Raw genomic sequence first — 223,386 nt, forward strand, 5'->3', positions numbered from 1 at the left:
GCGCCAAATCCAGCGTAAAGGGCTTATCCACCACCACGTGCTTGCCCGCTTCCAACGCGGCCAGCGCCAGCGGCGCATGGGTATCGTTCGGCGAAGCAATCACCACCAAATCCACCTCCGGCCGGTGGATAGCCTCCAGCGGGTCGGCGATCACCTGCGCGTGGGGCAGATCGGCATGCACCTTGGCGGCATCGCGCGAAGCCACCACGCTCAGTTCCAGCCCCGGCACCGCGTTAATCAGCGGCGCGTGAAACGCCTTGCCGACAAAGCCGTAGCCAATCAGGGCCACCTGCAACGGTCGTGCGGTATCGTTCATCAGTGTTCTCCTCTAGCGGTCGTCGGCGACGACACAAAGTTCAATCAGTGATTGTTCGTCCAGGTTGTCCCACGGGCGATCGGTAAACAGCCGTTGGATCTGCGCCAGATCCGCAACGTGATGCGGTTCGCAGCGATCCAGCTTCATATGGTCGGCCACCAGCCAGCGCTCGCCGCTGTTGGCCAGCATGGCACGTTTGACTTCGGCATCGGCCTCCTCGCCGGCGCTCAGCCCCAGCTGCGCATGTACCGCGCAGGCGCCCAGCAAGGCGATGTCCGCGCGGTAACGCGCCAGCAACGCCAGGGTGGCGCCGCCGGCGAACAGCCGCTGGCGCGCATCCCATTGGCCGCCAAGCAGAATCAGGTTGATCTCCGGCCTGTCGCTCAGGCACTGTGCGATATCCAGTGAAGCGGTGATCACCGTGGCCGGCCCACGCAGCGCCTGCGCCACCGCCAGCAGCGTACTGCCCGCATCCAGCATCAGGGTGCTGCCGGGTGGGATCTGCGCGGCCACCGCGCGACCGAGCCGCTGCTTGACCTGCGGCAACAGCGCCGCACGCGCCTGGCGCGGCATGTCGGACGGTTCGAGCGCGATCGCCCCGCCGTGATGTTTCTGCGCCAACCCTTGCCGCTCGAGATCGGCCAGATCGCGGCGCACGGTATCGACCGAAACGCCGATGGCGCCGGCCAATTCCGCCACCGCCGCCTGCCCGCGTTCGCTGAGCAAATCCAATAAATGGCGCTGTCGTGCCGCTTTGTGCATGGGTTTGTTCCGCAATAAAAGCATAAAACAGCAATATACAGCAGAAAACAGCATCAGAGAAGCCGCAATGATGCGCACCGGAGATCAAACATCTTTTCGCCTGCGGGACGATGATGAAGGCATAACGCATAACAATCCGGAGAAGTGATGAGCATCGATCTGACGTTTGAAGACCTGAGCGCGCGCGCCGTGCAATACAACGCCCGCGCTTCGGTGGAAGATTTTGACGCCTGCATGGCGGAATACGCCGCGCTGGCCCAGCGCGCCAGGGCGCAGACACCCGGTATTTACGACCTGCGCTACGGCATGAGCGCCGCAGAGCGCCTCGATCTGTTCCCGGCCTGCACGCAGCCCGCCCCGCTGCTGATCTTTATTCATGGCGGCTACTGGCATTCGCAGCGCAAAGAGGAAGCCTGTTCGATGGCCGCCACGTTTGCCCGCCGCGGCGTGGCGGTCGCCACGCTGGAATACACGCTGGCGCCGGAAGCGACGCTGGCGGAGATCGTGCACGAGGTGCGCAGCGCCGTCGCCTGGCTTTATCATCACGGGGCGCCTTTCGGCATCGATCCGGCACGCATTTTCGTCAGCGGCAGTTCGGCCGGCGGCCACCTGTGCGGCATGCTGATCGCCGACGGCTGGCAACCACGCTATCGCCTGCCGCCCAACGCGATCAAAGGCGCGTTGGCGCTGAGTGGCCTCTACGATCTGCGCCCGCTGTGCGATATCTATATCAACGACTGGCTGCACCTGACGCCCGAGCAGGCGCAAACCCTTAGCCCGCTGTTTTTACTGCCGGCGAAGGAACATGCGCCGCAGATATTGCTCGACGTCGGCCAGCGGGAAACCCAAGGGTTTAAAAACCAGACGCAGGCCTATTATGACGCCTGCCTGGCGCGCGGCCTCGACGTCCAGCTGCTGGCCGATCGCCACTGCAACCACTTTACACTGGTCAACGAACTGGCCGATGCGGAAAGCGCGATGTTTCGGCAGGTGATGGCGATGATTGACGCAACGCAAGCGTAGCCTGCCGTTGCAGCCACAGCCTGGCGGCGATCGCGATCGCCGCCAGTGCGGCAAACATGGCCCCACACAGCAGGCTGCCCTGTAGCCCCCAGGCAGCGATAAACCAACCGCCCACCAGCGACCCCACCGCCACGCCCAGGTTGATAAAGGCGATATACAGCCCGGTGGCGAACGCCGGCGCTTGCGGCGCTTCGGAGGTCAGCCAGACCTGCGTCACGATCAAACCGCTGGTGTGCGCCGCCCCCCAATACAGACAAAGTGCCGTCATCGCGCCAATATTCGAGCTGCCGTAGCGATACAACAGCGCATAAGCCGAAATCAAGGCTATCGGATGCAGCAGCACCGTCACTGCGCGGTGGCGGCTCAACCCCTTGCCGGCCAACAGGTTGCCCGCGACGCCGCCCACACCGAACGCCACCAGAAGCCAGCCGATGGCGGCGTCGCCAATACCAGCTTCACGGCTGAGGTACTCGGCTGCGTAAGCGTAGACGGCAAACATGGCGGCAAAGATCAGCACGCAGGTAGTGATATTCAACCACAGCGTGCCGCTGCGCAGGATTGCCAACTGCTTGCCGTAGCTGAGACGCTGCACGGCCACATCAGGCAAGCGCCACAGCAATCCCAGCGCCGCCAGCAGGTTGACCAGCGCGCAAAATCGGAACGATGCCTCATAGCTGAACTGCCCGGCGATCCATTGCGTCAGCGGTATGCCCAATACCATCCCCATGCTGGTGCCGATAAACGCATAAGCGGTTGCTTTGGTGGCCAGATGCGGCGGATAAAGCGCCGCGGCCGCCACCATGGCCAGTGAAAAGTAGATCGGATGAAACAACGCCGGCAAAATACGCAGCAGCATCAGCATGGCAAAGCTGTCCGCCTGAGCGGCTAGCGCGCTGGCTGCCGCAAACACGGCCAACGCGATCAACAACATGCGTTTGCGATTGAACCGCGACGCCAGCAGCACCAACAGCGGCCCGAACAGCGCAATGGTCAGGGCGAAGACCCCGACCAGCCAGCCGGCCTGCGCCGTGGAGATGCCATAGCGCGCGATGATCTGCGGTAAAATACCCACCACGCCGAACTCGATGCAGTAAACACCGAACAGCCCCAGCGCGATGAAGAAAATCGGTGGCATCAGACCCATGACGGCACTCCCGTGGCGGCATAAACCGCCTGACAAATCTCGCCGACAAAGGTGCCGGACATTCCTTCCAGCGCCGTGTTGGTAAATGCCACCACGCTGAGCTGCCGTGCAGGATCGACGAACCACGAGTGGCCATAGGTGCCGCCCATCCGCCAGCTGCCCACAGACTCCGGCGTTTGCGCAGCGACGGGATCTTTCAGCACGGTGATGCCCAGGCCGAAGCCGCGCCCTGGCCAAAACGGCATCGGCAGATCGCCGATTTGGTTGGTAGTCAGCGCCGTCACCCAATCAGCCGGCAGCACCTGCCCGCCCCCCTGACGCAACGTTTCCAGCAGGCGCAGGAAATCCGCCGCCGAACCGACCATGCCGGCACCGCCGGAGGCGTACGCCTGCGGATCCAGCGCACGCGCCGGCGACAGATGAAAACCGGCGCTGCCGTCGATGAACGGTAAACGATCCGGCTGGCGCAGGCGGCGTGGCTCACCGGGATGGTCAGCGTAAGCGGCCGCCAGGCGCGCGGCGTCCACCGCCAGGAAATCGGTATCCGTCATCGCCAGCGGCCCGGTCACCCATTTTTTGACCGCCTGCGCCAGCGGCAAGCCGCTCGCCCGTTCAATAACCGCGCCCAACACATCGGTGGCGATGGAATAACGCCACTCCGCGCCGGGCGGTGCCAGCAACGGCGCGGAGGCAATGCGCCGCACATTTTCCGGCAGGCTGAGCGCCGCCTCATCCATCCCGTCGGAGACGCCCAATCGGGCGTAGCATCCGCCTTCCGGCTGAAAAAAACGGTAGCTTAACCCGGCGGTGTGGGTCATCAAATGGCGCAGCGTCAACAACGGGACGGTGCCGTCCGCCAGCCGCGGACGAAAATCCGGCAGCCAGCGGGTAACGGGATCGTCCAACCGCATGTCTCCTCGCGCCATCAGCGCCAGCGCCGCCGTGGACACGATCGGTTTGGACACCGAAGCTAACCTGAACAGCGTATTGCACGCCATCGGTTTGCCCGCTTCGCGATCTGCCATGCCCGCCGCACGTCGATAAACGATCTCACCGCCCTGCGCCACCAAAACGACCGCGCCAACCAATCGTTTTTCGCGCAAGGCTTTCTCTATCGCGCCGTCGATCGCGTTGGCGGAGGATCCGTATTCACTCATCTTTATTGCTCCAGGTAGTCAGCCCATGCTGTCGCCACCGAGCATAGAGCGTGGCGATTAACGGAAAAACAGGCTAGATTTCCTTTCATAGCGGACAATTTCGTCCGCAATGAGGCAAGCAATGGATAATCTGTCTGGGGTGAGCGTCTTTGTGCAGGCCGCGGAGACGCTGAGTTTCGTTGAGGCCGGCCGCGTGCTCGGCATTTCTGCCTCCGCGGTGGGGAAAAGCATCGCCCGCCTGGAAAATCGGCTGGGTGCACGCCTGTTCCACCGCAGCACGCGCAGCATGACGTTGACCGCCGAAGGCCGGCTGTTTCTGCTCCGCTGCCAGCGTATTCTCGGGGAATTAGCGGCGGCGGAACGGGAAATCAGCGATACGCACAGCGCGCCGCGCGGCAAGCTGCGCGTCAGTTTGCCGTTAGTGGGCGGCCTGTTGAATCCGGTGCTGGCGGAGTTCGTCCGGCGTTACCCGGAGATTGAGCTGGAAACCGATTTTTCCGACCGCCGGGTCGATGTCATCGAAGAAGGCTTTGATGCCGTGGTTCGCGTCGGCGAGACCGAGGACTCACGGCTGATGAGCCGCCAGCTGGGCACGTTTCATCTGCAGCTGGTGGCCTCGCCGGATTATTTGCGCCAGATGGGAATCCCGCATCAACCGGCGGAACTGCAAGGCCATGCCTGCCTGTTGTACAAATTTCCCTCGACCGGCAAAGTGGAACCCTGGCCGATCGCCGGATGGGAAAAGCTGCTCGCCGAGGGGATCAACACCCGGCTGGTCTGCAACACCGTCGATACCCTGATTTACCTGGCGGAAAGCGGCCAGGGCATCGCCTGTTTGCCGGATTTTGCCGTGAAGCGCGCACGGGAACAGGGGCGATTACAGCAGATATTGCGCGAGCATAGTCACCACAGCGGCAGCTTTAAAGTCCTGTGGCCTTCCAGCAAGCACCTGACGCCGAAACTCAGGGTGTTTATCGATACGCTGAGCGCCCAGCTTTTTCGGGAATAGAGGGGTATTTACGCTATGACGCAGGGAGGGTGCAGGATAATTCGGGGGGAGCCGGAGGACGAGAACCGCCCCCTGGCGTGCCATCAGCCGTTTTTGCGGCCGATAGCGGAAAAGACGTTGAACACTTCACCCAGGCCGTAAATCGCGCCGAGCAAGACGGCCACCATTACCGGCACCAGGACCACCACGGTGGCCAAGCTTTCAATCATTTCTAACATCGTTCTCTCCTGGTTTATAAGCACAGCGAATCTGCGCCGGAAGAAAAGGTTTCCGGCCAATCGGTTGAGTATCGTGGGGAGGCAGTCTAAAACGTGAGCTACATCACACTTGATGCGAGCTAATGTAACTTACACAATTACATTAAAGCAATGCAAAAAATGCTCTGCGCGTAGCGGGAATTGGCGTGGGTTTTTATTGCGTATCCGCTTGATATTGCGGTGAACAAGGGACAAAAGGATAGCCTGCGCGCCGCTCGACCTGCCCGGCCATTTCGGCGATGCTGGTTTGCGCCAGGCTGGCTTCCAGCGCGTGACCGACGCGCGCGAACTCTTGCTCCAGCACCGGGGTAATCGCGTGGCCGATATAGCACGCATCGTTAGGCCGGGTACGGTGTAGCATGAAATACGGTTGATCCTCTACCGCGCGATACACGTCCAGCAGCGAGATCGCTTCCGCCGGCCGCGCCAGCAGCGCCCCGCCGCCTTGCCCCATCTGTGAATAGGTCAGCCCGGCCTCCGCCAGCGCGCCGAGGATGCGCCGCACCACCGTCGGGTTGGTGTTGACGCTGCGCGCGATATCTTCGGAACGCACCGTCTGGCCGCGACACAGCGTGATATTGGTCAGAATATGGATGGCAACGGCAAATCGCGTAGAGGTAGACACCTTGGCACCTGCTCAGAGTTTCGTTTATGTCGGATTAAAACATAAGGAAAGCGTATCAATTTCCGGTAATACACATAATGAGTAGGGACAATGAGAATGTCAACCTGCCCCCGCCCGATGGCGGCGGCGGCTCATGCTTCGGTGCGGATCTCCGTCACTTTATCGGGATAAAATGCCAGATGATCCTTGATTGCCACCACGGCGTTGTAGGGCATTTCATAACTCCAGGCCACATTGGCCTCCTGCTCGCCGTTAAGCACAAGGGAGAAATAACTGCAGTCGCCCTTATAAGGGCAGTAGCTGACGTGCTCGTTTTTCTGCAACAGCGCCCGATTCACATCCTCACGCGGAAAGTAAAACACCGGCGGATAGGTGGCTTCCTGCAGGATGAGCACGTTGCGGCTGTCGGCCAGGGTCTGACCGGCTGCACGCACGACAACCCGCGCCGGATAGCGGGTCAAGGTGATTGGGTGGTCCGGGCCGGGGATTTTCACCGGTTTGCCGGATGCGGAAACGAGATCGGACATGGCGGCCTCCAGAGTGTGCGCCCCGCCCCCCGCGAGGCGTCTTTCCAGTATAGACCCACGATTTTACCGGCGGCCGCACATTCGGCGAGCAATCGCTTTTCACCGCCGCAAAATTAAGAATTTTTACCTGTTCGATTTTCTTACGGAGGAATACATTCATCCCAACTTCTACCGGCAGGTTAATCGGATTATTTTTAATCCATTAATCAGTCAATTTACCAGGAACTCATTATGAATATTAAACGTGCCGCAGGTGTGTTGGTGGTGGTGATGGCAACGCTTTCCGTTACCGCATGTGGGCATATGTCCAATCGCGATCGCAACACGGCGATCGGCGCGGGCGTGGGCGCCGTCGGCGGCGCGGTGCTGACCGACGGCAGCACGCTGGGCACCCTTGGCGGCGCAGCGCTCGGCGGCATTATCGGCCACCAGACCAGCCGTTAATCATCCCGTCAAAAATAATCTCTGCAGGCCGATGTTTTTTTAATCCATAAGCGTCGGCCTGCGCTTTTATTTAACCGCTGAACTTTCTCAGGGCACGAAAATAATAAATAACGTTAAGCGCAGCTTTATTATTCATTAACCTGCATCGGAAGTATTTATTGCGCCGGTAGCCTGAAACGCGCCATCGCTTTTTCCAACCGTTCCGACTCGCCCTGCAACAGCTGCGAGGCCTCGGTCACCGCGTTCACCACCGTGCCGGTTTGGCGCGCCACCTGATTCAGCGCCGAGATGCGCGCCGTCACGTCCTGAATGCTCTCCCCCTGATTGAGCGATGCCAGGGAAATGTCCCCCATCAGCGCACTGCATTTGTTCACCAGATCGATAATCTGGCGCAGGTTGCCCGTCAGTAGATCCACCGCCTGCGAACCTTGATCGATTTGCTGCAACGAACGGTTGATCAACTGCTGAATATCGCGCGTCGAATGGCTGCTTTTTTGCGCCAGTAGCCCCACCTCTTTGGCCACGATGGCAAAGCCGCGGCCATGAACGCCGGCGTGCGCCGCCTCGATTGCCGCATTCAGCGCCAGAATATTGGTCTGGAACGCCACGCTGTCGATCAGCGCGACGATGCCGCGCATTTCGGCCGATTGGTTGACGATCCCTTGCATCGAAACATTGACGGTTTCCATCATCTGCTCACCGGCGCCGGCGCACTGCCGGGCCTGTTCGGTTCGTTGGCTGGCCTGCTGCGCGTATTGGCCGTTTTCCTCCACCCGCGCCGCCAGCTGCTGCACGTGCTCGGTCGCCAACTGCAATTCACCGTTCTGCTTCGCCGACTGCGCCGTCAACTGTCGATTGCCGTCCGCCAGCCGCCCGACGCCGTTCAGGATCCCGCTCGCCGCATCGCGCACCTCGCTGACCAGGCGCTGCAGGCCGCCCTGCATGTGGCCAATGCTGGTCTGCAGCTGTTGCATCTCGCGGTTGAATGCCCGCTCAGGCGGCAGCGGCCGCGAAAGATCGCCGGCGGCCAGCACGTTGAGGTGCGCGATTGCCCGCCGCAGCGGTGCGATCACCCAGCGAGAGACGCCGACCCATACCCCCACGGCGATCAGCGCCAGCGCGGCCAGCGCGCCGAGCGCAAAGGTCCTGGCCTGTTCCAGCGCCGCCAATTGCCGCACGTTGACATCATCGCCACGCCGTTCGTTCAGCGCCTGATAAGCGAGGTACTTCTCGTTGAAATCCGCCTGAAACGCCTGGATCGGCACGGCGAAAAACGCATCGATGCTGCTGCCCTGCAACCCTTGCGCCTGCTCTTTCAGGCTGTCATAGAACAGACGGTAGCTGTCTTTCAGGGCGCCCGCCGCCTCGGGCGCCTCCGCGCTCAGGCGCTCGAACTGGGCGAAGGCCTGCTCTGAGGCCTGCAGCGCCGCCAACGACTCATCCAGCAGGCTGTGCCAACTGCCGTCGGAGCCGGTGGCTTTGTCCTGCAGGTAGTAAATGCCCGCAAGGTTCAGACTGTCGCTGGCCGTCAGCAGCGACAGTCTGGCGCGATCCATCGTCGCCTGCTGGCGATGCAAGCCATCGCCCGCCACCAGGTTAGCCTTGGCGTCGCGCAGAATATTAGAAATAAATACGGTGGAAAACAGTTGCAGCAGAGAAAATAGCGCGATAACGCAAATTACGCCGCTTAATAAGCCCATGCTCTTGCCGAAGCCAAACGCGCGCGGCAGCGCCGCCGCAGATTTTACCCTGCGGCCCAGTGTCAGTTTTATGTTCATGATTTTTAGTCAGTAATACCAGGATGCCGCGAGTCTAACGGGCATTGATGACACTAATATTTCAGCCTGCTGTGTGCCGCCGCCGCCGACCAAAACAACCCAATAATCGGTATTGCCCGTCAACTCTCATTTTTATTTCTTGACTTGTTTAATACCGGATTTATAGTTTCCCATTAAAAAAGAAACAAAGCTTCATATATTAACCGGCGCTAAATTTAATATATGAAACGCTCGATAAAATCGTCTCAAATATAAAACCGATGAGCGAAAGCACCCTGTTCACAGGTGAAACTCGCTCGCCTTAATAAACAGTCTACTTTCTTCAGGGGCCTGGCATGCGCAAAATTTCGCTTTGTTTTTTCCTTGTTTCACCAGTGAGTTATGCAACCGTCGCCGCAATACCCAACGACGTTGCCGTCACCGCGGCACCGGTAAAAAAAAGCCGCCCGGCATTTCCGCATATTCATTGGCAAAGCGAGGATAATAAAAAGAATATTGATATCGGTGGCGCACTGCGCGCCAATTATCGCTATGAAGACTGGCACAGCAGCAATTATCGGAATCCTCCGCATTTACGCTTTGACGCCTTTCGCATCGATGCCGCCGGCCAGGTAAACGACGCGTTTTTCGATAGCGGATTCTGGTTTCAGGATCGGCGCAAATACGCCATCGACCGCGCCTATTTCGGCTACCACCTGTCTGAGCATTCCGCCGTGCAGCTCGGCGCGCCGTTCAAACCGTTCGGCCTGATGCCCTACCCGCAGTTCGGCTGGTCGTACGGCATTCCGTTTTACCTCGGCTTTGGCGTCAACACCGGGCTGGGCGCCAAATACCAATACCAGCATGACGATTGGGCCTTCGACGCCGCCTACTACCCGCGCATGATGCCGACCGGCGTGCGTTACGCCCCCGACGTCGCCAGTTACGACGATCTGAAAAACACCAACTACGCGTCACAGCACCTGCAGCGCAACGAAAAACGCGATCAGGTAAATCTGCGGCTGACGCGCACTTTCCATCAGGGCGGCTGGAACAATGAGCTCGGCGGTTCGCTGGCGGCCTCGCGGCTCTACAACCAGGCGACCGGCGATAACGGCAGCTTCTGGGCGGCAGGCTTACATACGCTGGTGAATTACGATCCCTGGCATCTGTCCGGCCAGGTGATCCGCTACGGTTACGACGCCAAAGGCCCGGCCGGGGCCAACAATTCGGTGATCCTGATGGGGGGCAACGGCCTGACGCCGGCCTATCTGATCCCGTCGCAGGCCACCACCGCCGCCATTAACCTGGCGCGCGACGTCGACGTGCCCTGGGGGCCGGTGAAAAAGCTGCGGTTCTACAACGATTACAGCGTGCTCTGGAAGGACAGGCACGGCGGCTCCGACTCTAAAATGAACACGCTGGGGGTACAAGTGTTCGCCATGCCGGTGATGCTGTGGGTGGATCTGACCTGGGCGCAGAACGCCAACCCGTGGGGCGGCGTGGAAAATGCCACCGGCTGGACCGGCACCCAGTCCCCCGGCAGCAATAAATGGTATTTTCGCACCAACGTGAACATCGGTTACTACTTCTAAGCGCGGCGGGATCTACACTGAAGTATCGCCGCCAACCGGAGAAATCACGATGCTGAGCGCACAAACGCTGCATATTACCATCAACCGCCCTTGTGACGAGGTGTATGCCTTTCTCAGCCAGCCGGAAAACTTCCCCTTGTGGGCCAAAGGGTTAACCAACAGCTTGCGGCGAGAAGATGAAGACTGGGTGGCGGACACCCCACAGGGGCGGATCCGCATTCGCTTCAGCGCGCCAAATGCCTTCGGCGTGCTGGATCATTGGGTGACGCTGCCGGACGGCGGCGTGGTCTACGTGCCGCTGCGCGCGCTCGCCAACCGGCGCGGCACCGAGGTGATCTTCACCCTGTTCCGCCAGCCGGACATGGACGATGCGCTGTTCGCCCGCGACGCCGGGCTGGTGAACGCCGATCTGCAGGCGCTGAAGCATTACCTTGAGCCCAGCTAACCGCTTGTTGGAACATTTATTTCAATGAAAGACAGCAATGCGTTCGGGAAAATAAATGTTGTTTTTAGATGTTGATATAAATATTCAATATAAATATTAATCAATGAATCAGGGCGCATCCATAATGAAATCTGCCGTAGACGTTATACCAACAAATTAATACTCTCATTAGCGCTCGTCGTGTAACGGCAAGCATGTAACTCTATTTTCATTAATTAAGGAAGAATGATGAAGTTATCAAATCTGATGCTGCTCACAGCGATTTTAGCCACCACCGTTAGCCTCCCTCTCACCGTTAATGCTACCGAACGCCCGGCAGGCTACTGCTCAAGAATCTACTCACCGGTACCTTATATCACCAAAGAAGGTAAAACTATTCAGGCACCCAATGCTTGCGTAGCGAAATGGTGGGCAACCCAAGGGAAATAACGCGTAAGTCAGACTCGTTGCATTAAATATTGGGTCAGAGATTCTCTGGCCCAATATTTCCCGCTTAAATCATTACCCCTTGACCGACGACACCACGTTAAGCGGCTGGGCATCCGGCAGAATATTCATGTGCTCCAGCACCTGGGCCATGATCTTGCCGAACACCGGCCCGGCCACCGAACCGCCGAAGTGCTTGCCGGCTTTCGGGTTGTTGACCATCACCACCAGCGCCACCTGCGGATCGCTGGCCGGCGCCACGCCGGCGGTGTAGTTGATGTAGCCGCCGTCGTATTTGCCGCTCGGGCCCATTTTCTCGGCGGTACCGGTTTTGATCGCCAGCCGGTAACCCGGCACCGCGGCGCTCACCCCGCTGCCGCCCGGCAAGGCGTCGCTCTCCATCATATGCACCACGGATCGTACCGTATCCGCCGGCAGAATACGTTGCCCCATCACCGGCGGCGTCACCTTGGTGATCGACAGCGGCCGATAAATGCCGAAGGAACCGATAGCGGCGTACTCGCGCGCCATCTGCAGCGGCGTCACGCGCAGCCCATAGCCGAAGGAGAAGGTAGCGCGTTCGATATCGGCCCAGCGTTCACGATGCTGCGGCAGATAGCCGCTGCTCTCGTTGCCGATGCCAAGCTCGGTCGGCCGCCCCAGGCCAAAGCTGCGATAGACCGCAGGCAGCACCGTGGCCGGCAGCGCCAGCGCAATGTGCGATACCGCGATGTCGCTCGATTTTTGCAGCACGCCGGTGATGGTCAACTTCGACCAGTGGCCGACGTCTTTGATCAGGTGACCGTTCACCCGATACGGCGTGGTGTCCAGCACCGTATCCGGCCGGATCAGCTTATGCTCCAGCCCCACCATCACCACCACCGGTTTCACCGTCGAGCCCGGTTCGAAGCTGTCGCTGCTGCACACGTTGCGAATGTCTTTCGCCGGGGTGCTGCCATAGTTGTTCGGGTTGAACGACGGGTAGCTGGCCATGCCGAGGATTTCGCCGGTGTCGATCTTGACCAGCACCGCACAGCCGGAGTCGGCCTGGTTGGCCACCACGCCGTCGCGGATCTGCGCATAGAGCACATACTGGATAAATTTGTCGATGCTGAGCGTCACGTTCGGCGGCGGCACCGGATCCACGCTTTTTAGCACGCCGATCACCGCGCCGCTGCCGTCCTTCTGATAGACCCGCAGGCCGTTTTTGCCCTGCAACAGCGGGTTGAAGCCCAGCTCGATGCCCTCCAGCCCCTGATTGTCCTGGCCGACGATGCCGATCAGCCCGGCGGCGTCCTGACCCATCGGATAAAAGCGGCTGAAATCCTGCTCGGTGCTGACGCCGGTCAGATGCAGTTTGCTGATGTAGGCGGCGTTGTCGTCCTCCACCTTGCGCGCCAGATAGACGAAACGCTTGTGCGCGTTGCTCTGGATCAGATGCTGCACGTCCGCCAGCGGGATCTTCAGCACGTTGGCCATGCTCTGCCAGCGCTCGTTGCCGGTGTCGGTCTGGGTATCGAGAATGTGTTTCGGATCCAGCACGATGTCTTTGGACGATACGCTGACCGCCAGCGCCTCATCGTTGCGATCGGTGATCATGGCGCGGTTGGTCGGCACCACCTGGGTGCGGATAGAGCGCTGGTCAGCTTGATCCGCCAACTGCTGGTGCTCCAGCAGCTGCAGATAGCCGACCCTGAACGCCAACAGAAAAAAACAGACCAGCATGCCGGCGCAAATCCAGCCGAAACGAACTGTGGAATAGGTTTTACCGCTTTTTTTGGTCGATGGCGCCACTGTTGTGTTAACCCTGCGTTTTTATTCGGTTTATGGTGTTATTTCAGTCTACCTTGCCGGAAATGGTCAGGAGATTGCAGTTTGTAAGAAAGTAAAAACAAACCGCATCACCGCTGCACATCCGCACTGTCGTTTAACTGCGGTTTACTTTGCGCCGGATCGCCGGGCTGCGGCGCGTTGGTCGGGTCAAAAATATGGTCGAGGATCGCGCGGGCGGTCGGCCCCGCCACCACGCCGTCGCCGCCGCCGTTTTCCAGGATCAGCGCCATCGCCACCCGGGGGTTTTTGTAAGGCGCGAACAGCGTATAGAAGATGTGATCGCGCAGCCGCACCGGGATCATTTTGGCGTTGTAAGTCTGGTTTTGCTTCAGGCTGAACACCTGCGAGGTGCCGGATTTGGCGGCGATCTGGTATGGCGCGGTGTGGAACAGCTTGTAACCGGTGCCATTCGGCAAGTTGGCCATGCCGTACATGCCGTTACGCACGATGCCCCAGTAAGGCGAGTGGGGATCGCCGATCTGCGCCGCTTGCGCCGGCGGCTGGTAGCGCGTCACCCGGTTGCCCTGCTGCAACGAATACAGCAGGTGCGGCGTTTTCACCTGGCCGTTGTTGATCAGCGTGGTCAGCGCTTTTACCATCTGGATCGGCGTCGCCACCCAATACCCCTGGCCGATGCCCACCGAAACCGTATCCCCCTGATACCAGCCCTTTTTGTGCACCTTCAGCTTCCAGTCGCGGCTCGGCAGCACGCCGCGGTACTCTTCGTTCAGATCGATGCCGGTGGACTGGCCGTAGCCGAACTGGCTCAGCCAATGGTGGATACGATCGATGCCCATCTCATACGCCACCTGATAAAAGAAGGTGTCGGCGGACTCCTCGATCGCTTTGGTGACATTGAGCATGCCGTGGCCGGTTTTCAGCCAGTCGCGGTAGCGGCGTTCGGTGCCGGGCAGCGTCCAGGTCGGCGCGCCGAAAAAGGTGGTGGTGGGCGTGATCACCCCGGCGAACAGCGCCGAAACGGCCATGTAGGGCTTCACCGTCGACGCCGGCGGGTACAAGCCCTGAGTGACGCGGTTGATCAGCGGCAAATCCGGGTTGGTCAGCAAGGTCTTATAGGCCTGATAGCCGATGCCTTTGACGAAAGGATTGGGATCGTAACTGGGGCTGGAGACCATCGCCAGGATGCCGCCGTCGCGCGGATCTTCCACCACCACCGCGGCGCGCTGTCCCTTCAGCACCGATTCGATGTACTGCTGCAGCGGTAAATCCAGCGTCAGGTAGATGTTCTTGCCGGCCTTCGGCGGCTGCTCCTTCAGCAGGCGGATCACCCGCCCGTGGTTATCCACCTCCACCTCCTGATAGCCGGTGGTGCCGTGCAGTTCGGACTCGTAATAGGCCTCGATGCCCTGTTTGCCAATGTTGCGGTCGGCGGCATAGTTCTCGCTCAGCCCGGCCTTGTCCAGGCGTTTGAGATCGTTGTCGTTGATCTTCGACACATAGCCCAGCACGTGCGCCAGCTGGGCGCCGTAAGGATATTCACGCTGTTGATAGGTATCGATCGTCACCCCGTCGAAACGGTATTGATTGACGGCAAAGCGCGCCACCTCGGTGTCGCTCAGCCCGGCTTTGAGCGTCACCGGTTTGTAGCGGCTGTTGTGGTGCATGTCGTCGCGAAACGCGCTGATGTCCTCCGGCGTCAAGTCGACGATCGGCGTCAGCGCCTGCAGCAGCGCCGCCATGTCGCTGATTTTGCTGGGCGTGACCTCGATACGATACAGTGTCACGTTTCGCACCAGCGGAATGCCGTTGCGATCGAAGATCAGCCCGCGGCTAGGGGCGATCGGCAGCATCTTGATGTCGTTCTGGTTGGAACGCGTCTGGTAAAAGCCGTGCTGGCGGATTTGCAGCCGGTAGAGATTGACGATCAGCACGCCGAAACAGACCACCACCAGTGCCAGCGCTACGCCGGCCCGGCGGATAAACAGCCTCTCTTCCGCAGAGTGGTCGCGAATTTTTTCTTTTAACAGGGCCATGCGGTGCCGATACCTTTTGCGTCACATTCCCCCGCAAAATCAGGGAACTGAAAAGCCGGCAAGCATAGCGTTATCGGGCGCACCGCCCCATGAAAAGGTTGCTAATGAAATGGCATAACTGTTTCAGCATATTGGAATGTTACCGTCGGCGTTTTTTTCACCGCGCTTCCCATTGAGCCGCCGTTCGCCCCAATGCTACAATGTGATCTTAATCACACTATTCCCGATATTCCCCCGCATTTCCCTGTCGGCGCCCTGCCGGATGCGGCTTTTTGTTACATAGGATCGAGTTCGATGAGTACCATTGCCACCGGTTTAGTCATGATGCGCTGGGAGTTGCTGAGCGCCGTGATGATGTTCTTCGCCAGCCAGTTAAACGTCGTTTGCCGTAAGACCAGCCGTAACGGCATGGCGTTCATGTTCAGCAGTCTGGGCCTGTTTACCGCCTGCTGGTTCGTGATGGGCCTGATGGGCATCCACCTTACCCTGGAAGCCTTCACCCAATTCTGGTCTTCGGCCTGGGATCGCTACGTGGACGTGGTCAGCACCATGCCGGTCGATTGGCCGATGCCGTAATCTCGCCGCAGGGGCGGCGCACCGGCCGCCCCGCCGATTATTCCGTTTCCGTTGACGGCGCCGCCGCCAGCCGCGCCATCAAGGCCCCCGCCTCAATCAACAGCGCCTGCTCCCGCTCCGTTAAACAGCTCTCCATCGCCGCCAGCAGCCACGCCTCGCGTCGGCTGCGGCTTTGCTGCAGCAGGCCCAGCCCGGCGGGCGTCAGGCGCACCCGCACCCGGCGTTTGTCTTCGGCGTCCGGCGTGCGCACCAGCAAGCCATCGGCCTCCAGCTCACGCAACGCGGCCGCCAGGTTAGAGGAACGCATGCGCTCCGATTCCGCCAGCAGCGACGGCGTGGCCTCGCCGCCGTGGCGATCGATAGCCCCCAACAGCATCAGTTGGGCCCAGGATTTTTCGTCGCTGCGCGATTCGCGCCGTAAACGGCGCACCAGCGACATTAACTGCGTGCGCAGCAGCGTCACGTCTTCAGGATGATCTTTCTTCATTGGCATCAATCTAGCGTTCAGTTTATCCCTGCTTTCACACCGCCGGATCGCGCGGTGCCCTTCCTGGCTACCGCGCCGCTCTGGCTTAACCTAGTTACCTATGATAATATAGCTATTAATATATAGCAAAAAAGACACTGCATCGGCAGGGTTACGTTTGCTCACGCATTTGCCCCTCGCCGATTAGTTTGCAGTGTTATTATTATTTTGCTTAATAAATCCCTCCTTATTCAACGTGGTACGGTAAGCCGATGGAAGCGTGGAAAGTCAATCTGATCTCGGTCTGGCTCGGGTGTTTCTTCACCGGGCTGGCGATGAGCCAAATCCTCCCTTTTCTGCCGCTGTACGTCGAACAGCTCGGCGTCAGCGATCACCAATCCCTCAGCCTGTGGTCCGGGCTGGTGTTCAGCGGCACCTTTTTGGTCTCGGCGGTAGTCTCACCGCTGTGGGGCAGCCTGGCCGACCGCAAAGGCCGCAAGCTGATGCTGCTGCGCGCCTCGCTGGGCATGGCGATCGTCATCGCGCTGCAGGGGCTGGCCACCAACGTCTGGCAGCTGTTCGCGCTGCGCGCCCTGATGGGGCTGACGTCCGGCTATATTCCCAACGCCATGGCGCTGGTCGCCTCGCAGGCGCCGCGCGATAAAAGCGGCTGGGCGCTGGGCACGCTCTCTACCGGGCAGATCTCCGGCGTGATCGCCGGGCCGCTCTTGGGCGGGCTGATGGCCGATCATCTGGGGCTGCGGGTGGTGTTTTTCGTCACCGCCGGGCTGATGTTCGTCAGCTTCCTGGTGACGCTGTTCCTGATTAAAGAGCGGCGCATCACGGTGAAAAAAGCGGATCAGCTGAGCGGCAAGGCGGTATTCCGTTCGCTGCCCTATCCGACGCTGATCGTCACCCTGTTCATTTGTACCCTGATGATCCAGCTGGCCAACTCGTCCATCAGCCCGATCCTGACGCTGTTCATCCGCGAGCTGTCCGGCGACGTCAGCAATATTGCCTTTGTCAGCGGCATGATCGCCGCCGTGCCCGGCATTGCGGCGCTGATCTCGGCGCCGCGCCTCGGGCGCCTCGGCGATCGCATCGGCACCGCGCGCATCCTGATCGCCGCGCTGCTGTTCACCACCGGGCTGTTCGCCGTGATGGCCTGGGTCAATACGCCGCTGCAGCTGGGCATTCTGCGCTTCCTGCTCGGCTTCGCCGACGGCGCGCTGATGCCGGCGGTGCAGGCGCTGCTGCTGAGGTATTCCTCCGATCAGGTGACCGGGCGCATCTTCGGCTATAACCAATCCTTTATGTACCTGGGCAACGTGGTTGGCCCGCTGCTGGGTTCGGGCATTTCGGCGATGATGGGGTTCCGCTGGGTGTTCGCGGTGACGGCGGTGTTGGTGCTTTGCAATGCGCTGCAGCTGCGCCATCAGTTCAAAAAAGTGGAGAGTCAACGCGCGGGATAACGGGAAATGCGGGGAAACGCCTCAAGCAGTGGTGGGACAATGACGCCCATCAACCGTGCCACCACTGCCAAAGGCGGCCGTAGCCTACTCGACGCGGCGGTCATTTAATATTTATGTAAGTAAATAAAGTGTTGCGGGCGTGTTGAGGGCCGCCGCAGCGGCCCTTGCGGATCAGAACATGGTATTGTCGTTGGCCGATTTTTCCGGCACATCCTGATTGACGTCCCAATGCTCGGTGATTTTCCCCTGATCGTTCACCCGATAAATATCCACGCTGGCGGTGCCGCGATCCTGCGGGTTATTTTGGTATTTGACGTGAACATAGACCAGATCGCCGTTGACCGCACTGCGGTATATTTTGGCGCTGTACTGCGGATTGTCCTTAAAGGTCTGGCTGAAAAAATCCAGGAACGGCTTGATGCCGTCGCCGACGAACGGGTTATGCTGCTTGTAGTTTTCCACAATCAGCCTCTGCGCCACGGCGATGTCGTGGCGGTTGAAGAAGCCCGCGTACAGATCTTCCACCACCTTCAGCTTCTGCTGGGCATGATGATAACCGCCTTTGCCGGCCGATTTGTAAGACGCCGCCTGATCCGTTGACAGCGCCGGGTAACTCGCCAGCAAGCCGCCGACGATCGCACAGGTGATCAATGCCTTTTTCATAACTGCTCCTTATTTTCCTGAGTGACCTACGATTTTCAGCTGCCCTTTCAGATGGGTGAAGCTGCCGTCCTTGGCGGCGATGTTGGTGTACACCTCGCCGCGCTCAAAGTCCTCGATATGCGTCACGTTGTCGCCGGACTGCGGTTCGTGCCAATAAACCATGTAAACCTTCGGCCGAATCTCCACTGCGGTGTACTGCACCGTATCGGTGATGCCCTGCGACGCCTCGCCGATGCCGGTGAAGGTCATGGTCTTGTCATCGGTAAAATCCAGCTTGAAGGCGAAATCGCCGAAGGTCACCTGCACCACTTTACCGACCGCAATGAACTGCCCGTGTTTTTCCGTCATCGTTGCCGCCTTACTGTTAGTCAGGGAGGGTTGCGCCGCCGTAGCGGCGGGCAATGCCAGGGGGAAAGTCAGGGCTATCGCCAGCGCGATGCCCGTTCGCTTCACTGTTTTCATCGTTCCTTCTCCTTTCCGTGGTTGAAAACGAGAATCATTATTATTTCTTAAGGGTTGGCGGAAATATAAGAATAATCTCTATTCCCATCAGGCACCTGGCGGCAAAAAAAGACGGGGGAAAATCGCCGTAAAATGGCATGGCAATAGCGCGTTCTGGCCATTGGTTTTTACGCAATGAACGGAATTTCTGCTTACAGGAAGGGAAACCACTCGGGGATTTGATGGGTCTATAGCGCAGACCGCTTTAAGCTAATGCGTATTTGTTCTTAAGCCGCTCACCGCCGGCAGGCGGCGGCGAACGGCGTGGCGTTTACCGCAGCCAGGGCGTATAGGTGACGCCGACCAGCAACCCTTCCGGGCTGAGCAAACGGGTAACGCTCTGCCCCCACGGCTCTTCGCGGTTGGCGACCAACAGCCGATAACCGCGATCGACCAGCCCCTGGGTGGCGGCCGCCATGTCGGCCACGTCGAACTCGATCCACGCCTGCGGCACCGCGAGATCCGCCGGCCAGCGATCGCCGCCAAAACAGGACTGCGCCGCCTGCGCCAGCGGCCACAGGGCGAAATGCTTCACCCCGTCCAGCGCGCCTTGCTCCGACAGCAGATAGGTTTCGTTGCCCGGCATCGGCTTGAGCGGCAGCCCCAGCGCCTCGACATAAAACGCCTTGCTCTCGTCGTTCTCACGCGTGATGGGCCCGAATCCGGCGACAAACAACACGCCCAGCCCGGCAAACTGTTGATCCATGCTGCACTCCCTTTCGGTTAGCGCCCCAGCCGCACCTGCAGCGGAGCAAATCCATAGGCCGTCTTGAAGCGGTTGCTGAAATGGCTGGCGGAACTGAAGCCGCACGCCAGCGCGATCTCGGTGATCGGCTGTTGGCTATGCCGCAACAGCTGTTCCGCCCGCTGCAGCCGGGCGCGCATCACGAACTGGTGCGGCGCCAGGCCGGTGGCGTGCTTGAACATGCGGGCGAAATGGTATTCGCTCAACCCGGCCTGCGCCGCCAGATCCGCCAACAGCAAAGGCCGATCGAGGTGGTTTTCGATATATTCCCGCACCCGCCTGGCTACCGCAGGCGCCAGGCCGCCGCGCACCGGCGGCAGCTTCCACTGCAGCTGGCTGTAACGTTGGATCAGGTGTGACATCAGCAGGTTCGACGCGCTGCTGAGCGCCAGCAGATTGGCGCTGTCCCGCCAGTCGCAGTTGAGCAAAAACTGGCGGTACAGCAGCGTGATCTGCGGATCTTCGCCGAAGCTGCGCGGCTCTACGTTGATCGCCGCCGGGCTGCGATCCCAGGTCTGCTCCGCCAGCTGCCGCAGATGCCCGTCGGTGCAATACAGGTGCACGAACGACAGATCGCTGCGCACATCCCAGGTGGAGGCGTATTGACGCGGCATGATGCAGAACCGATCCGGCCCGCCGCCGTTGCGCCAGCCGCCCGGCACCTGCTGGTAGCACTCATAGCCGTCGGCGACGTACAGGCTCAGGGTATGGTGGTCTGCGCTTTCCTGCGTGACGCGATCGTTGCAGTTGGACCAGGCGGCCAGCTCCACGCCGGTGCCCAGCAGCACGCTGCCGTGCAGCCGCGCCTTGTGCTCACGCAGTGTTTCAAACGCCTGATAGTTGGACATCGCCGGCCCCGTTGTTCGACATGCCGACAGTGTAAAGAGTGGCGCCGCCGCATACCAGCCGCCGCCCCGCGCTTTTGGCAAAAAAAGCGCAAGAATATGCAACTGAGCGCAAAGCGCTGCAAGCGCCGCCGCGCGCCAAAGCGGATACTGCGCCATCGGTTTTTTCGGAGTAACAAATAGAATGAATGCGCTGTTGTACCTCGCCGTGGTGCTGATTTGGGGCACCACCTGGATTGCGATCACCCTGCAACAGGAAGGGCCGGTGGCCATTCCCGTCTCGATCGCTTACCGCTTCGCCATTTCCGCCGCGGTGATGTTCGCCGTGCTGCTGCTAACGCGCCGCCTGCGCCGCCTCGCTCCGCGCGATCATCTGTTCTGCGTGCTGCAGGGTTGCTGCGTATTCGGCTTCAACTTCTTCTGCTTCTACCACGCGGCGGCCTACATCAGCAGCGGGCTGGAATCGGTGATCTTCTCGATGGCGGTACTGTTCAACGCCCTCAACAGCCTGCTGTTTTTCCGCCAGCGCCCCAGCCCCAACCTGCTGCCGGCGGCGCTGCTGGGGTTAACCGGCATCGTGGCGCTGTTTTGGCAAGATCTGGCCGCCACCCGCATGGCGCCGGAGCTGCTCAAAGGCATCGGCCTGAGCGCGCTCGGCACCTACGGCTTCTCGCTGGGCAACATGATCAGCACGCGCCATCAGCGCCGCGGGCTGGATATCTTTTCCACCAACACCTACGCCATGACCTACGGCGCGCTGTTGATGGCGCTGATCGCCTTGGCGCAGGGCGCCTCGTTCCAGATGGAACACAGCAGCCGCTATATCGGCTCCCTGCTGTACCTGGCGATTTTCGGATCGGTGATCGCCTTCGCCGCTTACTTCAGCCTGCTCGGCCGCATCGGCGCCGGCGCGGCGGCCTACAGCACCCTGCTGTTCCCGCTGGTGGCGCTGACCATCTCAACGATCTACGAAGGCTATCAGTGGCACTTCAACGCCGTGCTGGGCCTGTGCCTGATCCTGCTGGGCAACCTGGTGATGTTCGCCAAGCCGGGGCTGAAATGGCGACGGGCGGGTATCTCAAAACAAAACTCAACCCTTTGAAGCCATTGGCGAATATCGTTATCATCAGGTTTTGTTGATAACGGATGATGGCAAATGCTCAGAAGTGATGATGTGACACCCCGCGCCTACAAACAGGTGGACGTGTTTACCCGTACGCCGCTGCAGGGCAACCCCGTGGCGGTGGTACTGGAGGCCGAGGGGCTGAGCAGCGCGCAGATGCTGGCATTGGCCCGTTGGACCAACCTTTCGGAAACCACCTTTGTGCTTAAACCGACGCACCCGGTGGCGGATTATAAGGTGCGCATTTTCACCACCGAAAAAGAGCTGCCCTTCGCCGGCCACCCAACGCTGGGCACCGCCCACGCCCTGCTGGAAGCCGGATTGACGCCCAAACGGCCTGGAACGGTGATGCAGGAATGCGGCGTCGGCCTGGTGGCGGTCAATATCCTGCCGGAAGGCACATTGGCGTTCGCCGCACCCGAAGTTGAGTTTCGCCCAATGGCGGCTGAGGAAACAGAACGGCTGATGGCCGCTTTACGGCCCGCGGTGATTGAAGGAGGCCCCCTGCCGGTGATTGCCGAGATGGGCATTCGCTGGCTGATGGTGCGCCTGCCGGACGCACAATCCTGCCTGGCGGTGACGCCGGATCAGGCCACGATTAAACGGTTGCAAACGGCTTGCGATGTGGATGGCGTGGTGATCTATGGCGCCTGCACCACGGCCGAACCGGCCGATTACGAAATACGCGCGTTTATGGTGGAATGCGGTGCCTTGATTGAAGATCCGGTGACCGGCAGCGCCAACGCCTGCCTGGCGCGCTTATTGAAGGCCAACCGCTTTCCCGACGGCGGCCAGACCGCACAGGGCTACCTGGTGCGCCAGGGCACCCAACTGAATCGAGATGGCCGCGTGAGCGTGCGTTTTATTGACGGCGAACCCTGGATCGGCGGGCACTGCCGCACCCTGATTGATGGCACATTGGGTATTTAGTTTTGGGGGTAAGAAGATAGTGAGCATCTTTTGGGAACGTCAATTAGCAACGCTCAAAGCCTATGTTTAGCTGTTCTTCATTACATAGGTCAACAAACTGCTGAGAGACAATTATTCTTTCACAATAGATGCTATCCCTAGCAATAAAGAACTCCCTGTCACACTTGTAAGCAGGCACATCAATGAGCTTGCTTCCATCCTCAAGTTCTCTGAACGTCGAGGCTTCCTCATCAATAATTGAAAAATAATTATTCACTTTACACAGAAACATCGTTTCAGTTACGTTTTCTACCGCGCACTCATAGAATGACATTTCAGAAGAAACCTTACGTTCAAATACAGCCTTAGCTCTTTTTGAAAAAATTTGAATTCCGAGACTGGCAGGAAAATAGTCATGCAAATTAAAAATATCGCTACTCAAAACGCTTGGCATTTTCCCTTTTGGCAGTGAGTAGGATAGGAAATTACCATCACCTTCATTCCAAATAAAAAAGCTGGACAATCTTGATTTCGGATCGGGAAAACAAATCAAGTTATCGCCAAATGTAAAGCTACTGAAAGTATAGAAGTTCATGTCACTCTCATTCAACCTAATTTAACGATGTTGCATTTTATTTTCTTTCTTGCTAAGCGCTCTTTGATTAGGGAAAAAATAGCATCCCAATCACCACCTCCCAATCCTGCACCAATCATAGGCAATTGTATACTAAGCCTTTCTTTTAATGCATAATCAGAAACCAGACTTAGACATTCTTTAAGTGCTTCATATGAAACATACTGAGCATTATCATCTTTACTTTTCTTTAGTCCATCCTGAGCCAACACATTTGCAATATATACCCGCTCATTTTCGTTCACACAGATGAACTGTACATTCCCAAGAAAAAAATCCTTTTTTTCAGAGAACCACTTTAAATATTCTTCCTTTACTGCTGGATAGCGTTTTGATAGAGGAACAACAAAGCCTTTTCCCCACTTACCCTTGTTATTCATAATATGAATGATCATTTTAGATTTTGACAAAGGAATAGATGCATCACCATAGCTAAAACTGACATAATCATTCAAAACATCAGAGGTGATTGTCTTATTCCATTCACTTTCAAATTCAAGACTAGTTATCAACTTTGACTCAGAAAGGTCAAGCTCACTTTTCTTACCATCATAAAGTAAAAAACCTATATCTTCGTGCCAATCTTCCAAAGATGAGGATGAATAATACAAATCATTTATTATAGTTATTTGTCTTGTTGCAACATCGCCATTAAACTCGGTATAGATCCTCCCTTCGCCAGAAATGAGTTCACATGTACCTTTATAATAATTCTTATCGGACTCCACAGTTCTTTCCTCCTCCTACGACAGATGGAATAAGTTATTTATAACAGTCAATCACCATGTTACTTACAATAACCCTCTAATTTTCAATGCCACTATCAAAAAACTCAAAGCTTCAATTAACTACTAGCATTCAATAATCTCGAAATCCTTTTAACTATGAAATAAGAAAACCGAAAAAATTATTTGATTCTAAAGACAATAGCCGCTCATCGTCACCTGCCTTATATTTTAAGAAAACCCCTGAGAACGGATCGTCACTATAATTTACTCCAACTATGCTAACCTCCTGCTCAGTTTTAAATGACTGGGAATAAATTGACATCATGGAAAACTTATCATCCTCATCCACCTCAAACCATGGAACGATGTTTTCAACTAAACGTGAATTAACAATCCCATCATTACCGATGTAAACCTCAAAAATAGCCTCACCTGATATAAAGTAAATCCTGTCATACATCGGGTGAAAAACCGGCGGCGTATCCGAAGCTATGTAGCCAGTGACAACTGTATCACTCACCCCAAATTTAATTACATGCCCACTAAACTTACTCATATACTCCATAAGCTAACGCCAGAATGAAAAATCAGATATGAAAATTTCGTTTATTATCACCCCAGCAGGAATATAGTTTATCGCATCGGCGATCTCATCATATGGAGGTGGGAGGATAAACGAAACACCAAAGTCATCATTAATAATGATTGAACCATTGTATATTTTCTGTGATTTCGCCAGCTTGATTATATCTATTATTTTCATTCCTGGGAATATGATTCCATTGTAGCCCCCTTGATAATGAGCATTACATCCAAGTGACAAAATGACACCATCTTTATCAGTTACGACGGTCAAGGTATTGTCGACTGTATATGACTTTCGCTCACTCCCGTCAGGTAGGAAGTAGTTTTTAATCTTAACGCTAAATCTGGAGTGCATTTCATTAATATATAATGAAATATTTTCATTTATAACGACATTCCCTATAGAAACACCAGACACAATCCTAGCGTTAAAATCAATCATGTTAGATACCGTAATATTAAATGATTTATCAATGTGTACGGATGGATATTTCAAAACTATCAAACCTGCTCGTTTCGATACTTTTAATTCTAGATATTCAGAACCGACTGAGAATTGTCGGCTCTAACAACATCACTTGTTTTAATCATTAAAAACTAGAGTGTTTCTCTCAAGATTGTGATCTTTTATATAGCTATTCTCCCATTCAAAATAATCATCCGGTGCTGTACGAGGAAAACCCTTCTCAAAATATCTATCACCATGTGACATTACCATACCCCAATAATATTCATCCTCATGGCCTAACATACAGGCCTCCATAAAACTCTTGGGTAGTGTTGTAAACATAGGTGTATTGTTAATTATGTAACTTGCTTCCTCTTCACTTTTTCTTCCATAAAAAACAATCACTCCATAAATAATATGGACCCAAGAATAAAAATTCATAATGACACTTTCATTTTTATTAGATTCATTCAAAAATACCAGCTTATCAATTAATCTATTATTTTCAAACATATTAATCATTACCCACCTAGATTATACACCGTGTCACTTACTTCCAATAACGCACTAATCCGATCAATGTAACACCAGAAAATATCCGCCGAACAGTCGCCGTTGTCACATCACTCCTGCGACAACCGACGGTGCTGCCACAGGAGGCTTATAAACTCTTCGAACTATGTGGTTAGTAAGAGAGAGTATTACCCTCCTATTAAGACACTTATCTTGGTTTAAATGGATGAAGACATTGTTTAAAGACTTCCCTCATAGTCTCGTCACTCATTTTACTTAAAGAATCATGTTGATATTTATTAATTTTTTTCATTACTGCAATCTCATTATCCGGGTTTTGTATGTCATAAAACTTTCGCTCAAACTCTCCAAGATAATCAATATCAATCAACTTATCAAAGAAACTATTGATTGCATAACTGCCAGCATACTCTAATGACTCAACATCATCACAAGAAAACTTAACATACATTATAAGTTTCTTCAGTGCACTAATTTCAGCCTGAGTAATAATCATTTTCTTTTTATTTTCATCCACCACAACTCCCCCTTGCCTTAATCTGATTAAAGGTTAATTTACTTCTCGTTTCATAATTCATTTTAGATACTATGGAATAAGGATTTCCCCCAGAGTAAAGGACGTCTTTTAATTTCAGCCTTCCATTATGAATGTATTCAAGGGCGGATGACTGTTTTATGTTACTCATTTGCACAGGATCTGCTTTAAAGATAATGGCATAATCACCTCTTCCTACATGCTTAGGATCATTAATAAGAATGTCCCGCATGACATCGTTAGGTGACATAAGTATATCTGTTATATAAACCTTCCCCTTGGCGTTAGCCTCGAGAACTCCTGTTTTCATTATACTCTCAAAACCGCTTTTATCCGTATAATGTATAAAGACACTATCACCACTCAACCCCAGCGGATCCACCCATATCAGCGGGTTCGGCGCATACTGATACAGGTTCAACCCGCCGCGCAACCCTATCGGATCCTGCGTGGTGAAACGCCCCACCTCGGGTTCGTAGTAGCGGAACAGGTTGTAGTGCAGGCCGCTTTCGTCGTCCTGATATTGCCCGGCGTAGCGCAGCGGCTGCTGATATTGCGCGCCCTGCAGCTTGCCGAAGGTGTCGTATTGCCCGGACCAGCACAGGTTGCCCGCCGCGTCGGTCACTTCCAGCGGCGCGCTGTTCAGATCGGTGTGATACCAGTAAATATCTGCCGAGCGGCTGTCGCCCGCCTGCTCCAGCGCCGCCAGCGGGCTCCATGGGTCGTTATTTAAAAGCCATCATTGCATAAAGACGAGCATTTAAAATTAGTAAATCAAACTCAGATCAATAATCTTTATAACTAAGTTCTAAGCAACGATACAAACTCTTTAAATGCTTCTATTACAGTTTCCTCGCCTGATAATTCTCTTCGTTCATTAATTATATAGTTCCCGGTTTCAACATCAATGATCTCCAACATACAAGATGCATCATCCCACACAGTAAAACGCGCAATCTTAGTATCATCATCTATATCAACAACCAGACTATCTGTAAAATCATTAGCATTGTACTTAACTTCATAATGGCTATTAGATAAGATCCAATCACTTATTTTTTTGAGCATGTTGAAATTCCTGATTCTGTTTTATGAGCCTTAACCTCAATGTTTTTCACAGTCGGCATTTCTGGTACTGGTAGCCCCTTACGTTTGGCTAATCTCCCCTCCAACGAGTCAGGACCAACTATTTTTGCCCAACCTTCATTGGTCTTGATTAAAGATCGTTCAGGCACTTCGAATTCAACGTACATAGTACCCGGTTTAGCTTGTTTTCCAAACGCATCAATATTTGCAGGTGATGCTACATGGGTTGTTCCCGTTGTGCTTTGCACAACCTTACCTGTGGAAACCATTTTTTCGTATTCTGCCGGTCCCATCCAGCGACCAACAGTAACCTCACTCAACCCCAGCGGATCCACCCACATCAGCGGGTTCGGCGCATACTGATAAAGGTTTAACCCACCGCGTAACCCTATCGGATCCTGCGTGGTGAAACGCCCCACCTCGGGTTCGTAGTAGCGGAACAGGTTGTAGTGCAGGCCGCTTTCGTCGTCCTGATATTGCCCGGCGTAGCGCAGCGGCTGCTGGTATTGCGCGCCCTGCCGCTTCGCCGCGCCGGCCACCGTCTGGCCCTGCAGCTTGCCGAAGGTGTCGTATTGCCCGGACCAGCACAGGTTGCCCGCCGCGTCGGTCACTTCCAGCGGCGCGCTGTTCAGATCGGTGTGATACCAGTAAATATCTGCCGAGCGGCTGTCGCCCGCCTGCTCCAGCGCCGCCAGTGGGCTCCACGGGCTGGCCGGATCGTAGCTCCAGCTGCGGCGGCTGCCGTCGTCGCGCTGCTCCTGCAGCAACCGGTAGCCCTGCCACAGGAAACGGGTCGTCTGTTCGGTTTTGCCCTTGTAGCGCACCGCCTTGCGGCTGCGGCGGCCCAGCGCATCGTAATGGTACTGCGCCTCGAATTCGCCCTGCGGGCCGCGGCCATGCGCCTGCACCAGCCGCTTGTCGGCGTCGTAGCGGTAGTGCTGTTCATACAGGCCGTTACGCCGGCTGATCAGGTTGCCCCAGGCGTCGTAACGGTAAAACAGTTTTTGCCAGTGCGTCAGCCGGTTATCGGCGATCGGCGCCAGCGGCAGGTGCGCGTCGATGTCGCTCTGCGGGCTGCGCTCGCCCAGCAGGTTATCCGCCAGACGTACACCAGCCGCGCGCCCGGTTTGCCCTGATTGGGCTCGCGGTGTTACAGCAGACTGTCTGCTCTACAATAAATGATTGGAATATTTAATTTCATATATTTTTTAAAGAGCAGGGCATTATTTTTTCACGACTTAATTAATCAAAGAAAGGATTCCTATGAACGTCCTGGCTTCATCACCCCTATGAAATCTACTTTATCTAGATATATCTAGCGTTTAATCGCCAAGTAATAGTCGAGAAGCCGTGAAGCCTTTTCGACTATATCAAGCTACCTCAACAATAAAACAATCGAAGGCTCCTGGCCTTTTTCTTTGCATTTTAAGCTTACATTTTCAATAGTGAATATTAATGTTTCCTTTATTTCCTCCGATGCTAAAGAGAAATGATGAAGCTCCATTAATAAATACTCAGAAGCTGCTACATGAATCTTCGTCATTTCATCTTGCGGATAGCGCAAACTGAAAAAACAATCAATTAATGCATTGATATTCCTACCAAAAAAATCAGGAAACCCAAATAAACCAGACAACTCAGTATAAAAATCATCCAGCGTTTTTATCTTGGAAAAATCTATTTTGACTTTCCGCCCTATTTCCATTATTTCCACCCTCCAAGATCGATCTCTATAAACGAATCATAATGATCATGAGTATAATAAGCTTTGCCTGTCTTCGTATCAACTACCACACGCCTCGCTCCATTCCCACCTACATCTGGTGTCTTAACAGTCCATTCTTTATATGGTCCACTACCAGTGTTAAGACGCTGGCTATTAGAGTTGCCAATAGAGTGCGTATTGCTAAATGTTGTTCCATCATTTGAATAATGAGGTTTGTTTAATTTAATTCTATCAACTGTGTTTTGTAGCTCACGCATATCTCTTTTAGACATTGCGTGCCCCCATTTATCTTTAATGACCGCATGTGCCTGCTTAGGATTTTTAGCAGAATGGCTACATGTCAACCCAAACGGATCCACCCACATCAGCGGGTTCGGCGCATACTGATACAGGTTCAACCCGCCGCGTAACCCTATCGGATCCTGCGTGGTGAAACGCCCCACCTCAGGTTCGTAGTAGCGGAACAGGTTGTAGTGCAGGCCGCTTTCGTCGTCCTGATATTGCCCGGCGTAGCGCAGCGGCTGCTGATATTGCGCGCCCTGCCGCTTCGCCGCGCCGGCCACCGTCTGGCCCTGCAGCTTGCCGAAGGTGTCGTATTGCCCGGACCAGCACAGGTTGCCCGCCGCGTCGGTCACCTCCAGCGGCGCGCTGTTCAGATCGGTGTGATACCAGTAAATATCTGCCGAGCGGCTGTCGCCCGCCTGCTCCAGCGCCGCCAGTGGGCTCCACGGGCTGGCCGGATCGTAGCTCCAGCTGCGGCGGCTGCCGTCGTCGCGCTGCTCCTGCAGCAGCCGGTAGCCCTGCCACAGGAAACGGCTCGTCTGTTCGGTTTTGCCCTTGTAGCGCACCGCCTTGCGGCTGCGGCGGCCCAGCGCGTCGTAATGGTACTGCGCCTCGAACTCGCCCTGCGGGCCGCGGCCGTGCGCCTGCACCAGCCGATTGTCGGCGTCGTAGCGGTAGTGCTGTTCGTAAAGGCCGTTGCGCCGGCTGATCAGGTTGCCCCAGGCGTCGTAACGATAAAACAGTTTTTGCCAGTGCGTCAGCCGGTTATCGGCGATCGGCGCCAGCGGCAGATGCGCGTCGATGTCGCTCTGCGGGCTGCGCTCGCCCAGCAGGTTATCCGCCAGATCGTACACCAGCCGCGCGCCCGGTTTGCCCTGATTAGGTTCGCGGTGTTGCAGCAGGCGGCCTTCGGCGTCGTAACCGTAGTGCACTTCGCCGCGCAGCGCGTCGCTCACCCCGGCCAGCTCGCCGCGGCCGGTGTAGCGATAAGCGCGCCACAGCACGCCGTCTTCCGGCCGGGTCAGTTTGTCGTGGCCAAAGGCGCTGCTCTGCCAGCTGCGGCGGCCCATGGCGTCGTAACGCCGCTGCTGCTGCAGCGCGCCCTGGCTGCGGCCGGTTTCCCGGTGCAGGCGATCGCGGGTGAACTCGCTCACCACCTGCTGGTTGAATTTAATGGCGCTGGCGTGGCCGGAGCCGTAATACAGCCACTGCAGGCGATCGCCCTGCGGCAGCGTCAGCGCCTGCAGATTAGCCAGTGCATCCCACTGGTATTGCAGCTCGCCGTTCACGCCCTGCTCGCCGAGCAGCCGCCCGGCGGCGTCATAGCGCATCTGCACGCTGTCCGGCTCGATGCCCAGCGCCGCGCCGCTCGCCGTCGGCAGGCGGTTCAGCTCGCGCAGCCGCCCCATGGCGTCGAAGCGGTAATGCCATTCCGCGCTGGCGTTGCCGCGCCAGACCAGCTGCCCGGCCTCGTCGAAGCGGAAGCGCTGTTCGCGCTGCGTCAGCTCGCCCGTGCTGCCCGGCAGGCCAACCTCGCGGTGTTCCTCCAGCAGCCCGGCCGCGCCGTAGCGATAATAGTGGCGGGTGTCGTCCGGGCGCTCTTCGGCCAGCACGCGGCCCACCGCATCGTAGCTGAAGCGGTAGTCGCCGCCGTTGCCGTTCTCCAGCCGCGTCAGCCAGCCCTGCGGGCTGTAGTGATAGCGCCGGGTGCGGTTGATGCGGTCGGTGATGCTGACCGGCAGCCCCAGGGCGTTGTACTGCCAGCGGGTCAGGCTGCCCAGCGCGTCCTGATGTTCGGCCAGCTGGCCGTGCGCATTCCAGTTAAAGCGCTCTTCGCCGCCGTCCGGGTGGATCAGGGTGTGCAGGCGCCCGCCGTTATCCCATAGGTAGCGCGTCTGGTGGCCTTCGGCATCGGTCTGCGCCGTCAGTTGCCCCAGCGCATCGTAGGTATAAGCCGTGACGCTGCCGGAACAGTCGGTGTAGCGCGTCAGCTGGCCGCGGGCGTCCCACTCCAGCTTCACTTCCCCGCCCAGCGCGTCGATCACACTAGCGGGCAGGCTCTCTTCGTCATCCGGATAGCGGTACAGCGTGGCATTGCCCAGGGCATCGACATAGCGCGTCGGGCGCCCCAGCGTGTCCCAATGCTGCGCCTCGCTGCTGCCGTCCGAGTACGCGACGGCGAACAGCCGGCCGCTGTTGCGCGAATATTGATAGCGCGTCACGCGGCCGAGCGGATCGGTCTCCGACAGCAGGCGGCCGTAAGGGTCCCATTCGCTCTGGCGCTGCGCGCCGCCGGGCAGCAGCACGCTGCACAGCTCGCCGCGTTGGTAGATAAAACCGTAGCGGCGCTGGTCGAAATCGGTGTACTGCGCGACGTTGTCGTCGTCATCCAGCCGCCACTCCGCCCGCTTGCCGTCGCCGCGCACCGCGCTGCGGCGCCCGCCGGCGAAGTCATAGCCGAACTCAAGGGATTCCCCGGCGCTGTTGCGGTAGGCCGTCACGCGCGGCACGCCGTCGATCTCTTGCCATTGGTATTCGTTCAGCAGCCCGGCGGCGTCCTGGTGGCTGATCATCAGGCCGTCGCGCCAGCCGAAGCGGCGCGTTACCTCACCGGCGCGGTTGCTCACCGTCGTCAGTTGGCCCTGCTCATCGTAGCCGTAGCGCGCCAGCGTCCGTTCGCCTTCGGCGGTTTGCAGCGCCACTTCGCGCAGGCGGCCCTGCGCATAGCGGCACATCAGGCGCTGCCCGGCGCTGTCCACCAGTTCGCTCAGCAGCCCCTCGTCGTCGTAAAACAGCGAGGTGGCGTTGCCGATGGCGTCGGTGATCATGCTGAGCCGGCTCGGCTGGTCGCCCGCCAGCGGCGGGTAGTGGAAAATCTGTTCGCCGACGTCAAACAGCTGCCAACTGCCGTCGTCGTTGTGCATCAGCCAGCATTTTTCGGCTTCGCAGTAGGTTTTGTGGCCGCGCGGCACCATAGGGAAAGCGACGAAGTCGCCGGAAGGGGCGCGCCACACCAGGCCGTCCTGATACGGCTGCAGGCTGCTCTCCCAGAACAGGTTCCAGCCGCGGCCCAGTACGCTGTCGCCGGGGTTGCCGCTGCGCCAATAGCGCTGCCAGGCGACCGGCAGGCGCGATGGCAGCACGAAATCGAGATCGTCTTCGCCGTCGAGGAATTTCTGGCCGCTGACGATATCCACCGGCCGGGCGATAATGCCGACGGCGGCGGTGGCGGTCATCAGGGTGCCGGCGCGGCAGGCGATGCGCGCCAGTTTGTTGATGCCGGGCAGCTTGCCCAGCAGTTTGCCGAGCGCCCCCAGCTTGCCGGCGGCGCCGCCCACGCCACCCACCAGGCCGGCGAACAGCAGCGTCAGATCAGAGACCTTGTACAGCCAATCCGGCACTTCGGGCTTGATCGGCAAAGTGGTGACGGTACCGCCGCCGATAAACACGTTGGGCGAGCCTTCCATCACCTGCGCGTCGCAGTTGGTTTTGTCCCCCACGCGCGAGGCGGGCTGGCCGTTGATGCTGACCTTGTCGGAACCCTGCGCCATCTGCATGCTCGGGCCGTCGTCGCTGCAGGCCACCTGGCTGTTGGTGGCGAGCGCGGCGGGTTTGCCGTTGATGAAGACGTTGGGGGAGCCGGTGACGATATTGCCTTTGGGGGTCAGGCTACCGGCACCGGCGTCGGCAATGCCGTCGCGCGCCGCGGTGGCCGCCTCCCCGGTGAGATACCCCACCGCCAGGCTGGCGCCGATGAGCAACACGCCAACGCCAATACAGGAAGCCGCCAGGCCGGCGACGAACAGCGCACCCGCCGCCACCGCGCCTGCGGCGGCGATCAGGCCGCCGACAAGGGTGCCGGCAATCATGCCGGCCAGGGCATGGGAATGCCCGATGGTATCGCCGACGCGGGCCGCTTCGGTCATCGTAAGGTCCTTTTACGTGAAGGGTTCATCGTTATGCCGCCCGGTAGCTGCTCAGCACCTGCAACAGCAGCGCGTCGTCTTGCGGCATCAGCTTGCGCGCCATCGCCAGGGTGAACACCAGCACCCGGCCCTCCGCCAGCGCGAACACCGCCTGGTTTTGCCAGATGCGCTTGCCGTCGCGCAGGTAGCTGGCGCGCACCCATTCACCGGCGGTTAATCCATCGCCCAGCGTCGCCGGCTCGCGGCTTTTAAACGCCCAGCCTTTCAGCCCCTGCGCCAGCGCATCGAGCTGGCGGGTGACGTAGCCTTCCAGGTTTTCCGCCGGCTGCAGCGCATCGCGGGAAATATTGATTGAGGGGGAAACATCATCGCCGGCCAACAGCACGTTGACGGTGCGATCGGCATAGCCTTCCGGCAAAGCGACGCTGCCTTCGCTGAAAGCGCAGCGGGATAAAGCGGACATGCGAGGATCCTTTTGCATAAATAATGCTTAAGCATCGCATAACTTAGCCTTGAAATAAAACCATCAGGCACCGCCAATGTTGCGCGGCGTGACCGCGTTCACTGTGTGCAAGGCCGTGGCCGGAACCTTGCCCGGGATCGGGCCGTAACATTACAGAATTATCTGAAACCATCGGCGCGCCGACGCCCTGATTATGGCTATACTCGGCTATCGTCCGTTTTTCAGGAGATCAGGATGCTGAGATTCACCCGTAGCGCGCTGCTGTGCGCCACGCTGGCCGCGTTCCCCGCCGCCGCCGAAACGCCGAAGTTCGGCCCGGAGCTGCAGGGTTTTCACTACCCTTATCCGTTGCAGCAGTTCAGTTTCACCTCGCAGGGGCAGGCGTTAAAAATGGGCTATATGGACGTGCCGCCGGAAGGCGCCGCCAACGGCCGCACCGCGCTGTTGCTGCACGGTAAAAACTTCTGCGCCGCCACCTGGCAGGACACCATCAAGGCGCTGAGCAAGGCCGGCTACCGCGTGATCGCGCCGGATCAAATCGGCTTTTGCTCCTCCACAAAACCGGCGCATTACCAGTACAGCTTCCAGCAGCTGGCGCAAAACACCCACGGCCTGCTGCAGAACCTGAAAATCAGCCGGGCCATCGTCATCGGCCACTCCACCGGCGGCATGCTGGCCACGCGCTACAGCCTGATGTATCCGCAGGCAGTGGAGCAATTGGTCATGGTCAACCCGATCGGCCTCGAGGACTGGAAGGCCAAAGGCGTGCCGTGGCGCAGCGTCGATCAATGGTTCGAGCGCGAGCTGAACACCACCGCCGAGGGCATCCGCAACTATGAGCAGCGCACCTACTACGGCGGCAACTGGAAGCCGGAGTACGATCGCTGGGTGGATATGCTGGCCGGGCTGAACAACGGGCCGGGCCATCGCCTGGTGGCGTGGAACTCGGCGCTGATCTACGACATGATCTTCACCCAGCCGGTGTATTACGAGTTCAAGGATCTGCAAACCCCCACTACGCTGATGATCGGCACCGCCGACACCACCGCCATCGGCAGCGATATTGCCCCGCCGGCGGTCAAGGCCAGGATCGGCCACTACGCGGAGCTGGGCAAACAGGCGGCGAAGCTGATCCCGCACGCCACGCTGATCGAGTTCGCCGGGCTGGGCCATGCGCCGCAAATGGAAGAACCGGAGCGTTTCCATCAGGCACTGCTCAAGGCGCTGCAGCCCTGAGCGGCCGGTTGGCGTAGCCGCCGCGCGGCGGCTAAACTTTCAGCTGGCACTCAACGGCAGGAGACAGCCATGCGACAGATTATTGCCAGCGCCTTCGTCAGCCTCGACGGCGTGATGCAGGCGCCGGGCGGGCAGGACGAAGATCGCAGCGGCGGCTTTCAATTCGGCGGCTGGACAGCCCCCTACTGGGATGACGCCATTGCGGAAACGATGGGCGATCTTTTCTCCGCGCCGTTCGATCTGCTGCTGGGGCGGCGCACCTACGACATTTTCGCCGGCTACTGGCCGCAGATCACCGACGAGGCCGATCCGTTTTCCGCCGATATCGCCCGCGTGTTCAATCAGGCCACCAAGTACGTCGCCACCCACCACGGCGAGACGCTGGCGTGGCAGAACAGCCAGTGGCTGGGGCGGGACATCATCGCCCGGCTGCGCGAGCTGAAGCGCACCCAGGGGCCGGTGCTGCTGGTGCAGGGCAGCAGCACGCTGATGCAGCAGCTGCTGGCCAACGATCTGGTGGACGAACTGCGCCTGCTCACCTACCCGGTGCTGCTCGGCGGCGGCAAGCGGCTGTTCGATGACAACGCGGCGCCGGCGGCCTTTACGCTGGCCCAATCGGTGGTCTCGCCCGGCGGCGTGATCGTGGCCCACTACCGCCGCGCCGGCGCGGTGGCGACCGGCTCCTTCGTGGCGGAAAGCGCGGCGGCGGCCCAGCCGTAAAAAAAGGGCCGTTCGGCCCTTTTCTCTTTCCCCTTCATCGCCCTCAGGCAAACAGAATATCGCTCTGCTCCACCTGCCCGACCACATGGATCTTGAAATCGGCGGCGTAGCTGTTGCTGTGGGTGTTCATCAGCAGATCGGTGGTGCCGTTGAAGGCGTCGAAGTTGAGCTGGATCTCGCCTTTCTGGCCGCTGAAGGCGCTGCCGCTGTCGATAAAGCGCAGCTCGCTCAGGCTGTTGTTGAAGCGCAGGCCGGAGAGATCGATCTTGTCGATGCCGTGCTCGAAGTCTTCAATCACGTCGAACGCCGCCACCGTGGACTCTTTGGCATTGAGATAGACGAAATAGTCGGTGAAGTTGTTGGCGTCTTTGCCGCCCCACAGATGATCCGCCCCCAGGCCGCCGTACAGGATGTCCGAACCGGCGTTGCCCGCCAGCAGGTTGTCCTGATCGTTGCCGATGATCACATCGCGCCCGCTGCCGCCGATGGCGTTCTCGATGATCGCCCCGCGCGCGATGGCGACGTTCTGCGTGCCGCCGCCGACGCTGGAGAACGCGCCGTCGTTCAGGTTGATCATCTGCTGCTGGCTGTAGCCGAAGAAGTCCAGCGTGTCGTTGCCGCCGGCGTCCCACACCGCGAAGTTGACCGGTTTGCCGTTGTCCGCCGTGGCGGTCAGGAAATCGCGCCCGGTGTTGGAGTTGAAGCCGTACACCGTATCGCCGGTGCGGGTGCTCATGTTGGCGCCGTACAATTTTTGGATCGCGGCGATGTCATCCACCATCGGGCCATAGCCATACACCCCTTTGGTGTCGGCGCCGGTGTAACCGGCGTTGAAATAGCTCATGATCGAGTATTGCAACGAATCCTGGTAATAAGCCGCGTCGTTCTGGTAGCTCGGGTTGCCCAACGAGGCGTCATAAGATCCCGGGTGCGCCAGCCCCAGGGCATGCCCCAGCTCGTGGGTGAAGGTCTGGCTGCTGAAGTCGCCGCTAACCGGCGCCTGATGGGTGGCGAAGTTTTTGTTGAACCACACCGTGCCGGCAAAGGCGTTATCGCTGCCCGGCTTGGAGCTCGGCGGGTAATAGGCGTACGCGTTGATGGCATTCGGGCCGCTGCCGGCGGCGGTGCTGCCGTCGGCGCGCTGGGTGAAGTACGCGAAGGTGATGTCCGCGCGGTGGTTGATATCGGTGGACGCCGCCTCGGTAAAGGTCACATTCGCCACGTCGGCCCAGGCCTGCATCGATTTCAGCGCCTGTGTCTGCGCCGCCTGAGTCAGCGGTTGCAGCCCCTTGTCACCGTCACCGGTCTGGCCGATGCGGTTCAGCGCGCTCTGCGTCAGGAAGGAATAGGTCAGCGCCACCGGCTGGTGATAGACCTGATCGCCGTTGTGCGTCAGGCCCGACCGCGTCAGCTGATCGGCGGCGCGATCGAAGCTGAAGTTATCGCGGATTTTACCCAGGTTGTTGATGGCGGCTCCGCCGCGCTGGTTGCTGTACAGGTTGGCGTTGTCCAGCGTTAACAGCGCGCCGTAGCCTAACCCATCATAGAGGCTGCCGGGCTGGTGATAGTAAAATTGATAGTTATGATCGTTGGGGGATGTGGCGGACAGGCTGGTGAACTCATCGTCATCTTGCAAAATATCGTTGTGGCGACTGCTCATTGCATTCTCCTTTTACACAGTAGGAATCCACTCGCTTTGTAAGACTATTCATCAGTCGTTCTAATCTAAGCCAAGGCTTAGGATTGACCAGTATAGTAATTAACCCCGACGGCGCGACCCGACGCCGCCGTGCATCATCGCGCCGGGCGTTAAGACGGAAATAATCATAACGATTTGTATTAGCGCAGTATTAATGAGAAAGATAAGCGTATCGGCGGGCTAATGACTCGTCTTTATGGGCATGTTATCGCCGGTTAGATCAGAATTATCGAGGATTAAAAAAGCTAATCCTTGCCTCATCATCCCGCTGGGAACGTGCTAAGGTGTGAACGGACAGCCGAAAGGAGTGACCCGATGCCAACCCATTTCCTTATGCGCGCCTTGCGCCGCGCCAGCCTGACAGGAGTCGTTATGAGCGTATTGTGCAGCAGTGCCCTGGCCAGTTCACTGCCGTTGCTGGAACCCGCCGCGCTGAAGGGCGATTGGCAGCTCGCCGCCATCGGAGACGGTAAAACCGTCTGCGAGGTGCAGCTGAGCGACGAGGTGGTGGCCAACACCAACGCCTTCCGCTTCAGCGCCTCCGCCCAGTGCCTGCAACCGCTGGCGCTGCAAACGTTGCCGGTCGCCTGGCGGCCGACGCCGGACGGCATGACGCTGACCGACGCCGAAGGCAGCATGGTGGCGTTTCTGGCCCTGACCGCGCCAAAGCGCTATGAGCTGATCGATCGCGGCGGCCCTTCGCGCTTTGTGCTGATCCCGCGCTAATCCCTCAGGCGAACAGCAACCCGAGCAGCGCGCCGCCCGCCAGCACCCACAGCGGATGGAGGCGCTTGCTCATGCTCAGCCCCGTCGCCAGCGCCACGATCGCCGCCAGCCGCCAGCTGGGTGCGGAAGCCTCGGCGATCAAGATACCGCTGGCCGCCACCAACCCCACGGTCAGCGGCACCAGCCCGGCCTGCACGATGCGGCGCCACGGGCGATCCTTAAAGCGCCGCCAGGCGCCCATCACCAGCAGCGTGACGATGGAAGACGGCCCGAACTTGGCGACCGAAGAAACCAGCAGCCCCGCCCAGCCGGCGACGTGCCAACCGACCAACGGCACGATCATCATGTTCGGCCCCGGCGCGGCCTGCGCCATGGCGAACAGCGCGCTGAACTCCTGGGCGCTCATCCATTGATGCACCTCCACCACCTGCCGCTGCATCTCCGGCAGAATGGTCATACCGCCGCCAAACGCCAGCAGAGAGAGCTCGGTGAAGATCAGCGCCAACGCAATCAGAACCCCGCTCATGACGGCCGCCGCCACATCAGCAGAATGCTCAGCGGCGCCAGCACCAGCATGGTCGGCAGCAGCGGCAGGCGCAGCCAGGCGATGGCGATCAAGGCCAGCGCGACGATCGCCAGCGCCGGCCATTTACCGCGCAGCGGCAGCAGCATCTTGATCCCGGTCGAGAGCAGCAGCCCGGCCGCGGCGGCGGCCAGCCCGGCGAACACATGCTGCACATGCGGATCGTTTTGGAAGCGGGCGTAGACCACGCCCAACCCCACCACGATCGCCGTCGGCGCGCTGATGAGGCCCAGCAAGGCGCACAGCGCGCCGCGCAGCCCGCGAAACTCCATGCCCACCGCCACCGACAGGTTGATCACGTTGCCGCCGGGCAGAAACTGGCACAGCCCGAGCAGCTCGGTAAACTGTTCGCCGCTCAGCCAGCGCCGGCGCTCCACCAGCATGCTGCGCGCCAGCGGCAGCACGCCGCCGAAGCCGATCAGCCCCAGCCACAGAAAGCCCACAAACAGCTCCGCGTTGCCCGGCGCTGCCGCCGGGTGCGGTTTTAACGTATTGATATCTGACATGACATTGCCATTCCACATCGCTTGTTTTGATGTCTGGTATCATGCGCGCCGCCGTGTCATGATGTCTAATGCATTCCAGAACAACCAAAGATACCTTTGAGGTATGGCAATGATCGAACTGCGTCGCCTGCGGGCGTTCGTCACCGTGGTGGAAGAAGGCAACATCACCCGCGCCGCCGAGCGGCTGTTTATCCAGCAGCCGCCGCTGACCCGCCTGCTACAGGGGCTGGAAGATGAACTGGGCGTCACCTTGTTGCAGCGCCTGCCGCGCGGCGTGCGCGTCACCGAAGCCGGCGGCGTGCTGTTCGAAGAGGCCCGCGCCCTGCTGGCGCGCGCCGAACGCCTGCGCGAAGCGGTGCAGCGCGCCGCTCGCGGCGAGCAGGGGCACATCGCCATCGGCTTCACCAGTTCCGCCGCGCTGCACCCGTTCGTGCCCAACCTGCTGCGCCGCTACCGCGACATCCTGCCGGGCATCACCACCCAGTTGGAAGAAGCCGGCAGCGGCGAACTGATGGAGGCGTTGCTGGAACAGCGCCTCGACGCCGCCTTCGTGCGCTCACCGGCCAGCGGCATTCCCGGCCTGAGCGTGGAGCCGGTGCTCAGCGAACCGATGATCGTCGCCCTGCCGCTGGGCCACCGGCTGGCGCAAGAAACGCAGCAGCCGCTGCCGCTGGCCGAACTGGCCCACGAGGCGTTTATTCTCTATCGCCGCCCGGCCGGCCAGGGGCTGTACGACGCCATCCTGGCCGCCTGCCACCGCGCCGGCTTCAGCCCGCGCATCGTGCAGGAAGCGCCGCGCCTGCCGGCCACCCTCAGCCTGGTCGGCGCCGGGCTGGGGCTGTCAGTGGTGCCCGGCTCAATGCGGCGGCTGGGCGGCGACGGCATCGTCTACCGCACCCTCGCCGAAGAAGCGCAGCTCAGCGCCCCGCTTTACCTGGCACTGCGCCATAGCCCGGCCTCACCGATCGTCGAGCGCTTTCGCCAGCTGGTGCTGGATACCGTGGGGGCGCCGGACGCTGACGTCACAAAAACAGCCCGAACGGCCAATAAAAAATGACGTTCGTTTATTATTTATTTAAACCGGCCAGCGACTAAAATTAATTCCAATTAATGACTATTCAACTTCCTGATAATTAATTAAACCTGCACTCACTTAGTAACAAACACAAACAAATAAGCGCCTACGCAATACATTCCAGCCGCTAGGATTTAAGGGTCACAGCCTGTTCCCGCCGATGACAAAAAATCATTTCAATGGCGCTCGCGCCTTCCCTGTTGCCTGCCTCTGCAGGCGCACGGTTTTATATTGGAGAAAATGCTATGCTATCGCGTCGTGATATATTGAAAGTGTCCGCCGTCAGCGCGGCCGCCGCCGGCATGATCGGCGGCATCGCTAAAAATGCCGCTGCCGACGACCACCGCAATATCGTGCCCCCCAGCAGCTATCAGCCGCCTGCTAATGCGCAGCATCTCTATAAGTACAAATTCACCGACAGCAAGAAACGCAGCCTGCCCAGCGGCTGGGCGCGCGAGGCCACCGTCGAGCAATTCCCGATCTCCGAAGGCGTGGCGGGCGTAGACATGACGCTGGAGCCGGGCGGCGTGCGCGAACTGCACTGGCACGCCATCGCCGCCGAATGGGCATTTATGCTGGAAGGCCATGCGCGCATCACCATTCTCGATCCCGAGGGCAAATGCGAAGTGGCGGATTTCGGGCCCGGCGACGTGTGGTATTTCCCAAAAGGCTACGGCCATTCCATTCAGGCGCTGGCGGACGGCGCACATTTTATTCTGGCGTTCGATAACGGCCATTTCTCCGAATTCGGCACCTTCAGCATCACCGATTGGGTGGCGCATATGCCGAAAGAGGTATTGGAAAAAAGCGTCGACATGCCGGCGGCGGTATTTTCCAAGGCCAAACAGGGTGAGGCCTATATTGTTGGCGGCGCCGTTCCACCCGCCCTGCCATTGCCTAAAAACGACGGCGGATTAAATAACGCCCCGCTGACCCACCGCTATGAATTAATGAAGCAAAAACCGTTCTTTGAAAATGACGCCGGCAGCGTGCATTTGGTGTCATCGAAAGAATTTCCCATTTCCACCACCATGACCGGCATCATCGAGATCGTGAAACCCGGCGCGATCCGGGAATTGCACTGGCACCCCAATGCCAACGAATGGCAATACTATATTGCCGGTAAGGGCCGCATGACGGTGTTCAGCTCGCACGGCCACGCGCAGACGGAAGAGTACGCCCCTTCAGACGTCGGCTACGTGCCGCAGGGCTTCGGCCATTACATCGAGAACATCGGCGATGAGGATTTGAAGGTGCTGATCGTGATGGACAACGGTATTTATCAGGATATTTCGTTGTCCGACTGGCTGGCGAAAACCCCGGCCTACCTGCTGGCGGATAACTTCAACAATCAGGCTGAGGACTGGCAGGATCGGCCGAAAGACAAACGGGTCATGTCGCGGCGCAGCCGCTGACGCCACGGCGAGGGAGAGTCTCCCTCGCGCTCCGTCACATCGGCCAAAGCGTCATATTTCATATTAAGAACAACACATTGATCTCAGTGAGTTAACCGAATTCCTTTTATAAAAAACAGATATTACAGTTGTTTGTTCAGATAGGAGCGTGTTATTTCATTGCCACAATCCAACTCGCCAATCATTTGAAAACCCTGTTTCAGGTAGAAATTGGGCGCCTGAAAGCTAAACGTGTCCACGGAGACGCTGGCGCATCCCAACTGTCTGGCATGAGCCTCTGCAGCTTCCAGCAGACGGTGGCCTAAACGCCGGCCGCGCTGCGCTTCATCAATCCAAAGATAATGGATGTAAAAAACGGCCCCGTAAGACTCTGCATAAAGTCCCGCGATTATTTTCTCATCGCCGTCTTTATAATAAACACCATACTCGTGAGCATTTAATCCCATGAACTTTGAATTAAATCTATCGAGCTGGCCCTCCAGAAAGGAGCGTGCATCATTGTCATGATGCAACGTTAAATTTTCATTTTCCACAACATGTTCCGCATATATAAAATAAAAAAGGAAGATTGGTTAATACTTTATGGCCCGGCTTAATTCGGCAAAACGCATCAATAATCAGACTGTACAGGGGAAACACTGTACTCAACATGCGCTAAACAAATACCAAACGCATCCATCGATTTGGATTCGCACTCCTGCGGATCGATAAATCCAGCCCGATCTCTTTCCCCCTTCTTCAGTGCTCATTCAGAGGCCTCCGGAAAGGCCTCTTATACACTCAGACGTTGTCGATAGAGACGAATTACGCCAGCGACAACAGCTTCGCGAGCAGCAACTCCGACATATTAAGCTCGGTGCTTAATACCACATGGCAGTTGGCATCGGGCTGCGGCGGATAGTTCATATATCGTCCCCGCATATCGCACAGGGTTTGCCCGCGGCCTGGCCCGTCGGAATCATCGATCGTCACCTTCACGTTAGGCGCAAGGCAGGCGCCGATGCCCTGCACCGCCAACACCGCAGCCACCGGATCGTGCAGCGCGCAGGCTTTGCGGCCGTAGGTATTGATATAAAACTGGATATACCGCTCCAGCATTTGCCCTATCGCCTGCGCAAACCGGCTCTCGGCCGACAGCAGTTTGAGCCGATCCGCCTCTTCAAAGGTATGCGACATGGTGACATCAAGCGGCACCATCACGATATTCTTCATCGCTTTAAATACCATGGCCGCCGCCTCCGGATCGCAGGCAATATTCGCCTCCGCAACGGGCGTTCGGTTGCCGGGCGCCAGAGCCGCACCGCCCATGATCGTCAGCGTGCCGATAAGCTCTCCTAGCGCGGGCTCAAGCTGCAAGGCTTTGGCGATGTTGGTCAGCGGGCCGGTCGCCAAGATGTCCAGCTCCCCCGGGTGCGCTCTGGCCAGCTTAACCAACAGGTCGGGGGCCGGCAGCGGCGCCAGCTTGGCGTGTGAGGCTTCCAGCGCGATGTCGCCGATGCCGTTGTCACCGTGTATATGCTGCACATCGCAAAGATACGCCTGGCGCAGGTAATCCCGTTCCCCCACGGCGACGGGGATCGCGGGAAAACCGGCCAGGCGGGCAAGCTCCAGCGTATTTCTGGCTCCGGCATCGGCGGCGACGTTGCCGCAAACCGTGCCGATCGCCAGAATATCCACCTTGTCGCTTTCTGCGAGCAAATAGCCCAGCGCCATCGCATCATCGATGCCGGTATCGCAGTCAAAATATAATTTTATTCTCTTCTCGCTCACCGCTTGTCTCCATTTTCTGTATTAAGAGAGGCAACCCAAAGATCCATTTTCTTCCGATACTCCGTTTTTGCCTCGTCGCCGGCGAAACTGGCGGCAAAAGCATTCAGGGCCACATCGACGATATCCTGGGTGGAAAATGCAAATTCGCTCTGACAGATCAGATATTCATCCACCAACGTGGTATGCAATAAGACCGGGTCGTCGGTATTGATGGTCGCGATGACCCCGGCATCCCGCAGCCGGCGCAGCGGATGTTCCGCGTAGCCGGGATAGACGCCCAGTTTGATGTTCGAGGTCAGGCATACGCCGATGGGGATACGTCGTTCAGCCAACAGCGCCACTACGGCCGGGTCGTCTATCGCCCGAACGCCGTGATCGATGCGGTCGGCCCCCAGCAGCAAGATGGCGTCGCGCACGCCCTCTGCACCGCTGGACTCCCCGGCATGCACGGTTCGCTTCAACCCGGCCTTGCCCGCCTGGGCGAAAGCCTGCGCAAAACGCGCACCGCTGCCTTTGGTGACGGCCTCATTGCCATCGACGGACAGCGCGACCACTCTGGGGTGCCGCAGCGCGGTTAAAAAATCCACCAGCTCACTCGCCTCGGCGGCGGTTTGCCGGCGGAGCAAACTGACGCACAGCCCAACGGACGCCAATCCATCTTCTTCGGCCGCGCGCAAACCGGCGTCAATCGCGTCGATCATGTCACCAAGCCTGCCGCGCCACGCTTTCCAATGGGTCGGGTTGAAAATCAGATCGGCGTACAGCCCGCCATCCCGCGACAGCCGTTGTGCATAGGAGTAGCTTAACTGCGCCAGGCGTTCGCGGCTGCTCACCAGGCTGCAGGACCAATCGAGGAAATCGAGAAAGTCGGCAAGCCCGTTAAAATTCAGCAGCTCGGCCTGCTTTCTGGGCATCGGTATCCCCGAGGATAACGCCCAGGCCGAGAGCTGTTCCGGCTCAAAGCAGCCCTCCAGATGCACGTGCACTTCCGCCTTCGGCAGGGAAACCATCTGCGCTCGAGAGAGCGTGGTTTGGTTTACATTCCATTCCATAAAATGGCTCCCAAGGGTTATTTATGCAGGCCAACGAGCACTTTTTCGCGCACCGTGAGTGACGGCATGGGTGCGAAGGCCTCGCTGAAGGGGGAGTGAATGCGGTAAAAAACGCCGTGAGACGAGGAATGATCTAGGGTAAGCATCGCAATCTGTTAATCCTGTAATGAGTTAGATGGCAGGCCATCCAAAAATTCATCAACAGGTCAGTAACCTATGCGTGCGGCAACCGGTGACACCTCTCATCACCGAAGCCGGCACGGCATCACCCCATCCTCACTGCAACGCCCGACTTCTATGGGCGCCGGCAATCATCGATGGGGCCGTTCTCTTACCTGAACCTATGTAAAACATGGCGTGTTAAAGCAGAGTGTTCGCCGGCAGCCGCTGTTATGCGCGGCCATCGCCAACCATCAGCGCCAAAACACGCCGCCAAGCTTATGAAAGCCAGGGGGTCTTGTAAAGCCCTTCCCCAACGCCGGAAACGTCAGGCCTTTCTCAGCAACAGCGCCCACAGCGCCAGCACGGCAAAGGCGATGTATATCGCCATAAAAAGGACAATGGCGGCGAACAAGGCGCCCACTACCCCTATTTTATCCGCCAGCCAACCTGCGGCCGGCGGCATGATATTGAACAAATAGACGATAAAGTAAAACTTCGACACCGCGTTCCACCCTGGCGCCGCTAGCGAGAGCTTATTGACCAGGATGGCACCGCCCACAAAAACCGCGCCGTACGAGAAGCCGGACAGCGCCAGACTCACCGCCGCGCTGGCCACAGAACCGCTTTCGAGCGCCATGGTCATCATCACCATAGAGAAAACCTGCGCAATCAGCCCTAGCACCAAAGAAAACTCAGGCTTCAGAAAACGCGGAATCGTGAACTGCACCACGCCGGCCACCAGTAAATAACCGGTGGCGATATAGCCAAAGCCCGCGGGTGACTGGAGCCCGAAGACCTGGATCGCGGCCGTCGGCCCCAACGACAGGATCAGCGCGGCGTATGACCAGGAGATAAACACGCACAGCGCAAGCAGATAGAACAGCGGTTGGCTAAAACCGGCGCCCTTTTCTGCCGTTTTCGTGTCCGCAACGCCGAGGGTAGGCAATCCTTTCTTCGGCCAAAGCAGGACGATGGCGATCGCGGAGAGGAAAACCAACGCGGCGATGGTCACCGCCGGCGAAGTGAGCGGGTAAAACGCCAGCTGGGCGTAAATACTGCTGATCACCGGGCCCAGCGCCAGGCCGGTCACCAAAGCCAGGCTGCCCAGCAGCGCGGCGCGTTTGGCGCTGTCACCGCGGCTGACGTTGATCAACAAGATGTTGATGATGGCCGTGGCCGTACCGGCCCCTAACCCGGAAATAAACCTGAACAGGCACAGCGCCTGCAAAGAACGAGCAAAGGAAAAGCACAGCGTTGGCACCACCACCACCATCAGCGACACCACCACCAGCAGCCGGGCATTTTTATCGGTGATGGTGAGCCTGCGTGATAAAAACAAGGCCAGCAATACGCCAAACCCATAGGAAGAGAAAATGAAGGTCAGGTCGATATTACTCAGGCCAAGGGTTTCTTGATAGAGGGGATATAACGGCGTAGGAGAGCCGCTGTTCAACAAGATAAAAAATAAAGCGATCGTCAACGCCGCCAATAGGCTCACCTGGCTGCGGTTTGTCTGGTCAGAAGTCATTATGCCACCATCATGGAAAATACCGATCGTAGCACCCGACCGGATCGCGAACTTTCGCGTTCGCACTTTTTTTCTTATCGTTCGGACAGGACGGCGGGATAGCCTGTACACCGGCTGGCGCCTCACCCATAATGCGTTCACCTCGCCGCACTGCCGGGATCATGCATAACCCTGGCGCAATAGCGACTATGCTCAACAGTAAACGCATCAGACAAGCAGGTAATAATGGATCCGCTATCCGATATTGTTTCCAGGCTAAAAATCAGCAGCCAGAAAATTGTGACGTTTGACATGAGCGCTAATACCAAAGCGCTGTTTCCCGACTATTCCGGGATGAAAATTTATATCGCCAAGCGCGGATCCTTTTTCATTAAACTGGCGGGCGACGCCAACAGTTACCCGATTGAACAAGGCGATGTGCTGATCTTATCCAGCGGGCGCGAATTCAGCATTTTTGATCACCCTAACGCGCCGGCCATCGATATAACAAAAATTCACGTGATGAAAGACCGCTCATCCTGCTTCAGCAACGGCGGGTGCGATTTCTCCTTTGTGGGTTGCCGCTTCGTATTTCAGATCAACGATACCTTCCGCTTTATCACCAGCCTGCCCGAACCCATCGTGATCAAAACGCAGCGGGAGGAGAACGCCGGCATCAAGGATTTCCTGAGCCGCCTCTCGTCGGAGATAGAGAATCCCGGCCCGGGCAGTGAACTCATCACCGAGCATCTGCTGCAGATCATTTTGACGCAGGCGCTGCGCATGCTGCTCTCTTCCGGCGCGCTCGGCCGCGGCGAGGGCTGGTTTTACGCGATGGCGGACAAACATATTGGCCTCGCGCTGACCCGCATACACGACCAGCCGGGCAGAAAATGGCGCCTGGACGAGCTCGCCGGCGTGGCCGGCATGTCGCGCACCGCCTTCACCACCCGCTTCAGAAAGCTGGCCGGCTACAGCGTCAACGAATACATTCGCATCTGGCGTTTTAGCCTGGCCATCGAGCGAATGGTCGCCAATAAAGAAAAAATATCCCAGATCGCCTTTGACCTGGGATATGAATCGGAAAGCGCCTTCAGTACCGCGTTCAAGAAAAGCATGGGCGCGTCGCCAAGGAGTTATATCGGCAGCCATATTTCCTGAAGCAGCCAACGGCGGCACGTCCCTGTGCCGGTCTTATCCTTATTCTGCAAACCAGGCCGCGGGCAGATCCGTCTGCAGCGTGATGGTTTTTATTTGCGTGTAGGCATTGAGCGTTTCTTTGCAGAACTCGCGGCCGATCCCGCTGTTCTTGTAACCGCCGAACGCGGTGCCATCGGTAATGTTCGAGTAGCGGTTGATCCATACGGACCCGGCTTCCAGCCGGTCTGCGGTCGCCAGGGCGTTTTTCAGGCTGCGGGTGTAGATCCCCGACGCCAGCCCATATTCGCTGTCGTTAGCCTGGGCGATCATCTCGTCGTAGTCTGACCATTTGATCAGCGTCAGCACCGGCCCGAAAATTTCTTCCTGGCAAATGCGCATGCCATTTTCCGCAGCAAAGATCGTCGGCTCAATGAAGTAGCCATGCTCGCAGCCGGCGACGGCGCGGCGTTTGCCGCCGGTCAGCAGGGTGGCGCCCTCCTCGAGGCCGGTCCGAATATAAGCCAGCACCCGCTCGCCCTGCTTTTCAGAAACCAGGCAGCTGACCCGGGATTGCTCGGCCAGCGGTGAACCGACGCGCGCCCGTTCGAAAGCCGTCACCAGTTTGGCGCTGAAACGGTCGTAAATGTCCGCGTGAACGAACAGCCGGGTGCCCGCCAGGCAGGACTGGCCGTTATTGTGGATGGCGGCAAAGGTCACGTTGTCCACCACCGCGTCCAGGTCTTCGATGTCCGGGAACACAATATTGGGGCTCTTCCCGCCCAGCTCCAGCGCGACGGGCACCAGCCGCTCCGCGGCGGCCTTGGCCACCCGCTTGCCCACCTCCGTGCTGCCGGTGAACGAAAGCTTGCGCACCTTGCGGTTGCCGGTCAGCGCCGCCCCCGCCACGCTCCCGAGCCCGGTAATGATGTTGACGACGCCGGCAGGGAAAATGTTGGCGATCATCTTGCCCAGCTCCAGCGTGGAGAGCGAGGCGTTTTCATCGGCCTTCAGCACCACCGTGTTGCCGGTCACCAGCGCCGGTGCCAGCTTGAACGCCGCCATGATCGCCGGCGCATTCCAGGGGATAATCTGCCCGCAGACGCCGAGCGGCTCGCGTTTCGCCAGGCTGTAGCCGTCCGCGATGCTTCTGCCGCTGTCTTCGTGCCCCATGACAACTGCGGCGAAATAGCGATAGTGTCTGACCGCCGTTTGATAATCGCGGCGCACTTCGCTGATACAGCGGCCCACATCCCGCGCGTCGATTTGCGCCATTCTTTCCAGATCGCTTTCCAGCACATCCGCCAGCTGCGCCACCAGGCGAGCGCGGGCCTGCTGCCCTAATGCCTTCCAGGCGGGGAAAGCCGCTTCCGCCGCCAACACGGCGCGCTCGACGTCCCGTTCGTTGCAGTAGTGCAAATCCGCCAGACGCTCCCCGCTCGAGGGGGAAATCACGGGATGAATGTCCGTGCCATCCAGCTCGAATACGCCGTTAATCAGTGGCCCGTAGGCTTTATCTAATGTCATTTCTGTTCCATTCTTCGCTAAATTAATGCAAACCGCCGCCGACGATCAGGCTCTCGCCGGTCACCCAACCCGCCTCGTCCGAGGCGAGATAGGCCACGGCCGGGGCGATATCCTCCGGTGTGCCGATGCGCCCCAGCGGGGTGATGGATTCAATGTGCGTTTTGAAATCGGTATCGAAAAAGCCGCTGTCATGCACGCCTTCCGTGATGACCAAGCCAGGATTGACCGCATTGACCCGGATTTTGCGCCCGCCAAGCTCGTTGGCCAGCGTCTTGGTGATCGAATCGACCGCGGCTTTGGAAGCGGTATAAACCAGCGAATTGGCCGGCGTAAACGAGGTCACGCTGGAGCTGATATTGACGATGCTGCCGCCCGATTCAGGCATGGCGGCGACCGCCGCCTTGCAGCAATAAATCAGCCCTTTGACATTTAAATTGAAGTGCCTTTCATATTCCGCGTCGCTGAAGGCTTCCAGGCTATTGGTGGCATAAACCCCGGCGTTATTGACCAGCACGTCCAGGCGACCATACTGCTCGACAATGTTTTGCATCAGGTCGTTGACTTCGGCCTCAATGCCGACATTGGCCTGCAGCGGAAAAGCGACGCCGCCCTGCTCATTGATCTCTTTAACCAACCGGTTGGCATCTTCACGCCCGCGGGAATAGTTAATGAAAACCACGGCGCCTTCCGCCGCCAGGCGTTTAGCAATAGCGGCGCCAATGCCCTTTGAACTGCCCGTCACCAGGGCAACTTTATTTTCAAAGCGTTTCATTCGTCATTCTCCTCAGTGTCTGTGAAACTCGGGAGAAGATTACGGTAAATGCTCGCCGTGCAGCATAGCGGGGCGAACATAAAACCTTATCGAACGAACAACTTTGCCTAAAAGAGAAGTGGCATTTTTAGAGTAAACGCGCGGCCAAAATGGTGCAGGCTAATAACAGAATGACGCCACCGAAGCATTTATTGATATAAATCCCGATGACCGGACGCCGTTTTATCCTCAGCGCGATCTTTCCCGCCAGAAATACCAGGGGAACTTCAATCAGAAACATGATGACGATGAGTTCAATGCCTAATATCAGCATCTGCATTCCCGGCCTGCCCGCCTCCACCCGAATAAACTGCGGAATAAACGCCAGCATGAAAATAATGGCCTTGGGGTTAAGCAGGTTGGTCAGCAATCCTTGCGAATAGAGCCTTTTGCGGCTTTTGCGCTCGCCGTGGTTTTCCAGGCCAATCGCATTTGCCTGGGTAAAAATGCCCAACCCGACCCACATGATGTACAGCGCGCCGCCGATGACGAAAAGCTGATACAGCAGCGGCGAAGAGGCGATCAGCGCCGTGACGCCGGCAATCGCAAAACAGACGTGGCATATCACCCCGGTGACCGCCCCCAATACGGTAATCAGCCCCGCTTTCGTTCCCTGGCTGACGGCATTGGACAGTGCGCAAAGCATATCGGCGCCGGGAATAAGCGTTAAGACGGCGGCCGAAAGGGCAAATAAACCCAGCGTGGATAATTCGATGACCATGATTTTCTCGCGTCGTAAATAGGCGCATTGTCGGCCCCCGTAAGTCGGCGAGATAGAACGATATTGCTCACAGGCAGCGATCGCGATAGCCGCGCGGCGTCACGCCGTAACTCGACTTGAACGCCCTGCCCAGGTGCGACTGATCGGCGAACCCGCAGGCGACGGCGATTTCCGCGATGTCGCCGCCCCGGGATAGCAAAACCTTCGCCTGCTGCAGCCTAAGCTGCCGCTGATAGCGGCTCGGCGACAAGCCGAATGTTGCCGAGAACTGGCGGCAAAGGTGAAACCTGGACAGACCGGCGGCCTGCGCCAGCCTCTCCAGACGCACTTCCCGCGCCGGGTTATCGTGCAGATACTCTTTCGCCCTGCGCAAGCCCGGTGCGATGCCGGCGTCTGCCAATGGCGCGCGCCGCGGGGAACACACCGCCAGCAGATCCGCCACACAGTGGCTCCAGGCCACCTCCCGGTCGAAACGGCTGGATTGCGCCGCGGTCAATACCGTCGCGGCCTCACACAGCCGGTTGGCGAAAGGCGCATGGTCGATATGCTTCCCCTTCACTGCCGCTGGCAGAGGCATCTCCATGTTTTCCGCCGCGTCCAGCAGCATCTCGTGGCTGGGGTAAAACATGAAATAATGGCATCCCTCTTCTCCCAGCACCGTCCCGGCATGCATCTGCCCCGGCGCGATGAGGCTGACTTGCCCACGGCTGACGATACCGTCGGCATCGCCTTTGGCGCTGTTGTTATTGGCGCCGCGCAGGACAACGCCAATCGACCAGGTATCATGCCAATGCACGTCAAACCGATGGTCTGAAAAGTCCGCGACGAGCAGTTCAAGCCCGCCCAATGCGTCAAAACGATGCATAAATGCCGAATTGCCCATCCTCTTTTACCCGATTGCCGGTTATCCACAGCGGCCAAAATAACACACAACGTACGGCGTGAAAGCCCTGCGCTCTGCGCGGAAGCGGCTTTCTGAACGTCGGAAAAAAGGGGCCGCCTGGCCCCTTCACATTGTTCGTCTGCCTTCTTGCCTTGCTCTCATGCCGATTAATGTGGATTCATCGCGCCATAGTTCAACGGCTGCCAGTCGTAACCTTTCCCCTGTTTATTGATGTAACCAAGACCCGGGAAAGACAAATGCGCCCCTGCGACCAGCGCCCTTTGCTGCGCGAGGTCATCGAACAGCCGCTTGCGCTGCGCAACCGCGGCGGGGACGTCGATGTCATAGGCGATGGCGACATTCGGATCGGGAAACTGCACCGAGCCGACGTGGATCATATCCCCCAGAATCACCATCTTTTGCCCTTTGCTTTCGACGGCGAACACGCTGTGCCCTGGCGTGTGCCCACGCGTGTCGATAGCCGAAATGCCCGGGGTGAGCGCCTGATTGCCTTCAAACGTTTTGAGTTTCCCCGCCGTGACGTAAGGCTGCAATGAGGCGATGGCGGCATCGAAGAAACGTTTATCTTTCTCTTCCGCCTGCCGTTTTTTCTCTTCGCTCAGCCAAAAAGCGACTTCGTCTTTTTCCACCCAGACGGTGGCGTTCGGGAAGGCGAGACGCTTGTCCGCCATCAACCCGCCCACATGGTCGGGATGCAGGTGCGTTAAATAAATCTCATCCACCTGCTCCGCCTGATAGCCGGAAGCGTTCAGGTTTTTCATCATTTTGCCCAGCGCTTCGCCATGCAGCGCGCCGGTGCCTGCATCGACCAGAACCAGCTTGCTTCCGGTATTGATCAGGTAGGCGTTCACCGAGGTCGGTAACGGCAGCGACAGGTTGTTGGCCGCCATCGCCTTTTCAAGCTGCTGCGGCCGGGTGTTGATCAAGATTTTATCGGCGGGCATCGGGCTGATGCCGTCAGACAGGGCCGTCACTTCCACATCGCCCAGCATGATCCGGTAAAACCCGGGATTGTCTATTGTAGAAAAAGGCGCCGCGGCCATTGCAGCGGCAGAAAAAGCGGCGAAAAAGGCGCCAATAAGCAGATTGCGACGCATAGAAAACCTCATAACGATAAGAAAATACGGCTAAAAGCCCTGGGAATGCCCCCTGGCGATTTAAAACTCCTGCACGGTCGGCCTGATGACAATCTCACTCACATCCACGTCCGAAGGCTGCTCGATCGCATAGGCGATGGCGCGCGCGATGGCATCGGCGGAAATTGCCTGGCTCTGGTAGAGTTCGCCGACGGCCTGCAAACTTTCCGCATGCGAACTGCCCTGTTTCAGTTCGGTGTCGATCAGGCCGGGGGCGATCGTCGTGGTTCTGATCTTTCCGCCAACTTCGTGACGCAAACCTTCGGCGATCGCGCTGACCGCGAATTTAGTGCCGCTATAGACCGTGCCGCCGGGGCTGAACACCTTCTTGCCGGCAATGGAGGAAATGGTGATGTAATGACCGAATTGCTGCTTTTCGAACAGCGGCAAGGTTGCCGCGATGCCGTACAGCACGCCTTTCACATTGATATCGATCATCCGTTCCCATTCATCGACCTTCACGGCACTCAGCGGTGCGATCGCCATCAGCCCCGCGTTGTTGACCAGGACATCAATCTTGCCAAACTGCCTGACGGTCTGGGCGATCATCGCTTCGACCTCCTGACGCTTCGTCACATCCACCTGCAGCGCCAACGCGGTGCCGCCGTCGCCAACGATTTGCCGAACCAGCGCATCAAGACGATCTTTCCTGCGCGCCACCACCACCACCGTCGCCCCTTGCGCGGCCAGATGTAATGCGGTCGCCTCGCCCAGCCCGCTGCTGGCGCCGGTAATCACCACCACTTTGCCTGAAATACGGTTCATCTCTCGTTCCTCTTGTTAGGGTCAGTGCGAATACTTTATCCGCCGTTTCCGCCCGGTAAATGGAAGTGTTATGCTTTGAGAATTCCATTTTTTGGAACAAAGAGGTCAACGTGCAAAACAGACAAGAAGCCTTGCGCATTTTCTGCGCCGCCGCCGAGGAGATGAACTTTAAACACACGGCGACCAGGCTCGGCATTTCCCCGCAAAAAGTCACCCGAGCCATCAAAGAGCTCGAGTCGGTGCTCGGTGAGCAGCTGTTCCACCGCAATACCCGCAGCGTGAGAATCACGGATTTCGGCCTCGGCTTTCTTGAGCAGGCCAAAACGGCGATGGATCAGTTGAACAGGCTGTTTCAGCCGCAGGGGAAAGCGGCGGAAGATCTCGGCGGCGTGGTGCGCCTTACGGCGCCGCATACCTATGGCAGCGAGGTCGTCATGCCGATACTGGCGGAATTCGCGCGCCAGTATCCTGCGATTACGATCGAGTTCCACCTGTCGAATATCCACAGCGATCTGGTCGAAGAAAGAATTGATATCGGCATTCGCATCGGCTTTCTGTACGACCAAACCTGTATCGTTCGCCAGCCCAGAACCATGCCTTTCCATCTGGTTGCCTCGCCGACGCTGCTCGATCGCCTGCCGCCGCCGGAGCAGGTAGACCAACTCGCCCATCTGCCGATTGTCGCGCTGGTGAACCGCAAGACCGGGCGCTACTGGCCCTGGGAATTTAGCCAAAAACGTTATCTCTACCCGAAGTCCGCCGCCTTCGTCACCGACACGCCCGATATAGAGCGTAAAGCGGTGCTCGCCGGTTTAGGCTTTGGCCAACTGGCCGGGTATTTAGTTGAAAAACACCTCGCTGCGGGTGAGCTGGTAGCCGTTCTGCCGGGCGACGCCCCGCCGCCCTGGCCGGTCAACCTCTATCATACGCATCAGCACGCCTGCCCGGCGCGCGTGCGCGTGGTCTTTGACTATCTTTTCAATCAATTAAGCCAGGGCTAACCCCGCCTTGCCCACCCAATATTGCGCACTGCCGCCGGTGGTCATCTGCTCAGCTTTAGCGACACGTGGCAGAGTGCCAAGAGTTAAGCCTGTAGAACCAGCCTGGCGCTCGAGTTTTGATAAGCTGGCCTCTGCCTTTCCTGACTGTTTTTCCATATCCTCAAGAACAACAGATACCCTACGGCTCCCGGTGATCATTTTTGCAGTGTCGATATCGACCTGATAGACGAGGCTGCCGCCGTCTTGTTCTGACATTTAGTGTTCTCCGGGCATAAAAAAACCCCGCCGAAGCGAGGTTATAAATAATTTTTTCGAGAGAGATTATTTCTCTAGGTGGTCAGCTAAGCCATTCTTGATATTTTTCAAGATGTCTAACTTTTCGTTTTCTCTTTTTTCCAAAAACTCAGCAATCACCCCAGTCATAGCAACTAAGGTGCCGATAATAGCCGTTGCACTACCTGCAATTGTGTAAATCTCTCGGTTTGCCATCAGCCCACTGTTGTAAACCTTATCAACGTAGCCAACAGTAACTTCCATGCCGATAGCGTAACCAACAGTAATTGCACCAACTAAAATCAGCAGCCCACCAATCAACTTAAGCATTTCGTCCTTTTCCCATAGACAAGTAACAAGTCGTTACATGGTAACAGAGAGCATGAAGTAGGCAACGAAAAGCGGTTTTCGCCCGCGATTTGTCGGGCTTTTCCCTGGAATCAAGTGTGGTCAGCGTGACAACATGGCTTCTGACTAAATAGCTATGAGGTCACTATGCAAAAGAAAATGTTGATACTGGCTCTGGCGGCAGTCGTGCTCGCGATAGCTTTTAACCCTGAGTTCATAGCGAATTTTGGGAGTGATATACCATTAAAAAAACACTAATGCCAGAAAGCAAAAATCCCACTCAAATGGGCTTTTCTCTGTTAGTAATTTCTCTCAGCACGCTTCATCAGTCTGTCTTGTGGTGATTGCGTTTTGGTAGACAGAGGAGCAACAAACTCCTTCCACTCTTTGCTGTCTTTCTGAGCAGACGATTGTTTGCTATTCAATTGATAATCATCGTTCTGGCCTGCACATCCTGATAGAACTATCACACCCAGGGCAACCAATAGTGACTTTTGCATCTCTACATCCTTATAGTAACAATCAACCAGGCAAATGATAACGAATCTCACTTGCTGGGTAAAGCACCCCCTAGAAAGCAAAAAAACCACCTCATCGGTGGGTTTGTTTACTATTATCCTTCAGCATCAAAGACGGCCTGCAGCCCATAGTTAATGCTATCACGCAGATGGTTGGTATCGGCCGTAACGATGAAGAGTAATGCTGCTACAAGACAGGCCAGGTAGTTTTGATTGGTTAACAACGTTACGATTTTTATCACGGTCCCCCCTCTGATTTTTGATTGAGCGTCACACTGCCGCCGGCATGCCGGCAATAAAAAAAGCGGCAATATCCGCGATATCGCCGCCTTTAATCTGCACGCCGCCGTGGCGGCCGCGATGCGCTACTGCTTGCGCTGCTCCGCCACCTGTTTGGCGGTGACGTTGCCCTGCTTATCGCCGAAGTGGCCGACCACGAAGTTGGCGACCGCCGCCACTTCCTCGTCGGAATAGGCGCTGCCGAACGCCGGCATCATTTCATGCCGATCGCCGATGCTGATGCTCGTCCCCTTCAGGATGGCCTGCACCACGCTGCGCCCCTGCGGATCGTTCACCGCCGTGCTGCCTACCAGCGACGCGTACTCGCTCTGGCGGCCCGGCCCGTTCCACTGGTGGCAGCCGCTGCAGTCGTTGGCGAACACCCGCCGGCCGAGCGAACTGTCTTGCCCGCCCGGCAGGATCGGTGTGGAAGCCCCCGCGCCCTTCGGCTGCAGGTTCACCGCCGCTGCGCCGTCGCCGGCGATCGGTTCGATATCGCGCAGGTATTTCACCAGCGCCAGATTGTCTTCCGGCGTCAGGAACTGCAGGCTGTTTTCCACCGCTTCCGCCATCGGGCCGGCGGCGCTGCTGCGCCCCGGGGCATGGCCGGTGGCCAGATATTGCGACAGCTGCTGGTCGCTCCAGCCGCCGATGCCGGTCTGCTTATCCGGCGTGATGTTGGCGGCGAACCAGCCCTGCACCACTTCACCGCTCAGGTGCTTGCTCTGGTTGAGGCCGAACCCCAGATTGCGCGGCGTATGGCACTCGCCGCAGTGGCCGAGCGCCGTCGCCAGATAGGCGCCGCGGTTCCACTGCTCGTCCTTGTTGAGATCCGGCGCAAAGCGCTGCTCATGGAAGAACGCCAGGTTCCAGAATTTCATGCCCCAACGCTGGTTGAACGGGAACGACAAATCGTTTTGCGGGTTGGCCTGCTTCACCGGCGGCAGGCTGAACAGATAATCCTTGATCGCCAGCACGTCGTCGCGGCTCAGTTCGGTGTACGAGGTGTACGGCATCGCCGGATACAGGTTGCCCTGCGGGCCGATGCCCTCACGCACCGCACGCACGAACTGATCGTCGCTCCAGTTGCCGATGCCGGTCTCCTTGTCGGCGGTGATGTTGGTGCCGTAAATGGTGCCGAACGGCAGTTTGAAGGCGAAGCCGCCCGCATACGGCGTGCCGCCCGGCGCGGTGTGGCACGCCACGCAGTCGGCGGCGCGCGCCAGGTACTCGCCGCGCGCCAGTTTATCGGTGATGCCGGCCGGCGCCCCGGCGATCGGCGCCGCAGGCTCCGCGCCGGTGGGCCGCAGCAGCGTGTACAGCGCGTATCCTCCCGCCAACACCACCACGGCGATAATCAGCCATAACAGCCCTTTCAAGGCATTGCTCATCGCATCTCTCCCTAACCCAACGCCTTGGCGGCCTGGTGGATGGCGGCGCGAATGCGCACATAGGTGGCGCAGCGGCAGACGTTGCCGCCCATCGCCGCGTCGATGTCCGCATCGCTCGGATCCTTGCTTTGCGCCAGCAGCGCACTGGCGCTCATAATCTGGCCGGACTGGCAGTAGCCGCACTGCACCACATCCAGATCAAGCCAGGCTTCCTGCACCGCCTTGCCTTCCGGCGTGGCGCCCACGGCTTCGATGGTGGTGATTTTTTTGCCGACGGCGGCGGAGACCGGCGTCATGCACGATCGTACCGGCACACCGTCCAGATGCACGGTACAGGCGCCGCACATGGCGATGCCGCAGCCGAACTTGGTGCCGGTCAGGCCGGCTTCGTCACGCAAAAACCACAACAGCGGCATGTGCGGATCGCCCTCGAAGGTCAGCGGCTGCTCGTTTACGGTTAATTGAATCATCAGGTTCTCTCCTTGTCAGACGCCGGGTTCGCGGTAGGATTATGCAGCGGCAGGCTCAGCGAGGTGCGCGGCCGCCCGAGCAGCGCCAGCGCGTTGCCGACCGCCGGGGCGATGGTCGGCACCCCCAACTCGCCCACGCCGGTCGGTTTCTCGCTCGAGGGCACGATGATCACCTCGATCTCCGGCATCTCATCGATGCGCAGCGGGCGGAAGTTATTGAAATTGGACTGTTCGACCACGCCATCTTTCAGCGTGATATTGCCGTACAGCGCCATGCTCAGGCCGTAGCCGATGCCGCCCTCGATCTGCGCGCGGATCACGTCGGGGTTCACCGCCACGCCGCAGTCCACCGCGCACCACACCTTGTGCACTTTCGGGATGCCGCCTTCGCCGATCGAGACCTCGGCCACCTGCGCCACATAGGTATCGAACGCCTTGGCGACGCCCACGCCGCGCGCGCGTCCGTCCACCACTTTCGCGCCCTGCCAGTCAGCGGCTTTCGCTACCGCGCGCAGCACGCCCGCCGCACGCGGCGCATCGCCCATCAGCGCCAGCCGCCCTTCGACCGGATCCTGCCCGGTTTCCTGCAACAGCTGATCGATAAAGCTCTCCACCGCGTGGCCGGTGTGGGTGCTGGCCACCGACCGCAGCGAGGTGGTCGGCACCTTGCCCGGCACGATGTGCGCATCGCAGCGGAAGGCTTCGAAGGTGTATGACACCTCACTGGCGCCCTCGACCATCATCTGATCGAGGCCGTTGACCACCAGCGCATCCATCGCGCTGTGGCGCGTCCAGGAATGGCCGACCACGGTATCGGTCCAGCCCACCACCTTGCCGCCGCGGATGGCCCCGCGCAGGCGGTGCAGGATCATCGGGCGATACCAGCCGTTGCGAATGTCGTCCTCGCGCGTCCATACCACCTTCACGCCGTGGCCGGGGCCGATGCCCTTGGCCGCCGCCGCCATGTCGGCCGCCAGATCCGGCCCCAGCGTCGGGTTGCCTAAATCGATGCGCCGGCCGAAGCTGCCGCCCGCCAGAATGGTTTCAATCTGCACCTTGTCCGGCGGCAACTCGAACAGATCGCACAGCTGCTTGTGATCGAGCGTTTGGATTTGGCAGCCGTAGCGCGCCTTGACGCTCTCGCCGTCCCAGAACAGATAGCCGTCCAGCGGCTCCATCGGCGCGTGCGCGACGTACGGGAAGGTGTATTCGGCCTCGATCACCTTGTCGGCCTTGTCGAACACCTCGTCCGGCTTACCGAGACTCTTCGCCACCACGCCGGTTTTCTGCGCCACCTGGCGGAATTCGGCGTAGATCTCCTCGGTGTTGCGCCGTTCGGCCTGCGCGTCGTCCCACGTCACCTTCAGCCGCTCCCGCCCCTGGATCGCCGCCCAGGTGTTTTTGGCGTAAACCGCCACGCCGGTAGCGATTTGCTTCACCGCCACCACCCCCGGCACCGCCAGCGCTCGTTCGGCATCGAAGGTCGCCACCTTGCCGCCGAAGCGCGGCGGCTTCTTGATGGTGACGGTCAACATGTCCGGCTCATGGATATCCTGCGAGAACTGCGCGCTGCCGTTGGTTTTCGCCAGCGAATCGACGCGGTGCAGGCCGCGCGTTTTGCCGATCAGGGTGAAATTGGCCGGATCCTTCAGCGTCAGGCTGGCGGGATCGGGCGGCGGCAGCGTGGCGGCCAGCGCGGCGAATTCGCCGAAGCCCGCCTCGCGCCCGCTGGCGGCATGGCGGATCTTGCCCGCCTGCACGGTAATTTCCTGCGCCGAGGTTTTCCAACTCTGTGCGGCGGCCTGCACCAGCAGCGCACGCGCCATGGCGCCCATGCGCCGCATCTGCTCATAGGCATTGGCCACCGAGCTGGAACCGCCGGTGCCCTGGAATCCGAAGGTCAGGTTTTTGTAGATATTGGTGTCCACCGGCGCGGCGACGACCCGTACCTGCGCCCAATCGGCATCGAGCTCTTCGGCGACCAGCGTCGCCATGCCGGTATAGACCCCCTGGCCCACTTCGGTGTGTTTACTGATCACGGTGACGACGCCGTCGGCGCCGATCTGAACGAAGGCGTTGGCGTCAAACGCCGCCGCGCCGGAGGCGGCCGGGGCAGCCGAACGCGCCAGTGCGCCGGTGGACGGCAGATAGGCGCCGATCACCAACGCCCCGGCGCCGACGATAAACCGCCGCCGCGAAAGCGGAACTTGGGATATGCTCATTGCTCATGACTCCAAAAAAGCCGAAGGCGTCACTGCCTTCGGCGAAACAAATCTTGTTATGGAATGGCTTGTCGCACCCGTCAGGTGATATAGCGCAACAGAGCAATAATTAGCGTAGCCTATTATCCAGCAGGCCTAATCTTGATAAGGGATTTTTCGTTGAGAAATCGTGCGGTGCGGGCCATCGGCGCCAGGCGGCCGCTGGGCGCGTCTTTAAATGCATTTGTGCTATAAATGAAACACTTCCAATCTCTATGAGCCTTACCGCTATGTCGGAACACAAGAAATTTCGTCTGTATCGGCCGCTGCAAGGGTTAAGCCATACCTTTGGCGATCAATGGTTTGCCCTGAAAGCCGAAGCGTTCGCCCGCTTCTTCGGCACGCCGACTTTTTTGGTGGGACAAACGGTGGTGGTCGGCGTGTGGATCTATCTCAACCTCGCCGGCTTCACCAAATTTGACCCTTACCCCTTCATTCTGCTGAATCTGGCGTTCAGTCTGCAGGCCGCCTACGCCGCGCCATTGATCCTGCTGGCGCAAACCCGCCAGGCCGAGCGCGACCAGGCGCATGCCTTGGCCGATGCCCGGCACCGGGAAGATCTGGATGAGGCGATGGCACAGCGGCAAACCCTGGCCGAACGGCAGTCCGAACAGCTGCTCGAGCTGCTGAAGCAAAATACGGAATTAACCGCCCTGACGAAGCAGATGGCCGAGCGCATTGAAAACCTCACCCTTCAGCTCGCCAACCGCGAGCGCCTGTAACGGCGTTATCCCTCAGTTCTGCGTCGTCGCCAGATAGGAGAAGACGCTGAGCAGGTTGATTTGCGCCGCCATGTTGTCGCTGTCGAAGGCCACGGTCAGCGCGTCCTGGCGCTGCACGCCGGGCACCAGGCTGAACAGATCCGCCAGCACCGGTTTGGCCGCCATCAACGTCAGCCGATAAGGCGGCATGAAGCGGCGTTCCACCGGCAGCTTCCCGCCCTGGCGCACCTGTTGCATCGCCCGTTCACGGATCTCGGCGCGCGCCCGCTGCGGGCTGAGCGATTCGGCGGCGGTTTGCGAGATGGCGCGCTTCACGCACACATAGCCGGACTGAGGATAACGTTCAGCAATCCAGCGTTGCAGCTCGTCGTCACCGCTCACCAGCCACAGCGGCACGTTCAATTCGGCCGCCGCCGCTGCATACAGATCGCTTTCGCCCACCGCTTCGCCGTTCAGGCTGACGCGGTAAAAGGCCCGGCCGTTGATGGTGTGCGCCAGCACGCCATGTTCACCGGCAGCGCTGTGGTAGCCGATAAACATCAGGCCGTCGTAGCGTTGGTGTTGCAGCCCTTCCACCATCGACAGCCCGCGCGGTTTGCCCTGCACCAGCCGCGCGCGCCCATCGATGCGATCGGCGCGCAGGTTCTGCATCATGGCGTGGCTGTCGGCCACCGTCACCTCGGTGGCCCCGCCGGCGAAAGCGCCGTCGATGGCGGCGTTGACCTCCTGCTCCATCAGTTCACGCGCCGCCGCATAGTCGGCGTGGGCCGGGTTGCACTGCTCCGGCCGCATCACGCCGGCAATACCTTCGATATCCGCAGAGATAAAGACCTTCACATCACACTCCCGTTATTTAATTTGCCGCCGCCAGCCGGTCGAGCAGCGGGCCCAGCGCTGCGCGCGCATGCTGCTGGAAGCCGCTGACGCCTTCGGCGCTCAGCAACGCATCCAGCACCGCGTATTCGGTGGCGTCCGCCGCCGCCGCAAACAGCGGCTCCAGCCTTTCGTCCGGCAGCGTGGCCCCCAGCAACCGGGTGGAAAACGCCAGCGCGATATCGCCGGAGCCGTGTCCCCAATGGCTGCCCACCCGCCCCAGGCCCGCGCCCGCTCTGCGGGCGATGCGGTTCAGCTGGCGACTGTCCAGCGCGCGATCGCAGGCGATGATGATAATGACCGAGCCGGCGTCCACCTGCGGCGGCGGATCCGCCAACAGCTTGCCCAGCGCCGGGCCAACGCGCACGCCGCTCAGCGTCAGCGAGTCGAGGGTGCCGAAGTTGGCCAGCACCAGCACGCCGAGCATGGTGCCTAACCCCGGGCAATAGCGCGAGGCCGTGCCGATGCCGCCCTTCAGGCCGAAGCTGCTCATGCCGCGCCCGGCGCCGACGCTGCCGCGCGCAAAGCGGGTGGAATGGTTATCCAGCGCGCTGAAGACGTGCTCCTCACGCACCGCCATCGCCTGAATATCGTTGAGGTAGCCGTCGTTGCACTCCAGTACCAGCGGGTTGATGGTGGCGCTGCCGCGGCCGATCTGTGGGTAGCGCAGGCAGCTGCGCCGCACCATGGCGTTGAACAGCGTGCCGACGGCGAAGGTGTTGCTCAGCAGAATAGGCGTCTGCAACTCCCCCAGCTCATTCAATTGCACCAATCCCAGCGGCTTGGCGAAGCCGTTGAGCACCGCGCTGCCGCACGGCAGCGGCTGGTTGAACAGATCGCCCGGCGGCACGATGGCGGTGACGCCGGTCTGGCATTCGCCGTCGGTCAGGGTGTGATGCCCAACGCTGACGCCCGGCACGTCGCACAGGCTGTCGGTCGGCCCGGCCGGATAGCGCGCGCCCGGCAGGCGGCGATGGCGCCGCCAATAGCTCAGCAGATTGTCGAGGCTTTGTTGTTCAAACACCTGGCTGTCTGTCATGGTTCCCTCATCTGCCGTTAGCCCATCAGAAAACCAGAATATCGCGCAATGCGCCGCGCCGTAAATTGAAAACCGGAGCGGGCAGAAAAAATAGCCTGGCCCCATCACCGTTCATTGCCTGCACCACTTTTTTGCCGCCTCTACGGCCAGGGCGACGCCGCTATCGAGTGAAACAACGGGTGTTGAAAGCGTGCAAGCGCTGCGACCTCACGCACGGCAAAGGCAGGGTCATCGCCCACGGCGGGTATGAAGAACGGGAGAGCAAAATCGGCGAAGGCCTCCTCTCCGGCATACAGGAGACCATTTGAGGTGGGCCGCAGGCCTGAGCCTTATTGGGGTTTTAGCGGGCAATCGTAACCGAAACGGTGTAAGCGGCCAGTGCCGCTGGTGATATCACGTCCCCTCATTGGGTTATCATATTATAACCTGGTGAGAGAGCTGATTATCACCACTCATCATGTGCCTTATTTTTAACCAAAATAAATTACCCGATCTGCCGACGCAATGGTCGTTTCACGGTGGGCAATGATCACCTTCGTGATATTGAGTCTCTTGATGGCCTGATTCACCACAGCTTCGCTCTCCTTATCCAGCGCGCTGGTGGCCTCATCCAGGAACAAAATCGCCGGCTTCTTGTAAATCGCCCGGGCAATGAACAGGCGTTGCTTCTGCCCGCCGGACAATCCTTCCCCCAGTTCGCCGATCGGGGTTTCATACCCCATCGGCATACGCATAAGCACATCGTGCAGATAGCTGGCACGGGCACAGGCCTCCATCCAGGCGTCGTCCACCTCGTCCGCGAACCCGCAGATATTTTCCCGGATCGAGCCGGAGAAGAGCTTGTCGTCCTGCATCACGCAGGCGATCATCTTGTGGTAGTTGTTGACGCCAAGCTGCCGGATATCGACGCCGTTCACCTCAACCCGCCCTGAGTCCGGGGGAAACAGCCCGCACAATACTTTCATCAACGTGGTCTTGCCAGCGCCGGATGGGCCTACGATGGCCACGCTCTCGCCCGGCGCCACAGTGATGTCCAGGCCATCAAAGATGGCCGGTGACTGGCTGTCGTAACGATAACTCAGGGCATGGGTCGTCAACCCAACGGGTTGCAGGCCCGCCGTATAAGGATGGTCGGGTTTACGCGCCTCCCTCGGATGCAGGGCGATATCGGCAATGCGCTCGTTATGCAGGTTCATCATGCGCAGCTGCAGCAAAAACTCTGTCAGCGACCCGATGCGGTCGGAAAACTGCCCGCGAAAGGCGCCGAACGCCACGAACATGCCGAGGGTCATCTGGTTATCGATCACCAGACTGGCTCCCAGCCAAAGAATAACGACCTGATCGCAGGTGGCAATGAAGGTGTTGATCCCGCCAAACAGCATGTCCATGCGGGTGACCCGGATACCGGTATTGATGGTGTCGATTTCAAGGTTGAGCCAGTGGGCAATGCGACGTTCCGCCATGCCCTGCATTTTGACGGTGGCGATACCATACAGCGTCTCCATAAAATACGAGCTGGCCCGAGCCTCTCTGACCAGCGCTTCTTCGGACAGTTGGCGATAATAGCCGTAGGTCAGCAGCCGCATCAGCACGTAGAGCGCGGTGAACGCAATCACCACCCAGGTCAACCAACCGCCATACAGCACCATCACCACCAGCACGCCGATCACCATGATGCCGTCCATGATGGCGCCGATAATACTGGTGGTAAAGGTGCTGCGCAGCGTATCCAGCGAGCGGAAGCGTGACTGAATGTCACCCAATTTGCGTCGTTCAAAGTAGCCCAGCGGCAGGCGCAACAAGTGGGTAAACAACCCGGACTGCCACTGTACGTTGATGAGCGTCGACATGACCAGTCCGGACCATGCCCGCACCATACCAATGGTGGCCCGTAACAGGATGAACATCATCAGTCCGGCACAGATGAGCGTCAGCAATCCACGATCCCCGGCGGGAATAGCGTGGTCCATCACTAATTGTGTGCCGATCGGCATCACCAGGTTGATGGTTTCGAACACCAGAGACAGGCAAAATATTTTGCCGAGCGCCCCCTTAAGACCGTGTACGCTGCCAATCAGCGTGCGCAGGTGAATGCGATGGCGGACGCTGTCGGCGGTGAAGGCGCTGCCGGGCCAGGCCTCAAGCGCCACGCCGGTGAAACTGTGCGACAGTTCCGTCAGGCTGACGACCCGGCGCCCCCGCGCCGGATCATGCAGCACCGCGCGGTGACCTTTGATACTGACCAACACCACGAAATGGTTGAACTCCCAGTGCAAAATACAGGGGAGTTTCAGCGCGCTGAGCTCGCCAATATCAAGTGATAGAGGGCGAGTGGCCAGTCCCAGCTGTTCGGCTATACCGGTTAACCCGGTCAGCGTGGCGCCGCGGGTTGACAGGTTGAATTGCCGACGCAGCGCGATAAGGTCAATGTTTTTGCCGTAGTGGCCACAAATCATCGCCAGGCAGGCCAGCCCGCACTCCGATGACTCGGCCTGGTGCACCATCGGGACCCGATGGCGCAGCCGAAAATCCAGCTGTCTAACCTGCTGTTTGAACGTGGGCTTACTCATCGACCGGCCCCGTCGCGCTGTGCTTCATGTCGTAGAACGGTGACAGCATCCACTGATAAATCGTCCTTTTTTCCAGAAACAAAGTACTTTGCGCTGTCATGCCGTTTTCCAGGCTCAGACGTTTACCGTCGTAGGCAATGGCCTGTTTCTCCGGCATAACAATCACCTTGTAGTACGGTACGGCGGCGGTCAGTACCGCTTTAGGAGCCCCTTGGTAGGTCAGCATTTCCTGAGGCGAAGCCGGGACTTTGGAGATAACAGACACGGTGCCGGCGAACTGGCCAAATTTTTCCGCCGGAAAGGCGTCATAGCGCACATTGACCTTATCTCCGGCGGTAATGTAAGGGATGGCGTCGTTGGGCACCCAAAGCACCAGAGCATAGTGTTCGATATCTTGAGGGAGTAGCTGCAGCAGGCTGTCGCCTATGTTGACCATCTGACCGACCGTGACGCTCAGAGAGTCGACTCGACCGTCGGCCAGTGCGCGGATGACGATGGCCCCGCCGGCATCAATGTTCAGTAGTTCTTTTTGCAACTCGTAGCGCTGCAACTCCATCTGGTAAATTTGGTTGTCGAATTCGGCGGCCTGGGTTTGAATCCGGCTTTCCAGCGCGGTGATCTGCAGCGCATTCTGTTCATTCTGGCCAGACAGACTCAGCAGATTGTTGTGTTGTTGGTAATACAATGCCACCTGGTTGGTGAGCTGATCCTTGTTGATCAGCCCCTTGGTCTGATAGTGCCGGTAGTTCTCCATGTTTTCCTTTGCGATACGTATCCCTTCCTGGGCGCGTTCGAGGATAACGGTGGAGCGGGAGAACGCGGCGGTATATTGCGCCTTTTGTTTTTCCAGCATGGTGAGCGTGGCCTGCTTGCTGCTTTCCAGTCGGCTGATAATTTGTGCAATGCGCGCCTGTTGGCTATTGATGTCCCGACGTTGGTTGTCGCTGACCACACCGCTATGGGTACTCTTGCTGACGTCGATCTGGTAAATGGGCGCGCCGGCGGTGATCACCTGCCCTTCGGTGACAAACTGTTTGACCACCACCCCCTGGACGGCGGAATAGACGTTAGCGGCGCGCGGATAGGTGCTGATCTCTCCGGTCACGTTGACCCGTCGGGTATAGGTGCCGGCGATCGCGAAAGTGAGAAAGGCAATGAAAAAAAACAGGCAGAGCCCTGCTGTGAGCCAAAAGGGAATGCCGGGCAACAGCAATGCCCGCCCACGCCATTTCATTTTCTGACTATCGATCGCTTCCTGGCGAAACATGCTCAGCGTCCCTTAGTGAAGCATCATGAAAAAATTCACACGCTAGTAGATTGACAATAACCCAGCGAAACTTAAATCACCTTGCATCCAAAGCTATTTTTTATTTTCGCCATGTGGAATAGGCGCCATCAGGTGTATCTATGTTGTGTTGGAATAGTGCAATGCCAAAATCAGAATTTTGCATGCACTCTGCTATAACATGTGGTTCAACTGAATATTCAATATTGAATAATTTATAAGCCAATCCCAATAAAACCTCGACAATTAATCCCGGACCGGTTAAGACCGGAGTCACACAATAGCTCCTTGTTATTAACTCGGTCCGCCATGTTAAAATTCTGGTCAGGTAACACGTGGTCTTATCATCAACGTAACAATCAAATATGCAATTATTTTTTTCCAAAAAGCGATACCTTTTCTTCATGGCCCTAAGGATAATCCTTATCGCTTTTGATTTTTGATGAGAAGATATGAAATTATTAAAATAAACACCTTTAAATCTTCTGACCGATCCTAGCGCCAACAAATTTTTATAAACGTATGTTTCCCCCAATGGCAATATCATATCCATAGAAAAATCAGATAGATCCTGTTCGATAAGCCGTTTTATTTTTTCAAACCCAACAACATTTACTCCTGGCTCATTCTCATCACAGCCAATCACTACTTCAGACCGTAGCTCTTCTGAATTTATCTTTTTTAAAAAACAGATGATCTTAAATAAGAGAAGCGAGTCACTCTCGATAATGCCCTCCTCTTCTATATGCTTATTTAACCCATGATATATGTTATCAGTGTATGGGAGTGTGTCAACATCGACATAAGTTCCACCATATTGGTAGATAATTAAAAGCCTGATGATGTCGCTTGCACTGGCAAGATTACACCTTAATATAATCTCATAATAATAATACTTAATGAAATCGTCAGAACCGTTGCAAAAAAGTTCCGTTATACTCTTTTTTATAAAGCCCCTGCAATCAAACCATGCGCCTTCTATAGCCATTGGCTGTCTTTGATAAGGGATCTCATTCTTTATCAAAAAATCAATAACTAGCTCATCAAAAGAAAAGCCCTTCTTTATTTTGGGGTATATATAATTAAAAGCTGAGTTTTTTATTTTTAACTCAACACTTGCTTTATTTTTAATTTTTTTTGCGTTGACTAAATCTTGTATGGCATTGTTTAGTAAATGACACAGTGAAGAGTCTTTGTCATACCAAAAGAATATCTGCTTATCTTTATTCGTTTTTTTCCATATGTCGATATAATGCGTATTTACTTCATTTAAGTCACCGATCCATACAAAATGCAGGATGTTTGGAACTGATAACCTTTCTATCTTTGGCAAATCAACACCCAATACGCCATGGTCCATTTAAATCACCACGCAAAATATAGTATAAATAACTTTAATGATTCAATACTGATTATGGCTCAGCTAAATAAATAAACCATGACCATAACAATGACGCAAATAGAACAGAGCAATAAATCACCAGAAAAATTTTTCAGTGAATCTAAATAGTCATTGCTGTTCTTATTTAGTTTGTTAATGGCATCGTTCTCGTTCTCAGCGTCTACTTCAACATGATGTTTTCTGAACCCCTTCTGCTTCATATCTTTAATTATTGCTCGTGTCACCACTTCCTTTCTCAGCACCCTTGATTCATCGCTCTTTATAAAAACAACATATTTATTCATCATATACCCCATAAAAGCACAGAATTTTACTTCTGTGCTGGGATTGCAACTGTTAATTAACGTTTGGTTCCGGATTCTCTGGTCTCTCTCGGTCCAGTGCCATTGCCGCCATACCCATTTCCTGTAGAACTGCCATTCCCCCAGAAACCACTGGCGCCGGAACCGCTGCCATAAGGGCTGTTTTTTGACAAGAATGACTGAAGCCCGCGGTCACCGCCGTTATTTCCACCACGATCTGAAGAACCAGAGCCTCCGTTATCAGACGATCTTTTTCCACTCCCATCGCGATCCTGCCATCCCCCCGACACCGCATCGAATTGGCTACTTAAAATTTCCTTCATAAATATTCTCCTATGGGTTTACTGGTTTTACAGTCATTAAAAATAGCTGTAGTAGCAAAAGTAAAACACACTAATAACAATCCATAACCATCCTGTATTTCAGTATTAAAAACAATAAGCTAAGTGTGTTCTAAATATTGCAACCCATCATATGGGAATAAAATACAGAATAATATACCTGACCTAATTACACATAAGTGCTATCGATTTAATTAATTGAACGCCAAACAATCTCAATTCCCAAGATTAATAACCCGATAAAGAAAAGGCGGCGAAAAATCAGCGGGCTGCTGTGACGACGCACGATCCCGCCCAGCCACATGCCGCCCAGCGCCGGCAGCAGCGCCAGCAGCGAACCGCCGAGCAGCGCGCCGGGCAGCGCCTGATGCCAGGCTAATCCGGCGGCCAGCGCCAGCGTCGAGACGGTGAACGACAGCCCCAGCGCCTGCACCAGATCGTCACGCGCCAGGCCCAAGGCGTTCAGATAGGGCACCGCCGGTATGACGAATACGCCGGTGGCGCCGGTCAGCGCACCGGTCACCAGGCCGCACAGCGGCCCCAGCCAAGGCTCCGCCGTGGCGGAAACGCGCCAGTCGAAACGGGTGAATCCCAACAGCGCATAGCCGATCAGGCAAACGCCCAGCGCCACCGGCGCCAGGCGGCCGTTGGTGGCGGTGAGCGCGCCAGCGCTCAGCAACGTGCCCAGCGTGACGCACAGCATCATCGGCCAGAGCCGGCGGCACAGCGCTCCCAGCCGCGGCCCGCACAGCAACTGCCACAGATTGGTGACCAGTGAAGGTAACAGCAGCAGCGCGGCGGCCTGCCCCGGCGGCATCATCAGGCTGAGCAGCCCCATCGACACCGTCGGCAAGCCCAGGCCGATCGCTCCCTTGACCGTGCCGGCCAGCGTAAAAATGCCCGTCAGGGCGATAATCTCGAGTAACGTCAGCGACATGCGTCTATCCTTATGGCAATCAACGGCCCGATTGTGGCCGGCGGCGCGGCGCGGCACAATGCGGCAATGGCAGAGCCTGCCTGCGGCAAAGACAGAGGAAGAACGCATGCATTTTGACTTTATCGATCTGCGACTGTTGGCGGCGGTGCTTGAGACCGGCAGCATCACCGCCGGCGCCGAGCGCGTCGGGCTGTCGCTGGCCGCCGCCAGCGCACGCATGCGCGGGCTGGAGCAACAGGCCGGCGTGGCGTTGCTGACGCGCAATCCGCGCGGCGTCCAGGCGACGCCCGCCGGTGAACGCCTGTTGCAACACGCGCGCGTGCTGCTGCAACAGCGCGACCGGCTGCGGGGCGACATGGCCGAGTTCGCGCCGGGCCAGCGCAGCCAGCTGCGCATCGTCGCCAATACCGTCGCCGCCGACGCTTTTCTGCCGGAGCTGCTGGCGGATTTTCTGGTGCTGCACCCGCACACCGACATCGCGCTGGAGGAGCTGCCCAGCCCGGTCATCGCGCAGGCGATCGCCGAACAGGCGGCGGATATCGGCATCGTGGCGGATCACGCCGATCTGCGCGGGCTGGCAAGCTATCCCTTCCGGCAGGATCGTCTGGTGCTGGCGCTGCCGCCGGAGCATGCGCTCAGCGGCCGCCGCACGGTCAGCTTCGCGGACACCCTGTCTTTTGAGTTTATCGGCCTGCCGGAAGAGAGTGCGCTGCAACAGCATTTGGAACGGCTGGCGATACGCAGCGGCGGCCCGATGCGGCTACGGGCGCGCGCCGCTAATTTCGACGCCATCTGCCGCATGGTGTGGCGCGGCGCCGGGCTGGCGGTGGTGCCGGAAGAGAGTGCCCAACGCCATCCGCAGATCCGACACGGCGCCCTGCCGCTGACGGACGATTGGGCGACCCGGCGCCTGTCACTGGTGGTGCGCGAATGGGCGCTGCTGCCGCTGCCGGCGCAGCGGCTGGTGGCGTTCCTGCGCCAGGGGGAAGGCGGTATTACAGGTGATCGTTGAACCAGGCGATCTGACGGCCGATAATGCCGGCGAAATGCGGGCCGGCGTACATGTCATAGTGCTTCGCATTCTGCTCGACATGCAGCGCCTTCTTCGCGCTGCCTACCGCCTCATACAGCGCGATGCCCTGCTCCGGCGGATTCACGGTATCGCCGCCCGCCACCACCACCAGTACCGGGCATGTGACTCGCGCCGCATTGTCACGCGGCTGATAGCGCAGCGTTTCGCGCACGGTCAGGAACGGGATCTTGATGTCCATCGCCGGGTAACGCGCCTTGTTCTCCTCGAAGAACGCCTTCGACTCGTCATCGCTCAACACCCGGGTGACGGCGACAAACATCTCTTTGCCAGTGGCCTGCTTCTTCTCCGCCATTTTGTCCAGCGTGGCGATGAACGCCTGTTTTTCGTCGGCGGCCATTTTCCCCGTCACGATGGTTTCCCCGTCGGCGAAGGCCAGCTGGCTAACGACGCACTTGATGGCCGGCTCGGCCGCGGCAGCGCCGAACACGTGGCAGCCGCCAAACGACGTGCCCCACAGGCCGATGCGCTCGCTGTCGATCTGCGGCTGCGTTTGCACCCACCGGCTCACCGCCAGGATATCCTCAATCTGCAGCGCCGGTACCAGCCGCCCGCGTTCGCCCTCGCTGGCGCCGAAGCCGCGATAGTCAAACGTCACCGCCGCAAAACCGGCGTTGACGAAGGCTTCGGCAAAGGCCGGCAGCAACAGCTCCTGAATGCCGCAGAAGCCGTGGCACAGAATAATCGCCGGAACCTTGGCCGGGTTATCAGGTAAACGAACTGTTACGGCCAGGCCGCTTTCCATTTTATGCGTGGTTAATGTCATGTTAACTTCCTGTTTTTTATAGGTAAGGTAAAAATCAGGCTAACATTAATCCCCGAATGAGCGCCGCCAGTCAATAACCCAATGTAACAATTTACAATGTTAATGATTCCCCGGCTCCGCGCGCAGCCGCGCCACCTGCGCCTCCACGTCGCGCCAGGCCGGTTTGTCGCCGGCATAGCGTTGGCGCAGATAATTCACCAACGCCGTCACCTGCCGATCGGAAAAGCTGTCCTTAAAGCCCGGCATAAAGCCCAATTCGGCGGTGGCCGGTTTGGGGATCCCTTGCAGGATCACTTTGATCAGGTTATCAGGGCGATCGCTGAAGATATTGGTGTTATTGGCCAGATCCGGGCTAACGCCGAACAGCTGCGGCCCACCGGCAGCGGCGCTGTGGCAGGCCTGGCAAGCGCCTTGGAACAACCGCTCGCCGGCCAACTGCCCCGCCACCGGCAAGGCGCGGGCCGCCAACTGCGCCTGCGGCTCCACATTCAGCGTCGCCTTGGTGCTCAGCGACATCACATAGTTGGCCATCGCCCGCAGATCGCTCTGCGGCAACGTCGCCAGTTCGCTGACCACCGGCCCCATAGGCCCGGCCGCCACGCCGTGCTCGGCAGAATGCCCGCTGCGGAAGTACTGAAACAGCTGCTCCTCGGTCCAGGGCTTGTCCGCATTGGCCAATTGATTCAGCGCCGGCGCTTCCCACCCGTCCACCATCCCCCCCGCCAGGAAAGCCGCGCCGCCCTTTTCTGCCCCCAGCAGATTGCGCGGCGAATGGCAGGCGGCGCAGTGGCCGAGCCCGTTGACCAAATAGGCGCCGCGATTCCACTGCGCGCTTTGTTGCGGATCGGGTTGAAATTCCCCCTGGCGCAGGAACAGCGCGTTCCAACCCGCCATCAGCGGCCGCAGGTTAAACGGGAAGCGCATCTGATTGGCCGGATTGCTCTGGCGCACCGCCGGTTGCGACATCAGATAAGCGTACAGCGCCTGCATGTCGCCGTCGGTCATTTTACTGAATGCGGTGTAGGGAAATGCCGGATACAGATGGCGGCCGTCGCGGGCGATGCCCTGGCGCATCGCCCGATCGAACGCGGTAAATGACCAGTTGCCTATGCCGGTTGCCACGTCCGGGGTAATGTTGGTGCTGTAGAGCGTGCCGAACGGCGTCGCCATCGCCAGCCCGCCGGCGTTGGTCGCTCCTTCCGACGCGGTATGGCAAACCGCGCAGTCTCCGGCGGCGGCCAACTGGCGGCCGCGCTCCAGCGTGGCGGCCGACCAGGTGCCGGCGCCGGGCGTCGCCACCGGTGCGATCTCCGCCCGCCATGGCAGGGCGCTGCCCGCGATGCCCAGCACCGCGCCGAACAGCCCCGCCGCACCGCCGAACCACCATTTGCCGCGCTTCTTTTTCTTGGGCGGGGCGGCCTGCCGCTCGGCGTCCGGCCCGTTCAACGCCTCTCGCAGCTTATCCGAGGTGATCGGCAGCTCGCGAAAACGAATGCCGGTGGCGTCGAACACCGCGTTGGCGATGGCCGCCGCGCTGGGCACCGACGCCGACTCCCCGGCGCCCAGCGGCGGATCGTAAGGGCGCGGCATCATCACCACGTCCACCTCCGGCACCTCCGGGAAGGTCAGGATCGGGTAAGCCCCCCATTCTTTGGCGGAGACCGTCGATTCCTCAAAGGTCACGCGCTCTTTCAACACCCGGCTGGTCGATTGCAACACGTTGCCGTGAATTTGGTGACGCACGCCGTCCGGGTTGACCATCATGCCCGCGTCGTGGCTGACCACGATGCGCGTCACCGCCACTTCGCCGCTGGCTTTGTCGATCGCCACGTCGGCCACCCAGGCGGCCCAGGCCGCGCCAAAGCCGGGAAACTTGCTGTGGATGTAACGGGCGTAGGCAAAGCCGCGCCCGCGCAGCACGCCGTCTTCCGCCGGGGTCTGCATCGGTTCGGTATGCGGCGTCCAGCCGGCGCGCTCTGCGGTGCTGCGCATCAGCTCACTGGCGCGTTCGTCATGGATATAGCGCAGCCGGTATTCCAGCGGATCGACGCCGGCGGCGTGGGCCAGCTCATCGATATAAGATTCGTGGGCGAAGGTGTTCGGCAAGGCGGAAACGCCACGCATCCAGGAGGCGCGCACGATCGGCGCCATGTCTTCGATGCTGACACGCAGCGCCGGATACTCATAAGGCGGCACCGAGGTGCGGTCGCCCATTTCATAGGCCACCGGCAGCGGCTCGACCCGACCGGTCAGCAGTAGCGCCAGCGTCGGCGCGCCGTTGGAAGGATAATAGGTGCGAAAGTCGTAGGCGACCGGGTGCCCGGCGGCGTCCAGCCCGCCGTCCACCTCCATCAGCTGCGCCGTGCCCTTCGGTTCCCACACATGTTCTTGTTCGCGGGTCAGCTGCACCCGCACCGGCCTGCCCACCGCGCGCGACAGCAGCGCCGCGTCGGCGCAGACGTCATCGGCGCAATTGCGGCCATAGCAACCGGCCGCCTCCATGCGAACAATCTCGATCTGCGCTTCCGGGTATTCCAGCAGCCAGGCCAGATCGGCGCGCAGCAGGTGCGGGTTCTGGCTGCCTGACCAGACCTGCAGGCGCTCCGGCCGGTAGTCCGCCAGCGCGCAGGAAGGGCCAATCGAGGCATGCAGCTGATACGGCCACAGGTAGCTGCGGGTGAAACGCCTGTCGGCCGTCGCCAGCGCCGCGTCCACATCGCCGGTATCGTGCACCACCCGGGTCGAGTGCGGGTTGTCGCGCAGCGCCTGCGCCACGTCGGTCATCTGCGGCAAATTGCGCCGCCAGTCTTTCCAGCTGACCTGCAGCGCCTGCGCTGCCTTGATCGCCTGTTCTTCGCGCTCGGCGACAATGCCGATGAAATCGCCGATCACCACCAGTTTGACGATGCCGGGAATATGCGCGATCGAGGTTTCGTCCACCGCCAGCAGGCTGGTGCCGACAAATTCGCCGCTGTCGTAACCGGCATAGGGCGGCCGCACCACCCGGCCGTGCAGCATGTTTGGCAGGCGCATATCGTGTACGTAGGTGGTTTCGCCGGTCGCCTTGGCCGGAATATCGACGCGCGCGGCGCTGGTGCCCACCAGGCGATACTCCGTCTGAGGTTTCAGCGGCGCGTCGCCGGAAATCGACAGCTCGACATGACCGCCGGCCACCAGCTCGGCGTAGCTGAGCGCCTGCCCCTGCGGGCTGCGGATCACGCCCTCCTCCAGCGTCAGCTGTTCCACCGGCGCATCGAAGCGCTGCGCCGCCTGGCGCAACAGCCAACGGCGCGCTTCGGCGGCGGCGTTGCGCAGCGGCACGGCGGAGATCTGCAGCGTGGCGCTGGCGATGGTGGCGCCCTGATTCGGCGCGCGCTCGGTATCGCCCAGCACCATTCGCACCTGATCCATGCGCAGGTACAGCTCTTCGGCGACGATCTGGCCGAGCGCGGTGCGCACGCCGGTGCCGAGATCGACATGGCCGTTAAAGGCATAGATTTCGCCGCTGCCGCACAGGGCGATAAACAGCCCTTGCTCCCTGGGCTTCAGCACCGGCGTTTGCCCTTTGGGCACCGGCCCCGAAGGCGGTTGCACGATGTCGACGATCAGCAGCACGCCGTCGCGCTGCAGCAATTCGGTCTGGCTCGGCGATGAGGGACGGGAATCAGTCATGAGCGTGGGCGTCCTCATCGCGGCAGAGAATGATGGCGCGCTGAACCGCACGCAGGATTTCGAGATGGGTGCCGCAGCGGCACAGGTTGCCGGACAGCGCCTGACGGATCTCCGCCTCGCTCGGGGCGGGATTGCGATCCAACAGGGCTTTGGTGGTCATGATCATGCCGTTGAGGCAGTAGCCGCATTGCGCCGCCTGCTCTTCGATAAAGGCACGCTGCACCGGGTGCAGGCGCTGGCGATCGCCAAGGCCTTCCAGGGTCACGATCGCCCGGCCGGACACGCCGAGCGCCGGGATCACGCAGAAGCGCGCCGCCACGCCGTCGATCAACACGGTACAGGCGCCGCATTCGCCCAGGCCGCAGCCGTATTTCGGGCCGTTGAGCGCCAGATCGTTGCGCAGTACCAGCAAGAGCGGCGTATCCGCCATCACCTGCGCATGAAGCTGTTCGCCGTTCACCGACAGCATCAGCGGATGCTCCGTCAGCGTGGTGTTCGCGCCTTCCCTGGGCGACTGCACTTCAGATATCGCCATTGTTCGCGTCTCCGCCTGCACTTGATGGTCTTATGGGCTGGCCTCTCGCCACCGACCACCAGGCAACCGACGTTGCGCGGGCGAATCAGCCGGTGGGCGGATCTTCCAGCATTTTATTCAGCAGGAATATCAGCGCTATCCGTTCGGCCGGGTTGAGCGTTCCGAACGTCAGCTCTGTAATTTTCGCCGCCTGCGGCACCGTTTCCGTCAGCAGCACGGCGCCGGCGTCGGTCAGGCCGACCACCACCTTGCGCCGATCCACCGGATCGGGCGTCACAGTGATCAGATCGCGCGCCTTCAGCCGCTCGACGATGCCGCGTATGGTGGCCTGATCCACCGCCGTCACCTGCACCAGCTCGGTCAGCGAGCTCGGCCCCATATCGCGCACCGCGCACAGGGTGATGAACTGCACCGCCGTCAGCTGCGAATCGCCGACGTTTTGCTGGAAAATCGCCAGGTGGCGCTGATAAACCTTGCGCAGCAGGTGCCCAACTTGCTCGGTAAAATGATAATTTTCGGGTTGGCCGCTCACGGCTGACGGGTATTCGGGGGGCGTCATTGCGTTACTCTCACCATCTATGGAATCCACGAGAATAGTACAAACCCCCGCCGTTGGCAGCAACGATTAAGCCCGGCGCACGCGCGAGGCCTCCGGCGCCACCACTTCCCCGTCCGCCACCACCGTTTGCCCGTCGAGGCGGATGTCGCAGCGGCGCAGCGCGATATCCATATGGCAAGGCGTTTTGCGCGTGCCGCCCACTTCGGTATTCGGCCCGGTGGAGAACAGGAAGTTGCCGTAAAACGCGCGCGCGTCCATGCACATGCCGTCGTTCTTGTCGTGCAGGCCCATCGCCGTCCACTGGGCGCGCGGCTGCAGGCCCCAGCCGATGTGCGAGATGCCGTACACCTCCGGAGCGTCAAAGTATTTCATGTATTCGCGCAGGTATTCCGCCTCGAAACCGCCGTGAATGCGGGTAACGAACCCTTGTTCGATCTCCAGCGTGATGCGTTCGCGCGCGTAGCTTTTAAACGGCAGCAAGATATCGCCGACCTCCAGCACCAGCACCCCTTCCGCCTGTTCCTCATTCGGCCAGGTGAACAGGAAGCCGCTCGGCCAGTGATCCCAGCGCCCCGGTTCATCGGCATAGCCGTACTCGGTCACCGTCGGGTATTGCCCGAGCGGCGCGCGGAAATCGCTGCCGGCGGCGGAGGTCACCTGCATCAGCTTCGCCTGCTCCAGTACGGCGGCGGCGGCCAGCACCCGCGCCTTGTCCTCGGCGTTGGGCAACATACGCGCCAGCACCTCCGGCGGCTCCACCGCCAGCAGGATGCGGGTGCCGGTTTTCAGGATCTGCTCCTGCTCCGGCGAATGCAGCAGCATCATGGTATCGACGATCAGGTCGGCGGCCTCCAGCGCACGCTGCGCCGCCAGGTTGCCGGTCAGCGCGGTATCGCCGCAATAGGCGGTCATGTCGTTGCCCATCGCCCGCGGATGGTTGAACGCCGGCAGCTCGACGGCATACACCCTGGCGCCCAGCCGCAGCGCCGCGTCGGTCGCGGCGCGCACCGTGCGCGCATCAGAATAATGGCTTTTCAAAATCGCCACGCTCTGCGAAGCATCGACCTTCGACAACGTAAGCACCTGCTCGAACAGCTGTACCAACTGGGTTTCATTGACCGCCATGGCCTGTCTCCTGTCTCGTCAAGGGTGACCGACGCCCGCAAGGCGGCGGTGATTTTTCAAACAATTTAAAGTGAACACGCTCGTTTTTATCTAAGTCAAAAAAGCAAAGGAAAGCAAGCTGCGAATACCCACCATAAGAAAGTCCTATTTCATCCCGCATCAATCCTGTGATTAACATGAGTTTAACAGTAATACGCCGTCAATTAGCGTGAGCAAGATCTGATTTAACACTTTTGCAACTTTGCGTTATCTAGTGCATACACTATAAATCAATCGTCCAGCCACGCGTTGGGCCTACGCTGAAAAAAGCCAACAGACAGGGGAAACATGATGAGCAAACAACCACGCATCGCCGTCGTCGGCGCCGGGCTGGGGGGCGCCGCCGCCGCCGGGCTGCTGCAAAAAGCCGGCTTTACCGTCGATCTGTATGAACAGAGCCCGGCGTTCTCACGCCTCGGCGCCGGCATTCACATGGGGCCGAACGTACTGAAGATTTTCCGCCGGCTAGGTATTGAGCAGCGGTTGGAGCAGATGGCGTCTCACCCCGATTTCTGGTTCAGCCGCGATGCCGAAAGCGGCGACTACCTGTCGCGCATCGAACTGGGCACCTTCGCCCGCCGGGAGTACGGCGCCGCCTATGTGACGGTGCACCGCGGCGATTTGCAGGCGTTGCAGCTCTCCGCGCTGCAGCCCGGCACCCTGCACTTCGGCAAATGCCTGAGCAAGATTGAAGATCGCGGTGACGAGGTGGTGCTGAACTTCGTCGACGGCACCTCGGCCCACGCCGACATCGTGATCGGCGCCGACGGCATCAATTCACGCATCCGCGAGCACCTGCTGGGGGCGGAAGCGCCGACCTACAGCGGCTGGGTGGCCCACCGCGCGCTGATCCGCGGCGAGAAGCTGGCGAAATACAACCTGACGTTCGAAGACTGCGTGAAGTGGTGGTCGGCGGATCGCCATCTGATGGTCTACTACACCACCCAACGGCGCGACGAGTATTACTACGTCAGCGGCGTGCCGCACCCGGCCTGGGATTTCCAGGGCAGCTTCATCGACAGCAGCCGCGAAGAAATGTTCGAGACCTTCGCCGGCTACCATCCGATCGTGCAGGCGCTGATCGAATCCAGCGAGCAGGTCACCAAATGGCCATTACTGAACCGCAAACCGCTGCCGCTGTGGAGCGAAGGCCGTCTGGTGCTGCTCGGCGATGCCTGCCATCCGATGAAACCACACATGGCGCAGGGCGCGGCGATGGCGATCGAAGACGCCGCCATGCTGACCCGCTGCCTGCAGGAAACCGGCCTCGGCGACTACCGCACCGCCTTCCAGCTGTATGAAGCCAACCGCAAGGAGCGCGCATCCAGGGTGCAGGCGGTGTCCAACGCCAATACCTTCCTGCGCACTCAGGAAAATCCGGCCTGGGTCTACGGCTATGACCTGTACACGCAAGCGCTGAAATCGGAGAACGCCGCATGAGCACCTTCCTCTACGGCGCCCACGTTCACGCCAACGGCATTCGCCAACATTACCTGCGCTACGGCGGCCACGGCCCGGCGCTGATCCTGATCCCCGGTATCACCAGCCCGGCGATCACCTGGGGCTTCGTCGCCGAGCGGCTGGGAGAAAAATACGACGTCTACGTACTCGACGTACGCGGCCGCGGTCTGTCGTCCAGCGGCCCGGAACTGGCTTATGACGCAGAGACCTGCGCGCAGGACGTCAATGCCTTCGCCGCCGCGCTGAACCTGGCCAGTTACGCCCTGCTCGGCCATTCGATGGGCGCCCGCTTCGCCCTGCGCGCCGCCGTTTTGCAGCCCGCCGGCGTGCGGCGACTGGTGCTGGTCGACCCGCCGGTTTCCGGCCCCGGCCGCCGCGCCTATCCCGGCCAATGGCCTTGGTACGCCGACTCTATCCGGCAGTCGCTGCCGGGCATGAGCGCCGAGCAGATGCGCGCCTTCTGCCCGACCTGGAGCGAGGAGCAACGCCGGCTGCGCGCCGAGTGGCTGCATACCTGCTACGAGCCGGCGATCCAACGCGCCTACGACGATTTTCATCAGGTGGACAGCCACCGTGACTACCCGCTGCTGGCCATGCCGACGCTGCTGATGGTCGCGGGCAAAGGCGGCGTCATTCAGCCCGAAGACCGGGCGGAGATCCGCGCGCTGCAGCCGGAGATCGCCATCGTCGAGGTCGAGAACGCCGGACACATGATCCCGTGGGACAATTTCGACGGCTTCTTCCGCGCCCTGGGCAATTTTCTGGATTAACTGAGGAACACCGACATGAGCAACCACTACCGCATCGGACAGATCGTGCCCAGCTCCAACACCACGATGGAAACCGAGATCCCGGCGATGCTGGGCGCGCGCCAGCTGATACGCCCGGAGCGTTTCACCTTTCACTCCAGCCGCATGCGCATGAAACACGTCAATAAAGAAGAGCTGGCGGCGATGGACGCCGAGTCCGATCGCTGCGCGCTGGAACTCTCCGACGCGCGGGTCGACGTGCTCGGCTACGCCTGCCTGGTGGCCATCATGGCAATGGGGCTGGGCTACCACCGCGAATCGCAGGCCCGGCTGGCGCAGGTGACGAAAGACAATCAGGCCGCCGCGCCGGTTATCAGCAGCGCCGGCGCGCTGGTCAACGGCCTGAAGGTGATCGGCGCCAAACGCATCGCGCTGGTGGCGCCCTATATGAAACCGCTGACCCAGCTGGTGGTGGACTACATCCAGCACGAAGGCATTGAGGTCAAGGTATGGCGCGCGCTGGAGATCCCGGACAACCTCGACGTCGGCCGGCACGATCCGGCCAGGCTGCCGGGGATCGTCGCCGAGATGGATTTACGCGAGGTCGATGCTATCGTGCTGTCCGCCTGCGTGCAGATGCCTTCGCTGCCGGCCGTTCCGACGGTGGAGGCCCAAACCGGCAAACCGGTGATCACCGCCGCCATCGCCACCACTTACGCGATGCTGACCGCGCTGGAGCTGGAGCCGATCGTCCCCGGCGCCGGCGCCCTGCTGTCCGGCGCCTATTGAGGAGGCATGATGAACGACACCCTCAGCGACAATTATCGCGGCGTCTGGGGCCAGCGCCTCGGATTCGGCCGGCGCCCGGCGCTGCTGGCGATCGACTTTATGCAGGCCTACACCACCGAAGGCGCGCCGCTGTTCGCGCCGGGCGTGGTGAGCGCGGTCGAGGAAAGCCGCGAGCTGCTGGCCTGTGCGCGCCGCACGGGAATTCCTGTGATCCACACCCATATCCGCTATCATGCAGGCCATTTTGCCGATGGCGGCCTGTGGGTCAAAAAAGCGCCGGTGATGAAGGACATGGTGGCGGGCAACCCGCTGGCGGCGTTCTGCCCGCCGGTGGCGCCGCTGGCCGATGAGGTGGTGCTGAGCAAGCAATACGCCAGCGCCTTCTTCGGCACCGCGCTGGCGCCGCTGCTGGTGGCGCAAGGGATCGACACGCTGCTGATGATCGGCTGCTCCACCAGCGGCTGCATCCGCGCCAGCGCGGTGGACGCGGTGCAGCACGGCTTTCGCGCCATGGTGGTGCGCGAGTGCGTCGGCGATCGTCACCCCGGCCCGCACGAAGCCAACCTGTTCGACATCGACAGCAAATACGGCGACGTGGTGCACAAACGGGAGGCGCTCGACTACCTGAACCGGTTATGAATCAACGACTCACCTGCAACGACAATAACGAAGGCGCAGACAGCGCCTCACGCGACCGCCCGAAACAGGGCGGCGCCCCTGCAACGCAAACACAACAGGCGCCTCCTGCGGAGGCCAACACGCACCACCTGGAGACAACATCATGGCCATTGTCGACACCCCGCTGGCGGGGAAAGCGGACGCAGAATCGCTGCTGCTGTACCGCAAAATCACCTGGAAACTGATCCCGTTTCTTTGCCTGTGTTACCTGGCGGCCTACCTCGATCGCATCAACGTCGGGCTGGCCAAGCTGCAGATGGCCGATGCGCTGCAGCTGAGCGAAGCGGCCTTCGGCCTGGGCGCCGGGCTGTTCTTCGTCGGCTATATTCTGTTCGAGGTGCCGAGCAACCTGATCCTGCAGCGCGTCGGCGCCAAGATGTGGATCGCCCGCATCATGATCACCTGGGGGCTGCTGTCCACCGCCACCATGTTCGTCACCACGCCCACCCAGTTCTACGTCATCCGCTTTCTGCTCGGCGTGGCGGAGGCCGGTTTTCTGCCCGGCGTGCTCTTTTACCTGACGCTATGGTTCCCGACCTATCGCCGCGGCCGCATCATCGCGCTGTTCATGATCGGCCTGCCGCTGTCCAGCGTGATCGGCGGGCCGCTCTCTGGCTGGATCATGGGCCATTTCGACATGCGCCACGGGCTGCACGGCTGGCAGTGGCTGTTTTTGCTGGAGGGCATTCCCAGCGTGCTGTTGGGGGTGCTGACCTTCTGGCTGTTGCCTAACACTTATCAGCAGGCCAAGTGGCTGACGCCCGAGGAAAAACAGCGCATCGCCGACGATTTGGCGCGTGACGACGCCGAGGCCGATCACGGCAAGCACAGCTTCCGCGACGGCTTCTTCAACCTGAAAGTGTGGATGCTCGGCGGCATCGACTTCGCCATTCTGCTCAGCGCCTACGCCATGGGCTTTTGGATGCCGACCTTCATCAAAACCGCCGGCGTCACCGACATCACCACCATCGGCTACCTGACGGCGATCCCCAGCGTCGCCGCCCTGCTCGGCATGCTGCTGATCGGCAGCAGTTCCGACCGGCTGCGCGAACGGCGCTGGCATATCATCGTGCCATTTATCGTCGGCGCGCTGGCAATGGCCGGCAGCACCTTCTTCACCCACAATGCGCTGGCCACGGTGCTGCTGTTCTCCATCGCCCAGGCGGCGATCATCGGCGCGGTGCCGGTATTCTTCAGCCTGCCGGCCACCTTCCTGCGCGGCACGGCGGCGGCGACCGGCTTCGCACTGGCCTGTTCGCTGGCCAACATCGCCGGGCTGGTGAGCAATTCGCTGATGGGGCTGGCACTGGATCTGACCGGCAAGAGCGGCGGCGCGCTCTGGGCCTTCGCCGGCTGCCTGCTGCTCAGCTCGCTGCTGGTGGTGGCCCTGCCGGCCAAGGTGGTAAACCGCTGAATGTCGGCCAAGCCGAAAAAGACGAAGGGCGCATAACGCGCCCTTTTGTTTACTTACCGGAAATGGCCGAACTTACTCGTCCTTCAGCCCGCGGTTGATCAGCATCGGTTCGATGCTCGGCTCTTTGCCGCGCCAGTCGATGTACAGCTTCTCCAGATCCTGGCTGTTGCCGCGCGACAGGATCATGTCGCGGAAGCGCTGGCCGTTTTCGGCGGTCAGGCCACCGTGTTCGGTGAACCACTGGAAGGCGTCGTCCGCCAGCATTTCCGTCCACAGATAGGCGTAGTAGCCCGCGGCGTAGCCGTTACCCCAGATGTGCTGGAAATAGCTGGAACGGTAGCGCGGCGGCACGTAGCTGAGATCGACCTTGTCTTTTTGCAGCGACTCGGCCTCGAACTTGTCCACGTCCTGCTGCGGCTGGTCGGCAGCCAGCATGTGCCAGTGCATGTCCAGCAGCGCGGCGGACAGCAGCTCGGTCATGCTGTAGCCCTTGTTGAACTTGTCGGCCTTCTTGATCTTGTCGACCAGTTCCTGCGGCATCGCCTCGCCGGTCTGGTAATGCTTGGCGAAGTGGCTGAACACTTTCGGATCGCTGACCCAGTGCTCGTTGAACTGCGACGGGAACTCGACGAAGTCGCGCGCGGTGTTGGTGCCCGACAGGCTCGGGTATTCCTGATCGGCGAACATGCCGTGCAGCGCGTGGCCGAACTCGTGGAACATGGTGATTACGTCGTCATACGACAGCAGCGCCGGCTGGCCCGGCGCCGGTTTGGTGAAGTTGGCGACGTTGTAGATCACCGGCTTGGTGCCGTTAAGCTTCGACTGATCGACGAAGTTGCTCATCCAGGCGCCGCCGCCCTTGTTGTCGCGCTTGAAGTAGTCGGTGTAGAACAGCGCCAGCGATTTGCCGTCCTTGTCGAACACTTCATACACCTTGACGTCCGGCTGGTAGACCGGGATGTCCTTGCGCTCTTTGAAGCTGATGCCGTACAGCAGGTTGGCGGCGTAGAACACGCCGTTGTTCAGCACGTTGTTCAGCTCGAAGTAAGGCTTGATCTGCGACTCGTCCAGATCGTACTTGGCCTTGCGCACCTGTTCGGCGTAGAACTGCCAGTCCCAGGCCTGCACCTTGAAATCGCCTTTCTGCTGGTCGATCACCGCCTGAATGTCTTTGGCCTCACGCTCGGCGCGCGCGGTAGCCGCCGGTACGATGTTGTGCATAAAGCTCAGCGCGGCATCCGGCGTCTTGGCCATCTGGTTTTGCAGTTTCCAGGCGGCGTAGTTCGGGTAGCCCAGCAGCTTGGCCTGCTCGGCGCGCACCTTGGCCAGACGGGAGATGGTCTGGCGGGTATCGTTGCCGTCGCCCTTCTCCGCACGCGTCCAGGAGGCGTCGAACAGCGCTTGGCGGGTATCGCGATCTTTCAGGCTCTGCAGCAGCGGCTGTTGCGTGGTGTTTTGCAGCACCAGCAGCCACTGTTTCTCCAGCTTGCGTTCGGCGGCCGCCTGCGCCGCCGCAGCCAGCTCGCCTTCCGACAGGCCGTCCAGCTTCGCCGGGTCGGTTATCGCCAGCGCGCCGTTCTTGCTCGCCGCCAGCAGTTTGTTGGTGAACTGGGTGCTCAGCGTCGCCGCTTCCTGGTTCAGCGCCTTCAGCTTGGCCTTGTCGGCGTCCGACAGGTTGGCGCCCGCCAGCTCGAAGTTCTTGTAGGTCACTTCCACCAGCCGGCGCGATTCCGGATCCAGCTTCAGCGCATCGCGATCCTGATAGATGGCCTTGATGCGAGCGAACAGCTTGCCGTTGAGCATGATGTCGTCGTTCAATGCCGCCAGCTTCGGCGAGGTTTCTTCATCCAGTTTCTGCAGCGCGTCGCTGGTGTTGGCCGAAGTCATGGCGCCGAACACGTTCATCACCCGCGTCAGCAGCGAACCGGCCTGCTCCAGCGCCACGAAGGTATTCTTGAAATTAGGCTTGGCCGGGTTGTTGGCGATCTTCTCCACCTCTTCCCGCTTTTGCTTGATGCCCGCCTCGATCGCCGGCGCGTAGTCGCTCTCCTTGATCAGGTTGAACGGCGGCGCCTGGAACGGCAGACGGCTTTGATAGAAGAACGGATTCTGAGTCTTTTGCTTGTCGTGCTGATTGGCTTCACCGGTCACGGTAGCCTCCTTCGCCTGGCCGCTGGGCAGCGCGCTATGGTCGGCGTGAGGTTGGGTTTCTGCTGCCTGTGCCTGCGCGCCCAGCGCCATGCCGATCGCCAGCACCAATGTGGATAAACGCATCAAATCGAAACTCCTCCATGTTCACGGAATAAGGTCTCGGGGAATCGCTCCCTCTGAGTCACCTCCTAGCTTAGGTGCAGTTGGCAGTTTGAGCAAAAACAAGTGATTAGAAGTTGGCCGCCTCGCCAACCTGCTGTATCAGGAACGTCAGCAACGCGCGCGTTTTGGCCGGCAGATAGCGGCGACCGGGGTAAACGGCATACAGCTGCAACGGCGCCGGCGGCAGTGCCAGCGGCACCTCAACCAAACGGCCGTCGGCCAGAAACGGCCGGCAGCCGAGTTCGGAAAGCATGGCGAACCCCACGCCGGCCAAGGCCGCCTTTAGCGCCATCTCCCCGCTGTTGACGCGATAGCGCGTATTGACCGGGACGGTAACGAAGGTTCCGTCCGGGCGGACGAACTGCCACGGCATCCCCTTCAGCGCATCCACCGTGCTGATGCAGGGCAATTGCGTGAATTGTTCAATCGCCGACGACGGCGGCCACTGCGCCAGCAACGCCGGAGCGGCCACCACGATGCAGGGGAAAGACGCCAGCGGCTGCGCGACATAGTCGCTGTCGTCCAGCATGCCCCGGCTGATCATCACCGCCAGATCGACATCATCGAGCAGTGACGCCATGCCCGCCAGGTTGGTCACGCAGCTGATTTCGATCTGCGGATGCTGCACGGCGAACGCCGCCAGCGGCTCGCCCAACAGGTATGGCCCCACTTCATTGGGCACGCACAGGCGCAGCGGCCCGCGCAGCTGTTGCTGCCGCTCGCTGAGGGTTTGCGCGGTGTGTTCCAGCGACGCCAGCAGCGGCTGGGTGCGTTCATGCAATAGCTGGCCGTTCGGCGTCAGCCGCATCGAACGGGTGCTGCGTTCGAGCAATCGCTGCTCGAGCTGGCGCTCCAGCTGAGAGATATAGCGGCTGACGTTGGAGGTCGGCATCGCCAGCGCCCGCGCCGCCCCGACGAAGCTGCCTTGCTCCACCACCGTCACGAAAATGCGTAGCAGGTTTAAATCCAATTTGGCGCGCATAATTATCCCTAATTTGATAACAAACCATGCCATTTCTACCATCTAATCCCGACCAACGCCAAACGCTACACTGCCGGCCTGATTCTGCAACCCATGGATGCTTATGACACCCGCGAGAAAGCTGACGGCGATAACGCTGGTCATCGCCTTTATTCAGTTCACCAATGCCCTGGAATACATGGTATTCAACCCGATATTCCTCTACATGGCCGCCGATTTTTCCGTGCCCGTCAGCTTCGCCGGCTATGTCAGCGCGGCCTATACGCTGGCCGCGGTGATTTCCGGCATCGGCGCATTTTTCTGGATCGGCGGCGTTGAGAAGCGGCGCTTTCTGCTGCTCAATGTCACGCTGCTGGGCGTGACCACCTTATTGATCGCCACAACCCAGCAGTTTTACTGGCTGCTGGCACTGCGGCTGTTGGCCGGGCTGTTGGGCGGCACCACGATGGGCGTTGGGATCGGCCTGCTGCTCAACGCCGCACCGGCCGCACTGCACGGCAGAATGTTGGCGACGGTGATCGCGTCCTTTTCGTTGGTGAGCATTGTCGGCATGCCGGGCATGCTGTACCTGTGCGAAGTGGCGAGCTGGCGCGCCGCGCTGGTGACTATCGGCGGGCTGTGTCTGCTGGCGGCCGTCTTGGTCGCGCTGTTCGTTCCCAGGGATGCGCCGCAGCCACGGGCTACCGCGCCCGTCGCGCTCGATCGCCGATTGCTGCTGTTCGCCGCCGCCGCCGGCCTGACGCAGTTCAGCCCGATGCTGCTGATCCCGGTGCTGGCGCCGCTGCTCACCCAGCGGCTACAGGTGGCAGACGCGCATTTGCCCTGGCTGTTTCTCATCGGCGGCGTGGCCGGCTATCTGGCGACCGTACTGGCGGGCCGCTGGCTGCAACGCTTTGGCACCGTGACGCTGACGGTGGGCGCCACGCTGTTGCTGCTGGGCAGCCTGTGGCTGGCGGCGCGCGGTGGCGATCGCGGCGAGCTGTTCATGGTCGCGTTTCTCGCGGCGGCCTATGCGCGGCTGGTGGCGATCTCTTCCCTGAGCATGCGCTGGCCGGACGCTCGGCAGCGCGCCGCCTTTGGCGTACTGCAAACCGCCCTGATACACCTGAGCGCCACGGCGGCCTTCTTGCTCTCCTCCGCGTTGCTGAGCAGCGGCCTCACCCCGCTTAGCCTGCAACGCCTGTTATGGCTGTGCGCGCTGAGCGCGGTCGCCGTCGCGCCGCTCAGCGTTTGGCTGCAGGCGCGGCTGCGTCAGCGCGGCGCCTGATAAACCACCTTGCCGTCCACATAGGTGCGATAAATATTGCGATCGTCCCCCAGGGTCATCAGCACGAACCCTTGTTCCGCCGACGTGGCGCTGTTGGCGTAGCGCAACTGCTGCAGCGGCGTGACCGCCGGATCGAGCACCACAAAATCCGCCTCTTTGCCGACGTTGAAGTTGCCGATTTTGTCGTCCAGCGCCAGCGCGCGGGCGCCGCCCAGGGTGGCGTGATAGAACGCTTCTACGGCAGAGAGCCGGTAATGCTGCAGCTGGCCGACTTTGTACGCCTCGCCCAACGTGCGCAGCATATTGAAGGTGGTGCCGGCCCCCACGTCAGTGCCGATGCCGAGCTTCACTCGCTTACGCCAGGCCTGCTGCAGGTCGAACAGCCCGCTGCCGAGGAACAGGTTGGAGGTGGGGCAAAACGCGATCGCCGAGCGGGTCTCGCACAGGCAGTCCCACTCCTGCTCCTCCAGGTGCAGGCAGTGGGCGAACACGCTTTTGCCGCCGGTCATGCCGTAGCGATGGTAAACGTCCAGATAGCTTTGGCTCTGCGGGAACAGCGATTTTACCCAGGCCACTTCCTGCGGATTCTCGCTCAGGTGCGTCTGCAGCCAAACGTCGGGGAATTCTTCGCGCAGCCGCTGCACCTGCGCCAACAGCGCCGGGGTACTGGTGGGCGCAAAGCGCGGCGTAATGGCGTAGCCGAGGCGGCCTTTGCCGTGCCAGCGTTCGATCAACTCACGCGTCTGGCGATAACTTTGCTCCGGCGTTTCCAGCAGCGCCTCCGGCGCATGGCGATCCATCATCACCTTACCGGCGATCAGGCGCATATTCAGCGCTTGCGCCTGGGTGAACAGCGCATCGACCGACTGCGGGTGCACGCTGCCGAACACCAGCGCGGTGGTGGTGCCGTTGCTCAGCAACTCCCGCAGAAAGAAGGCCGACATCTCGTCGGCGTGCTGTTCGCAGCCGTAACGGCTTTCGGTCGGGAAGGTGTAATTGTTTAACCACCCCAGCAACTGGTCGCCATAGGCGCCGATCATTTCGGTTTGTGGGTAGTGGATATGGGTGTCGATAAAGCCCGGCACGATCGGTTTATCGCGATACTCCGTGACCGCGAAACCCGGCGGCAACAGCGCCTCACCCTGCTGCCAGCTGCCGAACCAGACGATGGTGCCCTCGTTGAGCAGCAACAAACCGTCGGGAATGTGCCGCAGGCGTTCGTCGAGCTGTTGCGGTTCCTCCACGCAGGCGGTGATATCAAAAAAATTGCCACGAATAGCCGTGGTGAATTGCAGTGCCATTATTTTCTTCCTTGTGACGACCGGCCAAGCTCACCCGCGTAATAATCTTCGCTGATGAAACAATGCCTTTTATTACCCAAACTCAAAGACCGGATTAAGCATAGCAAGCCGTGTGCCAATAGGCGGACATAAAATACATTTACATTTAAAAACAGAGACATATTAATTTAATCAAAGAAAACCAACCGATGAAAAAGAATAAAACGCGCGGCGATCTTCAACGGTAGACCAATAGCAACCGTTTGCTTGCCGGAATAACGCCGCGCCGCTGCACCTTTACCGGGCAAGCGGATAATTTCGCGGCCGCTGCGGTTATTTTAACGCGATGCAAAGCGGTCTGCCCCATTCCGCAGGCCACCCGACAAACTTGAAACGATAACCATTCTCAATTATCATCCGCGCATCTTTTTGACCAGCAATGCGAAAACCATGTCCGCCACCGCTTCTGCCCCGCACGCCGCGCTGTCGCGCCTTTACGCCACCCACCATGCCTGGTTGCAGGGATGGCTGCGCAGGCGGCTGGGCTGCGCTTTCGACGCGGACGATGTGGCGCAGGACACCTTCATGCGCCTGCTGAAAAGCGACGCCGCGGCGACCCTGCGCGAGCCGAAAGATTTTCTGGTCACTGTCGCCAAGCGGGTGATGGTCGATCTGTTTCGCCGCAGAACGCTGGAGCGCGCCTATCTGGAGATACTGGCGCTGATCCCGGACGGCTATGCCCCGTCGCCGGAGCAGCGCCAGAGCCTGCTGGAAAGCCTGCAGCAGATCGACGCCATGCTCGACGGCCTGGGGCCGAAGGTGAAACAGGCCTTCCTGCTGTCGCAGCTCGAAGGCCTGGGCTATGCGGACATCGCCGTGCGCCTCGGCGTGTCGGTCAGCTCGGTTAAAAAATACATGGCCAAGGCCACCGAGCATTGCCTGCTGTTCAGCCTGGAAAACGACGTTTTCTCATGAGCAACGCCATCACCCCCGAGCAGCGCCAGGCGCTGAAGATGGCCGCACACTGGTATGCCCTGCTGTGCGATGAACACGTCACCGACCGCCAGCGCCAACAGTGGCAAGCCTGGCATCAGCAGCATGACGATCACCGCTGGGCCTGGCAGCGCGTCGAAGCGTTGCAGAGCCAGCTGCAGGGCGTACCGGGCAAGTTCAGCTACCGTGCGCTCGATCGCGCCGGCCGCCAATCGGCGATCGATCGCCGCACCCTGCTGAAGAGCCTGCTGCTGTTGCTCGGCGTGGGCGGCGGCGGCTTCCTTTACCAGTCGCCGCTCGGCCGGGAGCTGCGCGCCGACTACCGCACCGCCACCGGCGAGATCAAACCCATAGTGTTAAGCGACGGTACCCAGCTGGTGCTGAACACCGCCAGCGCGGTGGACGTGCATTACGACGATCGCCAACGGCTGATCCGCTTGCACGCCGGGGAAATCAGCCTGGTGACCGGACGCGACCCCCGGCCGCTGTGGGTGCAAAGCCCGCAGGGAGCGATGCGCGCGCTCGGCACCCGCTTTTTGGTGCGTGAGAACGGCGGCGAGACGCGCCTGACGGTGCTGGAGCATGCGGTCGAAGCGCAGCTGGCGCAGGACGCGCGGCAAACTCGCCGGGTGGAAGCCGGAGAACAGATAAGCTTCAGCGCCGCGGCCTTCAGCGACAAACAACCGGCTGCGGCGGAGGACGGCTGGCTGCGCGGCGTGCTGAGCGTCAGCCAGTGGCGGCTGGACCGGGTGATCGCCGAACTGGCGCGCTACCGGCGCGGCCATCTGAGCTGCGATCCGGCCGTCGCCGGCCTGCGCGTCAGCGGCAGTTTCCCGCTCAACGATACCGATCGCGCCCTTGCCCTGCTCAGCCAGACCCTGCCGGTGCGCCTGCAGAGCTTTACCCGCTATTGGCTGAAAATCGTCCCCGCCTGAATCTTTTTAAATGAAAATGATAAAAAATCGCATTCTTGATTGTCCCTTTTGCTTTGCTCATCCGACTCCCAGGAAAACACTGCAGCAATAAATAAAAAATGATTTAGGAGAAGGTATGAACAACGCTTGGGGAAAGGGAGCGCCGGCTTCGCTTTGGGGAAAACGGGCCACGCCGCTGGCCGTGGCCATTGGCCTGGCCTTCGCCGCACCGCTGACGGCGAGCGCCGCCAGCGCCGCTGCAACCTATCACATTCCGGCCGGTGAGCTGGACGGCGCGCTGAACGCGTTCGCCGCGCGCGCCGGCATCGCGCTCTCGGTGGACGGCACGCTGACCGCCGGTAAGCGTTCGCCGGGCCTGAGCGGCAGCTACGGCGTCGATGACGGCCTGAACGCCCTGCTGGCCGGCAGCGGCCTGCAGGCTAAAGCGCTCGGCAACCACGGTTACACGCTGGCCAAACTGCCGCAGCCGCAGAAGGAAGAAGACATCACCGTGGTCGGTGACTGGCTGGCGGAAGGCCGTCAGGTAGACGTGTTCGAACATCCCGGCGCGCGCGACGTGGTGCGCCGCGAAGAATTCGCCAAAACCGGCACCACCACCGTGCGCGAAGCGTTGAACCGCGTGCCGGGCGTGGTGGCACCTGAGAACAACGGCACCGGCAGCCATGACATGGCGCTGAACTTCGGCATTCGCGGCCTCAACCCGCGCCTCGCCAGCCGCTCCACCGTGTTGATGGACGGCATCCCGGTGCCCTTCGCCCCTTACGGCCAGCCGCAGCTGTCGCTGGCGCCGGTCTCGCTCGGCAATATGGATGCGATTGACGTGGTGCGCGGCGGCGGCGCGGTGCGTTACGGGCCACAGAGCGTCGGCGGCGTCGTCAACTTCGTCACCCGTGCCATCCCGAAAACCTTCGGCATGGAGGCCGGCATGCAGGGGCAGCTCAGCCCAACCTCGCGCCAGGATCACCCGAAAGGCACCGGTAACCTGATGATCGGCGGCACCGCCGACAACGGCCTCGGCGCGGCGCTGCTCTACTCCGGCACCCGCGGCAGCGACTGGCGCGAACACAGCGCGACCAAAATTGACGATGTGATGCTGAAAAGCCGTTACGCCCCGAACGAAGTGCACACCTTCAACAGCCTGCTGCAATACTACGAAGGCGAAGCGGACATGCCGGGCGGCCTGAGCCGGGCGGACTACAACGCCAACCCGTTCCAGTCGACGCGCCCGTACGACAAGTTCTGGGGCCGGCGCCAGCTGGCGAACTTCGGCTACCAGTATCAGCCGGATCAGCAGCACAAGTTCGACGTGCAGAGCTTCTACACCTACACCCTGCGCAGCGGCTATCTCGATCAGGGCAAAAACCTGACGCTGTCGCCGCGCGAATACTGGGTGCGCGGCGTGGAACCGCGCTACAGCCAGAGCTTCCGCTGGGGCGATTCGGCCCATGAAGTGGGCGTCGGCTACCGCTACGTCAGCGAATCCACCCACGAGCTGCGCTACACCAGCAAGGCCAGCACCGGCCGGCTGCCGTCCACCGCCAGCCCGTACGATCGCGACACCCAGTCCGGCACCGAGGCGCACGCCTTCTATATCGACGATCGCATCGATATCGGCGACTGGACCATTACGCCGGGCATGCGCTACGAGTACATCAAGTCGTATCAGAACAACTACATCAAGAACAACCGCCTCGACGTTAGCTATAACGCGCCGCTGCCGGCGTTGAACGTGATGTATCACCTGAACGAATACTGGAACCTGTACGCCAACACCGAAGGCTCCTTCGGCACCGTACAGTACAGCCAGATGGGCAAAGCGGTCGACAGCGGCAAGATTGAACCCGAGAAGGCGCGCACCTGGGAGCTGGGCACCCGCTACGCCGGCGATGCGCTGACCGGTGAGATCGGGCTGTTCCTGATCAACTTCAACAACCAGTACGACTCCAACCAGGTGACCGACAGCGTGACCGCGCGCGGCAAAACCCGCCACGCCGGGCTGGAAGGCAGCCTGCGTTACGATCTGTCGCAGCTGACGCCGAAACTGGACGACCTGACCGCCTACGCCAGCTACGCCTACGTCAACGCCACCATCCGTGAAGACGGCGGCTACAAGGGCAATCAGGTGCCGTTCTCGCCGAAGCATAAAGGCACGCTGGGGCTGGACTACACGCCGGGCAACTGGGCGTTTAACCTTAACGGCGAGTTCCAATCCAGCCAGTTCGCCGACAACGCCAACACCGTGGCGGAAAGCGCCGACGGCAGCACCGGCCGCATTCCCGGCTATATGCTGTGGGGCGTGCGCGCCGCCTATGATTTCGGCCCGGAAATGGCCGGTCTGAATCTGGGCGTCGGCGTGAAAAACCTGTTCAACCACGAGTATTTCACCCGCGCCTATGACGACAATAACAAAGGTCTGTACGTCGGCCAGCCGCGCACGATCTATCTGCAAGGCTCGGTGAAGTTCTGACCCCCGGCGGCGGGCGCACCTATCGCGCTCGCCGCCTCACTTATAGCGTGACATTGTCACCAAACCCGTTCTTTCCATCTTGCCCAAGCGACGAAAAATAAGTCGCTTCTGCCGCCAATGCGCGTAATATCGACGATCCGCCCTAATTTATAGGCGCGGATTTTTTGCCGTTCTGGCCTGAAAAGCGAGGGAAAATAAGATGAATCATAATGACCTTTCTCAGTGCCGCGTGGACACCGACCGTTTGTTGATTGCCCCCTTTACCGCAGCAGACGCCGACGATGTTTACCAGGCGATCACCCCCACTCTGACACGCTTTATGGCCTTTGAGCCGGAGGCGTCGCCGGAAGATTTCGCCAACGTCTGGCAAGGCTGGCTGCCGCTGATGCGCGAAGGCGAAGAAGTGATCTTCGTCGCCCGCCGGCGCGAAGACCGACAGTTCGTCGGCGTCGGCGGCGCGCACAACCTGCGCAGCCACACCCCGGAGCTGGGCATCTGGGTGAAAGAGGGCCTGCACGGCCAGGGCTACGGCCGCGAAATCGTGCAAGGTATCGCGCGTTGGGCCAGCGAACGCTTCCAGCCGCCGCACTTTCTCTACCCGGTGGCCGAACAGAATACCGCCAGCCGCCGCCTCGTCGAGTCGCTGGGCGGCGTGCTGGCCGGCCGCTGCGAACGCGTCAAGTACGACGCCGTGGTATACCACCTGCCGCCTCAGCGCTAATCAGCATCGGGCCGCCGGCCCGGTGTGACCTTTTTTGCTTTCCGCCGTGATAACCGCTGCCACTGCCTGCAGGTTTGTGCTAATGATAGAGACATGTAGGGTAAAAACAGTTGAGGAACAGCAACATGATTATTTTTGTTACCGGCGCCACCTCCGGTTTCGGCGAGGCCATTGCGCGCCGTTTTATCCGTGAAGGCCACCAGGTGATCGCCGCCGGGCGCCGCCTTGAGCGTCTCGAAGAGCTGCAGGAAGAACTCGGCCAAGCCCTGCACATCGTGCGGCTCGACGTGCGCAACCGCGCCGCCATTCAGCAGGCGATCGAAGCACTGCCGGCCGAGCTGCGCCAGATCGACGTGCTGGTGAACAACGCCGGGCTGGCGCTGGGGCTGGAGCCGGCGCACAAAGCCAACGCCGATGACTGGGAAACCATGATCGACACCAACGCCAAAGGGCTGGTGAACATGACGCGTGCGCTGCTGCCGGCCATGGTCGAGCGCAACGTCGGCCATGTGATCAACATCGGCTCCACCGCCGCCAACTGGCCTTACGCCGGCGGCAACGTGTACGGCGCCACCAAGGCGTTCGTCAAACAGTTCAGCCTGGGCCTGCGCGCCGATCTGCACGGCACGCGCATCCGCGTGACCGATATCGAGCCGGGCCTGGTGGGCGGCACCGAATTCTCCAACGTGCGCTTCAAGGGCGATGACGGCAAGGTCAACAAAACCTACGAAGGCGCCGATGCGCTGACGCCGGAAGACATCGCCGAGTCGGTGTTCTGGGTCGCAACGCTGCCGGCGCGCGTCAACATCAACACGCTGGAAATGATGCCGGTCAGCCAGTCCTTCGCCGGGTTAAACATCCACCGCGGCGCCTGATCTCCAACGGCGGGAGGCGACTCCCGCCCTGTTTCCTCAGGCCGCGCGCCAGCCGGAAACGATGATCAGCATGCCCACCAGCGCCACCCCGGCGCCCACCCAGTCCAGCGCGGACAGCTTCACCCCGTCCACCACCCGCAGCCACAGCAGCGCCGTCGCTACATACACGCCGCCGTAGGCCGCGTAGACCCGCCCGCTGGCCGCCGGATGCAGCGTCAACAGCCAGACAAACAGCATCAGGCTCAATGCCGCCGGCAGCAATAGCCAGGCGCTGCCCTGCTTCTTGAGCCAGAGATAAGGCAGGAAACAGCCGATAATTTCGGCGAGCGCAGTGGCGAAAAACAACAGCGTGGTTTTTAACATCGGTCGCAGTTTTCTCTCGGTAAATTAAACGAATCGGCGCTTGGCTGGTGAATTCCAGGAACGCAGTGGTATATTTGTCACCACGCCTGCGGGCGAGGTAACGCCAGTGTCGCCATCATCAGGCGCACTCACTCATAAGGATGAAACGATGAAAACATTTTCGACCCAACGACTGCTACGCGGGATGCTGCCGGTCGCCATGCTGGCCGTCATGGGCGCCTGGCAGGCGCCGGCGCTGGCCGCCACCTGCACTCAGGGCAGCACCTGCGTCACCGTCGATGGCAAAGGCAGCGGCGCGATGAGCACCGAAGAAGCGCGCCAGAGCAAAGAGCAGTGGAATGATACCAAAACCCTGCGCCACAAGGTTAACACTCGCGTCGAGAAAGAGTTCGACAAGGCCGATCGCGCGGCGGATGACGAAGACCGCTGCAACGACAGCAACAACGTCAACGCGTACTGGGAGCCGGACACCCGTAAATGCCTGGATCGCCAGACCGGGCGTCGGATTATTCCTTAATCCGCCTGCGGCGGGCGGGCAAGCGTGAAACCCGGCCGCCGTTACTGCTATCCTGTTACAGGAAGTCCATTGTCTAAAAGGATGACGTGATGAAAAAAACGCTGATATTAACCGCTGTATTGCTGGCCGGCGCGCCGTTGGCGGCCCTGGCCTCCTGCGAAAGCGTGAAAGCGGACATTTCGCAAAAAATCATCAATAACGGCGTTCCGGAGTCCGGCTTCAAACTGGAGATCGTGCCTAACGATCAGGCCGATCAAGCCGGCGGCCAAGTGGTCGGCCACTGCGAAAACGACACCCAGAAGATCGTCTATACCCGCCTGAACAACGGCGACGATCGCGGTGACGCGGCGCAGACCGGCACCAGCCAGGACACCTCCAACACGCAGTAAGCCGCTTCGGCTACCCAGGGCGCGCAACAGCCGCGCCCTTTCCTTTTCCCTTAAGCCTGCTCCGCCTCTTCCTCTTCGCCCTGCGGTCGACAACGCGCCGGGATCAGCATCGCCGCCGCCAGCGCCAGCAACGACACCAGCGCCGACACCAGGAACACCCAATGCAGCGAAGCCGCCACCTGCTGGATAAGCTGCGCCAGCGCTTCGCTCCCCATGCTCTGCCGCACCGCCGGCTCCATCAGCCGCTGCACCGGATCGTCGATTTCCGGCAAGCGCCACTGCAGGTTGAGGTTCAGCGTGGCGCCCAGAATGGCGGTGCCGATGGCCGACCCCACCATGCGGGTAAATACCGTACAGGCGGTGGCGATGCCGCGAATGCTGTAATGCGCCGCGTTCTGCACCGACACTAAAAACGTGGTGTTGCACAGCCCCATGCCGGCGCCGACCATAAACGCCGCCACCCGGCCCCACAGCAGGCCGCCGTTCGGCTGCAGCATCAGCAGGATCAGGCCGCCCGCCACCAACAGCAGCGCCCCCAGCAGCGCCGTCGCGCGATACGAGGTCATCAGCATCAAACGGCCGCTCAGCGTGCTGGCCAGCGGCCAACCGATCGACATCAGCGCCAGCGTGGTGCCCGCCTCCAGCGGCGAGCCGCCCATTACGCCCTGAATGAAAGTAGGCAGGAAGGCGCTGATGCCCATCATCGCCGCGCCGATCACCAGCCCGCCGATGTTACCGGCAACGATCACCCGGCTTTGCCACAGCGCCAGTGGGAACAGCGGTTCGACCGCGCGCCGCTCCTGGCGGACAAGCAAAGCCAGCGAAGCCGCCGCCAGCGCGAGCAACGGCGCCACCCACCATCCCAGGCTTTCCATCTGCAACAGCGCCAGCAGCAGCGCCGAAACGAACAGCGTCAGCCAGGCGGTGCCCGCCAGATCCAGCGCGTGCCGCCGCAGCTGCTGATGCGCCGGCAGATAGCGCCAGAGGAAGAACATCGCCAGCAGGCCGATCGGCAGATTGACCCAGAACACCAGCGCCCACGGCAGATGCTGGACGATAAACGCGCCCAGCAACGGGCCGATGATCGCCGACACGCCCCACACGCTCGACAGGTAGCCCATCACCTTCGGCCGCTCGGTAGCGCTGTAAATATCGCCGATGATGGTGGAGGCGATCGGCATGATGGCACCGGCGCCCAACCCTTGCAGCAGACGGAAGCCGATCAGCCAATACATGTCGGGGGCGAAGCCGCACAGCACCGATCCCAGCAGGAACAGCGTAGCGCCGAAGAAGAACACCCGCTTGCGGCCGTAGAGATCCGCCAAGCGGCCGTAGATGGGAATGGTGATCGCCTGCGCCAGCAAATAGACCGCGAACACCCACCCCAGCAGCGAGAAGCCGCCGAGATCGCCGATGATGGTCGGCATGGCAGTGGCGACGATGGTGGCTTCGATCGCCGACATGAACATCGCCAGCATGCAGGCGATCAGAATCAATGGGCGGTGGGCGATGGGTGCGGGTGAAACGTTATTTGTCATGGCGTTATGCAGGTTTCCTGGCGTTTTTATTTTCCCTGAGTATATCAGCAAGCGCCTGCGCCAAGTCTATCCGCCCTCACATCCTGTCTTTGCCGGCGGCGAATCGCACCATTTGGACTGATTGTTACGGCGTAACGTTTTGCTGCGGATTTTTTTCACTTTCCGCGCATCCCAGCGCTGACGCGGGCTGAGGCGCCGATCCGCGTAATCTCAATCAACTGATTTTGTTCATAAAACTTGGCATGGCCAACGACAGGGTGCTATACCTTCCCTAGCCGGGGTCATTGGGCTTCGTGCTTTCTCTAGTTTAAATATCAGTATCTTATACTGATTAACTCACGTATTGAGCCACCGTTCAGCACGCTATGCCGAACACACCCTTCGCTCAATGTCGCTAACCTCATGCGAAACGCCCGTTTTGTACCGCCACGCCCGCCGGGCAGTGGGTAACAATCAGAGCGGAATGCGCCGTCTCGTCGGCCGCTCCGCGCAACGGAGGACGCAACATCATGCACAAGTCAGCGCCATACCGGCGCCTGCTCCTCGGGAGCCTGCTGTTTATCGCCGTCATCGCGCTGCTGGTTTACGGCATCGGTTGGGAAACCCTTAAGTCGCGCCGGGAAGATTTGATTTACCTCGGCCAGCAGCACATGTTCCTGGTGGTGTGTTCCATGCTGCTGTCGCTGCTGGTCGGCATTCCCAGCGGCATCCTGCTGAGCCGCCCCTTCGCCCGCCGCTGGGCGGAGCACGTGATGCAGATCTTTAACGTCGGCAACACCCTGCCGCCGCTGGCGGTGCTGGCGCTGGCGATGGTGATTATCGGCATCGGCGACCGGCCGGCGGTGGTGGCGCTGTTCCTCGCCTCGCTGCTGCCCATCGTGCGCAATACCTATGCCGGCCTGCGTTCGGTGCCGCCGGCGCTGGTCGAGGCCGCCAACGGTATTGGCATGACCGCCGGGCAGCGGCTGCGCCAGGTCGAACTGCCCAACGCGCTGCCGGTGATCTTCGCCGGGGTGCGCATCGCGATGGCGATCAACGTCGGCACCGCGCCGCTGGCGTTTTTGATCGGCGCCAGCAGCTACGGCGAGCTGATCTTCCCCGGCATCTACCTGAACGACTTCCCGACGCTGATCCTCGGCGCCGCCGCCACCGCGCTGATCGCCCTGCTGCTGGATCTGGCGCTGGCCGGTCTCGGCCGCCGGCTCAGCCCGCACACCGCATCCTGATGGGAGAAACGCGATGACTCGATGGTTACAACGCCTCCGCCACGCGCTGCTGTTCTCTTTGCTGATGACCGGCGCGGCCGCCTGGGCCGCCCCGCTCACGCTGGCGAGCAAGAACTTTACCGAACAGCGCATTCTGTCGGCGATCACCGTGCAATACCTGCGGGCCAAAGGTTTTCAGGTCGAACCCAAGACCAATCTGGCCACGGTGATCACCCGCAACGCCATGATCAACAAACAGATCGACATGACCTGGGAATACACCGGCACCTCGCTAATCATCTTTAACCACATCAATAAGCGCATGACGCCGCAGGAAACTTACGACACGGTGAAAAAGCTCGACGCCAAACTCGACCTGGTGTGGCTGCAGCCGGCGGACATGAACAACACCTACGCCTTCGCCATGCAGCGCCAGCGCGCGGAAAAAGAGCAGATTCGCACCATGTCGCAGCTGGTGGCCAAAGTGGAACAGGTGCGTAAAACCGACCCAAAACACAACTGGCTACTGGGGCTGGATCTGGAGTTTGCCGGCCGCTCGGACGGCCTGAAGCCGATGCAGGCGCTGTACGACATGCCGCTCGATCGCCCGCAAATCCGCCAAATGGACCCCGGCCTGGTTTACAACGCCATCCGCGACGGCTTCGTCGATGCCGGGCTGGTGTACACCACCGACGGCCGGGTGAAAGGCTTCGATCTGCAGGTGCTCGAAGACGACAAGGGCTATTTCCCGAGCTATGCGGTCACGCCGGTGGTGCGTGCCGACGTGTTGCAAAACACGCCGGGGCTGGAAGCGGCGCTGAACACGCTGTCGAAACAGTTCAACAATCAGGTGATCACCGAGCTTAACGCCAGGGTGGATATCGACTACCAGACGCCGCAACAGGTCGCCGACGCGTTCCTCAAGCAGCGCGGCCTGATTTAGGGAGGCATGTGATGAATACTGTACTTTACGCCTGGCAAAACTGGGCCTATATCGCCGGATTGACGCTGGAGCACCTGCTGCTGGTCGGCGTCGCCGTCGGCCTGGCGATCCTGATCGGCGTGCCGCTCGGCGTGCTGATCGTCCGCCACAAATGGCTGGCGACGCCGGTGCTGAGCCTGGCCACGCTGGTGCTGACCGTGCCCTCCATCGCCCTGTTCGGGCTGATGATCCCGCTGTTTTCCTTAATCGGCCACGGCATCGGCTACGTGCCGGCGATCACCGCGGTGTTCCTCTACTCGCTGCTGCCGATCGTGCGCAACACCCACACCGCGCTCGACAACCTGCCCGGCGGGCTGCGCGAAGCCGGCCGCGGCATCGGCATGACGTTCTGGCAACGCCTGCGCTGGGTAGAGATCCCGGTGGCGCTGCCGGTGATTTTCGGCGGCATTCGCACCGCCGTGGTGATGAATATCGGCGTGATGGCGATCGCCGCAGTGATCGGCGCCGGCGGCCTCGGCCTGCTGCTGCTCAACGGCATCAGCAGCAGCGACATCCGCCAGTTGATTACCGGCGCCGTGATGATCAGCCTGCTGGCGATCGTCCTCGATTGGTTATTGCACCGCTTGCAAATTGCGCTAACGCCCAAGGGGATCCGCTCATGATTAAATTAGAAAATCTGACCAAACAGTTCATGCAGAAGAACGGCACGCCGTTCAACGCCGTCGACAACATCAATCTGGACGTACCGGAAGGCGAAATCTGCGTGCTGCTCGGCCCTTCCGGCTGCGGCAAAACCACCACGCTGAAGATGATCAACCGCCTGATCGAACCCACCGGCGGCACCATTCTGATCAACGGTGAAGACACCAGCGCGCTGGATACCGTCAGCCTGCGCCGCAAAATCGGCTACGTCATCCAGCAGATCGGTCTGTTTCCCAACATGACCATCGAAGAGAACATCACCGTGGTGCCACGCATGCTGGGCTGGGACAAAAAACGCTGCCACGATCGCGCCGAGGAGCTGATGAGCATGGTGGCGCTGGATCCCAAGCGCTTTTTGCACCGCTACCCGAAAGAGATGTCCGGCGGGCAGCAGCAGCGCATCGGCGTGATACGAGCGCTGGCGGCCGATCCGCCGGTGCTGCTGATGGATGAACCCTTCGGCGCGGTGGACCCGATCAACCGCGAAACCATCCAGAACGAGTTTCTCGACATGCAGCGCCAGCTGAAAAAGACCGTGATGCTGGTGAGCCACGACATCGATGAAGCGCTGAAGCTCGGCGATCGCATCGCGGTGTTCCGCCAGGGCAAAATCGTACAGAACGCCAGCGCCGATGAGCTGCTGGCGCGGCCGGCGAACGACTTTGTCGCCTCCTTTGTCGGCCAGGACCGCACGCTGAAGCGCCTGCTGCTGGTGCAGGCCGGCGACGTGGCCGATCGGCAGGAAACGGTGACGGTGCGGCGGGAGACGCCGCTAGTGGAAGCGTTTGGGTTAATGGACGATATCGACGCCCGCTCGGTGACGGTGGTGGACGCCGACGGCAAGCCGCTGGGGTACGTCAAACGCCGTGAGGCGCGCGGCGCGCCGGGCGTCTGCGCCGACAGTCTGCACCGTTTCCGCGTCACCGCCCGTGCGGAGGAGAACCTGCGCGTGGTGCTGTCGAAGCTGTACGAGCACAACACCTCCTGGATGCCGATCGTCGATGAAGACGGCCGCTACAGCGGCGAAATCTCGCAGGATTACATCGCCGACTACCTCAGCTCCGGCCGCACGCGCCGGGTGCTGACGCCGCAATAACTCACTCAGGGGCGCTCACCGCCCCGCCCACGCCGCAGTTTGCTAAAGATTCACTGGTCATCGGCCGGAGCGCCAAGCACAATGCGCTGATGACCCTTTGATTTTTCTCACGACGCCGCCCACGCATGAAAAGATTGGTCCACCTGCACCACTATCGCGCCCTGTTGCGCAGCCTGTTTATCGCCGTGTTCATCGGCGTCGCCGCCGCTCTGGCGGTGTGGCTGTTCCACCGTTCGATGATTGGCCTCGAGTGGCTGCTGCTCGGCAATGCCGACGGCAGCCTGGTGGCCGCCGCCGCCGCGCTGCCCGGCTGGCGGCGCGCCCTCACTCCGGCGCTGGGCGGCCTGGCGGCTGGCCTGCTGCTGTATATTCACCAGCGCTACCGCCACCAGCGCCCGGCGGCGCCCACCGACTATATGGAAGCGATCGAGACCGGCAACGGCAAGCTGGACACCGGCGCCAGCCTGGTGAAGTGCCTGGCGTCGCTGCTGGTGGTGTCGAGCGGCAGCGCCATCGGCCGCGAAGGCGCGATGATCCTGCTGGCGGCGCTGGTGGGCTCACTGTTCGCTCAGCGCTTTACGCACGAGAAAGAGTGGAAACTGTGGGTGGCCTGCGCCGCCGCCGCCGGGATGGCCAGCGCCTATCATGCGCCGCTGGCGGGCAGCCTGTTTATCGCCGAGATCCTGTTCGGCACCCTGATGCTGGCCTCGCTCGGCCCGGTGGTGATCGCCGCGGTCAGCGCCCTGCTGATGACCAACCTGCTCAACGGCGGCCAGGCGCCGCTCTATATGGTGACGCCGCTCGCGGCTCCCTTGCCGACGCAATACCTGCTGATGGCGCTGGTCGGCGTGGTGGCCGGCGCCGGCGGGCCGCTGTTTTTATGGCTGATGACCGCCTCCGGCCATGCCTTCCGCTCGCTGCGGTTGAAGCCGCCGTTGCAGCTGGCGCTGGGCGGCCTGATCGTCGGGCTGCTTTCGCTGCTGTTCCCGCAGGTATGGGGCAACGGTTACAGCGTGGTGCAGGCGCTGCTGATCGCGCCGCCGGGGGTGCTGCTGCTGGGGGCGATCCTGGTGTGCAAACTGTTGGCGATCCTGGCCAGCAGCGGGTCGGGCGCGCCGGGCGGGGTCTTCACCCCGACACTGTTCGTCGGCGCCGCGCTCGGTTCGATCATCGGTCAGCTGTTTGGCCTGTGGCCGGGCATGGATACGGCGGTGCCGCTGCTGCTGGCGCTGACCGGCATGGCTACCCTGCTGGCCGCCACCACCCATGCGCCGATCATGGCGGCGCTGATGGTATTTGAAATGACCGGCGAATACGCGCTGCTGCCCGGCATTCTGCTCTCGTGCGTGATCGCCACCACCGTGTCGCGCGGCCTGCGGCCGGTGTCGGTGTATCATTCGGCGCCGCCGCCCAAACGCGAGGCTTAGAACTCGCCCTGCTGCAGGATTTTCCTGAACTGCGGGCACTGCAGGTGCTCGGGCTCAGGGCAATCAACCAGGTGGCGCAACCCGTCGCGCACCTGCACCAGGCGCTGGATATGGCTATCCAGCTCATCCGCTCGTGCAGCCAGCAGCCCGCGATCGAGCGCTATCTTGCCCCGTTCGTCAAACAAGGCGCTCATCTCGTCCAGCGTAAAACCGGCCAGGCGCGCCAGCGCGATCAGCCGCAGTTGGTCAAGCACGCCGGCGGCGTATTGGCGACGCAAACCGTGGCGGCCTATCGACGCGATCAGCCCTTTCTTCTCGTAATGCCGCAGCGCGGAAGGCGCGATCCCGCTCAGGCGCGCCACCGCGCCGATATCCAGTTCTTTTGCCATTGACTTGAAGCCGACTTTAAGTTGCACACTGTGCGCACATTATCACGTCACTGAGCCAAGGACACCCCAATGACCCCCGATCTGTTAGTGCGCATCCTGTTAACCGGCGTTGGCGCCACCCTCTGCATGGATCTGTGGGCGCTGCTGCTGAGGCGGCGCTTCGGCATCCCTTCCCTCAATTATGCGCTGGTGGGCCGCTGGTTTCTCGGCATGTTCGACGGCCGCTGGTTTCACGCCACCATCGTTACGGCGCCGCCGCGCCGGGGGGAGAGAGAAATCGGCTGGATATTGCATTACGCCATCGGCATCGCGTTTGCCTTTATCCCGATCGGTTTGGCGGGCATCGGGTGGTATGCGGCGCCGGAGCCGCTCATCGCGCTGTTGAGCGGCTGGCTGAGCCTGGCGGCGCCGTTTCTGGTGATGCAGCCCGCGCTGGGCTTTGGCGTGGCGGCGGCGAAAACCGCCTACCCGCGAAAAGCGCGGCTCCTTAGCCTGCTCACCCACACGGTGTATGGGCTGGGCCTGCTGATTGCCGCCCGGCTGTTGGCGGCGCTGTGCGCTTGAGCGAGCTTACAGCAGCGTGGAAATATCGAGGTAGTGCGCCAGCTCGCGCTGCTCCGCGCGTGGCAAATAGGGAATTTCACCCAGCAGCGGCGCGGGAATGCGCTGCTGCAGCGCCGCGATGGTTTCGGCATAGTGCGCCAACCCCGGGTTGATGCGGTTGGCCACCCAGCCCAGCAGCGGCAGGCCGTCGTTGATGATCGACTGCGCGGTCAGCAGTGCGTGGCTGACGCAGCCCAGCTTGATGCCCACCACCAGCACCACCGGCAGCTGTTCCTGCACCACCCACTCGGCGTAAGGCCGCAGATCGTTCATCAGCACCCGCCAACCGCCGCTGCCTTCCACCACCACCGTGTCGGCTTTGGCGGACAGATCCCGCAGACCGCTGCTCATCACGCCATAGTTGATGTCCTCGGTCGCATGCGCGTGAAACACCTCATCCAGGCAGGTGATGGGATTGATCTCCTCGTAGGACAGCGGCAGGGTTGACGATGCCTGCAACACCAAAGCGTCTTTATTGCGGATGCCCTCGCTGGTTTCCTGGCAGCGTGCGGCGATCGGCTTGTAGCCGGCCACCGAACGGCCCTCGGCGGCCAGCGCCTGCATCAACCCGCGGGAAACCACGGTTTTACCGACGTCGGTATCCGTGCCTGTCACAAATAAACGCTTCAACATGAATAAAATGCCCCAGAATGCCCCGTTAACAATGTGTCGCCGCATCGGCGGCGAAGAAGTCTTTCGGAAAAATTCTAGGGGATGCGCCCCCATAGGGGCTTGAGGTAGCTCAATCTTTTGCGGAATTAATAAGAAGTTCTGATGTTAGCCCTGCAGCAGCTGTACCAGCAACGAACCGTTGTACAGCGCCTCTTTCACCAGCGCCGCGCCGGGCATGGTGCCCTTATTGAAGAACTGCGTGGATTCGACCTTGACCTGCTCGCTGTAGGTCGGCAGCGCCTGCTGGCGAATGCAGGAGGCGATGGCCGGGTGCAGGATCTCCGCCGCGCGGTTGAGCGGCGAGCCCACCAGGATCTTCTCCGGATTGAACAGGTTGACCATGATTGCCAGAATGCGCCCCACGCTGTGCCCAACGCCGAGAATGATGTCCCGCGCCAGCTGATCGCCCGCCAGCGCGGCGTCGCACAGCGATTCGACGGTCAGCGGCGCGCCGTGCAGGCTGGAGCTCATCGAGCCGCTCAGCCGCTGCTGGGCGATCTCCAGCATGTTTTCGATGCTGGCCACGGTTTCGAGACAGCCGTGGTTGCCGCAGTAGCAGCGTTTGCCGTAGGGATCGACCTGGGTGTGGCCGATCTCCACCACGCTGTGGCTGCCGGCGTGCAGCACATGGCCGCCGGTGATCACCCCGGCACCGACGTTGTGGTCGATCACCACCTGAATGACGTTCTGGCTGCCGCGCGAGGCGCCGTACAGCGCCTCGGCCATGGTCCAGGCGCTGATATCGTGCTGCAGGTAAACCGGCAGGCCGGTGCGGGTTTCCAATGCCGGACCGAGCGGCATCTCCAGCGCGTCGTAAAACGGCATGCGATGCACCACGCCGGACTGCACGTCGATCATGCCCGGCAGCGTGATGGCGATCGCCGTCAGCCGCTCCAGCTTGCTTTGGTGGCGGATAAAGAATTGGTCGACTTCGGTCAGGATGCGTTTCAGCAACGGTTCAGGATGTTCGGCCGCCAGCGGCAGCTGCTCCTCAACCACCAGTTTGCTGCTGAGATCGCGCAGCGCCAGCGTGATGCTGCCGCGGCTGATGCGGGCAGAAAGGTAGTGCCAGGCCTCGGTGTCCAGCACCAGCCCCACCGCCGGGCGGCCCCGGCTGCCGATTTCCTGGTACTCGGTTTCCTTGACCAGATGGGCTTCCAGCAGTTCGCGCACGATCTTGGTGATGCTGGCGGGCGCCAGCTGCGCGCGTTTTGACAGTTCGATGCGCGAAATCGGGCCCAGTTGATCGATTAGCCGATAAACCGCCCCCGCATTGGTCTGTTTGATTTGATCGATATGCCCAGGCTGCCCAACCGCAATCACAAACCTGCTCCTACTATTTTTCGCGCTTCTAAATAAAGACTAGGGGTTATGGTGGGGCTTTTGTCATACAGCGTCAACTATTTGATTCGTTATGTGATTTGCTGCACAAATTCCTCGCAATTTCAGCGTGAATTGATTTTTATTTGCCCAAGCTCAACGTCATTTCAGCATCAACGCCATCAGCGCCTGCGCGGCGGCGGTCAGCGGCCGCCGGCGGTGATGCACCAGCCACACTTCGGTGGTGGCGTCCGGCTCCGCCAGCGGCAAATAGCGCACGCCGTCCACCCGCACCCGGGCAAATGAGGCCGGCAGAATCGACACCCCTAACCCGGCGGAGACCAGCCCGATGATGGTCATCGCTTCCCCCACTTCCTGGGTGATGTACGGGGTAATGCCGGCCTTGCCGAGCAACAGCAGTATTTCGTCGTACAGCGCGGTGCCCACTTCGCGCGAGAAGAACACGAACGGCTCCTGCGCCAGATGTTGGAAACGCAGCGCGCCGCCGGGCGTTTCCGCCAGCGGATGCCCTTCCGGCACCACCGCCACCAGCGGTTCACGCAGCAGCAGCTGGTAGTGGAGCGCCTCCGGCAGCCGCGTGTTGCGCATTACCCCCAGATCCAGCTCACCGTTCAGCAACGGCTCGATCTGCTGTTTGGTGTTGATTTCGCGCATTTTGATATGCACCTGCGGAGACTGCTGACGGAAAGCGCGCAGGCTGCGCGACACCACGCCGATGAAGGGCGCGGAAGAGGTAAAGCCGATGGTCATTTCCCCCAGCTCGCCGCGATCCAGACGCGCCGCCTTTTCCGCCGCCCGCCCGACCTGATCGAGCACCTGATAGGCTTCTTTGAGGAACATCTCCCCGGCCTGGGTCAAACTGACGTTGCGGTTGTTGCGCGCCAGCAGCCGCGCGCCGACCATCTCTTCCAACGCCTGGATTTGCTGGCTGAGCGGCGGCTGGGAGATCCGCAGCCGTTCGGCGGCGCGGCCAAAATGCAGCTCTTCCGCCACGGCGATAAAGTAACGCAGGTGTCTCAGTTCGATATTCATATTTAAAACATCTTAATTTTAATTATTAATATATTAGACAAAAAACTCGCCGTTCCCTATCATTTTGTTATCTGTAAAGTGTCTGTTTATCTCCCCGAAGTTCGGTAAGGAAACGCTGTGACAACCCCTGTGCGTTCTGCGGCCGCGATGCCGTCGACGCTGGCCGCCAACGATGACGCGGCCGCTGCGCCAAAAGTAAAACGCTCCACCCTCAACAACAAACTCCCCTATATCGAACGCGGCACGCCGCAGTTTATGCGCGTGACGCTGGCGCTGTTTTCCGCCGGGCTGGCGACCTTCGCGCTGCTCTACTGCGTGCAGCCGATTCTGCCGGTGCTGTCACAAGATTTCGGCGTATCGCCGGCGGAAAGCAGCCTGTCGCTTTCGGTCTCCACCGGTCTGCTGGCGATCGGCCTGATGTTCACCGGGCCGCTGTCCGACGCCATTGGCCGCAAGTCGGTGATGGTGGTAGCGCTGCTACTGGCGGCGGTATGCACGCTGATCTGCGCCTTTATGACCAGCTGGCACGGCATTTTGCTGATGCGCGCGCTGATCGGCCTGTCGCTGAGCGGCGTGGCGGCGGTCGGCATGACCTACCTCAGCGAAGAGATCCACCCCAGCTTCGTCGCCTTCTCAATGGGGCTGTACATCAGCGGCAACTCGATCGGCGGCATGAGCGGCCGCCTGGTGACCGGGGTGTTGACCGACTTCTTCTCCTGGCGCGTATCGCTCGGGGTCATCGGCCTGTTCGCCCTCGCCGCCGCCTGCATGTTCTGGCGCATCCTGCCCGCCTCGCGGCATTTTCGCGCCAGCTCGCTGCGCCCGCGCACCCTGCTGATCAACTTCAAGCTGCATTGGCACGATAAGGGCCTGCCGCTGCTGTTCGCGGAAGGTTTCCTGCTGATGGGCAGCTTCGTCACCCTGTTCAACTACATCGGCTATCGCCTGCTGGCAGATCCTTACCACCTGAGCCAGGCGATTGTCGGCCTGCTGTCGGTGGTATACCTCACCGGCTCCTACAGCTCGCCCAAGGCCGGCGCGCTCACCTCACGCTTCGGGCGCGGCCCGGTGCTGCTGGCCTCGATCGTGATTATGCTGATCGGGATTCTGATTACCGCGCTGCCGCAGGTGCCGGCTATCTTTATCGGCATGATGCTGTTCACCGCCGGTTTCTTCGCCGCCCACTCGGTGGCCAGCAGCTGGATCGGCCGCCGCGCGCGCCGCGCCAAAGGCCAGGCGTCGTCGCTGTATCTGTTCTGTTATTACGTTGGCTCCAGCGTAGCCGGCACCCTCGGCGGCGTGTTCTGGCACAGCTTCGGCTGGAATGGCGTGGCGGCGTTCATCAGCCTGATGCTGCTGCTGGCGCTGTTGGTGGTGCATTACCTGAAGCGCCTGCCGGAAGCGGCCCGCCTCTGAAAAGAAAAAGCCGCGGTGGTTTGCCGCGGCTCGTCATGCCAGTGCCTGTGATTATTGGCCGGTTTTCCAGCGGGTGCGCAGGTACTCCACCGCCTTGTCCGTTTGCGGCTCAGCCAAATAACGTTGCCGGAACAGGATGGTTCCCCCCATCCCCGGCAGGCTCTCGTTGAGATCCAGCTGCCTTTTCAGCTCGGGAACGCCGCCGTCGACGGTCCAGGCCGGCTCGCTGGCGGCAGGCGTACCCACTTTATACAACGCCACCCCGGCATAGAGCCGAACCGGCGTACCTTTCACCACCTCGGCCCACCAGTGGGCCAGCACGTCGTAGCGGACAATTTCACGATCAAAAGGCCAATACAGCTGCGGCGCGATGTAATCGAGCAGCCCCAGTTTGACCCACTGGCGCGTATCGGCATAGGCCGTATCGTACGATGGCGCGCCGGCCCGCGTCGCCGAGCCGGCAGGATCGTCCGCCTGGTTTCGCCAGACGCCCGCCGGGCTGACGCCAAACGCCACCGCGGGCTTCAAGGCTCGCACGGTGGCTGAAACCTGTTTTATCAATTGCAGCGTGTTGTCCCTGCGCCAGGCGGCTTTGTCTGCAAACCCTTTGCCGTATGCGCGATACGTTCGTTCATCATCCAGCGGCGATTGCGGCGTTTCGTAATAGAAATAATCGTCAAACTGAATGCCGTCGACCTCATAGTTTTTGACAATTTCGGTCACCACGCTGGTGATCCAGTTGCGCACGTCGGGCAGACCGGGATCGAGCACGAAGCGCTCGTTGGCGGTGCGAATCCAGTCGGGATGCAGCGCATAGACGCTGGCCGGCGGCGACTGCAGCGTATGATTAAGTGCGTCAATCGTTTGTGGGCGGGTATTCATAGAAACCCGATAGGGATTCAGCCAGGCATGCACTTTGATGCCGCGGCGGTGCGCTTCTTGCAGCATAAAGGCCAGCGGATCGTAACCCGGATCCTGGCCCACGGTGCCGGTCAAGACTTCTGACCAGGGCAAGATATTTGAGCGCCACAGGGCCGTGCCGTCCGGTTTAACCTGAAAATACACCACGTTAATCCCGGTTTTCACCATCTCGTCCAGCGCGTCCGTCAGCCCCTGTTTCTGCAGGCGAACCCGCTCTTGCGCGGTTTCCGCTTTCAGGGAGGCCGCCGGCGGCCAATCCAGGCCAATGACCGTGGCCAGCCAGATGCCCCGCATCGGTGTTATCGGCGGCGTCGGTTGCGGGGGCTTCTCCGGTTCGGGCGGCTTGGCGCACCCGCTCACGCCCAGCATGGCGGCCATCAACAGCCATCCGCCTAATTTTGTTGCGCCTGTCGGCATTCTGGTTCTCCTTCCGTGAGTGACGGTTATCCCATGTCGTTGCGTGCAGAGCAAGAAACGCCCCGATTTGTCAGTGCTATTTCGCTGCCGGCGTCGCCCTGTTCAGACGACGCCGGTGTCCTTATCCCATTACCAGCTCAGCCCCGTGCCGCGAGGGAACGCCACCTTGCCCGTATTGGTTTCCACATCGTAGTCATGCCAGGTGTTGACCGGCAATTTGCCCTGCGGTTTGATTTTACCCGTCAGCACCTGCGCCAAAGAGACCATCGAAGGGCCACGCCACACGCCGCTGTCATAACCGTAGTAGGAGTAGGTGGCGACGGCCGCCTCCACCTCGGCGGCATAGTTCACGATATCGTAAGGTGCGCGCAGTGAGAGGTGAACGCGTTTCTTCCCCTGCTCGGCGGCGTATTTCAACCAGCCCGGATAAGGGCTGCTGTCATTGCTCGCTCCGGTTGCGGAGGTAACGACCCCATCCTGTTCAGCCGGCGTAAAGCGGGTTGAGAGGGTTCCGAGCAAGAACACGTCGCAGCCGGCAATATGTTCCCTAACCTGGGCGTCGCTCAGTTCCGTTTCCTTCGCGGCAACGACGTTCTGATACCCCTCTTGCGCCATCACGCGCGCAATGCCGTTCGCCTGCTCGCCCCACGGCGTCAGAATAAAGTAGCGCAGCGCCTTGTCCTTTAACGGCAACAGGCTGTGGCGGTTGATCACCACGGTAATGGAACGATCGGCGATGCATTTTTCCAGCTTGTGCGCTGACGACGCAACGTCGTTGGAACACGGCCTATCGCTATGGTCCATCAGGCTATGGCGTAATTTCAGGCGCAAAATTCGCTCGACCGAGGCATCGATATCGGCCTCGCTGAGATGCCCCGTTTTCACTCTGTCCGCAAGGTACCGGATCAACGCCGGTAGCAGGCTCGCCTGGGCCGGCGAGGCGATGCTGACAGGCATCAAAGCAATATCCACCCCGGCGGCAAAGACGTTTTCAGCCGCCGCTTGCTGGCTGAAATGCTCGGCAATCGCGCCCATATCCAGCGCATCTGAAATCGTTACGCCCGCATACCCCAATTCATTGCGCAGGATCTGGGTCTGAATTTCATGCGACATGGTGGCCGGCACCGTGATTTTTTCACCGCTGCGGGTATCTATCTGGCGGTTATCCAATGCCGGATACTGAATATGCGCGGTCATGACCATGTCCGGCGCCGCGCAGCGATCGATGGCCTGCTTGTAAGGGGCGATATCGATGGCAAAAGCCTCTTCCCGCGTGCGATCGACGCGCGGCAAACCGGTATGCGAGTCGGTGGAGGTGCTGCCATGGCCGGGGAAGTGTTTATATGCGGTGATCAGCCCCTGGTGCTTCATGCCCGCCACCATTTTCTCTGCCAGACGAGAAACGGTATTCTTATCATCGCTGAAGGCGCGAACGTTAATCACCGGGTTGAACGGGTTGGTGTTGACGTCCACGACCGGGGCAAAGTTGGTATTGATATGCAACGCGCGCATATCCTGGGCCATCAGCTTGCCCTGTTCAACGGCGAGCTGTTTATCCGCACCGCCCTCAATCGCCGCCGCCAGCGCCATATTGCCGGGGAAAGAGGCATAGTCGCCGCGCGGCAGCCGAAAAACGTTACCGCCTTCGTTATCCGTGCCGATAAACAGGCGAATGCCGGCGTGCGTTTTCATCGCGGCATACCAGGCCGTCAACGTTTTGATCTGCTGCTCGTCTTTCAGATTATTGGCGAACAGGATCACCCCACCCACGTGGTTATCGGCGATCAGCTTGCCAATGGCTTCATCGGGGACGGTCATATCCTGATTGCTGCTACCGTTCCGATCCCAGTAGCGAAAATCCAGCATGATTTTTTGCCCGATCTTCTCTTCCAGCGTCATGTTTTTGACTTTCTGTTTAATATCCACAGTGAACCTCCGTTTAAAGCACCCGTTAATGACAGAAGAAAAGATAACCCCAAGGGCTCATAGCGTCCTGCCATTCTGTTTGTTCCAGTGATTGGACAACGGCGATCGGAAAATGGATTAAACAAAACGCAAACAAACAGGAGAAAATCCATCAATGAATCAAAACACTACGCATACCGGGTGTATTACGTGCCCTGCCGTAGAGGCCGCTATGGCGCATTTTCCGCTGGTAAGCCGGGTGGCCGGTGAAGCTGCCGTCGGCTCAGGGGCCGATGTTGCCCCCAGTCCGCCACTCTTCTATAGTATGTTGTAACTAATATAGGAGCATGCGATGAGCAGATACGATGTAATTGGCCGGATGAACGCCTGCTTTACCGAGCTGGAGCAGGCGCTCGGCGCGCTGCAGCAGCAGATCGCCCCGCTGCGGTTGCTGGCGGCGCGGGTGTTCAGCCTGCCGGAGGTTGAAAAAGGTCAGGAGCATCAGGCTATCTCGCATATCGCGGTCGAACAACATGTGGGGCAAGCAGCGCGCGATCTGGCGCTGGAGCATTATCAGCGGCTATTCATCCACCATAACCGGGAGAATGTCAGCAGCAAGGCCGCCGTGCGCCTGCCCGGCGTCATCTGCCTGGCGGTGGAACAGCCGGAGTATCAGGCGCTGCAAACGCAGCTGGCGCTCATCAACCGACTGAAGGGCGAACTGGAACAGATTATCACCGTCGATTCCGGCCTGGCGCCGGAGCAGCGTTTCGAGTTCGTGCACACCCATCTGCACGGGCTGATTACCCTCAGCGCCTATCGCACCCTCACCGCCCTGACCAATCCCGACTCCGTGCGCTTCGGCTGGGCCAACAAGCACATCATCAAAAACGTCAAGCGGGACGACATCCTGGCGCAGCTGGAGAAAAGCCTGAAAGCCGGCCGTGCAGTGCCGCCGCACAGCCGTGAACAGTGGGCTGCCCTGGTCAGCCGCGAGATAGACGACGTCAGCCGCCTGCCGCAACACGCGACGCTGAAAATCAAGCGGCCGGTCAAAGTGCAGCCAATCGCCCGGGTGTGGTATCAGCAGCAGCAAAAACAGGTGCAACACCCCTGCCCGCTGCCGCTGATCGCCCTGTGTCAGGCCGAGAGCGGCGCCACAGTGCCGAAGATTGGCGAGCTGCTCAACTACGACGTCGACGCGGTGAAACACCGCTACAAACCCGACGCCCGGCCGCTGCGGCTGCTGGTGCCGCGCCTGCACCTGTATACCGACGACGCTACTCGCTGAGGGCATACACCCGCAGGCGATGGCCGTCCGGATCTCGCGCCACGAAGGTGTAACCGAACTCCATCTCGGTCGGCGTTTGCTCAATCGGCAGCCCGAGTTCGCGCCACTGGTTATAGCGCGCCTCGACCTCTTGCGGATCCTGGCACAAAAAGCCCAGTTCACCGCCGCCGCCGGTCAGGGTCGCCGTAGGTTTTACCCCCTGTTTGGCCCACATCCCCAGCTTGAAGCCGTTGTTGAGCACGAACAGGGCGAAGCCGGGGGAAAGCTCTACCGGCGCCTGTCCCAGTAAACGTTGATAAAAGGCAGCGCTGTTCAGCGGGTTGTCGACGTAAAGCAGGGTCATGCTGGGAAGGGTCATCGGTCTGTCCTCTGGGTGATGGGAACCGGCCGGTTCCCGATAGGCACAGACTAAGGGGTGCGACTGACAGTTTATGGCAGCAGCGTGCCGCTATTGCTCCGCAATGCCCTCGCTGAGGCGCCACTCTTTCAGCAGCAGCCGCCGGCCGCGCGGATAGCGCTGTTCCAAAGGCGTAGCAGCCTGAATGCGATCGAGGCGAAAATGGCGAAACGCCTGACGCAGCTCGCACCAGGCGACCAGCATCTGGAACTGGTCGAAAAAACCCAGCGCAAAGGGCCACAGCAGGCGTTCGCTGCGCTGCCCCGCCAGATCGAGATAGTCGATATGCAGCTTGCGCTCGCGGCGGATGGTGTCACGGATCAGCACCCGCATCGCATCCGCCACCGGCGGCGCCTGAACCGGCGCGATCAACAGCGTGTTGGCCTCCAGCTCCTCCCGCAGCGCCGGCGGCAGCACGTCGGCGATCTTGGCCAGCGCCTGGCCCGCCGCGCTCGCCAGCTGGCTGTCGCCGCGGCGGCTGACCCAGCGCATCCCCAGCACCAGCGCCTCTGTCTCTGCCTGCGAGAACATCAGCGGCGGCAGCATAAAGCCGGGCCGCAGCACATAGCCGACGCCCGCCTCGCCGACGATCTCCGCCCCCTGCTGCTGCAGCGTAACGATATCGCGGTACAGCGTGCGCATGCTGATGCCCAGCGTTTGCGCCAGCGCATGGCCCGCCACTGGATAACGGTGGCCGCGCAGCAGCTGCATCAGATCGAGTAAACGTTGTGTGCGCGACATATCACGGCTCCCTGCATAACGCAGTTTGGACAAAGTCGGCAAAGGCCCGCGCCTTGGCCGAGACGAAATGACCGCCGGGGAACACCGCCCACAGCGCCAGCGGCGGCAGCTGCCAGTCCGCTAATGCCGCGATCGCCGCCCCGCTTTGCAGCTCGCTGCGGAACATGCCTTCGCTGGCGATAGTGGGCCCGAATCCCGCCAACACCAGCTCGCGCACGCACTCCGCCGCATTGACCCGCATGCGCCCCGGCAGCCGCAGCGCGCGCTGTTCTCCTTCGCGGCTGAAGCGCCAGTGCTCGCCGCCACCACGGCGGTGGTAAATCACCAGCTCGTGCTGCAACAGATCTTCCGGCCGCTGCGGCATGCCGGCGGCGGCAAAATAGCCGGGCGTGCCGATCACACATTGCTTTACCTCACCCAGTTTACGGGCGGTAAAGCCGGAATCTTCCAGCTCGCCGATACACAGGGCAATATCGATGCCCTCTTCAATCAACGACAGGTTGCCGTCATCCAGCAGCAGATCGATGCTCAAACGCGGGTTGGCACGCATAAACGCCGTCAAATCAGGCAAGGGAACGATGCGGGCGAACACCGCCGCCGAGGCGACCCGCAGCCGGCCGCTCAGCGTTTCGCCGGCGTTCTGCACCAGCGCTTCCGTCTCCGCCAGCTCGTTCAGGATACGCCGAGTGCGTTGATACAGCTGCTGCCCCGCATCCGTCGGCTGCAGGCCGTGGGTCGAGCGCAGCATCAGGCGTGTGCCGAGCTGCTGTTCCAGCCGCGCCACCGCTTTCGAGACCGCCGGCTGCCCCACGTGCAGCCGCCGCGCCGCTGCGGTAAAGGAACCGCTCTCGTAAACGCAGGCATAGGTTTCGTAATCGGCAAACTTGCCCATAGCATTCCTTACTGGAATAACGGTTAGCATTTATTGCAGTCTACACGCGCCATTCAGGAATGGGCAAGATGAGCGCAACCCTCACTCCCGTCAGGAGAACGCATGACACTGCAAGACAAACTCGATGCCTTCAAAGCGGAGTTCGAATCCGGCCAACTGCCGTTCACACTCACAGAACAAGAGCACGCGCTGATGCGTAAGGCGATCCAAACGCAGATCGCTGCCGGCATCGCCGAACGCGCCCTGAGGGTCGGCGACGCCGCGCCCGACTTTACCCTGTCGGACGGCGAAAACCGGCCATGTTCCTCCGCGGCGCTGTTGGCGAAGGGCCCGCTGGTCGTCAGTTTCTATCGCGGGATCTGGTGCCCCTACTGTACGCTCGATCTGCAGGCCCTGCAGGCCGCATTGCCCGCCATCACGCAGTACGGCGCGCAGCTCGTGGCCGTTTCGCCGCAGAGCGCGGTGCATAACCGCCAGGCCATGCGCGATCACGATCTCACCTTTGCGCTGCTCAGCGATGCCGGCAACCGTCTGGCGGCCCAATTCGGCCTGCGTTACCGCCTGCCGGACGCGCTGATCGCCCTGTATCAACAGCGGCTCGGCCTCGATTTGGCGCAGTTCAACCAGGATGATAGCTGGACGCTGCCGCTGCCGGCGCGGTTCGTCATCGCCCGCGATGGCCGTATCGCCTATGCCGAAGCGCACGCCGATTACACCCGGCGGCCTGAGCCGCAGGCGCTGTTGTCGGTGCTGGAGAGATTGGCTTGAAAAGACGGGGCGCAAACGCGCCCCGTTTGAACATGACGTGATTATTTCTGCATGCTGCCGACCATCGCTTCCGGCCGCACCCACTCGTCGAACTGCGCGTCGGTCAGGTAGCCGAGCTTCAGCGCCGCGGCTTTCAGCGTCAGTCCTTCCTTGTGCGCTTTCTTGGCGATTTCCGCCGCCTTGTCGTAGCCGATGTGGGTGTTGAGCGCCGTCACCAGCATCAGCGATTCGTTCAGCAGCTGGGTGATGCGATCTCGGTTCGGTTCGATGCCCACCGCGCAGTGCTCGTTGAAGCCCTGCATGCCGTCGGCCAGCAGCCGAATCGACTGCAGGTAGTTGTGGATCACCATCGGGCGGAACACGTTCAGCTCGAAGTTGCCGGAAGCGCCGCCGATGTTCACCGCCACGTCATTGCCCAGCACCTGGGCGCACAGCATGGTCATCGCCTCGCACTGGGTCGGGTTGACTTTGCCCGGCATGATGGAGCTGCCCGGTTCGTTCTCCGGGATCGAAATCTCGCCGATGCCGCAGCGCGGGCCGGACGCCAGCCAGCGCACGTCGTTGGCGATCTTCATCAGCGAAGCCGCCAGCCCTTTCAGCGCGCCATGCCCCTGCACCAGCGCGTCGCAGGTCGCCAGCGCTTCGAACTTGTTCGGGGCGGTGACGAACGGCTGATGGGTCAACTCCGCCAGCGCTTTGGCCACGCGCACCGCGTACTCAGGATGGGTGTTCAGGCCGGTGCCAACCGCCGTGCCGCCCAGCGCCAGCTCGGCGATGTGCGGGATACTGTCTTCGATGTGCTTCAGGTTGTGCGCCAGCATCGCCGCCCAGCCGGAGATCTCCTGCCCCAGGGTCAGCGGCGTGGCGTCCTGCAGGTGGGTGCGGCCGATTTTGACGATGTCGCGGTAGGCTTCGGCCTTGTCGCTCAGCGTCTTGTGCAGCACTTTCAGCTCGGGGATCAGGTGCTCGCGCAGCGCAATCACCGCCGCCACGTGCATCGCGGTGGGAAACACGTCGTTGGAGCTCTGGCTTTTATTGACGTCGTCGTTCGGGTGCACCTTGCGCTCTTCACCGCGCACGCCGCCCAGCAGCTCGCTGGCGCGGTTGGCCAACACTTCGTTCATGTTCATGTTGGTCTGGGTACCGGAACCGGTTTGCCAGATGGACAGCGGGAACTGATCGGCATGGCTGTCCGCCAGCACTTCGTCGGCGGCGTTGATGATGGCGGCGCCCCGCTCGGCCGGCAGCAGCCCCAGATCCACGTTCACCTGCGCAGCGGCGCGCTTGGTCAACGCCAGCGCATGGATCAGCGCGGTCGGCATCTTTTCGGAGGAAATGCGGAAATGCGCCAACGAGCGCTGGGTCTGCGCGCCCCACAGCTTGTCGGCCGGTACTTCGATGGGGCCCATAGAGTCTTTTTCGATACGAACGCCTGCCATCATTGTCTCCTTAGCATAATTCCTAAAATTGTAGGGTTAGGCCGACGCGCTCCCCCCCGTCGGCACGCACTCCCAGTATAGTGACATAATAACTATTCGCATTAAGAGAGTTATCTCACAGCACGTTTCATCTCTTTTACTCCTGCATGACGCGGTTATTTGCCGCCGGTTAACCCGCGCCAAAATAAACGGCCGGGCATGCCCCGGAGAATACAAGCGTGGGTCACGATTAACGCGGATGACGCGAATTAAAATTATTGATGCGCTGGGCCTGTAAATGATTGAGCTCATCGATGCGTTGCTGCTGCAGATGATTGATTTCGTCGTAGGCGTCCTGCCGTTCATTATGGCGATAGGCCCCGGTCGCCACCGCGCCGGCGGTGAGCGCCAGCGGATGGGCCACGGGCGCGATCGCGGCGGGAAGCACGACCGGCGCGGGTGCAACGACAATCGGCGCCGGCGCGATCACCACGGTGCGCGGCGCGGCGTAAGGATAGGTGACAATCACCGCCGCCTGGGCTGCGCCGGTGCAAAGCCCCAACAGCAACAACAGTTTTTTCATGCAACAGACCTCTGGTTTCGTTAAATCGACTCGTTAGCCCTTACGGTAAAGAGGTCTGGCGCGCCGGTTTAAGCTCGGCGTGTGATCGCCCCGCGCAGCGCGAAAATAATAATAAGGGAATGGCTCAGACGGTAAAAAATAAATTCAGCCGACATATTTTGACATGCTGAAAAATAAATAATGAGGCAGGATGCCCGGGCTATCGGCAATAACCCCATTGCCCCAAAGAATAATCGATTAGCGGCTTTTGACGGCCGCCTTGAGGCCCAGTGCGCCATTTGAGGCGCCGATCGTTATCACGTTATACTTTGGCCCGTTGCCGGGCGCGACGTTATCCGGCGTTATTTTGATCGCGCCCATGATTTTTCCCGCCGACGCGGGCGTATGATGGTCGTCGGCATAGATTAAGTTAATCTTATAAAATCAGTGAGTTATTGCTATGCAGTGCGGCAATGACGCAGAAGGACGTTTATCGACATGCAAAAAATGACCAACGCGGTACAGAATTACGCCTGGGGCAGCCACGATGCGCTGACCCGTCTTTACGGCATCGCCAACCCCGATAATCAGCCGATGGCCGAACTGTGGATGGGCGCCCATCCCAAGAGCCCTTCCCGCGTGCCGGGCGCCGATGGCGCACTGCGTTCGCTGCGCGAGCTGATCGATGAAGACCAGCCAAAGCAACTGGGCGCCGACGTCGCCAGCCGCTTTGGCGAGTTGCCGTTCCTGTTTAAAGTGCTGTGCGCCGATCAACCGCTGTCGATCCAGGTCCACCCGAGCAAAGCGGCGGCCGAGATCGGCTTCGCGAAAGAGAACGCCGCAGGCATCCCGCTGAGCGCCGCCGAACGCAATTACAAAGACCCCAATCACAAGCCCGAACTGGTGTTCGCCCTGACGCCGTTCCTGGCGATGAACGGCTTTCGCGAACTGACCGATATCGTTTCCCTGCTGCAGCCGATCGCCGGCGCGCACCACGACATCGCCACCTTCCTGCAGCAGCCGGACACCGCGCATCTGTCCACCCTGTTCGCCAGCCTGTTGACCATGAGCGGCGAGCAAAAGTCGCTGGCGCTCGGCGTGCTGAAAGCCGCGCTCAACAACCAGCAGGGCGAGCCCTGGGATACCGTGCGCTTTATCGCCGGCTTTTATCCGGACGACAGCGGCCTGTTCTCACCGCTGCTGCTGAACGTGGTGCAGCTCGCGCCGGGCGAAGCGATGTTCCTGTACGCGGAAACGCCGCACGCCTACCTGAAAGGGGTGGCGCTGGAGGTGATGGCCAACTCGGATAACGTGCTGCGCGCGGGCCTGACGCCGAAATTCATCGACGTGCCTGAGCTGCTGGCCAACCTGCAGTTCCGCCCACAGCCGGCGTCCGGCCTGCTGACCCAGCCGGAGCAACGCGGCAACGAGCTGTTCTTCCCGATCCCGGTGGAGGATTTCGCCTTCTCGCTGCACGATTTGACCGCCGCACCGCAGGCGCTGGCGCAGCGAAGCGCGGCCATCGTGTTCTGCGTCGCCGGCGAAGCGACGCTGGAAAAATCCGGGCAGCGCCTGACGCTCAAACCGGGCGAATCCTGCTTTATCGGGGCTTTCGAATCCCCGGTCAACGTCAGCGGCAGCGGCCGCATCGCCAGGGTTTATAACCAGCTGACCTAACCGTTGATAAATTTCAGCAAATTGCTTGCTGAAAGCGAGAGCTACCCCCACAATTAAACGCCTGCGGGCGTTTTTTGTCGGCCCCTATTTGCCCCTCCCGCGCAACGGAGGGTGATAAGAAAAAAGGATGAAACAGAGCTATGAAAAAATCGTTAGTCGCTGTCAGCGTCATTGTGGTTCTTGGCGCAGCATGGACCGGGGCATCCTGGTACACCGGGAAACTGATCGAGCAGCACATGGGCGAAGTCGTGGACAACGCCAACGGCCAGCTGAAAGCTTACCTGCCGAAAGCCGGCGTGAAGTTGAGCTATGAAAATTACCAGCGCGGCCTGTTCAGCAGTAAAGTGCGTTATGTGCTGCGTTCCGACGGCACGGATACCAGTGAAAACGCGGCGCTGAAAGCCGGTGAAGAAGTGGCGTTCCTGGAAACCATCGATCACGGCCCGTTCCCCTTCGCCCAGCTGAAAAAATTCAATCTGCTACCGAGCATGGCGTCGGTGCATACCGAGCTGGAAAATACCCCGGCGGTGAAAGGTCTGTTTGACACCACCAAAGGCAAATCGCTGTTTACCGCCGATTCGCGCATCTCTTACAGCGGGGACACCTCGTCTGCCATCGACATCATCCCGCTGGACTACCAAAAAGATAAGTCTTCGCTGAAATTCAGCGGCGCCACCATTAACGCTGACGTGTCCAGCGATCTGAAAAAATTCGTGCTGGACGCCAATAGCGACAATATCGTGTTCGCCAGCCCGAACGAATTCGGTCAAAACGAGCAGATCACCTTCCAGGGCTTCAACCTGAAAGGCAACAGCAACGAGAGCAAGTTCGGCGTGAAGCTCGGCGATCAGACGATGACGCTGAAGCAGTTCAAACTGACGATCGACGGTAAAGATACCGTGGCGTTGGACGGTTTCAACCTGGTGAGCAAGTTCGGCGAGCAAGGCAGCAGCAACATCGGCGGCCAGATCGACTACACCATGGACGCGCTCAAGGTGCAGGGCAACGACTTCGGCGCCGGCAAGCTGGCGCTGAAAATCGACAACGTCGACGGCAAGGCGCTGAAAGACTTCGCCGACAGCTACAACCGCCAGACCATGGCGCTGCTGCAACAGGGCGAGAACCTGGATCCGGCCGTGTATGAGCAGCAAAACGCCGAACTGCTGCAAAAGAACCTGCCGCTGCTGCTGAAAGGCAACCCGAGCCTCAGCATCGCACCGCTGAGCTGGAAAAACAGCAAGGGCGAGAGCACCTTCACGCTGGATCTGGCGCTGACCGATCCGAGCAAGGCCGCCTCCCCGGCACAATCGCCGGATCAGCTGATCGCGCAGGCGGTTAAAAAGCTGGATATCAACCTGACCATTCCGGAAGCGATGGCCACCGAAGTGACCGCGAAAACCGCGCTGTTGCAGGGTTACAATGAGGAAGACGCGCAGAAACTGGCGCAGCAGCAAGTACAGGGCCTGGCAGCCATGGGCCAGATGTTCAAGCTGACCACCCAGAAAGACGGCGTGATCGCGAGCACGTTCCACTATGCCGACAATCAGGTTGACCTGAACGGCAACAAAATGTCGCTGCAGGAGTTCATCGGCCAGTTCGGCCTGCTGGGCGCCCCGGCGGAAGACGGCGAACCGGCGCAGGATGCACAACCTGCTCCGGCACCGGCGCAGTAAGCGTTTGAAAGCCTGATCAAGGGCCCCCTGCGGGGCCCTTTTTATTTACGCCGCGTAAACCGCATCGCGGATCTGCTGCGGATAGCGGCCGCACATGCCCTCAAACGCGGTGTTGGTCAGTATCACCACGCTCAGCTGCGCCTGTGGATCAAAGAACCAGCTGTGGCCGTAAACCCCGCCCCAGGTCAGCGTGCCGGCATGCTGCGGCGTCTGCGCCGCTTCTGCGTCCACCAGCAGCGCCCCGCCAAAACCGAATCCCCAGCCCGGCCCTTGCGTTTGCGCCTGCGCGCCCACGTGCGGGCTGCGCAGCAACGCCACCGTGTCCGGCTGCAAAATGCCCTGCCCGCCGCTGCGTAATGCCTCCACCAGCTTCAGCACGTCGTCGGCATCGCCGACCATGCCTGCGCCGCCGGAAGGATAGGCCCCGGCGTTGAGCGCCCGCATCGGTGAAAACAGCACCTCGCCCCCCGCCATCTCCTTCGGCAGTGCCACCCGCAGGCCTTCATGCATGCGCTGCGGCCCTTGCGGGGTGTTGTAATACGGCGTCGCCAGGTTCGCGGCGTCCGTCGCATGGAACGCGGTATTGCCTAGCCCCAGCGGCTGCGCCACCCATTCGACAAACAGCTGCGGCAGCGGCATGCCCGTCACCCGTTCCAGCACCGCACCAAGCACGTCGATCGCCAGCGAATAGTTGAAGCGCTCCCCCGGCGCCGACAGCAACGGCGCCTGCGCCAGCAGCCGCAGGTTTTGCTCCAGCGTCAGCGTCGACAGCTCCACGCCGTCCTGGATCCCCAACTGATGATAAACGCCCGCCGGTGGTTGGTTCAGCCGGTAGTCCAGCCCCGCGGTATGGCTCAGCAAATGACGAATCTTGATCGTCGGGCGCCGGCCGTCGGCGAGCGCCGGAGTAAACCACGGCAGCCACTCGCTGACCGCGTCGTCCAGGCTCAGCTTGCCCTGTTCGATCAGGCGCAGCGCCGCCAGCGTGGTATAGGGTTTGGAGACCGACGACAGCCGGAACTGCGTTTCTCGCCGCATCGGCCGCCGCGCTTCGCGATCGGCATAGCCGGCCGCCCCGGCGTAACAAATCTCGCCCTGCCGCGCCACCAGCACCACGCTACCCACGATGCGCCCTTCGGCCATCGCCTGTTGATCGATCGCCGCGATCCGTTCTGTTAACGCCCGTTGTTCTGCCGACATGATTTTCATCTCGCGAATGGAAAGTAAAATCAGTCTAAAAGGTTCGTCATAAATTAAAATAAGGCATAATTTAATGAATCATTAAGCACAGGTTATTGATAGATGAGTTCACTCCTGCAGCTGCTGCCCTATTTCGAAGCCGTCGCACGCCTGGGCAACTTTACCCGCGCGGCCAGCCAGCTCGGCGTCACGCCGCCGGCGGTGTCGCAAAACATTCAGGCGCTGGAGAATCAGCTGGGAGTGCGGCTATTTCACCGCACCAGCCGCTCGGTGCGCCTCAGCGACGAGGGCCGGTTGTTCTATCAGAAGGTGTCGCCGGCGATGAGCCAGATCGACGTGGCGGCGGACGACGTGCGCGCCCTGGGCGCACAGCCGGCGGGCCTGCTGCGCATCACGCTGCCGCAGCTGGCCGCCTCGCTGCTGGTGATGCCGCACCTGGCGGAATTTCAACGGCGCTATCCCGACGTGCAGCTGGAGCTGTTTACCGAAGACCGCTTTTCCGATCTGGTGCTGGGCAGTTTCGATGCCGGCATTCGCATGCACGCCATGCTGCAAAAAGACATGATCGCCGTGCCGATCGACAACGGCCAGCGCCGGGTGCTGGTCGCCTCGCCCGACTATCTGGCGCGTTGCGGCGTTCCGGCCACGCCGGACGATCTGCCTGCTCACCACTGCCTGCGCTACCGTTTCCCCGGCAGCGGCAAACTGGAACCCTGGTATTTTAGCCTGGGCAACGATGAACGCGCGCTGGACGTCAGCGGCAGTTTGATTTTTAACGAAGATCGGCTGATCAAGGATGCCGCGTTGGCGGGCCTGGGTATCGCACAGCGTTTTCAGGGCACGGTGTTGCAGGAGCTGGCGCAGGGGCAACTGGTGGAAGTGCTGCCGGGTTACGCCAGCGAAGCGTCGGGCTTTTTCATCTACTTTCCCGCCGGCAAGCATCTGCCGCTCAAGCTGCGCGCCTTTATCGATTTCATGCGCGAGCGGCGTGAACGGCAGCACCGGTGGTAGGGGCGCCTCGCCGACGCCCCTGACCGTCAGCGCTTCTCCAGCGCCTGGATGATGTGGTAAGCCGCTTCGACGCGATCGTCGTTCGGGAACCACTTGTTGGCCAGCATCACCACGGCGATATTCTTCGCCGGGATAAATACCGCGTAGGTGGAGAAACCGCCGGTGGAGCCGGTTTTGTTATACCAGCCGGCGCGCAATTCCGGCTGCGGCGGCGTGATGGCGGTAGCCGGCGTGCCGTTCATGATCATCCCGGCGTTGTTGCCTTCAATCAAACGCGACAGTTTCACCGGATACGGGTAGTTCTCCCACATCAGATCCTGCGTGAACGCGCCCGCCTTGTAATAACCGACGTGCGTCGCGGCCAGCGCGTCGCGCCACGGCTGCGCTACCTTCACCTGCTGCAGGTTGGCGTCCAGATAGCGAATCAGATCGCGGGCGTTGGACTTGATGCCGTAAGACTCGGCGTCCAGCGGGCCAGGATTGACCCGCACCGGCTTATCGTCCTTGCTGTAACCCTGCGCATAGTTGGCCATCTGCGCCGCCGGCACCTGCACGTAGGTGTGGCTCATGCCCAATGCCGGCAGCATCCCCTGTTCCATCGCCTGGATAAACGGCTGGTCGAGGCTCTTGGCGGCGATCATGCCCAGCATGCCGATGCCGAGGTTGGAATAGACGCGGTAGCTGCCCGCCGGGTGCTTCGGCTGCCAGGCCCGGTAGTAGGCCATCAGCTGGGCGTTGTTGGTCACGTCGTCCGGCACGAACAGCGGCAGGCCGGAGGTATGCGTCGCCAGATTCAGCAGGCTGACGCCGTCGAAGGCGCTGCCGCGCAGCTCGGGCAGGTAGTGACTGGCCGGGTCTTTAAACGACAGCTTGCCCTGCTGCTGCGCATAGACCGCCAGCGTCGCGGTGAAGGTTTTGCTCAGCGAGCCCACTTCAAACAGCGTCTGCTCGGTGATCGGTTTACCAGTCTGCTTCGAGGCGACGCCATACGGGTAAATCTGCTGTTTGCCGTCGACCGACACGGCGATCGCCATGCCCGGCACGCCGTATTTTTTCATCAGCGGCTGAATAACGGCGTCGATATCCTGCTGCTGTGCGGCGTGCGCGGTCGGCAGGATCAGTGCGGCGATCAGCGCGGCCGCCAGGCGGTTCATTTTCGTCATGATAGAAGCTCTTAGGTTGCAGGGCATCGGCCGCGGCCAAAAGTTTTTATTGGCGTTATATACGGCGCTTTCCCTGATTGATGATGTCATTCCTTTACGGCTGCCGTGACACTCTGAGCAGCCGCGCCAAATATCGGATTTTGCCGCCGGGTTGACAAGCGATAATAATTTCAGCCAGCATAAAGAAAAACTTATGGCTATCGACAATGCGCAATCGACTTCCCCTCAACGCCCTGCGGGCGTTCGAATCCTCCGCTCGTCACCTGAACTTCACCCGCGCCGGTCTGGAGCTGCGCGTCACCCAGGCCGCCGTCAGCCAGCAGGTGCGCATGCTGGAAGAACAGCTGGGCATTCAGCTGTTCCGCCGCCTGCCGCGCGGGCTGGATCTGACCGAAGAGGGCCAGGCGCTGCTGCCGGTATTGAGCGACGCCTTCGACCGCATCGAGGCGGTGCTGCAGCAGTTCGAAGGCGGGCATTTCCACGAGGTGCTGACGGTGGCGGTGGTCGGCACCTTCGCCGTCGGCTGGCTGATGCCGCGGCTGGCGGCGTTCCGCACGGCGCACCCGTTTATCGATCTGCGGGTGCTCACCCACAACAACCTGGTCAATCTGTCGGCCGACGGCATGGATTTCGCCATCCGCTTCGGCGAAGGGCTCTGGCCCGCCACCTGCAATATCAAGCTGTTCGACGCGCCGCTGACGGTGCTCTGCCCGCCGGCGGTCGCCGCGCGCCTGCGCACGCCGCAGGATCTGCAGCACGAGCAGCTGATGCGCACCTACCGCAAGGATGAATGGGAGCGCTGGTTCGCGGCGGCACAGGTGACGCCGTGGCGGATCAACGGCCCGGTGTTCGACTCGTCAAGGCTGATGGTGGAAGGCGCTATCCAGTGCGACGGCGTGGCGCTGGCGCCGGTCAGCATGTTCCGCCGCGAACTGGCCGCCGGCGCGCTGCAGCGGCCGTTTGCCGCCGAGGCCGCGCTCGGCGCCTATTGGCTGACCCATTTGAAATCGCGGGATCTGACGCCGGCGATGAAAACCTTTATCGGCTGGATCCGCCGGGAGGCGGAAGAGGAACAGCGGCAGGGCTAGGCGGAACCGCGCCGGATCAGCGTCGGCGGCAGAATGACGTTCTGCGCCGGCAGGTCGGCGTCACCGATGCGCTGCAGCAGGCGCGCGGCGGCGCTGCGCCCCACTTCCCGCGCCGAGCTGGAGACGAAGGTCAGCGGAGGCTCGGTCAGTTCGGCCTCCGGCACGTCACCGAAGCCGATCAGCGCCACCTGCCGCCCGTAGTAGGCGTCTACCCCGTCCGAACCGATGCTGCGGCCGCTGCGCGCCAGGCCAAAATAGGCGCCGAGCGCCACCGACGCCTTGTGGCAGACGATGGCGGTAATGTTCGGGTAATGGCGCAGCAGTTGCTCCGCCGCTTCCGCCGCCTGGCGCTGCCGGCAATCGCACTCGACGATCCATTCGCTGCGAAACGGCAGGCCGTACTGCACCAGCGTGGCGCAAAAGCCGCCCAGCCGCTCGGCGCGCGTCAATGAATCGCTCTGGCCGCCGAGGTAGGCGATTTGGCTGTGGCCGCGCTTGATCAAAAATTCGGTGGCCAGCTTGGCGGCCTGCATGTTGTCCGGCCGCACCACGTCCACGCCATCGAGACCGCTGGAGCGCGCCACGCAGACCAGCGGTACGCCCTGCTCGGCCGCCTTCTCCTTCAGGCCCGCCGCCGCGCGAATGCCGCCCGCCAGCACGATGCCGTCGACGCCCTGCGCCAGCAGCGCGTCAAACGCCCGCTGCAGGCCCTGGCCGTCGCGCCCGCTCTGCGTCAAAAACAGCAGCTTGTCGTGCGCCTCCAGCGCTTCGCTCAGCCCGGCGGTCATTTCGGCATAGAAGGGTTCGCAGATGTCGCGCAGAATAAGGCCAATCACTCCGGACTCCCCGCCGCGCAGCGTCGCCGCCTGGCGATTGCGCACGTAGCCCAGCTGCTCTATCGCCTGATTGACCTTCTCGACGGTGGTCGGCGAAATGCGCCCCTTGCCGCTCAACACCAGGGAAACCGTGGTGACCGACACGCCCGCCTGCTGCGCCACATCGGTGATGGTGATTTTTTTGATGCTCATAGTCTCTGCGAACCCGTTCCTGGGCAACCCGCCGTAATGATCAAGGGTATACCGAATCCGTTAGCTCAGTAAAACGTTTTACTGCCTGCCGCATTGTCGCCAAAAACCGGGCGGCAGATTTGTGATTGGCGGCGCATTTTTGCTAGGTAAAACGTTTTATCTTCTTTTTACCTAATCAGAAGTCCCCTTTTTGCTCGTCTTTTCGCCAGGAGAAGTCGGTTATGTCAGCAGCCAACAAACCAAAAATCACCCTCTGGGAGTTCTTCCAGAGCCTAGGCAAAACCTTCATGTTGCCCGTCGCCTTGCTCTCTTTCTGCGGCATCATGCTGGGGATCGGCAGCTCGCTGAGCAGCCGCGACGTGATCACCCTGATGCCGTTTATCGGCCACCCGATCTTCCAGCTGATCTTTACCTGGATGAGCAAGGTCGGTTCCTTCGCCTTCAGCTTCCTGCCGGTGATGTTCGCCATCGCCATTCCGCTGGGCATGGCGCGCGAAAACAAGGGCGTCGCCGCCTTCTCCGGCTTCGTCGGCTTCGCCGTGCTGAATTTGGGCACCAATTTCTACCTGACCGCCGCCGGCGTGCTGCCCACCAGCGATCCGCTGGTGCTGAAAGCCAACAACATCCAGAACATTCTCGGCATTCAGTCGATCGATACCGGCATCCTCGGCGCGGTGATCGTCGGCATCATCGTCTATCGCCTGCATGAACGTTTCCACACCATCCGCCTGCCGGACGCGCTGGCGTTCTTCGGCGGCACGCGCTTCGTGCCGATCGTCACCACCGTGGTGCTGGGCCTGTGCGGCCTGGTGATCCCGCTGATCTGGCCGTGGTTCGCCGCCGGCATCACCGGGCTGGGCTGGGTGATCAACAGCGCCGGCGCCTTTGGCCCGATGCTGTTCGGCACCGGCGAACGCTTGCTGCTGCCGTTCGGCCTGCAGCACATACTGGTGGCGCTGATCCGCTTTACCGAGGCGGGCGGCACGATGGAAGTGTGCGGCCACAGCGTCAGCGGCGCCCTGACCATCTTCCAGGCGCAGCTCTCCTGCCCAACCACCACCGGCTTCGCCGAGAGCGCCACTCGCTTCCTTTCGCAGGGTAAAATGCCGGCGTTCCTCGGCGGGCTGCCGGGCGCGGCGCTGGCGATGTATCACTGCGCTAAACCTGAGAACCGCCATAAAATCAAAGGGCTGTTGATTTCCGGCGTGGTGGCCTGTGTGGTCGGCGGCACCACCGAGCCGATCGAGTTCCTGTTCCTGTTCGTCGCGCCGTTCCTCTACCTGATCCACGCGCTGCTCACCGGGTTGGGCTTTACCGTGATGGCGCTGCTGGGCGTGACCATCGGCAACACCGACGGCAATATCATCGACTTCGTGGTGTTCGGCATTCTGCACGGCACCGCCACCAAGTGGTATCTGGTGCCGGTGGTGGCCGCCGTCTGGTTTGTCGGCTATTACGCCATTTTCCGCTTCGCCATCCAGCGCTTTAACATCAAAACGCCGGGCCGCGAAAGCGACAGCGCCGTCAGCCAGAGCGCGCCGGCCGGCGCGGTGGGCAAATCCGGCTACAACGTGCCGGCGATTTTGGCGGCGCTCGGCGGCCCGGACAACATCATCACGCTGGACAACTGCATCACCCGCCTGCGCCTGTCGGTCAACGACATGAGCCGGGTGGACGACGCGGCGCTGAAGGCCAACCGCGCCATCGGCGTAGTGCATCTCAACGAGCATAATCTGCAGGTGGTGATCGGCCCACAGGTGCAATCGGTGAAGGATGAATTAGACTCACTGATAGCCACGGCGCAACCTGCCGCGGCGCTGCAGGGAGCCACCCATGTTTGATTTCGCCACCCCGATCGACCGCCACGGCACCTGGTGCACCCAGTGGGACTATATCGCCGATCGCTTCGGCAGCGCCGATCTGCTGCCGTTCACCATCTCCGATATGGATTTCGCCACCGCGCCGTGCATTCTCGAGGCGTTGCAGCAGCGCCTGCAGCACGGCGTGCTGGGCTACAGCCGCTGGCAGCACGAGGATTTTCTCGGCGCGCTGCGCCACTGGTATCAGCAACGTTTCAACGCCGCCATCGACACCGCAACGGCGGTGTACGGCCCTTCCGTTATCTACATGGCGGCGCAGCTGATCCGCCAATGGTCCGTACCGGGCGACTACGTGGTGACCCATACTCCGGCCTACGACGCCTTCTACAAGGTGATCCTCGCCAACCAGCGCCAGCTGTTGGCCTGCCCGCTGCAAAAAGCCGGCGACGACTGGCGCTGCGACATGGCGCACCTTGAGGCCTTGCTGGCGCGGCCGCAGACCAAGATCCTGCTGCTGTGCAGCCCGCATAACCCCACCGGCAAAGTGTGGCGCCGCGACGAGCTGCAGCAGATGGCCGAACTGTGCGAGCGCCACGACGTGCGCGTCATCAGCGATGAGATCCACATGGACATGGTCTGGGGGGAACACCGCCATACGCCGTGGAGCCAGGTGGCGACCGGCGGCTGGGCCCTGCTGACCTCCGGCTCCAAGAGTTTCAATATCCCGGCGCTGACCGGCGCCTACGGCTTCATCAGCGACGACGCCAGCCGCGAAGCCTACTTCCAGCAGCTCAAAGCCCGCGACGGCCTCTCCTCGCCGGCGGTGCTGGCGGTCGCCGCGCACGTGGCCGCCTATCGCCACGGAGAACCCTGGTTGGATTCCCTGCGCGACTATCTGCAGGATAATCTGACCTACGTCGCCGAGCTGTTGGAGCAGGCGTTTCCGGCGCTGGGCTGGCGCCCGCCGCAGGCCACCTACCTGGCCTGGATCGATCTGCGGCCGTTGGCCGTTGACGATCGGGCGCTGCAGCAGGTGCTGATCGAGCGCGAAAAGGTGGCGATCATGCCGGGCTTTACCTACGGCGAGGAAGGTCGCGGGTTCCTGCGCCTCAACGTCGGCTGCCCGCGCAGCAAGTTGGAGGCCGGCATGGACAAGCTGATCGCCGGATTGCGGTTGGTGCTGGGCGAGCAATAGCGCGAGGGGGCGAGCCTCTGCCCGCCCCTCGATTACCCCTGAACAGGCGGAATGTCCTCCAGGCGGCGATAAACCGTCAGGCCCCACTCGTTGGCCAACCGCACGTCGTTATCGGCTCCCGCAGACGCCCCTTCGATGCGATACACCGCCTGACACTGCGCAATCAGCCGGTGGGCCACCGGGTAAAGAAACGCCTCGCTCACCGCATCGCCAACCTGAGTGGAACCCGCCGCCGCCGCCAACGGCAGCGCCAGCCACTCGCCGATCACCGGCACGTGCCCCCGCTGGTAAACCGCCAGCGCCGCCTGTTCCAGGCGCGCCAGATTGGCGGCGATACGCTGCGGATCGCCATCGGTGCCGCTGCGATAGGGGCCGGCGATCAAGATTTGTTGGGCTTTCATCGTTCTTCCTCCAATGTCCGGTTCAAGGCGACAAACTGCAGCAGCATGATGGTCTTGGCGTCAACGATCGTGCCCTGGCGAACCGCCTGCAGGGCTTGCGCCAGCGGCAGCTCGAGCACCTCCAGATCTTCCCCCTCCGCCGCCACCCCGCCGCCCTCGTTGATGCGGTCGCCCGCCTGATATTCGCCGACGAAAAAGTGCAGCTTCTCGGTGACCGAGCCTGGGCTCATGTAGGCTTCGAACACCTTTTCCACGCTCTGCACGAAATAGCCGGTTTCCTCTTCCGCTTCGGCGCGGATGCGCTCCTCCGGCGACGCGTTGTCCAGCAAACCGGCGGCGGCCTCAATCAACATGCCGTCATGGCCGTTGACGAACACCGGAAAACGGAACTGGCGCGTCAGGATCACCGTTTGCGCCTGCCGGTTGAACAGCAAAATCACCGCGCCATCGCCGCGATCGTAGGTCTCACGGCTTTGTCGCTGCCAAACGCCGTCGCGCCGCAGAAAATCAAAGGTGGTTTTTTTCAGCAGGTACCAGTCATCGGACAACACCCGGGTTTCGACAATGCGAACCCTGTCTTTGGTGGCTATCATCGGTTTACTCCGCCAGAGGAAGGAAATTGATACTATCGTGCAGTTTCGTGTATGATCAAGGAATTTCGTGCAACCCAAATTTGAGAGGAAAATGGCCATGTTGACCAGCCAGCGCAAGAAGATCATCCTGGAAAAACTGGCCCAGGACGGCCAGGTGTTGGCCAAGCAGCTCAGCGAAATGTTTGGGTTGTCGGAAGATACTGTCCGGCGCGATCTGCGCGAACTGGACGCCGAGGGGTTGCTGCAGCGGGTACATGGCGGCGCCCTGCCGGTTTCCTCTGCCATTGCCAGCTTCGCCGAGCGCAATCAGTTGGAATCCGGCGCCAAACGCGCGATCGCCAAAGCCGCAGCGGCGCTGATCGCCCCCGGCCAGGTAGTGATTATCGACGGTGGCACCACCTCTGCAGAACTGGTCCGGCAGCTGCCGCTCAACCTGAACGCCACCATCGTCACCCACAGCCCCAGCGTCGCCGTGGGCCTGGTCGATCACCCCACGGTGGAGGTGATCCTGATCGGCGGCCGGCTGTACAAGCATTCGATCGTCAGCGTCGGCGCCGCCGCGGTGGAGGCGATGTCGCATATTCGCGCCGATCTCTATTTTATGGGCGTGACCGGCGTGCACCCCACTGCAGGGCTGAGCACCGGCGATCTGGAAGAGGCCTACATCAAGCGGGCGCTGGCGGCCCGCGCGGCGGAAACCGTGGTGCTGGCTTCCGCCGCCAAGCTTAACGCCGCCTCGCAGTATGCGATCGGTGACATTACGCTGGCGCATACCATCATCGTTGAACGCGCCACCGACGACGCATTGATCGCGCCGTTGCAGCAGGCGGGCGTCAGCGTGTTGAAAGCCTGATTCACGACGATAATGCGATACACCTCGCATTATTTGTGATGTAAGTCACTTTTTTATGCAACGAGATGGCAAGTTTCATTCATTTGTTTTTATACTGTTCTGCACTTTACCTACGATAAATTAGCGAGTGCCCAGCATGATCGATCCCCGCCTACCGCTTACCGACATTCACCGCCATCTCGACGGCAATATCCGCGCGCAGACCATTCTCGACCTCGGTCGCCAGTTCAATCTCGCCCTGCCGGCCAACGATTTGGAGAGCCTGCGCCCGCACGTGCAGATCACCCACGCCGAACCGGATCTGGTCAGCTTCCTGCAGAAACTGGACTGGGGCGTAGCGGTGCTGGGCGATCTGGACGCCTGCCGCCGCGTGGCCTACGAAAACGTCGAAGACGCCGCCAACGCCGGCCTGCACTACGCCGAGCTGCGTTTTTCCCCTTACTACATGGCGATGAAGCACCAGCTGCCGGTCGCCGGCGTGGTGGAAGCGGTGATCGACGGGATCCGTTCGGGCTGCCGCGATCGTGACATCGACATTCGCCTGATCGGCATCATGAGCCGCACCTTCGGCGAGGCCGCCTGTCTGCAGGAACTGGAAGGATTGCTGGCGCACCGCGACGGCATTACCGCGCTGGATTTGGCGGGCGATGAGCTGGGCTTCCCCGGCAGCCTGTTCCTCAGCCACTTCAACCGCGCCCGCGACGCCGGCCTGCGCATCACCGTGCACGCGGGCGAAGCCGCCGGCCCGGAAAGCATCTGGCAGGCGATCCGCGAACTGGGCGCCGAGCGTATCGGCCACGGGGTGAAAGCGGTCGAAGATCCGGCGCTGATGGACTTCCTGGCGGAACACGGCATCGGCATCGAATCCTGCCTGACCTCCAACATCCAGACCAGCACCGTGCCTTCGCTGGCGCAGCATCCGCTGGCCACCTTCCTGCGCCACGGCGTGCTGGCATCGATCAACACCGACGATCCGGCGGTTCAGGGCATCGAGATCGAGCACGAATACCGCGTCGCCGCGCCGCAGGCCGGGCTGACGCCGGAGGAAATCCGCACCGCACAGGAAAACGGCCTGAAGCTGGCCTTCCTCAGCGAGCAGGAAAAACAGGCGCTGCGCGCCAAAGTTCAGGGTTAAATCTCCCCAAGGCGCCAAGCGGCGCCTTCTTCTCACCCCCCCCCCATTTTCTTCCGCCTGCTCGTCTTTATCGCTGTTTTCACCCATAGCTCTGCCGCAAGAGAGGAATTCCGTATGTCTGACAAACTACGCCGCATCGTGCTGACCGGCGGCCCGGGTTCGGGCAAAAGCACGCTCATCGACGTTCTTCATCGCCGAGGTTACCCGCATTCGCAGGAGGCGGGCCGGGCGATTATTCAGGATCAGGTGGGTATTGGCGGCAATGCGCTGCCATGGGGCGATCGCCAGGCTTTCGCCGAGCGGATGCTGGATTGGGAGCTGCGCTCATGGCGAGAAGCGACGGGCGCAACATGCTGGTTCTTCGATCGCGGCCTGCCGGATATCGCCGGTTACCTGACGCTGTGCGGGTTGCCGATCCCCGCCCCCTTAACCGCGGCGATCGGCGCTTTTCGCTATGCCGATACGGTGTTCATCGCCCCGCCGTGGCAAGCGATCTACGCGCAGGACAGCGAGAGAAAACAATCTTTCGCCGAAGCCGAGCAGACCTACCAAGCGATGCTGGCCGTCTACCGCCGATCGGGTTATCGGCTGCAGGAACTGCCGCGCGCCTCACCCGACGAGCGCGCCGACTTTCTGCTCGACGCGCTGGGCCGCCGTTAGCGGCCTGTGCTTTATTTGGCCACCAGCGCCTCCGCCTCGGCCCGCTGTTTGGCGGTTTTACGCGCATAGCGCTGCGCCAGCACCGCGCACACCATCAGTTGCACCTGGTGGAAAATCATCAGCGGCAGCACCATGGCGCCCACCGCTGCAGCCGGGAACAGCACGTTGGCCATCGGGATGCCGTTCGCCAGGCTCTTTTTCGAGCCGCAGAAAACGATGGTGATCTCATCGGCGGTATTGAAGCCCAGCCAGCGCGCCGCATAGGTGTTGATCACCAACACCACCGTCAGCAGCACCAGCGACATCACCAGGATGGTCAGCAGCGACCAGCCGTCGATACGGTGCCAAATCCCTTCCACCACCGCCGCGCTGAACGCGGTGTACACCACCAGCAGGATCGACGAGCGGTCGGTCAGGTTGATCAGCTTGCGATGGCGATCGACCCACTTGCCGATCAGCGGCCGCGCCAGATGGCCAACCACGAACGGCACCATCAGCTGCAGAATGATTGAACCGATGGCGTGCAGCACGTCGGTGTTGCCGCCCTGGGTATGCATCAACGCCCCCACCAGCAGCGGCGACAGGAACACGCCGAGAATGCTCGACGCCGAGGCGCTGCAGATCGCCGCCGCCACGTTGCCGCCCGCCGCCGAGGTAAAGGCGATGGCCGATTGCACCGTGGCCGGCAGCGCGCACAGGTAGAGGAAGCCGAGATAGACCGTCGGCGTCATAATGCCCGGCACCAGCAGGTTCATCGCCAGCCCAAGCAGCGGGAACAGCGCAAAGGTACTGAGGAACACCAGCAGATGCAGCTTCCAGTGGCTCATGCCGGCGACGATCGCCTCGCGCGACAGCTTGGCGCCGTGCATAAAGAACAGCAGCGCGATGGCGGCGGTGGTCAGGTGTTCAAAGAAGGTTTTCCAGATGCCTTCGCAGGGGAACAGCGAGGCGACGATCACCACCAAAATCAGAACCAGCAAAAATTTATCAATGCGCAAACGCTGCAACCAGGACATGAAACGGATTTCCTTGCACGTAAAGTCGTAAAAAGGCCCGACGTTGCGCCGGGCCACTGGAGAAACGGGCGGTATCAGGCCACCGGCAGCGCCTGCTGCAGCCGGGCCGACTCCAACCCCAGTTCGATCAATGCCATCACCGCAATGGCGTCGGCGGCCGGCACCGGGTTTTCGCCTGTGCCGGCGATCGCGTCGCGCACCGCGGCGTAATAGGCCGGGTAATTGCCGGGAATGTTGAGCAGCGGTTGCTCCGCCAGCAGATCGCCACGTGACAGCGTCACCACGCCGTCGCGCATGTCATAGCCCCAGTCGGCCTGCGGCAGGCGCTCGCCGGCCTTCAGCCGGTCTTCCTGCGGGTCCAGGCCGTATTTGATATAGCTGCCGCGGGTACCGTGCACCACGTAGCGCGGGCTCTCCGCCGCCGCCAGCATGCTGGCGTGCAGCACCACGCGGCGATTGCCATAGCTCAGCAGCGCGTGGAAATAGTCCACCGCCTGCGCGCCCGGCCGCAGCTCCCCCAAATCGACGAACAGCCGGTCGGGCTTGCCGAATAACTGCAACGCCTGATCGAGCAGATGCGGCCCTAAATCGTACCAGATTCCGCTGCCGACGCCGCCTTGTTCGCGCCAGCGCTGGCGCACCTGCGGCCGGTAGCGATCGAAATGCGACTCGAAATAGACCACCTCGCCCAGCGCACCCTCATTCAGCAGCGCTTTCAGGGTAAGGAAGTCGCTGTCCCAGCGGCGGTTGTGAAATACCGACAGCAGCAAACCGCTCTGCTGCGCCTGCTGTTGCAGCGCCTGCGCTTCTGACAATGTCACGGTAAACGGTTTATCCACCACCACATGCTTGCCGGCGGCCAGCGCCTGCTGCGCCAGCGGGAAATGGGTATCGTTGGGGGTAGGAATCACGATCAGATCGAGGGCCGGATCGGCGAACAGCGCCTGCGCATCGCCCACCACCGCCATCGACGGCCAGTCGGCGTGCACTTTGCCGGCATCGCTGCTGGCGACAGCGGCCAGCTCGAACCCCGGCGTACCGGCGATCAGCGGCGCATGAAAGGTTTTGCCGGCGTAGCCGTAACCGACCAGCCCAACACGAATTTTTTCAGCCATGGGATTTCCTCTTGCAGGCTCACGACAGACCTTTCGATTTGACACCATGCGGCCGGATGGAACAAGAAGTAAATGAGATGTTAATTTGAAGCAGGCTCAATACGGCGTCGAGTAGCCAAACGTGCTGCCACGCGCCGCGATGCCGGGCTATCCGGTTGATAGAGATGACGAAGCCGGTATTACCCGCTAAGCTATGCCGCCTGTGATCCCCGTTTCAATCAGGAAGCCTTTATGTCTCAAGCTGAATACTCTCGTATCGGCGGTTGGTTGCTGGCCCCGATGGCCTATCTGATCGTCACCCTGCTCAGCGCCAGCCTGATGCTGCTCCTGTACGCCATGGCGATCTTTATGCCCGAGTCGCGCGACTACCTGCTGACCAACGCCCAGGCGTTTACCCTGCAATGGTACTTTTCGGTGCTGACCACGCTCTTGATGTGGTGCTTCACCCTATGGCTGCTGTGGCTGTTTTGCCAGCGCTCGCAGCGCTTCCCCAAGCTGTTCTTGCTGTGGCTGCTGATCACGGTGATCCTGGCGGTGAAAGCCTTCGCCTTCGCGCCGGTACCGGATGAAGTGGCGGTGCGCAGCCTCGGCTGGCCGCTGCTGATGGCGGCGTTGCTGGTGCCTTACATCAAGCGCTCGCAGCGGGTCAAAGGGACCTTTACCGAACGTTAAAGGCGGTTGCAGCACGTTTTATTGGGTGATTTGTGTAAATTTTCACCAAAAAAGGCAATACCCCTGCGATTCATATGTTGTCGTCCGGCCGCCGATTTCCGATAATAGGCGGCTTTTATTTTTTTAGGCATCGCAATGACCGAATACCTGCTCCTGTTTGTCGGCACCGTACTGGTGAACAACTTCGTTCTGGTGAAGTTTCTTGGCCTGTGCCCGTTCCTCGGCGTTTCCAAGAAGCTGGAAAGCGCCATCGGCATGGGAATGGCCACCACCTTCGTTATGACGCTGGCCTCCGTCAGCGCCTGGGTGATCAACACCTTTATTCTGGTTCCGCTGGATCTGGTGTACCTGCGCACGCTCTCCTTCATTCTGGTGATCGCCGTCGTCGTGCAGTTCACCGAGATGGTGGTGCGCAAAACCAGCCCGGCGCTCTACCGCCTGCTGGGCATCTTCCTGCCGCTGATCACCACCAACTGCGCGGTGCTGGGCGTGGCGTTGCTTAACGTTAACCTCGGCTACAACTTCCTGCAGTCCGCCGTTTACGGCTTCAGCGCCGCCGCCGGTTTCTCGCTGGTCATGGTGCTGTTCGCCGCCATTCGCGAACGCCTGGCGGTCGCCGACGTGCCGGCGCCGTTCCGCGGCTCCTCGATCGCGCTGATCACCGCCGGGCTGATGTCGCTGGCCTTTATGGGCTTTACCGGGCTGGTGAAATTCTAATGACTGCGTTGTGGATAGCTATCGCGGCTTTAAGCGCGCTCGGCCTGCTGTTCGGACTGGTGTTGGGCTACGCCGCGCGCCGTTTTGAGGTGGAAGAGGATCCGGTCGCCGAGCAGGTCGACGCGATCCTGCCGCAGAGCCAGTGCGGCCAGTGCGGCTACCCCGGTTGCCGCCCCTACGCCGAGGCGGTGGCCAACGGCGAGATGATCAACAAATGCGCGCCGGGTGGCGAACAGGTGATGCTGAAGCTGGCGGAGCTGCTCAACGTCGAGCCGCAGCCGCTGGGCAGCGAAGCCGCCGCCGAGCCGGAGCGTAAAGTGGCCTATATCGACGAGGCCAACTGTATCGGCTGCACCAAGTGCATTCAGGCCTGCCCGGTGGACGCCATCGTCGGCGCCACCCGCGCCATGCACACCGTCATCACCGACCTCTGCACCGGCTGCGATCTGTGCGTCGCCCCTTGCCCTACCGACTGTATTGAAATGAGACCGGTCGCCACCACCACTGCCAACTGGAAGTGGGACATGAAGACGATCCCGGTGCAAGTGATCCACGTGGAGCAACATGCTTAATCTGTTCGCCGCCTTTAAAAAAGACCGGATCTGGGATTTCGACGGCGGGATCCATCCACCGGAAATGAAAACGCAGTCCAGCGGTGCGCCGCTGCGTGTCGCTCCCCTGCCCAAGACCTTTATCATTCCGCTGCAGCAGCATCTGGGGCCGGAAGGCGAGCTGTGCGTCAACGCCGGCGATCGGGTGTTGAAAGGCCAGCCGCTGACCGTCGGCCGTGGCCGCACCGTGCCGGTACACGCCCCAACCTCGGGCACCGTCAGCGCCATCACGCCGCACATCACCGCTCACCCTTCCGGGCTGACGGAACTGTGCGTGATTATCGAGGCGGACGGGGAAGACCGCTGGTGCGAGCGCGATCCGGTGGCGGACTACCGCCAGGCGCCCGCCGCAGAGCTGATTCAACGTATTCATCAGGCCGGCATCGCCGGTCTGGGCGGCGCCGGTTTCCCGACCGCCAGCAAACTGCAGGGCGGCATGAGCGGCGTGGAAACGCTGATCCTCAACGCCGCCGAGTGCGAGCCTTACATTACCGCCGACGACCGCCTGATGCAGGAACATGCCGACCAGATCATCGACGGCACGCAGATCCTGCAACACATTCTGCAGCCCAAGGTCACGCTGATCGGCATCGAAGACAATAAACCGGAGGCGATCGCGGCGCTGAAGCAGGCGCTGCGCGGCCAGTCCGGCATTGGGCTGCGCGTTATCCCCACCAAATACCCGTCCGGCGGCGCCAAGCAGTTGACCAAGATCCTGACCGGCAAGGAAGTGCCGCACGGCAAGCACTCCTCCGCCATCGGCGTGCTGATGCAGAACGTCGGCACCGCCTTCGCCATCAAACGAGCAATCGTCGACGGCGAACCGCTGATTGAGCGCGTGGTGACCCTGACCGGCGAGGCTATCGAGCGCTCGGGCAACCTGTGGGCGCGCATCGGCACGCCGGTGCAGCACCTGCTCGACTTCGCCGGTTTCCGCCCGCAGGCGCAGCAGATGGTAGTCATGGGCGGCCCGCTGATGGGCTTCACCCTGCCCGCGCTGAATGTACCGATCGTCAAGATCAGCAACTGCATTCTGGCGCCGACGGTCGATGAAATGACGCCGCAGGAGCCGGAGCAGTCCTGCATCCGCTGCGGCCTATGCGTAGACGCATGCCCTGCCGGGCTGCTGCCGCAGCAGCTGTACTGGTTCAGCCGCGGACAAGAGCACGACAAGGCGCGCAACCATAACCTGTTCGACTGCATCGAATGCGGCGCCTGCGCGTTCGTCTGCCCCAGCAACATCCCGCTGGTGCAGTACTACCGTCAGGAAAAGGCCGAGATCAAGGCTATCGATCTGGAGGCGGCGCGCACCGCCGAGGCCAAGGCGCGTTACGAAGCCAAACTGGCCCGTCTGGAACGCGAGAAGCTGGCGCGCGAAGAGCGGCACAAAAAAGCCGCCGTCAAACTGACCGACGACGATCAGGGCGCGGTGCAGGCCGCGTTGGCGCGCGTGCGCAGCAAAAATGCCGAAGCGGCGGTCACGCCGGTCGACGGCCAGCAGCCGGATAACAGCGAGATGATCGCCGCCCGCGAAGCGCGTAAAGCGCAGGCGCGCGAACGCCGAGCCCAGTTGGCTGCCGAAGCAGAGCAAGCCTCACCGGCCGTTTCCGGCGACGACGCGCGCAAAGCCGCCGTGGCCGCAGCGCTGGCCCGTGTGAAAGCACGCAAAGAAGCGCCGGCCGCAGACAGCTCCGCCCCGGCGGCAACAGAGGACGATCCGCGCAAAGCGGCCGTTGCGGCCGCCCTGGCGCGCGTGAAGGCCAAAAAGGCAGAGCAGCAGGCGGATGCCCCTGCTCCAGCGGAACCGGCGCCGGCTGCAGCCGAAGAAGATCCGCGCAAGGCGGCGGTCGCGGCGGCCCTGGCGCGCGTAAAAGCCAAGAAAGCCACGCAACAGACGGATGCCTCTGCACCGGCGGAACCGACGCCGGCTGCAGCCGAAGAAGATCCGCGCAAGGCGGCGGTTGCGGCGGCTATCGCCCGCGCCAAAGCCAAGAAAGCCGCGCAACAGGCGGATGCCTCTGCACCGGCGGAACCGGCGCCGGCTGCAGCCGAAGAAGATCCGCGCAAGGCGGCGGTCGCGGCGGCACTGGCGCGCGTAAAAGCCAAGAAAGCCGCGCAACAGGCGGATGCCTCTGCACCGGCAGAACCGGCGCCGGCTGCAGCCGAAGAAGACCCACGCAAGGCGGCGGTCGCGGTGGCTATCGCCCGCGCCAAAGCCAAGAAAGCGGCGCAGCAGGCGGACGCCCCTGCACCGGCGGAAACGGCACCGGCGACCGCCGAGGAAGATCCGCGAAAGGCGGCGGTGGCAGCGGCTATCGCCCGCGCCAAAGCGAAGAAAGCCGCCAGAGAATCGCTGGCGGCCGCAACGGAAGAAAAATGATCGATAGCGGCGCCGGGCCTACGCCGGGCGCCGTTTAATCGATAGAGATCAGGTAGGTGTAATCCACCTCAATCTGACGCAGTTTAGATTCCGGATTCCACTCTTTGGTCTGAATGATCTCCATTTCCATACTGCCGCGCACCTCATCCTTCAGCCCTGGCATCACATGCGACATCAGGTAACCGAAAAACTGCAGACACTCTTTCGCCGTGCCCTTATGGTTGATGGAGATAAACTCGCGGCTCGGCAAATGGAAGGTGTCTATCTGATGGTTGGAAAGAATATCCTTTTTGTGTTCAGGATCGACCGCCATCACCAGCGTGGATGACAGCTCGTCGCCTTCCCCGGCCTGGGGGGAATAGATGCTGTAAATCCGCCGGCAGTCGACGTGCAGCCCCTTGAAGAAGTCGTTGAAAATCTCGTCCTTCATCGCCATGCAGGAAGAGTACTCCAGCTCCTGCTCGGAGGCGAAATCCAGCCGGCGCGTGAAGCCGACCAGCTGCATCTCGGGCAGCGTCAGCCGCTTCACCTCCGGATAATAACCGGCGCCGTAGCTGGCTTCGAAGTTAAAGCGTGGCATCAGGTTTTTCACATCCCAGTGCTCCATCGCGCGGTAGCGATTGGGGGTGATGTTGAAGCGCTGCTTGAACATGCGGGTAAAGGTCTGCTGCGAGTCGAAGCCCAGCTCATCGGAAATGTCGATGATCGAGCGACGGGTGATGCGCAGCGCCACCGCGGCGCGCGTCAGGATGCGCGAACGGATATAGGTGGCGAGTTGAATGCCGGTAATACGCTTGAATTTACGCTGCAGATGCCACTTGGAATAGCCCGAAATACGCGCGACTTCATCCAAGTTTGGCCGTTTCTCCAGATGTATCTCCACCCACTCAATTAGCTCTTCAATAAAAAAAATGTCTTCATTTGTCATTATTATGGATTCACTAACTCAATAATGTCGCGATAGTAACCTACACAGATTATGTGAAAGTTGTTATTTTGTGCGAAAACTTGGAGAAAAATCATATCTCATTCATACGGTTACCCGGTTTTTTGCGGTCGCTAGCGGCACAAGTTCCACTGACAATTCCTCACGTTAGCCCATTTTCCGGCCAAAAAAAAATCAAATTGCATTGCCCCGATCGCCGCGAATGCGAAAAGCTGAATACCCCTATTATTAAGGCGTATTACCCTCGCATCGAATCAGGTAGAATGCTCGGCTATCATTTTTGCCGCGCCTTCAGAACGGCGCATCGAAACTGCCGCAGGCGCGGCGCAGAAGGTATCGTTACTCTATGAAGTTCAGGCCGGTATCACCCACAGCCGCCAAAGGCTTACACATCGCCAGCTCGCCTTTCACCCACAACCAGCAAAGCACCAGCCGCATCATGCTGTGGGTCATGTTGGCGTGCATTCCCGGCATCGCGGCACAGATTTGGTTCTTCGGCTACGGCGTAGTGATTCAGGTGGCGCTGGCGGCGATCGTCGCGCTGGCGGCGGAAGGCGCGATCCTCAAGCTGCGCAAGTTGCCGGTGCGCAGCCGGCTGGCGGATAACTCCGCCCTGCTCACCGCGCTGCTGCTCGGCATCAGCCTGCCGCCGCTGGCCCCCTGGTGGATGATCGTCATCGGTACTTTCTTCGCCATCGTCATCGCCAAGCAGCTGTACGGCGGCCTCGGGCAGAACCCGTTCAACCCGGCAATGGTCGGTTACGTGGTGCTGCTGATCTCCTTCCCGGTACAGATGACCAGCTGGCTGCCGCCGGATGAGCTGCGCGCCACCGCACTCTCGCTCCACGACACGCTGCTGGCCATTTTCAGCGGCCATACCTCGCAAGGCGCGACGCTGCACGAACTGCAGATGGGCGTGGACGGTATCAGCCAGGCCACGCCGCTCGACGGCTTCAAAACCGGCCTGCGCAGCGGCCACAGCGTGGAACAGGTGCTGCAGCAGCCGCTGTTTGGCGGCGCCCTGGCCGGCATCGGCTGGCAGTGGGTCAACCTCGGCTTCCTGGCCGGCGGCCTGTTTATGCTGGCGCGCCGCCTGATCCATTGGCAGATCCCTTTCAGCATGTTGGCCGCCATCGCCTTCTGTTCCGGCCTGGCCTGGTGGATCGATCCGGCGCATCAGGCTTCGCCGCTGATCCACCTGTTCTCCGGCGCCAGCATGCTGGGCGCGTTCTTTATCGCCACCGATCCGGTCAGCGCCTCTACTACGCCGAAGGGCCGTTTGATCTACGGCGCGCTGATCGGCGTGCTGGTGTGGCTGATCCGCGTCTATGGCGGCTACCCTGACGGCGTAGCCTTCGCCGTGCTGCTCGCCAACATCACCGTCCCGTTAATCGACCACTACACGCAGCCGCGCGTGTACGGCCATCGCTAAGGAGCCGCCATGCTGAATTCCATGAGAAAGCACGGCACCACGCTGGCGGTGTTCGCGGCGGTCACCACCGGCCTGACCGCCGTGGTCTACGCCCTGACGAAAACCACCATCGCCCATCAGGCGGCGCTGCAACAAAAAGCGCTGCTCGATCAGGTGGTGCCGCCGGAAAACTACGACAACGTCATGCAGAACGAATGCTTCCTGGTCAGCGACCCGGCGCTGGGCGACGGCGCGCCGCACCGCTTGTACCTGGCGCGCAAAAACGGGCAGCCGACCGCCGCCGCGCTGGAAACCACCGCGCCGGACGGCTACTCCGGCGCCATCAAGCTGCTGGTCGGCGCCGATTTCAACGGCACGGTGCTCGGCACCCGAGTCATTGAGCACCACGAAACCCCGGGGCTGGGGGACAAAATCGAACTGCGCATTTCCGACTGGATTTCCTTCTTCAGCGGCAAGAAAATCGAAGGCCCGGACGATAAGCGCTGGGCGGTGAAGAAAGACGGCGGCATGTTCGACCAGTTCACCGGCGCCACCATCACCCCGCGAGCGGTGGTCAATGCGGTACGCCGCACGGCGTTGTATATGGAAACGCTGCCGCCTAAACTTGAAAGCTTACCTGCGTGTGGAGCCAGCGAATGAGTGAAGCCAAAGAATTGATCGTCCAGGGGCTGTGGAAAAACAACTCCGCCCTGGTGCAGCTGCTGGGCATGTGTCCGCTGCTGGCGGTGACCTCCACCGTCACCAATGCGCTCGGCCTGGGGCTGGCCACCACGCTGGTGCTGACGCTGACCAACGCCTCCATCTCCGCGGTGCGCCGCTGGGTGCCGAGCGAGGTGCGCATTCCTATCTACGTGATGATCATCGCCGCCGTGGTGAGCATCGTGCAGATGCTGATCAACGCCTATGCCTTCGGCCTGTATCAGTCGCTCGGCATCTTTATTCCGTTGATCGTGACCAACTGCATCGTGGTGGGCCGCGCCGAAGCGGTAGCCGCCAAGAAGCCGGTCGGCCTCTCGGCGCTGGACGGCATGGCCATCGGCCTCGGCGCTACCGGCGTGATGGTGACGCTGGGCTCGATGCGCGAACTGTTGGGCAACGGCACGCTGTTCGACGGCGCCGATCAGCTGCTGGGCGGCTGGGCCAAGTCGCTGCGCATCGAAGTGGTGCATTTCGACAGCCCCTTCCTGCTGGCGATGCTGCCGCCGGGCGCCTTTATCGGCCTGGGGCTGCTGCTGGCGGTCAAATATCTGATCGACGAAAAAATGAAGGCGCGCAAAGCCCGCGCCGTGGCGGTGGAACCGCTGCTGGAACAAGGACGTGCTGAGAAGGCCTGATGAACAAGCAGAAGCGACTGGAAATTCTGACCCGGCTGCGCGACAACAACCCGCACCCGACCACCGAGCTGGTGTATACCACGCCGTTTGAACTGCTGATTGCGGTGCTGCTGTCTGCGCAAGCCACCGACGTGAGCGTCAACAAGGCGACCGCCAAGCTTTATCCGGTCGCCAACACCCCCGCCGCCATGCTGGCGCTGGGGGTTGATGGCGTCAAGGAGTACATCAAGACCATCGGCCTGTTCAACAGCAAGGCCGAAAACGTGATCAAAACCTGCCGCATGCTGCTGGAGCTGCACGGTGGCGAAGTGCCGGAAGACCGTGCCGCGCTGGAAGCGTTGCCCGGCGTCGGCCGCAAGACCGCCAACGTGGTGCTCAACACCGCCTTCGGCTGGGCCACCATCGCCGTCGACACCCATATCTTCCGGGTGTGCAATCGCACCCACTTCGCGCCGGGCAAGAACGTCGATCAGGTGGAAGAGAAGCTGTTGAAGGTGGTGCCCGCCGAATTCAAGGTCGATTGCCACCACTGGCTGATCCTGCACGGCCGCTATACCTGCATCGCGCGCAAACCGCGCTGCGGCTCCTGCATTATCGAAGACCTGTGCGAGTATAAAGAAAAGGTTTATCCGGAATCCTGAGTTTGTGGGGTGCGGCAAACCGTACCCCACCGCGTTCTTTCCCCCGCCAACGCCTCTTTTTTATCGGAAATGTGATATCGCGCAGCAGTAACCCCGGCGTTATCGCGGTTTTCAGTGAAAAACTCAGTGCCGTGTTATTTTCAAGCGAAAAATTAGTCGAAAATTGCGGTGAACGTCACGCTTTCGGGATCACAAGGCGTTCACAAATGCCAGTCCCGTTTTCCTAAATTTCTATAATTTTACAAAACGCGCCATATACACAACATTCCAACAGATTAATAACCGTACATACACTGATGCGCTAAGAAATAGCAATTCAGCAGAATATATCCCTGTTTAAAATCCGTATAGCTTTTAATCAAAACAAAAAATCGGCAAACCATTAAAACCCGAAAGTTAATACTGCATAACATTTGCAACATCGCAGCATAATCCTGTGGGCGTTAAATGTAACCGAATATGACAAACTGCTTGCCACGTTGACAAAGATAGTGAACATTAACCGCCGTCCCCATCCTATAACAACGCAAAAGGATGCCGTTCCGCATCAACTTTTGTACTTTCCCGTCCTCCAAAGACGGGCTGTGAAAAAACAGAGGTACCAGTGTCAACAGCAAACAACCAACACCCGGAGAGCGTTAGCCTTAACGCGTTCAAACAACCGAAAGCGTTCTATCTGATCTTCTCGATCGAACTGTGGGAGCGTTTCGGCTATTACGGCCTGCAAGGCATCATGGCGGTTTATCTGGTCAAGATGCTCGGCATGAGCGAAGCCGACTCCATCACCCTGTTCTCTTCCTTCAGCGCCTTGGTATACGGCTTCGTCGCCATCGGCGGCTGGCTGGGCGACAAGGTGCTGGGCGCCAAACGCGTGATCGTGCTCGGCGCGCTGGTGCTGGCCGCCGGTTACGCCATGGTGGCCTACTCCGGCCACGACATCTTCTGGGTCTACATGGGTATGGCGACCATCGCCGTGGGCAGCGGCCTGTTCAAGGCCAACCCATCCTCCCTGCTGTCCACCTGCTATGAGAAAGACGATCCGCGTATCGACGGCGCCTTCACCATGTACTACATGTCGGTGAACATCGGTTCCTTCTTCTCCATGCTGGCGACTCCGTGGCTGGCGGCAAAATACGGCTGGAGCGTGGCGTTCTCCCTGAGCGTGGTCGGCATGCTGATCACCCTGGTCAACTTTATGATGTGCCACAAGTGGGTGAAGGAAAACGGTTCCAAGCCTGACTTCAAGCCGCTGCATCTGCCGAAACTGCTGATGGTGCTGGTCGGCATCGTGGCGCTGATCGCCGTGTCCAGCTGGCTGCTGCACAACCAGGTGATCGCGCGCTGGGCGCTGGCCCTGGTTTCCGCCGGCATCGTATTGGTGTTCGCCAAGGAAACCTTCGCCCTGCACGGCGCCGCACGCCGCAAGATGATCGTCGCCTTCCTGCTGATGCTGGAAGCGGTGGTGTTCTTCGTGCTGTACAGCCAGATGCCAACCTCGCTGAACTTCTTCGCCATCCATAACGTGGAACACAGCATCTTCGGCGTTGCCTTCGAGCCGGAGCAGTATCAGGCGCTGAACCCGTTCTGGATCATGCTCGCCAGCCCGATTCTGGCCGCGCTGTATAACAAAATGGGCGATCGCCTGCCGATGCCGCACAAGTTCGCTTTCGGCATGATCCTGTGTTCCTGCGCCTTCCTGGTGCTGCCATGGGGCGCCAGCTTCGCCAACGAACAGGGCATCGTGTCGGTCAACTGGCTGATCCTGAGCTACGCGCTGCAGAGCATCGGCGAGCTGATGATTTCCGGCCTGGGTCTAGCGATGGTGGCGCAGCTGGTGCCGCAGCGTCTGATGGGCTTCATCATGGGCTCCTGGTTCCTGACCACCGCCGCCGCCGCGCTGATCGCCGGTAAGGTTGCCGGTCTGACCGCCGTCCCGAGCGACATCAACGACGCGCACGCTTCGCTGGCCATCTACAGCCATGTGTTTATGCAGATCGGCATCGTCACCGCCGTCATCGCTATCCTGATGATGTTGACCGCGCCGAAGCTGTACCGCATGACGCTGGACACCACCGAAGACGCCAATCAGAAAGCGCAGGAAGCCACCGCGGCTCGCTGATCGCCGGCAGATTGAGCGTAAATAAAAACACCGGGGTTAACGCCCCGGTGTTTTTTTATGCCTGCAAGAAAAAGGCTTACGCTGACTTGGGTTTGCCGCTCAGGTTGGCCCACATGAATTCGCTTACCAGCGCGCTGTGGAACGCCGCCTGTTGCTTGTCGGCGGCGGCGCTGTGCCCGCCTTCGGTATTTTCATAGAAATAGGCCTGCTGATACCCCATCGCCTGCATGCGCGCAGCCATTTTGCGGGCGTGGGCCGGGTTGACCCGATCGTCGCTGGTCGCGGTATAGAACAGCACCGGCGGATAGGCCGTCTGCGCCTGAATATTGTGGTACGGCGAGAAGGTCTTGATGTAGGCCCACTCCTCCGGCTTGCTCGGGTCACCGTATTCGGCGATCCACGACGCGCCGGCGGAAAGCTGGGTATAACGCTGCATGTCCAGCAGCGGCACTTCGCAGACGATGCAGCCGAACAGCTGCGGATACAGCGTCAGCATATTGCCCACCAACAGGCCGCCGTTGCTGCCGCCGCGTGCCCCCAGATGCGGCGCCGAGGTCACCTTGCGGGCGATGAGATCTTCGGCCACGGCGGCGAAATCCTCGTAGGCGCGATGGCGGTTCTGCTTGAGCGCCGCCTGGTGCCAGGCCGGGCCGTATTCGCCGCCGCCGCGGATGTTGGCCACCACGTACACCCCACCGCGTTCCAACCAGGCCGGCGCCTTGCCGCCGAGATAGCCCGGCAGCAGCGGCACTTCAAACCCGCCGTAGCCATACAACAGCGTCGGTGTGCTGCCGTCCGGTTTGAGATCTTTGGCGGCAATCTGGAAATACGGCACGCGGGTGCCGTCCTTGGAACGCGCAAAATGCTGGCTCACCTGGTAGCCTGACGCGTCAAAATCCTGCGGCGCCTGTTTCAGCAGCGTCGCCTCACCGCCGTCGAGATTGCCCATGTACAGCGAGGTCGGCTGCAGGAACCCGCTGACGGTCAAGAAATAGGCGTTGCTCTCTTCGTCGATGCCGCCGGCGGAAAGGGTGCTGATGGCGCCGGGGTTGCCCAGCGGGCGACGTTGCCAGCTGCCGCCCTGCGGCGTCAGCACTTCCAGACGGTTGACCACGTTATCCATGATGCTGAGGATCAGATGATCGCGGGTGCCGCTGTAGCCGCTCAGCGCCTGCTCCGCCGTCGGGGTAAACAACAGCTGCAGCTCGCGCTTGCCCGCCAGATAGTCATCGAAGTTGGCCGCCAGCAGCGCGCCGGACGGATAACGCTTGCCGCCCACCTCCCAGTCGCTGCTCGGTTTGATCAGCAGCCATTCCCGATGCGTGTCCAGCTCGGCGTCGGCCGGGATATCGATTTTTTTCTGCCGGCCGTCCTGCATCAGCAGGAAATAGTCGCGGCGATAGAAATCCAGGCTGCGGCCGACGAAATCGCGCTCAAAGCCCGGCGTGCGATCGTGATAGGCGAAGACCGCCATGTCCTCGGGCTGCGCTTCGTACAGCGTTTCGGCGGAGCTCAGCGGCGTGCCGCGCCGCCAGCGTTTGGCGATGCGCGCGTAACCGGACTGGGTCATCGATCCGGGGCCGAAATCGGTGGCGATGAACAGCGTGTCCCGATCGACCCAGGAGACCCGGCTTTTCGCCACCGGCACGTTGAAGCCGTCCTTGACGAAGCGTTTGGCCACCAGATCGAATTCGCGGATTTCGGTGGCATCACCGCCGTCCGGCGACAGCTGCATCAGGCAATAGCGGTATTCCGGCGCCAGCGGTTGCGAGCCCTGATAGACCCAATCCTTGCCTTCCGCCTTGCCCAACGCATCGATATCCAGCACCGTCTCCCAGGCCGGTTTGGCCTTGCGGTACTCGTCCAGCGTGGTGCGCCGCAGCAGGCCGCGCGGGTTGGCCTGATCCTGCCAGAAGTTGTAATAGTACTCGCCGCGCTTGCTCACCCACGGGATTTGGGTGTCTTTATTGAGGATATCCAACACCTCGCGTTCAATGCGCTGAAAGTCTTCGCCCTGGCCGAAACGCGCCACGGTGCGCTGATTTTCCTGCTGCACCCATTGCAGCGCTTTTTTACCCTGCAGCTCTTCCAGCCACAGGAATTCATCGCCGGCGGCCGCGCCGCCTTCCGCCGCCATCGCCAGGCGGATACTGTTGGGTAATGAAGTCATCGCGAATACGGCTCCTGCGGTTTGCGCACTGAGTTTAATGAACTGACGTCGATTGGTGACCGGCAAAATCAAGCTCCTTTTGAGTCGGCTGCAACGCCGCCCCGTCGTGGGCGACAGCCTGTGAAATAAGAGTCATTTTCAACAAGGTAGGCGTTTGGCGGCGCGGAGTCAAAGCCCACGGCCGCCGCGTTGAGTCAGGATTGAGGATAGTGGATCAGATCGTGGATACGCACCGTTTGTGAACTGGCGTTGCGGTAAGCGTGCGGCCGATCGGCCTGAAAGCGCATCGCCTCGCCGGCGGCCAGGCTGTGCCATTCGCCGTCTATCGCCAACTCCAACCGGCCGCTGATCACGATGACATGCTCGATCACGCCCGGCTCATGGGGCGACGACTCGCTGAGCGCGCCCGGCGCAAGATCGATGACGAACATATCGAAACCCAGCTGACGATCGTACGGAAACAGCGGCACCACGCGCATATCGGCGTTGTCCTGATCGTACACCGGCAGATCGCCGTAGCGGTGCAGCGTCGCCTGCTGCTGCGCGGGCGACGCCTCAAGAAAAGCGGAGAACGCCACGTTGAAACCGGTGGCGATCTTCCACAGCGTCGCCACCGTCGGGCTGGATTCGCCGCGTTCGATCTGCCCGAGCATCGCCTTGCTGACGCCGGTGTATTCCGCCGCCTGCGTCAGGCTCCAGCCGCGCTGCGCGCGCAGCGTGCGAAGGGTGTGTGCCAAATGGCCGGCAAGTTCCTGCATCCAGTTCTCCTCTGCGTGTCGAGCCCGATTATACCCGCTTGTACGCTATAGCGCACGGTGCTATGCTGATTTCTCAACGTGCGTTATAACGCACAATCACCGATTGGAGCCACTCATGCGCCCAGCCCTCTCCCTGCGCCATCTGACCCTGCCCGCCATCATGGCCGGCTTTGTCGCCGTTCTGGTGGGTTACACCAGCTCCGCCACGATCATTTTCCAGGCCGCCGCCGCTGCGGGCGCCACGCCGGCACAGATCGGCGGCTGGCTGAGCGCGCTGGGGATCGCGATGGGCGTCACCTCGCTCGGACTCTCGCTTTACTACCGTACCCCGATCCTCACCGCCTGGTCGACGCCCGGTGCAGCGCTGCTGGTCACCAGCCTGCCCGGCACCCCGATCAACGAGGCGATCGGCGTGTTTATCTTCGCTTCCGGTCTGATCCTGCTGTGCGGCGTCACCGGGCTGTTCGCCCGCCTGATGGACTACATTCCGCAGGCGATTTCCGCCGCGATGCTGGCGGGGATCCTGCTGCGTTTCGGCCTGGACGCCTTCGCTTCGCTGCAGCTCAATTTCCCTCTGAGCGCCGGCATGGGGCTGGCCTATCTACTCAGCCGCCGTTATCAACCGCGCTACGCCATCGTGCTGACGCTGGCGGCCGGGCTGGCGATCGCCGCGCTGCAGGGCAATATCCAGCTGACGCAGCATGCGCCGGCGTTCGCCATGCCGGAATTTATCGCGCCGCACTTCAGCTGGCCGACGCTGCTGGGCATCGGCGTACCCTTCTTCGTGGTGACCATGGCTTCGCAGAACGCTCCCGGCATCGCCACGCTGCAGGCGGCGGGCTACCGCGTGCCTACGTCACCGCTGATCGCCTGGACGGCGCTGACCGCGTTGCTGCTGGCGCCGTTCGGCGGCTTCTCGGTGTGCATCGCCGCGATCACCGCCGCCATCTGCATGGGGCCGGACGTGCATCCCGATCCGCAGCGACGCTATATGGGCGCGGTGGCCGCCGGCGGTTTCTACCTGCTGGCCGGGCTGTTCGGCGGCGCCATCGGCCTGCTGTTCAGCGCGTTGCCGGTCGCCCTGATCCACACCATCGCCGGGCTGGCGCTGCTCGGCACCATCGGCGGCAGCCTGCAACGCGCCCTGCATGATGAAAAGCAGCGCGACGCGGCGCTGATCGCCTTCCTCATCACCGCCTCCGGCGTCACGCTGCTCGGCATCGGTTCGGCCTTCTGGGGCATTGTCGGCGGCGCCATCGCCCACCTGCTGCTGTCGCTGCCGCGGCGAGGAACGGCAGCATAAAATGCCAACCGCACGCCGTGCATTGACAAGCACGGCGGTGACGCCTTCACTGGATGGGCACACTGCGATTTCCGCACGAGGCCCACATGAAAGAAAAGGAACAATGGTCCCAGGTCGATCGCTATATCGTAGACAGCCTGGTAGAACAAGACGATGCCCTGTTGCAAGCGCTGGCGACCAACGCCGCCGCCGGGCTGCCGGCGCATGATGTGGCACCGAATCAGGGCAAACTGCTGCAGCTGTTCGCCCGCATGGTTAACGCCAAACGCATTTTGGAAATCGGCACGTTGGGCGGCTACAGCACCATCTGGCTGGCGCGCGCGCTACCGGCGGATGGCAAATTGATCACGCTGGAAGCAGATGAAAGCCACGCCGCCGTCGCCCGCCGGAATATCACTCGCGCCGGTCTCGACGGCCTGGTTGAGCTGCGCGTCGGCCCCGCCATGACTCACCTGCCGACGCTGCACACCCTGGCCCCCTTTGATCTCATCTTCATCGACGCCGACAAACCCAGCAACCCCGATTACCTGCGTTGGGCGCTTAAACTCGCGCGCCCGGGCACGGTGATTATCGGTGACAACGTGGTGCGCGATGGCGCAGTCACCGACGCCGCCAGTACGGACGCCCGTGTACAAGGCGTACGCGAGTTCTTCACGATGATGGCGCAGGAACCCCGTTTGACCGCCACCGCCTTGCAAACCGTGGGCAGCAAGGGCTGGGACGGATTTTCTCTGGCTATCGTCAATTTTTAAGTGACAATGTCACCAAGGAAGCCTATGACTGAGAAAGCCGCGCTGTTAGCTCAGCGCTTGATACGCAATGTCGAACGGGTAGATAAGCAACACGATCGGCGGCCGCCGCTGTATGACAGCGTCGGCGCTCGCCTCGGCACCGGCACCGCCGCCGACAAGCTGGGCGCCTCCTTCGATTGCGTGGCGCCGGGCATGCGTTCCTGCCCCTACCATTTTCACTACGCTCAGGAGGAAATGTTCATCATTCTGGAAGGCAGCGGTACGCTGCGGGTGGCCGGAGAAATGCTGCCGATCGTCAGCGGGGATGTCATCTTCATTCCGCCGGGCCCGGAATACCCGCACCAGATCATCAACACCTCCGATGCGCCGCTGAAGTACCTGTCCGTCAGCACGCGCGAGCAGCCGGAGCTGGTGATGTACCCGGATTCCGGCAAATACCAGGCGATGGCGCGCAGCGCAGACGGCGAGCAGGTACGCTACCTGCAGCGCCCTTCAACCTCGCTCGATTACTGGCAGGATGAACCCTGAATCGCCGTCCGGCAGCGGGAGATCCAATGCGCGCGCCGCCAGCTCGGCCACGCGGAAGTCGATATCCGCCGCCTGCCCGTCTTCCATAAACCAGGCGGCGGAGAGCCCCGACCAGGCCAGGATCCATTGCAGCAAGCGGCGGCGCTCCAGCCCGGCCAAGCGACAGACCTGTTCCACGCGCCGCTGGAAAATGGCCGGATCGGTGGCGATACCGTAGTTGGGATTACAGAAGATATTGGCGTAATCGAAGCCCCGTTCGCCGTACAAGCGCTTGGGATCGATCGCCAGCCAGCCGCGTTCGCCGAAGTCCAGCACGTTGTCATGGTGGATATCGCCGTGCAGCACGCTTTCTTCTCGCGGGCTGCTCAGCAGCTCCGCCGCCGTCGTGGCGCTGAGACGCAGCATGCCGCCGTGCGCCTGCGCCGCCGGCCATAGCGAGCTGAACCACTCCTGCAACGGGATCAGCTCGGGCAACGGTGCGGCACGCGGCGCATGCAAGGCGGCGATCGCCCGACAAAGGATCTGCGTGGCCTGCTCATCGTCGCCGTCACGCACCAGCTGCGCCAGCGAACCTTCACCCTGCGCGCGCTCCAGCAGAATGCCGTCGTCGTGCCACGCCAGCACCTGCGCGGCGCCTTCCCCGCGCCACCAGCACATCAGCTGGCCGCCGAAGCGCTCTTCCTGCTCGCGGGCGATCTTCAACATAGCCGCCTCGCCCCGGTAACGCACCGGCATCAGCAGGCTGCTGTGGGTTTCGAAGGCTTTGCCGTCCTGTTCCAGTTGCCAGCGTTGCAGGTAGGGAGTAAAAAGCGGGTTCATCGTCTCATGCGTCCTTGTGGCCGATCTGCGCCGCACTGTCACATTCGCGTGAGAGACGACGTATAAAATAAAGAGGGATAATACTCTCAGATATCATCGGTGTGCGGCGTCTGGCCGCCGTTTCCTCAGTATCCTAACCAAGTTTGTCGATTTTATTAACCGGTCTTGCGCGGGGTTTGATCATGACATCATTAAAACGCACGAATTATCCGCAGTTGCCTACGCCGGGCGGCCCCTATGTGCATGCGGTGCGCCACGGCGATCGCCTGTACGTGTCGGGATTGACGGCCTTCGCCACCGACGCGCAAGGCTTGAGCGCGCCGGAACAGACGCAGGAGATCCTCGAACAGCTGGCGACCATCGCCGCCAGCGAAGGCGTGAATCTCAAGGCATTGATTAAAATCAGCGTGTTCCTGACCGACATTGCCGATCTGGCGGGCGTGCGCCCGGTGCTGTTTGACTATTTCGATGGCGCGCTGCCGGCCTGTTCATTGGTGGCGGTCAGCGCGTTGTTCTCACCGCTGGTGTGCGTAGAGATAGAGGCGGTGATGGCGTTGCAATAATACGCGGCTAGAGCGCGCCCTCATCCGGCACGCAGGGGCCGATCTTGAACCAGGCTTTGGCAATCTGCCCCTGCTCCACTTCGTAGATGGCGATGACATCCATTTTGCCGCGCCCCTGCGGGAAGTTGCGCGTCACCACTTCCTGATCGACCACCATGTTCCCCACCGCCATGCGTTTTATCCGTTCGCCGTACAGACTCGGCTCCTGGAAACGCACCAGATGCCGTTCGCGGATCGCCGCCTTACCGCTGGCCAGCAGCGTGTCGGGATGCTCGTAATACTGCGCGTCGTCCGCCCAGCAGGCCATGAAGGCGTCGATGTCGCGGGCGTTATAGGCGTCAAGCTGTTGTTGAACCACATCCTGCGGGCGTGCCGTTTTATCGTTCATCACATCCTCCTGCCGAAGTTAACCGCCGCATGTATCGAACCCAACACGTTAACCGCCCAGTGCTGCAGCTTGATGACACGGCGAGAATTGAATAAAAACCCAAAAATATCGAATAAATAACCTACCACGCCCAATGGACAATTCAAGCACCCGCGCACAAATTTTCTGCGCCGCGCCAGGGGCGGTGAAAACCGCATGGCACCGCGCGTTAATCTTTGCGACGGTGAGGGAAATTCTGCTAATTTAGCGTGAACAGCCTGATGATAACGAAACGCTATGCAGCAAAAGCCGGTGTTGGACGAAGCCAGACAGTTAAAGCGACTCAACGCCGCCACGCGGCGTCAATCCCATATGTATAAATGGATCGCGCTGATTGCGGCGCTGGATGCGCTGCTGGTGTTTTGGTATGACCGGGATATGCGCAACGTCACCTTCTCGGGAGCGGTTGCGCTGGTGTGCGGCTATCTGTGGATCCGCGATCGCAACAAGGCCCGGGGTTACCGGCGCGAGTTCGACCGCAAATTCGGCAAGCGCAGCGGCGATTAAGGCTGCATCGCTTCCAGCACTTTAGCGCTGTCGACAATCTGCACGAACTTCACGATTTTGCCGGCGCGCAGCGTATAAATATGCGCAAAAGAGGCGCTGAAGGATTTGCCGGTGGCCCGGTAGGTGCCGTGATAAAAACCTTGCGCGATCACATTGTCGCCGGCGTCGTAAAAGTGGTCGACATCGGCGCGGTAGCCTTGCCATTCGCTGCCCAGGCGCTGATGCACGTTCTTGATGATATTTTCCGGGCCGATATAGGTACCGGCATAGGGGAAACCGGCGGCTTCGGTCCACTCGGCATCGGGGGCCAGCGCCGCCAGCAGATTACGGCCGTTTTCTTCGGAACTGCCTTCATAGGTTGCGCGCACTATCTCAAGAGGGGTTGGCATGTCTCTTCTCCAATGGCTGATGAGGATATTCCGGCCATCCCCGCGGACACAGGCTCTCACCAAGCGGAGACGGCGGAATGCGGCTATTCTAGGTTGCTTGTTTCGCTGCAAAAACCGCAGTTATGACAATAGTGGGTTGCACTTTAGTAAACAATAGCCGTTTTACTGTCATTCTCCCGGCATCCGGCGCGGCTATGCTGATTGACCGATTTCCCCCAACAGGAGCTGAACGTGTCTTTACCCTCGCTGACGCAAGAGCTGTTACAACCTTTCTCACCCTACCAGGCGCTGGCGCAAACGTTGCTGCCGCTGACCCTCGAGTCGGACGACGGTTCGCATGACGTCGCGCACCTGCACCGGGTCTGGAAGAACTGCCGCCGAATCAGCAAGCTGGAAGGTGGCGACCGGCGCATTCTCTGCGCGGCGGTGCTGCTGCACGACGCCGTCGCGGTGGAAAAAAACTCGCCGCAGCGCCATCTGGCCTCGCGCATGGCGGCGGAGCAAGCCACGTTGACGCTGACCCAGCTGGAATGGGCACCGGCGGATATCGCGGCGGTGGCTCACGCCATCGAGGCGCACAGTTTTTCCGCCGGCATCCCCCCGCAAACGCTGGAGGCGAAGATCCTGCAGGATGCCGATCGCCTCGACGCCATCGGTCTTATCGGCGTGGCGCGCTGCTTTTATATCGGCGGCCGCATGCGCAGCGCGCTGTATGACGCCGCCGATCCGCGGGTCGAACATCGTCAATATGACGACAAGCGTTTCAGCCTGGACCACTTCGAAACCAAGCTGTTCAAACTGCAAGACGGCTTCCAGACCGCCGCCGGGCGGCACATGGCCGAACTGCGCACCGAACGCATGCGGCGCTTTGTCGACGATCTGCTGGAAGAGGTGTAATGCCGGCTTACCGGGCATTTTCGTTATGCCCATAACATTTTCGGTCACATAACGCCGCTAAACTGTAAGTCAACTTCACCGAACGGGCGGTACAGATGAAAAAGTTGACGTTGAAAGAGATGACGGAAAGCGAACAGCGGGAAGTGAAAACCGAACTGGACAAGGCGCGCAAAAGCCATGGGCGGCCGCTGACCAACGCCGAACAGCACAAGGTCAAAGATGAAGTGGTGGCGCGCATCATGGCCGCCAGAGCGAAGCTCGCCAAGGCGGAGCGCGCAGAACGCAAGGCCAACCGCTACCGGCCAAGCGGCGACACCTTCAGCTGGTCCGCCACCATCGGCTCCCGCCCGCCGCGCTGAGCCGGCCAAACCCTCCCCGCCGCCGCGGGGATTTTTATTTATTAGCCAAACTCATTCCCGCCGACGAATCATGAATAACAATGTTATCAATCTGTTGTAAATTGACAGCCTGATGAAGACTATTCATTATCACCCCACTTCCCCTTTTCGCGAGACCGCCATGGCCTACCCACGCAACGCTGACATTCTGATGACGCCCGCGTTGCCTATTGGCGGTTTGGCGGCGGTAAAATCGAAGAAACAGACGCTCATTTGACCGGGGCGAGCTGTCCCGTCAGATGAGCTGACTGGATGGCACGCAACGCCCCGCCTTCAATTTTCTCATCTGGCTTCTCTGTCGGTCACACAGAAGGAATATTTTATGGCCTCATTTTCGGGTATTTGGGTGGCGATGGTTACCCCTTTCAATCACGATGCCGTCGATCTGCCGGCGGTGAAACGCCTGGCGCGGCACCTGCTCGACGCCGGCATCGAGGGTCTGGTGGTCTGCGGCTCTACCGGTGAAGCCGCCGCGCTGAGCAAAGAAGAACAGCTGGCGGTGCTCGACGCCGTGCTGGACGTGGCGCCCGCCCATCAGGTGGTGATGGGCCTGTCCGGCAATAACATGGTCGCCACGCTGCAAATGCAGCAGGCCATTCAGCTGCGCGATATCGCCGGCGTGCTGATCCCGGCGCCTTACTACATCCGCCCTTCGCAATGCGGCCTGATCGACTATTTCACCCAGCTGGCCGACGCCTCAACCGTGCCGGTGATCCTGTACAACATTCCGCAGCGCACCGGCATCACCATGGAGCTGGCCACGCTGCGCCAGCTCGCACGCCACCCGCGCATCGCCGCCATCAAGGACTGCGGCGGCAACCCTGACGCCACCATGGCGCTGATCGCCGACGGCGAGATCGATGTGATGACCGGGGAAGACAATCTGATCCTCACCACGCTGTGCCTCGGCGGCACCGGCGCCATTTCCGCCGCGGCCCATGTTCACCCGGAACGCTTCGTTCAGCTGACGCAGCAGGTCGCCACCGGCGATCTGGCCGCGGCGCGCAGCAACTTCTATGAGCTGCTGCCGATGATCCACCAGATGTTCAGCTTCCCCAATCCGGCGCCGGTCAAGACGGTGCTGGCCCAGCAGGGGCTTATCGCCAACGAGCTGCGCTCGCCGATGCAGGTGGCACCGCAGGCGCTGCAGCAGCAGATCGCCGCAACGCTGGCGCAGCTGCAGCCCGCCGAGGCGATCATCGGTTAAATTTGTTAGCTAAGCCGCTGTAATTTTTGCGCTATGGGACTACGATGAGAGGTTAAGCATGCCCGTCATTCGTCATCAACAAGGAGCTTCCGATGAAACTGTTCTATAAAGCCGGCGCCTGTTCGCTGTCCCCGCATATCGTGCTGCGTGAGGCAGGGCTGGATTTTACGGCGGAGAAGGTCGACCTGGCGCAGAAGAAAACCGAGAGCGGCGCCGATTACCTCACCATCAACCCCAAGGGACAGGTACCGGCGCTGCAGCTGGATGACGGCAGCCTGCTGACCGAGGGCGTGGCGATCGTGCAATACCTGGCGGATCGCGTGCCGGACCGCAACCTGATCCCGGCGGCGGGCACCCTGTCGCGCTACCACGCGATCGAATGGCTGAACTACATCGCCACCGAGCTGCACAAAGGATTCAGCCCGCTGTTCAACCCGAAAACGCCCGAGGAATATAAAACCATCGCGCGCGCCAAGCTGGAGCAGCAGTTCAGCTATCTGGATTCGGTGCTGGCGAAGCAGCATTTCCTGTTGGGAAGCCGTTTCAGCGTGGCTGACGCCTACCTGTTCACCGTGTTGCGTTGGGCGTTTGCCCTGCAGTTCGACGTGCGCAAGCACGCCCATCTGGCGGCCTGGTTCGATCGCGTTGCGGCGCGCCCGGCGGTAGATGCGGCGCTGAACGCCGAAGGATTGAAGTAAACATCGGGCCCCGGCGACTGTCGCCGGGGCCGAATGCCACTTACAGTTTGACCGCTTTGAACTCGCTGCGCGGCTGCACGATCCGATCCTGCGCCGCCACCACCTGCAGTTCGTACTCGCCCATCTCCTGCGTGGTCAGCATCACCTCATACACAGCGGCGGTGACGTGCTCCAGCGCTTTATCCAGCGCCTCGCCCTTCAGCAGATCCACCAGCAGCAGACCGCTGGTCAAATCGCCGACGCCGACCGGCTGACGCGCGCCGAAGTCCACCAGCGGCCGGCTGATGTGCCAGGCCTCGTCCGCCGTCACCAGCAGCATTTCGAAACAGTCGGCATGATAGCCGGCGCGGGCCAGGTGCTTGACCAGCACCAGCCGCGGCCCTTTGGCGATCAGCGCGCGGGCGGCCTGCACCGCATCGGCCACGTCGGCGACGGCCATCTGGCTCAGCATCTCCAATTCCAGCAGGTTCGGCGCCATCATGTCGCTGCACGGCAGCGCCTGGCGGCAGTGAAACTCGGCCACGCCCGGCGCCACGATGCAGCCCTTTTCCGGATGCCCCATCACCGGATCGCAGAAATACCAGGCATTCGGGTTCGCCTGCTTAACCTGACGCACGATCTCCAGAATATGGTCACCCTGCTCCGGCGAACCGATATAGCCACTCAACACCGCATCACAGCACTTCAGCTGATCGATATTGGCAATGCCCTGCGCGATCTCGGTCAGGTGGCTGGCCGGCATGACGCAGCCGGTCCACTGACCGTATTGCGTATGGTTGGAGAACTGCACCGTGTTTAGCGGCCAGACGTTGACGCCCATGCGGCGCATCGGGAACTCCGCCGCACTGTTGCCGGCGTGACCAAACACCACGTGCGACTGGATAGAAAGAATGTTTTTCATCGACAGAACTCGTTCGGAATACGGCAGCCGGGCGGCTGCCCAAAAATAAAGGGGCCGCCAGGGCCCCTTACCGTCATTATTCGTTATTGCCAATCCACCAGGCAGTAGTGTTTCTTGCCGCGGCGCAGCAGCGTGTAGCGGCCGAACAGACGGTCTGAATCGCTGAAGCGGTATTCGGCATCGGACTGTTTCTCGCCGTTGATGGTCACCGCGTTGGAACCGATCATGGTGCGCGCCTGGCCGCGTGACGGCACCAGTTCGGCATTCACCAACGCCTGCTGCAGATCGGCGTCGCCATCCAGTTTGATGGTCGGCATGCCGTCCTGCGCCAGCTGGGCGAAGTCCGCTTCGGTCATGTCGTGCAGCGCGCCGGAGAACAGGCTCTGGGTGATGCGCTTCGCGGCCGCCAGGCCTTCCGCACCGTGCACCATGCCGGTCACTTCTTCCGCCAGCACGTACTGGGCGCGTGGCGCCTTGCCGCTGTTCTTGTCTTCTTCTTCCAGCGCATTGATGTCTTCCAGGCTCATGAAGGTGAAGAACTTCAGGAAGCGGTAGACGTCGGCATCGGCGGTGTTGATCCAGAACTGGTAGAACTTGTACGGGCTGGTTTTTTCCGGCGCCAGCCAGACCGCGCCGCCTTCGGTTTTACCGAACTTGGTGCCGTCTGCTTTGGTGATCAACGGCACGGTCAGACCGAACACCTGCTTCTGGTGCTGGCGACGCGTCAGATCGATACCCGAGGTGATGTTGCCCCACTGATCGGAACCGCCGATCTGCAGCTCCACCTGGTGGCGGTTGTACAGCTCGGAGAAATCGAAGCCCTGCAGCAGGTTATAGGAAAACTCGGTGAAGGAGATGCCGGAGTCGTCGCGATTCAGGCGCTGCTTAACCGCTTCCTTATTGATCATCTGGTTGACGGAGAAGTGCTTGCCGATGTCACGCAGGAAGGTCAGCACGTTCATGCCGCCGAACCAGTCGTAGTTGTTGGCCGCGATGGCGCTGTTGCTGCCGCAGTCGAAATCGAGGAACGGAGAAACCTGCTTGCGGATCTTCTCGACCCACTCGTTCACCGTATCGGTGGTGTTCAGCTTGCGCTCCGCCGCTTTGAAGCTCGGATCGCCGATGAGGCCGGTGGCGCCGCCCACCAGCGCCACCGGCTTGTGGCCGGCCAGCTGGAAGCGCTTCAGGCACAACAGAGGAACCAGATGGCCCAAATGCAAGCTGTCAGCGGTCGGATCGAAACCGCAATACAGTGCAATTGGCCCTTGCGCCAGTCGCTCCGCTAACGCTTCCTCATCCGTAACCTGGGCAACGAGGCCCCGCTCTTGCAGTTGTTTAATCAAGTTGCTGCTTGCCATCAATGACTCCATGTATAAACGAATGCACCTTTGCCGGTACACGGCCTTTCGCCCAGTGGCGAAATAAAAAATTCAGGGTAGCGCATAGAATAAAGCGCCGGCGGCGTCAGCACCAGCGCTTAGAGGGGATTTTCCGTCTTCAGGGTGCCAGTCGGTCAATTTTCCAGTCATTCCCGTCCCGCTGATACAGGAAACGGTCATGCAGGCGATGGGCGCCGCCCTGCCAGAACTCGACGGAGTCGAATTTCACGCGGAATCCGCCCCAGAAACTCGGCAACGGCACCTCGCCCTGCTGGAACTTCTGCTTCAGCTCGAGGAATTTGCTTTCCAGCACGCCGCGCGCGGAAATGCGCGAAGATTGCTGCGATACCCAGGCGCCGATCTGGCTGTCTTTCGGGCGACTGTTGAAATACTTCAGCACGTCGAGGGTCGACAGACGCTCCACCTGGCCGAGAAAAATCACCTGGCGATCGAGCATGTGCCAGGGGAACAGCAGGCTGATATGCGGGTTTTGCGCCAGCTGCTGCGCCTTGCGGCTGCCGAGGTTGGTGTAGAACACCAGCCCCTGCTCATCGAAATGCTTGAGCAGCACAATGCGTTGATAAGGCTGGCCGTGTTCGTCGACGGTCGCGACGCACATGGCGGTAGGATCGGCCAGGCGCGCGTCGCAGGCCTGTTTCAACCAACGCTCGAACAGCTCGAGTGGGTTGGCGGTCAGATCGTTGCGGCGCAGGCCGCCTCGGGTGTATTCACGGCGCAGGTCCGCAACATCAAACTCATTCTTTTCAATCATCTGGGTTATCGACCAACTGAAAAATCCGTCGTTACATTCTGCGCCTGCGGCGCCAGGAACTCAATCGCTCCGACGCCGCCGCCGACCGTCACTCCGTCAACACGCAGTCGCTCATGACTACCTTGCCGTTGCGCTCAAGATAGGCGTTACGGTCTTTCGACCAAAAAGTGTATTTGCCGTCGCTGTATTTGGCACCGGTCAGCGCCAGCACCTGCTTGAGATGCAGCTGCTCGCCATCCATCAGCAGGCTGACTTCGCTCGCCTTGCCGTCGAGCGCCACCGTCAGCGGCGTAGTGCCGCACTGGTAGTGCATCGTCTGGCTGCTTTGCGGCAGGATGTAGCTGCAGCCGGACAGCGCCAGCGCGCCGGCGACGAAAATGACTTTTTTCATGCTGTTGCTCCTTAGAAAAATCCTTCACAGGCTATCCTAACAGAGCTAACGGGCCCCCAATGGCAAAACCGGATAAATCCCACCCAACACCGTTTCACGGCTGGCGCCGGTCACCGAAGGCAGGTTGCCGGCCTGGCCGGACAGCGTGCGAAACGCCAGCCAGGCGAAGGCCAGCGCCTCCATGTCGTCGCCGCTGACGCCGAAATCGTCGGTCAGCCCGACCTCCGTCCCCGGCAGCAGCGCAGACAGGCGCGCCATCAGCAGCGTGTTGCGCGCCCCGCCGCCGCACACCAGCAGGCGCTCGCACCCGCCGGCCAGCAGCACCTGTTCGCTGATGCTGACGGCGGTCAGTTCCGTGAGCGTGGCCTGCACGTCGACCGGCGCCATCGCCGGCAATCCGGCCAGCTGCCGCTCCAGCCAGGCGATATTGAAATACTCGCGGCCGGTGCTTTTCGGCGCCGGCAGCGCAAAGTAAGGATCCGCCAGCATCTGCTGCAACAGCGGTAAACAAACCCGCCCCTGCATGGCCCAGCCGCCGTCCTGATCGTAAGGCTGCGCACGGTGGCGCCACACCCAGGCGTCCATCAGCATGTTGCCCGGCCCGGTATCGAAACCGCGCACCGGCGTACCGGGCAACAGCAGAGAAAGGTTGGCGATGCCGCCGACGTTCAGCACCATGCGCCTCTCGACGGGATGCCCCAGCAGCGCCTGATGAAACGCTGGCACCAGCGGCGCGCCCTGCCCGCCGTAGGCCATGTCGCGCCGGCGGAAATCGCCGACGGTGGTGATATTGGTCAGCGCGGCGATGCGGTTGTTATCGCCGAGCTGCATCGAGAAACGCGCGTCGCCTTCCGGTTCGTGCCACACCGTCTGGCCGTGGCAACCGATGGCGGTGATCTGCTCAGCGTCGATGCCGGTTTGCTTCAGCAAGCCGAGCACCGCCTCGCCGAACAGCGTGCCCAGTTGAGCGTCCAGCCGGCCGACGGCCGCCAACGTGGTCTGCTGCCCCTGGCACATGCCCAGAATCTCTTTTTTCAGCGCCATCGGCATCGGGTGGCTATAGCTGGCCTGCTGCGCCACCATGCGATCGTCGATCGCGGCCAATACCACATCGATTCCGTCCAGACTGGTGCCGGACATGACGCCTATATAGCGGCCTGACTTCATAGCAACATCCTCTAACCCGCGCGGTAAGCAAATTTTATCCTGACAAATAAACCAGAATTGCCGGATTAACGCCATGAATTATGATGCTTTTTTTACAGGCCGTGAGCCAGACACCGCCTCCCGGCGCCGCTGTGGCACATGTAATGTGTTAAACCGTGCCATAACAGGCAACGGAATGTCGCCAAGGCTGTCATAAAGGTAAACCGCGGTTTATTATTGGTTGAACAGAGAAAAGTTAAGCTGCGTGCAGCGATGGAGCATGGCGGTGTGTCAACTTTCAGCCATACTTTGTCTATCATTTTCACTGAATCTTGCCTGGAGAGCATTGCCAGGTTATGGACTACTACCATCAGGAGTTTTGTATGATCAAGCGTCTTCTCGTCGTTGCCGTCGCCGCCGTTACGCTGGCCGGCTGTGCCAATGAATCCATGTCCGGCGATGTCTACTCGTCCTCGCAGGCCAAGCAGGTGCAGAACGTCACCTACGGGACGCTGGTTTCCGTGCGTCCGGTTAAAATCCAGGGCGGCGAAGGCTCCAACGCCTTGGGGATGATCGGCGGCGCAGTGATTGGCGGCCTGTTGGGTAACACCGTAGGCGGCGGCACCGGCCGTACGCTGGCTACCGCGGCGGGCGCCATCGCCGGCGGCGCGGCGGGCAACAGCATCGGTGAAGTGGCCGGCCGTACCTCAGGCTACGAGCTGGAAATCAAAACCGACCAGAAAGAGAACATCGTGGTGGTACAGAAAGCGGGCGACACCAAGTTCAGCCCAGGCCAGCGCGTGCGCATGGCGCGCATGGGCGACACCATCACCGTCTCTCCGCTGTAAGTCAGTCGGCGACAAACGGCAAACCGGAGGCAATCGCCTCCGGTTTTATTTCTGATGCTGTGAAACTGTAATCGTAGAAAATAAGAATATTATTATTTGTTCTGCAGTTCGGTGATATTTTGTTCTAACTTGCCAATCAGCCCTACCAACAGATGCACTTCGTCGGCGGTAATGCCGCTTAAAATCTCACTGCGTGTCGACGTGATCACACTGTCCACTTCCCTGATGATCGGATCGGCCGCGTCGGTCAGCTTGATGCGCTTCGCGCGGCGATCGTTGGCACAGGTGTGGCGCGTGATCAGCCCCTTCTCCTCCAGTTGGTCCAGCGTGCGAACCAGTGATGGTTGCTCGATACCGATCGCCTTGGCCAGCTGGATTTGCGACTGCTCCGGCGGCAAGCGATTGATATTGTGCAAAGTGACCCAGTGCGTTTGGGTCAGCTCCAACGGCTTGAGCCGATGATCGATGAGCGCGCGCCAAACACGAACTAATCGTGCTAAATCTGAACCTAATGTTGACTCCACTTCCCCCTCCTTATAATTAGCATGCTAACATTACCTCCCAGAGTTTAGACTATTTTGGGTAACTCACATTAAAAACACAAATGTATATAATGTATATTGTGGAAATAGCCACTATTTTTAGCCGCTATTGTTTAATCGTTATGCAAATATTCAACATATTCACCCTTAGGGATTGTTAATGTGAATACATCATGGTTACACACCTCATCCCCCTTACCCGATTTGGTCCTGGGGGCATCGCTTTATTTTCCACCTATATTTAAAGCTTTTTTACTAGGACTGGTCTTATGGCTGCTGATTCATCAGCTGCTGAGAGACTGGATGTATTCCGGTGAAATCTGGCATCCCATGTTGATGGACCTGTCCATTTTCGTTCTGACCGTCAGCGGTTCCTTATGGATTTTAGCGAGTTGGTAACCCATGCAGCATAAAACATTAAAATACTTTTCTACGGTGATCGTCTGCGCCATTGCCGTCTGCGCCGGTTGGTGGCTCTGGAATTATTATATGCAATCCCCATGGACCCGTGATGGAAAAGTGCGCGCCGAACTCGTCAATATCACCCCTGAAGTCTCTGGAAGATTAGAGAAAATAAGCGCGAATGACAATCAGTTCGTACCTGCGGGAAGTCTGATTTTTACCCTCGACCCGGTGCCCTACCAGATCGCGCTGGACAATGCTGAGGCCGCGGTGGCAAAAGCGCAATCCGATCTGGCCAAGGCAGACCACGAGGCCGCCCGCCGTCGCGGTTTGCCGCGTAACGTTATTTCCGCTGAAGATTTGGACGCGTCCAATTTAGCCGCTCAGGCAATGAAGGCCGCCTATAAAGCCGCCCTGGCCAACCTGGAACAGGCCAAATGGAATTTGAGCAAAACCAAAATTTACGCACCAACCGACGGCTATATCACCAATCTGCAGGCACGGGTCGGGAACTACGCCAACGCCGGCACGCCGCTGGTGGCGTTGGTGGATGTACATTCGTTTTATGTACTCGGTTATTTCGAAGAAACCAAGCTGAAGCATATAAAAGAAGGCAATAAAGCGGACATCGTTTTATATAACGGCAACACGCCGCTGCAGGGGGAAGTAGAGAGCATCGGCCGCGCCATTTACGATCAGAGCGTCGACAGCAGCAACGATCTATTAATGGACGTTAAGCCTAATGTTCCCTGGGTGCGTTTGGCTCAGCGCGTGCCGGTGCGGATAAAATTGCTCAACGTGCCCGCCGATTTGACGCTGGTCGCCGGCACCACCTGCACCATTTCGATTCATCAGCGGAACTAAAGTGTGAACCTGCCTTTTTTGGAGTGGAGCCGCACCCCCTGGGGTAAGGCGACCGGCGGCCAATGGCGCTATGCGCTGCGCAATTCACTGGCGATGTGTCTCGCGCTGTGGGTGGCGTTCGTGCTCGAGCTCGACGAGCCCTCTTGGGCGCTCACCTCCGCCGCAGTGGTGAGTTTCCCCACCGTCGGCGGCGTGATCAGCAAAAGCATCGGCCGCATCTTCGGCAGCCTGATGGGTGCCGCCGCGTCGGTGGCGATCGCCGGCCACTGTCTGAACGATCCCTGGCTGTTTACGCTGTTCATCGCCGCGTGGATCGGGCTGTGCACCTATATCTCCAACCATTACCAAAACAACGTCTCTTACGCGTTCGCACTGGCGGGCTATACCGCCGCCATCATCGCCTTCGGCACGGTCAACGTCACCGATACCCAGCAGATTTTCGATATCGCGCAGGCGCGGGTTTGCGAAGTGATCACCGGCATTCTGTGCGGCGGATTGATGATGATGATCCTGCCCAGTACCTCCGACGGCGAAGCGCTGCTGACCTCGCTGCGGCGCATGCAGCTACGCCTGTTGGAGCACGCCGCCATGCTGTGGCAGCCGGAGATCACCGCCCAGATGCGCACCTCGCACGAAGGGGTCATCGGCCAGATCCTGACCATGAACCTGCTGCGTATTCAGGCGTTCTGGAGCCACTACCGGCTGCGGCGGCAAAATAACCTGCTCAACTATCTGCTGCACCAGCAGTTGCGCATTACCAGCGTTATCTCCAGCCTGCGCCGCATGCTGCTGAACTGGCCGGATCGCCCCGCCAATCTGATGCCGGTGCTGACGCAACTGCTGGACGAGCTGCGCGATCCCGCCACCGACAAATACCGTTTGGCGCACCTGCTTCAGCAGATCGCGCCGCAAGAGCCTACGGACTACCGCCACCGCGCCTTCTGGCTGCGCCTGCGCCATTTCTGCTGGCTTTACCTGCGCTGCAACCGCTGGCTGCAGCGGCTGGAGAGCGCCACGGCGGTCAGCGATCTCCAGCCGCCGCGCGTCACCTCGCTGGCGCGCCATACCGACAGCTACGAAGCCGCCTACAACGGCCTGCGCACCTTTTTGTGCATCGTGATCGGCTGCGCCTATTGGATCAACACCCAGTGGGACGCCGGCAGTGCGGCGCTGACGCTCACCGCCATCAGCTGCGTGCTCTACTCCTCGACGCCTTCACCGATCAACAGCGTCAGCACCTTGCTCAAGGCGGTGCTGCTGCTCTCGGTCGTCTGCTTCGTAGTAAAATTCGGTTTGATGATCCAGATTGACGACTTCTGGATGTTCTGCGCCTTCCTGTTTCCGATCCTGGTGACCATGCAAATGCTCAAGCTGCAGAATCCGCCTTATGCCGCGCTTTGGGGGCAGCTGATCGTCTTTATGGGGTCGTTCCTGACCGTCAGCAACCCGCCGAGCTATGACTACCAGTCCTTCATCAATGACAACATCGCTAAAGTCGTCGGCGTGCTGCTGGCCGGGCTGGCGTTTCAGATCCTGCGCCCCAGCTCGGACAAACGCAAAAGCCGCCGCATTATCCGCGCGCTGCGGCGCGATTTTATCGATCAGTTGAGCAAAAGGCCGCAGCAGAGCGAAAGCCAGTTCGAATCGCTGATCTACCATCGCATCAGCCAGCTCAATCAAAGTCAGGATCAGGAAGCGCGCACCTGGCTGCTGCGCTGGGGCGTGGTGCTGCTCAACTGCAGCCATATCGTCTGGCAGCTGCGCGACTGGCAAACCCGTTCCGATCCGCTGTCGGCGGTGCGCGATGTCTGCATCCACTGCCTGCGCGGTATCATGACGGAGAAAGGCGTGCAGCACAGTTCGCTGGACGCCACGCTGCAGGAGCTGCTGCGCATGAGCAACGCGCTGGCGCACCACCCGGAACAGGCGGCGCGCGATTTGGCCGGTCTGATTTGGCGACTCTACTGCTCGCTGCAGCAGTTGCAGCAGGCGATGGGCCAGCCCGCCACCGCGCCGGCCGTTAGCGGCGGGTGATCACTTGATCACCCCGCAGGCGAAACGCTCACCGCCGCCGCCGAGCGGCAATGGGTGATCCGAGTGGTTATCGCCGCCGGCGTGCACCATCAGCGCCTTGCCCTCAATTTCACTGATTTTTTTCAGCCGCGGCGCCAACACCGGATAGTTCGCCATGCCGTCGGCGGTCACATAGATGGCAGGCAAATCACCCAGATGCCCGTCGGCATACGGCCCGAGGTGCTTCCCGGTCTTTTGCGGATCAAAATGCCCGCCGGCCGCCAGCGCCGCCACCGCTTTGCCGTCCTTCATCCCCGGCTCGCAGCTGCCTTTTTCATGCACGTGGAAGCCATGAACCCCGGCCGGCAACGCTTTCAGGCTCGGCGTGAACAGCAAGCCATACGGCGTTTCGCTGATGACCACCTTGCCGATATCCTGACCGATCCCCTGCCCGGTCACCAGGTGCATCTCGACGTCGGTTGTCGCCGCCTGAGCCGCGCCACACGCCATCAGGCCAAGTGCTGCATACCAATAACGTTTCATCAATCAGTCTCCTTAATGTCTCTGCTGAGCTTTCAGTATAGGAGAGCCGGCGCAGGCACTGTTAACCAACGCACAATCTCGCCAATTTGATTCGCACACCTAATATTTAGGGCTAATACTATTTCTACCGATGTTGGTCCTCTGACCAGCTGTCGTTCGGCTAACGTTGTTTCCCTGTTTCCACCGCCGACGCATGAGAGTTCACTCCCCGGCCAGGCGGCATAATTCATAAGGAACTGATATGGGCATCTTTAGCTATAAGGATTTGGACGAAAACGCGTCGAAAACGCTGTTTTCCGACGCCTTGGCCATCTCTACCTACGCTTACCACAATATCGATAACGGCTTCGACGAAGGCTACCACCAGACCGGTTTCGGGCTGGGCCTGCCGCTGACGCTGATCACCGCGCTCATCGGCAGCACCCAATCGCAGGGCGGCCTGCCCGGCCTTCCCTGGAACCCCGACTCAGAACAGGCCGCGCAGGAGGCGGTGAACAATGCCGGCTGGTCGGTCATCAGCGCCGCGCAGCTGGGTTACGCCGGCAAAACCGATGCACGCGGCACCTACTACGGTGAGACCGCCGGTTACACCACCGCTCAGGCCGAGGTGCTGGGCAAATATGACAGCGAAGGCAATCTCACCGCCATTGGCATCTCATTTCGCGGTACCAGCGGCCCGCGCGAGTCGCTGATCGGCGATACCATTGGCGATGTGATTAACGATCTGCTGGCCGGTTTCGGGCCGAAAGGCTACGCTGACGGCTACGCGCTGAACGCCTTCGGCAATCTGCTGGGCGACGTAGCGAAGTTCGCGCAGGCGCACGGGCTGAGCGGCGAGGACGTGGTGGTCAGCGGCCACAGCCTCGGCGGGCTGGCGGTCAACAGCATGGCCGCGCAGAGCGACGCCAACTGGGGCGGCTTCTACGCGCAATCCAACTATGTTGCCTTCGCCTCGCCGACCCAGTACGAAGCCGGCGGCAAGGTGATCAACATCGGCTACGAAAACGATCCGGTGTTTCGTGCGCTCGATGGCACCTCGCTAACCCTGCCGTCACTGGGCGTCCACGATGCGCCGCACGCCTCCGCCACCAACAATATCGTCAACTTCAACGACCATTACGCGTCGGACGCCTGGAACCTGCTGCCGTTTTCCATTCTCAACATTCCGACCTGGCTGTCGCACCTGCCGTTCTTCTATCAGGACGGGCTGATGCGGGTGCTGAACTCCGAGTTTTATTCGCTGACCGACAAGGACTCGACCATCATCGTCTCCAACCTGTCGAACGTGACGCGCGGTAATACCTGGGTGGAAGACCTGAACCGCAACGCGGAGACGCACAGCGGGCCGACGTTTATCATCGGCAGCGACGGCAATGATTTGATCAAGGGCGGCAAAGGCAACGACTATCTCGAGGGCCGCGACGGCGACGATATCTTCCGCGACGCCGGCGGCTACAACCTGATCGCCGGCGGCAAAGGCCACAATACCTTCGATACCCAACAGGCGCTGAAGAACACCGAGGTCGCCTACGATGGCAATACGCTTTACCTGCGCGACGCCAAAGGCGGCATTACGCTGGCGGACGACATCAGCACCCTGCGCAGCAAAGAAACCTCCTGGTTGATTTTCAGCAAAGAGGTGGATCATCAGGTGACCGCGGCCGGATTAAAATCGGATTCGGGCCTCAAAGCCTATGCCACTGCCACCACCGGCGGCGACGGCGATGACGTCCTGCAGGCTCGCAGCCACGACGCCTGGCTGTTCGGCAACGCCGGCAACGACACGCTGATCGGCCATGCCGGCGGCAACCTGACCTTCGTCGGCGGCAGCGGCGATGACATCCTGAAGGGCGTCGGCAACGGCAATACCTTCCTGTTCAGCGGCGATTTTGGCCGCGACCAGCTGTATGGCTTCAACGCCACCGATAAGCTGGTGTTTATCGGCACCGAAGGCGCCAGCGGAAATATCCGCGACTACGCCACGCAGCAAAACGACGATCTGGTGCTGGCCTTCGGCCACAGCCAGGTCACGCTGATCGGCGTCTCGCTCGATCACTTCAACACCGATCAGGTGGTGTTGGCCTAAGGATCGGCGTAAAAAAAGCCGGGCGCTTTCGTCGCCCGGCTTTCCTCTTTTTTGCTCCGCCTTAAGGCACGTCATACCCCAGCGCCGCCTTGCGAATGCGGAACCACTGCTGGCGGTTCAGTACCAGCTTCTGCGCCTTCAGCGCCGAGCGCACCCGCTCAATCTTGCCGGAGCCGATAATCGGCAGCGGCGACGACGGCAGACGCATCACCCAGGCGTACACCACCTGTTCAATGGTATCGGCGCCGATCTCTTGCGCCACCCGCTGTAGCTCGTCGCGCAGCGGCTGGAACTCGGCGTCGTTGAACAGGCGCCCGCCCCCCAGGCAGGACCAGGCCATCGGCTTGATGCGCAGTTGCTGGCACTGGTCGAGCGTGCCGTCGAGAATGGCCGGCTGGTGAATCGGCGAGATCTCCACCTGGTTGGTCGCCAGCGTGAACGGCAGGCGCGACTGCAATAGCTGGAACTGCGCGGGCGTAAAGTTGGAAACGCCGAAATGGCGCACCTTGCCGCTTTTATGCAGCGCGACGAAGGCTTCAGCCACGTCGTCGGCATCCATCAACGGATCCGGCCGGTGGATCAGCAGCAGATCGAGGTAGTCGGTATGCAGATGGCGCAGCGATTGTTCCGCGCTCTGTACGATATGGTCACGGTCGGTGATGTAATGGCCGATCGGGTTGCCGGGCTTGGCGGTGGTGGCGATGCCGCACTTGGTCACCAGCTCCAGCGACTGGCGCAGCGCCGGCTTCAGGCGCAGCGCGTCGCCGAACGCCTGTTCGCAGGCGTAACCCCCGTAGATATCCGCGTGGTCGGCGGTGGTGACGCCCAGTTCAACATGCTGTTCGATGAACGTCAGCAGCTGCTGCGGCGACATGCCCCATTCCATCAACCGCCAGTAACCGCAAATCATGCGGGAAAATTCAGGCCCCTGCGGCGCGAGACGTATACGTTCTACCATTGCGAAAACCTCATGACATTAGTTGTCAGCCAGCATACACAAGCCGGTGAGGCACAGGGAAGCGGTAAGCCACACGAACGTGCGGCAGATCAGGAAAGGTTAAAACAGCGACGGCTGTTCCGGCAGCGGCTCGTCGGGCGCTTTATTGGCGCGTTGCAGGCGCAGGAAGCGTTGACGGCAAAGGCGCAGCACCTCGCGCTTCTGCGCGTCGCTCATGCTCATCCAGCCGAAGCGCTCCTCGCGGCTGCGCAGGCAGCCACGGCAGAATCCGCGGTCGTCGGCCTGACAAATGCCGCGACACGGGCTGGGGATGTCGAAAAATTCAAGCTGCTGCGCCACGGGGCCTCCTGCGTTCTCTTGCTAATTGAAGACGCCATCGCCGCCGCTGGCAAGTCCCTTTTCGCCATTGCGGCGAAAATAGTCGCGCAAATAACGCAGCGCCTGGCGGCTTTTCTCCGGCACGTTACGCTCGAGCGTCAGCGCGTGCAGCCGCAGCGGCGCCGGTCGCCACTCCGGCAACAGCAGCAACAGCTCGCCACGCTGAAGCTCGTCGCCAATTTCATACAGCGGCTGAATGGAAATGCCCAGCCCGGCGCGGGTAAAGGCGCGCATCACGTTCATGCTCTCGCTGACGATCTGCCCTTCCGCCAGCCGCAGCTTAACCTGCTGGCCGGACTGGTGCAGCAGGTCCAGATGGGCCCCGCTGTAGCCGCTGGAGATCCAGCGGTGCTGCACCAAATCCTGCGGTTTTTCCGGCACCCCATGCTGGCTGAGATAACGCGGTGCGGCGCACAGCACCATCGGCCATGCCGTCAGCGGGTGCGCGATCATATTGGCGTCCGCCAGCTGCCGGTTGGCCCGCAGCGCAATGTCGACCCGCTGCTCTATCATATCGACGATGCGATCGTCCGCCAGCACCCGCAGCGTCAGCTTGGGATGCGCCTGCAGCAGCGGCGCCAGCGCCTCTGCCAGCGATCGGCCGCCGATGCCGACCGGGGTGGCAATGCGCAGCTCGCCCACCAGCGTATCCCGCAGCTCCGCCAGCCGCTGTTCCGCCTGCTGCGCCTGTTGCAGCATCGCCTCGCAGCCGGGGTAAAACGCCGCCCCCGCCTCGGTCAGCGCCAGACGACGGGTGGAGCGGTGCAGCAGCGGCACCCCGAGCGCCTTCTCCAGCGAGCGCATATGCTGGCTGACCGCCGACGGCGTCATGCCCAGCCGCCGCGCCGCGCCGGCCAGCGATCCCTCCGCCACCACGGTGGCGAATATCGCCATTCGATTGAGTTTATCCACGATTATGAAGTTTTACTTAATCAAGAAAGCATGAATATGGCACTAATCACGGCTATTGTTAAGGGCTAGAGTATAAACCACGCAGCAGGCATATCGGCCTGCTTCATGATACTGAACACATCCCCGAAGGAGCATACAGATGAAAGTAGCCATTATTGGAGCAACCGGTTTTGTTGGCCGCCGCGTGGTGGATGAAGCGCTGGCTCGCGGCATTCAGGTGACGGCGATCGCCCGTCAGAAAAAAGAGTTGCCGGAGCACGCCAATCTGACCGTCGCGCTGGGCGACGTTGCCGATACCGCCTGGCTGGCGGGGCAATTGCGCGGTCAGGATGCGGTGATCAGCGCCTACAACCCCGGCTGGGGCGAAGACAACCTGTATGAAAAGACCGCTCGAGGCGCCCAACAGATCCTCACCGCGGTCGAACAGGCCGGCGTCAAGCGCCTGCTGGTGGTCGGCGGCGCCGGCAGCCTGGAAGTGGCACCGGGCGTTGAACTGGTGGATACGCCGCAGTTCCCGGAAAATATCCGCCCCGGCGCGCAGGCGGTACGCGATCTGCGCAACAAGCTGCGCAATGAATCGGCGCTCGACTGGACCTATCTCTCGCCAGCTGCCCTGCTGGAACCGGGCAAACGCACCGGTCAGTTCCGCCTCGGCACCACCCAGCTGCTGATGAACGGCGAAGCGCCGGCCAGCATTTCGGTGGAAGATCTGGCGGTCGCCATCGTCGATGAGATTGAAAAACCACAGTTTATTCGCGCGCAGTTCACCGCCGCCTACTAAACTGCCTCATTGCCAGGCCGCCCGGCCTGGCCTTTTCCCTGCGTTCACCGCCGCCAGTATTCTGAATTTCTAAGGTTTTCTTAAGTTTCATCCGGTAGATTTCAAGGCATTATCTCCTCTCAGGATCCAGATTTGGCAATGTGGTTACGTCAACGCTTACAGTGCAACAGCCTCGGTTTTATCCTCGCCACCGCCCTGTTCTTCACTCTGTTTCAAAACGCGTTATTCCTGCACCGCGCCTGGTCGTATATCACCTTCGATAGCGTCCACAGCGTCATTTTCGCCGCCAGCATGCCGGTGGTGATTTTCTGTGCGCTGAATATCATCTTCAGCGTGTTGACCGTGCCCTACCTGCGCAAGCCGCTGATCGTCTTTTTCTTGCTGGGCAGCGCCGCAGCCAACTATTTCATGTACAGCTATGGCGTGGTGATCGACGGCAACATGATGCAGAACGCCTTCGAAACCAATACCCAGGAAGCGACGGCGCTGCTGACGCCGCGCATGGGGTTGTGGCTGGCGCTGCTCGGCGTTCTGCCGGCGGTGGCGGTCTGCTTCACCCATATTCGCCAGACCCGCCCCTGGTGGTATATGGTCGGGCTGCGCGCCGCCAACGTCATGCTGTCGTTGGTGGTGATCCTGATCGTCGCCGCGCTGTTCTACAAAGACTACGCTTCGCTGATCCGCAACAATAAAAGCGTGGTGAAGATGTTGACGCCTTCCAACTTCGTCGCCGGCACGCTCAAATTTACCGAACAGCGCTATTTCACCCGCAATCTGCCGCTGGTAAAAATCGGTGAAGACGCGCGAAAAGGGCCGCTGATCGCCGGGCAGGCCAAGAAAACGCTGGTGATCCTGGTGGTGGGCGAAACCGCCCGCGCCGAAAACTTCTCCCTCGGCGGCTACGAGCGCGAAACCAACCCGCGCCTGAAGCAGGACGACGTGGTCTACTTCAAGAACGCCAGCTCTTGCGGCACCGAGACGGCGATCTCCGTCCCCTGCATGTTCTCCAACATGCCGCGCAGAGAGTACGACGCGACTCAGGCGGCACACCAGGAGGGCATGCTCGACGTGCTGGCGCATGCCGGCGTCAACGTGCTGTGGCGCGATAACGACGGCGGCTGCAAAGGCGCCTGCGACCGGGTGCCGCACATCGACATGACCAAATTGAAACTGCCGCAGGACTGTGACGGCGAAGTTTGCATGGATAACGTGCTGCTGTATAAGCTGAACGACTACATCAATAGCCTGAAAGACGACGGCGTGATCGTGCTGCACCAGATGGGCAGCCACGGCCCGGCTTACTACCGCCGCAGCACGCCAGAATTCCAGACATTTTCGCCGACCTGCAACAGCAATCAGATCCAGGATTGCAGCCATGAACAGCTGGTGAACACCTACGACAACTCGATCTTGTATACCGACGCGATGCTCGATGCCACCATCAAGCTGCTGCAGCAGTATGACGACCGCTTCAATACCGCGCTGGTCTATTTGTCCGATCACGGCGAGTCGCTGGGGGAAAACGGCATGTACCTGCACGGCACGCCTTATGTCTTCGCGCCGAGCCAGCAAACGCACGTGCCTTTCCTGATGTGGATGTCGGCCGACTATCAGCGCAACTTCGGCGTCGATCGCCAATGCCTGAACGCGCTGGCGGAAAAGGGCGATGTGTCGCAGGACAACCTGTTCCATACCCTGCTGGGCATGCTGAACGTACAAAGCCGCGAATATCAATCCCGGCTGGATATCCTGCAGCGTTGCCGCAACGCGGCGTAAGCGCTTAACTTCCTCGTGCCGCTGGGGCACAATAGTTCGCAGACAACCGGCGTTTTGTGCGCCGGTTTTTTTATTCCCATTGACCTAGACCAATCGGTCTATTATGCTCGGCACCATGATGACCAAATCAACGCATTGCAACGTGGACACACGTGAACATCTGCTCGCCACCGGCGAAACTCTCAGCCTGCGCCTGGGCTTTACTGGCATGGGGCTGAGCGAATTGCTGGCCACTGCGGGCGTGCCGAAAGGCTCGTTCTACCACTATTTCCGCTCGAAGGAAGCCTTCGGCGAAGCGATGCTGCAACGCTATTTCGCGCATTATGATGCAGAAATGCAGGCGCTGTTTGCCGATGAGCACGGCGATGCCCGCCACCAGCTGCTCGGCTATTACGCCCAGGCCATCAGCTACCACTGCCGCAGCGAATGCCATAACGCCTGCCTGGCGGTGAAGCTTTCCGCCGAGGTGAGCGATCTGTCAGAACCGATGCGCCATGCGCTGGAAACAGGCACCGCTCGCGTGATCGGCCACCTGCAGGAGGCCATCGAACGCGGTATCGCCGAGGGCTCGCTGTCGGTGGCCATGAGCCCGGCAGCGACCGCAGAGACGCTGTACTCACTGTGGCTCGGCGCTTCGCTGCGCGCCAAGATCCGCCACTCGCTGGCGCCGTTGACCAGCGCGCTGGAAAGCATCGAGTTGCTGCTGCGCCCGCCGCAACCGTAACGGTAACAATTTCTTTTTATTGAAAAATGCAGTTCGTGGTTTTTTATCGCCCACCACTAGACGACCGGTCTATTAAATACAGGATGCACTATGAAGACTGAAAAATTGCTCTCTCCGCTGAAGGTTGGCGCCATCACCCTGCCCAACCGCGTGTTTATGGCTCCGCTGACGCGTCTGCGCAGCATCGAGCCGGGCGATATTCCTACGCCGCTGATGGCGGAATATTACGCACAGCGCGCCGGCGCGGGCCTGATCGTGACCGAAGCGACGCAGGTTTCCTTCCAGGCGAAAGGCTACGCCGGTGCGCCGGGGTTGCATACGCCGGAGCAGATCGCCGCATGGAAAAACATCACGCAGGCAGTGCATGATAAAAACGGCCATATCGCCGTGCAGCTGTGGCACGTAGGCCGCATCTCCCACGCCAGCCTGCAGCCGGGCGGGCAAGCACCGGTCGCCCCTTCGGCAATCAACGCCGAAACCCGCACCACCGTGCGTGATGAAACCGGTGCCTGGGTGCGCGTACCGACCTCCACGCCGCGCGCGCTGGAAACCAGCGAGATCCCGGGCATCGTCAACGATTTCCGCCAGGCGACCGCCAACGCGCGGGAAGCCGGCTTCGACTTCATCGAACTGCATGCCGCCCACGGCTATCTGCTGCATCAGTTCATGTCGCCGGCCTCCAACCAACGTACCGATCAATACGGCGGCAGCATCGAGAATCGCACCCGCCTGACGCTGGAAGTGGTCGACGCGGCGGTCGCCGAATGGGGTTCTGAGCACATCGGCATCCGCATCTCGCCGCTGGGGCCGTTCAACGGGCTGGACAACGGTGAAGATCAGGAAGACGCGGCGCTGTATCTGGTGGAAGAGCTGAACAAGCGCAACATCGCCTACCTGCACATTTCCGAGCCGGACTGGGCCGGCGGCAAGCCGTATTCCGACGCCTTCCGCGACTCGGTGCGCGCCCACTTTAAAGGGGTGATCGTCGGCGCCGGCGCCTACACCGCCGAAAAAGCCGAAGCCTTGATCGAAAAAGGTTTCATCGACGCGGTGGCCTTCGGCCGCAGCTACATCGCCAACCCGGATCTGGTGGAGCGCTTCCGTCAGCACGCGCCGCTGAACGAACCTAAGCCGGAAAGCTTCTACGGCGGCGGCGCCGAAGGGTATACCGACTATCCGTTTCTGGCGAAGTAACCCGTCCTGATCCCAAACGGCCATGCGACTGCCTGGCCGTTTTTTTTATGCGCCGCACGCAAAAAAGCCCGCACGGGGCGGGCCGGTGTTCCCTGGTGTTGTGCTCTACTGCCGTTCAATTTTTACACGCTTGCCGTCGAAATAGATAATTGATTGTGCAGATCAATTACTCTGTATCGATCGGTACGCTCGATCAATATTTAGACATCACCGTCGCGAGCCTCACAAGTGACACTGTCACTCATTCGTTACGTTGAATTCCCTTGCGGGACAAGGCTATACTCGCTGGAGCTTCAATCCACCCGCCGTCTGCCACGGCACAGCCAATTCAGAGGAATTATGCGCTTACTCCATACCATGATCCGCGTCGGTGACCTGCAACGCGCCATCGACTTCTACACCAAGGTATTAGGCATGCGCCTGCTGCGCACCAGCGAAAACCCAGAGTACAAATACTCGCTGGCTTTCGTCGGCTATACGGAAGAAAGCGAAGGCGCGGTTATCGAACTGACCTATAACTGGGGCACCGACAGCTACGACATGGGCACCGCCTTCGGCCACCTGGCGCTGGGCGTGGACGACGTTGCCGCCACCTGCGACAGCATCCGCCGCGCAGGCGGCAAGGTCACCCGCGAAGCCGGCCCGGTGAAAGGCGGCACCACGGTCATCGCCTTCGTCGAAGATCCGGACGGCTACAAAATCGAGCTGATCGAAAATAAACATGCCGGTCAGGGCCTCGGCCACTAAGCCTCCCCTTCAGGGCGCGCTGCGCCCTGCTGATTCTCCGCGCAATAGCGCCTGCAACCGGGCGCAAAATTTGCCATAATGCGCGCTGCATTCGATGAAGATAAGAAACTGATGGCCGAGAAAAGTGATCTTAACGCCCTGAGTGGTCGTTTTCGTGGGTTTTATCCCGTAGTAATAGATGTTGAAACCGCCGGCTTCAACGCCAATACCGATGCGTTGCTGGAGATCGCCGCCGTCACGCTGAAAATGGATGAAGACGGCTGGCTGCAGCAGGACGAGACCCTGCACTTCCACGTGGAGCCTTTCGAGGGCGCCAACCTGCAGCCGGAAGCGCTGGCGTTCAACGGCATCGATCCGCACAACCCGCTGCGCGGCGCGGTCAGCGAATATGACGCGCTGCACGCCATTTTCAAAGCGGTGCGCAAAGGGCTCAAGGATCGCGGTTGTAACCGGGCCATTATCGTGGCACACAACGCCAACTTCGATCACAGCTTCCTGATGGCCGCGGCCGAGCGCGCCGGCCTGAAGCGCAACCCGTTCCATCCGTTCGCCACCTTCGACACCGCCGCGCTGAGCGGCCTGGTGCTGGGCCAAACGGTGCTGGCGAAAGCCTGCATCGCCGCCGGCATGCCGTTCGACAGCAGCCAGGCGCACTCCGCCCTGTACGACACCGAACAAACCGCCCTGCTGTTTTGCGAGCTGGTTAACCGCTGGAAACGTCTCGGCGGCTGGCCGCTGCCCGCCGGCGACCTCGCCGAATAAGCCCAATAAAAAAGGCGGCCCAGTTTGCACTGGCGCCGCCCATTGCGCGATAACCGCAAGCCTGTCGATTAAGACTGTTGGTCTTCCTGCGCTTTATACTTTTCCGCAGTTTCTTTGATCAGCTGCTGCAGTTCGCCGCGCTGATACATCTCGATGATGATATCGCAACCACCGACCAGCTCACCGTCTACCCACAGCTGCGGGAACGTCGGCCAGTTGGCGTATTTTGGCAGCTCAGCGCGGATGTCCGGGTTTTGCAGAATATCCACGTAGGCGAAACGCTCGCCGCAGGCGGACAGCGCTTGCACAGCCTGTGCGGAGAAGCCGCAGCTCGGCAGCTTAGGCGAACCTTTCATGTACAGCAGAATCGGGTTTTCAGCGATCTGGTGCTGAATTTTTTCAAGTGTCGTCGTCATTTATTGCTTCCTCAAGCCACATTTCATGGCTACAACATGCATCACGCGGGCTATTGTAGCGGCTGGAACAGTCGCAAGAAAACGCCATCTTTTGCAAGGATATTCGCCCGCCGCCGATCGCGTTTCACCGGCCACGTCATTCCGGTCAAAACATACGTCGAGAATAACATTTTTAATCCGAGCATTTCACTAATATATTGCGTCGCGATGACGGCGAGGATTAATTATATCCCCACCGCCAACTGGCGCTTTTTCATACATCAACAGGCTGATTTTGAACCAAAAAAAATGTCATTAACGTTTTCTCACAATATGGATTATTATTTATGAGTTCTTCGCTGTTTTATATGGCGAAATTCGGGAATACTGTAACTCTTTCGATATCCGTTTCGGGGCCAAGGTTGGTGACGTCGACATGCGTTTAATTCTTACGCTCTTTGCGCTGCTGTTTACGCAGCTCTTCTTCAATTTGGCGCACGCTGCGCCACAGGCGCGTGTCGCCGCCGAGCAGCGTAAAAGCCATGCCAATGAAGCGCGGCCCGATGACCGCAGAAAAAAGAAAGCGGACAAAGCCGCCAAAAAAGCCAAAGTGACGGCCCCCGAGAAAAAAACCAAGACCGCCAAGGCAAAAAGCGAGAAAAGCGCGAAAAAGATCGTCAGCGCCAAACCCAAGGCCAAAGCGCAGAAAACCGCCAAGATTAAAGTCACCCCGCCGAAAAAAGGCTATAAAAAAGGCTATGGTCGCCACCGCGAAGCCGGTATGGCCACCGCCAAACTGGCGCGTGAAGAAAAGCCGTTGAAACTCAGCCCCGCGCACAAAAAACGCTACCAGCACGCCAAGCAGACCGCGATGGCCAAGCTGATGGGACAGATGGGCAAACCTTACCGCTGGGGCGGCAGCTCGCCGCGCACCGGCTTCGATTGCAGCGGCCTTATCTATTACGCCTATAAAGACGTAGTGAAAATCAAGATGCCGCGCACAGCCAACGAGATGTATCACCTGCGCGATGCGGCGCCGATCAAGAAGAGCGAACTGGAAAGCGGCGATCTGGTGTTCTTCCGCATCAACAACCGCGGCGTGGCGGACCATGTCGGCGTCTACCTCGGCAACGGCAAGTTCATCCAGTCGCCGCGCACCGGTGAAGAGATCCGCATCAGTCAGCTCGACAACGACTATTGGCAGAACCACTACATCGGCGCACGCCGCGTAGTGACGCCGAAAACCATTCGTTAATGCCCTGTTCTGCGCGGTTGCGGCCCCGGTCGCAACCGCCTGCTCAAGCTATCGCCCATCGCACTTCCCCACGCGCATTTCTCGCTTTTCCTCCTGTTTTTTATGATGAAAATTGTTAAGATTGAATGACCACAATAAAAAACGGCCCATACGGCTCTCGCCCCGGCGGGAAGCGAATGGCGCTGTAAAGGAGGAAGCAATGTCGTTTGAATTACCTGCATTACCGTATGAGAAAAACGCGCTCGAGCCGCACATCTCCGCCGAGACCCTGGAATACCACTACGGCAAACACCACAACACCTACGTGGTTAACCTGAACAACCTGGTGAAAGGCAGCGAGTTCGAAGGCAAATCGCTCGAAGAGATCATCAAGACCTCTAACGGCGGCGTCTTCAACAACGCCGCGCAGGTGTGGAACCACACCTTCTACTGGCACTGCCTGTCGCCACAGGGCGGCGGTGAACCGCAGGGCGAACTGGCGGCGGCAATCGTCAAATCCTTCGGCTCTTTCGCTGCGTTCAAAGAGCAGTTCACCGATGCCGCAGTGAAAAACTTCGGTGCAGGCTGGACCTGGCTGGTAAAAAAGCCGGACGGCGCGCTGGCGATCGTCAACACCTCCAACGCGGCCACCCCGCTGACCGGTGAAGACAAACCACTGCTGACCGTCGACGTGTGGGAACACGCGTATTACATCGATTACCGCAATGCGCGTCCAAAATACCTGGAAAACTTCTGGGCGTTGGTCAACTGGACCTTCGCAGCGGAAAACCTGGCGTAAGCGCAGGTTCTGAGGTGATAAGGCGCAGCCAGGCTGCGCCTTTTTTATAACCGGGGGTAAATCAGTTCAACGCGGCAACGAAGCTGAAAGCGATAATGACCGCCAATGCGCAGACGGTGGTGAACAGCGACATCTTCAATTCGGTATCCATGACAACTCCTTTAAAATGGGCTTTCCTAAGGATAAAAGGCGCACAATTAGTACGTCAAATCATTTTCCCACAGTTCGCCGATAAAATCTTGTTATCATTTCCCGGTTTATAATCTCGATTACCTCTTCCACTTTTGTTCAATATGCGACAAAATTCGCAGTTCACAACTGCGTACCGGCATCCATGCCCCTCCTGATTAAGCGCTGAAGACTTCAACACACTAAAAACTCAGTTTTCGCTTCTCTGGAGAAGGATCTACGTAGGCAAACGATTAACATCACACTTACATGCTGTAAACATGTGAGTTCAGGAGTCATTCCTTACATGGCAACGATTAAAGATGTGGCCAAACGCGCGGGCGTTTCCACCACCACCGTTTCGCACGTCATCAATAAGACTCGTTTCGTCGCCGAAGAGACCAAAGCGGCCGTGTGGGCCGCCATCAAAGAGCTGCACTACTCGCCGAGCGCCGTGGCGCGCAGCCTGAAAGTCAATCACACCAAGTCGATCGGCCTGCTGGCCACCTCGAGCGAAGCGCCCTACTTTGCCGAAGTGATCGAGGCGGTGGAAAACAGCTGCTACAGCAAAGGCTACACCCTGATCCTGTGCAACTCGCACAACAATCTCGACAAGCAGCGCGCCTACCTGGCGATGCTGGCGCAAAAGCGCGTCGACGGCCTGCTGGTCATGTGCTCCGAGTACCCGGATCAGTTGCTGGGCATGCTGGAAGACTACCGTAACATCCCGATGGTGGTGATGGACTGGGGCGCCGCGCGCGGCGACTTCACCGACACCATCATCGATAACGCATTCGAAGGCGGCTATCTGGCCGGCCGTTACCTGATCGAACGCGGTCACCGCGAGATCGGCGCCATTCCGGGCCAGCTGTCGCGCAACACCGGCGGCGGCCGTCACCAGGGCTTTATGAAGGCGCTGCAGGAAGCGCATATCGACATTCGCGAAGAGTGGATCGTCCAGGGCGACTTCGAGCCGGAGTCCGGCTACAAGGCGATGCACCAAATTCTGTCGCAAAAACAGCGGCCGACCGCGGTATTCTGCGGCGGTGATATCATGGCGATGGGTGCCATTTGCGCCGCCGACGAGCTGGGCCTGCGGGTGCCGCAGGATATTTCCGTGATCGGCTACGACAACGTGCGCAACGCCCGCTACTTCACCCCGGCGCTGACCACCATTCACCAGCCGAAAGAGCGCCTGGGCGAAATGGCCTTCACCATGCTGCTGGATCGCATCATCAGCAAGCGCGAAGAGTCGCAGGTGATCGAAGTGCATCCGAAGCTGATCGAACGCCGCTCGGTCGCCGACGGGCCGTTCATCGACTACCGCCGCTAATCCCCCGCGCCGGAAGCCTGCGCGGCTTCCGGCTTCGCCTCGCTCAGCCACTCCTGATTCAGCGTCTCCCCATCGCCCAGATACGCCAGCAGCCAGCTCATCGCCGGTGACGGTTTATCCTGCTGCCAGGTCAGGCAGCACGGGCTGGCGGGAAACGGCTGCTGCAGCTGCAACGCCTTCAACTCACCGCGCTGCACCCGCGGCAGCGCCAGATGCGCCGGCATCATACCGACGCACAACCCGGCGCACAGACAGTCGAGCGCCGAGGTCCAGTCCGGCACCACCAGCCGCCGCTGGTTATCCAGCGTCCAGGTGACGCGCTTGGGCAGATTGCGCGAAGTGTCTTCCAGACAAAGCGCAGGGTACGGCCTAAGCCGATCGTCATTCAGCGGCCCTGCCAGTTGCGCGAGCGGGTGCTGTGGGCTGACCACGCACAGCCAGTTCATATACCCCATGTCGCGAAAGGCGAAGCCGCCGCCGACCGGCACCGCGCGGGTGGCACCGATCGCCATGTCCGCTCTGCCGTCCACTAACGCATCCCACACGCCGTTAAACACCTCGGGTTGCAACATCAGTTCGACATCGGGGAAATGCCGGTAAAAATCCAGCACCAGCTGGCGGCTGCGCTGCGGTTTGACGATGATGTCCACGGCGATATTCAGCTGGCCGCGCCACCCGTTGGCCACCTGCTGACAGTGGCGGCGGGTGTCGAGCATTTTTTTGATAACAACTCGCGCATCCTTGATAAACAGCGCACCGGCCGGCGTCAACTCCACATCGCGGTGACGCCGCTCAAACAGCGGCACCGCCAGCCATTGTTCCAGCTGCCGTACCGTGTAGCTCACCGCCGACGGCACCCGGTGCAGCTCCTGCGCCGCCGCGCTGAAACTGCCGGTACGCGCCACCGCGTCGACCACTTCAAGAGAATATTCAGACCACATCGCTTTGCCTTCAATTTTTTTAACAGCACTTTGCAAATATTACCGTTTCACAAGCAGAGATCCAGCCGGATACACTGGCCGGCGCTAAAAACCTGCGACACTAAAATATTAACGAGAAATACCATGCGAAATTCCTTTGGTTTTATGTTCTATCTCGCCGGCCTGAGCATGCTGGGTTATCTGGCGACCGATATGTACCTGCCCGCCTTTGGCGCCATGCGGGAGGAACTGCAAATTTCCGCCGGCGCGGTCAGCGCCAGCCTGAGCATCTTCCTGGCCGGCTTCGCCTTCGCGCAGCTGCTGTGGGGGCCGCTCTCCGACCGCCTGGGCCGCAAACCGGTATTATTGATCGGCCTGACGCTGTTCGCCCTCGGCTGCCTGGGCATGCTGTGGGTGGAGAACGCCGTGCAGCTCTGGATCCTGCGCTTTATTCAGGCCGTCGGCGTCTGTTCCGCCGCCGCCATCTGGCAAGCGCTGGTGGTCGACCGCTATCGCGAAGGCCAGGCTAATCGCGTATTCGCCACCATCATGCCGCTGGTCGCGCTTTCGCCGGCGCTGGCGCCGCTGCTGGGCGCCTGGCTGCTGAACCACGCCAGCTGGCGTGCGATCTTCGCCGTGCTGCTGGCCATCACCGCCCTGCTGCTGCTGCCGACGCTGTTGCTCAAAGATCGCGCCAAAACGCAACCCACCGCCGATGCGCCAAAAAACGGCGTCAGCTTCTGGCAACTGTTGAAATCCCCGGTGTTCAGCGGCAACGTCGCCATGTACGCCGCCTGCTCGGCCGGCTTCTTTGCCTGGCTGACCGGCTCGCCGTTCATCCTCGGTGATATGGGCTACGGCCCGAGCGACATCGGTCTGAGCTATGTGCCGCAAACGCTGGCTTTTCTGCTGGGGGGCTATGGCTGTCGCGCCGCGCTCAAGCGCATCAATGGCAAAACCCTGCTGCCGTGGCTGCTGGTAGCTTATGGTGTCAGCATGGTGGCGCTGTATCTGGTGGCGACCCTGACCGCACCGACGCTCACCACGCTGCTGATCCCGTTCTGCGTGATGGCGCTGGTCAACGGCGCCGGCTATCCGATCATGGTGGCGAATGCGCTGATGCCGTTCCCGGAAAGCAGTGGCAAGGCCGCCGCGCTGCAAAATACGCTGCAGCTGGGGCTGTGTTTTGTGGCGAGCATGCTGGTGTCGGCGTTCATTGCCCAGCCGCTGTTGGCGACGGTGACGGTAATGGTATCGACGGTGATCCTGGCCGCGCTGGGGTATTTCCTGCAGCGGGGAAAAGCCGTTGACGCGCAGCAAAAGGCGCAGCGGGAACATGCTAACTCAGCGTCATAATTACCAAGTTTAATAATCACTTAAAGAATATGCGTGCCGAGTGCGATTTACAGTTGAGTCAACGCCTCGGCACGCCTATACTCAAAAACAACCTTGTAAAGTAACACCTTATAATCTCTATATCTCAATTAGCACTTGTGTACGCGCTTTGCGTCACACTCTTTTTTAAGGATGCGTTTATCCCGCGCCGTTCGCGCCGGGTCGTTTCTTTAAATTTCCTCTGTTCATAGTCGGATATCAGACGCCGCGGGCCTATTTTCCGCCGGTAAACGTATGCACCCGCAGAAATTGTCTAAGCTGTTTCCTAACGGGTCATCAGTCAGAAGAAGGTGATGGAGAAGCTATGAGTTCATCGTGTATAGAAGATCTGAGCATCCAGGACAATCAGTGGTACCGTATCGCGCACGAAATGCTCGGTCTGGCCGGCATTGAAATCAACGGATCGCGCCCTTTCGATATTCAGGTTAAAAACCCCGATTTCTTTAAACGCGTCCTGCAGCAAGGGTCGCTGGGCCTGGGCGAAAGCTACATGGACGGTTGGTGGGAGTGCGAACGGCTGGATATGTTCTTCCAGCGCGTGGTCAGCGCCGGGCTGGAGAAGAAACTCCCCCACCACCTGAAAGATACCCTGCGTATCGCCGCCGCGCGCCTGACCAACCTGCAATCGAAAAAGCGCGCCTGGATCGTCGGCAAAGAACATTACGATCTCGGCAACGATCTGTTTACCCTGATGCTCGATCCTTACATGCAATATTCCTGCGGCTACTGGAAAGACGCTACTACGCTGGAGGAAGCGCAGGAAGCGAAGCTGCGGATGATCTGCGAAAAACTGCAGCTGCAACCGGGCATGCGTTTGCTGGACATCGGCTGCGGCTGGGGCGGTCTTTCCGCCTATGCGGCGAAGCATTACGGCGTGTCAGTGGTCGGCGTAACCATTTCTGCCGAACAGCAGAAGCTGGCTCAGGCGCGCTGCGCCGGGCTGGATGTGCAGATCCTGCTGCAGGATTACCGCGATCTGCATCAGCAGTTCGATCGCATTGTCTCGGTCGGCATGTTCGAGCACGTCGGGCCGAAAAACTACCGCACCTATTTCAACGTGGTAGAACGCAATCTGGCGCCGCACGGCCTGTTCCTGCTGCACACCATCGGCTCCAACAAGACCGATATGAACGTCGATCCGTGGATCAACAAGTACATTTTCCCGAACGGCTGCCTGCCTTCAGTGAGCCATATTGCCGAAGCCAGCGAGGGCCATTTCGTGATGGAAGACTGGCACAACATCGGCGCCGACTACGACCGCACGCTGATGGCCTGGTTCGAGCGCTTCAAACAGGCGTGGCCGCAGCTTGCCCCGCGCTATTCCGAACGCTTCGAGCGGATGTTCAGCTACTACCTGAACGCCTGCGCCGGCGCGTTCCGGGCGCGCGATCTGCAGCTGTGGCAGGTGGTGTTCAGCCCGAAAGGCGTTGAAGGCGGCATTCGCGTCGCGCGCTGAACGTTTCCCCAATAAAAAAGCCCCGGTAACATCATCGCCGGGGCTTTTTTTTGCTCTTTCGGATGCTGCGGGTTAACCGCAATAAACGCGAATGATTTTATCGTTGCTATCGCCAAGGAAGTTCAGGCGGCGCAGGTTGAAATCCATGGTAACGGCAGAGTTGTACGGAATGGCGCGCACCTTGGCGTCGATCCGCACGCCTTCCAGCGAGGTCATCGGCTTACCGACGAAGTTTTGATACTGCGAAGCGCCGCAGGTATCGTCCGCATCGGCCATTTGCGCGCCGGCGCCCTGCTCAGGTGAGCTGCTGCAGGCGCTCAGCGCCAGCAACGCGGTTAACAACAACGTTTTCCCATAAAACTTCACGCGTTTCTCCTCTCTGCTTATGATTCGATGCCGGCGGCAACGCCAGAATCGCTGTCAGTCTTTGTGCGCCGGCGCCATCGCCGCCGCCAGCGTCGCTTCCCGGTTGGCCAGCACGCGCTCGACGGTATCCACCACCGCCTGCGTTTGCGGATCGATTTCGATGTTCACCTTATCGCCCAGGCGTTTCTTACCCAGCGTGGTGCGATCCAGCGTTTCCGGGATCAGGTGCACACAGAAACGATTATTCACCACTTCGCCGATGGTCAGGCTAATGCCGTCGATGCCGATGAAACCTTTGTGCAGCACATATTTCATCAATTCCGCATTCGGCATGCGCAGCCATACCTGGCGGTTATTTTCTGACGTATAAATCTTGGCCACTTCCGCCGTGCAGATAATATGGCCGGACATCAAATGACCGCCAATTTCGTCATTGAACTTCGCCGCGCGCTCGATATTGACGATGTCGCCCAGCGCCAGATCGCCGAGGTTGGTCAGGCGCAGCGTTTCCTTGATCAAATCGAAGCTGACGCGGTTGCCTTCCACCTCGGTCACGGTCAGGCAGCAGCCGTTATGGGCCACCGACGCGCCCAGCTCCAGCCCCGGCAACAGCTCGGCAGGCATCTCGATCACGTGGGTGCGGAAATTGGGTTTCTCATCAATGGCGACCAGCGGCGCGGTGCCTTGTACGATACCGGTGAACATATGTGCCTCTTCTTACTAATAGGTTAAAACGCTCCCGGCAGTTTGCCCCAGTTGGCGCTGAAAACCAAATCCGCGTAGGCAAAAAACGCGGGCCTGCGCATTTAATAACTATTTATCTGCGGCGTTTGCTTAACGACGCCGAGCAGGTACAATATTTTTGACAAAATTCCGCTATTTTAATTGTTGTCCTCTCGCGGCAGCCCTCCCTCCCACATATATAAATAGAAAGGTGTATGCGTGCAGAAGTACTTAATTGAAGCGCGTAGTTTATTGGCTCTCGCTATCCCGGTCATCATCGCGCAAATATCGCAAACCGCCATGGGCGTGGTGGATACCATCATGGCCGGCGCCTACAGCGCCACCGACATGGCGGCGGTTGCGGTCGGCACTTCAATCTGGCTGCCGGCCATCCTGTTCGGCCACGGCCTGCTGCTGGCGCTGACCCCGGTTATCGCCCAGCTTAACGGCGCCGGGCGGCGCGATCGCATCGCTCACCAGGTGCGCCAGGGTTTTTGGCTGGCTTCCGGCGTGTCCGTGCTGCTGATCGTGGTGCTGTATAACTGCAAGTTCGTCATCGACATGATGCACAACATCGACCCGCAGCTGGCGGATAAAGCCGTCGGTTATCTGCACGCCATCATGTGGGGAGCGCCGGGTTACCTGTTCTTCCAGGTGATGCGCAACCAGTGCGAAGGCCTGTCCAAAACCAAGCCCGGCATGGTGATCGGCTTCCTCGGCCTGCTGGTGAATATCCCGATCAACTACATCTTCATCTACGGCAAGTTCGGCATGCCGGAGCTGGGTGGCGTCGGCTGTGGCGTCGCCACCGGCAGCGTCTACTGGATCATGTTCCTGATGATGCGCTGGTACGTGAAGCGCGCGCCCTCGCAGCGCGACATCAAACGCCAGGCAGGCGATCTCGGCGGCCCAGACTGGGCGGCGCTGAAGCGCTTGATCGGCATCGGCATGCCGGTGGCGCTGGCGCTGTTCTTCGAAGTCACGCTGTTCGCCGTGGTGGCGCTGCTGGTTTCGCCGCTGGGGATCGTTGCGGTCGCCGGCCACCAGATCGCGCTTAACTTCAGCGCGCTGATGTTCGTGCTGCCGCTGTCGCTGGGCGTCGGCGCCACCATCCGCGTCGGTTACCGTCTGGGGGAAGGTTCGGTTGAAGGCGCCCGTGTCGCCGCCTACTCCGCCATCGGCGTCGGCATCACCATGGCCGTCTGCACCGCGCTGTTTACCGCCACCTTCCGCGAACCGATCGCCCTGCTGTACAACGACAGCCCGGCGGTGGTGGCGATGGCGTCGCAGCTGATGCTGCTGGCGGCGCTGTACCAAATCTCGGATTCTGTCCAGGTGATCGGCAGTGGCGTGCTGCGTGGTTATAAAGACACCCGCGCGATCTTCTTTATCACCTTCATCGCTTATTGGGTGTTGGGCCTGCCGAGCGGCTATCTGCTGGCGTTAACCGATGTGGTGGTGCCGGCAATGGGGCCAAGCGGTTTCTGGATCGGCTTTATCATCGGCCTGACCTTCGCCGCCATCATGATGGCGCTACGCATGCGCTGGCTGCAGAAACAGCCGACCGCCGTCATCCTGCAGCGATCCACGCGCTGAGCCCGCGCCCGGCCGGTTTCATCCCCGGCCGGGCTGCGGTTTGCGGAAAAAAACGCCGGACTGCGCACAACCTCAGCAATCGCGTGAAATACCGAATAAAATTGCGCTTTTCCCCTTGCCAGCACGCGGGTAGCTCGTTAATATTCGTCCCCGCTGTCAGCCATGACAGACAGGAAAAGATGCGTCCGTAGCTCAGTTGGTTAGAGCACCACCTTGACATGGTGGGGGTCGGTGGTTCGAGTCCACTCGGACGCACCAAATTCCTGAAGCCGTACAGTGCGTCCGTAGCTCAGTTGGTTAGAGCACCACCTTGACATGGTGGGGGTCGGTGGTTCGAGTCCACTCGGACGCACCAAATTTCAGAAGCAGTGCAGTGCGTCCGTAGCTCAGTTGGTTAGAGCACCACCTTGACATGGTGGGGGTCGGTGGTTCGAGTCCACTCGGACGCACCATATTGCTGATTCATCTCTCCCCCTATCGCGTTATACTTCCCGTTGTTTCGTCTCTGCCCGACCGCCTGACTTTTATGTCGATCGCGCCGTGCTACCGCCATCAGCCACCAGGAACGCCACATGACCACCTTTACCGCCAAAACCGCCTTTTTATCGCTCGACAATGGCCTTGCCCGCCGTGAAGGCGTGATGAGCGACGGTTCGCCGGCGGCAGAAGTGCGTTTCGAGGCCGGCGCCTTCGGCCAGCTGCAAAAGCCCCCGCACGCGCGGCAAACCCGGGTGATCTCCGGTGAATTCGAGTTTACCCTCGGCGGTGACACCCGGGTGGTACGGGCCGGCGAGAGCCTGATATTGCCGGCCAACGTCGCCAGCGGCTGCTTCTGCCTGAGCGCCGGCGTGCTGCTGGAAATTCCCCAAACGCGTTAAACCTGTATTTACAGCATGGTTATTTGCGCAACAAGCGGCCCGCAACGCGTTGCATTTGCGCCACATTTGCCCCCGTTTTGACATATCCGCCGCGCCGCCGCGGTTTTTTATTTTGTTTCCCACCGCTTAGCCTTTATAATGCGCAACGTCTATCAGTTGAATGGTTTCAGCCCTTGATCTGCGAAAACGCTATAACAACACGATCTGATCTTACCCCGTTGCGCAGCATCCCCGCGCCCCCGCGCGGGCTGAATTTTTCCGCCCCGCTTCAACTGTCGTCACCTATCCTTAACTATGTTTTTCACCACCAGGCACGGCCCAAATTCCCTACCGGCGTAAACCGCGCCGGTCAAATTCGTTTTTTTATCCATCACAACTTGTAGAAAACTCCGCCATGAAAAAGACCAAAATTGTTTGTACCATCGGTCCAAAAACCGAATCGGAAGAAATGCTGACCAACCTGCTCAATGCGGGCATGAACGTGATGCGTCTCAACTTCTCTCACGGCGACTATGAAGAGCACGGCAACCGCATCAAGAACATGCGCGCCGTGATGGCGAAAACCGGTATCAATGCCGGCATCCTGCTGGATACCAAAGGCCCGGAAATTCGCACCATGAAACTGGAAGGCGGTAAAGACGCCTCACTGGTCGCCGGCCAAACCTTCACTTTCACCACCGACCAGAGCGTGATCGGCAACAGCGATCGCGTAGCGGTCACCTACGCCGGCTTCGCCGCCGACCTGAAGATCGGCAACACCGTGCTGGTAGACGACGGCCTGATCGGCATGGAAGTCACCAACGTGACCGAAAACGAAGTCATTTGTAAGGTGCTGAACAACGGCGATCTCGGCGAGAACAAGGGCGTCAACCTGCCGGGCGTTTCCATCCAGCTGCCTGCGCTGGCCGAAAAAGACAAACGCGACCTGATCTTCGGCTGCGAACAAGGCGTCGACTTCGTGGCAGCATCCTTCATCCGCAAGCGCTCCGACGTGCTGGAGATCCGCGAACACCTGAAAGCCCACGGCGGCGAGCAGATCCAGATCATCTCCAAGATCGAAAACCAGGAAGGCCTGAACAATTTCGACGAGATCCTCGAAGCGTCCGACGGCATCATGGTTGCCCGTGGCGACTTGGGCGTCGAGATCCCGGTCGAAGAAGTGATCTTCGCCCAGAAGATGATGATCGAGAAATGCAACCGCGCGCGTAAAGTGGTGATCACCGCCACCCAGATGCTCGACTCCATGATCAAGAACCCGCGCCCTACCCGCGCGGAAGCCGGCGACGTTGCCAACGCCATCCTGGACGGTACCGATGCCGTCATGCTGTCCGGCGAGAGCGCCAAGGGCAAATACCCGCTGGAAGCGGTCAACATCATGGCCACCATCTGCGAGCGTACCGATCGCGTGATGCCTAGCCGCATCGATACCCTGAACGACCGTCGCAAGCTGCGCATCACCGAAGCGGTGTGCCGCGGTGCGGTAGAAACCGCCGAGAAACTGGACGCGCCGCTGATCGTCGTCGCCACCAGCGGCGGCAAGTCAGCGAAATCCGTGCGTAAATACTTCCCGAACGCAGTGATCCTGGCGCTGACCACCAATGAAACCACCGCGCATCAGCTGGTGCTGAGCAAGGGCGTTATCCCGCAGATGGTCAAGGAAATCGCCTCTACCGACGACTTCTACCGCATCGGTAAAGAAGCCGCGCTGGCCAGCGGCCTGGCGCAGAAAGGCGACGTTGTGGTGATGGTTTCCGGCGCGCTGGTGCCGAGCGGCACTACCAACACCGCCTCGGTACACGTGCTGTAATATAAAACGTGACATAATTACCTTGATCAAAACGCCGCTTTGCGGCGTTTTTTTTTATCGGCAGTAAACTATTTTTCTCAAAACGCAACCGCGATCCGCTCATTATTTAGCTAATAACAAATCGGAGTAGTCCCATGGAAGCCGGCTGTTTTCCCTCGTTTTTTTAACTAATTTGTAAAACCAGATGCAAGTTTGAGCGAACGATCAAAATAAAGCACCTCAACACTAAAAAATTATTCTCTTTCGAAAAAAGTTTGTGTAATACTTGTAACGCTACATGGAGATTAACTCAATCTAGAGGGTGTTATAATGAATCGTACTAAACTGGTACTGGGCGCGGTAATCCTGGGTTCCACTCTGCTGGCTGGCTGCTCTAGCAACGCTAAAATCGATCAACTGTCTTCTGACGTTCAGACTCTGAACGCTAAAGTTGATCAGCTGAGCAACGACGTGAACGCAATGCGTTCTGACGTTCAAGCGGCTAAAGACGACGCAGCACGCGCTAACCAGCGTCTGGACAACCAAGCTCACGCTTACAAAAAGTAAGTTAGCTTTGGTTATTGAAAACGGCGCACATTGTGCGCCGTTTTTTTTGCCTGCTCATCGGCCCGGGGGTTCTCCTTCGGCAGACAAAAAAAGAGGCTCAGCACGCTGAACCCCTCTTCGACCGCTCAGTCCTGCAAACTTAGTTCACTGAACTGATTGGCGCTGCCTTGAATGGGCTCTTATTCGCCGCAGGCGCCGCTACAGGCGTTAAACTCACCTCAGACGGGCTCTCCCCCACGTTGACCAGCACCGGCATGCCAGAACGGCGTACAACCGCGCTATCGAACACGGCGCGATCGGTTTGCCCATCTGCAGCGAAGGCTTTCTCCGCTTTAGACAACGCAATCGGCATGGTCTGCGGATCGTCGCTTTCTACCCGCGACAGCGGCTGGTGCACTTCCACATAGCGTTTGCCGTCCGGCTCAACCGAAATCTTCACCGGATCGTTGATCACCTGCACCCGCGTACCACGCGGCACCTGGTTGAACAGCGCTTCGATATCCGTCGGACGCAGACGGATACAGCCGGAGCTGACGCGCATGCCGATCCCGAAGTTGGCATTGGTGCCGTGGATCAGGTATTCACCGCGCCCCATCGCCAGACGCAGGGCGAACAGCCCCATCGGGTTCTCAGGGCCGGCCGGCACCACCGCAGGCAGCGTCACGCCTTGGGACTGATAGCGTTTGCGGATGTTGGCGGTAGGCGTCCAGGTCGGGTTGGGGATCTTCTGGCTCACGGAGGTCACTTCCAGCGGCGTGTGCATCCCGGTCTGGCCGATACCGATCGGATAGACGATCACTTTGTTCTCGCCTTTCGGATAGTAGTAAAGGCGCAGCTCAGCCAGGTTGACGATGATCCCTTCACGCTTGGTATCAGGCAGCAGCATTTGGGTCGGAATGGTCAGCACCGTACCCGGCTTAGGCAGGAACGGGTCGGTGCCGGGGTTGGCTTCCAGCATGCCCAGCAGGCCAATCTTGTAGTCGGCGGCGATCGCCTCCAGCGGACGGCCGTCGTTTGGCACGGTATAAGTGGTGTTTTCACCGATCAGACGGCTGTCCGGCGGCGGCAGCGGGTACTCGGTCGCACTGGCGGCCTGCGTGCCGGCCAATACGGTGGCGAAGACCATGCCCATTAAACTCAACGCACGTTTCATTATCATCCCTATATTTTTTATGACGGTTCGTCCCCAAGGCTAACGAGCGCCCGGCGGCGGGTAAATCAGACAATACCTGATTAATACTAGCAATGCTGGCATCAAAGGCAATAAGTTCTCTAAAAATCAACACGTTATAACGTAATCACCGCCGTTGATTGTCAACGAAACGTCAACGGATAAGCTGCTGAAATATCACTGAATTGGGGATGTTATCTGGGGGGAAAGCGTGGATTGTAAAGGCTCATTGACAAAACGAATGTATCAATGAGCCCTCAAGAACGGGGGCGTTCAGGCTCAGGCCAGCTGCGTGGCTTTACTGCGAATGGCGCGGATCATCGCCTCCAGCCCCTGTGAACGCGAAGGCGTCAGGTGTTGGCTGAGCGCCAGCTCGGCGAAAAACGGCCGCACGTCGAGCTCGACAATCTGCTGCGGCGTCAATTGGCGATACAGAATAAACACCACCGCCAGCAGGCCTTTGACGATCGCCGCGTCGCTGTCGCCGTGAAACTCGACCTGCCCTTGCTCATCGAGGCGCATCACAATCCACACCTGGCTCTGACAGCCGGAGATCAGGTTGCCGGCCTGCCGCTCAGCCTCGTCCAGCGGCGGCAATTTGGCGCCGAGTTCAATCACGTACAGGTATTTCTCCTCCCAGTTCAAACAGCGGGAGAAATTTCGCACCAATTTATCTTTGTCCGGCAAATTCGCCATGGGGATCCTTTTGTACCGCCGGGGACGCGCCCCGGCCTAGCCTAATAGCTGATGAATGCGTTGCAGCCCGGCCACCAGCCGGTCCACCTCTTCGCGGGTATTATATAACGCCAGCGAAGCGCGGCACATGCTCGGCACCTGATAAAACGCCATCAGCGGCATGGCGCAGTGATGGCCGGTGCGAATGGCGATGCCGTACTGATCGAGGAAGCTGCCGACGTCATAGGCATGGTGTTCCCCCAGATTGAAGGCGATCACCCCGGCGCGATGGGCCGGGCCATAGACTTTCAGCGTCGGCACCTGGCTGAGCGCCTTCAGCGCGTAGTGCATCAGCGACTGTTCATAATCGTGGATCGCATTCAGGCCCAGGGCTTCAACGTAATCAAACGCCGCCCCCAGCCCCATGATGCCGGCGGTGTTCGGCGAACCGGCCTCGAAGCGCCACGGCGGATCGGCGAAGGTGGTGCCCGCCGTCAGGCTGACCTGGCGGATCATCGAGCCGCCCCCTTCCCACGGCGGCATCTGCTGCAGCAGCGCCTGGCGGCCATACAGCATGCCGATGCCGGAAGGACCGTACAGCTTGTGGCCGGAAAACACATAAAAATCGCAGTCCAGCGCCTGGACATCGACGCGCTGGTGCATCACCGCCTGCGCGCCGTCCACCAGCACCGTCAAATTCGGCGCCAGGGCTCTGGCGCGGGCGATAATGTCGCGCACCGGGTTGACGGTGCCCAGCACGTTGGAGACCTCGGTCAGCGCCAGCAGTTTACAGGACGCATCGACCAGTTCCGGCAGCCGCGCCAGATCCAGCGTACCGTCCGGCTGTAGCGGCCACACCTGCAGCTGCAGCCCGCGCTCCTCCGCCAGCATCTGCCACGGCACGATGTTGGCGTGGTGCTCCATCTCGGTGATGAGAATCGCATCGCCCGGCTGCAGCAGGTGGCGGCCAAAGCTGTTGGCCACCAGATTGATGCCTTCGGTGGTGCCCTTGACGAACACCATCTCTTCCGCCGAGGCGGCGTTGATAAAGCGCGCCGCCTGCTCCCGCACCGCTTCCATCTGCTGAGTCGCCTCGGCGCTCAGGGTGTGGATGCCGCGATGCACCGCCGCATAACCGTGGCGGTAGAACTCCAGCTCGCGGTCGATCACCGCCTGCGGTTTCTGCGCGCTGGCGGCGCTGTCGAGATAGGCTAGCGGTTGGCCGTTCACCTCACGCGCCAGCAGTGGAAAATCGCTGCGCACGCGTTCAATCGGATAACTCATGCAGCCTCCCCCGGCAGACGCTGGGCGATGCGCGCCAGCACCCGTTCCCGGATGGTGTCGTTGGCGATGCCTTCGGTCAGCTCGGCGGCGAAGGCAAAGATGATCATCTGCTGCGCCGCGTGTTTGTCGATGCCGCGCGACTGCAGATAGAACAGCTGCTCTTCATCGATACGCCCCACGGTGGCGCCGTGGCTGCATTTGACGTCGTCGGCGTAGATCTCCAGCTGCGGCTTGGTATCCACTTCCGCCACCTTACCCAACAGCAGGTTATGGTTGGTCATCTGGCCGTCGGTTTTGATCGCGTGCTTGGCCACTTTGATCATGCCGTTGAACACCGCCTTGCCGCGATCGCTGACCACGGTTTTATGCAGCTGGCGGCTTTCGCAATAGCCTTTGTTGTGCTCCAGATAGGTGCGGGTATCGCAGATCTCTTTGCCCACCGGCAGCACCAGGCTGTTGATCACCAGGTTTGCGCCTTCGCCGTTCAGCTGTGCGCTGGTGTTGTGCCGCGTCAGGCCGGCACCCAACAGGAAGCTGTCGCTTTTCACCCGCGCGTCGCGGCCGATAACCAGATCGTTATGGGCAAAGTGGTAGCTCGGCTGGCTCTCAAACGCCAGCTTGCAGTGCAACAGCCCGGCGTTGTCCGCCACGTTGGCGGTCAGGCGCGCGCCGGTGAAGTGCGCGGCCTCGCCCAGGCTGACATAGTGTTCAATCACTTCCGCCTCGGCGCCGCGCCCGATCTCCAGATGGTGACGATGATGCACGGTGTTCACTTCCCCGGTGGCGCCGCGTCCGCTGCTGATGTGCAGCAGGTACAGCGGGCGGGCCGGGGCCTTGCCGGCCGGCAAGCGAATCAGGCTGGTTTCCTGCGCCAGGCTTTCGGTCAGGTGCAGGAAAATCTCCGGCTGGATCGGCTCCGGCAGCGCCTGCGGCGTGCCGTAGGCTGTCAACTCGAACTGGTAGTCGCCCAGATCGCCATCGCTGAGCGCGGCGCTGTAGCGGCCGTCGATAAACACCAGCCGACAGGCATCGATGCCGAGCGCCAGCGCCTCAAGCTGCTCTGCGCTCACCGGCGCGGGCTGCGGATCGAGGAACTGCTGCTCCAGCAGGCTCTCCAGCGGCGTGTATTTCCAGTTTTCATGCTTGCGCGTCGGCCAGCCGAGGCGCAGCGCCTGCTGCCAGTGCGCCAGCGCATGCGGCGAACGCTCGCCGCCGCGGCCTTCGAACAGGCGATACAGCTGCTGCAGCGCGTTTGAATTACTGTTGGTCGGTAAGCCAGCCATAGCCCTGCTCCTCCAACTGTTTCACCAGCGAGAAATCGCCGGATTTAACGATACGCCCCTGGGACAGCACGTGTACGTAATCCGGTTTGATGTAGTCCAGAATGCGCTGATAGTGGGTCACGATGATAAAGGCGCGCTTGCCGTCCCGCAGCGAGTTGACGCCGTTGGCGACGATCTTCAGCGCGTCGATGTCCAGGCCCGAGTCGGTTTCATCGAGAATGCACAGATCCGGCTCCAGCGCCGCCATCTGCAGAATATCGTTGCGTTTTTTCTCACCGCCGGAGAAGCCGACGTTGACCGAACGGGTCAGCAGATCGGCCGGCATATCCAGCAGCGCGATTTTCTCTTCGATGAAATCGGCGAAGTCAAAGCGATCAAGCGGCTCCTGCTCGCGGTATTTGCGCACCGCGTTGACCGACGTCTGCAGGAAGAAGTGGTTGCTGACGCCAGGGATCTCCACCGGGTACTGGAAGGCCAGGAACACGCCTTCGCCGGCGCGATCTTCCGGATCCAGCTCCAGCAGATCCTTGCCCTTGAAGGTGACTTCCCCTTCGGTCACTTCGTACTCTTCACGCCCGGCCAGCGTGGCGGACAGCGTGCTCTTGCCCGAGCCGTTCGGCCCCATGATGGCGTGCACTTCGCCCGGTTTGATCTCCAGATCCAATCCCTTGAGGATCTCGTTGCCTTCCACGCTGACTTTCAAATTCTTGATGCTTAACATGCTGTGTCCTCAGATAGCGCCGACGGCGCTAAAAATGCGGCGATTAACCCACGCTGTGTTCCAGGCTGATGGCCAGAAGTTTCTGCGCCTCGACGGCGAACTCCAGCGGCAGCTCGGAGAAAACGTCCTTGCAGAAACCGTTGACGATCATCGAAATGGCGTCATCCTCGCTGATGCCGCGCTGCAGGCAGTAGAACAGCTGGTCGTCGCCGATCTTCGAGGTGGTGGCTTCGTGCTCCAGCTGAGCGCTGTTGTTGCGCGCTTCAACGTAAGGGAACGTGTGGGCACCGCTGTCCGGCCCGATCAGCATCGAGTCGCACTGGGTAAAGTTACGGGCGTTTTCCGCCCCCGGCAGGATTTTCACCAGGCCGCGATAGGTGTTCTCGCTGTGGCCGGCGGAGATGCCTTTGGCGATGATGGTCGACTTGGTGTTTTTGCCGATGTGGATCATCTTGGTGCCGGTGTCCGCCTGCTGATGGCCGCTGGTCAGCGCCACCGAGAAGAATTCGCCGATCGAATTGTCGCCCTGCAAAATCACGCTCGGGTATTTCCAGGTGATGGCCGAGCCGGTTTCCGACTGGGTCCAGGACATTTTCGAGCCGGCGCCTTCACACAGCGCGCGCTTGGTGACGAAGTTGAGGATGCCGCCCTTGCTCTCGCCGCCGGAGAACCAGTTCTGCACCGTCGAGTATTTCACTTCGGCGTCTTTATGCAGGATCACTTCCACCACCGCCGCGTGCAGCTGGTAGCTGTCGCGCACCGGGGCCGAGCAGCCTTCGATGTAGCTGACATAGCTGCCTTCGTCGGCGATCAGGATGGTGCGCTCGAACTGGCCGGTTTTGGCGGCGTTGATACGGAAATAGGTCGACAGCTCCATCGGGCAGCGCACGCCTTTCGGCACATAGACGAAGGTGCCGTCGGAGGCCACCGCGGCGTTCAGCGCAGCGAAGAAGTTATCGTTGGAGGGCACCACGCGGCCCAGGTACTGACGCACCAGATCCGGGTATTCCTGGATCGCTTCGCCGAACGAGCAGAAGATCACCCCGCTCTCCGCCAGTTTTTCACGGTAAGTGGTAGCGACCGAGACCGAGTCGAAGATGGCGTCCACCGCCACCTCGCTGCCCTCGCGCACCGGCACGCCGAGCTGATTGAACGCCAGCTCCACTTCGCTGGTCAGGTAATCTTTTTCCGTCGCCGCGCCCGGTTGCTGCTCGGCGCCGGGTTGCGAACCGCAGGCATCGTCGCAGCTGCCGCAGGACGGCGCCGAATAGTAACTGTAGTCCTGGTAGTTCAGGCGATCGTAATTGGCCTTCAGCCAGTGCGGCTCTTCCATCTGCAGCCAGGCGCGGTAGGCCTCGAGGCGGAATTCCAGCATCCACTCGGGTTCGTTGCGCTTGGCCGAGATGGCGCGCACCACCTCTTCGTTGATGCCTTTGGCCAACTCATCGGTTGCCAGCTGGGTGAAGAAACCTTCTTTGTAGCGACCTTCGCTGACCCAAGCCTGCACTTCATTAGGCATTTCTACATTGCTTCGTGTCATGTTGATTGCATCGCTCAAACGCCAAAGCTCTCGCCGCACCCGCAGGCATGCTGAGCTTTAGGGTTATTGAATTTGAATATCTGATTCAGCCCTTCGCGGACATAATCTACCGTGGTGCCGTCGATGAACGGCATAGCCTTCAGCGGCACATAGAGTTTGGCGCCGTCGCGCTCAAACAGCAGATCGTCATCGGCGGGTTCGCGGGTCAGATCCAGCACATAGGCAAAGCCGGCGCAGCCGGATTGTTTCACCCCTAGCTGCAGCCCTTTCACCTGCGGATCCTGCTGCATCAGTTTCGTTATTTGTCGTACGGCGCTGTCGCTGAGCGAAATGCCTTGCCAGACATTTTCATCCAGAGAAAAAGTGCCGACATTTTCCGTTTGCATAGGGTCTACCTCACACTCGTGTTTGGCCACAGCCAATCTGGGTTGCTTATATGTTAGTGATAACGATTATCACTTCAACCGTTTGTTTTGCGGGGGTATCCGCCGCGAGCGCGGTTTTTCGCTGCGGCGCGCGGCAAGCCAACGGGACACCCGTGGCGGCTTGCGGCGTCAGGCGGCAAGGTGTGCATGCTATCCCTATGAATTCGTTATCTATCCTGCATCACCGTACCGCACTCCCCGGTGGCCCGTCAGCGTTACAGCGCTGCGGTGCGTTGCCGATCTAAACATTCATAGAAAATACCTATTTCTGCATTCTGTCTGTCGTAAATGTGCGTTTATCGGCATTTCGTGGCGCGGCGCAAGCGCGCGGCCCTCAGGTTAAAGTTTAGTCGCTCAGGATTAAGTTGGGTCGGCGGCGGTCTTTTACCCTCCTGAGCAATAAAAAAACGCCGCGCCGGGATTGATCGGCAACGCGGCAGTTTATATGATAATGATTATCATTCAATTTGAATTTGAGCGCGAAGCCAATGACTCTTTCGATCAACGCATGGTTGCTGGGCAAGATTGATGAATACAAATTCAGCGTGCGCGACGCCACGGTGGACTTTTATATGGCCGAAGCGGCGCTGCGGCGCCCGGAATGCAATATCGACCATCTGAAGCGGTACAACAGCGTCAGCCTCACCATGGCCAATCTGTGTCTGGAGAACGGCGACGACGACAGCTACCTGCACGCGCTCAGCAAGCTGCACAACCGGCTGATCGTCGAGATCAACAACCCACAGCGCTGCCAGCTGTTTCGGGTGCAAAGCTACCACTTCGCCCGCCACACGCTGACGCTGATCTGCCAAAAATATGCAATGGAAGGCACCTGGGAGAAGGCGAACGCGTTTCAAAAGGACTTCGTCAAACGCGTGCCGTTTCAACTGTAAGGTGAAAGGCTCCGCAGGCCGATCGCCTGCGGAAACCGGCGGGAATCAGTCGATGACCGCCGTGGTCAGACGCGAGGTGCAGCACAGCCGATCGCGCGCGTCAAAGATCTCGATTTGCCACACCTGATGGCGACGGCCGACGTGCAGTGCGCGACACACCCCGCGCACCTGGCCATCGAACACCGCGCGCAGGTGGTTGGCGTTGATCTCCAGCCCCACCACTTTCTGCTCGCCTTCGCTGCACAGGTAGCCGGCCATCGATCCCATCGACTCCGCCAACACCACCGATGCCCCGCCGTGCAACAGCCCGAACGGCTGCCGGGTGCGGCCATCGACCGGCATGGTAGCCTCGAGGAAATCTTCGCCCAGCTGGGTAAACTCGATGCCCACATGGCTGACCATGCAGCCGTCGCCGGCGCGGTTCAGCTGCTCCAGCGATGTTTCACGTTTCCACAATTTCACTCAATCATCTCCAGAAGTGCCTGTAATGGGTGGCGCACGCCATTGCCCTCGATGCGTTTCACCTGGCTGCGGCAGGAATAGCCGGTCGCCAGGCAGCGCTGCCGCGGCAAACGCTGCAGCGTCGGATGCCATGATAGCTCATAAATGCCGAGCGAGTTTTGCAGGTTCTTGGCTTCATGGCCGTAAGTGCCCGCCATGCCGCAGCAGCCGACGCTGACGTTCTCCAGTTTGGCGCCGAAGCGGGCGAAGATCGCCGCCCACTGTTGGCCGCTGGCCGGCAGCGCGGTGGTTTCGGTGCAGTGGCCGAACAGATACCACGGCTCGCCGGTCGCCGGCTGTTCGGCGCGATCCGCAATCCGCTGCTGCAGCCATTCATGCACCAGCTGCACCTGGAAATCGCCGCGTTCGGCACCGAGGATCTCGCGGTATTCGTCGCGGTAGCACAGCACCAGCGCCGGATCAACGCCCACCAGCGGCATGCCGAGCTGCGCCACACGGTTGAGGAAATCGGCGGTTTTGCGCGCGGTGCGGGCAAAGCGCGTCAGGAAACCTTTCACATGCTGCGCCTTGCCGTTCGGCGAGAACGGCAGCAGCACCGGTTGATAGCCGAGCTTCTCCACCAGCCTGACAAAGTCCGCCACCACTTTGGCGTCGTAATAGCTGGTGAACGGATCCTGGACGATAAGCACGTGTTCTGCGCGCTGCTCGGCGCTCAGCCCTTCCAGCTGCTCCAGCGTCAGCGTGGTCGCGCGGTGGCCGGACAGCTGCTGACGCAGCGTCGGGCTGGACAGCAGCGGCAGATCGACCATGCCGATGGCGTTGCGGCTCATCTCCCGCAGCCACGGCTGGCGGAAGAAGAAGTTGAACACCTTCGGCGCGCGGGCCATCAACGGGGTATAGCTCTCCACACCGGCGACCATGTAGTCGCTTACCGGGCGCAGATAGCGGGTGTGGTAGAGCTGCAGGAAGCGCGAACGGAATCCCGGCACGTCAATCTTGATCGGGCACTGGGTGGAGCAGGCCTTGCAGGCCAGGCAGCCGGACATCGCCTCTTTCACTTCGTGCGAGAAGTCATACTCGCCCTTGCCCGCGTGCCAGCTGTTGCGGGTCTTTTCGATCAAACCGCGCAGGCTGACTCGCTGCTGCGGCAACTGTTTTTCCAGCGCCAAAGGATCGACGCCCTGCTCGGCCAACAGACGCAGCCACTCGCGCACCAGCGTCGCCCGCCCTTTCGGTGAATGAATGCGGTTGCCGCTGATCTTCATCGACGGACACATCGGGCTGCGCACGTCGAAGTTGAAGCACAGGCCGTTGCCGTTACACTCCAGCGCGCCGCGGAATGAGGTGCGCACCTCGACCGGGATCTGGCGATCGAAGGTGCCGCGTTTGACCGCGTCCACCTGCATCATCGGCGCATCCACCGCCAGCGGCGAACAGATCTTGCCCGGGTTCAGGCGGTTATCCGGGTCGAATGCCGCCTTGATGCGGCGCAGCTCTTCATACAACGTTTCGCCGAAGAACTCAGGGCTGTATTCCGCGCGGAACCCCTTGCCGTGCTCCCCCCACAGCAGGCCGCCGTATTTGGCGGTCAACGCCACCACCCGATCGGAGATTTGCTTCATCAGCACCTCCTGCTGCGGGTCGCACATGTCGAGCGCCGGGCGCACGTGCAGCACCCCGGCATCGACGTGGCCGAACATGCCGTAGCTCAGGTGGTGGTCGTCGAGCAGTTGACGGAATTCGACGATATAGTCCGCCAGGTGTTGCGGCGGCACGCAGGTGTCCTCGGCGAACGGAATTGGCTTGGCGCGCCCTTTGGCGTTGCCCAGCAGCCCGACCGCCTTCTTGCGCATGTTGTAAATGCGCTCGATGCCGACCAGATCGCCGCAGATTTGGTAACCGATCACGCCGCCCTGCCGCTGCGCGATCAGTTCGTCCAGCCGTTGGCACAGGGTTTCCATCTGGCCGTCGATCAGCGCCCGATCGTCGCCGGCGAACTCGACGATGTTCAGCCCGAGCATCTCTTTATCCGGCACGTCGGCGATCAGTTCGTTCACCGAGTGCCAAACGATGTCTTCACGCGCCAGGTTCAGCACCTTGGAATCGATGGTTTCCACCGACAGCGCCTTGGCTTCGACCATAAAGGGTGCATTGCGCAGCGCCGAGTCGAAGGAGTCGTATTTTACGTTAACCAAACGGCGCACTTTCGGCAGCGGCGTGATGTCCAGCCGCGCCTCGGTGATAAACGCCAGCGTGCCTTCGGCGCCGGTCAGGATGCGCGTCAGATCGAAGGTTTGCAGATCGTCGCTCAGCACGTGGCGCAGATCGTAACCGGTGAGGAAGCGGTTGAGCTTGGGGAATTTTTCCAGGATCAGCGCACGCTGCTCGCGGCAGCGGCTCAGCACCGTGCGGTAGATGCGCCCTTCGGCGGTCTCTTCCAGAGCAATCGTTTCCGCCAGCGCCGTCGGCATGGCGCGGGTATCGATCATCTCACCGCCCAGCAGCACCGCCCGCAGGCCCAATACGTGATCGGAGGTTTTGCCGTACACCAGCGAGCCCTGGCCGGAGGCGTCGGTGTTGATCATGCCGCCCAGCGTGGCGCGGTTACTGGTGGACAGTTCCGGCGAGAAGAAGTAGCCGAACGGCCGCAGATATTGATTCAGCTGATCCTTGATCACCCCGGCTTCGACTTTTACCCAGCCCTGTTCGACGTTGATCTCCAGAATGCGATTCATATGGCGCGACATATCGACCACAATGCCGGTATTGAGCGACTGGCCGTTGGTGCCGGTGCCGCCGCCGCGTGGGCTGAAGGTCAGCGTCTTGAATCGCTCTTCCCCGGCCAGGCGGGCGATCAGCGCCACGTCGGCGGTGGAACGGGGGAACACCACCGCATCGGGCAACAGCTGATAGATGCTGTTGTCGGTGGCCATCGTCAGCCGGTCAGCGTAGCTGGTGGCGGTATCGCCGTTGAATCCGTTTTGCTTCAGTGCTTCCAAAAAGTCGAGCACCCGTTGAACGAGGCCGGGCGCCTGAGAAATCTGTGGGATCATTCGCTTTTTTGACCCTGTCCGTCTATTTTTTATGCGCTGATGTACGCTGAATCGGGCCTTTAATTCAGACCCACCCTATTTTTTAGTGACACTAAAAACTAACATACTCGTTTAGTGAAGGCATTCACATTATTACCGCCCTGCGAGCGCCGCCACAGGCGGCCGCCCGACGGTGAGAAACCGACCGACAGGCACCCCGATTCCCCGGTGCCAGGGATTTAATTGACCAGGATGAGAAGCCACTGATGCCACTCCCGCAATCGCGTTACGACTTACCGCGAATTATTTTCGGCGTGCTGTTTATCGCCATCATGATCGTCGCCTGTTTTTGGGTGATCCAACCGTTTATTCTCGGCTTCGCCTGGGCGGGCATGGTGGTGATCGCCACCTGGCCGCTGCTGCTCAAACTGCAAAAACTGCTGTGGGGCCGCCGTTCGCTGGCGGTGTTGGTCATGACCCTGCTGCTGATCCTGCTGTTCATTCTGCCAATCTCCCTGCTGATCAGCAGCGTGGTGGATAACAGCGCGCCGCTGATCGCCTGGGCCAGTTCACCGGGCAAGCTGCACATTCCCGACCTCGCCTGGCTGCAGTCCGTGCCGATGATCGGCGACAGGCTCTACACCAGCTACCACACGCTGGTTAACGCCGGCGGCGCCGCGCTGCTGGCGAAGGTGCAGCCGTACTTCGGCCAGACCGCCACCTGGTTCGTGGCGCAGGCGGCGCATATCGGCCGTCTGCTGCTGCACTGCGCGCTGATGTTGCTGTTCAGCGCATTGCTGTATGCGCGCGGCGAGCAGGTAGCGCTGGGTATCCGCCACTTTGCGGTGCGCCTCGGTTCTGCGCGGGGCGATGCGGCAGTGCTGTTGGGCGGCCAGGCGATCCGCGCCGTCGCGCTGGGCGTGGTGGTGACGGCGCTGGTGCAGTCGGTGCTGGGCGGTATCGGTCTGGCGGTGAGCGGCATTCCGGCCGCCACCCTGTTGACGATGCTGATCTTTATCTGCTGCGTGGCGCAATTGGGGCCGCTGTTGGTGCTGGTGCCGGCCATCATCTGGCTGTACTGGCATGGCGATACCACCTGGGGCACCGTGCTGCTGGTCTGGAGCTGCGTGGTAGCCACGCTGGATAACGTGCTGCGCCCGGTGCTGATCCGCATGGGCGCCGATCTGCCGCTGCTGCTGATCCTGTCCGGCGTTATCGGCGGTTTGCTGGCCTTCGGCATGATTGGCCTGTTCATCGGCCCGGTGGTGTTGGCGGTATCTTATCGCCTGCTGACCGCCTGGATGAATGAAGCGCCGGAGCCGACCACCGCGCCGGAGCAAGTCATCGAAGATCTGGAAAAACGCTAATCCCCCTTCCGCCCGCATCGTCGGGCGGAATATTTCGCCCCGTCATTATTCCTACCTCATTCGAGTAATATCTACGCCAAATATAATGCAGCCCTATATTGATTGGGGCTCGGCGAATGAAAGATGCAATGTAAATCCCTGTTTATTGCAAGCGGCAAAAAGAGATAACGCCCGCAAATAAAATGTGATGCCGCTATCGATTAGGATGATTCTTAATGACTAGTCGCGTTCAAAAATCTAGTATTATGGCCATCTATTGCTTCAAATCACTGATTTTAAAGCAACCTTTCTGAACTGTGTAATGCCATACATGTGAATTGCTGTGTGTAGTCTTTGCCCATCTCCTACGGTGGGCTTTTTTTTATTCTTTTTTCGCCAAATTGATTATTTTACGCGCCGTTATTTACATTCAGAAATAAAAAGGCCGCAGCGTAAACTGCGGCCTGGCGTTAATGCCTTAGCGATGCCGAAACATTATTTCTTTTTCGACAAATTGATCCAGGTCTGCACCACGGTGTCCGGATTGAGCGACAGGCTGTCGATGCCCTGCTCCATCAACCACTCGGCGAAGTTTTCGTGGTCGGACGGGCCCTGGCCGCAGATGCCGACGTATTTGCCGTGGCGCTTGGCCGCCTGAATCGCCATCGACAGCAGCGCTTTCACCGCCTCGTTGCGTTCGTCGAACAGCTCCGACACCACGCCGGAGTCGCGATCCAGCCCCAGCGCCAGCTGGGTCATGTCGTTGGAACCGATGGAGAAGCCGTCGAAGTGCTCGAGGAACTGATCCGCCAACAGCGCATTGGACGGGATCTCGCACATCATGATCACTTTCAGCCCGTTCTCGCCGCGCTTCAGCCCCTGACGCGCCAGCTCGGCCACCACCGCTTCCGCCTGCGCCACGGTGCGCACGAACGGCACCATGATTTCGACGTTGGTCAGCCCCATTTCGTTACGCACGCGTTTCACCGCCTCGCACTCCAGCGCGAAGCAATCGCGGAAGCTGTCGGCCACGTAACGGCCGGCACCACGGAAGCCCAGCATCGGGTTCTCTTCGTGCGGTTCATACTTGTCGCCGCCCACCAGGTTGGCGTACTCGTTGGATTTAAAGTCGGACAGACGCACGATCACGCGCTTCGGCCAGAACGCGGCGCCCAGCGTCGCGATGCCCTCGGTCAGACGGCCGACGTAGAACTCGACCGGATGATCGTAACCCTGCATCAGCGCGCGAATTTCGTTTTGCAGCGCCGGCGTCTGCTGGTCAAACTCCAGCAGCGCGCGCGGGTGCACGCCGATCATGCGGTTGATGATAAATTCCAGCCGCGCCAGGCCCACGCCTTCATTCGGCAAACGCGCGAAGTCGAAGGCGCGATCCGGGTTGCCGACGTTCATCATGATCTTCAGCGGCAGATCAGGCAGCTCGGTCACTTCGGAGCTCTGCACGCTGAAGTCCAGCATATCGCTGTAAACGAAACCGGTGTCGCCTTCCGCGCAGGAGACGGTGACTTTCTGGCCGTCTTTCAGCACGTCGGTGGCGTGGCCACAGCCCACCACCGCCGGAATGCCCAGTTCACGGGCGATGATCGCCGCGTGGCAGGTGCGCCCGCCGCGGTTGGTGACGATCGCGGCGGCTTTCTTCATGATCGGTTCCCAATCCGGGTCGGTCATGTCGGTGACCAACACGTCGCCCGGCTGGATGCGATCCATTTCGCTGATGTCGTGGATCACTTTCACCGGGCCGGCGCCGATGCGGTGGCCGATGGCGCGGCCTTCCACCAGCACCGGGCTGGAGCCGTTCAGCTGGTAGCGCTCCATGGTCTGCTCGTTGGAGCGTACGGTCTCCGGGCGTGCCTGCACGATCAGCAGCTTGCCGGTATGGCCGTCTTTCGCCCACTCGATATCCATCGGGCGACCGTAATGTTTTTCGATCAGGATCGCCTGCTGCGCCAGCGCCTGCACTTCTTCATCCGTCAGCGAGAAACGGCTGCGCTGCGCTTCCGGCACGTCTTCGATGCGCACCTGCTTGCCGTGATCCTGCGACGGTGCGTACACCATGCGGATCTTTTTCGAGCCCAGGTTGCGGCGCACGATCGCCGGCTTGCCGTTTTGCAGCGTCGGTTTGTGCACGTAGAACTCATCCGGGTTCACCGCGCCCTGCACCACCATTTCGCCCAGGCCGAAGGCGGAGGTGATGAATACCACCTGATCAAAGCCGGACTCGGTGTCGATGGTGAACATCACGCCCGAGGAGGCCAGATCGGAGCGCACCATCCGCTGTACACCCGCCGACAGCGCCACGCCGCGGTGGTCATAGCCCTGATGCACGCGATACGAGATGGCGCGGTCGTTGAACAGCGACGCGAACACGTGCTTGATCGCCACCATCACGGCGTCGATGCCCTGCACGTTGAGGAAGGTTTCCTGCTGGCCGGCAAAGGACGCGTCCGGCATGTCTTCCGCCGTGGCGGAGGAGCGCACCGCAAAAGAGGCTTCCGGTTCGCCATCGGCGAGCTGTTGGTAAGCCTGATGAATTTCACGTTCGAACTCGGCGTGGAACGGCGTGTCGATCACCCATTGGCGGATCTGGGCGCCGGCCTTGGCCAGTTGTGCAACGTCGTCAACGTCGGTCTGATCCAGTAGCTGATAGATGCGCTGGTTAACACCGCTTTGTTCGAGGAAATCGTTAAATGCCTGTGCGGTGGTGGCAAAACCGTTTGGCACGGCCACGCCCAAATCGGAAAGATTGGTGATCATTTCACCGAGGGAGGCGTTTTTGCCGCCGACACGGTCAACGTCGTGCATGCCAAGCTGGTTGTACCAAAGCACATTACGCAAGTCTGGGCCATTGTTGGACATCGAGACAATCCTTATTGCTATCAGTAGGGTAAAGACGGATTTAATTCGCTTGCTTTACGGCGCCGCTAACACGGAGCCGAATCAGACTAGCACACTGATCTGGGGAAAATGGAAAGGTGAATCGATCAACCCACTGAAGAAAGTGGTTTTTAAGAGAATGTCCTAACCGGCTGATTTGCCTGGGAACCGTTCCCAATCGCACGAAAAGCTTAGTTCTCAACAAATTACGTTCTTTTTAAACTTCTGTTTTAATGACCACGCAAACGCTACCGTTTTTGGTGAAAATAGCGGCAAATTTGCGTTTCGGATCGAAAAGCTTCGCTGCGCCACGATTTTTACCGTCGTCAAAATGCACTTTTCTTCACGCGCCGCCGCAAGGCGGTTTACCGCCCCGCCGTCACAATTTTTTCCCTCGCCCCTTTACCGGCGAATCGTCTGCGGCTCATGATATTGGCAGTGATGACAGCAGGAACACCGTTCTCAGGTAAGGAGCCTCGGGTGGAAAGAAGCGTTTTTTATATTTCGGATGGTACGGCGATCACCGCCGAAGTGCTGGGGCACGCGGTGCTGTCGCAGTTCCCGGTCACAGCGACCACGTACACCTTGCCGTTTGTCGAAACCGAGGCCCGCGCACGCGCAGTTCGCCAACAAATCGATGATATCTATAATGAAACCGGCGTGCGGCCGCTGGTGTTTTACTCCATCATCTCGCCGGAAGTGCGAGATGTGATCGTCCAGAGCCAGGGCTTTTGCCAGGATATCGTGCAGGCGCTGGTCGGCCCGCTGCAGGGCGAGCTGGACGTAGAACCGACGCCGGTGCCGAACCGCACCCACGGCCTGACCGCCAGCAACCTCGGCAAGTATGATGCGCGCATCGCCGCCATCGACTATACCCTGGCGCACGATGACGGCATTTCGCTGCGCAACCTCGATCAGGCGCAGGTGATCCTGCTCGGCGTGTCGCGCTGCGGTAAAACCCCCACCAGCCTCTATCTGGCGATGCAGTTCGGCATCCGCGCCGCCAACTATCCGTTTATCGCCGACGATATGGACAATTTGCACCTGCCGGCTTCGCTGAAACCGTTTCAGCATAAATTATTCGGCCTGACCATCGATCCGGAGCGCCTGGCGGCGATCCGCGAAGAGCGGCGCGAAAACAGCCGCTACGCCTCATTGCGCCAGTGCCGCATGGAGATCGCCGAGGTCGAGGCGCTGTTCCGCAAAAACCAGATCCGCTATCTCAATACCACCAACTATTCGGTCGAAGAGATCTCCACCAAAATCCTCGATATCCTCGGCATGAGCCGCCGCATGTTCTGATCTTTTCCTCGCGGGGCCGTCGCGCCCCGCCGCCTGCCGTTTATTTCAGCAGCAGCTGATTTTTTTGTGCTTTTTTTCGCGGCTTTGATCAACAGAACGCAATCTCTACGGTTGAATTCAGCGCTTTTTGCGTTATTGTGATCGCCATCACTTCCCGGCACTCCTGCCGCAGAGAAGAACAGTTTCCAGGGAACAACATGTACAAAACAGATGAACTGCGGACCGCGCGCATCGACAGCCTCGTCACGCCGCAAGCGTTGGCAGACAAGCTGCCGATCTCGGCGGCCGTCGCCGATAACGTGACAGCGTCACGAAAACGCATTGAAAAAATCCTCACCGGTGAAGACCGCCGCCTGTTGGTGGTGATCGGCCCCTGCTCCATCCACGATCTCGACGCCGCCGTCGATTACGCCGGCCGGCTGAACGCCCTGCGCGAACGCTACCAGGATCGTCTGGAAATCGTGATGCGCACCTACTTCGAAAAACCGCGCACCGTCGTCGGCTGGAAAGGCCTGATCTCCGATCCGGCGCTGGACGGCACCTTCCAGGTCAACCGCGGCATCGAAATGGCGCGCCGCCTGCTGCTGGAAGTGAACCAGCTCGGCCTGCCGACCGCCACCGAATTCCTGGACATGGTGGTCGGCCAATACATCGCCGATCTCATCAGCTGGGGTGCCATCGGCGCACGCACCACCGAAAGCCAGATCCACCGTGAAATGGCCTCGGCGCTCTCCTGCCCGGTCGGCTTCAAAAACGGCACCGACGGCAACACCCGCATCGCCATCGACGCCATTCGTGCGGCGCGCGCCGGGCACATGTTCCTGTCGCCGGACAAACATGGCCAGATGACCATCTACCAGACCAGCGGCAACCCGTATGGCCACATCATCATGCGCGGTGGCAAAACGCCGAACTACCACGCCAGCGACATCGCTACCGCCTGCGACAGCCTGCGCGAGTTCGATCTGCCGGAGCACCTGGTGATCGACTTCAGCCACGGCAACTGCCAGAAGATGCACCGCCGCCAGCTGGAAGTGGCCGACAACGTTTGCCAACAGATCCGCGCAGGCTCCGCCGCCATCACCGGCGTGATGGCGGAAAGCTTCCTGGTGGAAGGCACGCAGAAAATCGTCGCCGGCCAGCCGCTGACCTATGGCCAGTCGATCACCGATCCTTGCCTGAGCTGGTCCGACAGCGAACAGCTGTTGGCGATGCTGGCGGATGCGGTCGATAGCCGTTTCTGACGCAACCTGGGCCGGGGCTTCGCCCCGGCTTTATCCCTCCCGCCCCGCTCTCATCTATACTGATTGCAACCTCTTTGCACCCGCCGAAACGCACCTGGAGCCCCGGCATGATTCACTCTCTGTTATCCATCCCCTGCGTCACGCTGCAGGGCGAGCAAAAAACGCTGGGCGATTTCCCGGCGCGCGCTTATCTGGTGGTCAACACCGCCAGCAAGTGCGGCTTCACCCCGCAATACCGCGGGCTGGAAAATTTGTGGCAATACTATCGCGAACGCGGCCTGGTGGTGCTCGGCTTCCCCTGCAACCAGTTTGGTTCTCAGGAGCCGGGCAGCCCGCTGGAGATCGCCAACTTTTGCAGCCTCAACTACGGCGTCAGTTTCCCGCTGTTCAGCAAGATAGACGTTAACGGCCCCGGCGCGCACCCGCTGTTCAATGAGCTGAAACGCCTGGCGCCCGGCATTTTGGGTAGCCGCCGCATCAAGTGGAATTTCACCAAGTTTCTGCTTACCGCCGACGGCCAGCGCGTCACGCGCTTTGCGCCGATCACCAAGCCCGAACGTCTGTTTGACCGCATCGAAACCCTGCTGAAATAACGCCCCTTTTTTACGGGCCGAGTGCGCTCGGCCCGCCGCCAGATGTCCGTTCGACAAAAAGGTTCCATCGGTAAGAAAATTTTCCTTGATGTAACCTTTCCTTCACATGATAATGATTCTCAGTTTGATATTAATTACCATTTAATGGTCTGTTTTATAAGCATAATGATGATGGATACTGCCAACACGCCTACCCCCGCCGCCGCGGCCCCGACCGAGCACAGCGCAAACGCGCCGCCCAGCTACGACAGCGCACAGCTGCTCGGCACCGACGGCATCGCGTTCATTACCCATCAGGGCCAGCGCTATCAGCTACGGCAGACCAAAGCCGGGAAATTGATCCTGACCAAATAACCACAGAATCCTCAAACGCCAGCCACCCCGATCTTTTGATCCAGGCAGCCAGCAAATCTATTGATATGTTTTATTACATACGGAGAGTTGCACCATGCCTCTGACATTTTCCACCCGGCTGCGTTTTTCCGCTTTGAGTCTGGCGATTGCCTGCGCTCTGCCTACGGTGGCCTTGGCACAAAACACCAGCACAACATCCTCTTCCAACGCGGCGCCGGCTAAAAAAGCCAAAGCCGCCGACGAGACCATGACGGTGGTCGCCACCGGTAACCAACGCAGCAGCTTTGAAGCGCCGATGATGGTCACGGTCATCGAAGGCAACTCGCCGGAAAGCCAGACTGCCACCTCGGCCGCCGATATGCTGCGCCGCGTGCCGGGCATCACCGTCAACGGCACCGGGCGCAGCAACGGTCAGGACGTAACGATGCGCGGCTACGGCAAAAACGGCGTGCTGACGCTGGTCGACGGCATCCGCCAGGGTACCGATACCGGCCACATCGGCGGCACCTTCCTCGATCCGGCGCTGGTCAAGCGCATTGAAATCGTGCGCGGCCCCTCTGCGTTGCTGTACGGCAGCGGCGCACTGGGCGGCGTCATCGCCTACGAGACCGTCGATGCCGCCGATCTGCTGCTGCCGGGCCACGATACCGGGTTCCGCGTCTACGGCACCGCCGGCACCGGCGATCACAGCCTGGGCATGGGCGCCAGCGCTTACGGCAAGACCGATAACCTCGACGGCCTGCTGTCGTTCGGCACCCGCGACGTCGGCAATCTGCGTCAGGGCAACGGCTTCGATGCGCCAAACGATGAAACCATCAGCAACGTGCTGGCCAAAGGCACCTGGAAAATCGACGACAATCAGTCATTGAGCGGCGATCTGCGCTACTACAACAACAGCGCCCAGGAGCCGAAAAACCCGCAGACGCCGGGCAGCTCGAGCGGCAACCCGATGACCAACCGCTCCACCATCCAGCGCGATGCCGCTCTGAGCTATAAGCTCAAGCCGGTCGGCCAGGATTGGCTGGACGCCACCGCGAAACTGTACACCTCGGAAGTCAAAATCAATGCGCACAACGCCGGTGCGACCGACGAATTCCGCAAGCAGACCACCAACGGCGGCAAGCTGGAAAACCGCACGCGTCTGTTCGCCGACAGTTTTGCGTCACACCTGCTGACCTACGGCTCCGAGGTCTATGAACAGAAACAGCAGCCGGGCGGCGCCACCACCAGCTTCCCGCAGGCCAAGATCAACTTCGCCTCCGGCTGGCTGCAGGATGAAATCACGCTGCGCGACATTCCGATCACCGTGCTGGCCGGCACGCGCTACGACGATTACAAAGGCAGCAGCCAAGGCCACGAAGACGTCAAGGCCGACAAATGGTCGTCCCGCGGCGCCCTGAGCTACTCGCCGACCGACTGGCTGATGCTGTTCGGCTCCTATTCCCAGGCCTTCCGTGCTCCGACCATGGGCGAGATGTACAACGATTCGCGCCACTTCCCCGGTAACTATTGGGTGCCTAATCCGAATCTGCGGCCGGAAACCACCAGCACCACCGAAGCCGGTTTCGGCCTGCGCTTCGACGACCTGCTGCTGGCGGATGACAGCCTGCAATTCAAGGCCAGTTACTTCGATACCGACGCCAAAGACTACATCTTCATGTATGTCACTCGTACGCAGACCGCCTCAGCGAATATCTCTCGCGCCAAGATTTGGGGTTGGGACACCTCGCTGAACTACCAGACCAAGTGGTTTAACTGGGATCTGGCTTACAACCGCACACGCGGCAAGGACAAGTCTCGCAATGGCGAATTGAACGCGAAAAGCGGCGATTGGCTGGCCGACATCAGCCCGGATACCGTCACCAGCTCGCTGGACGTGCCGCTGGGCGAAACCGGTCTGTCCGCCGGCTGGGTCGCCACTTTCGCCGAACGCGCCACCCGCGTACAAACGGGGATGCCGGAGCAAGGTGGCTACGGCGTCAACGATTTCTATCTGAGCTACAAGGGCCGCGATCGGCTGCAGGGCATGACCACCACCGTGGTGCTGGGCAACGCCTTTGACAAAGAATATTACTCGCCGCAGGGCGTCCCGCAGGATGGCCGCAACGCCAAACTGCTGGTCAGCTACCAGTGGTAATCATTTGACTATCTGGCGGACAACCCGGTTGTCCGCCGTTCGCATTACAGCGCAGGAGAATCCCGCATGAGCAATACCCTATACGAACGCTACCAACAGGCTAAAATCGATCACCCCGGCAAATACGCCCGCGATCTGGCGGCGATCCTCGGCGTCAGCGAAGCGGAGCTAACGCACGCCCGCGTCGGCCACGACACTCGCCGCCTGCAGGCCGACGCGCGCACCCTGCTGACCGAGCTTGAGCAGGTCGGCGTCACCAAGTCCATCACCCGCAACAGCTATGCGGTGCATGAGCAGATGGGCCGCTACCGCAACCAGCACCTCAACGGCCACGCCGGGCTGATCCTCAACCCGCGCGAGCTGGATCTGCGCCTGTTCCTCAACCACTGGACCAGCGTTTTCGCCATGAGCGAAACCAACAAGCGCGGCGTGCGCCACAGCATCCAGTTCTTCGACCAACAGGGCGATGCGCTGCACAAGGTCTACACCACCGAAGAGACCGATCTGCCGGCCTGGATGGCACTGGTGGAACGCCACCTGAGCGAAGAAAATCCGGCGCTGGCGCTGCAGCCCGCCGAGGCGAGCACTGCGGATGAAACGACGCAAGATCATGCAAAAATCGACGGTGAATGGCGCGCGATGACCGACGTTCACCAGTTCTTCCAGCTGCTCAGCCGCAACAAACTGACGCGCCAGCAGGCGTTCCGCGCCGTCGGCGACGATCTGGCCTATCAGGTGGACAACAGCGCGCTGTCGCAGCTGCTGGAAGCGGCGCAGCAGCAGCAAAACGAGATCATGATCTTCGTCGGCAACCGCGGCTGCGTGCAGATCTTCACCGGCCAGATCGAACGTTTGATGCCGCAGGAAGGCTGGATCAACGTGTTCAACCGCCGCTTCACGCTGCACCTGATCGAAGACGCCATCGCCGAAAGCTGGATCACCCGCAAACCGACCAAGGACGGCATCGTCACCAGCCTGGAGCTGTTCGCCGCCGATGGCACGCAGATTGCGCAGCTGTATGGCCAGCGTACCGAAGGGCAGCCGGAACAAACCCAGTGGCGCGAGCAGGTTGCCGCGCTCGCCGCCAAGGACATCGCCGCATGAAATCTTCCTTGATCCGCCGCCTGGCGTTGATGATGTCGCTGGCGCTGCCGCTCACCGCTGCGGCGGCGCAGCGCATCGTCTCGATCGGCGGCGACGTGACGGAAATCGCCTTCGCGCTCGGCGCCGGCGACGAGGTGATCGCCCGCGACAGCACCAGTCTGCATCCGGAAGCGGTGAAAAAGCTGCCGGACGTCGGCTATATGCGCCAGCTGAACGCCGAAGGCATTTTGGCGCTGAAGCCGACGCTGGTGCTGACAACCGAGCTGGCACAGCCGGCGCTGGTGCTCAAACAGCTGGCGGACAGCGGCGTCAACGTGGTCAGCGTGCCGGGTGACACCACCCTGCAGGCGGTGCCGCAGAAAATCGCTACGATTGCCGCTGCGCTGCAGCGCGTTGAGCAAGGCAAACAGCTGAGCGAGCGCTATCGACAACAGCTGGCGGCGGTCGATACCTCCCCGCTGCCGGTCAAGGTGCTGTTCGTGATGAGCCACGGCGGCATCACGCCGATGGCCGCCGGGCAACACACCGCCGCCGACGCGGTGATTGCCGCCGCCGGCCTGAAAAACGCCATGCAGGGCTTTGACCGCTACCGTCCGCTGTCGCAGGAAGGCGTCATCGCCAGCGCGCCGGATCTGTTGCTGGTCACTACCGACGGCGTGCGCACCCTCGGCGGCGAACAGCAGCTGTGGACGCTGCCGGGCCTGGCGTTGACACCGGCAGGCAAGCAACGCCGCGTGCTGATCGTCGATGACATGGCGCTGCTGGGCTTCGGTCTGGAAACGCCGGCGGCGCTGGCCAAACTGCGCCACGCGGCGGAGCAAAAGTAATGCGCTGTCGCACCTCGCCTCAGCTGGCCATCATCGGTCTGCTGGTGTTGCTGACGCTGCTGGCGCTGGTCGCCGCCAACCTGGGCGCGCTGACGCTGTCGTTTCGCACCCTGTGGCGCGAACCTTTCAGCGATGCCGCCTGGCACATCTGGTTGAACATCCGCCTGCCGCGCGTGCTGCTGGCGGTGGTGATCGGCTGCGCGCTGGCGGTATCCGGTGCGGTGATGCAGGGGCTGTTCCGCAACCCGCTGGCGGATCCGAGCCTGCTGGGCATCAGCAGCGGCGGCGCGCTGTTTGTCGCTCTGTTCATCGTGATGCCGCTGGCGTTGCCGGTGACGATCGCGCTGTACGGCCATATGCTGGCGGCGTTCCTGGGCAGCCTGCTGGTATCGCTATTGATCTACGGCATCAGCCGCAGCGGGCACGGCAATCTGTCACGGCTGCTGCTGGCGGGCATCGCCATCAACGCCCTGTGCATGGCGGCCATCGGCGTGCTCTCTTACGTCAGCAGCGATCAACAGCTGCGCCAGTTCTCGCTATGGATGATGGGCAGCCTCAGCCAGTCACAGTGGCCGACGCTGGCGGTTTCCGCCTCGCTGATCCTGCCTACGGCGCTGCTGACGCTGCTGCAGGCGCGCCGGCTGAACCTGTTGCAGCTGGGGGACGAAGAGGCCCACTACCTCGGGGTGAACGTCCAGCGCGCCAAGTTGCAGCTGCTGTTGCTGAGCGCCTTGCTGATCGGCGCGGCGGTAGCGATGAGCGGCGTGATCGGCTTTGTCGGTTTGGTGGTGCCGCATCTGGTGCGCATGCGCCTCGGCGGCGATCATCGTTGGCTGCTGCCCTGCTCCGCGCTGGGCGGCGCCTGCCTACTGCTGGTCAGCGATACGCTGGCGCGCACGCTGGTGGCGCCGGCCGAAATGCCGGTGGGGTTGATGACCAGCCTGATCGGCGGTCCTTACTTTTTATGGCTGGTGATGCGCCAGCGGGAGCGAACCGGTGGATAACGCCGCCTGCCTGACAGCCAGAGAGCTGCGCTACAGCCTCGGTGCGCGCCGCTTGATCAACGACGTTTCGCTCAGCCTCGCCGGCGGCGAAATGGTGGCGATTATCGGCCCTAACGGCGCCGGCAAATCGACGCTGCTGCGCTTGCTGACCGGCTATTTGACGCCGGACTGCGGCGAATGTCGCCTGCTTGATCGCCCGCTGGAACAGTGGGCGCCGCAGCAGTTGGCCAAAGTCCGAGCCGTGATGCGCCAGTACAGCGATCTGGCGTTTCCGTTCAGCGTGGAGGAAGTGGTCAGCATGGGGCGGGCGCCGCACGGCAAACGCGACGAGCATCAGGCGATCCAACAGGTGATGGCGCAGACCGATTGTCTGGCGCTGGCGCAGCGCGACTACCGCCAACTGTCCGGCGGCGAACAGCAGCGGGTACAGCTGGCGCGGGTGTTGGCGCAGCTGTGGCAACCGCAGCCGTCTCCCGCCTGGCTATTTCTCGACGAGCCGACCTCCGCGCTGGATCTGTACCACCAGCAGCACACCCTGCGCCTGCTGCGCTCGCTGACGCGCCAACAGCCGCTGGGCGTCTGCTGCGTGCTGCACGATCTTAATCTGGCCGCGCTGTACGCCGATAGGATCCTGCTGCTGCATCAGGGGCGTCTGGTGGCGAGCGGCACGCCGCAGGAGGTGTTGCAGACGGAGATCCTCACCCGCTGGTATCAGGCCGATCTCGGCGTGGTGCATCATCCCGAAGTGTCGCTGCCGCAGGTCTACCTGCGTCAATAACGTCAAGGGCGCCATTAAGCGCCCTTTTTTCATCTCAGCTGGAGCAGGAAATCTCCAGATGTTTGCCCCAGTCCGGCGGCAGCACGGCGAGATCGTCATATTCCGGCGCATCGTCGAACGGCCGCAGCAGGGCCTGATGCAACCGCTGCAAACGGCCCACGTCGTCTTGCTCCGCGTCTTCAATCGCCTGCTGCGCCAGATAGTTGCGCAGGATCAGGCGCGGGTTCACCGCCTTCATCGCCCGTTGCCGTTCCTCATCGCTCACCTGCTCCTGCTGCAAACGCTGACGATACTGCTGATACCAGGAATCGAACGCCGCGCGGTCGATAAACTCGTCGCGCAGCGGCGACTGCGCCTGTTGCTGTTCAGTGTCGCTCAACAGGCGGAACGTGCGGGTATAGTCCCGCCCTTCCTGCGCCATCAGGCTCAACAGCCCGGTGAGCACGTCATTGTCCTGCGCCGTCGGCGTGAAGAAGCCGAGTTTGGCGCGCATCTGTTCGCCGTAGGCGCGCATCAGCGCCGGTTCATACGCCGCCAGCGCCTGCTGCAGCTGTTCAGTGGTCATCAGCCCCGACAGGGTCTGCGCCAGGCGATGCAGGTTCCACAGCGCCACCGCCGGCTGATTGTCGAAGGCGTAACGCCCCTGATGGTCGGAGTGATTGCAGATATAACCGGGCTGATAGTCATCGAGGAAGCCGTAAGGGCCGTAGTCAATGGTGATGCCGAGAATCGACATGTTGTCGGTGTTCATCACGCCGTGAGCGAAACCGACGGTTTGCCAATGGGCGATCAGGCGCGCCGTCCGTTCCACCACGTCGGTAAACCACAGCAGGTAACGTTCAGCCTGATCCTGCAGCTGCGGCCAGTGACGGGCAATGACGAAATCCGCCAGCTGCCGCACCTGCTCCGGCTGTTTGCGGTAGTAAAAGTGCTCGAAGTGGCCGAAGCGCACGTGGCTTTCCGCCACCCGCATCAGCATGGCGCCGCGTTCCGGCTGCTCGCGGAACACCGGCTGCCGGCTGGTCACGATGGTCAACGCCCGGGTGGTCGGGATCCCCAGATGATGCAGCGCCTCGGAGGCCAGAAACTCGCGGATCACCGAGCGCAGCACCGCGCGGCCGTCCCCCATACGCGAATATGGCGTCAGCCCGGCGCCCTTCAGGTGCCAGTCGCGGTGGCTGCCGTCCGCCAGGACCTGTTCGCCCAGTAAAATGCCGCGGCCATCCCCCAGCTGCCCGGCCCAGACGCCAAACTGGTGGCCACTGTACACCTGCGCCAACGGCTGCATGCCGGGCAGCAGCGTTTCTCCCGCCCAAATGGGGGTTTTATCCTGGGTAAACCAACTTTCATCCAGCCCCAGCTCGCGCGCCAGCGGCTCGCTGTGGTACAGCAGGCGCGCATCCTTGAGCGGCGTCGGGTTCAGGGCGGTGTAGAAACCGGGTAACTGTTGGTAGTAAGCGTTATCGAACTGCGGCATAGGCCCTCCGTTTCAGCGTAGTGTAGAGCCTGGACGGGCGGATTAACACCGAAGGAATGCAGGGAGAACGCATCCGCCTGTCGCCAGGACGGATGCGGGGAGTTTGGCGTTTCCACCTGGCGGAGGAAACGCGGTTTAACGCGGGCTGACAAAACGGTGTCATCAGCCAAAAAACGATGGCGAATAACGGCGACGGAATCACGGCAAACATCACCCCGCGCATTATTTACCTCATTGTGTGTAGTTTTTTATATCACTTCTTAATTATTGAACTCGCTGGGCTTCGCCAGCAAAGTTTGCAGATTATCCACACCAACGCTGGGCCATAAAAAACCTTGCAGGCCTAAAACACCGGCGTATCTGAGTTTATTAAAGTACTCTTTTTTCTCTATTCCTCCGACGATCACGCCTTTACACAACAGGTTGATATTCTTTAACAACGAGTCGATGACCACGTCATACCCCTGATGGGTAAACAGCTGCCAGTAAAAACGCTTGTCTATCTTTACATAGTCAAACAAACCATCATACAGCGCGGTCAAGGTGGCTTTACCGGAACCGAAATCATCGAGCCACAGCGTAAACATTTCGCTTAATCGCTGCACGTTCGGGTTGTTCTTCCCGGCCGAAAGATTCGGAAAACTCTCACTCATTTCGAATGCAATAAAAGGATATTGCCTGATCCATTGGCACAATGCCGGATCGGAAAGAATAAGTTCGACGATGGTTTCTTCGATATTGATGGTCAACTGCACGCTGTTACCGGTAAACCAGCCCGCGTGCCGCTCCGCAAGTTTCAATTGCTCATTAAATAACTCAATCCTTTGTTCAGGCGCCAATAAATTAATCCCAATTTCGGCCGGCATGGCTAAATCACCGTCGAGACTGTTGAAACGGCTCAACATTTCCACCGCCAACAGCCTGCCCTCCATTGAGTAAACAGGTTGAAAAACATAGCTACTAATAAAGTCAGCTTCGAGTTGGATGTTCATTTTAATGCCACAGGATGAATGGCTAGCGTATCATCGTATATCAATATATTTTATCGATCAATCCTTCTGGGATTAATCGGAAATATCAATGCAAATACCCATGAAATATCATTTAATTGATAGATTAAAGCTATACGACAATCGCGAAAGGCGCAAAAGAAAAGCAGCTGAACTTATGCCACCTTTCTCGCCTAACGCGTGATATGAAAAGGTATTTGGCTTAAGTGGATTGGATGACGGGCTAAATTTGACTTATCTCCGTTGTTTTATTTAAGAAAAATCTTAAATAAAGTAAAATAATCTTTCTGCCGTAACGCCGATTTTTCCTGTCGTTAACGATGACTGATTAAATTTAATAACACATCAATTCCGCCCGTTATTCTCAGCATTGAAAACGTAAAAAAATGCCCACCTTGATTTTCAGAAAATCTGCGCTACGCCCCTGCGAAACGTCGATTTCAGCGATAAAAAAAGGGATGAGCACGCTCATCCCCTTCACCATCCCATACCGGCTAACGGATCGTTTCGCTCAGCCATTGCCGCAGTTCGGTCAATTCCGCCGCCTGTTGCGGATAATCCGCCATCAGCCGATCGCAGCAAGCGGCAACGGGCTCACTGCGATACGCGCAACCCACCAGCGCTTCCGCCAGCCGTTGCAGCGGGGCGGGATTCAGGCTGTCGGTGAACACCTGCGCGCGAACAATCGTTCCCTTCTCCACGTCGAAGAACAGATCCACGCCGCCCCAGACGAAGCGCTCGTTAAGCAGATGACTGAACGCCGGCGCCTTGCCGAAATTCCATTCCCAACTGCTCTGTTTGGCGAACTGCGCGGCAAAATCGGGCAAATCGGGGAATACGTCCGGCGAAATGATCTCCGGCTCGGCCGTCTCGCCATAGTGGGCAAAAAAGGCCTGCACGATGGCTTCGCACACCTGTTCATGGCTGATACCCGGCAAAAACTCCGCCAAATTGGCGACGCGCGAACGCACCGAGGTGATGCCCTTGGCCTGCAGCTTTTTGGGATCCGGATTGAGGTAGTCCGCCAACCGCTCCAGATCGGCGTTCAGCAGCAGCGTGCCGTGGTGGAAACCACGGTCCTGGGTTTCTCGATAGGCCGAGCCGGATATTTTGCGCGGCCCGTCGGCGGTTTCCATCACCAGATCGTTGCGCCCCGACGCGCCGGCCGTGACGCCCAGCTGCCGCAGCGCTTGCAGAATGATGTCGGTCGAGACGCTTTTGTCGTAACCCGGTTTGCCGGCCATAAAGGTGAAACAGGTGTTGCCGAGGTCGTGAAATACCGCCCCACCACCGCTGCTGCGCCGCGCCAGCCGAATGCCGTCCAGCTCCATGCGCCGGGTGTTGCACTCTTTCCACGGGTTCTGCGACTGGCCGATCACCACCGTTTCGGCATTGCGCCACAGAAAGAGGATTTTTTGCGTGGTCATCTCGCGGAAGATGCATTCTTCCACCGCCAGGTTAAACCAGGGATCGTAGGAATCGGAGATCAGTAAACGCAGGCTGTTCATGGCAGGCACCGTTCAAAACACGTGATGCCGCCATGATACACCAAATCAATAGGTTAAGGCTAAATGCGTCGCGCCTGCCAGTATACCCGCTTCCAGTAGACGTTATCGAGCGAGGAGCGGATCACTCCGCGGCTGGTCGACGCGTGGATAAATTGGTCGTTGGTATCGTAAATGCCGACATGCAGGCCGTTCTCACCGCCGCCGGTTTTGAAAAACACCAGGTCGCCCGGCATCAGCTCATCACGCGAAACCTTGGTGCCCAGCGAGGTTTGCTCTTCGGTCGAACGCGGCAGCTGCATGTCGAAACGATCGCGGAACGTGCGGTAAACAAAGCCGGAACAATCTACGCCGCCGCGATCCAGGCCGCCGTAACGGTATGGCGTGCCGTACCACTGACGCAGTTGCTCGTTGAGCTGGGCCACCACCACGATAGAGTCCGCCAGGCGGCCGCTCGGCGGCGGCGCATGGCTGCTGCAGCCGGCGAGGATCAAACTGGCTAATAAAAACCACACACGCATCCGCATAATATTCCTTCATTGAACACGCTGCCGCATTATGCCAATCGGCACACCACCACCGCCTGCGAGGCGAAGCCGGCACCACGTAAGGAGAGCGCTATTTGGCGTTAATTTATCTCCCGCACGGGGAAAAAGGCAAGCGCCATGAGGGAGATAATAGCAGGATCGCCGGTTTTGACCCTATTCCGGCGATTTTGTCTCGGATTTGCTGTTAATCAGCCAGACGCCGAACAGAATAAACAGCGTGCCCAACGTTTTCAGCAGCGTAGCGGATTCGTTAAACCACGGCAGGATCACCGCCGCCAGATAGACCAGCGCGTAGCTGACGCTCAGCAGAGGATAAGCGCGGTTTAACGGCAGGTGGCGCAGCGCAAAGAACCAACACAGCATCGACAGCGCATAACCGAAGATGCCGCCGCCCACCGCCAGAAGCGGCAGCCAGTAGTCGCCGATCAACGCCAACGAGACGTCGGCGAACGACATCAGCGGGATTTGCACCATGCCCCACTTCATCAGCAACTGCGCCAGCGTCACCAGCAACACGCTGGCGGCGCCCCAGGCATAGCCCCTCATGAATGCACGCTCATCAGCAGGATCCCCAACATAATCGACGCTACGCCACACCAGTGGCGCACGGTCGTCGGCTCATGAAACAGCCAGCGCGCCGCCAGCGTCACCATCACGAAGTTCAGGCTGAGCATCGGGTAAGCCAGGCTGAGCGGCAGGCGTTGCAGCACATTGAGCCACACCGCCATGCCCAGCCCCAACAGCAGCACCGCCAGCGCCAGCCAACGCAGCGTCTGCTTCAGCCGCGCTTCGTCCGCCCGCTCCCAACAGTGCGCCGCCTGCTTCTGGCACAGCTGCCCACCGCAGGTGAGCAGGCTGACCACAATCACCAACAGAAAACCCATCATGGTTGCTGTTTATACCACATCAGCACCAGGCGATTCATGCGATCCACCTTGTCTGCGGCAGGCAGCTCCTGCGGCAGCGCTTCGCCACGGGACAGCTGCAACACCAGCGACACGTTCCCCTGCTTGCGCGCCTGCGCCAGCCACTGCGGGAAGTCGGCGTCGCTGATCAGGTGGCCCTTGGCGTCCGGATACTCCAGACCATAAGCTACCTCGCCTTTCTGGCTGTACATCAGCACGTCGCTACGCTTCAGTTCCCAGGCCAAACCGGCCGCTACCCCGACGCTGTCGGTCAGCACGTAACGGCTGTCGCCCAGCTCGGCCATCGTGGCGCGCGCGAAGTTCTGCGGCAGCTTGGAATCGGTCACCTGTTGCGGGATGGCGTAGCCGATCACCAGGCACAGCAATACCGGGCAGGCCGCCGCCCAGCGCCATTGACGGCCGTTATCGCGTGCGGAAACCAGCGCGAACAGGAGCCAGCCGCCGAAGGCGATCAGGCCGAGCACCACCTTCGGCCACTCTTGCGCGGTAAACAGATGGGCTTTCGGCAGCAGGCCGGAGCTCAACACCACCAGCGCCACGATGCCGATCAGCCCGAACAGGCCGTTCAGCCAGGCATTGGCCTTGAACAGCCTGGCGCGCAGGGTGGCGGCGTAGTCTTCCGCATAGGCGGTCATCAGCAGCGCCAGCGGCGCCATGCACGGCAGAATGTAGGTCGGCAGCTTGCCTTTGGCGATGCTGAAGAAGATCAGCGGCATCATCGCCCAGCTCAGCAGGAAGAACAGCTCCGGGCGCTGTACGCGTTCGCGCCAGCCCTTGAGCAGCGCACCGGGCAGCAGCGCCAGCCACGGCAGCACCGCCGCCAGCAGGATCGGCAGGTAATACCAGAACGGCGCCTTGTGCTGGGCGTTATCTTCGGCGAAACGCTGAATATGTTCGACCCAGAAGAAGTAATTCCAGAAATCGGGTTCACGTTGCGCGATCGCCAGCGCCCACGGCAGGCTGAGCAACGTGGCGGTCACGATCGCCACCGGGCCGTAGAACAGCAGATCCTTGATGCGACGTTGCTGGATGACGATCGGGATCACCGCGATCACCGGCACCGCCAGCGCCAGGAAGCCCTTGGTCATAAAGCCCATGCCGCAGGCCAAGCCCAATAGCGCGTAGGCGCCCAGCTTGCCTTTGACCGAGGTGGCTTTCAGCGTCAGGTAGTAGCTGACCATCGCCGCCGCCAGCCACAGCGAGATCATCGGATCCAGCACGCTGTAGGTGCCGATGCTGAACACCAGCACCATCGACAGGAATATCAGCGCCGCCAGGCTGGCGCGGCGCGCATTGCGCCACATCAGCATCGCCAGCGCGAACACCAACAGTGCGGTCATGCCGGTGCTGAACACCGAGCCGAAGCGCACCGCAAAGTTGTTTTCGCCGAACAGCCACTGGCTGATGTTATTGAACCAGTAACCCGCCACCGGCTTTTCGAAGTAGCGCAGCCCCAGCAGGTGCGGCACAACCCAATCGCCGCGCTGCAGCATTTCACGGCTGATCTCGGCATAACGCGTCTCGTCCGGCTGCCACAGCAGGCGGCCGTTAAGCGGGATCAGGTAAACCAGAGCAAAAAAAACGGCCAGCAGAATGGCCCAGGATCCTTTTAGCGCCTTCATGTAACGTCCTTCACATCGGTTTGACAGCCCAGCCAACCTTCGCGGCCGGGGAAAGGAGCACGCTTGATGCGGCCCAACGGCAGTGACGCCAAATCTTGTGGTAACAGCGCGCTAAGCGGACAGAATTCGATGCCCTGCTGCCGTGCGCGTTGCAATAACTGTTCGAACATCGCCGCTTGCGACATGCCTTCCACTTCGGTGTGAATGGTGTACACCGGCACGCCGCGATCGTTCTCGATAGCGCGCAGAATGTAGTCGTTGAAGTCGGCCATGCTGACTTCGCTGCCGATCACTTCGTCGAAGGTCGGCAACGTCACCGGGATCTGCACCGTGCCGTGACGCCCGTCGCTCAGCACCGGACGGAACGGATGGGTGCCGCGGCAATCGCTGTTGTAATGGAAGCCGAAGCGTTGCTTGACCTCCAGCACGCGCGTATCGGCACGCCAGCCCGCCACGGCGGAGCATTTCACCGGTTGGCCGGTGCTGGCGCTCAGGGCATCGACGCCCAGCTGCACCTGTTCGGTCAGCTGCGCCTCGCTCCACTTGCCGACCTTGGCCTGCCACCCCTGGTGATCCCAGGCGTGCAGCCCGACTTCATGGCCGGCTTCGGCGGTGCGCTTCATCAGCGGCCCCAACGCGCGTGAAATGTTGCGCCCCGGCCAGGCGGTGCCGGCCAGCAGAATGTCCAGGCCGTACAGCGAGGCGGCGTTCGAACGCAGCATTTTCCACAGAAATTTCGGACGCAAAAGGCGCCAAAGATGGCGCCCCATGTTGTCCGGTCCCACGCTGAAGAAGAAGCTGGCCTGAATGTCGTACTTGTCGAACAGGTCCAGCAACTGCGGCACCCCTTCACGGGTGCCGCTGAAGGTATCTACATCAACCCGCAGACCGACTTTCTTCATGCATCGTTCCCTTCCTGA

The 223,386-nt window shown here is 60.2% G+C and carries 221 protein-coding genes, 3 tRNA genes, 1 other RNA gene and 2 pseudogenes (2 of these 227 only partly in view); 103 read left to right on the top strand and 124 right to left on the bottom strand.

Annotated elements, in window-relative coordinates:
- Both ACUXAC_RS07530 and ACUXAC_RS07535 read right to left on the bottom strand, forming a co-directional pair.
- Nucleotides 1-316: the 5' end (the start) of an oxidoreductase gene (locus tag ACUXAC_RS07530; protein ID WP_147839976.1), read on the bottom strand. Its footprint begins 752 nt before the window's first position; only the first 316 of its 1,068 coding nucleotides appear in the window; its start codon is at nucleotides 314-316; its stop codon lies beyond the left edge, outside the window.
- 12 nt (nucleotides 317-328) lie between these two features.
- Nucleotides 329-1,078: a DeoR/GlpR family DNA-binding transcription regulator gene (locus tag ACUXAC_RS07535; protein ID WP_048321547.1), complete on the bottom strand. Its 750-nt coding sequence runs from the start codon at nucleotides 1,076-1,078 to the stop codon at nucleotides 329-331.
- Between the two features lie 147 nt (nucleotides 1,079-1,225).
- Here ACUXAC_RS07535 and ACUXAC_RS07540 point away from each other — a divergent pair, with 147 nt between their 5' ends.
- Nucleotides 1,226-2,101, top strand: coding sequence for an alpha/beta hydrolase (locus ACUXAC_RS07540; RefSeq protein WP_100395819.1), 876 nt, complete (start codon nucleotides 1,226-1,228; stop codon nucleotides 2,099-2,101).
- On the opposite strand, the gene ACUXAC_RS07545 is transcribed toward ACUXAC_RS07540, so the two are convergent.
- Together ACUXAC_RS07545 and ACUXAC_RS07550 are read right to left on the bottom strand one after the other, a co-directional pair.
- A complete protein-coding gene (locus ACUXAC_RS07545) occupies nucleotides 2,028-3,245 on the bottom strand; it encodes an MFS transporter (protein WP_387441098.1) in 1,218 nt (405 codons plus the stop codon). The two genes, ACUXAC_RS07540 and ACUXAC_RS07545, sit on opposite strands and share 74 nt — an antisense overlap.
- Nucleotides 3,236-4,402, bottom strand: coding sequence for a serine hydrolase domain-containing protein (locus tag ACUXAC_RS07550; RefSeq protein WP_343179982.1), 1,167 nt, complete (start codon nucleotides 4,400-4,402; stop codon nucleotides 3,236-3,238). The genes ACUXAC_RS07545 and ACUXAC_RS07550 overlap by 10 nt, the downstream gene beginning before the upstream one ends.
- 121 nt (nucleotides 4,403-4,523) lie before the next feature.
- On the opposite strand from ACUXAC_RS07550, the gene ACUXAC_RS07555 reads away from it, so the two are divergent.
- Nucleotides 4,524-5,411: a LysR family transcriptional regulator gene (locus ACUXAC_RS07555; protein ID WP_225528811.1), complete on the top strand. Its 888-nt coding sequence runs from the start codon at nucleotides 4,524-4,526 to the stop codon at nucleotides 5,409-5,411.
- 83 nt (nucleotides 5,412-5,494) lie between these two features.
- Here ACUXAC_RS07555 and ACUXAC_RS07560 read toward each other — a convergent pair whose 3' ends face one another.
- From ACUXAC_RS07560 to ACUXAC_RS07570, 3 genes are all read right to left on the bottom strand, one after another.
- On the bottom strand, nucleotides 5,495-5,629 hold the full coding sequence (locus tag ACUXAC_RS07560; RefSeq protein ID WP_033643027.1) for an AcrZ family multidrug efflux pump-associated protein: 135 nt from the start codon (nucleotides 5,627-5,629) through the stop codon (nucleotides 5,495-5,497).
- Nucleotides 5,630-5,822: 193 nt separating this feature from the next.
- Nucleotides 5,823-6,293, bottom strand: coding sequence for an Rrf2 family transcriptional regulator (locus ACUXAC_RS07565; protein WP_048321542.1), 471 nt, complete (start codon nucleotides 6,291-6,293; stop codon nucleotides 5,823-5,825).
- Nucleotides 6,294-6,424: 131 nt separating this feature from the next.
- Nucleotides 6,425-6,820: a DUF427 domain-containing protein gene (locus ACUXAC_RS07570; RefSeq protein WP_060439978.1), complete on the bottom strand. Its 396-nt coding sequence runs from the start codon at nucleotides 6,818-6,820 to the stop codon at nucleotides 6,425-6,427.
- Between the two features lie 231 nt (nucleotides 6,821-7,051).
- Here ACUXAC_RS07570 and osmB point away from each other — a divergent pair, with 231 nt between their 5' ends.
- The gene (osmB, locus tag ACUXAC_RS07575) at nucleotides 7,052-7,264 is read left to right on the top strand and encodes an osmotically-inducible lipoprotein OsmB (protein ID WP_004940700.1); all 213 of its coding nucleotides are present in this window, start codon (nucleotides 7,052-7,054) and stop codon (nucleotides 7,262-7,264) included.
- Between the two features lie 155 nt (nucleotides 7,265-7,419).
- Here osmB and ACUXAC_RS07580 read toward each other — a convergent pair whose 3' ends face one another.
- A complete protein-coding gene (locus tag ACUXAC_RS07580; RefSeq protein WP_225529055.1) occupies nucleotides 7,420-8,964 on the bottom strand; it encodes a methyl-accepting chemotaxis protein in 1,545 nt (514 codons plus the stop codon).
- A gap of 413 nt (nucleotides 8,965-9,377) precedes the next feature.
- Here ACUXAC_RS07580 and ACUXAC_RS07585 point away from each other — a divergent pair, with 413 nt between their 5' ends.
- From ACUXAC_RS07585 to ACUXAC_RS07595, 3 genes are all read left to right on the top strand, one after another.
- Complete coding sequence (locus ACUXAC_RS07585) at nucleotides 9,378-10,616, top strand: hypothetical protein (RefSeq protein ID WP_387441093.1); 1,239 nt, start codon at nucleotides 9,378-9,380, stop codon at nucleotides 10,614-10,616.
- 49 nt (nucleotides 10,617-10,665) lie between these two features.
- Nucleotides 10,666-11,061, top strand: coding sequence for an SRPBCC family protein (locus ACUXAC_RS07590; RefSeq protein ID WP_387441091.1), 396 nt, complete (start codon nucleotides 10,666-10,668; stop codon nucleotides 11,059-11,061).
- A 228-nt stretch (nucleotides 11,062-11,289) separates the two neighbouring features.
- Nucleotides 11,290-11,490: a hypothetical protein gene (locus tag ACUXAC_RS07595; RefSeq protein WP_071605288.1), complete on the top strand. Its 201-nt coding sequence runs from the start codon at nucleotides 11,290-11,292 to the stop codon at nucleotides 11,488-11,490.
- 72 nt (nucleotides 11,491-11,562) lie between these two features.
- Here ACUXAC_RS07595 and ACUXAC_RS07600 read toward each other — a convergent pair whose 3' ends face one another.
- Both ACUXAC_RS07600 and mrdA read right to left on the bottom strand, forming a co-directional pair.
- Nucleotides 11,563-13,281, bottom strand: a complete 1,719-nt coding sequence (locus ACUXAC_RS07600; protein ID WP_038875183.1) for a penicillin-binding transpeptidase domain-containing protein — start codon at nucleotides 13,279-13,281, stop codon at nucleotides 11,563-11,565.
- A gap of 107 nt (nucleotides 13,282-13,388) precedes the next feature.
- Nucleotides 13,389-15,314: a penicillin-binding protein 2 gene (gene mrdA / locus ACUXAC_RS07605; protein ID WP_159318009.1), complete on the bottom strand. Its 1,926-nt coding sequence runs from the start codon at nucleotides 15,312-15,314 to the stop codon at nucleotides 13,389-13,391.
- Between the two features lie 294 nt (nucleotides 15,315-15,608).
- Between mrdA and ACUXAC_RS07610 the strand changes: the two genes are divergently transcribed.
- Entirely contained in the window at nucleotides 15,609-15,890 is a 282-nt protein-coding gene (locus ACUXAC_RS07610; protein ID WP_033634498.1) for a YjcB family protein, read from the top strand.
- Between the two features lie 37 nt (nucleotides 15,891-15,927).
- Here the strand turns inward: ACUXAC_RS07610 and ACUXAC_RS07615 are convergent, their stop codons facing one another.
- Nucleotides 15,928-16,377 carry a MarR family winged helix-turn-helix transcriptional regulator gene (locus ACUXAC_RS07615; protein ID WP_038875187.1) on the bottom strand — a complete coding sequence of 150 codons (450 nt, stop codon included), beginning with the start codon at nucleotides 16,375-16,377 and terminating at the stop codon, nucleotides 15,928-15,930.
- A 251-nt stretch (nucleotides 16,378-16,628) separates the two neighbouring features.
- On the opposite strand from ACUXAC_RS07615, the gene ACUXAC_RS07620 reads away from it, so the two are divergent.
- Nucleotides 16,629-17,828, top strand: coding sequence for a multidrug efflux MFS transporter (locus ACUXAC_RS07620; RefSeq protein ID WP_060419000.1), 1,200 nt, complete (start codon nucleotides 16,629-16,631; stop codon nucleotides 17,826-17,828).
- A gap of 171 nt (nucleotides 17,829-17,999) precedes the next feature.
- Here ACUXAC_RS07620 and ACUXAC_RS07625 read toward each other — a convergent pair whose 3' ends face one another.
- The 4 genes from ACUXAC_RS07625 to ACUXAC_RS07640 form a co-directional block, all read right to left on the bottom strand.
- On the bottom strand, nucleotides 18,000-18,491 hold the full coding sequence (locus ACUXAC_RS07625; protein WP_387441087.1) for a nuclear transport factor 2 family protein: 492 nt from the start codon (nucleotides 18,489-18,491) through the stop codon (nucleotides 18,000-18,002).
- A gap of 9 nt (nucleotides 18,492-18,500) precedes the next feature.
- Entirely contained in the window at nucleotides 18,501-18,953 is a 453-nt protein-coding gene (locus ACUXAC_RS07630) for a MoaF-related domain-containing protein (RefSeq protein WP_204275775.1), read from the bottom strand.
- Nucleotides 18,954-19,263: 310 nt separating this feature from the next.
- Nucleotides 19,264-19,698: a VOC family protein gene (locus tag ACUXAC_RS07635; RefSeq protein WP_187322382.1), complete on the bottom strand. Its 435-nt coding sequence runs from the start codon at nucleotides 19,696-19,698 to the stop codon at nucleotides 19,264-19,266.
- Nucleotides 19,699-19,715: 17 nt separating this feature from the next.
- On the bottom strand, nucleotides 19,716-20,585 hold the full coding sequence (locus ACUXAC_RS07640; RefSeq protein WP_387441083.1) for a helix-turn-helix domain-containing protein: 870 nt from the start codon (nucleotides 20,583-20,585) through the stop codon (nucleotides 19,716-19,718).
- Nucleotides 20,586-20,766: 181 nt separating this feature from the next.
- On the opposite strand from ACUXAC_RS07640, the gene ACUXAC_RS07645 reads away from it, so the two are divergent.
- A complete protein-coding gene (locus ACUXAC_RS07645; RefSeq protein WP_049199489.1) occupies nucleotides 20,767-21,684 on the top strand; it encodes a DMT family transporter in 918 nt (305 codons plus the stop codon).
- Nucleotides 21,685-21,738: 54 nt separating this feature from the next.
- Nucleotides 21,739-22,635, top strand: a complete 897-nt coding sequence (locus ACUXAC_RS07650) for a PhzF family phenazine biosynthesis protein (RefSeq protein WP_387441080.1) — start codon at nucleotides 21,739-21,741, stop codon at nucleotides 22,633-22,635.
- A 43-nt stretch (nucleotides 22,636-22,678) separates the two neighbouring features.
- Here ACUXAC_RS07650 and ACUXAC_RS07655 read toward each other — a convergent pair whose 3' ends face one another.
- From ACUXAC_RS07655 to ACUXAC_RS07710, 12 genes and pseudogenes are all read right to left on the bottom strand, one after another.
- Nucleotides 22,679-23,209 carry an imm11 family protein gene (locus ACUXAC_RS07655; RefSeq protein WP_149572405.1) on the bottom strand — a complete coding sequence of 177 codons (531 nt, stop codon included), beginning with the start codon at nucleotides 23,207-23,209 and terminating at the stop codon, nucleotides 22,679-22,681.
- Between the two features lie 11 nt (nucleotides 23,210-23,220).
- Complete coding sequence (locus ACUXAC_RS07660) at nucleotides 23,221-23,976, bottom strand: macro domain-containing protein (RefSeq protein WP_149572404.1); 756 nt, start codon at nucleotides 23,974-23,976, stop codon at nucleotides 23,221-23,223.
- A gap of 154 nt (nucleotides 23,977-24,130) precedes the next feature.
- Nucleotides 24,131-24,532: a hypothetical protein gene (locus ACUXAC_RS07665; protein WP_387441078.1), complete on the bottom strand. Its 402-nt coding sequence runs from the start codon at nucleotides 24,530-24,532 to the stop codon at nucleotides 24,131-24,133.
- A 12-nt stretch (nucleotides 24,533-24,544) separates the two neighbouring features.
- Nucleotides 24,545-25,003, bottom strand: coding sequence for a hypothetical protein (locus tag ACUXAC_RS07670; RefSeq protein WP_149559880.1), 459 nt, complete (start codon nucleotides 25,001-25,003; stop codon nucleotides 24,545-24,547).
- Nucleotides 25,004-25,144: 141 nt separating this feature from the next.
- A complete protein-coding gene (locus ACUXAC_RS07675) occupies nucleotides 25,145-25,531 on the bottom strand; it encodes a hypothetical protein (protein ID WP_387441077.1) in 387 nt (128 codons plus the stop codon).
- A 199-nt stretch (nucleotides 25,532-25,730) separates the two neighbouring features.
- Complete coding sequence (locus ACUXAC_RS07680; protein WP_236553314.1) at nucleotides 25,731-26,060, bottom strand: hypothetical protein; 330 nt, start codon at nucleotides 26,058-26,060, stop codon at nucleotides 25,731-25,733.
- A pseudogene (locus tag ACUXAC_RS07685) lies at nucleotides 26,053-26,799 on the bottom strand (RHS repeat domain-containing protein); the annotation flags it as partial. The pseudogene ACUXAC_RS07685 and the gene ACUXAC_RS07680, both read right to left, overlap by 8 nt.
- 80 nt (nucleotides 26,800-26,879) lie before the next feature.
- On the bottom strand, nucleotides 26,880-27,146 hold the full coding sequence (locus tag ACUXAC_RS07690; protein WP_060418624.1) for an immunity protein TriTu family protein: 267 nt from the start codon (nucleotides 27,144-27,146) through the stop codon (nucleotides 26,880-26,882).
- Nucleotides 27,131-28,314: pseudogene (locus ACUXAC_RS07695) on the bottom strand (RHS repeat domain-containing protein); the annotation flags it as partial. The pseudogene ACUXAC_RS07695 and the gene ACUXAC_RS07690, both read right to left, overlap by 16 nt.
- Before the next feature lie 225 nt (nucleotides 28,315-28,539).
- Nucleotides 28,540-28,869: a barstar family protein gene (locus tag ACUXAC_RS07700; RefSeq protein ID WP_060387732.1), complete on the bottom strand. Its 330-nt coding sequence runs from the start codon at nucleotides 28,867-28,869 to the stop codon at nucleotides 28,540-28,542.
- On the bottom strand, nucleotides 28,869-33,098 hold the full coding sequence (locus tag ACUXAC_RS07705; RefSeq protein WP_454266577.1) for an RHS repeat-associated core domain-containing protein: 4,230 nt from the start codon (nucleotides 33,096-33,098) through the stop codon (nucleotides 28,869-28,871). The genes ACUXAC_RS07700 and ACUXAC_RS07705 overlap by 1 nt, the downstream gene beginning before the upstream one ends.
- 31 nt (nucleotides 33,099-33,129) lie before the next feature.
- Complete coding sequence (locus ACUXAC_RS07710) at nucleotides 33,130-33,561, bottom strand: DcrB-related protein (RefSeq protein WP_387441925.1); 432 nt, start codon at nucleotides 33,559-33,561, stop codon at nucleotides 33,130-33,132.
- 234 nt (nucleotides 33,562-33,795) lie between these two features.
- On the opposite strand from ACUXAC_RS07710, the gene ACUXAC_RS07715 reads away from it, so the two are divergent.
- Together ACUXAC_RS07715 and ACUXAC_RS07720 are read left to right on the top strand one after the other, a co-directional pair.
- Nucleotides 33,796-34,797, top strand: coding sequence for an alpha/beta fold hydrolase (locus ACUXAC_RS07715; RefSeq protein ID WP_141959154.1), 1,002 nt, complete (start codon nucleotides 33,796-33,798; stop codon nucleotides 34,795-34,797).
- Nucleotides 34,798-34,866: 69 nt separating this feature from the next.
- Entirely contained in the window at nucleotides 34,867-35,517 is a 651-nt protein-coding gene (locus ACUXAC_RS07720; protein ID WP_197847707.1) for a dihydrofolate reductase family protein, read from the top strand.
- A 43-nt stretch (nucleotides 35,518-35,560) separates the two neighbouring features.
- Here ACUXAC_RS07720 and ACUXAC_RS07725 read toward each other — a convergent pair whose 3' ends face one another.
- A complete protein-coding gene (locus ACUXAC_RS07725; RefSeq protein ID WP_387441927.1) occupies nucleotides 35,561-37,177 on the bottom strand; it encodes a serralysin family metalloprotease in 1,617 nt (538 codons plus the stop codon).
- A gap of 411 nt (nucleotides 37,178-37,588) precedes the next feature.
- Between ACUXAC_RS07725 and ACUXAC_RS07730 the strand changes: the two genes are divergently transcribed.
- Nucleotides 37,589-37,942, top strand: coding sequence for an AprI/Inh family metalloprotease inhibitor (locus tag ACUXAC_RS07730; RefSeq protein ID WP_197779011.1), 354 nt, complete (start codon nucleotides 37,589-37,591; stop codon nucleotides 37,940-37,942).
- Nucleotides 37,943-37,946: 4 nt separating this feature from the next.
- On the opposite strand, the gene ACUXAC_RS07735 is transcribed toward ACUXAC_RS07730, so the two are convergent.
- Both ACUXAC_RS07735 and ACUXAC_RS07740 read right to left on the bottom strand, forming a co-directional pair.
- On the bottom strand, nucleotides 37,947-38,468 hold the full coding sequence (locus ACUXAC_RS07735) for a chromate transporter (RefSeq protein ID WP_033634482.1): 522 nt from the start codon (nucleotides 38,466-38,468) through the stop codon (nucleotides 37,947-37,949).
- The gene (locus ACUXAC_RS07740; RefSeq protein WP_141959147.1) at nucleotides 38,465-39,031 is read right to left on the bottom strand and encodes a chromate transporter; all 567 of its coding nucleotides are present in this window, start codon (nucleotides 39,029-39,031) and stop codon (nucleotides 38,465-38,467) included. Before ACUXAC_RS07740 ends, ACUXAC_RS07735 begins: the two co-directional genes overlap by 4 nt.
- Before the next feature lie 103 nt (nucleotides 39,032-39,134).
- Between ACUXAC_RS07740 and ACUXAC_RS07745 the strand changes: the two genes are divergently transcribed.
- Together ACUXAC_RS07745 and ACUXAC_RS07750 are read left to right on the top strand one after the other, a co-directional pair.
- Nucleotides 39,135-40,088, top strand: coding sequence for a LysR substrate-binding domain-containing protein (locus ACUXAC_RS07745; RefSeq protein ID WP_454266578.1), 954 nt, complete (start codon nucleotides 39,135-39,137; stop codon nucleotides 40,086-40,088).
- A gap of 263 nt (nucleotides 40,089-40,351) precedes the next feature.
- Complete coding sequence (locus ACUXAC_RS07750) at nucleotides 40,352-41,521, top strand: cupin domain-containing protein (RefSeq protein ID WP_060419024.1); 1,170 nt, start codon at nucleotides 40,352-40,354, stop codon at nucleotides 41,519-41,521.
- Nucleotides 41,522-41,643: 122 nt separating this feature from the next.
- Here the strand turns inward: ACUXAC_RS07750 and ACUXAC_RS07755 are convergent, their stop codons facing one another.
- The 4 genes from ACUXAC_RS07755 to ACUXAC_RS07770 all read right to left on the bottom strand — a co-directional run bounded on the left by ACUXAC_RS07755 (nucleotide 41,644) and on the right by ACUXAC_RS07770 (nucleotide 46,174).
- On the bottom strand, nucleotides 41,644-42,054 hold the full coding sequence (locus ACUXAC_RS07755; RefSeq protein ID WP_099782978.1) for a GNAT family N-acetyltransferase: 411 nt from the start codon (nucleotides 42,052-42,054) through the stop codon (nucleotides 41,644-41,646).
- A gap of 271 nt (nucleotides 42,055-42,325) precedes the next feature.
- Complete coding sequence (locus tag ACUXAC_RS07760; protein ID WP_454266579.1) at nucleotides 42,326-43,291, bottom strand: nucleoside hydrolase; 966 nt, start codon at nucleotides 43,289-43,291, stop codon at nucleotides 42,326-42,328.
- Nucleotides 43,288-44,343 (bottom strand): adenosine deaminase, encoded by a 1,056-nt coding sequence (gene add / locus ACUXAC_RS07765; protein WP_084827838.1) that lies wholly within the window; start codon nucleotides 44,341-44,343, stop codon nucleotides 43,288-43,290. Before add (ACUXAC_RS07765) ends, ACUXAC_RS07760 begins: the two co-directional genes overlap by 4 nt.
- Before the next feature lie 487 nt (nucleotides 44,344-44,830).
- Nucleotides 44,831-46,174, bottom strand: coding sequence for an MFS transporter (locus ACUXAC_RS07770; RefSeq protein WP_454266580.1), 1,344 nt, complete (start codon nucleotides 46,172-46,174; stop codon nucleotides 44,831-44,833).
- A gap of 84 nt (nucleotides 46,175-46,258) precedes the next feature.
- Between ACUXAC_RS07770 and ACUXAC_RS07775 the strand changes: the two genes are divergently transcribed.
- On the top strand, nucleotides 46,259-47,173 hold the full coding sequence (locus ACUXAC_RS07775; RefSeq protein ID WP_060439999.1) for an AraC family transcriptional regulator: 915 nt from the start codon (nucleotides 46,259-46,261) through the stop codon (nucleotides 47,171-47,173).
- A 39-nt stretch (nucleotides 47,174-47,212) separates the two neighbouring features.
- Here the strand turns inward: ACUXAC_RS07775 and ACUXAC_RS07780 are convergent, their stop codons facing one another.
- The 6 genes from ACUXAC_RS07780 to ACUXAC_RS07805 form a co-directional block, all read right to left on the bottom strand.
- Nucleotides 47,213-48,676, bottom strand: coding sequence for an aldehyde dehydrogenase family protein (locus ACUXAC_RS07780; RefSeq protein WP_454266581.1), 1,464 nt, complete (start codon nucleotides 48,674-48,676; stop codon nucleotides 47,213-47,215).
- A gap of 22 nt (nucleotides 48,677-48,698) precedes the next feature.
- Nucleotides 48,699-49,448 carry an SDR family NAD(P)-dependent oxidoreductase gene (locus tag ACUXAC_RS07785; protein WP_060440000.1) on the bottom strand — a complete coding sequence of 250 codons (750 nt, stop codon included), beginning with the start codon at nucleotides 49,446-49,448 and terminating at the stop codon, nucleotides 48,699-48,701.
- Nucleotides 49,449-49,575: 127 nt separating this feature from the next.
- Nucleotides 49,576-50,208, bottom strand: a complete 633-nt coding sequence (locus tag ACUXAC_RS07790; protein ID WP_100395838.1) for a LysE family translocator — start codon at nucleotides 50,206-50,208, stop codon at nucleotides 49,576-49,578.
- 67 nt (nucleotides 50,209-50,275) lie between these two features.
- On the bottom strand, nucleotides 50,276-51,073 hold the full coding sequence (locus ACUXAC_RS07795) for an AraC family transcriptional regulator (protein WP_087762879.1): 798 nt from the start codon (nucleotides 51,071-51,073) through the stop codon (nucleotides 50,276-50,278).
- A 185-nt stretch (nucleotides 51,074-51,258) separates the two neighbouring features.
- Nucleotides 51,259-52,104 carry an MBL fold metallo-hydrolase gene (locus ACUXAC_RS07800; RefSeq protein ID WP_259677961.1) on the bottom strand — a complete coding sequence of 282 codons (846 nt, stop codon included), beginning with the start codon at nucleotides 52,102-52,104 and terminating at the stop codon, nucleotides 51,259-51,261.
- A gap of 165 nt (nucleotides 52,105-52,269) precedes the next feature.
- Complete coding sequence (locus tag ACUXAC_RS07805; RefSeq protein WP_159317992.1) at nucleotides 52,270-53,013, bottom strand: SDR family oxidoreductase; 744 nt, start codon at nucleotides 53,011-53,013, stop codon at nucleotides 52,270-52,272.
- Between the two features lie 110 nt (nucleotides 53,014-53,123).
- Between ACUXAC_RS07805 and ACUXAC_RS07810 the strand changes: the two genes are divergently transcribed.
- The gene (locus tag ACUXAC_RS07810) at nucleotides 53,124-54,014 is read left to right on the top strand and encodes a LysR family transcriptional regulator (protein ID WP_454266582.1); all 891 of its coding nucleotides are present in this window, start codon (nucleotides 53,124-53,126) and stop codon (nucleotides 54,012-54,014) included.
- Here the strand turns inward: ACUXAC_RS07810 and ACUXAC_RS07815 are convergent.
- From ACUXAC_RS07815 to ACUXAC_RS07845, 7 genes are all read right to left on the bottom strand, one after another.
- The gene (locus ACUXAC_RS07815; protein ID WP_454266583.1) at nucleotides 54,000-54,269 is read right to left on the bottom strand and encodes a hypothetical protein; all 270 of its coding nucleotides are present in this window, start codon (nucleotides 54,267-54,269) and stop codon (nucleotides 54,000-54,002) included. The two genes, ACUXAC_RS07810 and ACUXAC_RS07815, sit on opposite strands and share 15 nt — an antisense overlap.
- A 66-nt stretch (nucleotides 54,270-54,335) precedes the next feature.
- Entirely contained in the window at nucleotides 54,336-54,617 is a 282-nt protein-coding gene (locus ACUXAC_RS07820) for a hypothetical protein (RefSeq protein ID WP_060419045.1), read from the bottom strand.
- A 317-nt stretch (nucleotides 54,618-54,934) separates the two neighbouring features.
- A complete protein-coding gene (locus ACUXAC_RS07825) occupies nucleotides 54,935-55,135 on the bottom strand; it encodes a lipoprotein (RefSeq protein WP_089185938.1) in 201 nt (66 codons plus the stop codon).
- Nucleotides 55,136-55,248: 113 nt separating this feature from the next.
- Nucleotides 55,249-55,395 (bottom strand): hypothetical protein, encoded by a 147-nt coding sequence (locus ACUXAC_RS07830; protein WP_157800470.1) that lies wholly within the window; start codon nucleotides 55,393-55,395, stop codon nucleotides 55,249-55,251.
- Between the two features lie 123 nt (nucleotides 55,396-55,518).
- Nucleotides 55,519-56,823 (bottom strand): cytochrome c, encoded by a 1,305-nt coding sequence (locus tag ACUXAC_RS07835; RefSeq protein ID WP_060419047.1) that lies wholly within the window; start codon nucleotides 56,821-56,823, stop codon nucleotides 55,519-55,521.
- An 11-nt stretch (nucleotides 56,824-56,834) separates the two neighbouring features.
- The gene (locus ACUXAC_RS07840; protein ID WP_038880659.1) at nucleotides 56,835-57,293 is read right to left on the bottom strand and encodes a (2Fe-2S)-binding protein; all 459 of its coding nucleotides are present in this window, start codon (nucleotides 57,291-57,293) and stop codon (nucleotides 56,835-56,837) included.
- The gene (locus tag ACUXAC_RS07845; protein ID WP_038880657.1) at nucleotides 57,293-59,515 is read right to left on the bottom strand and encodes a xanthine dehydrogenase family protein molybdopterin-binding subunit; all 2,223 of its coding nucleotides are present in this window, start codon (nucleotides 59,513-59,515) and stop codon (nucleotides 57,293-57,295) included. Before ACUXAC_RS07845 ends, ACUXAC_RS07840 begins: the two co-directional genes overlap by 1 nt.
- A gap of 269 nt (nucleotides 59,516-59,784) precedes the next feature.
- Here ACUXAC_RS07845 and ACUXAC_RS07850 point away from each other — a divergent pair, with 269 nt between their 5' ends.
- Nucleotides 59,785-60,276 carry a DUF1003 domain-containing protein gene (locus tag ACUXAC_RS07850; RefSeq protein ID WP_171555241.1) on the top strand — a complete coding sequence of 164 codons (492 nt, stop codon included), beginning with the start codon at nucleotides 59,785-59,787 and terminating at the stop codon, nucleotides 60,274-60,276.
- Nucleotides 60,277-60,288: 12 nt separating this feature from the next.
- On the opposite strand, the gene ACUXAC_RS07855 is transcribed toward ACUXAC_RS07850, so the two are convergent.
- From ACUXAC_RS07855 to ACUXAC_RS07890, 8 genes are all read right to left on the bottom strand, one after another.
- A complete protein-coding gene (locus tag ACUXAC_RS07855; RefSeq protein WP_060419052.1) occupies nucleotides 60,289-61,113 on the bottom strand; it encodes a M55 family metallopeptidase in 825 nt (274 codons plus the stop codon).
- 16 nt (nucleotides 61,114-61,129) lie between these two features.
- On the bottom strand, nucleotides 61,130-62,188 hold the full coding sequence (locus tag ACUXAC_RS07860) for a P1 family peptidase (protein WP_049199395.1): 1,059 nt from the start codon (nucleotides 62,186-62,188) through the stop codon (nucleotides 61,130-61,132).
- A gap of 470 nt (nucleotides 62,189-62,658) precedes the next feature.
- A complete protein-coding gene (locus ACUXAC_RS07865) occupies nucleotides 62,659-64,758 on the bottom strand; it encodes a peptidase domain-containing ABC transporter (RefSeq protein WP_159317988.1) in 2,100 nt (699 codons plus the stop codon).
- Nucleotides 64,751-66,025, bottom strand: a complete 1,275-nt coding sequence (locus tag ACUXAC_RS07870) for an HlyD family secretion protein (protein ID WP_102984733.1) — start codon at nucleotides 66,023-66,025, stop codon at nucleotides 64,751-64,753. The genes ACUXAC_RS07865 and ACUXAC_RS07870 overlap by 8 nt, the downstream gene beginning before the upstream one ends.
- A gap of 100 nt (nucleotides 66,026-66,125) precedes the next feature.
- Entirely contained in the window at nucleotides 66,126-67,403 is a 1,278-nt protein-coding gene (locus tag ACUXAC_RS07875) for a TcdA/TcdB catalytic glycosyltransferase domain-containing protein (RefSeq protein WP_454266584.1), read from the bottom strand.
- 59 nt (nucleotides 67,404-67,462) lie between these two features.
- Nucleotides 67,463-67,729, bottom strand: coding sequence for a hypothetical protein (locus ACUXAC_RS07880; RefSeq protein ID WP_038880676.1), 267 nt, complete (start codon nucleotides 67,727-67,729; stop codon nucleotides 67,463-67,465).
- Nucleotides 67,730-67,785: 56 nt separating this feature from the next.
- A complete protein-coding gene (locus tag ACUXAC_RS07885) occupies nucleotides 67,786-68,070 on the bottom strand; it encodes a hypothetical protein (protein WP_154618163.1) in 285 nt (94 codons plus the stop codon).
- A 208-nt stretch (nucleotides 68,071-68,278) separates the two neighbouring features.
- Complete coding sequence (locus tag ACUXAC_RS07890) at nucleotides 68,279-69,025, bottom strand: sulfite exporter TauE/SafE family protein (protein ID WP_336948073.1); 747 nt, start codon at nucleotides 69,023-69,025, stop codon at nucleotides 68,279-68,281.
- A 106-nt stretch (nucleotides 69,026-69,131) separates the two neighbouring features.
- On the opposite strand from ACUXAC_RS07890, the gene ACUXAC_RS07895 reads away from it, so the two are divergent.
- A complete protein-coding gene (locus tag ACUXAC_RS07895) occupies nucleotides 69,132-70,037 on the top strand; it encodes a LysR family transcriptional regulator (protein WP_100396367.1) in 906 nt (301 codons plus the stop codon).
- On the opposite strand, the gene uilS is transcribed toward ACUXAC_RS07895, so the two are convergent.
- From uilS to ACUXAC_RS07920, 5 genes are all read right to left on the bottom strand, one after another.
- Complete coding sequence (gene uilS / locus ACUXAC_RS07900; protein ID WP_197861895.1) at nucleotides 70,021-70,881, bottom strand: UilS family quorum-quenching N-acyl-homoserine lactonase; 861 nt, start codon at nucleotides 70,879-70,881, stop codon at nucleotides 70,021-70,023. The genes ACUXAC_RS07895 and uilS overlap by 17 nt on opposite strands.
- A 99-nt stretch (nucleotides 70,882-70,980) precedes the next feature.
- Complete coding sequence (locus ACUXAC_RS07905; protein WP_454266585.1) at nucleotides 70,981-74,553, bottom strand: molybdopterin cofactor-binding domain-containing protein; 3,573 nt, start codon at nucleotides 74,551-74,553, stop codon at nucleotides 70,981-70,983.
- Complete coding sequence (locus tag ACUXAC_RS07910; protein ID WP_454266586.1) at nucleotides 74,546-75,088, bottom strand: (2Fe-2S)-binding protein; 543 nt, start codon at nucleotides 75,086-75,088, stop codon at nucleotides 74,546-74,548. The genes ACUXAC_RS07905 and ACUXAC_RS07910 overlap by 8 nt, the downstream gene beginning before the upstream one ends.
- 85 nt (nucleotides 75,089-75,173) lie before the next feature.
- Nucleotides 75,174-75,647: a MarR family winged helix-turn-helix transcriptional regulator gene (locus ACUXAC_RS07915; protein WP_033634451.1), complete on the bottom strand. Its 474-nt coding sequence runs from the start codon at nucleotides 75,645-75,647 to the stop codon at nucleotides 75,174-75,176.
- A gap of 66 nt (nucleotides 75,648-75,713) precedes the next feature.
- On the bottom strand, nucleotides 75,714-76,772 hold the full coding sequence (locus ACUXAC_RS07920) for a 2,5-dihydroxypyridine 5,6-dioxygenase (protein WP_454266587.1): 1,059 nt from the start codon (nucleotides 76,770-76,772) through the stop codon (nucleotides 75,714-75,716).
- A 327-nt stretch (nucleotides 76,773-77,099) separates the two neighbouring features.
- Here ACUXAC_RS07920 and ACUXAC_RS07925 point away from each other — a divergent pair, with 327 nt between their 5' ends.
- The 5 genes from ACUXAC_RS07925 (at nucleotide 77,100) to ACUXAC_RS07945 (ending at nucleotide 81,902) form a co-directional block, all read left to right on the top strand.
- Nucleotides 77,100-78,251, top strand: a complete 1,152-nt coding sequence (locus ACUXAC_RS07925; RefSeq protein WP_454266588.1) for an FAD-dependent monooxygenase — start codon at nucleotides 77,100-77,102, stop codon at nucleotides 78,249-78,251.
- Complete coding sequence (locus ACUXAC_RS07930; protein ID WP_100396364.1) at nucleotides 78,248-79,042, top strand: alpha/beta hydrolase; 795 nt, start codon at nucleotides 78,248-78,250, stop codon at nucleotides 79,040-79,042. The genes ACUXAC_RS07925 and ACUXAC_RS07930 overlap by 4 nt, the downstream gene beginning before the upstream one ends.
- Before the next feature lie 15 nt (nucleotides 79,043-79,057).
- Nucleotides 79,058-79,810: a maleate cis-trans isomerase family protein gene (locus ACUXAC_RS07935; protein WP_016927838.1), complete on the top strand. Its 753-nt coding sequence runs from the start codon at nucleotides 79,058-79,060 to the stop codon at nucleotides 79,808-79,810.
- Nucleotides 79,811-79,819: 9 nt separating this feature from the next.
- Nucleotides 79,820-80,449 (top strand): N-carbamoylsarcosine amidohydrolase, encoded by a 630-nt coding sequence (locus ACUXAC_RS07940; protein ID WP_055312376.1) that lies wholly within the window; start codon nucleotides 79,820-79,822, stop codon nucleotides 80,447-80,449.
- Between the two features lie 142 nt (nucleotides 80,450-80,591).
- A complete protein-coding gene (locus tag ACUXAC_RS07945) occupies nucleotides 80,592-81,902 on the top strand; it encodes an MFS transporter (RefSeq protein WP_004938595.1) in 1,311 nt (436 codons plus the stop codon).
- A gap of 72 nt (nucleotides 81,903-81,974) precedes the next feature.
- Here ACUXAC_RS07945 and dcp read toward each other — a convergent pair whose 3' ends face one another.
- Together dcp and ACUXAC_RS07955 are read right to left on the bottom strand one after the other, a co-directional pair.
- Nucleotides 81,975-84,176 carry a peptidyl-dipeptidase Dcp gene (gene dcp, locus ACUXAC_RS07950; protein ID WP_454266589.1) on the bottom strand — a complete coding sequence of 734 codons (2,202 nt, stop codon included), beginning with the start codon at nucleotides 84,174-84,176 and terminating at the stop codon, nucleotides 81,975-81,977.
- 106 nt (nucleotides 84,177-84,282) lie between these two features.
- Nucleotides 84,283-85,197, bottom strand: coding sequence for a LysR family transcriptional regulator (locus ACUXAC_RS07955; protein ID WP_060440012.1), 915 nt, complete (start codon nucleotides 85,195-85,197; stop codon nucleotides 84,283-84,285).
- A gap of 103 nt (nucleotides 85,198-85,300) precedes the next feature.
- Here ACUXAC_RS07955 and ACUXAC_RS07960 point away from each other — a divergent pair, with 103 nt between their 5' ends.
- Entirely contained in the window at nucleotides 85,301-86,464 is a 1,164-nt protein-coding gene (locus tag ACUXAC_RS07960; RefSeq protein WP_454266590.1) for an MFS transporter, read from the top strand.
- Here ACUXAC_RS07960 and guaD read toward each other — a convergent pair.
- A complete protein-coding gene (gene guaD, locus ACUXAC_RS07965) occupies nucleotides 86,449-87,765 on the bottom strand; it encodes a guanine deaminase (protein WP_342121586.1) in 1,317 nt (438 codons plus the stop codon). The two genes, ACUXAC_RS07960 and guaD, sit on opposite strands and share 16 nt — an antisense overlap.
- Before the next feature lie 429 nt (nucleotides 87,766-88,194).
- Here guaD and fecI point away from each other — a divergent pair, with 429 nt between their 5' ends.
- From fecI to ydfG, 5 genes are all read left to right on the top strand, one after another.
- Nucleotides 88,195-88,719, top strand: a complete 525-nt coding sequence (gene fecI / locus ACUXAC_RS07970; RefSeq protein WP_089185929.1) for a ferric citrate uptake sigma factor FecI — start codon at nucleotides 88,195-88,197, stop codon at nucleotides 88,717-88,719.
- On the top strand, nucleotides 88,716-89,672 hold the full coding sequence (gene fecR / locus ACUXAC_RS07975; protein ID WP_060419088.1) for a ferric citrate uptake sigma factor regulator FecR: 957 nt from the start codon (nucleotides 88,716-88,718) through the stop codon (nucleotides 89,670-89,672). Before fecI ends, fecR begins: the two co-directional genes overlap by 4 nt.
- A gap of 115 nt (nucleotides 89,673-89,787) precedes the next feature.
- The gene (gene fecA / locus ACUXAC_RS07980; RefSeq protein ID WP_070914942.1) at nucleotides 89,788-92,139 is read left to right on the top strand and encodes a TonB-dependent Fe(3+) dicitrate receptor FecA; all 2,352 of its coding nucleotides are present in this window, start codon (nucleotides 89,788-89,790) and stop codon (nucleotides 92,137-92,139) included.
- Between the two features lie 199 nt (nucleotides 92,140-92,338).
- Complete coding sequence (locus ACUXAC_RS07985) at nucleotides 92,339-92,860, top strand: GNAT family N-acetyltransferase (RefSeq protein WP_141959119.1); 522 nt, start codon at nucleotides 92,339-92,341, stop codon at nucleotides 92,858-92,860.
- Nucleotides 92,861-92,985: 125 nt separating this feature from the next.
- Nucleotides 92,986-93,735: a bifunctional NADP-dependent 3-hydroxy acid dehydrogenase/3-hydroxypropionate dehydrogenase YdfG gene (gene ydfG / locus ACUXAC_RS07990; protein ID WP_016927858.1), complete on the top strand. Its 750-nt coding sequence runs from the start codon at nucleotides 92,986-92,988 to the stop codon at nucleotides 93,733-93,735.
- 36 nt (nucleotides 93,736-93,771) lie between these two features.
- Here ydfG and ACUXAC_RS07995 read toward each other — a convergent pair whose 3' ends face one another.
- On the bottom strand, nucleotides 93,772-94,098 hold the full coding sequence (locus ACUXAC_RS07995; RefSeq protein WP_025302721.1) for a YnfA family protein: 327 nt from the start codon (nucleotides 94,096-94,098) through the stop codon (nucleotides 93,772-93,774).
- A 148-nt stretch (nucleotides 94,099-94,246) separates the two neighbouring features.
- Here ACUXAC_RS07995 and ACUXAC_RS08000 point away from each other — a divergent pair, with 148 nt between their 5' ends.
- Both ACUXAC_RS08000 and ACUXAC_RS08005 read left to right on the top strand, forming a co-directional pair.
- Entirely contained in the window at nucleotides 94,247-94,615 is a 369-nt protein-coding gene (locus ACUXAC_RS08000) for a DUF1283 family protein (protein ID WP_038873959.1), read from the top strand.
- 89 nt (nucleotides 94,616-94,704) lie between these two features.
- On the top strand, nucleotides 94,705-95,004 hold the full coding sequence (locus ACUXAC_RS08005) for a DUF1161 domain-containing protein (RefSeq protein WP_049199199.1): 300 nt from the start codon (nucleotides 94,705-94,707) through the stop codon (nucleotides 95,002-95,004).
- A 50-nt stretch (nucleotides 95,005-95,054) separates the two neighbouring features.
- Here the strand turns inward: ACUXAC_RS08005 and ACUXAC_RS08010 are convergent, their stop codons facing one another.
- Nucleotides 95,055-96,542, bottom strand: a complete 1,488-nt coding sequence (locus ACUXAC_RS08010; RefSeq protein WP_055312384.1) for an MDR family MFS transporter — start codon at nucleotides 96,540-96,542, stop codon at nucleotides 95,055-95,057.
- A gap of 509 nt (nucleotides 96,543-97,051) precedes the next feature.
- On the opposite strand from ACUXAC_RS08010, the gene ACUXAC_RS08015 reads away from it, so the two are divergent.
- From ACUXAC_RS08015 to clcB, 5 genes are all read left to right on the top strand, one after another.
- Complete coding sequence (locus ACUXAC_RS08015) at nucleotides 97,052-97,768, top strand: ABC transporter permease (RefSeq protein ID WP_004938551.1); 717 nt, start codon at nucleotides 97,052-97,054, stop codon at nucleotides 97,766-97,768.
- A gap of 64 nt (nucleotides 97,769-97,832) precedes the next feature.
- Nucleotides 97,833-98,690 carry a glycine betaine ABC transporter substrate-binding protein gene (locus tag ACUXAC_RS08020; RefSeq protein WP_342121607.1) on the top strand — a complete coding sequence of 286 codons (858 nt, stop codon included), beginning with the start codon at nucleotides 97,833-97,835 and terminating at the stop codon, nucleotides 98,688-98,690.
- Between the two features lie 11 nt (nucleotides 98,691-98,701).
- Nucleotides 98,702-99,352 (top strand): osmoprotectant ABC transporter permease OsmW, encoded by a 651-nt coding sequence (gene osmW, locus ACUXAC_RS08025; protein ID WP_049199194.1) that lies wholly within the window; start codon nucleotides 98,702-98,704, stop codon nucleotides 99,350-99,352.
- Nucleotides 99,349-100,488: an osmoprotectant ABC transporter ATP-binding protein OsmV gene (osmV, locus tag ACUXAC_RS08030; RefSeq protein ID WP_060440021.1), complete on the top strand. Its 1,140-nt coding sequence runs from the start codon at nucleotides 99,349-99,351 to the stop codon at nucleotides 100,486-100,488. Before osmW ends, osmV begins: the two co-directional genes overlap by 4 nt.
- Nucleotides 100,489-100,613: 125 nt before the next feature.
- On the top strand, nucleotides 100,614-101,915 hold the full coding sequence (gene clcB / locus ACUXAC_RS08035) for a voltage-gated ClC-type chloride channel ClcB (protein ID WP_454266591.1): 1,302 nt from the start codon (nucleotides 100,614-100,616) through the stop codon (nucleotides 101,913-101,915).
- Here the strand turns inward: clcB and ACUXAC_RS08040 are convergent.
- Nucleotides 101,912-102,304, bottom strand: a complete 393-nt coding sequence (locus ACUXAC_RS08040) for a helix-turn-helix domain-containing protein (RefSeq protein ID WP_087763471.1) — start codon at nucleotides 102,302-102,304, stop codon at nucleotides 101,912-101,914. The two genes, clcB and ACUXAC_RS08040, sit on opposite strands and share 4 nt — an antisense overlap.
- A gap of 69 nt (nucleotides 102,305-102,373) precedes the next feature.
- Here ACUXAC_RS08040 and ACUXAC_RS08045 point away from each other — a divergent pair, with 69 nt between their 5' ends.
- On the top strand, nucleotides 102,374-102,868 hold the full coding sequence (locus ACUXAC_RS08045; protein ID WP_060419099.1) for a DUF2938 family protein: 495 nt from the start codon (nucleotides 102,374-102,376) through the stop codon (nucleotides 102,866-102,868).
- A 6-nt stretch (nucleotides 102,869-102,874) separates the two neighbouring features.
- On the opposite strand, the gene bioD is transcribed toward ACUXAC_RS08045, so the two are convergent.
- The 3 genes from bioD to ACUXAC_RS08060 all read right to left on the bottom strand — a co-directional run bounded on the left by bioD (nucleotide 102,875) and on the right by ACUXAC_RS08060 (nucleotide 105,952).
- A complete protein-coding gene (gene bioD, locus ACUXAC_RS08050) occupies nucleotides 102,875-103,540 on the bottom strand; it encodes a dethiobiotin synthase (RefSeq protein WP_049199186.1) in 666 nt (221 codons plus the stop codon).
- Nucleotides 103,541-103,684: 144 nt separating this feature from the next.
- Nucleotides 103,685-104,902 (bottom strand): sugar metabolism global transcriptional regulator Mlc, encoded by a 1,218-nt coding sequence (gene mlc / locus ACUXAC_RS08055; RefSeq protein WP_454266592.1) that lies wholly within the window; start codon nucleotides 104,900-104,902, stop codon nucleotides 103,685-103,687.
- A gap of 159 nt (nucleotides 104,903-105,061) precedes the next feature.
- Nucleotides 105,062-105,952, bottom strand: a complete 891-nt coding sequence (locus tag ACUXAC_RS08060) for a LysR family transcriptional regulator (RefSeq protein WP_047727629.1) — start codon at nucleotides 105,950-105,952, stop codon at nucleotides 105,062-105,064.
- Nucleotides 105,953-106,099: 147 nt separating this feature from the next.
- Between ACUXAC_RS08060 and ACUXAC_RS08065 the strand changes: the two genes are divergently transcribed.
- On the top strand, nucleotides 106,100-107,368 hold the full coding sequence (locus ACUXAC_RS08065) for an MFS transporter (protein WP_031300458.1): 1,269 nt from the start codon (nucleotides 106,100-106,102) through the stop codon (nucleotides 107,366-107,368).
- 51 nt (nucleotides 107,369-107,419) lie between these two features.
- Here the strand turns inward: ACUXAC_RS08065 and ACUXAC_RS08070 are convergent, their stop codons facing one another.
- A complete protein-coding gene (locus tag ACUXAC_RS08070; RefSeq protein ID WP_454266593.1) occupies nucleotides 107,420-108,706 on the bottom strand; it encodes a glycoside hydrolase family 10 protein in 1,287 nt (428 codons plus the stop codon).
- A gap of 129 nt (nucleotides 108,707-108,835) precedes the next feature.
- Entirely contained in the window at nucleotides 108,836-110,632 is a 1,797-nt protein-coding gene (locus ACUXAC_RS08075) for a glycoside hydrolase family 3 protein (protein ID WP_225528844.1), read from the bottom strand.
- Nucleotides 110,633-110,963: 331 nt separating this feature from the next.
- Between ACUXAC_RS08075 and tus the strand changes: the two genes are divergently transcribed.
- Nucleotides 110,964-111,902 carry a DNA replication terminus site-binding protein gene (tus, locus tag ACUXAC_RS08080; RefSeq protein ID WP_038873930.1) on the top strand — a complete coding sequence of 313 codons (939 nt, stop codon included), beginning with the start codon at nucleotides 110,964-110,966 and terminating at the stop codon, nucleotides 111,900-111,902.
- Here the strand turns inward: tus and ACUXAC_RS08085 are convergent.
- From ACUXAC_RS08085 to ACUXAC_RS08095, 3 genes are all read right to left on the bottom strand, one after another.
- Nucleotides 111,892-112,260 carry a VOC family protein gene (locus ACUXAC_RS08085; RefSeq protein WP_060419106.1) on the bottom strand — a complete coding sequence of 123 codons (369 nt, stop codon included), beginning with the start codon at nucleotides 112,258-112,260 and terminating at the stop codon, nucleotides 111,892-111,894. The two genes, tus and ACUXAC_RS08085, sit on opposite strands and share 11 nt — an antisense overlap.
- Before the next feature lie 90 nt (nucleotides 112,261-112,350).
- On the bottom strand, nucleotides 112,351-113,040 hold the full coding sequence (locus ACUXAC_RS08090; protein ID WP_159317971.1) for a helix-turn-helix transcriptional regulator: 690 nt from the start codon (nucleotides 113,038-113,040) through the stop codon (nucleotides 112,351-112,353).
- 1 nt (nucleotide 113,041) lies between these two features.
- The gene (locus tag ACUXAC_RS08095; RefSeq protein WP_060440030.1) at nucleotides 113,042-113,932 is read right to left on the bottom strand and encodes a LysR family transcriptional regulator; all 891 of its coding nucleotides are present in this window, start codon (nucleotides 113,930-113,932) and stop codon (nucleotides 113,042-113,044) included.
- Nucleotides 113,933-114,034: 102 nt separating this feature from the next.
- Between ACUXAC_RS08095 and ACUXAC_RS08100 the strand changes: the two genes are divergently transcribed.
- Nucleotides 114,035-114,700, top strand: a complete 666-nt coding sequence (locus tag ACUXAC_RS08100; RefSeq protein ID WP_102984750.1) for a peroxiredoxin-like family protein — start codon at nucleotides 114,035-114,037, stop codon at nucleotides 114,698-114,700.
- Nucleotides 114,701-114,741: 41 nt separating this feature from the next.
- Here ACUXAC_RS08100 and fumC read toward each other — a convergent pair whose 3' ends face one another.
- The 3 genes from fumC to ACUXAC_RS08115 form a co-directional block, all read right to left on the bottom strand.
- On the bottom strand, nucleotides 114,742-116,139 hold the full coding sequence (gene fumC / locus ACUXAC_RS08105; protein WP_060419115.1) for a class II fumarate hydratase: 1,398 nt from the start codon (nucleotides 116,137-116,139) through the stop codon (nucleotides 114,742-114,744).
- Between the two features lie 229 nt (nucleotides 116,140-116,368).
- Nucleotides 116,369-116,701: a hypothetical protein gene (locus ACUXAC_RS08110; protein ID WP_102984751.1), complete on the bottom strand. Its 333-nt coding sequence runs from the start codon at nucleotides 116,699-116,701 to the stop codon at nucleotides 116,369-116,371.
- Between the two features lie 237 nt (nucleotides 116,702-116,938).
- Nucleotides 116,939-117,061: a hypothetical protein gene (locus ACUXAC_RS08115; protein WP_255359321.1), complete on the bottom strand. Its 123-nt coding sequence runs from the start codon at nucleotides 117,059-117,061 to the stop codon at nucleotides 116,939-116,941.
- 117 nt (nucleotides 117,062-117,178) lie between these two features.
- Between ACUXAC_RS08115 and manA the strand changes: the two genes are divergently transcribed.
- Both manA and ACUXAC_RS08125 read left to right on the top strand, forming a co-directional pair.
- Complete coding sequence (gene manA, locus ACUXAC_RS08120) at nucleotides 117,179-118,357, top strand: mannose-6-phosphate isomerase (protein ID WP_060419119.1); 1,179 nt, start codon at nucleotides 117,179-117,181, stop codon at nucleotides 118,355-118,357.
- A gap of 140 nt (nucleotides 118,358-118,497) precedes the next feature.
- The gene (locus ACUXAC_RS08125) at nucleotides 118,498-120,030 is read left to right on the top strand and encodes a YdgA family protein (protein WP_060419122.1); all 1,533 of its coding nucleotides are present in this window, start codon (nucleotides 118,498-118,500) and stop codon (nucleotides 120,028-120,030) included.
- Nucleotides 120,031-120,075: 45 nt separating this feature from the next.
- On the opposite strand, the gene ACUXAC_RS08130 is transcribed toward ACUXAC_RS08125, so the two are convergent.
- On the bottom strand, nucleotides 120,076-121,230 hold the full coding sequence (locus ACUXAC_RS08130; RefSeq protein ID WP_060419721.1) for a serine hydrolase domain-containing protein: 1,155 nt from the start codon (nucleotides 121,228-121,230) through the stop codon (nucleotides 120,076-120,078).
- Nucleotides 121,231-121,332: 102 nt separating this feature from the next.
- On the opposite strand from ACUXAC_RS08130, the gene ACUXAC_RS08135 reads away from it, so the two are divergent.
- Entirely contained in the window at nucleotides 121,333-122,241 is a 909-nt protein-coding gene (locus tag ACUXAC_RS08135) for a LysR family transcriptional regulator (RefSeq protein ID WP_225528848.1), read from the top strand.
- Between the two features lie 26 nt (nucleotides 122,242-122,267).
- Here ACUXAC_RS08135 and blaSRT read toward each other — a convergent pair whose 3' ends face one another.
- Nucleotides 122,268-123,404: an SRT/SST family class C beta-lactamase gene (blaSRT, locus tag ACUXAC_RS08140; protein ID WP_060440035.1), complete on the bottom strand. Its 1,137-nt coding sequence runs from the start codon at nucleotides 123,402-123,404 to the stop codon at nucleotides 122,268-122,270.
- Between the two features lie 206 nt (nucleotides 123,405-123,610).
- On the opposite strand from blaSRT, the gene ACUXAC_RS08145 reads away from it, so the two are divergent.
- Nucleotides 123,611-124,492, top strand: a complete 882-nt coding sequence (locus tag ACUXAC_RS08145; protein WP_049196838.1) for a LysR family transcriptional regulator — start codon at nucleotides 123,611-123,613, stop codon at nucleotides 124,490-124,492.
- On the opposite strand, the gene ACUXAC_RS08150 is transcribed toward ACUXAC_RS08145, so the two are convergent.
- Nucleotides 124,489-125,520, bottom strand: a complete 1,032-nt coding sequence (locus ACUXAC_RS08150) for a Mal regulon transcriptional regulator MalI (protein WP_033648213.1) — start codon at nucleotides 125,518-125,520, stop codon at nucleotides 124,489-124,491. The genes ACUXAC_RS08145 and ACUXAC_RS08150 overlap by 4 nt on opposite strands.
- A gap of 221 nt (nucleotides 125,521-125,741) precedes the next feature.
- Here ACUXAC_RS08150 and malX point away from each other — a divergent pair, with 221 nt between their 5' ends.
- Nucleotides 125,742-127,361 carry a maltose/glucose-specific PTS transporter subunit IIBC gene (gene malX, locus ACUXAC_RS08155; RefSeq protein ID WP_049201912.1) on the top strand — a complete coding sequence of 540 codons (1,620 nt, stop codon included), beginning with the start codon at nucleotides 125,742-125,744 and terminating at the stop codon, nucleotides 127,359-127,361.
- Nucleotides 127,354-128,535 (top strand): MalY/PatB family protein, encoded by a 1,182-nt coding sequence (locus tag ACUXAC_RS08160; protein ID WP_387441999.1) that lies wholly within the window; start codon nucleotides 127,354-127,356, stop codon nucleotides 128,533-128,535. The genes malX and ACUXAC_RS08160 overlap by 8 nt, the downstream gene beginning before the upstream one ends.
- Nucleotides 128,536-128,567: 32 nt before the next feature.
- On the opposite strand, the gene ACUXAC_RS08165 is transcribed toward ACUXAC_RS08160, so the two are convergent.
- A complete protein-coding gene (locus tag ACUXAC_RS08165) occupies nucleotides 128,568-128,936 on the bottom strand; it encodes a hypothetical protein (RefSeq protein ID WP_060419134.1) in 369 nt (122 codons plus the stop codon).
- The gene (locus tag ACUXAC_RS08170; RefSeq protein ID WP_100396346.1) at nucleotides 128,933-129,529 is read right to left on the bottom strand and encodes an NUDIX domain-containing protein; all 597 of its coding nucleotides are present in this window, start codon (nucleotides 129,527-129,529) and stop codon (nucleotides 128,933-128,935) included. The genes ACUXAC_RS08165 and ACUXAC_RS08170 overlap by 4 nt, the downstream gene beginning before the upstream one ends.
- Before the next feature lie 97 nt (nucleotides 129,530-129,626).
- On the opposite strand from ACUXAC_RS08170, the gene ACUXAC_RS08175 reads away from it, so the two are divergent.
- The 3 genes from ACUXAC_RS08175 to ACUXAC_RS08185 all read left to right on the top strand — a co-directional run bounded on the left by ACUXAC_RS08175 (nucleotide 129,627) and on the right by ACUXAC_RS08185 (nucleotide 132,177).
- Nucleotides 129,627-130,382, top strand: a complete 756-nt coding sequence (locus ACUXAC_RS08175) for a DeoR/GlpR family DNA-binding transcription regulator (RefSeq protein WP_049201919.1) — start codon at nucleotides 129,627-129,629, stop codon at nucleotides 130,380-130,382.
- Nucleotides 130,383-130,518: 136 nt separating this feature from the next.
- Complete coding sequence (gene add / locus ACUXAC_RS08180; RefSeq protein ID WP_016927887.1) at nucleotides 130,519-131,517, top strand: adenosine deaminase; 999 nt, start codon at nucleotides 130,519-130,521, stop codon at nucleotides 131,515-131,517.
- 114 nt (nucleotides 131,518-131,631) lie between these two features.
- On the top strand, nucleotides 131,632-132,177 hold the full coding sequence (locus tag ACUXAC_RS08185) for an AAA family ATPase (protein ID WP_070914928.1): 546 nt from the start codon (nucleotides 131,632-131,634) through the stop codon (nucleotides 132,175-132,177).
- Nucleotides 132,178-132,188: 11 nt separating this feature from the next.
- On the opposite strand, the gene ACUXAC_RS08190 is transcribed toward ACUXAC_RS08185, so the two are convergent.
- Complete coding sequence (locus tag ACUXAC_RS08190; protein ID WP_038873888.1) at nucleotides 132,189-133,193, bottom strand: bile acid:sodium symporter family protein; 1,005 nt, start codon at nucleotides 133,191-133,193, stop codon at nucleotides 132,189-132,191.
- A 74-nt stretch (nucleotides 133,194-133,267) separates the two neighbouring features.
- Nucleotides 133,268-134,308 (bottom strand): oxidoreductase, encoded by a 1,041-nt coding sequence (locus tag ACUXAC_RS08195; protein ID WP_454266594.1) that lies wholly within the window; start codon nucleotides 134,306-134,308, stop codon nucleotides 133,268-133,270.
- Nucleotides 134,309-134,539: 231 nt separating this feature from the next.
- Between ACUXAC_RS08195 and ACUXAC_RS08200 the strand changes: the two genes are divergently transcribed.
- The 4 genes from ACUXAC_RS08200 (at nucleotide 134,540) to rsxC (ending at nucleotide 138,688) form a co-directional block, all read left to right on the top strand.
- A complete protein-coding gene (locus ACUXAC_RS08200; protein WP_047567683.1) occupies nucleotides 134,540-134,980 on the top strand; it encodes a DUF2569 domain-containing protein in 441 nt (146 codons plus the stop codon).
- 135 nt (nucleotides 134,981-135,115) lie between these two features.
- Entirely contained in the window at nucleotides 135,116-135,697 is a 582-nt protein-coding gene (gene rsxA / locus ACUXAC_RS08205; RefSeq protein ID WP_004938443.1) for an electron transport complex subunit RsxA, read from the top strand.
- A complete protein-coding gene (rsxB, locus tag ACUXAC_RS08210) occupies nucleotides 135,697-136,269 on the top strand; it encodes an electron transport complex subunit RsxB (RefSeq protein ID WP_004938428.1) in 573 nt (190 codons plus the stop codon). The genes rsxA and rsxB overlap by 1 nt, the downstream gene beginning before the upstream one ends.
- Complete coding sequence (gene rsxC, locus ACUXAC_RS08215; protein ID WP_454266595.1) at nucleotides 136,262-138,688, top strand: electron transport complex subunit RsxC; 2,427 nt, start codon at nucleotides 136,262-136,264, stop codon at nucleotides 138,686-138,688. The genes rsxB and rsxC overlap by 8 nt, the downstream gene beginning before the upstream one ends.
- A gap of 34 nt (nucleotides 138,689-138,722) precedes the next feature.
- Here the strand turns inward: rsxC and ACUXAC_RS08220 are convergent, their stop codons facing one another.
- The gene (locus ACUXAC_RS08220) at nucleotides 138,723-139,616 is read right to left on the bottom strand and encodes a helix-turn-helix domain-containing protein (RefSeq protein WP_060419143.1); all 894 of its coding nucleotides are present in this window, start codon (nucleotides 139,614-139,616) and stop codon (nucleotides 138,723-138,725) included.
- A 364-nt stretch (nucleotides 139,617-139,980) separates the two neighbouring features.
- Here ACUXAC_RS08220 and rsxD point away from each other — a divergent pair, with 364 nt between their 5' ends.
- The 5 genes from rsxD to dtpA all read left to right on the top strand — a co-directional run bounded on the left by rsxD (nucleotide 139,981) and on the right by dtpA (nucleotide 145,160).
- Nucleotides 139,981-141,066, top strand: a complete 1,086-nt coding sequence (rsxD, locus tag ACUXAC_RS08225; RefSeq protein WP_197808469.1) for an electron transport complex subunit RsxD — start codon at nucleotides 139,981-139,983, stop codon at nucleotides 141,064-141,066.
- A gap of 9 nt (nucleotides 141,067-141,075) precedes the next feature.
- Nucleotides 141,076-141,705: an electron transport complex subunit RsxG gene (rsxG, locus tag ACUXAC_RS08230; protein ID WP_033652583.1), complete on the top strand. Its 630-nt coding sequence runs from the start codon at nucleotides 141,076-141,078 to the stop codon at nucleotides 141,703-141,705.
- Complete coding sequence (locus ACUXAC_RS08235) at nucleotides 141,702-142,400, top strand: electron transport complex subunit E (protein ID WP_038873082.1); 699 nt, start codon at nucleotides 141,702-141,704, stop codon at nucleotides 142,398-142,400. Before rsxG ends, ACUXAC_RS08235 begins: the two co-directional genes overlap by 4 nt.
- Nucleotides 142,400-143,041, top strand: coding sequence for an endonuclease III (nth, locus tag ACUXAC_RS08240; RefSeq protein WP_019455952.1), 642 nt, complete (start codon nucleotides 142,400-142,402; stop codon nucleotides 143,039-143,041). Before ACUXAC_RS08235 ends, nth begins: the two co-directional genes overlap by 1 nt.
- 604 nt (nucleotides 143,042-143,645) lie before the next feature.
- Nucleotides 143,646-145,160, top strand: a complete 1,515-nt coding sequence (gene dtpA, locus ACUXAC_RS08245; protein ID WP_038873079.1) for a dipeptide/tripeptide permease DtpA — start codon at nucleotides 143,646-143,648, stop codon at nucleotides 145,158-145,160.
- Between the two features lie 76 nt (nucleotides 145,161-145,236).
- Here dtpA and ACUXAC_RS08250 read toward each other — a convergent pair whose 3' ends face one another.
- Both ACUXAC_RS08250 and ACUXAC_RS08255 read right to left on the bottom strand, forming a co-directional pair.
- Nucleotides 145,237-147,330 (bottom strand): prolyl oligopeptidase family serine peptidase, encoded by a 2,094-nt coding sequence (locus ACUXAC_RS08250; RefSeq protein WP_308342683.1) that lies wholly within the window; start codon nucleotides 147,328-147,330, stop codon nucleotides 145,237-145,239.
- 194 nt (nucleotides 147,331-147,524) lie between these two features.
- Nucleotides 147,525-148,088 (bottom strand): helix-turn-helix domain-containing protein, encoded by a 564-nt coding sequence (locus tag ACUXAC_RS08255; protein ID WP_033638405.1) that lies wholly within the window; start codon nucleotides 148,086-148,088, stop codon nucleotides 147,525-147,527.
- Nucleotides 148,089-148,203: 115 nt separating this feature from the next.
- On the opposite strand from ACUXAC_RS08255, the gene ACUXAC_RS08260 reads away from it, so the two are divergent.
- From ACUXAC_RS08260 to ACUXAC_RS08270, 3 genes are all read left to right on the top strand, one after another.
- Nucleotides 148,204-149,391 (top strand): benzoate/H(+) symporter BenE family transporter, encoded by a 1,188-nt coding sequence (locus ACUXAC_RS08260; protein ID WP_454266596.1) that lies wholly within the window; start codon nucleotides 148,204-148,206, stop codon nucleotides 149,389-149,391.
- Nucleotides 149,392-149,477: 86 nt separating this feature from the next.
- Nucleotides 149,478-150,143, top strand: a complete 666-nt coding sequence (locus ACUXAC_RS08265; protein WP_060440045.1) for an O-methyltransferase — start codon at nucleotides 149,478-149,480, stop codon at nucleotides 150,141-150,143.
- Between the two features lie 24 nt (nucleotides 150,144-150,167).
- Nucleotides 150,168-150,671, top strand: coding sequence for a cupin domain-containing protein (locus tag ACUXAC_RS08270; RefSeq protein ID WP_048233594.1), 504 nt, complete (start codon nucleotides 150,168-150,170; stop codon nucleotides 150,669-150,671).
- Here ACUXAC_RS08270 and ACUXAC_RS08275 read toward each other — a convergent pair.
- Nucleotides 150,636-151,490, bottom strand: coding sequence for an aminoglycoside phosphotransferase family protein (locus tag ACUXAC_RS08275; RefSeq protein WP_060419154.1), 855 nt, complete (start codon nucleotides 151,488-151,490; stop codon nucleotides 150,636-150,638). The genes ACUXAC_RS08270 and ACUXAC_RS08275 overlap by 36 nt on opposite strands.
- 182 nt (nucleotides 151,491-151,672) lie before the next feature.
- Between ACUXAC_RS08275 and ACUXAC_RS08280 the strand changes: the two genes are divergently transcribed.
- A complete protein-coding gene (locus ACUXAC_RS08280; RefSeq protein WP_084827854.1) occupies nucleotides 151,673-152,053 on the top strand; it encodes a RidA family protein in 381 nt (126 codons plus the stop codon).
- A gap of 7 nt (nucleotides 152,054-152,060) precedes the next feature.
- Here ACUXAC_RS08280 and ACUXAC_RS08285 read toward each other — a convergent pair whose 3' ends face one another.
- Entirely contained in the window at nucleotides 152,061-152,441 is a 381-nt protein-coding gene (locus tag ACUXAC_RS08285; RefSeq protein WP_038874851.1) for a nuclear transport factor 2 family protein, read from the bottom strand.
- Between the two features lie 276 nt (nucleotides 152,442-152,717).
- On the opposite strand from ACUXAC_RS08285, the gene ACUXAC_RS08290 reads away from it, so the two are divergent.
- Nucleotides 152,718-152,987, top strand: coding sequence for a hypothetical protein (locus tag ACUXAC_RS08290; protein ID WP_004938382.1), 270 nt, complete (start codon nucleotides 152,718-152,720; stop codon nucleotides 152,985-152,987).
- Here ACUXAC_RS08290 and ACUXAC_RS08295 read toward each other — a convergent pair.
- Entirely contained in the window at nucleotides 152,984-153,376 is a 393-nt protein-coding gene (locus ACUXAC_RS08295) for a nuclear transport factor 2 family protein (RefSeq protein WP_004938379.1), read from the bottom strand. The two genes, ACUXAC_RS08290 and ACUXAC_RS08295, sit on opposite strands and share 4 nt — an antisense overlap.
- Before the next feature lie 201 nt (nucleotides 153,377-153,577).
- On the opposite strand from ACUXAC_RS08295, the gene ACUXAC_RS08300 reads away from it, so the two are divergent.
- The 4 genes from ACUXAC_RS08300 (at nucleotide 153,578) to gstA (ending at nucleotide 156,576) form a co-directional block, all read left to right on the top strand.
- On the top strand, nucleotides 153,578-154,273 hold the full coding sequence (locus ACUXAC_RS08300; protein ID WP_454266597.1) for an HD domain-containing protein: 696 nt from the start codon (nucleotides 153,578-153,580) through the stop codon (nucleotides 154,271-154,273).
- 95 nt (nucleotides 154,274-154,368) lie between these two features.
- Nucleotides 154,369-154,632 (top strand): DUF3811 domain-containing protein, encoded by a 264-nt coding sequence (locus ACUXAC_RS08305; RefSeq protein ID WP_004938373.1) that lies wholly within the window; start codon nucleotides 154,369-154,371, stop codon nucleotides 154,630-154,632.
- A 361-nt stretch (nucleotides 154,633-154,993) separates the two neighbouring features.
- Nucleotides 154,994-155,878 (top strand): 4-hydroxy-tetrahydrodipicolinate synthase, encoded by an 885-nt coding sequence (dapA, locus tag ACUXAC_RS08310; RefSeq protein WP_387442018.1) that lies wholly within the window; start codon nucleotides 154,994-154,996, stop codon nucleotides 155,876-155,878.
- 92 nt (nucleotides 155,879-155,970) lie between these two features.
- The gene (gstA, locus tag ACUXAC_RS08315) at nucleotides 155,971-156,576 is read left to right on the top strand and encodes a glutathione transferase GstA (RefSeq protein WP_038874842.1); all 606 of its coding nucleotides are present in this window, start codon (nucleotides 155,971-155,973) and stop codon (nucleotides 156,574-156,576) included.
- 40 nt (nucleotides 156,577-156,616) lie between these two features.
- On the opposite strand, the gene pdxY is transcribed toward gstA, so the two are convergent.
- From pdxY to anmK, 5 genes are all read right to left on the bottom strand, one after another.
- Complete coding sequence (gene pdxY / locus ACUXAC_RS08320; RefSeq protein WP_060419156.1) at nucleotides 156,617-157,477, bottom strand: pyridoxal kinase PdxY; 861 nt, start codon at nucleotides 157,475-157,477, stop codon at nucleotides 156,617-156,619.
- A gap of 83 nt (nucleotides 157,478-157,560) precedes the next feature.
- Nucleotides 157,561-158,835 (bottom strand): tyrosine--tRNA ligase, encoded by a 1,275-nt coding sequence (gene tyrS / locus ACUXAC_RS08325; protein WP_025302669.1) that lies wholly within the window; start codon nucleotides 158,833-158,835, stop codon nucleotides 157,561-157,563.
- Nucleotides 158,836-158,974: 139 nt separating this feature from the next.
- Nucleotides 158,975-159,628: a pyridoxamine 5'-phosphate oxidase gene (gene pdxH, locus ACUXAC_RS08330; RefSeq protein ID WP_025302668.1), complete on the bottom strand. Its 654-nt coding sequence runs from the start codon at nucleotides 159,626-159,628 to the stop codon at nucleotides 158,975-158,977.
- A gap of 88 nt (nucleotides 159,629-159,716) precedes the next feature.
- On the bottom strand, nucleotides 159,717-160,019 hold the full coding sequence (locus tag ACUXAC_RS08335) for an MliC family protein (RefSeq protein ID WP_004931294.1): 303 nt from the start codon (nucleotides 160,017-160,019) through the stop codon (nucleotides 159,717-159,719).
- A gap of 45 nt (nucleotides 160,020-160,064) precedes the next feature.
- Nucleotides 160,065-161,186 (bottom strand): anhydro-N-acetylmuramic acid kinase, encoded by a 1,122-nt coding sequence (gene anmK, locus ACUXAC_RS08340; RefSeq protein WP_084826314.1) that lies wholly within the window; start codon nucleotides 161,184-161,186, stop codon nucleotides 160,065-160,067.
- A 362-nt stretch (nucleotides 161,187-161,548) separates the two neighbouring features.
- On the opposite strand from anmK, the gene ACUXAC_RS08345 reads away from it, so the two are divergent.
- The gene (locus ACUXAC_RS08345; protein WP_025159710.1) at nucleotides 161,549-162,013 is read left to right on the top strand and encodes an outer membrane lipoprotein; all 465 of its coding nucleotides are present in this window, start codon (nucleotides 161,549-161,551) and stop codon (nucleotides 162,011-162,013) included.
- Between the two features lie 92 nt (nucleotides 162,014-162,105).
- Here the strand turns inward: ACUXAC_RS08345 and slyA are convergent, their stop codons facing one another.
- Complete coding sequence (gene slyA, locus ACUXAC_RS08350) at nucleotides 162,106-162,537, bottom strand: transcriptional regulator SlyA (protein ID WP_038874827.1); 432 nt, start codon at nucleotides 162,535-162,537, stop codon at nucleotides 162,106-162,108.
- A 180-nt stretch (nucleotides 162,538-162,717) separates the two neighbouring features.
- Between slyA and ACUXAC_RS08355 the strand changes: the two genes are divergently transcribed.
- The 3 genes from ACUXAC_RS08355 to ACUXAC_RS08365 are packed head-to-tail and all read left to right on the top strand — an operon-like array spanning nucleotide 162,718 to nucleotide 165,855.
- Nucleotides 162,718-162,954: a DUF1656 domain-containing protein gene (locus ACUXAC_RS08355; protein ID WP_004931303.1), complete on the top strand. Its 237-nt coding sequence runs from the start codon at nucleotides 162,718-162,720 to the stop codon at nucleotides 162,952-162,954.
- Nucleotides 162,955-162,957: 3 nt separating this feature from the next.
- Nucleotides 162,958-163,821, top strand: coding sequence for an efflux RND transporter periplasmic adaptor subunit (locus ACUXAC_RS08360; protein ID WP_060440051.1), 864 nt, complete (start codon nucleotides 162,958-162,960; stop codon nucleotides 163,819-163,821).
- A 3-nt stretch (nucleotides 163,822-163,824) separates the two neighbouring features.
- Nucleotides 163,825-165,855 carry an FUSC family protein gene (locus ACUXAC_RS08365; RefSeq protein ID WP_342169143.1) on the top strand — a complete coding sequence of 677 codons (2,031 nt, stop codon included), beginning with the start codon at nucleotides 163,825-163,827 and terminating at the stop codon, nucleotides 165,853-165,855.
- Here ACUXAC_RS08365 and sodC read toward each other — a convergent pair whose 3' ends face one another.
- Complete coding sequence (sodC, locus tag ACUXAC_RS08370; RefSeq protein ID WP_060419163.1) at nucleotides 165,856-166,377, bottom strand: superoxide dismutase family protein; 522 nt, start codon at nucleotides 166,375-166,377, stop codon at nucleotides 165,856-165,858. It lies immediately after the preceding gene.
- Between the two features lie 241 nt (nucleotides 166,378-166,618).
- Between sodC and ACUXAC_RS08375 the strand changes: the two genes are divergently transcribed.
- On the top strand, nucleotides 166,619-168,463 hold the full coding sequence (locus ACUXAC_RS08375; protein ID WP_060440053.1) for a polyurethane esterase: 1,845 nt from the start codon (nucleotides 166,619-166,621) through the stop codon (nucleotides 168,461-168,463).
- A gap of 61 nt (nucleotides 168,464-168,524) precedes the next feature.
- Here the strand turns inward: ACUXAC_RS08375 and ACUXAC_RS08380 are convergent, their stop codons facing one another.
- The 3 genes from ACUXAC_RS08380 to ACUXAC_RS08390 form a co-directional block, all read right to left on the bottom strand.
- Nucleotides 168,525-169,421: an aldo/keto reductase gene (locus ACUXAC_RS08380; RefSeq protein WP_038874812.1), complete on the bottom strand. Its 897-nt coding sequence runs from the start codon at nucleotides 169,419-169,421 to the stop codon at nucleotides 168,525-168,527.
- 99 nt (nucleotides 169,422-169,520) lie between these two features.
- Nucleotides 169,521-169,760, bottom strand: a complete 240-nt coding sequence (locus ACUXAC_RS08385) for a DUF1289 domain-containing protein (RefSeq protein ID WP_019455980.1) — start codon at nucleotides 169,758-169,760, stop codon at nucleotides 169,521-169,523.
- Nucleotides 169,761-169,781: 21 nt separating this feature from the next.
- Nucleotides 169,782-170,711: a LysR substrate-binding domain-containing protein gene (locus tag ACUXAC_RS08390; protein WP_187135399.1), complete on the bottom strand. Its 930-nt coding sequence runs from the start codon at nucleotides 170,709-170,711 to the stop codon at nucleotides 169,782-169,784.
- Between the two features lie 139 nt (nucleotides 170,712-170,850).
- Between ACUXAC_RS08390 and ACUXAC_RS08395 the strand changes: the two genes are divergently transcribed.
- The 6 genes from ACUXAC_RS08395 (at nucleotide 170,851) to rnt (ending at nucleotide 176,695) form a co-directional block, all read left to right on the top strand.
- Nucleotides 170,851-171,492, top strand: a complete 642-nt coding sequence (locus ACUXAC_RS08395; RefSeq protein WP_060440054.1) for an NAD(P)-dependent oxidoreductase — start codon at nucleotides 170,851-170,853, stop codon at nucleotides 171,490-171,492.
- A 138-nt stretch (nucleotides 171,493-171,630) separates the two neighbouring features.
- On the top strand, nucleotides 171,631-173,268 hold the full coding sequence (gene eptA / locus ACUXAC_RS08400; protein WP_060419173.1) for a phosphoethanolamine transferase EptA: 1,638 nt from the start codon (nucleotides 171,631-171,633) through the stop codon (nucleotides 173,266-173,268).
- Nucleotides 173,269-173,371: 103 nt separating this feature from the next.
- Nucleotides 173,372-173,992, top strand: coding sequence for a TetR/AcrR family transcriptional regulator (locus ACUXAC_RS08405; protein WP_047727651.1), 621 nt, complete (start codon nucleotides 173,372-173,374; stop codon nucleotides 173,990-173,992).
- A 90-nt stretch (nucleotides 173,993-174,082) separates the two neighbouring features.
- Nucleotides 174,083-175,186 (top strand): alkene reductase, encoded by a 1,104-nt coding sequence (nemA, locus tag ACUXAC_RS08410; RefSeq protein WP_060432117.1) that lies wholly within the window; start codon nucleotides 174,083-174,085, stop codon nucleotides 175,184-175,186.
- A gap of 339 nt (nucleotides 175,187-175,525) precedes the next feature.
- Complete coding sequence (gloA, locus tag ACUXAC_RS08415; RefSeq protein WP_004931325.1) at nucleotides 175,526-175,933, top strand: lactoylglutathione lyase; 408 nt, start codon at nucleotides 175,526-175,528, stop codon at nucleotides 175,931-175,933.
- A 78-nt stretch (nucleotides 175,934-176,011) separates the two neighbouring features.
- Nucleotides 176,012-176,695 carry a ribonuclease T gene (gene rnt / locus ACUXAC_RS08420; RefSeq protein ID WP_038874795.1) on the top strand — a complete coding sequence of 228 codons (684 nt, stop codon included), beginning with the start codon at nucleotides 176,012-176,014 and terminating at the stop codon, nucleotides 176,693-176,695.
- A 68-nt stretch (nucleotides 176,696-176,763) separates the two neighbouring features.
- Here the strand turns inward: rnt and ACUXAC_RS08425 are convergent, their stop codons facing one another.
- Nucleotides 176,764-177,111: a Grx4 family monothiol glutaredoxin gene (locus ACUXAC_RS08425; RefSeq protein ID WP_004931329.1), complete on the bottom strand. Its 348-nt coding sequence runs from the start codon at nucleotides 177,109-177,111 to the stop codon at nucleotides 176,764-176,766.
- Between the two features lie 415 nt (nucleotides 177,112-177,526).
- On the opposite strand from ACUXAC_RS08425, the gene ACUXAC_RS08430 reads away from it, so the two are divergent.
- Nucleotides 177,527-178,345 carry a C40 family peptidase gene (locus tag ACUXAC_RS08430; RefSeq protein ID WP_048233575.1) on the top strand — a complete coding sequence of 273 codons (819 nt, stop codon included), beginning with the start codon at nucleotides 177,527-177,529 and terminating at the stop codon, nucleotides 178,343-178,345.
- 199 nt (nucleotides 178,346-178,544) lie between these two features.
- Nucleotides 178,545-179,123 (top strand): superoxide dismutase [Fe], encoded by a 579-nt coding sequence (gene sodB, locus ACUXAC_RS08435; protein ID WP_004931333.1) that lies wholly within the window; start codon nucleotides 178,545-178,547, stop codon nucleotides 179,121-179,123.
- A gap of 61 nt (nucleotides 179,124-179,184) precedes the next feature.
- On the opposite strand, the gene cydH is transcribed toward sodB, so the two are convergent.
- Nucleotides 179,185-179,274 carry a cytochrome bd-I oxidase subunit CydH gene (gene cydH / locus ACUXAC_RS08440; protein WP_019455989.1) on the bottom strand — a complete coding sequence of 30 codons (90 nt, stop codon included), beginning with the start codon at nucleotides 179,272-179,274 and terminating at the stop codon, nucleotides 179,185-179,187.
- 324 nt (nucleotides 179,275-179,598) lie between these two features.
- Between cydH and purR the strand changes: the two genes are divergently transcribed.
- Nucleotides 179,599-180,624 (top strand): HTH-type transcriptional repressor PurR, encoded by a 1,026-nt coding sequence (gene purR / locus ACUXAC_RS08445; RefSeq protein WP_141969106.1) that lies wholly within the window; start codon nucleotides 179,599-179,601, stop codon nucleotides 180,622-180,624.
- Here purR and punR read toward each other — a convergent pair.
- Nucleotides 180,621-181,565 (bottom strand): DNA-binding transcriptional activator PunR, encoded by a 945-nt coding sequence (gene punR, locus ACUXAC_RS08450; protein ID WP_197833868.1) that lies wholly within the window; start codon nucleotides 181,563-181,565, stop codon nucleotides 180,621-180,623. The two genes, purR and punR, sit on opposite strands and share 4 nt — an antisense overlap.
- A 123-nt stretch (nucleotides 181,566-181,688) precedes the next feature.
- Here punR and punC point away from each other — a divergent pair, with 123 nt between their 5' ends.
- Nucleotides 181,689-182,900 (top strand): purine nucleoside transporter PunC, encoded by a 1,212-nt coding sequence (gene punC, locus ACUXAC_RS08455; RefSeq protein ID WP_343179883.1) that lies wholly within the window; start codon nucleotides 181,689-181,691, stop codon nucleotides 182,898-182,900.
- Nucleotides 182,901-183,243: 343 nt separating this feature from the next.
- Nucleotides 183,244-184,395: a cyclopropane fatty acyl phospholipid synthase gene (cfa, locus tag ACUXAC_RS08460; RefSeq protein WP_038874787.1), complete on the top strand. Its 1,152-nt coding sequence runs from the start codon at nucleotides 183,244-183,246 to the stop codon at nucleotides 184,393-184,395.
- Nucleotides 184,396-184,467: 72 nt separating this feature from the next.
- On the opposite strand, the gene ACUXAC_RS08465 is transcribed toward cfa, so the two are convergent.
- Both ACUXAC_RS08465 and ACUXAC_RS08470 read right to left on the bottom strand, forming a co-directional pair.
- Nucleotides 184,468-184,761, bottom strand: a complete 294-nt coding sequence (locus tag ACUXAC_RS08465) for an I78 family peptidase inhibitor (RefSeq protein ID WP_038874785.1) — start codon at nucleotides 184,759-184,761, stop codon at nucleotides 184,468-184,470.
- Nucleotides 184,762-184,815: 54 nt separating this feature from the next.
- Nucleotides 184,816-185,466, bottom strand: coding sequence for a riboflavin synthase subunit alpha (locus ACUXAC_RS08470; protein ID WP_253334584.1), 651 nt, complete (start codon nucleotides 185,464-185,466; stop codon nucleotides 184,816-184,818).
- 237 nt (nucleotides 185,467-185,703) lie between these two features.
- Between ACUXAC_RS08470 and ACUXAC_RS08475 the strand changes: the two genes are divergently transcribed.
- The 7 genes from ACUXAC_RS08475 (at nucleotide 185,704) to ACUXAC_RS08505 (ending at nucleotide 190,311) form a co-directional block, all read left to right on the top strand.
- Nucleotides 185,704-187,080: an MATE family efflux transporter gene (locus ACUXAC_RS08475; RefSeq protein ID WP_060419181.1), complete on the top strand. Its 1,377-nt coding sequence runs from the start codon at nucleotides 185,704-185,706 to the stop codon at nucleotides 187,078-187,080.
- Between the two features lie 181 nt (nucleotides 187,081-187,261).
- Nucleotides 187,262-187,338 (top strand) — tRNA-Val (locus ACUXAC_RS08480).
- A gap of 20 nt (nucleotides 187,339-187,358) precedes the next feature.
- A tRNA-Val gene (locus ACUXAC_RS08485) sits at nucleotides 187,359-187,435 on the top strand.
- Between the two features lie 20 nt (nucleotides 187,436-187,455).
- A tRNA-Val gene (locus tag ACUXAC_RS08490) sits at nucleotides 187,456-187,532 on the top strand.
- A gap of 120 nt (nucleotides 187,533-187,652) precedes the next feature.
- On the top strand, nucleotides 187,653-187,958 hold the full coding sequence (locus ACUXAC_RS08495; RefSeq protein WP_060419183.1) for a cupin domain-containing protein: 306 nt from the start codon (nucleotides 187,653-187,655) through the stop codon (nucleotides 187,956-187,958).
- Between the two features lie 394 nt (nucleotides 187,959-188,352).
- Nucleotides 188,353-189,765 carry a pyruvate kinase PykF gene (gene pykF / locus ACUXAC_RS08500; protein WP_060419184.1) on the top strand — a complete coding sequence of 471 codons (1,413 nt, stop codon included), beginning with the start codon at nucleotides 188,353-188,355 and terminating at the stop codon, nucleotides 189,763-189,765.
- Nucleotides 189,766-190,074: 309 nt separating this feature from the next.
- Nucleotides 190,075-190,311, top strand: coding sequence for a major outer membrane lipoprotein (locus ACUXAC_RS08505; protein WP_004931354.1), 237 nt, complete (start codon nucleotides 190,075-190,077; stop codon nucleotides 190,309-190,311).
- Between the two features lie 139 nt (nucleotides 190,312-190,450).
- Here the strand turns inward: ACUXAC_RS08505 and ACUXAC_RS08510 are convergent, their stop codons facing one another.
- The 7 genes from ACUXAC_RS08510 to sufA form a co-directional block, all read right to left on the bottom strand.
- On the bottom strand, nucleotides 190,451-191,464 hold the full coding sequence (locus tag ACUXAC_RS08510; RefSeq protein ID WP_049200270.1) for a L,D-transpeptidase family protein: 1,014 nt from the start codon (nucleotides 191,462-191,464) through the stop codon (nucleotides 190,451-190,453).
- Nucleotides 191,465-191,761: 297 nt separating this feature from the next.
- A complete protein-coding gene (gene sufE, locus ACUXAC_RS08515; protein WP_060440061.1) occupies nucleotides 191,762-192,178 on the bottom strand; it encodes a cysteine desulfuration protein SufE in 417 nt (138 codons plus the stop codon).
- Nucleotides 192,179-192,214: 36 nt separating this feature from the next.
- Nucleotides 192,215-193,441 carry a cysteine desulfurase SufS gene (gene sufS, locus ACUXAC_RS08520; protein WP_421115191.1) on the bottom strand — a complete coding sequence of 409 codons (1,227 nt, stop codon included), beginning with the start codon at nucleotides 193,439-193,441 and terminating at the stop codon, nucleotides 192,215-192,217.
- On the bottom strand, nucleotides 193,438-194,724 hold the full coding sequence (gene sufD, locus ACUXAC_RS08525; RefSeq protein WP_055317084.1) for a Fe-S cluster assembly protein SufD: 1,287 nt from the start codon (nucleotides 194,722-194,724) through the stop codon (nucleotides 193,438-193,440). The genes sufS and sufD overlap by 4 nt, the downstream gene beginning before the upstream one ends.
- The gene (gene sufC, locus ACUXAC_RS08530; protein ID WP_004931365.1) at nucleotides 194,699-195,445 is read right to left on the bottom strand and encodes a Fe-S cluster assembly ATPase SufC; all 747 of its coding nucleotides are present in this window, start codon (nucleotides 195,443-195,445) and stop codon (nucleotides 194,699-194,701) included. Before sufC ends, sufD begins: the two co-directional genes overlap by 26 nt.
- A 43-nt stretch (nucleotides 195,446-195,488) precedes the next feature.
- Entirely contained in the window at nucleotides 195,489-196,985 is a 1,497-nt protein-coding gene (gene sufB, locus ACUXAC_RS08535; RefSeq protein ID WP_033638360.1) for a Fe-S cluster assembly protein SufB, read from the bottom strand.
- Nucleotides 196,986-196,999: 14 nt separating this feature from the next.
- The gene (gene sufA, locus ACUXAC_RS08540) at nucleotides 197,000-197,371 is read right to left on the bottom strand and encodes a Fe-S cluster assembly scaffold SufA (RefSeq protein WP_004931368.1); all 372 of its coding nucleotides are present in this window, start codon (nucleotides 197,369-197,371) and stop codon (nucleotides 197,000-197,002) included.
- 527 nt (nucleotides 197,372-197,898) lie between these two features.
- On the opposite strand from sufA, the gene ACUXAC_RS08545 reads away from it, so the two are divergent.
- Nucleotides 197,899-198,303: a hypothetical protein gene (locus ACUXAC_RS08545; RefSeq protein WP_047727659.1), complete on the top strand. Its 405-nt coding sequence runs from the start codon at nucleotides 197,899-197,901 to the stop codon at nucleotides 198,301-198,303.
- Nucleotides 198,304-198,348: 45 nt separating this feature from the next.
- Here ACUXAC_RS08545 and menI read toward each other — a convergent pair whose 3' ends face one another.
- Nucleotides 198,349-198,765: a 1,4-dihydroxy-2-naphthoyl-CoA hydrolase gene (gene menI / locus ACUXAC_RS08550; protein WP_016927938.1), complete on the bottom strand. Its 417-nt coding sequence runs from the start codon at nucleotides 198,763-198,765 to the stop codon at nucleotides 198,349-198,351.
- The gene (gene ydiJ, locus ACUXAC_RS08555; RefSeq protein WP_197779077.1) at nucleotides 198,762-201,818 is read right to left on the bottom strand and encodes a D-2-hydroxyglutarate dehydrogenase YdiJ; all 3,057 of its coding nucleotides are present in this window, start codon (nucleotides 201,816-201,818) and stop codon (nucleotides 198,762-198,764) included. The genes menI and ydiJ overlap by 4 nt, the downstream gene beginning before the upstream one ends.
- 245 nt (nucleotides 201,819-202,063) lie before the next feature.
- Between ydiJ and ydiK the strand changes: the two genes are divergently transcribed.
- A complete protein-coding gene (gene ydiK, locus ACUXAC_RS08560; RefSeq protein ID WP_055317060.1) occupies nucleotides 202,064-203,164 on the top strand; it encodes an AI-2E family transporter YdiK in 1,101 nt (366 codons plus the stop codon).
- A 255-nt stretch (nucleotides 203,165-203,419) separates the two neighbouring features.
- Nucleotides 203,420-203,529: antisense sRNA RprA (gene rprA / locus ACUXAC_RS08565), an RNA gene on the top strand.
- 109 nt (nucleotides 203,530-203,638) lie between these two features.
- Here rprA and ppsA read toward each other — a convergent pair.
- Entirely contained in the window at nucleotides 203,639-206,017 is a 2,379-nt protein-coding gene (ppsA, locus tag ACUXAC_RS08570; protein ID WP_454266598.1) for a phosphoenolpyruvate synthase, read from the bottom strand.
- Nucleotides 206,018-206,476: 459 nt separating this feature from the next.
- Here ppsA and ppsR point away from each other — a divergent pair, with 459 nt between their 5' ends.
- The 9 genes from ppsR (at nucleotide 206,477) to ACUXAC_RS08615 (ending at nucleotide 215,378) form a co-directional block, all read left to right on the top strand.
- Complete coding sequence (ppsR, locus tag ACUXAC_RS08575; RefSeq protein ID WP_162215433.1) at nucleotides 206,477-207,337, top strand: posphoenolpyruvate synthetase regulatory kinase/phosphorylase PpsR; 861 nt, start codon at nucleotides 206,477-206,479, stop codon at nucleotides 207,335-207,337.
- Between the two features lie 197 nt (nucleotides 207,338-207,534).
- Nucleotides 207,535-208,581 (top strand): 3-deoxy-7-phosphoheptulonate synthase, encoded by a 1,047-nt coding sequence (locus tag ACUXAC_RS08580; protein WP_038871025.1) that lies wholly within the window; start codon nucleotides 207,535-207,537, stop codon nucleotides 208,579-208,581.
- A gap of 107 nt (nucleotides 208,582-208,688) precedes the next feature.
- The gene (locus tag ACUXAC_RS08585) at nucleotides 208,689-209,174 is read left to right on the top strand and encodes a glutathione peroxidase (protein WP_038871031.1); all 486 of its coding nucleotides are present in this window, start codon (nucleotides 208,689-208,691) and stop codon (nucleotides 209,172-209,174) included.
- Between the two features lie 171 nt (nucleotides 209,175-209,345).
- Nucleotides 209,346-209,528: a hemin uptake protein HemP gene (hemP, locus tag ACUXAC_RS08590; RefSeq protein WP_043141213.1), complete on the top strand. Its 183-nt coding sequence runs from the start codon at nucleotides 209,346-209,348 to the stop codon at nucleotides 209,526-209,528.
- Between the two features lie 94 nt (nucleotides 209,529-209,622).
- A complete protein-coding gene (locus tag ACUXAC_RS08595; protein ID WP_060440065.1) occupies nucleotides 209,623-211,665 on the top strand; it encodes a TonB-dependent hemoglobin/transferrin/lactoferrin family receptor in 2,043 nt (680 codons plus the stop codon).
- Between the two features lie 66 nt (nucleotides 211,666-211,731).
- Complete coding sequence (locus ACUXAC_RS08600; RefSeq protein ID WP_049271968.1) at nucleotides 211,732-212,769, top strand: hemin-degrading factor; 1,038 nt, start codon at nucleotides 211,732-211,734, stop codon at nucleotides 212,767-212,769.
- Nucleotides 212,766-213,596, top strand: coding sequence for a heme/hemin ABC transporter substrate-binding protein (locus tag ACUXAC_RS08605; protein WP_033638352.1), 831 nt, complete (start codon nucleotides 212,766-212,768; stop codon nucleotides 213,594-213,596). Before ACUXAC_RS08600 ends, ACUXAC_RS08605 begins: the two co-directional genes overlap by 4 nt.
- Nucleotides 213,596-214,600 (top strand): FecCD family ABC transporter permease, encoded by a 1,005-nt coding sequence (locus tag ACUXAC_RS08610; protein ID WP_016927948.1) that lies wholly within the window; start codon nucleotides 213,596-213,598, stop codon nucleotides 214,598-214,600. Before ACUXAC_RS08605 ends, ACUXAC_RS08610 begins: the two co-directional genes overlap by 1 nt.
- A complete protein-coding gene (locus tag ACUXAC_RS08615) occupies nucleotides 214,593-215,378 on the top strand; it encodes a heme ABC transporter ATP-binding protein (RefSeq protein ID WP_049198604.1) in 786 nt (261 codons plus the stop codon). The genes ACUXAC_RS08610 and ACUXAC_RS08615 overlap by 8 nt, the downstream gene beginning before the upstream one ends.
- A gap of 34 nt (nucleotides 215,379-215,412) precedes the next feature.
- Here the strand turns inward: ACUXAC_RS08615 and ACUXAC_RS08620 are convergent, their stop codons facing one another.
- The 9 genes from ACUXAC_RS08620 to arnA all read right to left on the bottom strand — a co-directional run.
- Entirely contained in the window at nucleotides 215,413-216,855 is a 1,443-nt protein-coding gene (locus tag ACUXAC_RS08620) for a protein adenylyltransferase SelO (protein WP_060440068.1), read from the bottom strand.
- Between the two features lie 260 nt (nucleotides 216,856-217,115).
- Entirely contained in the window at nucleotides 217,116-217,847 is a 732-nt protein-coding gene (locus ACUXAC_RS08625) for an EAL domain-containing protein (protein ID WP_087763499.1), read from the bottom strand.
- A gap of 512 nt (nucleotides 217,848-218,359) precedes the next feature.
- The gene (locus ACUXAC_RS08630) at nucleotides 218,360-219,373 is read right to left on the bottom strand and encodes a lipoate--protein ligase A (RefSeq protein ID WP_421115190.1); all 1,014 of its coding nucleotides are present in this window, start codon (nucleotides 219,371-219,373) and stop codon (nucleotides 218,360-218,362) included.
- Nucleotides 219,374-219,432: 59 nt separating this feature from the next.
- Entirely contained in the window at nucleotides 219,433-219,897 is a 465-nt protein-coding gene (locus ACUXAC_RS08635) for an NlpC/P60 family protein (RefSeq protein WP_016927954.1), read from the bottom strand.
- 174 nt (nucleotides 219,898-220,071) lie between these two features.
- Nucleotides 220,072-220,464, bottom strand: coding sequence for a 4-amino-4-deoxy-L-arabinose-phosphoundecaprenol flippase subunit ArnF (gene arnF / locus ACUXAC_RS08640; RefSeq protein WP_019456018.1), 393 nt, complete (start codon nucleotides 220,462-220,464; stop codon nucleotides 220,072-220,074).
- Nucleotides 220,461-220,805 carry a 4-amino-4-deoxy-L-arabinose-phosphoundecaprenol flippase subunit ArnE gene (gene arnE / locus ACUXAC_RS08645; protein WP_060419210.1) on the bottom strand — a complete coding sequence of 115 codons (345 nt, stop codon included), beginning with the start codon at nucleotides 220,803-220,805 and terminating at the stop codon, nucleotides 220,461-220,463. The genes arnF and arnE overlap by 4 nt, the downstream gene beginning before the upstream one ends.
- Complete coding sequence (arnT, locus tag ACUXAC_RS08650; RefSeq protein ID WP_421115189.1) at nucleotides 220,802-222,466, bottom strand: lipid IV(A) 4-amino-4-deoxy-L-arabinosyltransferase; 1,665 nt, start codon at nucleotides 222,464-222,466, stop codon at nucleotides 220,802-220,804. Before arnT ends, arnE begins: the two co-directional genes overlap by 4 nt.
- The gene (arnD, locus tag ACUXAC_RS08655) at nucleotides 222,463-223,368 is read right to left on the bottom strand and encodes a 4-deoxy-4-formamido-L-arabinose-phosphoundecaprenol deformylase (protein WP_047727670.1); all 906 of its coding nucleotides are present in this window, start codon (nucleotides 223,366-223,368) and stop codon (nucleotides 222,463-222,465) included. Before arnD ends, arnT begins: the two co-directional genes overlap by 4 nt.
- On the bottom strand, nucleotides 223,365-223,386 hold the end of the coding sequence (gene arnA, locus ACUXAC_RS08660) for a bifunctional UDP-4-amino-4-deoxy-L-arabinose formyltransferase/UDP-glucuronic acid oxidase ArnA (protein ID WP_060419724.1). Its footprint extends 1,961 nt past the window's final position; the window shows 22 of its 1,983 coding nt (coding positions 1,962-1,983); the start codon falls outside the window, past its right edge — the gene reads right to left on this strand; its stop codon occupies nucleotides 223,365-223,367. Before arnA ends, arnD begins: the two co-directional genes overlap by 4 nt.

The organism is Serratia sp. 121840015-1, assembly GCF_053627655.1.

Bases quoted from the DNA above. Each gene is read 5' to 3' on its own strand.
- sufA (WP_004931368.1), bottom strand. From the start codon at position 197,371: ATGCAAACGGAAAATGTCGGCACTTTTTCTCTGGATGAAAATGTCTGG.
- ACUXAC_RS07710 (WP_387441925.1), bottom strand. From the start codon at position 33,561: ATGTCCGCTTTATCCCGCTGCGCTTTCAGCGAAGGCAGCGTCGCTTTG.
- ACUXAC_RS07640 (WP_387441083.1), bottom strand. From the start codon at position 20,585: ATGTCCAACTATCAGGCGTTTGAAACACTGCGTGAGCACAAGGCGCGG.
- ACUXAC_RS08260 (WP_454266596.1), top strand. From the start codon at position 148,204: ATGCGCCCAGCCCTCTCCCTGCGCCATCTGACCCTGCCCGCCATCATG.
- ACUXAC_RS07795 (WP_087762879.1), bottom strand. From the start codon at position 51,073: ATGCATCGTTTTGACGCATTGGGCGGGCTTGAACTGCTCGTCGCGGAC.
- eptA (WP_060419173.1), top strand. From the start codon at position 171,631: ATGTGGTTACGTCAACGCTTACAGTGCAACAGCCTCGGTTTTATCCTC.
- ACUXAC_RS07750 (WP_060419024.1), top strand. From the start codon at position 40,352: ATGCTATCGCGTCGTGATATATTGAAAGTGTCCGCCGTCAGCGCGGCC.
- ACUXAC_RS07880 (WP_038880676.1), bottom strand. From the start codon at position 67,729: ATGAATAAATATGTTGTTTTTATAAAGAGCGATGAATCAAGGGTGCTG.
- ACUXAC_RS07720 (WP_197847707.1), top strand. From the start codon at position 34,867: ATGCGACAGATTATTGCCAGCGCCTTCGTCAGCCTCGACGGCGTGATG.
- tus (WP_038873930.1), top strand. From the start codon at position 110,964: ATGAGCAGATACGATGTAATTGGCCGGATGAACGCCTGCTTTACCGAG.
- ACUXAC_RS08150 (WP_033648213.1), bottom strand. From the start codon at position 125,520: ATGAGCATCAAAAAAATCACCATCACCGATGTGGCGCAGCAGGCGGGC.
- cfa (WP_038874787.1), top strand. From the start codon at position 183,244: ATGAGTTCATCGTGTATAGAAGATCTGAGCATCCAGGACAATCAGTGG.
- fumC (WP_060419115.1), bottom strand. From the start codon at position 116,139: ATGGCAGGCGTTCGTATCGAAAAAGACTCTATGGGCCCCATCGAAGTA.
- ACUXAC_RS07740 (WP_141959147.1), bottom strand. From the start codon at position 39,031: ATGTCAGATATCAATACGTTAAAACCGCACCCGGCGGCAGCGCCGGGC.
- ACUXAC_RS08295 (WP_004938379.1), bottom strand. From the start codon at position 153,376: ATGCCAACCCCTCTTGAGATAGTGCGCGCAACCTATGAAGGCAGTTCC.
- ACUXAC_RS07700 (WP_060387732.1), bottom strand. From the start codon at position 28,869: ATGGAAATAGGGCGGAAAGTCAAAATAGATTTTTCCAAGATAAAAACG.
- ACUXAC_RS08605 (WP_033638352.1), top strand. From the start codon at position 212,766: ATGAAATCTTCCTTGATCCGCCGCCTGGCGTTGATGATGTCGCTGGCG.
- ACUXAC_RS07535 (WP_048321547.1), bottom strand. From the start codon at position 1,078: ATGCACAAAGCGGCACGACAGCGCCATTTATTGGATTTGCTCAGCGAA.
- ACUXAC_RS08495 (WP_060419183.1), top strand. From the start codon at position 187,653: ATGACCACCTTTACCGCCAAAACCGCCTTTTTATCGCTCGACAATGGC.
- ACUXAC_RS07955 (WP_060440012.1), bottom strand. From the start codon at position 85,197: ATGCGCGCCAAATTGGATTTAAACCTGCTACGCATTTTCGTGACGGTG.
- punC (WP_343179883.1), top strand. From the start codon at position 181,689: ATGCGAAATTCCTTTGGTTTTATGTTCTATCTCGCCGGCCTGAGCATG.
- blaSRT (WP_060440035.1), bottom strand. From the start codon at position 123,404: ATGACGAAAATGAACCGCCTGGCGGCCGCGCTGATCGCCGCACTGATC.
- ACUXAC_RS07930 (WP_100396364.1), top strand. From the start codon at position 78,248: ATGAGCACCTTCCTCTACGGCGCCCACGTTCACGCCAACGGCATTCGC.
- pykF (WP_060419184.1), top strand. From the start codon at position 188,353: ATGAAAAAGACCAAAATTGTTTGTACCATCGGTCCAAAAACCGAATCG.
- ACUXAC_RS08220 (WP_060419143.1), bottom strand. From the start codon at position 139,616: ATGACAAATGAAGACATTTTTTTTATTGAAGAGCTAATTGAGTGGGTG.
- rsxC (WP_454266595.1), top strand. From the start codon at position 136,262: ATGCTTAATCTGTTCGCCGCCTTTAAAAAAGACCGGATCTGGGATTTC.
- ACUXAC_RS08250 (WP_308342683.1), bottom strand. From the start codon at position 147,330: ATGACTTCATTACCCAACAGTATCCGCCTGGCGATGGCGGCGGAAGGC.
- uilS (WP_197861895.1), bottom strand. From the start codon at position 70,881: ATGACATTAACCACGCATAAAATGGAAAGCGGCCTGGCCGTAACAGTT.
- malX (WP_049201912.1), top strand. From the start codon at position 125,742: ATGTCAGCAGCCAACAAACCAAAAATCACCCTCTGGGAGTTCTTCCAG.
- ACUXAC_RS07735 (WP_033634482.1), bottom strand. From the start codon at position 38,468: ATGAGCGGGGTTCTGATTGCGTTGGCGCTGATCTTCACCGAGCTCTCT.
- ACUXAC_RS07540 (WP_100395819.1), top strand. From the start codon at position 1,226: ATGAGCATCGATCTGACGTTTGAAGACCTGAGCGCGCGCGCCGTGCAA.
- ACUXAC_RS07625 (WP_387441087.1), bottom strand. From the start codon at position 18,491: ATGAAAAAGGCATTGATCACCTGTGCGATCGTCGGCGGCTTGCTGGCG.
- ACUXAC_RS07690 (WP_060418624.1), bottom strand. From the start codon at position 27,146: ATGCTCAAAAAAATAAGTGATTGGATCTTATCTAATAGCCATTATGAA.
- osmW (WP_049199194.1), top strand. From the start codon at position 98,702: ATGAATACTGTACTTTACGCCTGGCAAAACTGGGCCTATATCGCCGGA.
- ACUXAC_RS08190 (WP_038873888.1), bottom strand. From the start codon at position 133,193: ATGTCCTGGTTGCAGCGTTTGCGCATTGATAAATTTTTGCTGGTTCTG.
- arnE (WP_060419210.1), bottom strand. From the start codon at position 220,805: ATGATGGGTTTTCTGTTGGTGATTGTGGTCAGCCTGCTCACCTGCGGT.
- purR (WP_141969106.1), top strand. From the start codon at position 179,599: ATGGCAACGATTAAAGATGTGGCCAAACGCGCGGGCGTTTCCACCACC.
- ACUXAC_RS08505 (WP_004931354.1), top strand. From the start codon at position 190,075: ATGAATCGTACTAAACTGGTACTGGGCGCGGTAATCCTGGGTTCCACT.
- ACUXAC_RS07920 (WP_454266587.1), bottom strand. From the start codon at position 76,772: ATGGCGGTCAATGAAACCCAGTTGGTACAGCTGTTCGAGCAGGTGCTT.
- fecI (WP_089185929.1), top strand. From the start codon at position 88,195: ATGTCCGCCACCGCTTCTGCCCCGCACGCCGCGCTGTCGCGCCTTTAC.
- ACUXAC_RS07655 (WP_149572405.1), bottom strand. From the start codon at position 23,209: ATGAACTTCTATACTTTCAGTAGCTTTACATTTGGCGATAACTTGATT.
- ACUXAC_RS07610 (WP_033634498.1), top strand. From the start codon at position 15,609: ATGAGTACCATTGCCACCGGTTTAGTCATGATGCGCTGGGAGTTGCTG.
- ACUXAC_RS08585 (WP_038871031.1), top strand. From the start codon at position 208,689: ATGATTCACTCTCTGTTATCCATCCCCTGCGTCACGCTGCAGGGCGAG.
- ACUXAC_RS08625 (WP_087763499.1), bottom strand. From the start codon at position 217,847: ATGAACATCCAACTCGAAGCTGACTTTATTAGTAGCTATGTTTTTCAA.
- guaD (WP_342121586.1), bottom strand. From the start codon at position 87,765: ATGGCACTGCAATTCACCACGGCTATTCGTGGCAATTTTTTTGATATC.
- ACUXAC_RS07835 (WP_060419047.1), bottom strand. From the start codon at position 56,823: ATGAGCAATGCCTTGAAAGGGCTGTTATGGCTGATTATCGCCGTGGTG.
- nemA (WP_060432117.1), top strand. From the start codon at position 174,083: ATGAAGACTGAAAAATTGCTCTCTCCGCTGAAGGTTGGCGCCATCACC.
- ACUXAC_RS08425 (WP_004931329.1), bottom strand. From the start codon at position 177,111: ATGACGACGACACTTGAAAAAATTCAGCACCAGATCGCTGAAAACCCG.
- ACUXAC_RS08635 (WP_016927954.1), bottom strand. From the start codon at position 219,897: ATGCGGATGCGTGTGTGGTTTTTATTAGCCAGTTTGATCCTCGCCGGC.
- ACUXAC_RS07875 (WP_454266584.1), bottom strand. From the start codon at position 67,403: ATGGACCATGGCGTATTGGGTGTTGATTTGCCAAAGATAGAAAGGTTA.
- ACUXAC_RS07785 (WP_060440000.1), bottom strand. From the start codon at position 49,448: ATGAAACGCTTTGAAAATAAAGTTGCCCTGGTGACGGGCAGTTCAAAG.
- ACUXAC_RS08290 (WP_004938382.1), top strand. From the start codon at position 152,718: ATGCAGCAAAAGCCGGTGTTGGACGAAGCCAGACAGTTAAAGCGACTC.
- fecR (WP_060419088.1), top strand. From the start codon at position 88,716: ATGAGCAACGCCATCACCCCCGAGCAGCGCCAGGCGCTGAAGATGGCC.
- ACUXAC_RS08095 (WP_060440030.1), bottom strand. From the start codon at position 113,932: ATGGGCAAGTTTGCCGATTACGAAACCTATGCCTGCGTTTACGAGAGC.
- ACUXAC_RS07630 (WP_204275775.1), bottom strand. From the start codon at position 18,953: ATGAAAACAGTGAAGCGAACGGGCATCGCGCTGGCGATAGCCCTGACT.
- ACUXAC_RS07745 (WP_454266578.1), top strand. From the start codon at position 39,135: ATGGCAATGATCGAACTGCGTCGCCTGCGGGCGTTCGTCACCGTGGTG.
- ACUXAC_RS08165 (WP_060419134.1), bottom strand. From the start codon at position 128,936: ATGAAAGCCCAACAAATCTTGATCGCCGGCCCCTATCGCAGCGGCACC.
- sodC (WP_060419163.1), bottom strand. From the start codon at position 166,377: ATGAAACGTTATTGGTATGCAGCACTTGGCCTGATGGCGTGTGGCGCG.
- ACUXAC_RS08235 (WP_038873082.1), top strand. From the start codon at position 141,702: ATGAGTGAAGCCAAAGAATTGATCGTCCAGGGGCTGTGGAAAAACAAC.
- gstA (WP_038874842.1), top strand. From the start codon at position 155,971: ATGAAACTGTTCTATAAAGCCGGCGCCTGTTCGCTGTCCCCGCATATC.
- ACUXAC_RS08195 (WP_454266594.1), bottom strand. From the start codon at position 134,308: ATGGCTGAAAAAATTCGTGTTGGGCTGGTCGGTTACGGCTACGCCGGC.
- sufC (WP_004931365.1), bottom strand. From the start codon at position 195,445: ATGTTAAGCATCAAGAATTTGAAAGTCAGCGTGGAAGGCAACGAGATC.
- cydH (WP_019455989.1), bottom strand. From the start codon at position 179,274: ATGGATACCGAATTGAAGATGTCGCTGTTCACCACCGTCTGCGCATTG.
- ACUXAC_RS07670 (WP_149559880.1), bottom strand. From the start codon at position 25,003: ATGATTGATTTTAACGCTAGGATTGTGTCTGGTGTTTCTATAGGGAAT.
- ACUXAC_RS08185 (WP_070914928.1), top strand. From the start codon at position 131,632: ATGTCTGACAAACTACGCCGCATCGTGCTGACCGGCGGCCCGGGTTCG.
- ACUXAC_RS08115 (WP_255359321.1), bottom strand. From the start codon at position 117,061: ATGGGCGCGATCAAAATAACGCCGGATAACGTCGCGCCCGGCAACGGG.
- ACUXAC_RS08015 (WP_004938551.1), top strand. From the start codon at position 97,052: ATGCACAAGTCAGCGCCATACCGGCGCCTGCTCCTCGGGAGCCTGCTG.
- ACUXAC_RS07935 (WP_016927838.1), top strand. From the start codon at position 79,058: ATGAGCAACCACTACCGCATCGGACAGATCGTGCCCAGCTCCAACACC.
- ACUXAC_RS08610 (WP_016927948.1), top strand. From the start codon at position 213,596: ATGCGCTGTCGCACCTCGCCTCAGCTGGCCATCATCGGTCTGCTGGTG.
- ACUXAC_RS07995 (WP_025302721.1), bottom strand. From the start codon at position 94,098: ATGTTAAAAACCACGCTGTTGTTTTTCGCCACTGCGCTCGCCGAAATT.
- ACUXAC_RS08360 (WP_060440051.1), top strand. From the start codon at position 162,958: ATGCAGCATAAAACATTAAAATACTTTTCTACGGTGATCGTCTGCGCC.
- ACUXAC_RS07925 (WP_454266588.1), top strand. From the start codon at position 77,100: ATGATGAGCAAACAACCACGCATCGCCGTCGTCGGCGCCGGGCTGGGG.
- mrdA (WP_159318009.1), bottom strand. From the start codon at position 15,314: ATGGCCCTGTTAAAAGAAAAAATTCGCGACCACTCTGCGGAAGAGAGG.
- ACUXAC_RS08040 (WP_087763471.1), bottom strand. From the start codon at position 102,304: ATGGCAAAAGAACTGGATATCGGCGCGGTGGCGCGCCTGAGCGGGATC.
- rnt (WP_038874795.1), top strand. From the start codon at position 176,012: ATGCGCGCTGCATTCGATGAAGATAAGAAACTGATGGCCGAGAAAAGT.
- add (WP_016927887.1), top strand. From the start codon at position 130,519: ATGATCGATCCCCGCCTACCGCTTACCGACATTCACCGCCATCTCGAC.
- pdxY (WP_060419156.1), bottom strand. From the start codon at position 157,477: ATGAAAAACATTCTTTCTATCCAGTCGCACGTGGTGTTTGGTCACGCC.
- ACUXAC_RS07790 (WP_100395838.1), bottom strand. From the start codon at position 50,208: ATGGTCATCGAATTATCCACGCTGGGTTTATTTGCCCTTTCGGCCGCC.
- ACUXAC_RS08395 (WP_060440054.1), top strand. From the start codon at position 170,851: ATGAAAGTAGCCATTATTGGAGCAACCGGTTTTGTTGGCCGCCGCGTG.
- tyrS (WP_025302669.1), bottom strand. From the start codon at position 158,835: ATGGCAAGCAGCAACTTGATTAAACAACTGCAAGAGCGGGGCCTCGTT.
- ACUXAC_RS08045 (WP_060419099.1), top strand. From the start codon at position 102,374: ATGACCCCCGATCTGTTAGTGCGCATCCTGTTAACCGGCGTTGGCGCC.
- ACUXAC_RS07845 (WP_038880657.1), bottom strand. From the start codon at position 59,515: ATGAGCATATCCCAAGTTCCGCTTTCGCGGCGGCGGTTTATCGTCGGC.
- ydfG (WP_016927858.1), top strand. From the start codon at position 92,986: ATGATTATTTTTGTTACCGGCGCCACCTCCGGTTTCGGCGAGGCCATT.
- ppsR (WP_162215433.1), top strand. From the start codon at position 206,477: ATGACAGCAGGAACACCGTTCTCAGGTAAGGAGCCTCGGGTGGAAAGA.
- ACUXAC_RS07560 (WP_033643027.1), bottom strand. From the start codon at position 5,629: ATGTTAGAAATGATTGAAAGCTTGGCCACCGTGGTGGTCCTGGTGCCG.
- ACUXAC_RS07815 (WP_454266583.1), bottom strand. From the start codon at position 54,269: ATGTCAGAACAAGACGGCGGCAGCCTCGTCTATCAGGTCGATATCGAC.
- ACUXAC_RS07635 (WP_187322382.1), bottom strand. From the start codon at position 19,698: ATGGATCAACAGTTTGCCGGGCTGGGCGTGTTGTTTGTCGCCGGATTC.
- ACUXAC_RS07905 (WP_454266585.1), bottom strand. From the start codon at position 74,553: ATGACTGATTCCCGTCCCTCATCGCCGAGCCAGACCGAATTGCTGCAG.
- nth (WP_019455952.1), top strand. From the start codon at position 142,400: ATGAACAAGCAGAAGCGACTGGAAATTCTGACCCGGCTGCGCGACAAC.
- ACUXAC_RS08335 (WP_004931294.1), bottom strand. From the start codon at position 160,019: ATGAAAAAAGTCATTTTCGTCGCCGGCGCGCTGGCGCTGTCCGGCTGC.
- ACUXAC_RS07570 (WP_060439978.1), bottom strand. From the start codon at position 6,820: ATGTCCGATCTCGTTTCCGCATCCGGCAAACCGGTGAAAATCCCCGGC.
- arnT (WP_421115189.1), bottom strand. From the start codon at position 222,466: ATGAAGGCGCTAAAAGGATCCTGGGCCATTCTGCTGGCCGTTTTTTTT.
- ACUXAC_RS07960 (WP_454266590.1), top strand. From the start codon at position 85,301: ATGACACCCGCGAGAAAGCTGACGGCGATAACGCTGGTCATCGCCTTT.
- ACUXAC_RS07780 (WP_454266581.1), bottom strand. From the start codon at position 48,676: ATGACATTAGATAAAGCCTACGGGCCACTGATTAACGGCGTATTCGAG.
- ACUXAC_RS07775 (WP_060439999.1), top strand. From the start codon at position 46,259: ATGGATCCGCTATCCGATATTGTTTCCAGGCTAAAAATCAGCAGCCAG.
- sodB (WP_004931333.1), top strand. From the start codon at position 178,545: ATGTCGTTTGAATTACCTGCATTACCGTATGAGAAAAACGCGCTCGAG.
- ACUXAC_RS08285 (WP_038874851.1), bottom strand. From the start codon at position 152,441: ATGAACGATAAAACGGCACGCCCGCAGGATGTGGTTCAACAACAGCTT.
- ACUXAC_RS08275 (WP_060419154.1), bottom strand. From the start codon at position 151,490: ATGAACCCGCTTTTTACTCCCTACCTGCAACGCTGGCAACTGGAACAG.
- ACUXAC_RS08405 (WP_047727651.1), top strand. From the start codon at position 173,372: ATGCTCGGCACCATGATGACCAAATCAACGCATTGCAACGTGGACACA.
- ACUXAC_RS07620 (WP_060419000.1), top strand. From the start codon at position 16,629: ATGGAAGCGTGGAAAGTCAATCTGATCTCGGTCTGGCTCGGGTGTTTC.
- rsxG (WP_033652583.1), top strand. From the start codon at position 141,076: ATGCTGAATTCCATGAGAAAGCACGGCACCACGCTGGCGGTGTTCGCG.
- ACUXAC_RS07580 (WP_225529055.1), bottom strand. From the start codon at position 8,964: ATGGGCTTATTAAGCGGCGTAATTTGCGTTATCGCGCTATTTTCTCTG.
- gloA (WP_004931325.1), top strand. From the start codon at position 175,526: ATGCGCTTACTCCATACCATGATCCGCGTCGGTGACCTGCAACGCGCC.
- ACUXAC_RS07805 (WP_159317992.1), bottom strand. From the start codon at position 53,013: ATGAACCGTATTTCAGGCAAAGTGGTGGTGATTACCGGCGCCAGCAGC.
- ACUXAC_RS07730 (WP_197779011.1), top strand. From the start codon at position 37,589: ATGAGCGTATTGTGCAGCAGTGCCCTGGCCAGTTCACTGCCGTTGCTG.
- punR (WP_197833868.1), bottom strand. From the start codon at position 181,565: ATGTGGTCTGAATATTCTCTTGAAGTGGTCGACGCGGTGGCGCGTACC.
- ACUXAC_RS08280 (WP_084827854.1), top strand. From the start codon at position 151,673: ATGACATCATTAAAACGCACGAATTATCCGCAGTTGCCTACGCCGGGC.
- ACUXAC_RS07705 (WP_454266577.1), bottom strand. From the start codon at position 33,098: ATGACCGAAGCGGCCCGCGTCGGCGATACCATCGGGCATTCCCATGCC.
- anmK (WP_084826314.1), bottom strand. From the start codon at position 161,186: ATGAAGTCAGGCCGCTATATAGGCGTCATGTCCGGCACCAGTCTGGAC.
- ACUXAC_RS07850 (WP_171555241.1), top strand. From the start codon at position 59,785: ATGTCGGAACACAAGAAATTTCGTCTGTATCGGCCGCTGCAAGGGTTA.
- ACUXAC_RS08060 (WP_047727629.1), bottom strand. From the start codon at position 105,952: ATGAATATCGAACTGAGACACCTGCGTTACTTTATCGCCGTGGCGGAA.
- sufB (WP_033638360.1), bottom strand. From the start codon at position 196,985: ATGACACGAAGCAATGTAGAAATGCCTAATGAAGTGCAGGCTTGGGTC.
- ACUXAC_RS07590 (WP_387441091.1), top strand. From the start codon at position 10,666: ATGCTGAGCGCACAAACGCTGCATATTACCATCAACCGCCCTTGTGAC.
- ACUXAC_RS08135 (WP_225528848.1), top strand. From the start codon at position 121,333: ATGAGTTCACTCCTGCAGCTGCTGCCCTATTTCGAAGCCGTCGCACGC.
- ACUXAC_RS07870 (WP_102984733.1), bottom strand. From the start codon at position 66,025: ATGTTTCGCCAGGAAGCGATCGATAGTCAGAAAATGAAATGGCGTGGG.
- manA (WP_060419119.1), top strand. From the start codon at position 117,179: ATGCAAAAAATGACCAACGCGGTACAGAATTACGCCTGGGGCAGCCAC.
- ACUXAC_RS07555 (WP_225528811.1), top strand. From the start codon at position 4,524: ATGGATAATCTGTCTGGGGTGAGCGTCTTTGTGCAGGCCGCGGAGACG.
- dapA (WP_387442018.1), top strand. From the start codon at position 154,994: ATGGCCTCATTTTCGGGTATTTGGGTGGCGATGGTTACCCCTTTCAAT.
- ACUXAC_RS08345 (WP_025159710.1), top strand. From the start codon at position 161,549: ATGATCAAGCGTCTTCTCGTCGTTGCCGTCGCCGCCGTTACGCTGGCC.
- ACUXAC_RS08430 (WP_048233575.1), top strand. From the start codon at position 177,527: ATGCGTTTAATTCTTACGCTCTTTGCGCTGCTGTTTACGCAGCTCTTC.
- ACUXAC_RS08100 (WP_102984750.1), top strand. From the start codon at position 114,035: ATGACACTGCAAGACAAACTCGATGCCTTCAAAGCGGAGTTCGAATCC.
- ACUXAC_RS08200 (WP_047567683.1), top strand. From the start codon at position 134,540: ATGTCTCAAGCTGAATACTCTCGTATCGGCGGTTGGTTGCTGGCCCCG.
- ACUXAC_RS08020 (WP_342121607.1), top strand. From the start codon at position 97,833: ATGACCGGCGCGGCCGCCTGGGCCGCCCCGCTCACGCTGGCGAGCAAG.
- ACUXAC_RS07865 (WP_159317988.1), bottom strand. From the start codon at position 64,758: ATGAGTAAGCCCACGTTCAAACAGCAGGTTAGACAGCTGGATTTTCGG.
- hemP (WP_043141213.1), top strand. From the start codon at position 209,346: ATGGATACTGCCAACACGCCTACCCCCGCCGCCGCGGCCCCGACCGAG.
- osmB (WP_004940700.1), top strand. From the start codon at position 7,052: ATGAATATTAAACGTGCCGCAGGTGTGTTGGTGGTGGTGATGGCAACG.
- ydiK (WP_055317060.1), top strand. From the start codon at position 202,064: ATGCCACTCCCGCAATCGCGTTACGACTTACCGCGAATTATTTTCGGC.
- ACUXAC_RS08270 (WP_048233594.1), top strand. From the start codon at position 150,168: ATGACTGAGAAAGCCGCGCTGTTAGCTCAGCGCTTGATACGCAATGTC.
- ACUXAC_RS08375 (WP_060440053.1), top strand. From the start codon at position 166,619: ATGGGCATCTTTAGCTATAAGGATTTGGACGAAAACGCGTCGAAAACG.
- ACUXAC_RS07595 (WP_071605288.1), top strand. From the start codon at position 11,290: ATGAAGTTATCAAATCTGATGCTGCTCACAGCGATTTTAGCCACCACC.
- ACUXAC_RS07725 (WP_387441927.1), bottom strand. From the start codon at position 37,177: ATGAGCAGTCGCCACAACGATATTTTGCAAGATGACGATGAGTTCACC.
- ACUXAC_RS07800 (WP_259677961.1), bottom strand. From the start codon at position 52,104: ATGCTGGGCGATGTGGAAGTGACGGCCCTGTCTGACGGCATCAGCCCG.
- ppsA (WP_454266598.1), bottom strand. From the start codon at position 206,017: ATGTCCAACAATGGCCCAGACTTGCGTAATGTGCTTTGGTACAACCAG.
- dcp (WP_454266589.1), bottom strand. From the start codon at position 84,176: ATGCGTTTATCCACATTGGTGCTGGCGATCGGCATGGCGCTGGGCGCG.
- pdxH (WP_025302668.1), bottom strand. From the start codon at position 159,628: ATGATTGAAAAGAATGAGTTTGATGTTGCGGACCTGCGCCGTGAATAC.
- ACUXAC_RS07890 (WP_336948073.1), bottom strand. From the start codon at position 69,025: ATGTCGCTGACGTTACTCGAGATTATCGCCCTGACGGGCATTTTTACG.
- ACUXAC_RS07675 (WP_387441077.1), bottom strand. From the start codon at position 25,531: ATGATTAATATGTTTGAAAATAATAGATTAATTGATAAGCTGGTATTT.
- sufE (WP_060440061.1), bottom strand. From the start codon at position 192,178: ATGGCGAATTTGCCGGACAAAGATAAATTGGTGCGAAATTTCTCCCGC.
- ACUXAC_RS08125 (WP_060419122.1), top strand. From the start codon at position 118,498: ATGAAAAAATCGTTAGTCGCTGTCAGCGTCATTGTGGTTCTTGGCGCA.
- clcB (WP_454266591.1), top strand. From the start codon at position 100,614: ATGAAAAGATTGGTCCACCTGCACCACTATCGCGCCCTGTTGCGCAGC.
- sufD (WP_055317084.1), bottom strand. From the start codon at position 194,724: ATGGCTGGCTTACCGACCAACAGTAATTCAAACGCGCTGCAGCAGCTG.
- ACUXAC_RS08620 (WP_060440068.1), bottom strand. From the start codon at position 216,855: ATGCCGCAGTTCGATAACGCTTACTACCAACAGTTACCCGGTTTCTAC.
- ACUXAC_RS08630 (WP_421115190.1), bottom strand. From the start codon at position 219,373: ATGAACAGCCTGCGTTTACTGATCTCCGATTCCTACGATCCCTGGTTT.
- ACUXAC_RS08000 (WP_038873959.1), top strand. From the start codon at position 94,247: ATGAAAACATTTTCGACCCAACGACTGCTACGCGGGATGCTGCCGGTC.
- ACUXAC_RS08305 (WP_004938373.1), top strand. From the start codon at position 154,369: ATGAAAAAGTTGACGTTGAAAGAGATGACGGAAAGCGAACAGCGGGAA.
- ACUXAC_RS08380 (WP_038874812.1), bottom strand. From the start codon at position 169,421: ATGGTAGAACGTATACGTCTCGCGCCGCAGGGGCCTGAATTTTCCCGC.
- ACUXAC_RS08510 (WP_049200270.1), bottom strand. From the start codon at position 191,464: ATGAAACGTGCGTTGAGTTTAATGGGCATGGTCTTCGCCACCGTATTG.
- ACUXAC_RS08160 (WP_387441999.1), top strand. From the start codon at position 127,354: ATGTTTGATTTCGCCACCCCGATCGACCGCCACGGCACCTGGTGCACC.
- ACUXAC_RS07715 (WP_141959154.1), top strand. From the start codon at position 33,796: ATGCTGAGATTCACCCGTAGCGCGCTGCTGTGCGCCACGCTGGCCGCG.
- ACUXAC_RS08545 (WP_047727659.1), top strand. From the start codon at position 197,899: ATGACTCTTTCGATCAACGCATGGTTGCTGGGCAAGATTGATGAATAC.
- rsxA (WP_004938443.1), top strand. From the start codon at position 135,116: ATGACCGAATACCTGCTCCTGTTTGTCGGCACCGTACTGGTGAACAAC.
- arnD (WP_047727670.1), bottom strand. From the start codon at position 223,368: ATGAAGAAAGTCGGTCTGCGGGTTGATGTAGATACCTTCAGCGGCACC.
- ACUXAC_RS08170 (WP_100396346.1), bottom strand. From the start codon at position 129,529: ATGATAGCCACCAAAGACAGGGTTCGCATTGTCGAAACCCGGGTGTTG.
- rsxB (WP_004938428.1), top strand. From the start codon at position 135,697: ATGACTGCGTTGTGGATAGCTATCGCGGCTTTAAGCGCGCTCGGCCTG.
- ACUXAC_RS08090 (WP_159317971.1), bottom strand. From the start codon at position 113,040: ATGTCGCGCACACAACGTTTACTCGATCTGATGCAGCTGCTGCGCGGC.
- ydiJ (WP_197779077.1), bottom strand. From the start codon at position 201,818: ATGATCCCACAGATTTCTCAGGCGCCCGGCCTCGTTCAACGGGTGCTC.
- rsxD (WP_197808469.1), top strand. From the start codon at position 139,981: ATGAAGTTCAGGCCGGTATCACCCACAGCCGCCAAAGGCTTACACATC.
- ACUXAC_RS07840 (WP_038880659.1), bottom strand. From the start codon at position 57,293: ATGATTCAATTAACCGTAAACGAGCAGCCGCTGACCTTCGAGGGCGAT.
- ACUXAC_RS07860 (WP_049199395.1), bottom strand. From the start codon at position 62,188: ATGACAGACAGCCAGGTGTTTGAACAACAAAGCCTCGACAATCTGCTG.
- ACUXAC_RS08010 (WP_055312384.1), bottom strand. From the start codon at position 96,542: ATGACAAATAACGTTTCACCCGCACCCATCGCCCACCGCCCATTGATT.
- ACUXAC_RS07615 (WP_038875187.1), bottom strand. From the start codon at position 16,377: ATGAAGAAAGATCATCCTGAAGACGTGACGCTGCTGCGCACGCAGTTA.
- bioD (WP_049199186.1), bottom strand. From the start codon at position 103,540: ATGTTGAAGCGTTTATTTGTGACAGGCACGGATACCGACGTCGGTAAA.
- osmV (WP_060440021.1), top strand. From the start codon at position 99,349: ATGATTAAATTAGAAAATCTGACCAAACAGTTCATGCAGAAGAACGGC.
- ACUXAC_RS08265 (WP_060440045.1), top strand. From the start codon at position 149,478: ATGAAAGAAAAGGAACAATGGTCCCAGGTCGATCGCTATATCGTAGAC.
- ACUXAC_RS08085 (WP_060419106.1), bottom strand. From the start codon at position 112,260: ATGACCCTTCCCAGCATGACCCTGCTTTACGTCGACAACCCGCTGAAC.
- ACUXAC_RS07650 (WP_387441080.1), top strand. From the start codon at position 21,739: ATGCTCAGAAGTGATGATGTGACACCCCGCGCCTACAAACAGGTGGAC.
- ACUXAC_RS07915 (WP_033634451.1), bottom strand. From the start codon at position 75,647: ATGACGCCCCCCGAATACCCGTCAGCCGTGAGCGGCCAACCCGAAAAT.
- ACUXAC_RS07895 (WP_100396367.1), top strand. From the start codon at position 69,132: ATGCATTTTGACTTTATCGATCTGCGACTGTTGGCGGCGGTGCTTGAG.
- ACUXAC_RS07585 (WP_387441093.1), top strand. From the start codon at position 9,378: ATGCGCAAAATTTCGCTTTGTTTTTTCCTTGTTTCACCAGTGAGTTAT.
- ACUXAC_RS07885 (WP_154618163.1), bottom strand. From the start codon at position 68,070: ATGAAGGAAATTTTAAGTAGCCAATTCGATGCGGTGTCGGGGGGATGG.
- ACUXAC_RS07940 (WP_055312376.1), top strand. From the start codon at position 79,820: ATGAACGACACCCTCAGCGACAATTATCGCGGCGTCTGGGGCCAGCGC.
- ACUXAC_RS08110 (WP_102984751.1), bottom strand. From the start codon at position 116,701: ATGAAAAAACTGTTGTTGCTGTTGGGGCTTTGCACCGGCGCAGCCCAG.
- ACUXAC_RS08255 (WP_033638405.1), bottom strand. From the start codon at position 148,088: ATGCAGGAACTTGCCGGCCATTTGGCACACACCCTTCGCACGCTGCGC.
- ACUXAC_RS07910 (WP_454266586.1), bottom strand. From the start codon at position 75,088: ATGGCGATATCTGAAGTGCAGTCGCCCAGGGAAGGCGCGAACACCACG.
- sufS (WP_421115191.1), bottom strand. From the start codon at position 193,441: ATGAGTTATCCGATTGAACGCGTGCGCAGCGATTTTCCACTGCTGGCG.
- ACUXAC_RS08470 (WP_253334584.1), bottom strand. From the start codon at position 185,466: ATGTTCACCGGTATCGTACAAGGCACCGCGCCGCTGGTCGCCATTGAT.
- ACUXAC_RS07665 (WP_387441078.1), bottom strand. From the start codon at position 24,532: ATGAGTAAGTTTAGTGGGCATGTAATTAAATTTGGGGTGAGTGATACA.
- fecA (WP_070914942.1), top strand. From the start codon at position 89,788: ATGAACAACGCTTGGGGAAAGGGAGCGCCGGCTTCGCTTTGGGGAAAA.
- ACUXAC_RS08595 (WP_060440065.1), top strand. From the start codon at position 209,623: ATGCCTCTGACATTTTCCACCCGGCTGCGTTTTTCCGCTTTGAGTCTG.
- ACUXAC_RS08130 (WP_060419721.1), bottom strand. From the start codon at position 121,230: ATGTCGGCAGAACAACGGGCGTTAACAGAACGGATCGCGGCGATCGAT.
- ACUXAC_RS07550 (WP_343179982.1), bottom strand. From the start codon at position 4,402: ATGAGTGAATACGGATCCTCCGCCAACGCGATCGACGGCGCGATAGAG.
- ACUXAC_RS07545 (WP_387441098.1), bottom strand. From the start codon at position 3,245: ATGGGTCTGATGCCACCGATTTTCTTCATCGCGCTGGGGCTGTTCGGT.
- add (WP_084827838.1), bottom strand. From the start codon at position 44,343: ATGGAATGGAATGTAAACCAAACCACGCTCTCTCGAGCGCAGATGGTT.
- ACUXAC_RS07825 (WP_089185938.1), bottom strand. From the start codon at position 55,135: ATGCAAAAGTCACTATTGGTTGCCCTGGGTGTGATAGTTCTATCAGGA.
- ACUXAC_RS08005 (WP_049199199.1), top strand. From the start codon at position 94,705: ATGAAAAAAACGCTGATATTAACCGCTGTATTGCTGGCCGGCGCGCCG.
- ACUXAC_RS07645 (WP_049199489.1), top strand. From the start codon at position 20,767: ATGAATGCGCTGTTGTACCTCGCCGTGGTGCTGATTTGGGGCACCACC.
- ACUXAC_RS07985 (WP_141959119.1), top strand. From the start codon at position 92,339: ATGAATCATAATGACCTTTCTCAGTGCCGCGTGGACACCGACCGTTTG.
- ACUXAC_RS08580 (WP_038871025.1), top strand. From the start codon at position 207,535: ATGTACAAAACAGATGAACTGCGGACCGCGCGCATCGACAGCCTCGTC.
- ACUXAC_RS07945 (WP_004938595.1), top strand. From the start codon at position 80,592: ATGGCCATTGTCGACACCCCGCTGGCGGGGAAAGCGGACGCAGAATCG.
- ACUXAC_RS08600 (WP_049271968.1), top strand. From the start codon at position 211,732: ATGAGCAATACCCTATACGAACGCTACCAACAGGCTAAAATCGATCAC.
- ACUXAC_RS08070 (WP_454266593.1), bottom strand. From the start codon at position 108,706: ATGCCGACAGGCGCAACAAAATTAGGCGGATGGCTGTTGATGGCCGCC.
- ACUXAC_RS08065 (WP_031300458.1), top strand. From the start codon at position 106,100: ATGCCGTCGACGCTGGCCGCCAACGATGACGCGGCCGCTGCGCCAAAA.
- ACUXAC_RS08175 (WP_049201919.1), top strand. From the start codon at position 129,627: ATGTTGACCAGCCAGCGCAAGAAGATCATCCTGGAAAAACTGGCCCAG.
- ACUXAC_RS08145 (WP_049196838.1), top strand. From the start codon at position 123,611: ATGCGCAATCGACTTCCCCTCAACGCCCTGCGGGCGTTCGAATCCTCC.
- arnF (WP_019456018.1), bottom strand. From the start codon at position 220,464: ATGAGGGGCTATGCCTGGGGCGCCGCCAGCGTGTTGCTGGTGACGCTG.
- ACUXAC_RS07820 (WP_060419045.1), bottom strand. From the start codon at position 54,617: ATGCTTAAGTTGATTGGTGGGCTGCTGATTTTAGTTGGTGCAATTACT.